Source organism: Bradyrhizobium sp. B025 (assembly GCF_042257955.1).
Classification (GTDB): domain Bacteria; phylum Pseudomonadota; class Alphaproteobacteria; order Rhizobiales; family Xanthobacteraceae; genus Bradyrhizobium; species Bradyrhizobium diazoefficiens.
The window spans coordinates 5,382,960-5,606,306 of the sequence record NZ_CP170150.1; the positions used below are offsets into that span (position 1 = coordinate 5,382,960).

Consider the following 223,347-nt stretch of genomic DNA (forward strand, 5'->3'; position numbering starts at 1 on the left):
CGCGGCCTGATCCCTGCGCAGCCGCGGAGGCCCATTGGAAGGCTGCGGATGGCATCGGTACGCTGGGTGCCTACGAAGACCATCTCGCCCGATTCCCGAATTGCATCTTCGCAACCCTCGCCAAGGCGCGAATTGAAGGCCTGAAACAGAAGACGGCGCTTGCGCCGGCGGCCGGCAACGCCCGAACCGGCGGCAGCAAGGACTTCGACGGCAACTGGGACGTGACGTTGAACTGCCAGGCGACCGGCAAGGCGCAGGGCTTCACCAGGCCCCTGTCCGCCACCGTTGCGAACGGCGTGTTCCACGCCGAGGCGCAGAGCCTGAACGGCGTCAACCGGCTGGAGATCGATGGCCAGATCCCGCCGGACGGCAAGACGACCTTGAGCGCGCGCGGCACGACAGGGGCAAGCACTTACACCCTCAATAACCTGCCGCCCGGCTCGCCCTACGCCTTTACGGTCGATGCGCAGTTCGAACGCACCCGCGGCAGCGGCAAGCGCAACGAGGCGCGTGCCTGCAACCTGGTTTTCGTCAAACGCTGATCGTGCGATATCGCGCAGTGCAGGCGAAGGCGATCGGCCTCGATCCCGCAGCGGACTGACACCTCACGACAGGAAGAAGATCATGACGTCGCATGACAGGGCGAAGGTTTTGGCAGGAAAGACTGCGCTGGTGACCGGCGCGGGGCGCGGGCTCGGTCGCGCCTTTGCGGAGAAGCTTGCCGCGCTCGGCGCCGACGTCGCCATCCACGGCATGCGCGAGAACGGGCCGGCGGAATATGGCGAGGGTACCACCCTCACCGCGGTCGCCGCGGAGATCGGCCGGCAATTCGGTGTCCGCACCCAGCGCGTGCTCGGCGATCTCACCAAGGGTGAGGACATCGCGCGTGTGATAGCCGAGACAGAAGACACGCTCAGACCGATCGACATTCTGGTGCACAACGCCGGCGGCGACATCGCAGCCGCCGGCGGCAAGCCGGATCCGAACGACGCGGTGAATATCAAGGAGGCCGATGTGCGCGCGGTGCTGGAGCGCAATCTGCTCTCGACCATCCTGACCGGCCAGGCGGTCGCGCGCGGCATGATGGAGCGGCGCCGCGGCCGCATCGTCACGCTTGGCTCGGTCGCCGCCTTCAAGGGGCGCACCAACGGTGCGATCTATGCGGTGTCGAAGGCCGGCGTGACCCACTACACGCGATGCCTGGCCGACCAGCTCCGCCCCTACGACATCGCCGTCAACTGCATCGCACCGGGCGATACCCGCACCGGCCGCTTCCTCGGCACGCGCGCGGTGGACCCTGACCGGATGGTCGAGACCGGCACGCTCGACCGCATCGCGACCGTCGACGAGGTCGCGCGCGTCGTCGAATTCTTCGCCGGTCCCATGGGCGCGTTCGTCTCCGGCCAGGTCCTCAGGATCGACGGCGGCGGACAGTGCTGGCCGGGCTGAAGCGCGTCCACAACGCAGGACAAAGAAAAGGGCCGCTGCAAGCGGCCCTTTTCTCATCGGGAATGAACCGGGATCAATCGACCCGCGCCAGCACCGCGAGCTTGCGGATGCCCTTGTTGCGGTAGGCGTCGAGGAACGCGTAGTAGTCCTTGAACGACACGCAGCCGTTGGAGTCGCCGTTCGGCCCGAGCATGAAGGTGTGCGCGAGCAGGCCGTCGCGTCCGTAGATCGCGCTCTCGCCGCCGATCGGGGTCAGGCGCAGCGCCGGCACGCCGTGGAACAGCGCCTCGCGCGGCTTCAGCGTGTAGATGTGCGGCGGGGTCACGCCGCGCATGCGGACGCGCGAGGAACGGGGATCATCGAGATTGGAGCCGAGGCCGGAATGCGCCTCGAGCTTGGTGCCGTCGGGCAGATAAACCGTCTTGGCGGTGATGTCGTAGACCGCGGTGTCGCGCTCATAGGGCGCCGAACCGCCGAGCATGGGGTTCTGCTCCCTCGGCGCGATGGACGCGGTCACGCTGGCATCGGCCGAGGCATAGGCGAGCAGTCCGCCGGAGGACTCGCGCTTGCCCCAGAGCTTCTCGACCATCGACTGGCGCGGCCCGGTGATCGACATCACCGCGGCCTTGGCGCGGTCGGCGAAGGATTTTGGCTTCGCCTCTGGCGCCGGCACGATCTCGGCCGGATCGGCCGAAGCCAGTTGCATCTGAGCATCCGGAGCGCGCTTGGCCTTCGCGGCATCGGCGATCTTTTCAGTGACCTTGGCCGGCGCGGACGGCTTCAGCGCTTCGGCGACCTTCGCGATCACGCCCGGCTTCGCGGTGTCGGCGACCTTCGTCGTGGGAGCCTGAGCTACGGCACTCGCCGCATTGGATTCCACTCCTTGCGTCGCGGCCGCGGCAAAGCGCTCGTTGAACATCTCGCGCGAGATCGGCGCGGCGACCTGCAAGCGGTCGGGCAGGAGCGCAAAAGCTTCCTTGATGGCATCGCCCGCCTCGCGCAGCGCGACCTTGGGCGCGCGCTTGATCACGGGCTCGTCGTAACCGTTACTGCCGACGGTCGGATAGACGCTGGCGGCGAAGATGTTGCTGTAGACGGTCCAGCCGGCGCCAAGCACGACGCAGCCGATCAAAGCGGCGCCAAGCACGTTTTTGGTGGTCATTTTCCGGGAAGGCTTCCGATGTGGATTCTTGCCAGGATTTTTGGACTTCCGTGCCGCGTTACTCTGCGCAGCGATACTCGTACTCATTCGCCTTGCGTCCAGGACGGTGTCACTCAGTCCCCCTTCGAAGTGCCGCTGCTGGTCAGGTTCCGGGAACAGCATCTCGCAGAGGGTCGGAGCGTCATTAAGGCGACTTTTAGTTAAATGCGGATTAAGTTCGGGCAGATATGGGGCAACTCGTCAATGCCGTCCCATTTCGAGAAAAAAGCCCGCAGAACTACGGACTTAGACGCTTCTGTTAACTATAATTCTCGGCTGGATCGGTGCGGTCAGCGGACGTCTTTGACGGCCTCTCTAGGCGCATCCAACCAAGTCATTTTCGTGGTCTTCAATGCGGCCTGACCATAGCGGTGAAGCGTTGCGCGAGGCTGGTCGCGCTGGCCATCCCTCCGTCTTTCGGCGCACCGATGTCAGCGGAATGGCGACAACGCACACACACATCACACATCGCACTGAGCGCTCACGCAGCACGGCGCCGTGACCGAAAGTTGATCGCGCCGGTCTGGAAAAGGCCGCAGCGACGAAATAGGTGCCAGACCCGGCACTTTTCAGCAGCCTCTGCGCGTGATACGGTACCGTATCAACATCGCCTTGAACTGTGCCACGCACGCAAACGGAGGCTGGCATGAGAGGGATCGCACGTGCCGGGTTTTTCGCCCTGGCGTGGTCGTCGTTGTTGACGGGATACGTGGCCGCGCAGCCCGCCAATGCGGGCTGCACGCCGTCGCCATCCGCCGCCGGCACGCAAACCTGGCGCTGCAACAACGGCATCACCATCGTTGCGGAAAACGGCGCCAGATTTGAACTTAAGGACGCCAACCGCGACGGACATATAGACTCCGTGGAGTTGAGCAGCAAAGCGCTGCTGGTCGAGGTTCCCAAAAAGCCCGGCGGCAATCCCTTCAAGGTGCTGACACCGCAGGCGATCGCCGCGGTGCGGGGCACCAAATGGGCCGTGGACGTCGCCGATGCAAAAACCTCGGTCTTCGTCGCCGACGGCCGTGTCGGCGTCAGCCGCAGGAGCCGCGGACGCGGCGTCGTTCTGAGCCCTGGCGAAGGCGTCGATGTCGAGGCAACCGGTCCATTGACCGTCAAGACATGGGGCCAGCCGCGCGTCGACGCGCTGATGGCAAGACTGGGTCGATAAGGCCCGGACGACAAAGCGAAGAAGATTGCAGTACGTAATGACTAGACGCGTTCAGATCCTGGTGGCACTCGTCCTCACCGCGCTGTGGGGTGCAGGCATCTATGCCGCTCACGCCAACGGCCATCTGCGCTTTCTCGACCACCTCGAAGCGACACTGACCGACCTGCGGACGCAAATCCGCGGCGTGCAGGCTCCGCCCGATCTCGTCACCATCGTCGCGATCGACGACACCGTCGTCAAACGCGGCGGCAGCTATCCCCTGCCGCGCGCCGATCTCGCCCGGATCGTCGACACCATCGTGCAGTTCAAGCCGAAGGTCGTCGCGATCGACCTCCTGCTGGTCGACCGCAGCGCCGCGATCGGCGATGCCACGCTGGCCAACACGCTCGCCACCGGTCCGATGGTCCTCGCCGCCGCGGCGATCTTCCCGTCCGCCAGCGAGACCGTGGAGTCCAGCAGCCGGGGCCCCCTCGCCGTCCTGCCGCAAGCCGAGCGCTTCCTGCTGCCCTTGCCCGCATTTGCCGACCACGCCGAGGTTGGCGTCGTCAACGTCGCGACGGGACAGTCCGGCTCGCCGCTCTCGATACCGATGCTGTTCCGGACGCACGACAAGGTCGAGCTGTCGTTCCCCTTGCGGGTCGCGACCCGCGCGCTCGACAAGCCGCTGACGATCGCGCCGGATCATCTCATGCTCGGCGATCGCGCGGTGCCGACCGACACCGACTTCGCGCTGCCGATCACCTATTACGGCCCGCGCCGCACCATCCGCACCGTCAGCGCGCAGAGCATCTTCGACGGCACGCTCAGTCGCGCCGCCATCGAGAACCGCATCGTCGTGATCGGCGCCTCGGTCGCCGGCGGCGGTGATTTCTATCCGACGCCGTTCGATTCCCTCATGCCCGGCGTCGAGGTGATCTCGACCGCAATCACCCATCTCATCGCCGGCGACGGCATCGTGCGCGACCGCAAGGTGCATATCGCCGACGCGCTTGCCGCCATCCTGCTGCCGGTGCTGCTGGTGGGCTTGCTCGCCTGGCGGCGCAGCGCGCTCGGCATCATGGCGGCGGCGGCGGTGATGATCGCCTGGGCCGGGCTCAATCTGTTCGCGTTCACGCACGGGGTCTGGCTGAACGCCGCGACCACGCTTGCGGCCGCGGTTCCGCCCGTTGCGATCTTTGCCGGCGTGCAGCTATGGGCGGGAGGCCGCCGCACGCAGTATTTCGCCGCCAAGAGCAGGTCGCTTGCGCTCTTCCAGGCACCCGCCGTGCAGGAGTGGCTGGCGCGCGATCCGAACTTCCTGTCGAAGCCTGTCCGGCAGGACGCCGCCGTGGTCTTCATCGATCTCTCCGGCTTTACGGCGCTGAGCGAACGGACCGATCCGGACGCGCTCAGGGATCTCCTGAAGGCGTTTCACGCGTTGATCGACAAGGCGGCCGTCGATTGCGGCGGCATGGTCACCGGCTTTCTCGGCGACGGCGCCATGCTCCTGTTCGGACTGCCGCACGCCATGCCGGATGACGCGGCGCGTGCGCTGAAGTGTTCGATCGACCTGCATCGCGGCGTCGAACGCTGGATCGCCTCGCTGCCCCCTGCGATCGGGGGCCAGCTCGGTTTCAAGATCGGCGCGCATTTCGGCCCGATCGTCGCCTCCCGTCTCGGCGAAAGCCACCAGCACATCACGGCGACCGGCGACACCGTCAACGTCGCAAGCCGGCTGATGGAGGTCGCCGCCCAGAACGATGCGCGGCTCGCGCTGACCGACACGCTGCTGGATGCCGCCGACTTTCACGGCACTCCCAACGGCGTCCTGACAGGCCCCCTGCTCACGCAGGTCCGCGGCCGCTCCGGCGTCGTGACCGTCTGGTTCTGGCGCGACCGGCACAGGCCCAGCCAGGCCACCGCCAAGGCCGAGATGATCGACTGAATAGCCACCGCTACCCGCCCAACACTCCGCCGGGACGACGGTGATTACCGCGCTTCCGGTGGCGGCGAGCGGTCCAGCACGTCGCCCTTGGCGCCTTCGAGCAGATCGATGCCGTAGGTCTCGATCACGAGCGGCCCGCGCTTGCGCTGCAATTGCGCAACCTGCGTCACCTGCGCAAAGAGATCGTTGACGGCGGGATGGCCGCCCTCACGCAGCTCATCGACATAGAGCAGCTTGCCGGCAAGCTGCTTTGGATCGGGCTCGGGCATGTTGACCCAGCGGATGCGCTGGTTCTGCTGCACCACGCAAGTGCCGCGCGGCAGATAGAACGCGAGCCAGCCGGTGGTGCCGTAGTCCGGCGCGAGCACGCATGTCGCACCGGTGCGGGCGCGCACGGCTTCGATCTCCGCGGCGAGCTGGCGCCAGCCGACGCCGACGCTGCGCACGGTCGCGTCACGGCGATAGCCGGACAAGATGCCCGTGTTGGCTTGCACGATCAGGGCCGCAAACATCACGATGCCGGCGGGGGCAGCCCAGCGCAGGCAAAAATCGACCAGGCGCCGCGCACGCGGCTTCCACTGCACGAGGTTGGCGGCGGCCGCAGCCGCAATCACGAAGGGCGGGTAGACCGGCGCGAACCAGTTGGCCTCGACACGCGCATGCAGCGAATGCCAGACGAAATAGGCGACAATGGTCCAGAACATCGTCTCGATCAGCACCCGCGAGGCCAGCGCGCCGGCGCGGCGCCAGGTCAGCGCGTGCAGCCCCATGGCACCGAGAATGAAGACCAGCGGGGTCGCGAACGCGATCTGGGTCGGGATCAGCTCGGCGATGAAGACGGGGCGGAAATCCTCGATCCTGGCGCGCCCGAGCTGCTTTGCGAACGAGACCCATTGATGATCCGCGTTCCAGAGGATCACCGGCGAGAACAGCGCAAGGGCAACGAGGCCGCCGAGATAGGGCCAGGGCGAGAGGAACCAGCGCCTGAGCTTCGGCACGGCCGCGAGCCAGATCAGGATCGCCGGCCCGAAGAACATCGCGGTGTATTTCGACAGCAGCGCCGCACCGACGGCGGCACCGACCGCGAGCCACCAGACGCCGCGGCCGGTCTCCAGCACCTTGGCGAGGAAGAACAGCACGAAGCTGGAGGCGACCAGCAGCGGCGCATCGGGCGTGACGATCAGCGTGCCGACCGCGGCCAGCAGCGTCGCGTTGAGCAGGATGGCACTGGTGGCCGCGACGCGGGCGCCCCCGAACAGGATCGCGGCCGAGCGATAGATCGCATAGCTCATCGGCAGCGCGAGCAGGATCGAGACGAGGCGGACGCCGAGCTCGGTGTCGCCGGCGATCATGGTGCCGGCGCGGATGACATAGGCGACCATCGGCGGGTGGTCGTAATAGCCTCCGGCGAGGTTCTTCGACCACATCCAGTAGTAGGCTTCGTCGAAGGTGATCGGCGTGAAGGCGGCCGCGACGAGCCGCAGGGCCACCAGCGCGAGAATCACCAGCGCCGTGTTGCGGACAATCCGCGCGTCAGCCCCGCCCATACCGGTTTCCTTGGCGCGCTATTTCTTGCGCCAGACGAACAGTCCGGACATCGCGTAGTTCCACACCACGCCCATCAGCGCGCCGGCCAGGCCGGCCAGCCACCAGATCGGCTCCTGGTCGTAGACCGAGAAGGCGACGCCGACATTGGCGAGCAGGCCGACGCTGCACACGATGTAGAAGGCGATCAGGCCGCGCAGCAGCGCAAAGCCCTTCAGCCGCTGATCGCGATAGGTGAGGAAGTTGTTGAGGACGAAGTTGCTGGTCATGGCGACGACGGCGCCTGCCGCCTGCGCTTCCGCGAACGGCGCCTTGAACACGTGAAGCCCGATGAACAGCGTGGCCAGGTGCACCACGAGACCGATGCCGCCGACCATCGCGAACAGGATGAAGCGCAGCGAGAGGATGTCGTTGCTCAGCTTGGCCAGCACGAGGCCCAGGAAGTCGAGCGCGACCATGGAATCCAGCTTGCTCTCACCGTGCTGGCGGGCGCCGAAGGTGTAGGGAATCTCGACGGCCCGCAAGCTGCCATGCGCGGTCGCGACCAGGTCGAGCAGGATCTTGAAGCCATGCACCGAAAGTTTCGGCGCCAATTCCTCGAAACGATCGCGGCGGACCATGAAGAAGCCGCTCATGGGATCGGCGATCTCGACCCGCAGCATCTTCCTGGCGACCTCGGTCGCCAGCGCACTGGCGCCGGCGCGCTGCTTGTTGAAGCCTTCGCTCTTGTAGCCCTCGATGTAGCGGCTGCCGACCACCAGATCGGCCTCGTCGCTGGCGAGCAGCAGCAGCATCTTCGGCAGCTGCGTCTCGTCGTGCTGAAGGTCGGCGTCGATCACGGCGACAAAGGGTGCGCTGGAGGCCAGGATGCCTTCGATGCAGGCGCCGGACAGGCCGCGGCGGCCGATGCGGCGGACACAGCGCACGCGGCTGTCGCGCTGGGCCAGCGCGCGCACGACGTCCCAGGTGCCGTCGGGTGAATTGTCGTCGACGAACACGACCTCCCAGGCGACGCTGGCGAGCGTCGCCTCCAGGCGCCGGTAGAGCACCGTGACGTTGTCGCGCTCGTTGAAGGTCGGGACGATGACCGACAGTTCCGGCCCCTCTTGAGCCTGGGGCGGATTGTCGGGGCCCGGTCTGATCGCTTCATTCATGACGGCAGCGTATATCCGCCGCGTCCTGCGCTGCCAAGCCGGGGTTTCCAAGAGGAAGGGCCCAAATGGGCCCTAAAATGCCAACGACCCCGGAACGGCGGGCGCGCGTACATCCGGCGCAGCCTTAGCTATTCCAAGGTCGTTCCAGCAACGGAGATCGTGACTCAACGTTGCCGTTAGTAGCTAGATGGGGACGGCAAAGCCGCTTTTCAAGGGGCAAAAGCACCCTTTTCAGGCCGACGACTAGTTCGGGACTTCCTTGATCACCGGGCCGCGCGGCGCGGGGGCTGCCGGCGCCATGGCCGCCGGGGCCGGATCGACCTTTGCCGGCTTGGGCGGCTTGCCGTACTGGCCGATCGGCCCGAGGACGACGGCGACCGCGAGCACGACCGCCGCGACGATCGCGCCCAAAATGCCACCCACCGACTCAGACGACATGGAAGCCCATCCCTGTTCCAGATGCGATCATTGATACCACGGATGAACGCGGAGCCGGAAGGGCCACGGGACCGCGACCGCTGTCGACCTATTTCTGCGGCGGCCTATGCTTGATGAAAGCCGTCACGATGTCCTTCTGCGCCGACTCCACCGCCCTGTTCGCGGTCGCGAGATGGGCGCCGGAATCGATGTTCGGATATTGCGTGGTGAGATAGTCGAGCAATGCCACCCGGTAATATTGCCGCTCCGACGGACAGGCGCCCGCAACCGAGCGGCCAAAATCCTGTTCCGACAGGCCCTGATTGCTGTCGCGCGAATATTCCCGCGCCAGGCAATGCCAGTAATCGTCGCGGCCCTGCATGGCGAGCTTCTGCGCGCCCTTGGCGTCGTCGTCATCCGCCATGGCAGAATATGTGATGGCAGCAGATGTCATCATCATGAGCGCCGCCCCCAGCATCAGCATCCGCATCTTGTTCTCCTTCTGCGCAGATGATCTTGTCGGAAGCTTAGACGGGCCGCGGCAACTGGCCAATCACAACTCGTTTGACTAGGATGCCGGCCTCCCCTTCACGTCGATGCGAGATCCTTCCGTGGCCAAAACAAAAACCGTGTCCAAAAAATCCGGCAATATCTTCATTGGCGTCGGCGGCTGGACATTCGAGCCCTGGCGCGGCGTGTTCTATCCGGAGAAGCTGACGCAGGCGAAGGAGCTGACCTACGCGGCCTCGAAGCTGAGCTCGATCGAGATCAACGGCACCTATTACGGCTCGCAGAAGCCGGAGAGCTTTCGCAAATGGGCGAGCGAGGTGCCTGAAGGTTTCGTGTTCTCGGTGAAGGGGCCGCGCTTCGCCACCAATCGCCGCGTGCTGGCCGAAGCCGGCGATTCCATCAAGCGCTTCTATGATTCCGGCGTGCTGGAACTCGGCGACCATCTCGGGCCGGTGCTGTGGCAGTTCGCGCCGACCAAGAAGTTCGACGGCGCCGATTTCGGCAAGTTCCTGGAGCTGCTGCCGCGCAAGCTCGACGGGCGCGCGCTGCGCCACGTGGTCGAGGTCCGCCACGACAGTTTCTGCACGCCCGACTTCGTCGCGCTGATCCGCGAATTCGAGACGCCGGTGGTGTTCGCCGAGCACGGCAAATATCCCGCCATCGCCGACGTTGCCGGCGATTTCGTCTACGCGCGGCTGCAGAAGGGCAATGACGAGATCAAGACCTGCTATCCGCCGAAGCAGCTCGATGCCTGGGCCCAGCGCTTCAAGGACTGGGCCGAAGGAAGCGAACCGGACGATCTGCCGAAGGTCGACAAGGCAAAGCCGAAGAAGGAGCCGCGCGACGTGTTTGCCTATGTCATCCACGAGGGCAAGGTGCGCGCACCGCACGGCGCCATGGAACTGATCGCGCGGGTGAGTTGAGGATTGTTCATGGCAAAGGCGAAGAAGCTCTTCACCATCGGCTATGAGCAGACGCCGCCCAAGGCCGTGCTCGACGAGCTGGAGCACGCCGGCGTCAAGCTCGTGGTCGACGTGCGCGCGGTGACGTCGTCGCGCCGGCCGGGTTTTTCCAAGAAGCAGTTGTCCGCCGGGCTCGACGAGCGCGGCATCGCCTATGTCCATCTCGCCGCGCTCGGCACGCCCAAGGAGGGACGCCTTGCCGCGCGCAGCGGGCAATACGACGTGCTGGAGAAGATCTATTCAAGGCACCTGAAGACGCCGCAGGCGAAGGAAGAGATGGACGAGCTCTCGGCCCTGGTGAAGAAGGCCGGCCCGGTCTGCCTGCTCTGCTACGAGCGCGACCACACCCACTGCCACCGCCAGATGATCGCGGAGATCATCGAGGAGCGCGACGGGGTGACGGTGAAGAATTTGGCGGGGCGGCAGGTCTAGCTGCGCTGTCATTCCGGGGCGCGACAAAGTCGCGAGCCCGGAATCCATCGGGCCGCAGAGCTAGTGGAGGAATGGATTCCGGGTTCGCGCTGCGCGCGCCCCGGAATGACGGGTTGATGGACCTACCCCTCCCCCACCAGCCTAAACGTCCCCTCCATCATCTGCACGCAGCTGCCGCCGACATGGGCGGAGACGATCTTGCCATCCTGCTTGCGCACGCGCGTCAGGAGCAGGCTCGGACGGCCCATGTCGAAACCCTGGCCGATGGTGAGCTTCAACTCGCCATCGCGCGCGGGATCGAGATCGGCGAACAGCGCGGCGGCGGCGACCGTGGCGCTGCCGGTGGCGGGGTCCTCGATCAGGCCGCTGGCGCCGGGGAAGAACATCCGCGCCTGCCGCTCGCATGGCGCCTCCGCCGCCGGCACGTCGCGCGTGTAGAAATAGACCGAGAAGGCGCCATCGCGCGGCAACATCCGGCTGAACGCCACAGCATCAGGCTTGGCCCGCCGCACGGCCTCACGCGACCCCACTTCCGCCACCACGAAGGGCGTTCCAACGCCGACGACCTGCGGGGCATGGCGATCGATCTTGATATCCTCCGCGGTCAGGGAGATGCAGGCCGCGACCTCTTCGGCGGAACATGTCGCGAGGCGGGCCAGCGGCTGCGGCGCGGTCAGCTCGGTGCTGACCACCCTTCCCTGCTCCCGTACGATCTCGACCGGCACGAGCCCCGCCTTCTCCTCGAACAGCAGGCGCGGCTTGGGCTCCCTTGCGATCGTCGCCAGCACGAAGGCGGTGCCGACATTGGGGTGACCGGCAAAGGGCAGCTCCCGCACCGGCGTGAAGATGCGCACCTCCGCATCGTTCGCCTTGTCGCGCGGCGGCAGCACGAAGGTCGTCTCGGAATAGTTGAACTCGGTCGCGATCGCCTGCATCTGCGTCGTCGACAAGCCGCCGGCATCGAGCACCACGGCGAGCTGGTTGCCGCCGAAGGCGCGGTCGGTGAACACGTCGACGGTGATGTAGCGGCGCTGCATCTTTGCTTTCCTCATGCAAATCGCAGCCGCGGGTCGGCTGCATCGTGCAGCAGTCTACAAGCCGGCGATATCGTCCGTCATGCCCCAAAATTCGGAGCAATCGGAGCAATCGCGACCGGACGTGTCAGAAGCGGAAGAGCTGATACGGCGATGCCAGCACTTGCGCACGCTCGCTCTGATCAGTGATCAGCGTGTCGAGAAACTGCCGGTTCTTTTCGTAAGCCTGCGACGCCTCGAACTGCGTGTGCGGCCAGTCGCTGCCCCACAACAGGCGATCGAGGCCGTAAGCTTTGCGCAGCAGCGGATAGGCTTGCTTCGCAAAGCTCTCGCCGGCCGCGCCATTGCGATACGGCGCCGAGATCTTGACCCAGACGTTTCGCGTTGCGCCGAGCTTCAGCACGGACTGGAAGCCGGGATCGTCGACACCGAGCTTTGGATCGGGCAGCGCGTAGTGATCGAGCACGACTGCAACGCCGAGATCCAGAAGCTGCGGCGCAAGCGCGGCGAGATCGGCCGCGTTGCGCTGGATTTCGACCTGCCAGCCCATCACTTTCACGCTCGCGAGCAACGTCTTCCATTCGCCGGCAGCGAGATCGGGCAAGGGCTGGCCGACGAGATTGAGGCGAATGCCGACGATTCCGGCGCGATCGAGCATGCGCAGCTCGTCCGCGCTAACAGCGGGATCGACGACGGCGATGCCGCGCAGGCGGCCGCCCGCCTCTTTCAGGCATGCAACCAGATAGGAATTGTCGGTGCCGAGAAAGCTTGGCTGCACCAGCACGCCATTGGACATGCCGTTGCGGTCGAGCTGCTCCAGATAGAGCGACAGCGGCGCGTCGTAGTCCGGCGCGTAGCGGCGGCTAGGTGCGAGCTTGAGGCCGCGGTGAAAGACATGGGCGTGGGTATCGATCGTCGGCAAGGCCGCCTCACTGCTGGCTGTGGTCGCGGCCAGCGTCACGAGCGATGCGAGGCCCGCGCCAAACTGGCGGCGCGTCAGGCCGCGCTGGGACAATGTCATGGTGGCTCCTCCCCATCCCGCGTCAGGCACGCGTCGCGGCGGTCTGTTCAAAGACCTTGCCGCGGGTTTCGGGCAGCAGCAGCACCGCGATCAGCACCAGCGAATAGGCGAAGGCCGCATCGATGCCGATCGCAGGTCCAAGCCCGATATGATCGCTGAGGAAGCCGACCAGGAACGGGAACGCGGCGGAGACGATCCGGCCGAAATTGTAGCAGAAGCCGACGCCGGTACCGCGCACGCCGGCCGGATAGAGCTCGCTGAACAGCGCCGCCATGCTGGCGGGGATGCCGGCGGAGAAGAAGCCGAGCGGGAAGCCGAGCACCAGCATCTGCCCATCGGTCAGCGGCGCGAAGATGTAGATCAGCACGGTGATGATGCAGGCGCTGGCGAAGAAGGCGACGTTGACCCGGCGACCGATGCGGTCGCTGATGATGCCGCTCGCCACGCAGCCGCAGAAGAAGGCGACGATGATGACGGCGAGATAGCCGCTGGAGCCCAGCACCGACAGATGCCGCACCTCGCGCAGGTAAGTCGGCAGGAAGGTGGTGAGCGCCGCGTAGCCGCCATGGGCGCCGATGCCGAACAGGCCGCCGATCAGCGTCGCGCGCAACACGTCGCGATGGAAGATGCCCGAGAGCGTCGCGAAGAACGGCGTCTTTTCGCTGGCGATGGCGCGCGGCGGCTCCTTCAATCCGCGGCGGATGAAGATGATGAGGAGCGCGGGCAACAGCCCGAGCGCGAACAGCAGCCGCCAGGCGATGTCTGCGGGCGCATAGGTGAAGACCAGCGCCGACAGCAGCACGGCTGCGCCCCAGCCCACGGCCCAGGCGCTCTGCACCGAGCCGAGCGCCTTGCCGCGATGCTCGGGGCGGATGATCTCGGCCATCAGGACCGCGCCGCAGGCCCATTCGGCGCCGAAGCCGAGGCCCTGGACCGCTTTCAGGATCAGGAGCTGGGTGTAGGTCATCGCGAATGCGCAGGCGAAGGTCGCGAGTGCGAAGGTCGCAACCGTGATCTGAAGCGCCTTGACGCGGCCGAAGCGGTCGCCGAGCGCACCGCCGAGCCAGCCGCCGAACGCGCCGAAGAACAGCGTGACCGAGCCGAGCAGGCCGGCATCGGCCTTGCTGATGCCGAACGCCGCGATCAGCGCGGGGATGGCAAGGCCGAACATCTGGACGTCGAGCGCATCCAGCGCCCAGCCGCCAAAGCTTGCCCAGAACGTGCGCCGCTCCAGCGGCGAGCTTTCGCTGTACCAGTTCGACATTTTTCCTACCCCTGTACTCGTTTATTGCTTGGTGTCGTTGAAGAGCCGCTTCACCTGATCTCGGCGTGGTAGCGGAAGCGGTTGGCCGGCCCGCGCGAACGGCGCCATTCGATCGGCCGCCGTTCGAGGTCGAGCGCGAGGCGCTCGATGACAATCAGAGGCGCATGCGCCTCGAGCCGCAGCAGGCGTGCCTGCATCTCGTTGGCGGTCTCGACCGTCAGGATTTCCTCGGCGGAAACCACGACCTCGCCGCAGCGCTCCTCGTAGAGCGGATACAGGAGGTCGCCGAACTCGGCGGTGTCGATGTCGAGGATCGGCGCAAACCGCGATTGCTGCAGCCAGATCTCTTCGGCGAGCAGCGGGACGTCGTCGATCAGGCGCAGGCGCGACAGGCTGATCACGGGCTCGCCGACCGGGATGCGGAGTGCGGATGCGACCGCCGATGTCGCCGGCACGCTCTTGCGCCTGATGATGCGGCTCTTCGGCACGCGCCGCTCGCCGCTCTCCGACTGGAAGCGAAAGAAGCGGAACAGCGAGGAGTTGAAGCGCGCGCGGCGCACGAAGGTGCCGCGGCCCTGCTGGCGCTCCAGCACGGCATCCGCGACGAGCTGGTCGATCGCCTTGCGCACGGTGCCGATGGCAACGCCGTAATGCGCAGCCAACTCGGCTTCCGACGGGATCGGCTCGCCCGGCCGCCATTCATTGCGGTTGATCCGCGCGGCGAGGTCGTCGCGCAGGCGCTGGTAGCGTGGCAGGCGGTCGTCGAGCGGCGCTGAATTCATATAGTCATATAGATGACTAGATGATGAAGGAGTCAAGCACTACGAAAATACCGCCGACGGGAGGGCCGCCATGGATGACGCGAAGCCGGGCTGGCGGACTTCACCAGCCCGGGTTCGTCTGTCGTGATCGTCAGTTCATCGTCGTCGTATTGGGCAGGCAAGGCGGTTGCTTGTAGGGCGCAGAGGCATAGGCGCCCACCGCCGGAGCCCTGACGCAGTCCGTCGTCACGTGGGTTGCGGCGCGCCGAGAAGCGGCGTCGCGGGCGGCAGCGGCCTGGGTTTGGTAGACGGCGGCGGCGATCAGGACGGCCGCAACAACGGACAATCTGGTCATTGGTTTTCTCCGCATGACAAACGGAAACCGATGTTTCGGCTTCCAGAGTGCAGGAACGGAGAACGCGGCGCGATATTTCATCACGCGCCTTCAACGAAACGCGAGCGGTCTACCCGAGCTGAAACACCGCCACCTTCTGCTCGTAGCCGCGCACCTCGACTTCGCCGAGCGCGACAGCATCCTCGCCGTCATCGCCGAGCGCCTCGCGCACGGACGCCGAGATCAGCAGCTGCGAGCCGAACTCCTTGTTCAGCGCCTCCAGCCGCGAGGCAAAGTTCACGGTGTCGCCGATCACCGTGTACTCCTTGCGCCGGGGCGAACCGATATTGCCGGCGACGACCTCGCCGAAATGGATGCCGATGCCGATCCGCAGCGGCCAGCTCGTCTCCGCATTGATGCGGTCCATCGCGGCCAGCATCTCGCGGCCCGCGGCGACCGCGCGGTGCGCGGCGTCGGAGGCCTCCAGCGGCGCGCCGAACAGCGCGAGGAAGCCGTCGCCGAGAAACTTGTTCACGATGCCGCCCTGGCGGTCGAGGATGTCGACCAGCACCGCGAAGGCGCCATCGAGCCGGTCGACCACCTCCTGCGGGGTGCGCGACTGCGCCCCGGCGGTGAAGCCGCGGAAATCGACGAACATCACCGCGACGCGGCGGAGGTCGCCGGCCGCGCTCGTCCCCTCCGCCATCAGCCGCTCCACCACCTGCGGCGAGACGTGCTGGCCGAACAGATTGGTGACCCGGTCGCGCGCGGTGGCAGCCGCAATGCTCGCGGCGAATTGCCGCCGCAGCTGCGCACCGACGGAGCCGGCGAGCACGCCGCAGACAAGAATGACCGTGCTGCGCACGGCGTGGAAGTAGATCAGGGGTTCACCGGCCTCGCTCGCCGAGTTGTAATATAGCGCGACGGCCAGGAGTTCGGCTGCGGCCACAAATCCCGTGAAGGTTGACAGCCAGAAGTCGAGCCGCAGCGTCGAAAGAATGATGAAGATGAAATAGACCAGCGGCAGCACGAAACCGAGCGCCTGGCTCGCACCCATGCTGCGGATCTGCAGGATCAGGATGATCGTCGGCAGCGACGTTTCGATAAAGGCGCCGACGTAGCGCCTGATCACCGGCAGGTCGCGATCGAGCTTGAGGTTTCGCCTGATCTGGCTGTGGATCCAGACTTCGAAGAGGATGAAACCTCCCAAGAGAATATATTCGCGGACGAGGCCCTCCGTCCCGCGCCAGACCCGGTTCACCAGAGCGGGGTCGATCAGGAAGGTTGAGGTGAGGAACAAGATCATGACGCAGCCGGTGATGATCAGTGTCCGCACCCGCAACAGCTCGGTGCGCAGCACTTCCCGCGTCAGCTCGCGCTCGAAGTCCTCCGACAAGGCGGCGTGTTGCCGCGCTTTCCTGCTCGCAAACTTGACCATTCCATCCCCCAGTCATTCCGGGGCACGCGCAGCGTGAACCCGGAATCTCGAGATTCCGGGTTCGCACTTCGTAGGCCCCGGAATGACTCTCAAGGACTAGTTTGCCTCAATCTAGCGTACGGCGGAAGCGCGTCACGGCGATGGTCATGGCGATCAGCATCAGGGCCGCCAGCGCCAGCGCGTCGAACCGCAGATTCTGCATGCTCGCCCCCTTCAGCATAATGGCGCGGACGATGCGCAAATAATGGGTCAGCGGCAAGGCCTCGCCGACATATTGCGCCCAGGCCGGCATGCCGGCGAACGGGAACATGAAGCCGGACAGCAGAATGCTCGGCAGGAAGAACATCATCGACATCTGCATGGCCTGGAGCTGGTTCTGCACGACGGTCGAGATCGTGTAGCCGATCGACAGGTTGGTGGTGATGAACAGCGTCGAGAGCAGCGCGAGCAGGAACAGATTGCCAAGCACGGGCACGCCGAACAGGCCGACGCCGATGCTGATGATCAGGAAGGCCTGGACGAAGCCGACCAGTACGTAAGGGATGATCTTGCCGAACATCACCTCGACCGGCTTGATCGGCATCGACAGCAGACTCTCCATGGTGCCGCGCTCGACCTCGCGCGTGACCGAGAGCGCGGTGAAGATCAGCATGGTCATGGTGAGGATGGTGCCGACGAGACCCGGCACGATGTTGAGGCTCGACGCTGCGGCCGGATTGTAGCGCGCATGCGCCCGGATCTCGAACGGCATCTCCGGGGGATTGCCGATATAGAGATCGTGCTTGAGCGCGGTCTGCACGACCATGCCGAGCGAGCCGATCGCCGAGCTCGCCGCGACCGGATCGGTGGCGTCGGCCGCGACCAGCAGCGCCGGCTTGTCGCCGCGCCGCACCGCCCGTTCGAATCCGCGCGGGATCTCGACGCCGAACAGGACCTTGCCGGATTTCAGCAGATTGTCGAAATCGTCGACGTCGTGCACCTCGTAGATGAAACGGAAATAGGCGGTGTTCTCCAGCGCCTTCAGGATCGAGCGGGTGAGATCGGAGTCCTCCTGGAGCAGCACGGCGCTCGGCAGATGGTGCGGCGTGGTGTTGATGGCATAGCCGAACAGCATGAGCTGCATCACCGGCAGCATCACGATCATCGCGAACGAGACGCGATCGCGCCTCAGCTGGATGAACTCCTTGATCAGCATCGCATAGGAGCGTCGCAGGAAGCCGAAGCGCTCGCGGATTTCGCGTGCGGGAGCCGGATGATCGACGGTGCTCATTGGAAATTGTCCTTGGAGCGGCTCATCAGTTCGATGAACACGTCTTCGAGCGAAGGATGCGAGCTCTGCCAGTGCAGGCCGCTCTTCTCGCGCCACGGCGCGATGCTGGCTTCGAGCGCGGCGACGTCGCGCCCCGAGACGTGCAACGAGGTGCCGAACGGTGCCACCATGTCGATTCCGGGCTTGCCGGTGAGCTCGGCGGTGAGCCCGTTCAAATCCTCACCCGTCACGGTGTAGGTCGTCAGCGCGGATTTCGCGATCACCTCCTCCACCGTGCCGTGCGCGAGCAGATGGCCGTAGGCGATATAGGCGATCTCGTGGCAGCGCTCGGCTTCGTCCATGTAGTGGGTGGACACCAGCACGGTGAGACCGTCGGCGGCGAGCGCGTGGATCTCGTTCCAGAAATCGCGCCGCGCCTTGGGGTCGACGCCGGCGGTCGGCTCGTCCAGCAGCAGCAATTGCGGATTGGGCAGCGTGCAGGCACCTAACGCCAGCCGCTGCTTCCAGCCGCCGGAGAGCTCGCCGGCGAGCTGCTCCTCGCGCCCCGAAAGCCCGATCCGCTTGATCATGTCGCGCGCCGCGTCGCGTGGATCGGCAAGGCCATAGAGCCGTGCCACGAATTCGAGGTTCTCGCGCACCGAGAGGTCCTGGTACAGGCTGAAGCGCTGGGTCATGTAGCCGACCTGGCGCTTGATCTTTTCGGCATCGCGCCGGATGTCGTAGCCGAGGCACGTCCCCTCGCCGCTGTCGGGCGTGAGCAGGCCGCAGAGGATGCGGATGGTGGTGGTCTTGCCCGAGCCGTTGGGACCGAGGAAGCCGTAGATCGAGCCGCGCTTCACCTGCATCGACAGATCGTGCACGACCTCGCGGCCGCCGAACGACTTCGTCAGGCCCTTGACGTCGATTGCGATCTCGTTGCCGCCGTTCATCGCTTGTCCGCCACCGGGGTTTTTGGATTGAGATAGACGTCGATCGGCTGCCCGACGCGCAAGGCATCGGGGCGCGAGGGCCGCGCCTGGATCAGGTAGACGAGCTTGTTGCGCTCATCGAGGCTGTAGATCACCGGCGGGGTGTATTCGGCCGAGGTCGCGATGAAATAGATCTTTGCGGTCAGGTCGGCCGCGCAATTGTCGCAGCCGATCCGCACCGTGTCGCCGATCGCAAGCTTGGGCAGCTCGGTCTCCGGCACGAAGAAGCGCAGCTTCATGTTGCCGGGCGGCATGATCGAGAGCACCGGCCGCTGCGCCGCCACCATCTCGCCCTCGCGGAAATAGATCTGCTGGATGGTGCCGGCGACCGGCGCAAAGCCCCTGCGCCGCGCCATCCGCGTCTCCGACGTCGCCACCCGCGCTTCCGCCACGCGGAGGGCGGAGACGGCGGAATCGAGATTGGCCTGCGTGCCCGAACCGGTCTTGTTCAGCGAGGCCGCACGGTCATAGGTCTGCTGCGCGTTGGCCAGCGTCGCCTTGTTCTGGTTGAGATCGGCAAGCTGGAGATCGTCGTCGACGGAATAGAGGGCGTCGCCGACCTTGACCTCGTCACCCTCGCGGATGTTCAGCTTCGTCACGCGGCCGGCTTCGTCCGGGCTGACGAAGATCATGTCGGCCTCGACCCAGCCCTGGAAGCCGGGATCGCGCTTCTCCTTGCAAGCCGCCAGCGCGGTTGCGAGCAGGACGGCCAATGCAAATCTGAAAATTGCTTGCAGCGACCAAAGCTGTCGATCCCTCACCCTGAGGAGCTGCGAAGCAGCGTCTCGAAGGGCGAAGGGCCACAGCCGGGCCTGCATCCTTCGAGACGCGCGTTCCGCGCTCCTCAGGATGAGGTGAGAGATGGTTTGCGACGACCTCATGTCGTCCTCCGTTCGCCAAAAATCAAATCGAGATGGACGCGCAGCATGTCCCGCGCATCGAGCGGCGCGTGGCGCTCAAACAGGCTTTGCCAGATCACCGCGATCATCGCAGGCGCGATCAGGATCTGCGGATAGCGCGCAAGGTCCTTCTCGCGGATCTCGCCGCGGGCGATGCCGAGCTCGATCAGCGCGCGCATGGCGGCAACCCCGCGCGAGACCACCTCGCGGTAGTAGAAGTCGGCGACGGAGGGAAAGCGCGGCCCCTCCGCCACGATCAGGCGCACGAGATCACCGCGCTTGGTGCCGATCACCTCCTTGAGGAAGTTGCCGGCGAAGGCTTCGATGAGGTCGCGCACCGAGCCCACCGGCGGCGGCAACGTCGTCAGCCGCGCCACCACAGGCACGATCACGACGCGCACCAGCTCCTCGAACATCGATTCCTTGTCCTTGAAGTGCAGGTAGATCGTGCCCTTGGCGACGCCGGCACGTCTGGCGATGTCGTCGAGCCGCGTCGCGGCAAAGCCGCGCGCAATGAACTCCTCCATCGCCGCCTCCACGATCGCCGCACGCCGCTCCGCCGCGCGGGTGGCACGGTTCGAGGCGGGCGCGGCTTCGAGCATTTGGCTCCCAGCCTGGGCTGCAGATGCCGCGGCGGCTTTGGTGGGCTTCTTCGTCATAGTCAATTTATGACTGACTAGTCAGTCATAGTCAATTATTGACGCCAGCCAGAGTGACCGAATTAAATTAGCATTGACTAATGAATTAGCCCTCACTAATTTATTGCCATGATCGAAGCCGCCCCAAACCCCGTCACCACCGTGATGCGCGCCCTCGCCGATCCGACCCGCCGCGCCGTGTTCGAACGCGTCTTCGAGAGCAAGGAGATCAGCGTCGCCGAGCTGACGCGCGGCAGTGGCGTGACGCAAGGCGCGATCTCGCAACACCTGAAGTCGCTGAAGCAGGCCGGCCTCGTTGCCGAGCGCGCGGAGGGCCGCAACGTCTACTACCGCGCCGCGCCGCAAGGACTCGAGCCGCTGGTGACCTGGATGGATCATTACGGCGTCTTCTGGCGCGAGCGCTTCCAGAATCTGCGTGACCTCTTGAAGGAGATCGATCCGTGAGTGCTGCCGAGTTGAAAGCCGAGACCAAAGACATCGTCATCGACGAGGTGTTCCCTCACGTGCCGGAGACGATCTGGAAGGCGTTGACCAGCGCCCAGCTGATCGCGCGCTGGCTGATGCCGCCGACCGGTTTTGAAGCCGTCGAAGGCAAGGCCTTCACGTTCCAGACCACTCCGGGCGGCAACTGGGACGGCGTCATCCATTGCCGGGTTCTGGAGGTCGTGCCGAACCGGCGCCTCGTCTACGCCTGGAAGGGCGGCGATGAGCGCAACACCGGCTACGGCGCGCCGCTCGACACTGTCGTGACGTGGTCCCTCACCCCGGTCGAAGCCGGCACGCGGATCCGCCTGGTTCATGCCGGCTTCGTCCTGCCCATAAACGAGTCGGCCTACACGGTGATGAGTGGCGGCTGGAAGAAGGTCGTCCGCCAGCTTGACGAGATCAGTGGCGAGTAAGGAGTTATCGCGATGGACAAGCCCTATACAGGCGGCTGCGCCTGCGGCGCGATCTGCTATTCGATTGTCGGTGAGCCCATATTCAGCAATCATTGTCAGTGCCGGGACTGCCAGCGGGAAAGCGGCAGCGGCCACGGCTCCTACGCGACCTTCGCGCGCGCCGGCGTCACCGTAACCGGCGAGGCGAAGCACTGGGACATGGTCGGCGACAGCGGCAACGTGAAGACGCGCGGCTTCTGCGCCCGGTGCGGCTTGCCGGTTTACCTGACCTTTGCGGCAATGCCCGACATCTTCACCATCCGCGCCGCAAGCCTCGACGAGCCCGCCCGCTACAAGCCGCAGGTGGTGACTTACGCCGCGCGCGGCCATCAATGGGACCGTCTCGATCCGGACCTGCCGAAATTCGAAGGCATGCCGCCGGGGTAGGCAGCGAGAGAGCGACGTCCCTTTGATACGAAAAGCATCGCCGCAAACTCGGTGCACCTCTCCCGCTTGCGGGAGAGGGAGCGCACCTCCTTCGCGGCAACGGCTCGTTTCACAACGCACTAGCCAAAATCCAGCACCATGCGGCCTTCGATCTTGCCGGCCTTCATCCGGTCGAAGACGTCGTTGATCTCAGCGAGCGGCACCTTTGTCACCTCGGCCTTGACCTTGCCGTCGGCGGCGAATGCGATGGCTTCGTCGAGATCGCGGCGGGTGCCGACGATGGAGCCGCGCACGGTGATGCGTTTGAGCACGACGTCGAAGATCGGCGTCGGGAATTCGCCCGGCGGCAGGCCGACGAGGCTGACGGTGCCCTTCCGGCGCACCATCTTCAGCGCCTGGGCGAACGCGGCGGTCGAGACCGCCGTCACCAGCACGCCGTGCGCCCCTCCCCCGGTTACCGCCAACACCTTGTCCACGGCATCGGCTGCGAGCGCGTTGACGGCGAGGTCGGCGCCGGTCTCGCGCGCGAGCTCGAGCTTGTCGTCGGCGATATCGACGGCCGCGACCTTGAGGCCCATCGCCTTGGCATATTGGATCGCGACATGGCCGAGCCCGCCGACGCCCGAGATCACGACCCACTCGCCGGGCTTTGCCTCCGTCTCCTTCAAGCCCTTGTAGGTGGTGACGCCCGCGCACAGGATCGGCGCGATGCCCGCAAAATCGATCGTCGCCGGCAGTTTGGCGGCGAAGGCAGCCGAGGCGATGACATATTCGGCAAAGCCCCCGTTCACGCTGTAGCCGGTGTTGTGCTGGTGCTCGCACAGCGTCTCCCAGCCGGTCTCGCAATATTCACAGGACATGCAGGCATCGTGCAGCCAGGCGACGCCGACGGCATCGCCCACCTTCAGATTTTTCACGCCGGATCCGAGCGCGGCGACGATGCCGGCAACCTCATGGCCCGGGATGAAAGGCGGAACCGGCTTCACCGGCCAGTCGCCGGAGGCTGCGTGCAAATCGGTATGGCAGACGCCGCACGCCTTGACCTTGACCAGAACCTCGCCGGGTCCGGGCTGCGGCACCGGCACGTCCTCGATCACGAGCGGCTTGCCGAATTGTCTGACGATTGCGGCTTTCATGGTCGGCATCTGTCTGCTCCGTTTGAATGACGGAGGCAAACTAGCGGCACCGGGCGGCGCCCCCTTGATTGGAGTCAAACCGCACAAAGTTTACGCAAGGCTCGCGCGATCGTGACATCACGATGACGACGCGGCGCAACGTGCGGATCGCGTCAGCTATGGAACTTCAGCCCGTCGACGATCTTGTCGATCACCTTGCGCTCGGCGCGCATTGCGATCCCGACGAGATTGAGGTCCGCGCGTGCCACCGCCTTTACCGCTTCGCGATTGGCGGCATCATGCGTGGTCTTGAACATGTCCTCGGTGTAGACCGCCGGCACCACGTTGCGGGTGAGCGCACGGTCGAGCGCGCGCGACAGTGCCGGACCCTCGGCGCCGTAGATCAGGATCGGCTGGCCGATCAGCGCGTGATATGTCGTGCCCGAGGCGTCCTCATAGGGTTCACCGATGCATTCCGGAAAGGCGGCGGCGATGCCGCTGGTGAGGAAAGCCGCGACGTTGAGCTTCTGCCAGGCATGGAGATCGCTGCGGATCACCACGGCGATCTTGGTATCGAACTGCATACATGTCTCCACAAATCGTCATTCCGGAATGCGCCGTCAGGCGCAGACCCGGAATCTGGAGATTATCGCACGAGATTCCGGGTTCGTCGCTGCGCGACGCCCCGGAATGACGGAGGAGAATTCAACCCTTCGCGTCGCAGGCCCAGGCGCGGATCACGCATTCCTTGCCGCCGTATTTGTAGCATTCGCGCGTGGCGGCGTTGAGCGAGGCGGAGATCTTCGGCTTGACGGCATAGCCATAGGCACCGCAAGGATTGGACAGATCGACGGACATCGCCGCGCAGGCGCGCTTCATCGTCACCGTCGTGCAGTCGCCCTTGCACTGCTTCTGCGCCGCGGCGCGGGCCTCGTGCTCGGCGCCGTAATCGAAAGCCTGGCCATAGGCACCGCACTTGCCGACCGCAAACGCGCCGGCGGCGCGTGCATCCGTGATGTGGCGAGCGCCCGCGACACAAACAGACAACGCAAAGAAAAACATCGCGCAACGGCGCGCGACGACATTCGAAGCCATGGAAAAAACCCCTCCCCCCAAGGCAGGTGGAGTGAACTCTAAGCGCGGGACCGTTTCCAGATGGTGAACGAGTGGTTGAAAACCCTGACGGACGCACGAGCGATCTCATACATCTTTTAGTTGTATTTGTGAAGCGCATCATTTAAAGTAGTTGACTCTCCAAGCAGAGAGCCGGAGGAAACAACCATGCGTCACTTCAACGGAATGCTCTTGGCGATGATTGCGTCGGCGTCCCTGATCGGACCCCTGCCCGCATATGCGCAGTCGGTGAACTGGACCTGGACCAACCAGTATGGCTCGACCCTGGCCATCACCAGCTTCAACTCGAACACGGGTGCTATCGCGGGGACCTATACCAACAACGCTGCAAACAGTTGTGACGAGGGCAAGCCGCAAGGTGTGACGGGTTGGCTGGCCTACGGCAACACGGGCACTGCGATCAGTTTCTCGGTGAACTTCCTCGGCTGCGGATCGACCACCGTCTGGACGGGGCAATTGAACAATGCGACGGGATTCCAGGGATTGTGGTATCTGTCCCTCGCCGAAGCCGTGGCGTGGAACGGCATCAGCGCGGGCGCCGACACGTTCACGTTCAGCAGCGGCGACAACGCCCTCCTGACCAAGAGCGGCGTCGATCTGAAGGCCGGCAGCGAGAAGCTGTCGAACACCAAGAAGTAGGCGAGCGAAGCGAATCCGCTTCGTAGCGTGGGTTAGCGCAGCGTAACCCACCACGCTTCAACGAATGCGGGACCAAGTTGGTGGGGTACGCCCAGCGGACTGCGCTTGCGCGCAGCCGCAAGGCTAACCCACCCTACACACTATCCCCGTCTTGCCGCTTCCAGCGCCTGGGGCGTGTCGATGTCGAGGAACGCGCCCTCGCCGTCGACGGGCACTTCCGCAACCGCCTCGGTGTGCTTGGCGATCAGGTGGCGCGCGCCGACGTCGCCATCGAGCGTCATCAGCTCCCGGAAGAAGCGGCGCGACCACAGCACGGGGTTGCCGCGGCGGCCCTCGCTGACGGGCACGACGATGAGATTGCCGCGGTCCGGTGCGAAGCTGTCGATGAGACGGTCGATCAGGCCGGCATCGATCAGCGGCATGTCGCCGAGGCAAACCACGGCGCCGTCGCAAGCTTCGGGCACGGCCGCGATGCCGGCCTTGACCGAGCTCGCGATGCCGCCGGCGAAATCCGGATTGCGGACGAATTTCACCTTCAAGCCTTGCAGCGCCTGCTCGACCAGTTCGGTCTGATGGCCGGTGACGACGATCACCTCGGATGCCTTGGAGGCCAGCGCCTGCTCGGTCGCGATCCGCACCAGCTTCTTGCCGTCGAGCTCGGCGAGCAGCTTGTTCGGCCCACCCATGCGGGTCGAGCGCCCAGCCGCGAGCACGATGGCGGCGACCTGGCTGTTGCCCTCGATCTCGGGCCTCGCGCGCGGCTGCGGACGCGTGACGATCTCCATCAGGAGCCCGCCGACGCCCATGCCCATCAGCTCGGCGCGGGTCACCTTGATGCCGGCGAGCAGACGCATCAGCACCCAGTCAAACCCGTTCTCGACCGGCGAGCGCGCGCAGCCCGGCGCGCCCAGCACCGGCACGCCGTCGGCGCGGGCGATCAGTAGCAGATTGCCGGGATCGACCGGCATGCCGAAATGCTCGATCTCGCCGCCGATCCCGGTGACGGCCGCCGGGATCACGTCGCGGCGATCCGCGATCGCGGACGCCCCGAACACGATGACGAGCTCCGCGCCGAGCGCGAGCAATTCCTTGATCGCGGCCGACAGCGCGTGCTCGTCGTGCTGGACCCGTCGCTCCGCGATGATGCCGGCGCCGGCCGGCGCCAGCCGCTCGGCGGTGACGCGCAGCGTCTTGTCGATCACCTTGGAGGACAGGCCCGGCAGCAGCGTCGAGACCACGCCGACGCGCTTGATCACGTAGGGCGCGATCTTCAGGACGTCCCGGCCGGCCGCCTTCACCGCGGCGTCGCGCAAAGCGCCCTCGACGCCGAACGGGATGATCTTGACGGTGCCGACCATCTCCCCCTCGACCACCGGCTTGTAGGCGGTGAGCGTCGCAAAGGTGATGGCCTCGTCGATATTGTTGATGCGATCGACCGCGGCGCGGTCGATCACCAGCACGCCCGGGCATGCCGCGAACAGATTGGCGCGGCCGGTGAAGGCGCGCTCGACATGGATGCCCTCGCCGCCGACCGCGAGCGCGATGCTGGCGGCGGCGATATCCTCGGAGACGTCGCCCTCCTCCATCCGCACCACGACGACGTCCTTGATGCCGGCGCGCTCCAGCGCCTCGACCTCGGCGGGCCCGATCGTCGTGCCCTTCTTCAGCACCAGCGGTCCCTGGCGCAGGGTGTGGACGGTCACCCCGCCGATCGCATCCTTGGGGCTCGCCGGGCCGAATTTCATGCCGCTTCTTCTTTTTCTTTGGGTGGCAGCCGAAGCACCGCCGTGATCTCGGCCATGATCGACACCGCGATCTCCGACGGCGAGACGGCGCCGATCGCAAGGCCAATGGGCGCGTGGATGCGCGCGATGTCGCTGTCCTTGGCGCCCTGCGCCCGCAGCCGGTCGCCGCGCTTGGCATGGGTCTTCCGCGAGCCCAGCGCGCCGATATAGAAGCAGCCGCGCTCGAAGGCGTGCAGCAGCGCAGGATCGTCGATCTTGGGATCGTGCGTCACCGCGACGAAAGCCGTGTAGGCATCGACGTTGAGCGGCGGCAGCGCGGTGTCGGGCCATTCGGCCACCAGCGGAATGTCGGGGAAGCGCTCTGCGCTTGCAAAGGCCGTGCGCGGATCGACGACCGTGACGTCGTAACCGAGCGAGCGCGCCAGCGGCGCCAGCGCCTGACTGATATGGACCGCGCCGACGATGACGAGCTTTGCGGTCGGCGCGTAGACGTTGAGGAACAGCTTCTTGCCGCCGACCTCGACATTGGCGCTCTTGCCCATGCGAAGCTGTTTTTCGAGCTCGACGCGCAGCGGGTCTTTCGCAAAATCCTGCGCCTTGACCAGGCGCTGCTCGCCGCTCTCGGTGTCCGTCACCAGGATCGCCGGGCGGCGCGCGGCGCGCTCGGCATTGAGTTCGTGCAAAATCGCGAGCTTCACGGCTAGCCGACCTTCTCGACGAAGACACGGATGGTGCCGCCGCAGGACAGCCCGACATTCCAGGCGGTCTCGTCGGCGACGCCGAACTCCAGCATCTTGGGCTTGCCGCTCTCGATCACGTCCATGGCCTCGGTGACCACGGCGCCCTCGACGCAGCCGCCGGAGACCGAGCCTAAGAACGTGCCCTCGTCGTTGATGACGAGGCTCGAGCCCGCCGGGCGCGGCGCCGAGCCCCAGGTCTCGACGACTGTGGCGAGCGCGACGCCACGGCCGGCCTTCTGCCAGTCCTCCGCCGCCTTCAGAATGTCCTCGTCGCGATCGAGCATGGGGTAACCTCTCAAGCTGCGGAGCGGATCAGGCTGCGGTGATGCGGCGGCAGCGGCCGGGAGAGCGTCGTGATCAGCTCCTGGATCGAACTCAAATTATGTACCGGGCGGAATTCGTCAACGTGCGGAAGCATCATTTTGATGCCCTGCGCCTTGGCCTCGAAGCCGCCGAAGCGCAGCAGCGGGTTGAGCCAGATCAGCCGCCGGCAGGAGCGGTGCAGTCGGTCCATCTCGAAGGCGAGCCTGGAATCGGCCTCCCGCTCCAGCCCGTCGGAGATCAGGAGCACGATGGCGCCCTGGCTCAGGACCCGGCGCGCCCACAATTTGTTGAAGTTGTGCAGCGAGGCCGAGATCCGCGTGCCGCCGGCCCAATCCTCGACCGAGGCCGAGCAGCTCGCCAGCGCCTCGTCGGGATCGCGCTGGCGCAGCGCGCGGGTGACGTTGGTGAGGCGGGTGCCGAACAGGAACACCGAGACGCGCTTGCGCGCATCGCCGATGGCATGGAGGAAATGCAGGAACAGGCGGGTGTACTCGTTCATCGAACCCGAGATGTCGAGCAGCGCCACGATCGGCGCCGGTTTCTCGATCCGCCCCAGGCGATGAATGTCGATGATGTCGCCGCCGGTGCGCAATGACGCACGCAGCGTGCGGCGCAGATCGAGGCGCAGGCCACGGGAATCGGGCCGGTGCCGGCGCGTCAGGAGCTCGGCCTGCGGCAGCCGCATCCGCTCGACGGCGCGCAGGGCCTCGCTGATCTCCGCCGCGCTCATCTGGGCGAAATCCTTCTTCTGAAGGATTTCCTTGTCGGAGACCGACAGGCGCAGATCCTGCTCCTGGTGCTGCGGCGTCTCCGTCATGCGCGGCTGCGACATCGCTTCCTGCACGCGGCGCGCACCGGCCTGCGGCTTCTTCTTGGCCTGCTCCGGCAGCGGCACCGAATCCAGCATGTGCTTCCACTCCTCCGAGGCGCGGAAGAACAGGTTGAAGGCCTGCTTGAAGATCAGCGCATGCTCGTGGCGCTTGACGAAGATCGCCTCCAGCGTGGCAAAGACATCGGCGCGGTTGCCGATGTCGATCACCTGGAGCGCGCTCATGGCATCGATCACTGCGCCCGGCCCGACCGGCATGCCCGCAGAGCGCAACGCGCGGGCGAAGCCGACGATGTTGTCGGCGAACTGCTCGGTCTGCTCGGGCGCCAGGTGGTTGATGGCCATGGGTCGTATCCATCCCCTCGTCATTCCGGGGCGCGCCTCTTTGGCGCGAGCCCGGAATCCATTCATCCACGAACTCTGCGGCCCGATGGATTCCGGGTTCGCGCTACGCGCGCCCCGGAATGACGGGCGCAATTTGACGCGAGATCAATCCTCGCTCGTCGCTTCCTTCAGCACCTTCTGCAGGGTGTCGCCCTGCATGCGGGTGATGTCGTCCTGGTACTTGAGCAGCGCGCCCAGCGTGTCGCCGACCACCTGCGGGGTCAGCGAGCGGGCGTCGAGCTCGGACAGCGCGGTGGCCCAGTCGATGGTCTCGGCGACGCCCGGCGACTTGTAGAAGTCCTGGTTGCGCAGCGCCTGGACAAAGCGCACCACCTGCTGCGACAGCTTTGTGGAGATGCCGGGCACGCGCGTCTTGACGATCGCGAGCTCGCGCTCGGCGGCGGGATAGTCCACCCAGTGATAGAGGCAGCGCCGCTTCAGCGCGTCGTGGATCTCGCGGGTGCGGTTGGAGGTGATGATGACGATCGGCGGATACGGCGCCTTCACGGTGCCGAATTCGGGAATGGTCACCTGGAAGTCACTGAGGATTTCCAGGAGATAGGCTTCGAACGCCTCGTCGGCGCGGTCGAGCTCGTCGATCAGGAGCACCGGCGGACCCGCGACGTCAGGCTCCAGCGCCTGGAGCAGCGGCCGCTTGATCATGTAGCGGTCGGCGAAGATGTCGCTCGACAGTTGATCGCGATCGGTGTCGCCGGCGGCTTCCGCCATCCGGATCGCGATCATCTGCGCGGCGCTATTCCACTCGTACACGGCCGAGGAGACGTCGAGGCCTTCGTAGCACTGCAGGCGGATCAGCTTCCGCCCCAGCGCCGCCGACAGCACTTTTGCGATCTCGGTCTTGCCGACGCCGGCCTCGCCTTCGAGAAACAGCGGCCGGCCCATGCGCAGCGACAGATACGTCACCGTCGCCAGCGACCGCTCGGCGAGATAGCCGCGCGACGTCAGGAGTTCGAGCATCGCATCAACCGATGCCGGCAGGGCGGCTGAAGTCATGAAAGGCCAGTCTTGGTTACGCCCTCACCGGGGCAAGTCGTTGGGCCAGTTGGTGAGGCCCATCATTCCTTGGCATTGGCGGCGTCGACGGCCCGCCGCGTCAGCACCCCGATGAGGTGCGCGCGGTATTCGGCACTGCCGTGGATGTCGCTGTTGAGACCCTCGGCCGGCACCTCGATGCCATCAAGGGCTTTCGCCGAGAAGCGCTTCTTCAGGGCTTCCTCAAACGCGGTGACGCGGAACACGCCTTCGGAGCCGGCGCCGGTGACGGCAACGCGCACGTCCGACGGACGCCGCGCCACGAACACGCCGACCAGCGCGTAGCGCGAGGCCTGGTTGCGGAATTTGATGTAGGCGGCCTTCTTCGGCAGCGGGAACATCACCTTGGTGATGATCTCGTCGGCCTCGAGGGCCGTCGTGAACAGGCCCTGGAAATACTCCTCGGCCTTGAGGCGGCGCTTGTTGGTGACGATGGTCGCCCCGAGCGCAAGCACCGCGGCCGGATAGTCCGCGGTCGGATCGTTGTTGGCGAGCGAGCCGCCGATCGTGCCCTTGTGGCGCACGGCGGGATCGCCGATTCCGCCGGCAAGGCTCGCGAGCGCCGGGATCGCTTCGCCGACGACGGCGGAGGTCGCGACCTCGGCGTGCTTGGCGGTGGCGCCGATCACCAGCGAGCGGCCCTTCATCTCGATCGCGTTGAGCCCCTCGATGTGGGAGAGGTCGACCAGATGCGGAGGGCTCGCGAGGCGCTGCTTCATGACCGGAATCAGCGTGTGACCGCCGGCGATCACCTTGGCGTCTTCGTTCTTCACCAGGAGGTTGGCGGCCTGCCGAACGGTCCCGGGGCGATGATATTTGAATTCGTACATCTGAATGTCCTGATCGCGGGATGCGCGCGTGTCGATTTAGGCGAGGTCGGATTTCGCCATCGCCTTGGCGCCGGCGGAGATCGAGGCGACGATGTTCTGGTAGCCGGTGCAGCGGCAGAGATTGCCTTCCAGCTCCTCGCGGATGGTGTGGTCGTCGACCTCGTGCCCCTTGCGATGGACGATGTCGATCGCGGTCATGATCATGCCGGGCGTGCAGAAGCCGCACTGCAGGCCATGGTGCTCGCGGAAGGCTTCCTGCATCGGATGCAGCGGCGCGCCGTCGGCAGCCAGCCCCTCGATCGTCTTGACCTCGTGGCCGTCAGCCATCACGGCAAGCGTGGTGCAGGACTTCACGGCCTTGCCGTCGAGATGCACGACGCAGGCGCCGCACTGCGAGGTGTCGCAGCCGACATGGGTGCCGGTCAGCCGCAGATTCTCGCGCAGGAACTGCACCAGAAGCGTGCGGGGATCGACGTTGGCCGTCACAGGATTGCCGTTCACGATGAGGGAGATTTTCGCCATAAGCACTCTCTATCAGCGCCCCGACGGGTCCCGTCGAAGCGGTTCTTATAATTATTCCAACCCATCATATGGGCCATTATGCCCCGGGGCAACATCACCCCGGACGCAAGGCGCCATGCCGAAAGGCGATAGCCTTCAGCCCTGTACCGCCTTGGCGAAGTTCGCGAAAAACTCGTCGGCCAGCTTCTTGGCGGCGCCGTTGACGAGGCGTTGTCCGAGCTGCGCCAACTTGCCGCCGATCTGCGCCTCGACGTCGTAGGAGAGCAGCGTGCCGCCGTCCTTCTCCGCCAGCTTGACCACGGCGCCGCCCTTGGCAAAGCCCGCCACCCCGCCCTCGCCTTCGCCGGAGATCTTGTAGCCGTTCGGCGGATCGAGATCGGAGAGCGTCACCTTGCCCTTGAAGCGCGCCGACACCGGGCCGACCTTCATTTTCGCTGTGGCGCGAAAGCCGCCGTCGTCGGTCTTCTCCAGCTCCTCGCAGCCGGGGATGCAGGCCTTCAGCACCTCGGGATCGTTGAGCTTGGCCCACACAGCCTCGCGCGGCGCCGCAAGCTGGACTTCGCCGTTCATCGTCATGGCCATGGGGTGCCTCCCGGGATCGTGCAATTATAATGCTGTTCAAGTAACGCACGTAGGCCGCAAAGGAAAGGGCGGCCTCCGGCCACGTGCAATGCATATTCGCAACTGCAAAAAATCTTGCGCGGTCGGTTTTGGATTGGCACAGGCGGGCCATGATGGTTAGGTCCCGCGCAACATGAGCACAGCCCTCTCCCCCCTGCTTGCGCCGATGCTGTCGAGCGCCGCCATGCGCGCCGTCTGCGACGACCGGTCAACGCTCCAGAACATGCTCGATTTTGAGGCAGCCTTGGCGCGCGCCGAAGCCGCCACCGGCGTGATTCCCGCGGCCGCCGTGGGCCCGATCGAAGCCGCCTGCAAGGCGGATGCCTTTGACATCGCCGCGCTGGCCGAGGCCGCGACACGGTCCGGCAATCTCGCGATTCCCCTGGTCAAGGCGCTGACCGCCAACGTCGCGAAGGCCGATGCGGAGGCCGCACGCTACGTGCATTGGGGCGCGACCAGCCAGGACGTCATCGACACCGCGACCATGCTCACGCTGCGCGCCGCCATCGACGCGCTGGATGCCGACCTCAGCCGCGCCATCAAGGGTTTTGCCGCACTGGCGCGCAATCATCGCAACACCGCAATGGTGGCGCGGACCTGGCTCCAGCACGCGCTGCCGATGCCGTTCGGGCTCAAGGCCGCCGAATATGCCGCAAGTCTTGCCCGCGCCCGCTGCCGCCTCAGGCGGCTCTCCCGCGACGGCCTCGCGCTGCAATTCGGCGGCGCGGCCGGCACGCTCGCGGCCCTCGGCGACAAGGGGCTCGTCGTCGCGGAGCGACTGGCGCAAGAGCTCAACCTGCCGCTGCCGGAAGCACCCTGGCACACCCATCGCGACCGCATCGCGGAAGCCGCATCGGCCCTTGCGATTCTCGCCGGAAGCTGCGGCAAGATCGCGCGCGACGTCTCGCTGATGATGCAGACCGATGTCGCCGAGGCGTTCGAGCCGGCCGGCGAAGGCCGCGGCGGCTCCTCGACCATGCCGCACAAGCGCAACCCTGTCGCAGCCGCAAGCGCGCTGGGATGTGCCACCATGGCCCCGCAGCTCGCCGCGACGATTTTTGCCGCGCAGGTACAGGACCACGAGCGCAGCGCCGGCCCCTGGCATGCGGAATGGCCGACGCTGCCTCAACTGATGCTGGTCACTTCGGGCGCGCTCGCCGCCATCGTCGACATCGCCGAGGGCCTGGACGTCGATGCCGCGCGCATGCGCAGCAATCTCGATGCGACGCACGGGCTGATCATGGCCGAGGCGGTCACCTTTGCGCTGGCCGAGAGGATCGGCAAGAGCGATGCGCATCATCTCATCGAGGCCGCGAGCAAGCGCGCGGTCGCCGAGAAGAAGCATCTGCGCGAGGTTCTCGCGGCCGATTCGCAGGTCACAGCGCATCTTTCGCCGGAAAAAATTGCGGCATTGTTCGAGCCGATGGCCTATCAAGGGGCTTCCCAAGCCATGATCGACCGGCTGCTCGACAGCCTCGAGCGAGATTGATTGTTTGAGCATGATCCCTTCGGAAAACCGCTCCACACTTTTCCGGATCATGCTCCAGAACGGAGACGCCGCATGCCCATGATCGATGCCGACGGTTGCCTGATCAACGTCTCCGTCGAAGGCCGCGACGGCGGGCCGACCTTGATGCTGTCCAATTCGCTCGGCTGCACGCTTCAGATGTGGGAGCCGCAGATGAAGGCGCTGACGCAGGTGTTCCGCGTCATCCGCTATGACCGCCGCGGTCACGGCAAGTCGAACGTTCCCCCCGGCCCTTACACGATGGAGCGCTTCGGCCGCGACGTGCTGGCGATCCTCGACGATCTCAACATCGAGAAGGTGCATTGGTGCGGCCTGTCGATGGGCGGCATGGTGGGACAATGGCTGGGCGCGAATGCGCCGGAGCGCTTCGGCAAGCTCATCCTCGCCAACACCTCCTGCTACTATGCCGAGCCGACCAAATGGCTGGAACGCATCGATGCCGTGAAGAAGGGCGGCATCGCGGCGGTGGCCGATGCCGTGATCGCGGGCTGGCTCACCCAGGATTTCCGCGAGCGCGAGCCTGACATCACCGCCCGGATGAAAGCGATGCTGCTCGCCTCACCCGTGGAGGGCTATCTCGCCTGCTGCGAGGCGCTGTCGACGCTCGACCAGCGCGAGCTGCTGCCAAAGATCAAGAGCCCGACGCTGGTGATCGCCGGCCGCCACGACATGGCGACGCCGATCTCGGCGGGTGAACTGATCCGCTCGAAAATTCCCGGCGCCAACATGACCATCATCGACGCCGCCCATATTTCCAATGTCGAACAGCCGCACGCGTTCACCGATGCGGTGGTGGGGTTCCTGACGCAACGCTGATTGCGCCTGTCGTCATTCCGGAGCGATGCAAAGCATCGCCCCCGGAATCTCGATCGGCATTCACAACCTCGAGATTCCGGGTTCGCCTCTTCGAGGCGCCCCGGGATGACTGGTCCGGAGAAACACCATGGACGACCAGAAGCGCCGCGATGCCGGCATGAACGTGCGCCGCAAGGTGCTGGGCAATGCCTGGGTCGACAAATCAGTCGCCAATCGCAATGCCTTCAACACCGATTTCCAGGATCTGATCACGCGCTACGCCTGGGGCGAGATCTGGACGCGGCCGCATTTCGACGAGCGCACACGGCGGGTGCTGGTCATCGGCACCATGGTCGCGCTCGGACAATGGGACGAATTCCGCCTGCATGTGCGCGCGGCGCTCGCCGAGGGCGGCTTCACGCCCGACGACATCAAGGAAATCCTGCTCCAGCAGGCGATCTATTGCGGCGTGCCGGCGGCGAACCACGCCGTCAAGGAGGCCTCAGCGATTGTGCAGGAGCTCGGCCTGCTCAAGACCTAGCGGCGCGGCGGCCTCGGCGCTCTTGGGTGCCGCCACAGGGCGCTCGATCACCATCACGATCGCAGCCCCCAGCAGCAGCAAGAGCTCGGTCGCGTGCAGCCGGAGCGCGTCCATCTCGCCGACCTTCGAGGCCATGACCATGCTCGCAAACGAGATCACGCTGCCGATCGCCAGCGCAATGCCGAGCGCCTCGTCACTACCGCCATTCCTGCGGACGCGGGGAATGCACAGCAGCGCGAGGTAGATCGCGAAGAACGCCACCACGGTCAGCCGTCCCAGCGCCAGCAGCCAGGCCGCGCGTACCGTGTCCATCCCCGCCATCTGGAGATGGTCGCTGAGGAACAGCGCGACAGCAACGCTCGGCCGCTCGTAGAGGCCGTGCACCGGCGCCACCATGATGTTGAAGGCGACGAGCGTCCAGGCGGGGATGAAATAGGCCGCCAGCAGCGCGCCGTTGACCGAGTCGATCCGCCAATTCCTGAACATGCCGCTTCCCGCTTCGCCTGCCACGCGCCTTCAATGGGAAGGCTTTGCCGGGAGCTAACTCGCATCAGTCCGTGGCGGCAATTTAAACCCTTTGTTTACCTTAACAGGGCACCCGCACACGTCGTCATTCCGGGATGGTGCGTCAGCACCAGACCCGGAATCTCGAGATTCCGGGCTCGGCTCTTCGAGCCGCCCCGGAATGACGCCAAGCAACGAAAAAAGGCCCCACCTTGCAGCGGGGCCCTTCTTCACTCCTGCTCACTCACTGGGCTCCCAAACTAGTTGTCCTGACCGCGCTGGCCACCATGCTGCTGGCCGGGCTTGTCACCCTGGCGCATCGGATCCTGCTGCTGCTGTCCGGGTTTCTGCCCACCGCCCTGCTGCTGCCCTGGCTGCTGACCTGGGCGCTGCTGGCCGGGGTTCTGAGTCTGCTGACCCGGATTCTGGTTCTGCTGCTTCGTCATCGGGGGGAACTCCCTTGTTGGACGTCAGAGGGAAGCTAACAACCGCCCTCGGATTTGGTTGCCACGCGGAACCCGGTTCCTCGCAGCTGCGGAACCGGGAGACGACATCCGGAACCAAATGAGTTCTGTACAAGCCGTTATGCCTAGGCCTGCCCAGTTGCGGCCGCCAGTTCCCTCCTGTTACAAAACGAGAAGAATGCTCAAGGGCTGCCGGGGCCCAAGAACTCTCTCGAAGAGCTCCCTTTGAGCCCGCGTCAAGTTTGGGTAACGGCAGCCTATGGATTATTTCGCCCAGCAGCTCATCAACGGCCTCGTGCTCGGCTCCATCTACGGCCTGATTGCGATCGGCTACACGATGGTCTACGGCATCGTCGGCATGATCAACTTCGCCCATGGCGACGTCTTCATGATCGGCGGCTTCATCGCCCTGATCACCTTCCTGATCCTGATCTCGCTCGGCGTGACCGCGATCCCGGTGATCCTGCTCGTCGTGCTGCTGGTCGCGATGGCGATCACGGCGCTCTATGGCTGGACCATCGAGCGCATCGCCTACCGGCCGCTGCGGCATTCCTTCCGTCTCGCCCCGATGCTGTCGGCGATCGGCATGTCGTTCGTGCTGACCAACTATTCGCAGGTGGCGCAAGGCGCCCGCGTCAAGCCGATCCCGCCCTTCATCACCGGCGGCTACACGCTGCATGAGAGCGCGGACGGCTTCGTCATCCAGCTCTCCAACATCCAGATCATGGTGGTCATCACAACCATCGTGCTGCTGGCGATCTTCACCTGGCTGGTGTCGCACACGCGGCTCGGGCGCGATATGCGCGCCTGCGAGCAGGACCAGACCATGGCGGCCCTGCTGGGCGTCGACGTCGACCGCACCATCTCCATGACCTTCGTGATCGGCGCCGCGCTCGCCGCGGTCGCGGGTTTCATGTACCTGCTCTATTACGGCCTGGTCGATTTCTTCATGGGCTTCGTCGCCGGCATCAAGGCCTTCACGGCAGCCGTGCTCGGCGGAATCGGCTCGCTGCCGGGCGCCATGCTCGGCGGCCTTGCGATCGGCCTGATCGAGACGTTCTGGTCGGCCTATTTCTCGGTCGAATACAAGGACGTCGCGGCATTCTCGATCCTGATCGTCGTGCTGATCTTCATGCCGACCGGCCTGCTCGGCCGTCCCGAAGTCGAAAAAGTCTGACGGACCGCCGCGTGACAGCCATTCCGCACGAGACCAAGCACGCAAGCCGCACCGCCGGCATCACCTATATCCTGAAGAAATCCCTGCTCAGTGCACTGGTCGCGCTGGTGCTGTTCTCACTGATGGTCGGCGTCCGGACCGAGGCCGGTTCCGACGGCCAGCTCACTTATTGGACGCGCTTCGGCGAGGTCGCAGCGCTTGTCGCCGCCGTGTTCGGCGGCTCGATCGTGATCGAGCTGCTCCGGCAATGGCTCGGCCCGACCGGCGCCGAGAAGCTGGTGCCGCCCGCAGTGCATCGCGGGATGTCGTTCGTCGGCCGCTACCTCGCGCCCGCGCTTTTGATCTTCACGCTGCTGGTGCCCGTCATCTTCTATAACCAGCGCTACATCCTCGACCTCGCGATCCTCGTGCTCACCTATGTCATGCTGGGCTGGGGATTGAACGTCGTGGTCGGCCTCGCCGGCCTGCTCGATCTCGGCTACGTCGCCTTCTATGCGGTCGGCGCCTATTCCTACGGCCTGCTCGCCACCAATTTCGGCTGGTCGTTCTGGATCTGCCTGCCGCTCGCCGGCATCCTCGCCGCGTTCTGGGGCGTGCTGCTCGGCTTTCCCGTGCTGCGGCTGCGCGGCGACTATCTCGCCATCGTGACGCTGGCCTTCGGCGAGATCATCCGCCTCGTCATCATCAACTGGCAGAGCCTGACCGGAGGCCCCAACGGCGTCTCCGGCATTCCCCGCCCCACCTTCTTCGGCATCCCGCTCGACAACAGCGACGACGGGCTCGCCGCCAAGCTCGGCATCGAGTACTCAGCGACCCACCGCATCGTCTTCCTATTCTATTTGATCCTGGCGCTCGCGCTGCTCACCAACTGGGTGACGATCCGTCTGCGCCGCCTGCCGATCGGCCGCGCCTGGGAGGCCTTGCGCGAGGACGAGGTCGCCTGCCGCGCGCTCGGCATCAACACCACGACCACCAAGCTTACCGCGTTCGCGACCGGCGCGATGTTCGGCGGCTTTGCCGGTGCGTTCTTCGCCACCCGCCAGGGCTTCATCAGCCCGGAATCCTTCACCTTCCAGGAATCGGCATTGGTGCTGGCCATCGTCGTGCTTGGCGGCATGGGCTCGCAACTCGGCGTGGCGCTCGCCGCGCTGGCCATGATCGGGGGCTTCGAGCTGTTCCGCAGCCTCGAGACCTACCGCATGCTGGTGTTCGGCATGGCCATGGTGCTGATCATGATCTGGCGGCCGCGCGGCCTGGTCGGCCATCGCGCGCCGACCGTGTATCTGACCAAGGCGCAGGCGATCTCCTCCGACCTCGTCAAGGAAGGGCACGGATGAGCGGCGACAAGATTCTCAACGTCGACCGGCTGACCATGCGCTTCGGCGGCATCGTTGCCGTGCAGGACCTGTCGCTCTCGGCCGAGCGCAAGAAGATCACCGCGCTGATCGGGCCGAACGGCGCCGGCAAGACCACGGTCTTCAACTGCATCACCGGCTTCTACAAGCCGAGCGGCGGCACCATTCGCCTCACCCATGACGATGGCCGGACGATCGCCCTGGAGCGGCTGAACGATTTCCGCATCGCCAAGCTGGCCAAGGTGGCGCGCACCTTCCAGAACATCCGCCTGTTTCCCGGCATGACCGCGCTGGAAAACCTGATGGTGGCGCAGCACAACGCCTTGATGCGGGCCTCCGGCCTCACCTTTCTCGGCCTGATCGGTGCGCCCGGCTATCGCGATGCCGAGAAGCGCGCGATCGATCTGGCCACCGACTGGCTCAGGCGGGTCAACCTGCTCGACCGCGCCGACGATGCCGCCGGCAATTTCGCCTATGGCGACCAGCGCCGGCTCGAGATCGCGCGCGCGATGTGCACCGAGCCCGCGCTTCTGTGCCTGGACGAGCCCGCCGCCGGCCTCAACGCGCGCGAGAGCGCCGCCTTGAGCGAGCTCCTGCTCTCGATCCGCAACGAGCTCGGCACCTCGATCCTGCTGATCGAGCACGACATGTCGGTGGTGATGGAAATCTCCGACCATATCGTGGTGATGGACCACGGCGTGAAGATCGCCGAAGGTTCGCCGCGCGCGGTCCGCGACGACCCCAAGGTGATCGCCGCCTATCTCGGCGCCGACGAGGAAGAAGCCGTGGCCGTGATGGAGAGCGGGTCGTGACTTCACCCACTCCCCTGCTCGCGATCCGCAGCCTTCGCGCCGCCTACGGCAAGATCGAGGCGCTGAAGGGCGTCGACGTCGAGATCAATGCCGGCGAGATCGTGGCGCTGATCGGCGCCAACGGCGCCGGCAAGTCGACGCTGATGATGACCATCTTCGGCAAGCCGCGGGCCCGTGCCGGCCAGATCCTGTACGAAGGCCGCGACATCACCGACGTGCCCACCCACGAGATCGCGCATTTGCGCATCGCGCAATCGCCGGAGGGACGGCGCATCTTCCCGCGCATGAGCGTGGCGGAAAACCTCCAGATGGGTGCCGATGCCACCGGATGCACCGATTCCGAGCGCGACGCGACGCTGGAACGCGTCTTCAATCTGTTTCCACGGCTGAAGGAACGCTACGCCCAGCGCGGCGGAACCCTGTCCGGCGGCGAGCAGCAGATGCTGGCGATCGGCCGCGCCTTGATGAGTCGTCCCCGCCTGCTCCTGCTCGACGAGCCCTCGCTCGGGCTCGCGCCGCTGATCGCGCGCCAGATTTTCGATGCGATCCGCACCCTGAACCGGCAGGACGGCCTGACCGTCCTGATCGTCGAGCAGAACGCCAACCATGCGCTCAAGCTCGCCCATCGCGGCTATGTCATGGTCAATGGCCTGATCACGCTGGCCGGGACCGGCGCCGAGTTGTTGCAGCGCCCCGAGATTCGCGCCGCCTATCTGGAGGGCGGCCGGCACGGCTGAGGCGGGCCATGTGCGGCCGAATGTGGCGAGATATCTCCGCCAATGCCCGTATTTTGCCGGTGACTTCTCCTCAAATTCATTCAAGAATGGCGCCGGTTTGGACCGGGCATGCCCGGCAACTTCCACAGGCGACCACCCGCGAGGTATCTCATGAAATCACTGAAGCTCATCGGTCTGGCATTCGGCGCGTCGATCGCGCTGTCGAGCGCGGCATTCGCGCAGGATGTCACCATCGCAGTCGCAGGCCCGATGACAGGCACAGAGTCCGCCTTCGGCCGCCAGATGAAGAACGGCGCCGAGATGGCCGTGGCTGATATCAACACCGCCGGCGGCATCAACGGCAAGAAGCTCTCGCTCAACGTCGAGGACGATGCCTGCGATCCCAAGCAGGCGCGCTCGATTGCGGAAAAGATCGCCGGCGCCAAGATCCCCTTCGTCGCCGGACACTACTGCTCGTCGTCGTCGATCCCGGCCTCGGAGGCCTATGCAGACGGCAACGTCCTCCAGATCACCCCAGCCTCGACCAACCCGCTCTTCACCGAGCGCAAGCTGTGGAACGTGGCGCGCGTCTGCGGCCGCGACGATCAGCAGGGCCTGATCGCGGCGCAGTACATCGCCAAGAACTACAAGGGCAAGAACATTGCGATCCTCAACGACAAGACCACCTACGGCAAGGGTCTTGCGGACGAGACCAAGAAGGCGCTCAACAAGGCCGGCATCACCGAGAAGATGTACGAGTCCTACAACAAGGGCGACAAGGACTTCAACGCGATCGTCTCGCGCCTGAAGCGCGACAACATCGATCTCGTCTATGTCGGCGGCTACCATCAGGAGAGCGGCCTGATCCTGCGCCAGATGCGCGACCAGGGTCTCAAGACAGTGCTGATGGCCGGCGACGCGCTCGCCGACAAGGAGTACGCCTCCATCACCGGCCCGGCCGGCGAAGGCACGCTGTTCACCTTCGGCCCCGATCCGCGCAACAAGCCGACCGCCAAGAAGATCGTCGATGCCTTCAAGGCCAAGAACATCGACCCCGAAGGCTACACGCTCTACACCTATGCGGCGATGCAGGTCTGGTCGCAGGCGGCCAAGAAGGCCGGCACCACCGACGCCAAGAAGGTGATGGAGGCGATGAAGGCCGGCAAGTGGGACACCGTGATCGGCCCGATCGAGTATGACGCCAAGGGCGACATCAAGCAGATCGACTACGTCGTCTACAAATGGGATGCCAAGGGCGGCTACGCCGAGATCAAAGGCAACGGCACCTAACGCGCTTGCCGGGCCCCAAGGCCGTTATCCAAGCATCATCACGCCCCGGCTTGCCCGGGGCGTTCTTCTTGGGCAAGCGTCCTGGACAAGGGTCAGACAGCTGCGGGCAGTTCGCCGCCCGCCGCGGCCTGGGCCTTCCGCAGCGCTTGCAGGAGATCGTTCGGCCGAAACGGCTTTTGCAGGCAGACCACGTTGGCAAGGTGAGGCGATTGTTCCATGAAATCCAGCGCCGTCATCCCGGACACCGCAATGATGGGGAGGCCCGGCGCACGCTCCCGCAGGCTCGCGATGACGTCGACGCCGCTGGTGTCGCCAAGGAAGATATCGACGATCGCCGCGTCAAACGGGCTTTCCGCGAAGGCTTTCAGCCCGGCCGCACCGCTTTCGGCCTCCGCGACCTCGAAGCGATGGACCCGAAGCACGATCGCGACCATCGCACGGACGTCCTTCTGGTCGTCGATGATGAGAACACGGGGCATAGGGAAGAACTCCCGGATATCGATCAAAATCGATGATTCAAACCTGGAACCCACTCCGGCGGGATGGCATTATGGCACCGTCCAGTAAAGCGCATCTTACCCGACCCCTATTCCGTGGTCCCACCAGAATTAAGTAATCTGTAACCTTCGGTTGAGTCGCGGTCGCAACAGTTCAAGATGTGCACCCGTAACCCGCTACCATAGCGCCGGCCTGCGGGGATCCGAATGACGTCGATGAAAATGGCGAAGACCGGTCTGCGAGAGGTGGACGTGCCCGCGACGATCGACCGAAGCACATTCCTTTCGACCCTGCCGGCCACCTCGACCGACCGCACCGCCGCATTGGCGATCGTCGGCATATCAGCAATCCTGTTCGCATTGGCCGTCCCTTTCGCGGGTACCCCGCTCCTGCCCGTCCCGGCCTTTATCGCGAGCTATCAATCGGCCCTCGCCGTAAGCGACATCGTCACCGCGGTGCTGCTGCTGTCGCAGTTTTCGGTCTTGCGGACCCGCGCGCTGCTGTGGCTCGCGAGCGGCTATCTGTTCACCGCCGCCGCGGCGCTGGTTCATGCCCTCACCTTCCCCGGACTGTTCACCCCGACCGGACTTTTCGGCGCGGGCGGGCAAACCACGGTCTGGCTCTACATGATCTGGCACGGCGGCTTCCCGGTGTTCGTGCTGGGCTATGCCTGGCTGAAGGAGGCCGACGGCGGCGCCAGGATCCGCGGCACGACAATCAGGGCGATCTGCGCCATCGTGTTCGGCGTCGCCGCCGCCATGGCCGTCTTCGCCTGGATCGTCACCGCCTGGCACGATCTGCTCCCGGTCCTGCTGCGCGACGGCCACTACATGCCGGCCATGATCGGCGTCGTATCCTTCGTATGGTCGCTCAGCTTTGCCGCCCTCGTCTCGCTCTGGTTCCGCAGGCCGCATTCGGTGATCGACGTCTGGCTCATGGTCGTGATGTGCGCCTGGCTGTTCGATATCGCACTCTCGGCGATCGTGAACGTCGCGCGCTTCGATCTCGGCTTCTACGTCGGCCGCCTCTACGGCCTCTGCGCGGCGACCTTCGTGCTCGCGGTGCTCCTGGTCGAGAATGTCCGCCTCCAGGCGCAGACCGCGAGCATGGTCGGCGCGCTGAAGCGCCGATCGGACGCCGAGCGCGACTATCACGCCGAGCGCGAGCGGCTGTTCACCGCCGTCGTCGAATCCTCCAACGACGCCATCATCACCAAGTCGCTCGACGGCACCATTACGACCTGGAACAGCGCGGCCGAGCGCGTCTTCGGCTACTCCGCCGATGAGGCGGTCGGCCGTTCCATCGACATCATCATGCCGGACGATCAGCGTGACGATGTGGCCGAGAATCTGGCCCGCACCCGCAACGGCGAGGTCATCGACCAGCAGGAGACCGTACGGCTGCACAAGAGCGGTCAACCCATCGACGTGGTGCTGAGCCAGGTCCCACTGCGATCGACCGAGGGCAAGATCATCGGCGCGTCCAAGGTGGCCCGCGACGTCACCGAGCGGAAGCGAGCGGAGATGGCGCTCAATCGGGAGATCGAGGAGCGCCAGCGCATTTTCGAGACATCGCAGGACCTGATCCTGGTCACCGATGGTTTCGGCAACTTCATCCAGGTCAGCCCCAGTGTGAAGGACATCCTCGGCTTCAGCCCGGACGACATGGTCGGGCACAGTGCGATCGAGTTCATCCACCCTGATGACCTCGAGAAGACGCGCAGCGAGATGCGCGCGGCCCGGCGCGGCGCGGTCAAGCGCAGCTTCGAGGCGCGCTACTATCACTACGATGGTCACGAGGTCACGCTGAACTGGATGGGCACCTGGTCCGAGCCGGTGCGGCGCCATTTCTTCATCGGCCGCGACCTCACCGAGAAGCAGGCCGCCGAAGCCCAGCTCCGGCAGGTCCAGAAGATGGATTCGATCGGCCAGTTGACCGGCGGCGTCGCCCACGACTTCAACAACGTGCTGACCGTCATCACCGGCACGATCGGCATTCTGGCGGATGCGGTCGCCGACCGGCCCGAGCTCGCCGCCATCACCAAGCTGATCGACGACGCCGCCGAGCGCGGCGCGCAGCTGACCAAGCACCTGCTCGCCTTCGCCCGCAAGCAGCCGCTCCAGCCGCGCGAGATCGACGTCAATGCGCTGACGCTCGAGGCCGCCAAGCTGCTGCATCCGACGCTGGGCGAGCAGATCACCATCATGCCCCAGCTCACTGAGGATGCCTGGCCGACACTGGTGGACCCAGGCCAGCTCTCCACCGCGATCCTCAACCTCGCGCTGAACGCGCGCGATGCCATGCCCGACGGCGGCACCCTGGTGCTCGAGACCCGCAACGTCTTCCTCGACGACGGTTATGCCAGCATGAATCCCGACATCGTTGCCGGCAATTACGTGATGATCGCGGTCAGCGACACCGGCACTGGAATTCCGGCCGATCTGATCGAGCGGGTGTTCGATCCGTTTTTCACGACCAAGGAGGTCGGCAAGGGCACCGGCCTCGGGCTCAGCATGGTGTTCGGCTTCGTCAAGCAGTCCGGCGGCCACATCAAGATCTACAGCGAGGAAGGCCACGGCACGAGCGTGAAGATCTACCTGCCGCGCTCCACCGGCGTGCAGGAGACCGAGTTCGAGGCGCTTCAGAACGCGCCCGTCGCCGGCGGCAGCGAGAAGATCCTGATCGTCGAGGACGACGCCCTGGTACGGCAATATGTCGTGACCCAGATCAAGAGCCTCGGCTACGCCGCGCTCGAAGCCGCCAACGCGGCCGACGCCCTCACCATCATCGACGCCGACAAGGACATCGACCTGCTCTTCACCGACGTCATCATGCCGGGCGCCATGAACGGCCGCCAGCTCGCCGATGAAGCGGCCCGCCGCCGCCCCGACCTGAAGACGCTGTTCACCTCGGGCTACACCGAGAACGCCATCGTCCATCACGGCCGGCTCGACTCCGGCGTGCTGCTGCTGGCCAAGCCCTACCGCAAGTCCGAGCTGGCCAAGATGCTCAGAACGGCGCTCGCCAGTTGAGCCTGCGGCATCTCTGCGCTATCGCAGAAGCGAACTCCTCATCAGCGCGCGAGGCCACCTTGAAAAATCTGCTGACCGACATCGCCGGCGTCCGCGTCGGCCATGCCGAGGATGCCAAAGTCGCCTCCGGCACGACCGCGATCATTTTCGATTCCCCCGCGGTCGCGGCGATCGACGTCCGCGGTGGCGGCCCCGGCACGCGCGAGGACGCACTGCTCGATCTCGCCAATACCGTCGAACGCGTCGACGCGATCGCGCTGTCGGGCGGCTCCGCCTTCGGCCTCGATACCGGCGGCGGCGTGCAGGCCTGGCTCGCCGAGCAGGGCCGCGGCCACCGGGTTCGCGAAGCGCTGATCCCGATCGTGCCGGGCGCGATCCTGTTCGATCTCCTCAACGGCGGCGACAAGGCATGGGGACGCTTCTCGCCCTATCGCGACCTCGGCTACGCCGCGGCAGCAGCCGCCGGCACGGACTTTGCAATCGGCAGCGTCGGCGCGGGCTTAGGTGCCACCACCGCGACGTTCAAGGGCGGGCTCGGCTCAGCCTCGGCGGTGACGCCTGATGGCGTCAAGGTCGCGGCGATCGTCGCCGTCAATGCAGTGGGCAGCGTCACCGTCGGCAACGGGCCGTGGTTCTGGGCGGCGCCGTTCGAGGTGGACGGCGAATACGGCGGACGCGGCCTGCCCGACAAGTTCACCGACGACATGCTGCGCATGCGCATCAAGGGCGGTCCCGCCGCGAGCGCGCGCGAAAATACCACGATCGGGGCCGTCGTCACCGACGCGGTGCTGACCAAGCCCCAGGCCAAGCGGCTGGCGATGATCGCCCACACCGGCTTCGCCCGCGCCATCTATCCGGTGCATGCACCGACCGACGGCGACGTGCTGTACGCGGCTGCGACCTGCGAGAAGCCGATCGAGCCGCTGGTCGGCCTCACCGAGCTCGGCACCGTCGCCGCCAACGTGGTCGCGCGCGCAATCGCACGCGGCGTGTATTGCGCAACCGCGCTGCCGTTCGGCAGCGCGCAGCCGGCATGGCGGGACCGGTTTGGTGGGTAGTTGAACGCCCGTCACATCAGGTGTCATCGCCCGGCGAAGACCGGGCGATCCAGTATTCCAGAGACGGTTGTGATTGAACCGGAAGGCCGCGGCGTACTGGATGCCCCGCTTTCGCGGGGCATGACAGCGTAATTTGGCGAGAGAGCGCTCTTAGCTCACACGCTCATCGACATCGACGAGCCGGCGGTCGCTGAAGCGCCTAGCCCCTGCCCGCCTTGCCGCTGCATCAACTGCGCGAACAGATCGTAAGCCGAATTAGGGGAGCTGGAGGCGCCCGGGACCGTCGTCGACATCTTGAAGCCGTCGGCATAGGTGACGGTGGTGGTGGTCGAGCCGTCGGCGGCGGTCGTCGTGGTCGAGGTCGATCCGCCGCTTGGCTTCGAGGAGGAATCCGATCCCTCGCCGGAGCCGCTGGCACCGTGGGCATGGCCGCGATGGCCGCTCTTCAGCGCCTTCGACATCTCGTCGAGGTTGACGCTGCCGTCGGAATTCGAATCCAGCTTCGAGAACACGTCATCGGCCTTTGCCAGATTGGTGCCACCGGCTCCCAGCGCGTTCTCGAATTCGGACTTGGTAATCTTGCCGTCGCCGTCCGCATCGATCTGCGAGAACAGGTCCTTCAGCGCAGCGTCCCGGCGGGTCGAGGACGATGAGTTCGACGAGGTCGAGGTCGTCGCGCTGCTGGTGCCGTCCGACGACTGGCTTTGCGCGGCGATCAGCGCGCTCATCGTCTCCGGCGCGATCGGCGCACAATTGCCGGAGTTGACCGACGAGGTCGCGCCGCTGCTCGTGCTGTTGCTGCCGCTGTCGATCGCGAACGGATTGGTCGGCGCGCTTTGCGATGATCCCGTCTTCTGCGTCGAGGACGACGATTTCGAGTTCGTCAGCGACTGGATCGCGTCGAGCGCCGTCGAGACGGCGCCAAGGGCAAACAACATTGCACAACTCCAACCGATGCGGCATGCCGCGGTCAATGTTCCGGGGAGGAAGTCAGCAAGCGCCGTGCCAGCGCGAAAAGCTCAATGAATTCCGCTTCCAGCGCACCTGGCGCGGCCCGGCGATATCGGCAATTCGTGCCGCAGACGGCAGAAATTTCCGCCCACAGGCAGCGCGCCTGTCCTGCATTGCCCGCCACGAAGGCCCATGTTAGGCGAGGCCCATTCCTCTTTCGGCCGCCACCGGAAACAGCGCCATGACCCAAGCCTTCACCCCCCGCCCCCTGGCAATCGCCCCCTCGATCCTGGCCTCGGATTTCTCCAGGCTCGGCGAAGAGGTGCGCGCGGTGGACGCCGCCGGTGCCGACTGGATCCATCTCGACGTGATGGACGGGCACTTCGTCCCGAACATTTCCTATGGCCCCGACGTCATCAAGGCGATGCGCCCGCATACCAAGAAGGTCTTCGACGCGCACCTGATGATCTCGCCCTGCGATCCCTATCTCGAGGCCTTCGCCAAAGCCGGCTGCGACCACATCACGGTCCATGCGGAAGCAGGTCCCCATCTGCACCGCTCGCTCCAGGCGATCCGCGCGCTCGGCAAGAAGGCGGGCGTCTCGCTCAATCCGGGCACGCCCATCGGCGTACTCGAATACGTCATCGACCTGGTCGATCTCGTGCTGGTGATGTCGGTCAATCCCGGCTTCGGCGGCCAGGCCTTCATTCCCTCCGCGATCGGCAAGATCCGCGACATCCGCGCGATGACGGCGGGCCGTCCGATCGACATCGAGGTCGACGGCGGGGTCGGTCCCGACGTCGCGGGCGCGCTCGCCGCGGCCGGCGCCAACGCCTTCGTCGCCGGCACCTCCGTGTTCAGGGGCGGCACGCAGGACGCCTACAGGACCAATATTGCCGCGATCCGCAATGCCGCCGCAGGCGCCCGCGGCGAAGCCATCTGAGCCGCATCGGACTCTGCACGAGCGGCGAAAACCTGCGGCTCTTACGGGTGCCGCAGCGCGCGATGCCTAAAATTGCAACTGCGACCCGTACTCATCCGGGCTTCACTGATTCGCGCAAATCACCGCTACTGGCTCCTGCCTGCTTTTGACGGGAGCACATCATGACGACGACCCTGGTTTGGACTGGCGTGGCGTTGTGGCTTGGTTTCAGTGCATTTGTGGTGTTTGGCCCAACGGTCGGACCGGAGAAGGTTGCGGCACGTTCCGCTCGCGTCCATCGCCTTCATCGCCGGGGCTGACGTCCATGCAGATCGCGGTCGTAAAATGTCAGCCGAAGCGCAGGTGCCGGATTCCGCGTCGCCCGCATCCGAGCCTCGATTATTTCTTCGGCCGCCTCGAGCGCGCCGACGGCGCCATGGATGACGATGCCGAGCTCGACAATTCGGAGCTCGACCATTCGTTGCCCTCGCAGCGCCGACACTGAGAACCTCCTTTCCGGATCAAATCCATGAAACCGCATTGCCCGAACTGCCTGAAGGAAATGACCAAGGCATCCGCGTCGCGTAACCTGTTCAATTGCGAGCCCTGCCGCGAGATCATCCAGTATTTCGGCGGCAGCGCGGATCACGGCGAGCCCGGTCCGCAATTCTCCTGGCCCATCCGCCGCAGGCGCACCGGCCATACCGCCCACGCGGCCTGATCTCTTCTCGGCGACGCCGGGCGCGCCTATCCCGCCGCCTCGCCGGCATCGGCCTCATCACCCGCCATTCGCGGCGGCCGCACCACGGTGACGGTGCAGGCCGCTTCCGCGGCCACCTTGGCCGAGACGCTGCCGAGCAGCGTGCGCCTGAATGAGCCCTGCCGCGCCCCGATGATGACGTGGTCGACGTGGTTGACCTCGGCGAATTCCAGGATCGCAGCGGCCGGATCGACCGCCTCCAGCACATGAGCCGACAGCCGGCTCTCGTCCAGCTTCAGCGGCGTGGCCCAATGCCGGAGCGCCACCAGCCGGTCGATATGCTTGTTGGAGCCCTGCTCGTCCAGCGTCCGGTCGATCGCGATGCGGTTGAGCTTCAGGACGTTGAGGCAGGCAAGCCGCGCCGAGGGCAGCGTGGCGAGAATGCGCTCGGTGGTGACGCGCAGCGCCTCGTTCAGCTCGGGCGCGCCTTCCGCCGTGTCGAGCGCGACCGCGAGGATCGGGCTCGATGCGATCTGGGCTGCGACATCCGATTTCGCGCGCGGCTGCATGACGCCCTGGTTGAAGCGGCGCCGCCAGGCGACGCCGAGGGGGTCGCGCTTCATCCGTTCCGAGCGTGTCGTGAGCCTGACCTGGTCCGGATGGGTCAGATCGAAGGCGAGCTGGGACGCCGTCGGATAGCGCCGCACCGGCTCGATCTCGAGACACCGCAACACCACCTCCTGGAGCCAGGGCGGATAGTCGGCGCGCAGTGCGCGCGGCGGATGCGGATCGCGCCACAGCCGGCGCCGCATCGCGCGCAGCGTCTCGCCCTCGCCGAACGGCCGCTCGCCGGTCGTGAAGAAATAGAGCAGCACGCCGAGCGAGAACAGGTCGCTGCGCGGATCGTCGCGCACGCCCAGGAGCCGCTCCGGCGCCATGTAGGGCGCGGTGCCGTAAGGCAGGCGGAACTCCTCCTGCAGGAGATCGGGCAGATGGTTGTGGTGCGACAGGCCGTAGTCGATCAGCACCGCCTCGCCGGACCCGCGGAACATGATGCTGCTCGGCTTGATGTCGTGATGGATCACGTTCTGCCGGTGCAGATCGGCGAGTGCGGTCGCGATCTTCGCAACCAGCAGCCGCGCCTCCTCGTATGGCAGCGGCAGGTCGGCCAGCCGCTTGTAGAGCGTGGTCCCGGGGATGCGCTCGATCACGACATAGGCCTGGTGCGCGAAATCGCCGGTGCCGAAACACGAGGGCACGTGCGGGCCCGCGAGCCGCGGCAGGATCATCATCTCCATCTCGAAGGAGACGATCGCGGCGGGGTCCTCGCCCTCCGACACCCGCGGAATTTTCATCAGCAGCGGGACGTCGATGCCGGGATGGGTGACCGTCCACAGCGTCGCCATGCCGCCGGCATGGACGCATTCGCCGATGGTGTAGCCGTCGATCTCCGCGCCTGATTTGACCAGGGGTTTCGGCATCGGCCTCTAGCGTCCCTGCGACAGCCGGTCGGCGAGCCAGGGCGGCAGGCCGTTCTCGCGGATCTTGTTCGCCGCGCTCGCGATGTCATAGGGCACGCGGCAATAGGTGATCTGGCACGAGACCGTGTCGAACAGCGCGAAGGATGCGGACGGATCGCTGTCGCGGGGCTGGCCGACCGAGCCGAGCACGGCGAGCCATTGCCGTCCACGCAGAAGCTGCACCGGGACGTCGGTCTTCGGCACAAAGCTCGTCATCTTCGCCGTCACCGACATCGAATAGAGCGCCGGACGGTGAATGTGACCACAGAACGTGACATGGGCGGGCGTCGCGATCAGGCTCTTGGCGGCATCCGCCGTCGAGCGGACGTAGTGCCAGCGCTGGGGACTGGAGGCTTCCGAATGCACGAACAGCCGGTCGCTGTCCGCCACCAGCATCGGCAATTCGGCCAGGAACCGGCGCTGCGCGGCATCAAGCCGGCCGCGGGTCCATTCGATCGCGATCTGCGCCTCGGCATTCATGGTCTCGGCCGAGGAATTGACCGCCTGGTCGTGATTGCCGCGCACGGCCACGGCGCCCCCGGCGACGAGCTCCATCGCGGTATCCACGACCCATTCCGGATCGGCGCCATAGCCGACGAAGTCGCCGAGCAGGATGAACCGCTCTGCGCCCTTCGCACGGGCAACCTTCAGGCAAGCCTCGAACGCCTGCCGGTTGCCGTGGATATCCGAAAAGACAGCGAGAAGCACGCACCCTCCACCCTCAGGTTCTTATCGAAAGCCGATAAGGCCAAATTGAGGGACGTCAAGAAGATGCGCCAGCGCGGGGCCGTTTTCCAGCGTGCCCCCGCCGCGATGGTCAGGGGTCTATTGCTCGTCCTTCGGCGGCATCCGGGGCGGCGGCAGCGGGGTGAATACCGCGCCCTGCGCACCGGCCGGCGGGGCGTTGAACTCGCCGGTCGAGGAATCGCCCCCGCTGGTCTCGAGGATGGTCTTGGGCGTCACATACTCCCGGACCATGTCGATCAGGCTGCCCTCGCCACCGCCGAAATCCGCGGCGCGGCCGCCCTGCGGATGCCCGGCCGCGATCTCGTTCTGCGCCGCGTGGGTCTTGTTGGCCAGCCGGTCGTCATAGGGCACGCGGAAGGCCCGGGGGATGCCGCTCGGACGATTGTCCTCGTCGAGCTGCTCGACCCAGAGATAGATCGAGCCTGGATCGCCCTCCAGCGAATGCGGCTCGACGATGCGGGCCTGTAGTAGCTTGAAGGCAGCAGGCAGCCGGTCGGCGCTGGCCCAGCCGAGCAGCCCGCGCATTTCGGTGAAGCTGACGACGTAGAAAGCGCTGGTCACGACCACCGCGACCGCCTTCAGCGCCCAGTGCAGCCGCGCATAGACCAGCACGACCAGCAGCAGCGCGCCGATGACGGCATAGGCGACCGACAGCGTGAGGATGACCGTCTGCAGGTTACTCACGGCGTATCCTCACACCGGTCTTCGCATCGACGTCGGCGCCGTTGCGCCAGCTGCTGCGGAACGTCTCCAGCAGCGATTTCGGCCGCTGGTCCACATTGACGACCTTGCCTTCCGCATCGAGCCGGAACCGCACCGCGGTCTTCTCGTCGCCGGTGTGGTCGAGCGTGAACTTGTTGTCGAAGATGACCTGCGCGGTCGGATTGAGCTTCTGCACCTTCACATTGGCCGTCACAGGCTCGCCGGTCGTGGCCACGAAGTGGGAGACGTTGACGGTGTATTCGCCGGCAACGATGCCGCGCACGGTGACGATCTCCTCGCGGATGGGCGAAGCGATCTTCTTGCCGTTGACGATGATGAAATCGTTGGCCCCGCCGCGATCGTCGCGGTCGAGCGTGAGGAAGCCGGCCTCGCGATGGCGATACCAGGCGATGTTGCCGGCCGGATCCTGCACGAACAGGTCGAGATCGTCAGGGTGATTGTCCGGCCAGTCCAGCGTGATCATGAACTCGGCCTTGGAGTCGATCTTGCCGTCCTTCGCATCCGGCGAGACCGCAAGCAGCGCCAGGAAGAACAGGAACGCGATCACCTGGAGCGCCTTGAACAGCATCACGCCCAGGGGATCGAACGGCTCCTCGCGCGGATAGAGACCGAAATCATCCATCATGACGGGATTCCGGCGCCCTTGCGTTCCAGCACCGGCGTCACGTACGTCTCGGTCAGCACCACCGCATCCGAGAACACCCGCTGGGTCGCGGCGTCCAGCATGTAGTACTGGATGCGGACCAGGATCGAGCCGACGAGGCCCGCCAGCGTCGTGTACATCGCAACCGCCATGCCGTCGCTCATCAGCCCCATCGAGGACCGCATCGCGACCTTGTCGGCGGCATCCAGCCCGGCGATCGGCGCCAGCATGATGATGAAGCCGATGATGGTACCGAGCAGGCCGAGCTTCATCAGCGTGTCCGAGACGAAGGCGCCGAAGCCGTTGGAGCCGCGCAGGCGGTCGGCCAGCGTCCGCAGCAGCAGCGTCTGGTCAACCGGCCGGTAATCCTGCGCGGCGGCCTTGGTGACCAGGCTGTCGATATGATCGCGCACCAGTCCGCGCGGCAGAGCCGTCGCGCTCGCATCGAGCAGCTTGCTGCCGCCGGGCGCCGCGAGCGCCGCCCTGCAGCGCCGCGCCGCCGCCCCCTCCCGCGCGATCGCCCGCGTGCGCAGGAAGCAATGGCCGCAGGTGAGGACATAGAGCAGCGCGATCACGCTGGAAATGTAGGTCCGGTCCGAGGTCAGCATCAGGTGGATCAGGCCGAAGCGCCACAACAGCACGACGGCGAAGATCGACAGCCCGGTGAAGATCATCCAGAACAGGAGCGCGCTGCGCTCGGATGGGTCGGCAGCAGACCCTGCGATCGGTCCAATCGTCATCGAACTCATGCTGCACCGCTCCCGGCTTGCAGGGACTGTCCTGCAACGATTCCACCCCGATTAGATCAAAGCCGCCACGCCCGGTCCAAAGACCCATGCCCAATCCGGCTTGGGAAATTTGCCCGAGCTACAATCCGGCCCAAACCCTGCGATTGGCAAGGCGCGGCGGCGTTGTTAGGCTGACCTTACCAAACTTTGGGGTGATCGCATGCGCCTCGTGCTTCAGCTTGTCGCCCGTCTGCTTCTCATTGTGGCGCTCTGCCTGGGCGCGGCGACCGTATGGGCCACGTTCGAGGCCTATCGCAGCGTCGACCGGGCGACTGCGGCCTCGGCGCAGCGGGTCGCGCAGGCACTTCAGGCGCTGTACTGGCACGAGCTGTTGCTGCGCAGCAGCAGGGCGCGCGAACATCTGCTGCCGGTTCCGGAGTGGCGCACGCTGGACACGATGAAACTGATCTCGCCCGGAGTCTGCGTCGAGTTCCAGCCCGCCGTCGCATTCGAAAAGCCGCTGTGCGGCCAGAGCGAGGGGCTAGGCAAGACGCCGCCGCGCTGGTTCGCATCGATCGTGCCGACCTTCCTCGGCAGCCACGCCGAGGTGGTGCGGCCGGTCAGTCCGCGCGCCGCGGCCGCCGGCACGGTGGTTGCGACGCCCGATGCCGCGGCCGCGATCTCGCTCGCCTGGGAGTACATCCTCAACGTCATCGACGTTGCGCTGCTGATGGCGACGGCGATTGCGCTGCTGGCGTCGCTTGCGATCGCGCATACGCTGGTGCCGGCACGCGCGATCGTCACCGCGCTCCAGCGCATGGCGCGCGGCCATTATCGCACCAAACTGCCGCGCTTCCGCTCCATGGAGCTTGCAATGATCGGGGGCGCCGTCGGCGAGCTCGGCACCCGGCTGGAAGAAGCCACCGAACAGCGCGCGGCGCTGACGCGGCGGCTGATCGAGATCCGCGACGACGAACGCCGCGCCCTCGCCCGCGAGCTGCACGACGAATTCGGGCAAAACCTCGCGGCCATCCTCGCTTTCGCCGACACCATCGAGACGGCGAGCGCGAAGCAGAACAGGGAAGACGGCATCGCGCAGGACGCAAGGATGATCTCGCAGGCGACCCATCATCTGATGGCCTCACTGCGCGATGCGCTGAAGCGGCTGCGCAATCCCCTGCCCGAGGAGCTCGGGCTGGAGGCGAGCCTCGTCAATCTCGTCGACAGCTGGCGCTCGCAGAGCGCGGCGCGGCCGACCATCCAGCTCGATCTGAGGGGAGATCTTACCGACATCAGCGGCCCGGCCGCCACCACCGCCTATCGCGTCGCCCAGGAATGCCTGACCAATGCGCTGCGCCACGGCGCGGCACGCGAGATCTCGTTGCGCGTCGAGCGGCGCGCCGGCGAGGACGACGCGCTGCTGATCCGGGTCGAGGACGACGGCGGCGGCGATGCGGAACGCGTGGCGCGGTCGGCGGGCTTCGGCCTCACCGGCATCCGCGAGCGCGTCGCAGCCGCCGGCGGGTCGCTGTCGATCCTGCCGGCCAGAGGCGGCCTCAGCGTCGCCGCCACCATCCCGCTCGCCGCGTGAGGCCGAGATGAGCGAGGTTGCGGCAACAGGCATCTCCGTGCTGCTGGTCGACGACCATCCCATCGTCCGGCAGGGCTACCGGCGGGTGCTGGAAAGCCAGGGTGACCTCCATGTCGTGGCGGAAGCCGACAACGCCGCGGATGCCTACGGCGCCTTCAAGGCGCACGATCCTGATGTCGTCGTGCTCGATATCTCGATGCCCGGCGCCAGCGGGCTGGAGGCGATCCGCAACATCCGCGCCCGCAGCCCGCGGGCGCGGATCCTCGTCTTCACCATGCACAACGAGGCCGTGCTGGTGAAGGCCGCCTTCAGCGCCGGCGCCTCCGGCTTCGTCACCAAGAGCAGCGAGCCGTCCGCGGTCGTGAATGCAATCCGCAGCGTCGCCCGCGGCGAGCGCGCCATGAGCGACGACATCGCGCATATCCTGGCCGACGACAGCCTGTCGCCGACCGGCTCAGTGCTGGATCAACTGGGCGAACGCGAGATCGAGATCCTGCGCCAGTTCGCCGGCGGCGCCACCACCGAGCAGATCGCGACGCATCTCAATCTCAGCGTCAAGACGGTGCAGAATTATCACTATCTGATCAAGACCAAGACCGGCGCGCGCACGGACGCGCAGCTCGTGCGGCTGGCGGCGAGTTGCGGGCTGACGAAGATCTAGCAGCGGGGCTGCCGGATTCCTCAAGCGACGTGTTGTTCTTGAATCTGCTGAGCGGGATGGAACGGAGGCCATCCAGCTCCGGTTAGTAGTAGTGGAGGAATCGCCATGAGTAAGGCTCATCACAAGGCAATCGACCATCCCCCGATCATCACCGTAGGCGAGCTTATCGACGAACTCTGCCGCTTGCCCGATACGGCCGTCGTCCACTTCCACTGCCCCATGCTCGAACAGGAACTGACATTCTACCGGCTTCGAAAGCGGTCAAAGGATGTCGTCGAAATCGCGGTCAATGCATATCCGGAGAGCCCGCCGGTCGTTCCAGCAGCCAACGGCGCGCTTCACCCGCGCAGGCACGCAACTGCCTCGCCCTCCGTTCGCGAGGGCGCGCTTCTTCACAAGGCAAGAGGGTGAGTTAGGCGTCGCGGTCTATGCCGCCTTCAACCCGCGCAGCAGCAGCGCGAGCGTTGCATCGACGCGCGCGGGCAGATCGGCGTCCTTCCACTCGTCGGCATGGGCCGGATGGTGGAAGCGGACGGTGGCATCGAAGATCGCGCGCGCGGTGGCCTTGACGTCGTCCACAGCGAATACGCCCTGCTTCACGCCGTCGGTCAGGATCGCCGCGATCTGGTCGATCATGGTGTCCTTGTGACATTTGACGGCTGCGCAGGCCTCGCGCGCCAGCGTGAGATAGGTCTCGAACATCTCGGGATCGTCGAGCACACGCGAACGCTTGGCGGCGAACAGCGTGCGCAGCCAGCGGTCGAGCCGCACCGGCGCGGGCCCTTCCTCCCTGGCGATCTGGAGCAACGGCGCGTCGATACGGTCAAGCCAGCGTTTGGCAACGGCCTCGCGTAGCGAGGCCTTGCTCGGAAAATGGCGATAGACGCTGCCGTGGCTCACATCGAGCGCACGGGCAACGTCGACCACGGTGGCCTTGGCAAGCCCGTAGCGCCTGAGCACGTCCTCGGTGACTTCGAGGATCCGCTCCGGCGTCAAGACAACGGCTTCATTCATGCCAGCACCATGTTCCCGCTCGGGGTTCATTTATCCGGCGATGGCGCTGCTTCCGAAGCGCCCTTGCCGGTCGTTCGGAATGCTCTCGCCTCAATGAGGCAGTTTTGCAGCCTGCGCCGCGATCTGGCGCGCCACCAGTAAATTGAGCCAATGCCCAATCGTCCCGGTCAAATTGATGATTTCGGTCGTCATTGTCGTAAGTCTCCATTCGTCCACGGTCCCCTCTCTTCAATTTCGTCCCTCGATCCGTATTTGTTTCGGACCTCGGGGCCTCCGGGGGTAGCCGCGGGACGCCCAATCGGAGCGTCCTGGAACGGATATACACGTCTCGCTGACAGATTTCAATATCTGTCAGTCAATGATCCGTGATTGACAGTTACTTTTTTTGCCCCCCGCCCGGCGGGCGGGTCCGGTGGTCATCCCCCGTTACCTTGCCTCCGCCGTTTGTTTCGCCCTCCCCGCTCTGTTAAATCACGGCGTAAAAAACATTTTGGCCGGTGCCGCCCCTCAGGGCCGCCCGCCCACCTTTGCTGGAGCCGTCAGATGATCCCCCGCTATACCCGTCCGGAAATGGCCTCGATCTGGGAGCCGCAGACCCGGTTCAAGATCTGGTTCGAGATCGAGGCGCATGCGGCGGACGCCCTGGCCGAGCTCGGCACCATCCCCAAGGAGGCCGCCAGGACGGTCTGGGCGAAGGCCAAGAACGCCACCTTCGACGTCGCCCGCATCGACGAGATCGAGCGCGAGACCAAGCACGACGTCATCGCCTTCCTCACCCACCTCGCCGAGATCGTCGGCCCCGAGGCGCGCTTCGTGCACCAGGGCATGACCTCTTCCGACGTGCTCGACACCTGCCTCAACGTCCAGCTCACCCGCGCCGCCGACCTGCTGCTCGCCGATCTCGACAAGGTGCTGGCGGCGCTGAAGAAGCGCGCCTTCGAGCACAAGACGACGCCGACCATCGGCCGCAGCCACGGCATCCATGCCGAGCCCGTGACCTTCGGCCTCAAGCTCGCCTATGCCTACGCCGAATTCTCGCGCGCCAAGGAACGCCTGATCGCGGCGCGGAAGGAGGTCGCGACCTGCGCTATCTCCGGTGCCGTCGGCACCTTCGCGCAGATCGATCCGCGGGTCGAAGAGCACGTTGCAAAAGCCATGGGTCTCGTGCCCGAGCCGATCTCGACCCAGGTGATCCCGCGCGACCGCCACGCGATGTATTTCTCGACCCTTGGCGTGATCGCCTCCTCGGTCGAGCGCATCGCGGTCGAGATCCGCCACATGCAGCGCACCGAGGTGCTGGAGGCCGAAGAGTTCTTCTCCGAGGGACAGAAGGGCTCTTCCGCCATGCCGCACAAGCGCAACCCGGTGCTGTCCGAAAACCTCACCGGCCTCTCCCGCATGGTGCGCGCCTATGTGACGCCGGCCTTGGAAAACGTCGTGCTCTGGCACGAGCGCGACATCTCACACTCCTCCGCCGAGCGCATGATGGGTCCGGACGCGACCGTGACGCTCGACTTCGCGCTGGTGCGCCTTGCCGGCCTGATCGACAAGCTGCTGGTCTATCCCGCCAACATGCAGAAGAATCTCGACCGCCTCGGCGGCCTCGTGCATTCGCAGCGCGTGCTCCTGGCGCTGACGCAGAAGGGCGCGAGCCGCGAGGACGCCTACAAGCTGGTGCAGCGCAACGCCATGCCGGTCTGGCGCGGCGAAGGCGACTTCCTCCAGCTCCTGAAGCAGGACGCCGAGGTGAAGAAATATCTCACCGACGCCGAGATCGAGGAACAGTTCGACCTCGGCTATCACCTCAAGCACGTCGACACGATCTTCAAGCGCGTGTTCGGCGAGAGCTGATTATTCTCGTCATTCCGGGGCACGCGAAGCGTGAACCCGGAATCTCGCGCGACGACATCCAGATTCCGGGTTCGATGCGACGCATCGCCCCGGGATGACGAGAGAACCCAAAAGAAACGGATCCCCCTCATGCCCATCGTCAACCGCATCGCCGCCCTCTCCGACGAAATGGCCGCCTGGCGCCATGACTTCCACGAGAACCCGGAGCTGCTCTACGAGGTCCACCGTACAGCCGGCATCGTCGCCGATCGCTTGCGCGAGTTCGGCTGCGACGAGGTGGTGACGGGCATCGGCCGCACCGGCGTCGTCGGCGTGATCCGCGGCCGCAAATCGGCCTCCGGCAAGACCATCGGCCTGCGCGCCGACATGGACGCGCTGCCGATCACGGAAACCTCGGGCGTGCCATATGCCTCCAAGGTCCCCGGCAAGATGCACGCCTGCGGCCATGACGGTCACACCGCGATGCTGCTGGGCGCCGCAAAATATCTCGCCGAGACCCGCAATTTCGACGGCACCGCGATCGTGATCTTCCAGCCCGCCGAGGAAGGCGGCGGCGGCGGCAAGGCCATGGTCGAGGACGGCCTGATGACGCGCTGGAACATCCAGGAGGTCTACGGCATGCACAACATGCCGGGCCTGCCCGAAGGCCATTTCGCCACCACGCCCGGCGCGATGCTCGCCTCCTCCGACAACATCCAGATCACGGTCCATGGCAAGGGCGGTCACGCCGGCGCGGGTCCGCACAAATCGGTCGACAGCGTGCTGATCGGCTCGCAGATCGTCAATGCGCTGCAATCGATCGTCGCGCGCAACATCGATCCGCTCAAATCCGCCGTCATCTCGATCACGCAATTCCACTCTGGCACCGCCTTCAACATCATCCCGGAGGTCGCCGAGCTCGGCGGCACCGTGCGCACGCTCGATCCCGAGGTGCGCGATCTGGTCGAACGCCGCATCGGCGAGGTCGCAGAGAGCGTCGCGCGCGCCTATGGCGGCTCGGCGGAGACGAAATACACACGGATGTACCCGGTGACGATGAACCATGCGCGCGAGGCCGGGATTGCCGCCGACGTCGCCCGCGACATCGTCGGCGCCGAGCGCGTCAACGACAAGTTCATCCCGATGATGGGCGCCGAAGACTTCTCCTTCATGCTGGAGGCGCGTCCCGGCGCCATGGTGCTGGTCGGCATGGGCGACGGCAACGAATGCCACCACCCGTCCTATGTCTTCAACGACAACATCCTCGGCCACGGCGCCTCGTTCTGGGTGCGCTTGATCGAGACGAGGATGCCGGCGGGTTAAGGCCGGCTTCGCAGCAGGCAACATTCGCGCAAAGGACCGGGCTGCGCGGAGCCCGTCATCGGGCCGCGGAGCGTTGCTCCGTTGGCTCATCCGCCTCCAGCGGGCGAGATGCGCTCTCGTCTGACGCGAGAGGCAGGGTGAACTGAAAGAAGGCGCCCCGCGGCTCGTTTGCGCCAGCCCACATCCGCCCGCCATGCGCCTCGATGATCGAGCGGCAGATGGCGAGACCCATCCCCATGCCCGTGGGCTTGGTGGTGTAGAACGCTTCGAACAGGCGGTCCACGTTCTTCGGATCCAGCCCCGGACCGGAATCCCGCAAGGTGACGTGGACGCCGTCCGATGCATCCCGACCGGTGCTGATCACCAACTCGCGTCCCCCCTCGCCGACCGCGGCCATCGCCTCGATCGCGTTGACGATCAGGTTGAGCACCACCTGCTGAAGTTGAACCCGATCGGCCTGTATCGGCGGCAAGCCCTCGGCAAATTGCGTTCGCACCGACACGCCGTTCTTGAACGCTTCGCTGCGTGTCAGCGCGATCACCTCAAGCACCGCCTGGTTGATCTCCAGATTCTCCTTTTGCGGGGGCGCGTTCCTGATCAGCGCCCGGATCCGGCCGATGATATCGCCGGCTCGCATGCCGTCCTTTGTGATCCAGTCGAGCGTCTGTCGAACCCGCTCCAGATTTGGCGGTTGAGCCTCCAACCAATTCGACCCGGCCTCGGCGTTCGCCACGATCGCGGCGATCGGCTGGTTGACTTCGTGGGCGATCGAAGCGGTTAGTTGCCCCATCGTGGTGACGCGATTGGCGTGCGCGAGCTCCATCAGCGCTTCACGGTAGCGCCGCTCGTGTTCGCGGCCTTCGGCTTCCGCGCGCTTGAGCGGCGTCAGATCGAGGACAAAGCCGACGCCATTCTCCGTACCTGCTCCGAACATGGTCCCGCCGATCAGCACCGGCACACGGCTTCCGTCCTTCCGCACATACTCCTTCTCGAATGGCTGGGCCGTCCCGACCCGCTTCAGTTCCGCCACGGTTTGCACGTCGCGGGCGCGCCATTCCGGCGGCGTGAGGTCGGTCCGATGCAAGCGCCCTGCGTTGAGATCTTCCCGGTCGTATCCCACGATGCGCAGGAATGCATCGTTGGCCTCGAGAATGCGCCCCTCGACTTCCCAGATGATGATGCCGATGATGTTGGCATCGAACAGGCGTCTGATCTTGATATCCCGTGCTGCAAGATCACTCTGGAGCTGGATGTTCTCCTCGGTCGCCTCTCTCCGCCGTTTCGCTTCGAGCCGCGCGAGCGCCAGCGCCGCTGCGGCCAGCGCGACGACGAGGACAACGGCGCCGGCGATCAGCCAGGTCCAGCGTTGCTCGAATGCTTCGGCGCGCGCCTCCCGGCCGGCGAGCCGAAAGCGCTCGTGATCCACCATCTGGTCGATTTGCGAGCGGATTTCGTCCATGCTGCGGATCATTGCCAGCGCGGCGAGCCCGGAGGTGCCGGCCGTCTTCAGCAGCTCGTCGATCTCGCGCAGCGTGGCTGTAACGGTCAGCGCCAGATGCCCGGCCCGAAGGCCCTGCAACGGATCGTCCGCGACCAACATCTGCAGCGCCTGAGCCTCCCGCCGCACGCTTTCGTCGGAGACGCCGTAGGCCTTGAGATAGGCGGGGTCGAGGGTCATGAGATACCCGCGCCTTTCAGTCTCCAGTTCCGCGACGATCGCCCGCAGTCGATCGAGCGTTTCGAGGACCTGGCGGCTATGTTCGATGAAGTGATGAGCTGCTTGCCGCTCCTGCCAATATTGCAGGCCGAGGAAGCTGGTCGCGGCAAACAGGGTCACAAGCACTGCGACCGCAAGGATCAGCGGACGAGCAAACCATCGCAGAGGCAGGGCCCGAACAGGAACGGACATTGGCCGTGGGTCTTCGATGCTCGTGTGACCGCGCGTGTTCTGGTGCCGACGCCAGAGCATGATAGGACAATAGCACGGATAGGGAGGTCGGGAACCCGACATTCATCGGGTACGCCAGGCGTGAAGGCCGTGATGTCGCAGGGCTGCGGCCCCGTGCGTGTGCTATGGATGAATGCCCTTGGTCGATTCAAGGAGCATCATCATGGCACAGGGTGAAAACTCACTGAGCCATCCGGCGAGCCGGCGCAGTTTCATCAAGGGACTGGGGGCGGCTGGCGCGAGCCTGACCGCGCTGCCGCGCTGGAGCTTTGCCGAGGATACCGCTGCGGCTTACGCCAACGCCGCGATCGACTGGAAGCAATTTGCGGGACAGACGATCGCGCTTTCGGGCGCGATCCATCCGTGGTCGAATGCGATCACGCCGCTGTTGCCGGAGTTCACCATACTCACCGGCATCAACGTCACCATCGATTTCCAGCTGGAAACCAGCTACCTCGGCGCGCTTCCGATCAGGCTCGCTCGCGGCAGTAGCACGCCCGACGTCTTCATGTTCACGACCTATGGCCAGGGCATCTCGAACGGATGGGTGGAGCCACTGAACGGCTATTATTCCCAGAGGTCGCTGACCGACCCCGCCTGGTATGACGAGAGCGACCTGCTCAAGACGGCCCGAGCCTTCCCGCTGTGGTCGGACGGCGAACGGTACGCCGTCCCGATTACCTCGGAGGCAATGACCCTGTTCATCAACAGCGATGCGCTGGCGGCCAAGGACCTGCCGGTTCCCCAGACTTTTGAGGAGCTGCTCGTCACCGCCAAGGCGGTCAAGACCAACGGGATGTCGGGGATCGCGATGCGCGCCCAGGCCAGCGGCAATTCCTCTCCGCCAGCCATGGGCTTCCTGTTCTCCTACGGCGGGGCCATGGTCGAGCACAACAGGGTCGCTTTCGCGAGCCCGGAGGGGATCGCGGCCGTCGAGATGTACGGACAGCTGCTCGGTCAGGCCGGGCCCGCCGGCGTCGGCAGCTACGAATGGTACCACGTGCTGGACGACTTCCTGCAGGGGCGGACGGCCATGGCGATCGACAGCAGCAACTTCGCGACCGACATCTCCAATCCCGCGAAAAGCCGCGTCGCCAACCAGGCCGGGTTTGCAACCTTTCCGCATCTCGCCGGTCGCGGACCCGTCCCCTTCATGTCGCATTGGCAGGCGTGCATCAATTCCAGATCTCGAAACAAGCGGGCGGCTTTCCTGTTCCTGCTCTGGGCGACGAGCAAGGCGACCTCGCTGCGGACCGCCGCAGCGGGGCTGGCGACGACACGCGTGTCGGCCTGGTCGAGCGAGGGCTTCAAGAAGGCGTTCGGCCCGCAGGCCGCCGAGGCGGCGCTGACAAACTTGCAGAATGCCGACGTCGACCGCGCCAAGGCAGTTCTTTTCCATCCGCAATCGAGACTGATCCTGGACGCCTTCATGATCGGCGTGAATGAAGTGGTCAACGGCGCGAAATCGGCGAAGGATGCGATGACGGGCGCTGCCGAAAGGGCCAACGCGGCGATCCGCGGGTAGCCACCTCATCCCTGATATTGCAGCACGTGCATGCCGGCGTTCCAGTCGGAGACGAACATCAGCCCGTCGGGCCGGACATAGGCGTCGCAGGTCTTGGCTGCGAGCCCGATGTTCGGGCGCGGGTCGACGAGCTTCTTCGGCGTCGGCGGCACCCAGTACGCGACCTCCTTCGGTGCGAAGGCGTCCTTGACGTCGAACACCCTGACGCCGGCATTGTTGTAGGTCGCGAAAATCGTCTCCTCGCTCTGGAACGAGCCCGGACGGTTCTCGTGCAGATTATGCGGGCCGAAGGTGCCGTTCGTGCAGAAATCACGGTCGCGCGGGGTCGGCAGGGTTGCGATCGGCACCGGATTCTCCGGCGCGCGCACGTCGAGAACGAATGTGTGGAACAGGCCCTTGGCGCATTTCTCCGCATTGGCTTCGTCTGCGACGATCGCGAGCTGTCTCTTGGGCAGCGGCAGCGGCGTATGCGTGCCGCCGGCGAAGGGAGGCGACCAGTTGATGTGGGACAACAGCTTTGGATTTGCGGGATCGCTGATGTCGTGGATGGTGAAGCCGCCATCGCGCCAGGCGGCATAGCCGCGATCACCCGCCGTGATCATGTGATGCAGCGCGAAGCGCTTGCCCTTGGGCGTCGCCGGCTCGCCGGCCGCGCGGTTCATGCCCGGCAGCCACCATTTCGCGACGATCTCCGGTTTCGTGATGGTCTTGAGATCGACCACGCACAGGATGTGGTCGGTGAACCCGTCGAAATGCGCCGACACATAGGCATAGCGGCCACCCGGCCACCACAGCCGGTTGATGCCGAAGCCGGGCATTTCGAGGAACGCGATCTCGCGCATCTCGTTCGGCTTCGAGATGTCGTGGATCGAGAGGCCGCAGCGGAATTTCTTGGCCTTGGTGATGCTGTCGACCAGCGTGTTCTCGAAATAGCCGCGCATGTTGTCGTAGGACTGCATCGCGACGATGTTGGCGCCGTTCGCAACCAGCAGCAGGTCCTCTGCCGCCTGCAAATGGTGGGTGCGGGTGTATTGCCCCGCGGTGAAGAAACTGACCGGCTTCAGCGCGCGCGGATCCGTCGCATCCAGGATCGTCACGCCGTCGCTGAACATATGCCCGACATAGACGTGTTGCCGGTTGAACATCACCTGCACGCTGTCAGGCCGGCCGCCGATGTCGCTGTAGGAGATGTGCTGGATGCCCTTGCCGATACCTTCGAGCGGAATCTCCGCCTCTGACGCCGATGCGGACCTCGACCACCCGGACAGCGCGGCGGATCCGAACACGCCCGACAATTGCTGAAGGTGACGGCGGCGAGAGAACTGGCGCATCGATTTCCCCCCAGTTTTTTGGGGGATGATGCGCGCTTGCGGCGAGGCATGCAAGCCTCGCGGTCCGCCCTCACCTCAATCGCGAACTTCTCTGGTCCGGCCAGCCATCACTGAGCTCGCATCAGCGGTGCCGGCGCGCTCTTATAGGCGGAATTGCCGATGACGAGCGCAACGCGCTTCTCGGCCTGCGCGGGCGCGCAGGCGAAGAAAGCTGCAAACATCAATGCACAAACAGATCGAATGATATTCACGCAATCACCCGCGGACCGTGATGCGCGGAATAGAACCAGTCAGACGCACAGAACGAAAAAAGTGTCGTTAGCCTACCCTCCTGCTACCGTTCAATGGCACACCTCCACTTGTGACATGCCGGCGCTACCCGGCCTTGGATCTCGCTCAATGCGACACCCCTTGGAAACCGGCCTGCATCCAGTAGAAGTGCAGATCATCTGTCCCGAGGCTTGCGACTTTGGGGTAGCAGATTCCGCTTCCTTCCGGCCTTGGTCGCGCTTCCTCGAATCCTCGCGCGTCGCGACCGGCTTCTTCTCCGGGATCTTCTCGCACTCGTTGTCGTCACCGACGCGATAGCCGGCGCGGCAGGTGATCTTCACGCATTGATCGCCGTCGGCCTTGAAGCCGAAATTGCACACCAGCGGACAAACTCGTCCCGGCTTCGCCTTGAGCGCATCGAGTGCGTCGACGCTCGCAAGTTTCGCGTCGAACTGGGTGCCGGCGTATTTGTTGAACAGTGCCAGCGAGCGCTGCGATGCCGCGCTCCAGTCGCCCTCCGCGGCGCCGGACAGGCAGCCGACGCGGCGCAATTCGCTTTGCACCGACTTCGTCAGATCGGCCGCCGACAATGTCGATGTCGGCGCGGGCGAAAGCGTCGCAAGTTTTTGCTCGGCCTCGGGCATCTGCCGATCGGCCGCCGGCCTTGCGGCCTGCTCCGCCTTCTCGGCGGCCTGCTTCGCGGCGAGCTCGGCCTTGACCTTCTCCGCGGCCTGCTTCTCGGCCAGCGCTTTCGCGGCCGCCGCCTCGGCCACCTTGCGCTCGCGTTCGGCCGCTTCAGCCCTCGCCTGCTCGATCTCCTTTTTCTTTTCCGCCGCGATCCGCGCCTCTTCGGCGGCCTTGGCCGCCGCGGCCGCCTTCTCCTGCTCGGCCTTCTGGGCGCGCTCGGCAATCAGCCGCGCCTTTTCCTGCTCGGCCGTTCTGGCCTTTTGTTCAGCTGCCGCGCGCGTCTCTTCGGCGCCGATCTTGTTCAGCTGGCCCTTGGCCAGATTCGCGTAGAAGCCCTCCGGATATTGCGCCAGGAATGCTTCCCAGCCATCCCGCGTGCCGAGCTGAAGCGCGAGTTCATAGTCGCGCCTGAGCTCAGACTGCGGATTTGCCTGCGGACCGGTTGCGGCCGGCTTGGCAGGAACCAGCGGCACGTCATCGCCGCCCAGCGAGCCATACACGAAGGGTTCCTGCTTGTTCGCGGTGCTCCTCAGCACATCATCGCGCACGAAGCCGAACGCCTTGCGCAGGTCCAGGCCGGGCTTTGGAAGGTGGTCTGCAAGCGCCGTGGCGAACGGGCTGTTTCTGGAATCTCCGTCGGACGCCGTCGATCCGGCCTTGGCCGCGAAGGCGATCATGGTGTTGGGGCTGGTCGGCTCGACCTTGGCGAGCCCGCGGCCAATCGCCCGAGAGGCGACCGTCCGCTTCATCGTCTTGGCGAAGGGGTTGTCGCGACACGCATCGAGGATGACGAGCCGAAGCTGTTTGGCAGGCTCGATGCTCACCAGCACGCGATCGATCGGCAAAGCCTCGTCGTAGACGTCGGCGTCGGTCTCAAGAGCGGCATCGGTCGGGATCAGGTAGTTGGTGCCGTCGAGCTCGATGCCGTGGCCGGCGTAATAGATCACCGCCATATCGGCGTCGCGGACCCTTCCGGCAAACTCACGGAGCGCCCGCCGCATCTCGGAGGCGTTCAGGTCTGTTTTGACGTCGACCGCATCGAAGCCGGCCTTCTTGAACATGTCGCCGATCAGGGCAGCATCGTTCACCGGATTGGTGAGCCGCAGCGTGTTCTTGTACGCGGAATTGCCTATCACGAGCGCGACGCGTTTCTCGGCCAGCGCCGGGCTGCAGCAGAAAGCAAAATAAGCAAGAACTCCGAGCACGAGGGAGCAGGCCCGAAGAGTATGCTTCATCATCAGTTGCATATTTCGGCGGGTATCTTGATCGTAGGAGTGGCTGGATGATTGGTCGTTCCGAGCCGGCATCCCTTCGCAATCGGCCTGCATCCGGCGTTATTGCAGATCATCTGTCCTGAAGCCTGCGGCGCCGACGGGGCGGCCTCCGTTTGCTTTCGATCCGCGTCCCGCCTCCTCGAATCGTCCCGCGTCGCGACCGGCTTCTTCTCCGGGATCTTCTCGCATTCGTTGTCGTCACCGACGCGATAGCCGGCGCGGCAGGTGATCTTCACGCATTGATCGCCGTCGGCCTTGAAGCCGAAATTGCACACCAGCGGACAAACTCGTCCCGGCTTCGCCTTGAGCGCATCGAGTGCGTCGACGCTGACGAGCTTCACGTCGAACTGGGTACCGGCATATTTGTTGAACAGCGTCAGCGAGCGCTGCGAGGTGGCGCTCCAGTCGCCATCGGCAGCGGCGGACAGGCAACCGACGCGGCGCAACTCGCTTTGCACGGATTTTGCCAGATCGGCCGCCGACAATGTGGATGCTGGCGCGGGCGAAAGGGCGGCAACTTTTTGCTCCGCCTCTGGTATCTGACGATCAGCCGTCGGCTTAGCGGGCTGCTCCGCCTTCTCGGCGGCCTGTTTGGCGGCGAGCTCGGCCTTCGCCTTCTCCGCGGCCTGCTTCTCGGCCAGTGCTTTCGCGGCTGCTGCCTCGGCGACCTTGCGCTGCTGCTCGGCGGCCTCGGCCCGCGCCTGCTCGATCTGCTTCTGCTTCTCTGCGGCAACCCGCGCCTCTTCGGCGGCCCTGGCCGCCGCGACCGCCTTCTCCTGCTCGGCCTTCTGGGCGCGCTCGGCAATGAGCCTTGTCTTCTCCTGCTCCGCCGCCTTGGCCTTTTGCTCGGCCGCCGCGCGCGTCTCTTCGGCGGCGATCTTGTTCAACTGGCCCTTGGCAAGGTTGGAATAGAATCCGTCGGGATATTGCGCCAGAAACGCTTCCCAGCCATCACGCGTGGCGAGCTGGAGCGCGAGCTCGTAGTCCCTGCGCACGGCATCCTGCGGATTGGCCTGTGGACCGGTCGCAATCGGGCGCGTCGGGACCAGCGGCACGTCGTCGCCGCCGAGCGAGCCGTAGACATAAGGCTCCTGCTTGTAGCTGGTAGCCTTGAGCACGTCATCGCGCACGAAGCCGAAGGCCTTGCGCAGATCAAGGCCCGGCTTCGGCAGGTGCTCGACCAACGCGGTGGCGAACGGGCTGTTTCGGGAGTCGCCGTCGGACGCGGTCGAGCCGGCCTTGGCCGCGAAGGCAATCATGGTGTTGGGACTGGTCGGCTCGACCTTGGCCAGGCCGCGTCCGATCGCGCGCGAGGCCAGCGTGCGCTTCATGGTCTTTGAGAAGGGGTTGTCGCGGCAGGCGTCGAGGATGATGAGACGGAGCTGCTTGGCCGGCTCGACCGCGAACAGCGCACGCTCGACCGGGATAGTCTCGTCGAGAACGTCGCCGTCGGTCTCCAGTGTCGCATCCGTCGGAATGAGATAGTTGTTGCCGTCGAGCTCGATGCCGTGGCCGGCATAGTAGATCACCGCCATGTCCGCGTCGCGCGCCCTGCCGGCGAACTCTCGCAGCATGCGCCGCATCTCGCTGGCGCTGAGATCAAGCCTGACGTCCACGGAATCGAAGCCGGCTTTCTTGAACATGCCGCCAACCAAGGTGGCATCGTTCACGGGATTGCCGAGCTTCGGCGCGCTCTTGTAGGCGGAATTACCAATGATGAGCGCGACCCGCCGGTCGGCATGCGCCGGTCCGCAGGCTAGGCCCATCGCAAATATCAACAAAGCAAATAGCCGAAGCGGAATCACTTTGCGTCCCCCCGGATGCAATTCCATGAGACTATTCGGAGTATGGCCGAATGCCAATTCTTCCATATGTGACATTAGTCACACAGGGGCTCGAACGACCATCATGATCGAGCGGGGGAGCGTCGCCCTTCCGGCGCGGTCAGACCGACGCCGGGCTGCGTTTGGGCCTGCTACACCTGCACCACCTCGTGCCGCATCACGAACGGCGCGAGCAGGGTGTGCACCTCGCCCGCGACCGCCTCGCGCTGGTCGGCCGGCAGGCCCGCCAGCGTCACGGTGGCGATCGAGCCGTGGCTGCCATGAGCGCCGACCCTGACCTTGCAGTCGATGCCGCGCTCGGCGAGCGGCGCCAGCACCTTCGTGAACACGCGCTCGGCCGCGTCCCAGCGCAGCTGCGGCTTGAACACCTTGCCGACCCCCGTGACCGGCATCGGATCGATCGGGATGACCTGCACCGGCACGGCGGCGCGCTCCGGCGTGCGCTCGCGCACCCACGCCTCAAGCTCGCCCGGCTCGACCTTGGCACCCGGTTTCAACTGCACGTAACCGACCGGCAGTTCGCCGGCATAGGCGTCGGGCTGGCCGACCACCGCGGCGAAGCCAACGGCGGGATGGCGGAACATGATCTCCTCGATCGGCGCCGGATCGATGTTGTGGCCGCCGCGGATGACGAGATCCTTGGCGCGACCGGTGATCCAGAGATAGCCGTCGGCGTCCAGCCGGCCGAGATCGCCGGAATTGACCCAGACCTCGTCGACGAAGGCGCCCTTGTTGTGCTCGTCGTTGAGATAGCCGCCGAAAACGCCGGGCCCCGCCATGATCACGACACCGATCTCGTCCGGCGCGCAGTCGCGGATCAGGCGGCCGTCGGCATCGAGCTGCACGATGCGCACGCGCGCATAAGGCATGGGCAGGCCGACCGAACCGAGCCGGATCGGCCGTGACGGATAAGCGAGCGTGTGCACGCTCGAGGTCTCGGTCATGCCGTAGACTTCGACCACCGGCAGCTTCAGTTTGTCCTGGATCGCCGAGCCGACGGCGACGGGGATCGCCGAGCCGCCGCCGGCAGCATATTTCAGGCTGGAGATGTCGGCATTGCCCGGCGGCACCGCCAGCGTTGCGGCGAGCACCGTCGGCACGCTCGACAGCGCCTCGGGCTTGAAGCGCTCGACGAGCCCCCAGATGTTCTTCACCGCATTCGGATTGCGCCAGCCGCTCGGCGACAGCACGACCAGCGAGCCGCCGCTCGACAGCGTCAGCAGCACCTGCGTCAGCGATCCGCCGACGTGAAACAGCGGCATGCCGAACAACAGGTTGGCACCGGGCCTCGACTTCAGCAGCAGGTTGAGCGCCCAGGCCTGGTAGACCTGGTTGGCATGGGTGTGCCGCACCAGCTTCGGCGTACCGGTGGTGCCGCCGGTATGGAAATAAGCGGCGATATCGCTGCCGAGAATCTTGCGTCCGCTGATCAGCCGGTCGGACGGCTGCTGCGCGATCAAATCGTTGAAAGCAAACACGCCGTTCGCCGGGTCGCCGCCACCGAACACCTGCACGATCGCCTTGAGATGCTTGAGCTGCGGGCGGATCTGCTCGACCTTCTGCCAGATGTCGGTGCCGGGCATCGGCCCGAGCGCCACCAGGATCTTCGTGTTCGCGGCCTCCAGGATTTCCGCGATCTGGTGCGACTCGAGCAGCGGATTGACGGGGTTGGCGATGCCGGCGGCTTCCGCGCCGAACAGCGTCACGAAGGCGTCGGGCACCAGCGGCAGCATGAAGCTGATGACGTCGCCCTTCTCCGCGCCGAGCGCGTGAAACATGTTGGCGGCCTGCGTGACGCGCGCCACGAAGTCGCGGTACGTGACCACAACCGGCGTATCGGCCGGATCGGCGTTTTGCAGGAACTGGATCGCTGCGCCGTCCGGGTTGCGCGCAGCACCTAGCTTGATCGCGTCATAGGTGCTCTCGGCCGCGACGCGATCCGCGTAGGGGACCTGCTCGAAGGCCCGGACCTCTTCGTCAGTCGCCAGGTCCGGATAGTCGTTGCCAATCAGCCGATCGAGCGCGTGGATGCCCGCCATGGAATTCCGTCCTCCCTCAGGTGCATTTCCCCGCCTCCTGTCTTTTGACATTTTGGTCGGCGAGGCCTCGACCGATGGCCGGTCGAGCGCCAACACAATGAGGGATGATTTGCCGTTCGTCCATTGCCTAACGGCTGCAGCGACAGGGCTCATCCGGACGGAATTTGAACCTCCGCGCCCGATCCGGGGACCAAGAACATGCACAGGATTCGCCTGCCAGCGTCCTGCCGCAAGACTTGAGGTCATCATGACTATGCCCCTGCGGGATCGCATCGGACGGCTTACTATTGCGCTCGCCATCGCAGCGGCGATCGCGCTGCCCCGCGCGGGGCTCGCCGAGGACAGCCAGCTCGACAAGATGCGCGCCAAGATCACGGCCTTCATCGCGGACAAGATGGAGAAGCTGGGCGGCTCGCGCATCATCTACAAGGTGGACACCGACGGCTTGCGCGAGAGCGTCGTCACGGATTTGCGCGACGACGTCTACAAGACATTGCGCGAGGGCAAGATCGCCTTTTCCGGTCTTGCGATCCGCGACGGCGGCGTCGAATTGAAGATCGTGGACGCCAAGGGCCGCGAAGAGCTGAAGCGCAAGCTCGCCTCAGCCGCGGAGGGATTGCCATCGCATGCGCTCGCCATGACCGACGGCGGCGGCGGACTGGTCCGGCTCGCGCCCACCGATGCAGCATCCGCCGCGCGGCTGCGCGATCTCGTCGAAGACGCCATCGCCATGATCGAGCAGCGCCTCAAGGATGCCGGCATCAGGCTCGCCAGCGTCCAGTCTGACGGCACGGACCGCATCCGCATCTTCCTGCCCGGCATGATGGAGCCCGAACAGGTGACCAGGATCTTCGCCACCAAGGTCAAGGTCAGCCTCCGCCTGGTCGACCTCTCGATGCCGGCGGAGCAGGCCCAATCCGGTGCGCCGCCCGCGGGCACAGAAGTCCTGCTCGGTTTCAAGGACAAGCAGCCCTATCTGGTTGCCAAGGAGAGCGCGCTCGACGGCGACGACATCAGCTATGCCGGTCCCGGCTTTGCGAGCGGCACGAAGGACCCGATCGCCTCGTTCCGCTTCAACGGCCGCGGCACGCGGCGCTTCGCCCACATCACCGCAGAGAACGTCGGAAGACCCTTCGCTATCGTGCTCGACGACAGGGTGATCTCCGCTCCCGTGATCCGCGAGCCCATCACCGGCGGCTCGGGCCAGATCTCCGGCAATTTCACCCTGGAGGAAGCGAGCAGCGTCGCCATGATGCTGCGCGCCGGCTCGCTGCCGGGGCACCTCGGCCTGGTCGAGCAGCAGGTGATCCAGCCCGCCAGCAAGCCGTAAGGCGAAGATCGCCTCACGCCCCCTCGTCGGGGGCCTCAGGTCGGTCAACGGCGCCGAAGTCCGCGCCCCGGGGCCGAATCACAGGTCGCCACGGCGATACGCGCAACCAACGGGCAATTGCCGAAACGCACGATCAGGCTAAAATTTGCCTCTTGCGGCATGACGGCCGAAGGCTCCATTCAAGCGGTCGTCATTCGATTTCGGCTATACGAATACCGACCAGGACTGAAGGCCTTACGCGGGGTTAGTACCATGCCGTCCGGCAGCGCAGACATTTCGTCGATCCTCGACCGCATTCTCGATGCGGCGACGGACAACCTCAGGATCGCGAAGATCCTGGTCCAGATGGGCCTCGATCCCAACAACGTCACCTACGACGCGATCTTCAATCGGATGCTGGAGATCTTTGTCCAAAACATCACCCTGGCCAATCTGTTCGCCGCGGTCGGCGCCGGCTTCTTCGTCGCCACCCTCCTGATGCGGACCATGGTGCCCCTGCGCGTCGCCAACATGGTCGGCTGTGCATTCTTCGCCGTGTTCGGCGCGCTCTCCGCCAACGTCTCGACCTTCCTGCTCTATCTGCTGCTGCTTCCGATCAACGCTCTTCGCCTGCGGCAGATGCTCAAGCTGGTCAAGAAGGCGCGACATGCTGCCGAAGGCGACATGTCGATCGAGTGGCTCAAGCCGTTCATGACCGAGCGCAAATATCGCCGCGGCGACACGCTGTTCAAACTGGGCGATCCGGCCAAGGAGATGCTCCTTACGGTCACCGGAAAATTCCTGGTCAAGGAGATCAATGTCGAGATCGGGCCCGGAGCTCTCATGGGAGAGCTCGGCTTCCTGACACCGGACAACCGGCGCACCGGAACGATCGAATGCGTCGAAGACGGCCAGGTGCTGACGATCACCTATGACCGCCTGCTCGAGATCTATTTTCAGGACCCGCAGTTCGGCTATTACTTCCTGGTGCTGACCAGCCAGCGCCTGCTGCAAAACATCGATCGCTTGCAGAAGCAGCTCGCCACGGAACGGGCGGCGACGACGAACAGGATCGCGTGACCGCCGCTCAGCTCAGCAGCAGCGCCATGCCGGGATCGCCCTTCTCCATCGCGCGCCGGTAGGCCGGCCGCGCACCGATGCGGCCGAGATATTTCACCACGTTCGGACAACGCTGGAGATCATAGGGCTGGAAGTAGCGCATCGTGGTCAGCGAAAAGCCCATCATGATGTCGGCGGTGGTGAAGGTGTTGCCGGCGAGATATTCGGCGTCACGAACCCGCGCGTCGACCAGATCGAAGGCGCGGTCGACGCGCCCTCTGGTCGCGACCAGCATCGGATTGTCCTCGGCGGGCCTGAGCCGGTTCAGGATCATCAAGCGGCCCATGCCGGCTTGCAGCGTGCCGTTGGCGAAGTGAAACCAGTACAAAAACTGCGCGAAATCAGGGTCGTCCGGGCGGAGCACGAGGCGCCCATTGCCGTATCTGGCCATGATGTAATCGACGATCGCGCCGGATTCGGCGAGCACGAGATCGCCGTCGGTGATGACGGGCGCCGCTCCGATCGGGTGCAGCGCCTTGTAGTCGGGAGGCGCCAGCATGGTGACGGAATCGCGAGCGTAGCGCTTGAGCTCATAGGGGATTTCGAGCTCCTCGCACAGCCAGACGATGCGCTCGGACTGCGACTTGCCGAGATGATGGACGGTGAGCATGGCGCCTCCTGCGGCCGTGGGATGGATCGTGATGCCGCATCATAGCATCGCCGTCACCCTTCGAGGCTCCGCTTGCGATGCGTGCGCATCGCAAGCCTCGCGCCTCCAGCGACAACCGCTTCGCGGTTGCGCGGGGATGACGGGATTGAGAGCAACGCGTTTGGGAAAGCCCTACCCCGCCTCGTCCGCCACCATCCGCGTCACGACACGGTCGCGGCGGATGAAGTGGTGCCAGAGAGCGGCGACGACGTGAACCGCGATCAGGGCGAGCAGCACATAGGCAAAGAGGATGTGGCGGTCCTCATAGGCGTTCGCCGCCGCACGGTCGGGAGAAGTGAATTGCGGCACGTGAAACAGGCCGAAGAAGTCCGAATAATCGGGCGCGTGCGCGCCGGAATGCGCCCAGCCGAGCACGATGACCGCGATCACGGCGAGATACAGCGCGCCATGGCTGATGCGGGCGGCCAGCCTCTGCCAGGGCTGGCTGTCGGCCGGCAACGCCGGCGTCGGGTTGACGACGCGCCAGACCAGGCGCAGCACCGTGAGCAGCAGGATCACATAGCCGATATCGGCATGGATCGAGCGGTAGAAGAAACGGTCGGGCCGCGCCGGGATGTGGTTCATCCACCAGCCGAAGCCGATCATACCGATGATCGTCAGCGCCAAAATCCAGTGCAGCCAGCGGGAAACGCTGCCCCAGCCGTTACTGGTGTTTCTGATCATGTCGGCTCCCCGGAATTCTGCGGATATGTCCCCGTCCGCAGTGCAACACCCGTGCTGATAGCGGGAACATGCGGCAATCGCGAAATTGAATCGTTCAAAATTGGCCCCAGGTGCCACCGCCGCAAAACCGCCCCAAAAACCGAATGGTAACCAAGACGCTTTAAGGTAACGACGTGACCAATTCCCCGACGATCCTGGTGTTCGATTCCGGCCTTGGCGGGCTCACGGTGCTCCGTGAGGTCGTGGCCACGCGCCCGGACGCGCATTACGTCTACGTCGCCGACGACGCCTTCTTCCCCTACGGCCACCACAGCGAGGACGAGATCATCGCCCGCGTCGTGCCGCTGATGGGGGAGCTGATCGGCACCCATGATCCGGACCTCGTCGTCATCGCCTGCAACACGGCGTCCACCCTGGTCCTATCGCACCTGCGCGCCGCTTATTCCCTGCCCTTCGTCGGCACGGTGCCGGCGATCAAGCCGGCCTGTGCGCAGTCGAAGAGCCGGCGCGTCTCGGTGCTCGGCACCAAGGGCACGGTGAAGCGCGAATACACCAAGGCGCTGATCCGCGACTTCGCGCAGGGATGCGAGGTGACGCTGGTCGGCTCGCCCGAGCTCGCCTCGCTCGCCGAACGCGCGCTCGGCGGCCATCCGATCAGCGACGACGACATCCTTGCCGAGCTCACCCCCTGCTTCGTCGGCGATGCCGCCGACGCAGGCGCGCGTACCGACACGGTGGTGCTGGCCTGCACGCATTATCCGCTCCTGCTCGACCGGCTGACCAGGCTCGCGCCCTGGCCGGTGGACTGGATCGACCCGGCACCCGCCATCGCCCGCCGCGTATCGGATCTGCTCGGCCCGGCTATCGGCGGCATCATGCAGTCCGGCGCCGAAATGATCTTCACCTCGAACCGTGTGCATGACCTTTCGGCCACGCTGACGCCGTTCTTCGGCGGCCGCGCGCTGGCCTGACTTTCCGCGCCAACGACGCGCTGCTAGGCTTCGCCGTCGTCATCTCCGCGCAGGTTTTCTCATGTCGGTCCAGACCACGCCGCTCAACCGTCTCCGCCAATTGTGGCGCGAGGGCCGCCCCGCCTTCGGCGCTATCGCGACCATCCCGAGCGTGCAGACCGTGCAGATCATGGCGCGCTCGCTCGACTGGATCATCGTCGATCTCGAGCACGGGCCGATCGGCCTCACCGAAGCGCATGCGATGATCGCCGCCACGACCGGCACGCCGTGCACGCCGCTGGTGCGGATCGCGGCGAACGAACCGTGGCTTGCGAAAGCGCCGATGGACATCGGCGCCTTCGGCATCAATTTTCCGATGATCACGAACCGCAGCGAGGCGGAGAAAGCGGTGCGCAGCGTGCGCTATCCGCCGCGCGGCGATCGTCTCTGGGGTCCCTTCCACGCGCCATTCCGCTGGGGCCAGTCGATGCCGGACTACATGGCCGGCGCCGACGACGAGATGATCTGCATGATCACCATCGAGCATGTCGACGCCGTCGACCGCATCGACGAGATCATGGCCACCCCCGGCATCGACGTCGCGGTGATCGGCCCCGGCGACCTCGCCACCTCCATCAACAAGCGCGGCCAGATGGACGATCCGGAGCTCTTGGAGCTGGTCGCGCGCGCCGAGGCCGGCATCCTCAGAAGCGGCGTGCCGATCGGCGGCGTCGCCCGCACCGCCGACCAGGCCAACGCCCTGGTCGACCGTGGCTACCGCGCCATCGCGCTCGGCTTCGACTGGTCGCTGTTCCAGCGCGGCATCATGGCGGCGTTCGAGGGCATCAGGCGCTGAACAGGCCGATTGCCACCTTGCCGGGAACTGCCGCGCTGCTAGGGTCGGCCCTTCCAGGGAGGAAATAATGCTCAAAAAGACTTTGCTCGCTCTGTCCTTCGCAGGCCTTGCCTTTGCGGCCTTCGCCCAGCAGCCCGCCATCAAGCGCACCCCACTCCAGAAGACCGATTTCCCGGACGGCTACACGACCCTGACCGCCATCGCCGAAGTGCCGCCCGGCGGCGCCGCTGGCCGTCACACCCATCCCGGGATCGAGACCGGCTATGTGCTGGAAGGCGAGGCCGATCTCCTCGTCGAAGGCCAGCCTGACAAGCACCTGAAGGCCGGCGATTCCTATCTGATCCCGGCCGGCGTCGTCCACGACGCCAAGACCCACGGCGATAAATCATTGAAAATCATTGGTATTTACGTCTACGACAAGACCAAGCCGCTGGCGACGCCAGCCCCCTGATGCGGCGAACCGACCGACCCCAAGCGGGTTGGTTCGTGCTAGAGCACGCGGCGAGCGGGGGCGACCCGCTCGCTGCACATATTTTAGTCCGCAGGAACCGAAAGACCCATGCGCGGGACGCCCAAGACCATTTCGCTGCCGCGCCGCCTGATCTGCGACCTGATGCGCGCGTCGATGGACGTGCCCTTCGTCTCGCTGTCCCGTTCGCTCAATATCCGCCCCCTGCTGGAGGCGCGCTCGGGCGCGATGGCGCCCGCCGGCTGGGCGGCGATGTTCGTCAAGGCCTTCGCCCTGGTCGCCAGGGACGAGCCGATTCTGCGCACGGTCTACGCCAAATGGCCCTGGCCGATGCTCTACGAGCTGCCGAAGAGCGTCGCGCTGGTCGCCGTCGCGCGGGTCGAGGACGGCGAGGAATGCGTGCTGCCGCAGCGAATCGCAGCCCCGGAGGCTCTTTCCCTGGCCGCGGTCGATGCCGAGATCCGGCGCGGCAAGACGGCGCCGATCAACGACGTTCCCATGTTCCGCAAGATCATGCGGGCGACCCGCCTGCCGCTGCCGCTGCGGCGGCTGTCCTGGGCCATCGGGCTCAATTTCGGCCGGCAGCGGGGCAACTGGTTCGGCAGCTTCGCGGTGAGCTCGGTGGCCGCCTATGGCGGCGGCGAGCTGCATCCCGTCACGCCCGGCCCCTTCATCGTCAGCTATGGGGTGGTCGCGCCCGACCAGACCATCCATGTCGTGATCCGCTGGGACCACCGGGTCACCGACGCCGCCCCCATCGCCCGGGTCCTGACCCGGCTGGAACAGGTCCTGAACACTGAAATCGCTGCCGAATTGCGGGCGGCCGGCCCGAAGCCGATCCGGGTGGTCGGGACGTGACCGCGCAGCGGTCATCCCGGGGCGGTGCGATAGCACCGAGCCCGGGATCTTGAGATTCCGGTTCGCTCTTTGAGCGCCCCGGAATGACGGCTAAAGAATTGACAGCGAACCCCAAACTCCCCTAAAAGCCGCCTGCTCGCGGGCCGATTTCGGCCCGCGAAGCGTTTCGCGACCCGTGGTCCTCTCCCTTAAGCTTTGGGGATCGGACCTGTCGGTGCCGGGCTTTGGCCTGTCACACAGGAGGGCGCGTTTCCTCAAACCATGCAACCGAAGAGGACGCGATGACTAAGCGCAGTGAGGCGAAGTACAAGATCGATCGCCGTATGGGCCAGAACATCTGGGGCCGCCCGAAGAGCCCCGTGAACCGCCGCGAGTACGGCCCCGGCCAGCACGGCCAGCGCCGCAAGGGCAAGCTCTCCGACTTCGGCGTGCAGCTGCGCGCCAAGCAGAAGCTGAAGGGCTATTACGCCAACATTTCCGAGCGCCAGTTCCACGGCATCTATGTCGAGGCGAGCCGCCTCAAGGGTGACACCGGCGAGAACCTGATCGGCCTCCTGGAGCGTCGTCTCGACGCGGTCGTGTACCGCGCCAAGTTCGTCTCGACGATCTTCGCCGCGCGCCAGTTCATCAACCACGGCCACATCAAGGTGAACGGCCGCAAGGTCAACATCTCGAGCTACCAGCTCAAGGTCGGCGACGTGGTCGAGGTCAAGGAAGCCTCCAAGCAGCTCGCCCACGTGCTCGAAGCCAGCCAGCTCCCCGAGCGCGACACCCCCGACTATCTCGACGTCGACCACGGCAAGATGACCGCGAAGTACATTCGCATCCCCGGCCTCTCCGACGTGCCGTTCCCGGTGCAGATGGAGCCGCATCTGGTCGTCGAATTCTATTCGCGCTGATAACTCGGCACACCAACGTTCAAAGGCCCCGGTTTTCCGGGGCCTTTTTGTTTGGTAGCATGCCATCGATGTCTCGGATGGCCGGCCAGTTCGCCAACACTCTGCCTTCGGCAATGCTGACTGAAGCGGCGATTCGAGCGTGGGCGGCCCTCTCCCGCGACCAGCAGGTCTGCCGATATCGGGGGCTGTTCGCTCATCCCGATTGCAATATGTTCACAGCGGACACGCCAGACGACATCCTTCTTGCCGCGCGACACCGCGTCGCTCAACGTTCCCGTGGCTGAGAAACGATGCACGCAGTACGTCGCAATTGTTCGACTAGATGAAATGACGAGACCAGCCATGCTCTACACCCCGCCCCCGATCGATCCCAAGGCGCCGCCGGTGCGCATCAATCTGCTGTCGGACACCCAGACCAAGCCGACGGCTGCGATGCGCGAGGCGATGGCGCGCGCCGAGGTCGGCGACGAGCAGGTCGGCGACGATCCGACCGTGAACGCGCTGTGCGAGCGCGTTGCGGATCTGCTCGGCAAGGAGGCCGCCGTGTACATGCCCTCGGGCACGATGTGCAACGTCACCGCGACGCTGGTGCATTGCCGGCCCGGCGACGAGATTCTCGCGCACGAGACCGCGCACATCATCGCCCGTGAGGGCGGCGCGCATGCCGCGATCGGCGGCTTCCAGGTTACGCAGCTCAAGGGCGCCGACGGCCAGTTCACGCCGGAGACGTTCCGGAAAGCTCTGCACCCGCGCACGCGCTACCAGCCGCCGCAGACCGTCGTCAGCGTCGAGCAGACCGCCAATATTGGCGGCGGCACGATCTGGAAGAAGGCCGCACTCGACGAGATCGTCGAGATCGCCAGGCAGCACGGCCTCGTCACCCACATGGACGGCGCGCGGCTGCTCAACGCCACGGTGGCGAGCGGCATTTCTCCGCGCGACATGACCGCTGGCTGGGATTCGGCCTGGATCGACTTCTCCAAGGGCCTGGGCGCGCCGATCGGCGGCGTGCTCGCCGGCTCGCGCGCCTTCATCGACGCGGTCTGGCAGTGGAAGCAGCGCCTCGGCGGCTCGATGCGGCAGGCCGGAATCTGCGCCGCCGCCTGCATCTACGCCCTCGACCACCACGTCGATCGCCTTGCCGACGATCATGCCAATGCGCGCGCACTCGCCCGCGGACTGTCGCAGATCGCAGGCATCGAGGTGCAGGAGCCCGAGACCAACCTCGTGTTCTTCAAGCCCGATGGCGCCGGCGTCCCCGGCGACAAGATGGTCGCCGCACTGCGCCAGCGCGGCGTGACGCTCGCGATGATGGACGGCCGCATCCGCGCCTGCACGCATCTCGACGTCAATGTGAGCCAGATCGAGGAAACGATCGGATACGTGCGCGAGATCGTGCGCGGGGCGTAAGTCCCGTAGCCCGCGATCAGCGCCCCATCGCCTGATAGATCAGCGTCTTCAGCGCCAGCTGGATCCGGCCGCGCTGCGACGGGGTCTGCACCATGAATATCCCGAACAGATCGTCTTCGGGATCGATGAAGAAGAAGGTGCCGCCGACGCCGTCCCAGCGATATTCGCCGAGTGGCCATGACGTACCCGCCGGCACGGACGTGCGCACCGCAAAGCCGAGGCCGTAGCCGGAGGACGCGCCCGGATAATAGTTCTGGTCGCGCGCGATTCTGGTCTCCGGTCCGATATGGTCCGACGCCATCAGCGCAATGGTCTCGGGCTTGAGATAGCGCCGGCCGTCATAGGTGCCGCCGTTCAGCAGCATCTGCGCGAAACGGGCGTAGTCGCCGACGGTGCCAACCATCCCGCCACCGCCCGACTCCCAGGTCGCCGGCCGCCTGATATCGCGGACCTGCGTCGTCGGATTGATGTTGCGATCCTCCGGCATCGGCTCGGCAATGCGGGGAAACTTGGCGGGATCGGCGACGAAGAATGCCGTCTCGGTCATGCCGAGCGGACCCAGCAGCCGCTCCCTCTCGAACTGGAGCAGCGTCTTTCCCGAGATCACCTCGACGACGCGTCCGAGCACGTCGGTGGAAAAGCCGTAATCCCACACCGTGCCCGGCTGCTCGACCAGCGGCAGCGTGGCGATCTTCGCGGCGAAGTCGGCATTGCTGAGATTGCGGTTGAAGAGCTTCGCCTCGGCATAGAGCTCGCGCACCGCGCCGCCGCCGTAATAGCCATAAGGCAGTCCGGAGGTGTGACGCATCAGATTCTTGATCGTCACCGGACGATCGAGCGGCTCCAGCGCCAGCCCGACCTTGCCGTCCTCGGCTTTCTTTTCGACGCCGACCTTCATGCCGGCAAAGGCCGGAATGTATTTTGAAACGGGATCGTCGAGCGCGAGCTTACCCTCCTCGACCAGCATCATCGCCATCACGGAGGTGATCGGCTTCGACATCGAATAGAGGCGGAAGATCGTGTCCGCGCTCATCGAGATCTCGGTCGCGACGTCGCGGACGCCAAAATTCTCGTAATAGACCGGCTTGCCATGCTGCTGGAGCAGCAGGATCGCGCCGGGTATCTTGCCGGTCGCGACCTCGTTGCGGATGTAGTCGGAGACTTTTGCCAAGCCTTCAGGCGAGAGGCTGTGCGCGGGGCGCCCCTCGTAACCTGCTCTCGCGCCGACCACACCGACCAGAACGACGAGCGCCGCGATCAGCGCGCGGCGCCCGTTCATGTCACTTCTCCATGGCTTCATAAACCAACTGCTTCAGTGTCCGCTGCACGCGCTGGCGCTCGGTCGGGGTCTGCTCCAGCAGCACGAAGAACATGTCCTGCTTGGGGTCGACCACGAAATAGCAGCCCGAGGCGCCGTCCCACTTCAATTCCCCGAGATCGCCGGGCGGCGGCGGCTTGGCATTGCCGGGGTCGGTGCGGACCGCAAGGCCGAGGCCGAAGCCAAAACCGTCGCCGGGGAAGTAGAAATAGTCGCGGTCCACGCCGGAGCCCGGGCCGACCTGATCGGTCACCATCAGCTTGAACGTCTCGGGCTTGAGAATGGTCTTGCCGTCGAGGCTGCCGCCATTGAGCAGCATCTGCGCAAAGCGCTCGTAATCGGCCATGGTCGTCACCATGCCGCCGCTGGCGAACTGGATCTTCTTGACCACCGTCGGATCGTTGATGCGGCCGACCCGGAAATCGGCATCGTTCGGCACCGGCTGCGCCAGAAGCTTCTGCTTCTCGGGGGCCGTGACGAAGAAGCCGGTATCGACCATGCCGAGCGGATCGAGCAGTTTCTCCCGCATGATGTCTGTCAGCGGTTTGCCCGCCGCGATCTCCATCACCCGCCCCAGGATGTCGGTGGAATGGCCATATTGCCACAGCGCGCCCGGCTGGTTGTGCAGCGGCAGTTTCGCGATGCGCTCGGCGAACTCGGCGAGGTCGAAATCGCCGGCATAGATGTTGGCGTCGCGATAGGCCTTGCGGACCAGGCTGTCGCCATAGAAGCCATAGGTGATGCCGGAGGTATGGCGCATCAAATCGAGCACCGTGATCGGCCGCGTGAGCGGCACCAGTTCGAGCGACTTGGTGCCGTCGTCGGCCTTCTTCTCGACGCCGACCTTCACATTGGCGAAGGACGGGATGTATTTCGAGACAGGATCGTCGAGCTTGATCTTGCCGTCCTCGATCAGTCGCACCGCGACGACGGACGTGATCGCCTTGCTCATCGAGAACAGGCGGAAAATCGTCTTGTCGGTGATCGGCGCCTTGCTGACCACGTCCTGCACGCCGAAGGCTTCGTGATAGACCGGCTTGCCGTGCTGCTGGATCAGCACGGTTGCGCCGGCGATCTTGCCGGTCGCGACCTCGTTCTTGAAGAACTCGCTGACCTTGGCGAGCTTATCCTGATTGAAATGCGCGCCGGCCGGAATCTCGTAGGTGCCCTCTGCCCGTGCGAACGACATCGCGCCAAGCGACATCAGCGCGCCGCAGGCGAGCGCACGCAGTCCAGACTGTGAAATCATATCCCCTCCCCGGAACATGGCTGGACGGAGTGTACTGACCGCGTCATCAGGCACAAGGGCTGCTGTGTCGTGCTAGCGCCTCGGCATGGAGCCTGGCGCTCGGTTCGGCGAAGCAGCAGAACACCACGCGCGCAACGGATGGCGCGGCAGGGAGCGCTTCGATCGTCGTGCGCACGGCGATCTCCGCCGCCCGGTCGGCGGGAAAGCGGAAAATGCCGGTCGAAATCGCGGGAAATGCCACCGAGGTCAGCTTGTTCTTCCCGCACAGCTCCATCGAACGGCGATAGCAGGAGGCGAGCAGACCGTCTTCGTCCAGCGTGCCGCCATTCCAGACCGGACCAACGGTGTGGATCACGTGCGCGGCCTTGAGCCGATAGCCCATGGTGATCTTGGCGTTGCCCGTTTTGCAGCCGTGGAGCATCCGGCATTCGGCGACCAGATCGGGCCCGGCGGCCCGATGGATCGCCCCATCGACGCCGCCCCCGCCAAGGAGCGACGTGTTGGCGGCGTTGACGATGGCGTCAACGCTCAGTGTGGTGATGTCAGCGACAATGACCTCGAACTCCGCGCCACCAATCCGGCGCGTCAGCTGGGTCACGTATTAGGCCGCAACCGCGACGCCCTTCTCGGAAAGGAGCTGCTGCAATTCGCCGGCCTGGAACATCTCGCGGACAATGTCGCAGCCGCCGACGAATTCGCCCTTCACATAGAGCTGTGGAATGGTCGGCCAGTTCGAGAAGGTCTTGATGCCGTTGCGCAGTTCTGCGGATTCGAGGACGTTGAGGCCCTTATAGCCAACGCCGAGGTGGTCGAGGATCTGCACGACCTGGCCGGAGAAACCGCACTGCGGAAATTGCGGCGTGCCCTTCATGAACAGAACCACGTCGTTCGACTTCACTTCGTTGGCGATGAATTCCTCGATGCTCATATCCATGTCCTTCTGGGGCGGAGCCCTCAACAACCACTCCGGGCCGGCTCAGCCGATTTAACCCGATACCTTCCTATATATGTAGCCCAAACCGTTGTGCATCCAAAGTAAAATGGGGGGAAAAGGCCCTGGGCGAGCGGCCTGGGCAGCCCCGAAGCCATTGCATGATGACACGAATATCATCACCGGGGAGGACTTTCATACCGTAACGGAGCCCCTATCTAGGACGAACCTTGGTTTTGGAACCGGGCAACGCCAACAACGTTCTCTTGTCCTGTCTGGAGAAAAACGTGACGAAACAAGCTTCCGCTACGGCCCCCGCACCGCTTTCGTCACCGTCCTCCGCCCCAGGCAAGCTCGCCCAGCGGCTTCAGGACGCCTTTCTCGCCGTCCGCAACGAGACCGAGCGCCGGGCCGCGCCGCTGTCGCCCGAGGACCAGCAGATCCAGTCCATGCCGGATGCGAGCCCCGCGAAATGGCACCGGGCCCACACCACCTGGTTCTGGGAGCAGTTTTTGCTCGGCGAGCATCGCCCGGGCTATCAGCCCTTCCACCCGGATTTCGCCTTCCTGTTCAATTCCTATTACGTCAGCGCCGGCCCCCGTCATGCCCGGAATCACCGCGGAGACATCACCCGGCCCGGTGCCAGCGAGGTCGGCGCCTATCGCAGATACGTTGATGCGGCGGTCGTCAAATTCTTCCGCGAGGCCGGTGAGGACAAGCTCCGTGCCATCGCGCCACTGGTCGAGGTCGGGCTCAATCACGAGCAGCAGCATCAGGAATTGATGTTCACCGACATCCTGCACGCCTTTGCGCAGAATCCGGTCTATCCGGCCTACGATCCGGACTGGCGCTTTCCATCCGCGACGCGCACCGGCGATGACTGGTTGATCCTCAACGAAGGCATCCACACCGTCGGCCATGTCGACGACAGTTTTCATTTCGACAATGAGAAGCCGGCGCATCGCGCCCTCGTCGGCCCGGTCAAGATCGCACGCAATCTCGTCACCAATGGCGAATGGCTCGCCTTCATGCGCGACGGTGGCTACGCGAACGCAACGCTGTGGCTGATGGACGGCTTCGCTGTGGTCAGCAAGGAAGACTGGCAGGCGCCGGGCCATTGGCGCGAGGTCGATGGCGCCTGGCAGGTGATGACGCTCGCCGGCCTCAAGCCGGTCGATCCCGACGCGCCGGTCTGCCACGTCAGCTATTACGAGGCCGATGCGTTCGCGCGCTGGGCCGGAAAACATCTGCCGACCGAGATGGAGTGGGAGGTCGCTGCGCGCGCCGGCCAACTCAACGATGCCTTCGGGATCGTCTGGCAGTGGACACGGTCGTCCTACTCGCCCTACCCCGGCTACCGCGCCATCGAAGGCGCGCTCGGCGAATACAACGGCAAGTTCATGGTCAACCAGCTGGTGCTGCGCGGCTCCTCGCTTGCAACCCCGGAGGGGCATAGCCGTATTACTTATCGCAACTTCTTCTATCCGCACCACCGCTGGCAATTCACGGGACTGCGGCTCGCCGATTACAACTAGTTCTCATCCGACGATCAATGCGCGCCGGACAGCGCGTTCAGGAGAGTATCATGAATGTGCACGCCAGCGCTTTGGCCGAAGCCCATCTTCCCGACGAGCAGACCACCGCTTTCGCCCGCGAGGCCATCGAGGACCTCTCGCAGCAGCCGAAAAAGCTGTCGCCGAAATACTTCTACGACGCGACCGGCTCGGAGCTGTTCGAGGCGATCACGCGTCTGCCGGAATATTATCCGACGCGCACCGAGCTTGCGATCCTGAAGGAGCGCGGCAGCGAGATCGCGAAGATCATTCCGGAGCATGCGGCGCTGGTCGAGTTCGGCGCCGGCGCGACCACGAAGGTCCGCCTGCTGCTGAACCACTGCCAATTCGCCGCCTATGTCCCCGTCGATATCTCCGGCGACTTCTTGAACGCGCAGGCGAACGGCCTGAAGCGGGACTTCCCCTCGCTCGGCATCTATCCGGTGGCGGCCGACTTCACCACGCCGTTCGAGCTGCCAAAGGCGGTCGCATCGATGCCCAAGGTCGGCTTCTTCCCCGGTTCGACCATCGGCAATTTCGAGCCGCATGAGGCGCAGGCTTTTCTGAAGAGCGCGCGCCAGATCCTGGGCAAGGGCGCGCAGATGATCATCGGCGCCGACCTCGAGAAGGACGAGCGCGTGCTCCACGACGCCTACAACGATGCGGCCGGCGTCACCGCGCGCTTCAACCTCAATGTGCTGGTGCGGATCAACCGCGAGCTCGGCGGCAATTTCGACCTCTCCGCCTTCACCCATCGCGCCATCTACAATCGCGAGCGGCACCGCATCGAGATGCACCTGATCAGCAAGAAGACCCAGACCGTGCGCCTGCTCGGCACCAGCTTCTCGTTCCGCCCCGGTGAGAGCATCCACACCGAAAACAGCTACAAATACAGCCTCGAGCGCTTCGCCGCGCTGGCCCACGGCGCCGGCTGGCGGGTGCGCGAGAGCTGGACGGATGCGGCGAAGATGTTCTCGGTGCATGCGCTGCAGGTTGCGGATTAAACGCTCTCACCGCTTCCCCCGGACAGCCAGCCTGAGGGCCTATTCAATATAAGCGGTTTCCCTGCGGCGCATCCTTCGAGACGCCCGCCTTCGGGCGGGCTCCTCAGGATGAGGACGGAGTGCGCGGCAGCAGTTTCGAGGAGCACCGAGGCGATTAGCCTCATCCTGAGGAGATCGCGGAGCGGTCGTCTCGAAGGACGAGGCGCGCGCTCGGACCGCTCCACGAGGCCACGTACGACGCCCTCCGGCCTGCCGTGCTTCAGTGCTCCTCGGCCTCTTCGGGCTTCGATCCTAGCGACACCGATTCCCACACCGCGACCACAATCATGATCACCGTGGTCGCGACCGACAGCCATAGCGGCGAGAGCTCCGCCGCGAACCACCACAGCGCCGCGAGCAGGATGATGCCGATGCCGTGCGAGAGCTGGAGGAAGCCGCGGATCGCGTGCTTGAACAGGATGGTGCCGACCAGGAACACCAGCGGGCCGCCGATCGTGCTCACGATGGTGCGGACGTCGGAATGGCCGGTCGGATGCTTCAGCACCAGTTCGTCCGACACCGCGGTCAGGATGATGCCGGCGACGATCGGCATGTGCAGATAGGTGTAGGCGAGCCGCGCCAGCCGGCCGGATTCTGCGGATTTCGAGATGCGCTCGGAGCCGGCCTCGGCGCCCTTGTGGAAATAGATCCACCACATCGCGATGGCGCCGGTGAGCGCCGAGACGAAGGCCAGGATGTTGTCCGCGGTCCACTCCAACTCGGCAAAGGTCGCGCCGTTGACGACGACGGCCTCGCCGAGCGCGATGATGATGAAGCCGGCGCAGCGCTCGGCCATGTGGCCGCCCTCGACGGCCCAGGCTTCGACCGAGGAGAATCCCAGCTTCGGCACCCAGAAGCGCACGGCGGGCGAGACGTATTCGATCGCCAGGGCCACGATCCAGAACCATAGCCTCTCCTCCCCGTGCGCGAGGCCGCCGAGAATCCAGAAGATCGCGGAGCCGGAGAGCCAGACCAGGATGCGGATCGCGTTGTGCCGCACTTCCGTGCGGTGGCGCGGGGTTGCGAACAGCCAGAACGCGGTACGTCCGACCTGCATGGTTGCGTAGGCGATCGCGAACCAGAGACCGCGGCCATCGAAGGCGGTCGGGATCGTCGTCGACAGCACGAGGCCGCCCAGCATCATCAGGAAGATCAGGATTCGGACCGGCGTCAGATCGGGATTGAGCCAGTTGGTGACCCAGGCGGTGTAGACCCACACCCACCACACCGCCAGGAACAGCAGCGTGACCTCGACCGCGCCGAGCGGCGTGAAATGGTGCAGCAGCGTGTGCGACACCTGCGTGACGGCAAAGACGAAGACGAGATCGAAGAACAGCTCGGCATTGGTGACGCGGCTGGGCTGGTTCGGCAGGATGACGCGAAACATCGCGCCGCGCGGATTGTCCGCAGCCATCATCGGTCCCCGCTGCGATCAGGTCAGGTGCCGGGTACCCCGGTTTGCAGCGCCAGCGCATGCAGCACGCCGCCCATCTGGCCGCGCAGGGACTGATAGACGATCTGGTGCTGCTGGACGCGGGACTTGCCGCGGAAGGATTCCGAGATCACGGTCGCGGCATAGTGGTCGCCATCGCCGGCGAGGTCACGGATCGTCACCTCGGCATCGGGGATCGCTGCCTTGATCATCGCCTCGATATCGTGGGCGTCCATGGGCATTCGGGTCTTGCTCCTTATCTCGGCTGAGATCAGCCTCGTCGTCGAATCGCTGCCGGGGTCCCCGGACCGGCAGGGCCAAACTTAGCGTGAACGGCCTTCTACGTCACGCACTCAGGCACTATATCCCTGATCCCATCAGGATAAAGGCACGACAAAGTGCCGCGCGCGGCAGATTGATCGAAAAGGCGTGAAATCATGAAGCTTCCAGGGCCCGACCACCCCATCACCATCACCCCAAACCCGAAGCGCGTCCGCGTCACGGCGGGCGACATCGTGATCGCCGAGACCAGCAAGGCGCTGACGCTGAAGGAGGCCAAATATCCGGCGGTGCAATATGTACCGCGACAGGATGCCAACATGACGCTGCTGGAGCGCACCGACCGTGTCACCCATTGCCCCTACAAGGGCGACGCGAGCTATTACAGCATCAAGGCCGACGGCAAGACGCTCGACAACGCGATCTGGACCTATGAAACGCCCTTCCCCGCGATGACGGAGATTTCCGGCCACCTCGCCTTCTATCCGGACAAGGTGAAGATCGAGGAAGTGGGGTAGTCTGGAGGCGGCGTCATTCCGGGGCGCGTCGCAGACGCGAACCCGGAATCTCGAGATTCCGGGTTCGGTCCTGCGGACCGCCCCGGAATGACATATCTAGCTACGCCCTGAAGATCGTGAGCCCCAATATCAGCAGCACCAGGAAGATCACGACGAAGACGTAGAACAGGAAGCGGGCGATGTCGGCGGAGGCGGCCGAGATGCCGGTGAAGCCGAGCACGCCAGCCACGATCGAGACCAAGAGAAAGATCAGCGCCCATTTCAGGATCGTCATCGCCAACTCCGACTTGGGCGCCGCACCGCGGCCCTCCAATGCGCGGATGCTAACTTCGCTGCACGGAACTGGTTCCTAACGGCACAGCAGGGTCAAGGCGCAGCACAGACTGCCCTTGCTGAATCGGGTTCCCGGCGGCACAGTCTGGCCGGGACAGGAGCAAGACCGGGGCGGCCATGATGACGATGTCACATTCAGCGACGATCGGTGCAGAGGCTCACGCCGCGCCGAAGAGCAAGACGCGCAATGTGTCGCTCGATCGCGCCCGCACCTTCCTGACACTGGTGGTGCTGCTGCATCACGCGGTGATCCCCTATACTTATTTCGGTCATACCGATCCGAAGTACTTCTTCGGCTTCGACATGATCGTGCTCGCCACCGACAGTTTCTTCATGGCGATGTTCTTCTTCCTGTCGGGACTGTTCGCCTGGTCTGGTATCGCCCGGAAGGGAGCGCGGAGCTATTTGGCAGATCGCCTGCTTCGGCTGGGCTTACCCTTCGCGATCTGCGCCCTTACGGTCATTCCGCTCGCCTATTACGCGATCTCCCTGCGGCACCATCCCGAGATCGGCTTTTCGGAGTTCTGGTGGAATATGGTCACGAAGGGCCCGTGGCCGAGCGGGCCGATCTGGTTCCTTTGGGTCTTGTTCGCCTTCGACCTGGTTGCCTGCCTGTTGCACCGGCTGTCGCCCAATCTGCTCGATCCGATCAATCGCCTCTCGCTATATGGTCGCCGTCGGCCCGCCGTGTTCTTCGCGGTTATGCTTGCCGTCACCGCGGCGTTCTACATTCCCGGGCGGGTTCACTTCGGAGCAGGCAGTTGGTTCGAGTTCGGGCCGTTCTCGGTCCAGCACGGGCGCGTGATGCTCTACGCGACCTATTTCTTTTTCGGTGCCGGCATCGGCGTTGCGCAAATGGATCGCGGGCTGCTCGCGGCAGACGGCCGGATGGCGAGGGTCAGCTGGGACTGGATGGTACTGGCGATCGTTCCCTATTGCCTCTTGTGGGTGCTGATCTTCATCAAGCGCGAAATCCTGGGCAACCCGTCGCCGTTGCCGGACTGGTATGAAGCGCTCTATGCCATCTGCTTCACTGTCTTCAGCGTCGCCATCATGTTTCTGATCCTGGCCTTTTTCCAGAGGTTCAAGCAATCAGGCTCAGCCAAGCTGCTCGATCCAATGCAGAGCGACGCGTACGGCATGTTCCTGGTGCACTATCCGATCGCACTGTGGCTGCAATACTGGCTGTTCGACTACGACCTGCCGGCGATCGTCAAGGCCACGCTCGGGTTTGTACTGACAGTCGCGGCGAGCTGGGCGCTGACGCGAGCGTTGCGGCAGATCCCGGGCGCGACGAAGGTGCTTTGAGGAAACGGCACCGGCCTCCTATCGTCATTCCGAGCGCAGCGAAGCAATCCATCTCACCGCAGGCAGCAGTGTGGATTGCTTCGTCGCCTCGCTCCTCGCAAGGACGGGGAGATGGCGTCGCTAGGCCGCCTTCCCGCCCATATACTCCGGCAGCCAGCGCTCGAACGAGGTGCGCAGCGTATCGATCGTTACCGGCGCTTCGCCGGCGATCGCGATCGCATCGCCCCCGGTGGTGCCGATCCGCACGCAGGGCACCTCGCAGCCGCGCATCTTGGCGAGCACGCGGCCGGCCTCCGTTTCCGGCACGGTGACGAGATAGCGCGCCTGGTCCTCGCCGAACCAATAGGCCTGCGAGACAAGCGAAGTCGGCGCCGCCAGCAGCTTTGCGCCGATGCCGCTCGCCATCGCCATCTCGGCGAGCGCGATCAGGAGGCCGCCGTCCGAGAGGTCGTGCACGGCGGTCGCGGTGCCCGCATGGATCATGCCGCGCACGCAGTCGCCGTTGCGCTTCTCGGCAGCGAGGTCGACCGGCGGCGGCGCGCCCTCCTCGCGACCGCAGATGTCGCGCAGGTACACCGACTGGCCGAGCCAGCCATGGGTCTCGCCGATCAAGAGGATCGCCTCGCCCTCGGCCTTGAAGGCGAGCGAAGCGGACTTGGTGAAATCGTCGAGCAGACCGACGCCGCCGATCGAGGGCGTCGGCAGGATCGCGCGGCCGTTGGTCTCGTTGTAGAGCGAGACGTTGCCGGAGACGACCGGGAAGTCCAGCGTGCGGCAGGCTTCCGAGATGCCCTTCAGGCAGCCGACGAACTGGCCCATGATCTCGGGCCGTTCAGGATTGCCGAAATTGAGATTGTCGGTGATCGCGAGCGGCTTGCCGCCGACCGCGGTGATGTTGCGCCAGGCCTCCGCCACCGCCTGCTTGCCGCCCTCGAACGGATCGGCCTCGCAATAGCGCGGCGTGACGTCGACGGTCAGCGCCAGGCCCTTCGGGCCGTCCTGCACGCGCACCACGGCGGCATCGCCGCCGGGGCGCTGCATGGTGTTGCCGAGGATGACGTGGTCGTACTGCTCCCAGACCCAGCGCTTAGAGCACATGTCGGGCGTGCCGATCAGCTTCTCCAGCGCGCTACCTACGCCCATCGGTGCCGTCACCTCGCGCGCGTGCACGACCGGCAGCGCGGCGGAGGGGACATGCGGCCGGTCATAGAGCGGCGCCTCGTCGCCGAGCTCCTTGATCGGCAGGTCGGCCATGACGTCGCCGCCATGCTTGACCACGAAACGCTTGCTCGGCGTGGTGTAGCCGACCACGGCGAAGTCGAGGCCCCATTTCTTGAAGATGGCCTCGGCTTCCTTCTCCTTCTCGGGCTTGAGCACCATGAGCATGCGCTCCTGGCTCTCCGAGAGCATCATCTCGTAGGCGCTCATGCCGGTCTCGCGGGTCGGCACCGCGTCGAGATCGAGATCGACGCCGAGGTCGCCCTTGGCGCCCATCTCGACAGCCGAACAGGTCAGGCCCGCCGCGCCCATGTCCTGGATCGCGATGACGCAGCCCTTCTCCATGATCTCGAGGCACGCCTCGAGCAAAAGCTTCTCGGCGAAGGGATCGCCGACCTGCACGGTGGGGCGCTTCTCCTCGGACTTGTCGTCAAACTCGGCCGAGGCCATCGAGGCGCCGTGGATGCCGTCGCGGCCGGTCTTGGAGCCCAGATAGACGATCGGCATGTTCACGCCGGAGGCGGCCGCATAGAAGATCTTGTCGGCATCGGCGAGGCCCACGGCCATCGCGTTGACGAGGATGTTGCCGTCATAACGGGTGTGGAAACGGACCTGGCCGCCGACCGTCGGCACGCCGAAGGAATTGCCGTAGCCGCCGACGCCGGCGACGACGCCGGAGACGAGGTGCCGGGTCTTGGCATGCTCGGGCGCGCCGAAGCTCAGCGCATTGAGGCAGGCGATCGGCCGTGCGCCCATCGTGAAGACGTCGCGCAAAATGCCGCCGACGCCGGTGGTTGCGCCCTGGTAGGGCTCGATGTAGCTCGGGTGGTTGTGGCTCTCCATCTTGAAGACCACGGCCTGGCCGTCGCCGATGTCGATCACGCCGGCATTCTCGCCGGGGCCCTGGATCACCCAGGGCGCCTTGGTCGGCAGGCCGCGGAGATGGATGCGCGAGGATTTGTACGAGCAGTGCTCGTTCCACATCGCCGAGAAGATGCCGAGCTCGGTGAAGGTCGGCTCCCGCCCGATCAGCTTCAGGATGCGCTCGTACTCGTCGGGCTTGAGCCCGTGGGCGGCAACCAGTTCGGGGGTGATCTTGGGTTCGTTCTTCATGGATTCGGGGCTTTCGACGGCGTTTTGCCGTTCTTAGGAAGATCGGGGCCTCGCGAAAAGCCCTTTATGGCGCATTTTCCCACTGTCCCACGTTTTGCGGCCGAGGGGTGCGGGAACGGGAATTGCACGGCGCGGACGGATCGGATTTAAGGGCTGAAGACCCGCAATTGAAGGCCCATTTCCTTGCACGAATTGACCAAAACGGCTGCTCCGCCCCGCCCCGAGCTGCATGTCGCGACCGAGGGTGAGTTCAAGGGCTGGCAGACCTGGATCAGGGACAGCTTTGAGAACCATATCGGCCCCTTCTGGCACCGCCTGGAGGCGGACGGCAGCGTCCGCTGCGCCTTCCGGGTCGAAAAGAAGCACCTGAACGGCTCCGGCAACGTCCATGGCGGCTGCTTCATGGCCTTCGCCGACTACTGCCTGTTCGCGATCGGCCGGAATGCGCTGAACGGCCGCGGCGTGACGGTCAATTTCGCCTGTGAGTTCCTGGATGCCGGGCATGAGGGCGAGCTGATCGAGTGCACCGGCGAGGTCAGCCGCGCGGGTGGTTCGCTGATCTTCCTGCGCGGTCAGATGGCCTCCGGCGAGCGCCTTCTGTTCACCTTTTCCGGGACGATCAAGCGGGCCAAGCGGAAGTCGCTCCCTCAGCCAAACGCATAGCTCGACGCCTTCCCTTTTGGCGCCCCCTCGCCCAGACTTGCGAGAAGCGCGGTCGCGCCGGGGAGCAAGAACAAGGTGCCGCAGAGCACATCGGGGGCGGGTCGCACGACGGCGTCCGCATCAACGCCGCTGTCGTCCATGGCCGCCACCGGCGCGCGCAGCTGGCGCGACTATGCGCTGCTGTTCGCGCTCGCCTGCTGCTGGAGCTCCACCTATCCGCTGGCCAAGCTCGCGCTGGACACCATTCCGCCCGTCACCTTCATCTCGGCGCGTTCGCTGATCGCGGCCGCCTTCCTGTTCGCGATCCTGTGGATACGCGGCGTCAGGATCCCGACCGATGCGAAAGCCTGGAAGCTGTTCGCGACCCAGCAGTTGATCAACTCGACCTTCCCGTTCCTGGTCATCACCTGGTCGCAGCAATATGTGCCGGCGTCCAACACGGTGGTGCTGGCCTCGACCACGCCGATCTTCGCCTTCCTGATCACCTCGCTGATCACGCGGCACGAGCCGGCCACGCTGTTGAAGCTCGCGGGCGCGATCCTCGGCCTCGCCGGCACCGTCGCCATCGTCGGCCTCGATGCGCTCGGCGGCTTCGGCCGCGAGATCGTCGCGGAGATCGCGATCCTGCTCGCCACCATCTCCTTTGCCTGCGCGACGATCTTCGGCCTCCGGCTATCCGACTACGACCCGATGGTGGTGGCGGCCGGCTCGCTGCTGTTCGGCGGCCTCATCCTGCTCCCGCCCTCGCTGATCATCGACCAGCCCTGGACGCTGCACCCGACGTTTCAGGCGATCGTCGCCACCATCGTCATGGGCATCGTCTCCAGCGCGTTGGGGTTGATGCTGTTCTACGTCTGCCTCGGCCGGCTCGGCACGCTTACCACGAACGCGCAAGGCTATTTGCGCATCCCGATCGGCGTCGGCCTTTCCGTGCTGCTGCTCGGCGAAAGCGTGCCCTCGAACCTGGCGCTGGGCTTGCTGCTGGTCATGGCCGGCGTCGCGGCGATGACGGTGCCGGCCGAGCGGCTGAAGCTGCGCTAGCGCGAGGCGCTATTGCTTGGCGTCGTCCGCCAGCATCTTCCGGTATTTCTCGACGTCGCGCGTCACCAGTTGCTGAAGCAGCTCCGGCGTATGCTCGTTGTCGTCGGGCGCGACGGTCGACAGGTCGGCAAAGCGCTTCTTCACCGCATCGGTCTCGACCGCGGTGCGCGCCGCCGCATTCAGCCTGGCGATGACGGCCGGCGGCGTGCCCTTGGGCGCGAACAGGCCGTTCCAGCCCTGCGCCTCGAACTCCGGCAGCCCGGCTTCAGACGACGTCGGCAGGTCCGGCAACGTCGCGAGCCGTACGGTCGAGCCGACCACGAGTCCCCTCACCAGCTTCTCGTTGATCGACTGCGAGACCGAGGCCGCCGCGTCGCAGACGCCGTCGATCTGGCTGCCGATCGCATCGGTCAGCGCAGGGGCTGCGCCGCGATAGCCGACCAGCGTCGCGTCGATCCCGGCGGCGGTGACGAAGCTCTTGCAGATCAAATAGTTCGAGGAGCCGACGCCGGCATGGCCGAGATTGATCTTGGCCGGATTGGCCCTGGCGTAGGCGATGAACTCCTTGAGGTCCTTCGCCGGAAAATCCTTGCGCACGGCGATGATGCCGAACGTCTTCGCCACCATCGCGATCGGCACGAAGGAGTCCGGCGTAAACGGCAGCTTCGGATAGATCGTGTAGGTTGCGGCATTGGTGCCGGCATTGCCGATCGCAATCGTGTAGCCGTCGGGCTCGGCGCGTGAGGCGCGCGCCAGCGCGGTCGAACCGCCGGCACCCGCAACGTTCTCGATCACGATGGTCTGGCCGAGCGCGACGCTCATTTGCTCGGCGACGGTGCGCGCGATCACGTCCGAGGTGCCGCCGGCCGCGAACGGCACGATCATGGTGATCGGACGCTTGGGGAAATCCTGGGCGAACGCGGCCGTAGCGAACGCAGCGACGGCGGCAGCGACCGACAGCCGCTTCAACACGGGTGAAATCACGCGGCCTTTTCCAGATGCTGGGCGAGACCGGCGAACAGGCCGCGGCCGTCAGTGCAGCCCATGATGTCTTCGACGTGGTTTTCCGGATGCGGCATCATGCCGAGCACATTGCCCTTGTCGTTGACGATGCCGGCGATCGAATGCGCCGCGCCGTTGATGTTGGCGGCCTCGTCGACCACGCCCTCGGCCGAGCAGTAGCGATAGAGCACCCGCCCCTCGCCTTCGATGCGCTTGATGGTCTCTTCGTCCGCCTCGTAATTGCCCTCGCCATGGGCGACGGGCACGCGGATCACCTGGCCGGCATTGTAGCCACGGGTGAACGGCGTGTCGGAACGCTCGACGCGCAGATGCACGTCGCGGCAGATGAATTTCAGCCGCGCATTGCGCATCAGCACGCCCGGCAAGAGGCCGGATTCGCAGAGGATCTGAAAGCCGTTGCAGACGCCGAGCACGAGGCCGCCCTTCGCCGCATAATCGCGCACCGCGTCCATCACCGGCGCACGCGCGGCGATTGCGCCACAGCGCAGGTAATCGCCATAGGAGAACCCACCCGGCACGACCACGAGATCGGTGCCCGCAGGCAGCGACGTCTCGGCGTGCCAGACCATCGCGGGCTCGCTGCCCGAGATCAGCCTCAGCGCGCGCGCCATGTCACGCTCGCGGTTGATTCCGGGAAAGACGAGGATGGCGGCTTTCATGGCAGGGGTTCCGACGGTGACGGGAATCGGGCTGGCCGAAGGGCCAATTCGTGCAGAGACATAGCCATTTGACGGGGATTTTACCAGTGCTAGCCTCGCCGGACGGCCTTGTACACAGGCCATAGCCACGGCGCTTTTGCCTGACGATTTTGCCCGGGATTGCAGCCATGAACGTCCCGTCGCTGCCTGCATCCTCCTCCCAGCCGGTGTCCACTGAGGGCGTCGTCGCCGCGGGTGCCTATGTCGACGGCCGGCGCGTCGCCAACATCGCCATCAGCGAGGCCTCGAGCTGGCGGGCCAAGCCCGGCCACGTGGTCTGGATCGGGCTGCACGAGCCGGACACGGCCCTGCTCGGCGCCGTGCAGAAGCAGTTCGACCTGCACGATCTCGCGATCGAGGACGCCGCCCACGCCCACCAGCGGCCCAAGATCGAGCAATACGGCGAGGCCCTGTTCATCGTGGCGCGGACGGCGCAGCTGATCGAGGGCCGGATCGCCTTCGGCGAGACGCACATTTTCGTCGGCGAAGGCTATCTGGTCTCGGTGCGCCATGGCGCCTCGACCTCCTACACGCCGGTACGCGAGCGCTGCGAAAGCTGCCCGCGGGCGCTCGCGCGCGGCGAGGACTACATCCTCTACGCCATCCTCGATTTCATCGTCGACAACTACTCGCCGGTGCTCGAGAGCATCCACGACGAGGTCGAGGGCATCGAGGACGACGTGCTCTCCAAGCCGATCAGCAAGGCGCAGATCGAGCGGCTCTACATGCTGCGCCGCGACCTGCTGCGGCTCAGGAATGCGATCGGCCCGCTGGTGGAGGTCTGCCGCCGTCTGGAGCATGACGAGCTGGCGATGGTGCGCGCGACAATGCAACCGCTGTTCCGCGACGTCACCGACCACGTCAGGAACATCCAGGAGCGCATCGATTCCATGCGCGAGGTGCTGGCCTTCGCCTTCGAAGCGAGCCTGCTGGTGGGCCAGGCGCAGGAGACGGCGGTCTCCAAGAAGCTCGCCTCGTGGCTCGCGATCCTGGCCGTCCCGACCGCAGTCGCCGGCATCTACGGGATGAACTTCAAGTACATCCCGGAGCTACAGCTGGAATACGGCTACTTCATCGTGTTGGGATTGATGGCGCTCGCCTGCCTCGGATTGTACTGGCGCTTCCGCCGCGTCGGGTGGCTGTGAGCGCGAACGTACACGACCAATGTAGCTCCTCATCCTGAGGAGCGCGCCCTCTGCGCGCGTCTCGAAGGATGAAGGCCAAGGTGCGAGAGCCGGGCCTGCATGGTTTGAGACGGCGCTTTTCGCGCCTCCTCACCATGAGGGGCGACAAGGCAGGGCTAAACGATCTCGACCCGGTAATTCTCGATCACGGTGTTCGCCAGCAGCTTGTCGGCGGCCTCCTTCAGCGCCGCCTCTGCCTTGGCCTTGTCGGCGCCGGCGAGCTCGATGTCGAACACCTTGCCCTGGCGGACGCTGGCGACGCCGTCGACGCCGAGCGACTTCAGCGCGCCTTCGATGGCCTTGCCTTGCGGATCGAGGATGCCCGTTTTCAAGGTAACGGTGACACGTGCCTTCACGTCGAAAACCCCTTTAGCTCTTCACCAGCACCGGGCCGGAGCCCGCCGGACGCTCGTTCTCCATGAGGATGCCGAGGCGCTTTGCAACTTCGGTATAGGCCTCCAGCAGCCCGCCGAGATCCCGGCGGAAACGATCCTTGTCGAGCTTCTCGTTCGACTTGATGTCCCACAGGCGGCAGGAATCCGGCGAGATCTCGTCGGCGACGATGATCCGCATCATCTCGTTCTCGAACAGCCGCCCGCACTCCATCTTGAAGTCGACCAAGCGGATGCCGATGCCGAGGAAGAGGCCGGTGAGGAAGTCGTTGACGCGGATGGCGAGCGCCATGATGTCGTCGATCTCCTGGGGCGTCGCCCAGCCGAAGGCGGTGATGTGCTCTTCCGACACCATGGGGTCGTTGAGCTGGTCGTTCTTGTAGTAGAATTCGATGATCGAACGGGGCAGCTGCGTGCCCTCCTCGATGCCGAGGCGCTGCGACAGCGAGCCGGCGGCAACGTTCCGCACCACCACTTCCAGCGGCACGATCTCGACCTCGCGAATCAACTGCTCGCGCATGTTGAGGCGGCGGATGAAGTGGGTCGGCACCCCGATGTCGTTGAGGTGCTGAAACAGGTACTCCGAGATCCGGTTGTTGAGGACACCCTTGCCCTCGATCACCTGATGCTTTTTCGCATTGAACGCGGTGGCGTCATCCTTGAAGTGCTGGATCAGGGTACCGGGCTCCGGGCCTTCGTAAAGAACCTTTGCCTTGCCTTCATAAATGCGACGCCGACGGCTCATTGGGATGTACCGTGTTTTGTTGAAATCCATGAATTTGGTGTGCTCCGGTTGACTAGGATTACGACCCACAGCGGAGCTGCCGTGAACGGCCGGGAACCCGTAGAAACAGAACGGGAACCAAGCCTTTAGGCAACCTATCCGATTGGCTGTCCGAGCACAATCGATCCGGCCGTCCGGCACCAACTTATACCGTTTTGCCTGCGGCTTAACGGCTCGTTGTTTTGCCGATTCGTGCTCCTTATCTAGGCATGCGCCGGGGCTGTCGCAACGAGGGCCGCCGGGTCCAGTCAGCAGGGAATTGGAAAAGGCATGAGCGAGATCAACAAGCGCGAGGAAGGCTTTGAGAAGAAGTTCGCCCTCGACGAGGAGCAGAAGTTCAAGGCGGAGGCCCGCCGCAACCGGCTGCTCGGGCTATGGGCCGCGGAAAAGCTCGGAATCACCGGCGAGGCCGCCACGGCCTACGCCAAGGAGGTGGTCGCGGCCGATTTCGAGGAGGCCGGCGACGCCGACGTCCTGCGCAAGCTCATGGCCGATTTCGCCACCAAGAGCGTCGTCGTCACCGAGCAGGCGATTCGCGCCAAGATGAGCGAGTTGCTCGCTGTGGCCGCGGCCGAGGTGAAAGCGGGGAAGTAGCGCCGCGCGCGTCCCACACTGGCAGTCATTCCGGGGCGGTCCGTGAGGACCGAACCCGGAATCTCGAGATTCCGGGTCCGATGCTTCGCATCGTCCCGGCATGACGGAGCGGGAGGTCACCCCTCCTTGAAGCCATACTCCGGCACGTTGCCGCTGGCGCCGTAATATTTGTACGGCAGGAACTTGCCGCTCATGGTGATCTTGACGCGGTCGCCCTTGGGGTTGGCGACGCGCTCGATCCCCATGTCGAAGTCGATCGCCGACATGATGCCGTCGCCGAATTCCTCCTCGATCAGCGCCTTCCAGGCCGGGCCGTTCACCATCACCATCTCGTAGAAGCGGTAGATCAAGGGATCGGTCGGCGGCATCGGCGTGCCAGTGCCGCGCATCGGCACCTCGTTGAGCATCGCGGTCTCGGCCTTCGACAGGCCGAACAGCTCGCCGGCGTTGGCGGCCTGGGGTTTCGTCAGTTTCATCTGGCCGAGGATCGCGCCGACGATCAGCACCTCCGCATAGCCGCCGATCTGCTCGCAAATGTATTTCCAGCTCCAGCCCTTCTCGCGCTTGATGTCGAGCAGCTTCTCGGTGAGGTCTTCGCGTTTCATGTCAGGATCTCCTTTTTAGGCAGTGAGTCCGGGACTGGTCCCGGGTGTCCAAGTCTGTCGTTGCTCTTCGCCGCCAGTTGCGACCGTCAGTCCGGGCTTGCCGATATGCACCACGGGCACGTTGCGCGGATCGTGATCGGGCTTCTCGGCCGCGAATGTCTTGCTGCGCGTCACCAGGAAATCGATGATGTGGTTGCGCAGCGCATAGTACAGAGGATGGCGATGCAGATCGGTGCGGCCGCGATCCTTCGGCAGCGGATTTTCAACGACCTCGGCCAGCACCGCGCCGGGCCCGTTGGTCATCAGGAAGATCTTGTCGGCGAGATAGATCGCCTCGTCCACGTCGTGGGTGATCATGAACGCGGTCTGCCCGGTCTCCAGACAGATGCGCCGCACCTCGTCCTGAAGCGTGCCGCGCGTCAGCGCGTCCAGCGCCGAGAACGGCTCGTCCATCAGCATCATTTTCGGCGTGATCGAGAGCGCACGGGCAATACCGACGCGCTGCTTCATGCCGCCGGAGAGTTCCGAGGGACGCTTGTGCTCCGAGCCCGTCAGGCCCACGAGATCGATGAAGGTTTGCGCATGCGCCTTGACCTTCGCCCGATCCCAGCTCCGCCATTTCGAGCTCACGGCATAGGCGACGTTGCCGAGCACGGTGCGCCAGGGCAGCAGCGCGTGGCTCTGGAAGATCACAGCGCGGTCGAGGCTGGTGCCCGAGATCGCCTGCCCGTCCACGATAACCGCACCCTCGCTCGGCGCATCGAGGCCGGCGAGAATGTTGAGCACGGTGGTCTTGCCGCAGCCGGAATGGCCGATCACGCAGCAGAACTCGCCGCGCGGCATCGACAGCCAGAGATTCTCGAACACGGTGGTCGCGGCACCGCCCGCACCCGGATAGCGTTTTGCGATGCCTTCGATGGAGATGAATTTGTCGGTCATCGGCCCCTACTCCGGAAACGTGACCATGCGCGTGAAGCGCGCGAGGATCTGGTCGAGCAGCATGCCGACGATCCCGATCAAGAGGATCGCTATGATGACGTTGGTGATCGAGAGGTTGTTCCACTCGTTCCAGACGAAGTAGCCGATGCCGGTGCCGCCGACGAGCATTTCGGCCGCGACGATCACGAGCCAGGCGATGCCGATGGAGATGCGCATGCCGGTCAGGATCGTCGGCGCCGCTGCGGGGAGGATCACCGTGAAGGCGCGCCTGATGGTGCCGACCTCGAGCGTGCGCGCGACGTTGATCCATTCCTTGCGCACGCTGGCAACGCCAAACACGGTATTGAGCAGCATCGGCCAGATCGAGCAGATGAAGATCACGAAGATTGCCGAAATCGACGAATCCTTGATGGTGTAGAGCGCGAGCGGCATCCAGGCGAGCGGCGAGATCGGCTTCAAGACCTGGATGAAAGGATCGAGCGCCTTGCTCAGCAGCGGCGACATGCCGATCAAAAAGCCGAGTGGAATGGCGACGAGCACGGCGAGCAGATAACCGGTGCCGACCCGCGCGATCGAATAGGCAAGCTGGATGCCGAGCCCCTTGTCGTTGGGCCCGTTGTCGTAGAACGGCCGCTTCAGGTGCTCCCACAGCTTGGCGCCGACATCGAGCGGCCCGGGCATGGCGGATTTGCCCTGCGTCGCAGTCAGGCCCATCAGCTTGGCATATTCCGGACTCATCGTCGCGACCGGCGCGGTCGAGCGCGTGGCGAGATGCCAGATGCCGAGGAACGCGGCCAGCAGCACGATCGAGACGAGGCCGGCGCGGAGGCGGAGGTTGGTGCTCATCTCCCTCTCCCCGCTTGCGGGGAGAGGGTTGGGGTGAGGGGGGCCCTCCGCAAGGGAGGTGAGAGTTGGACTCGCGGAGAGTCTCCCTCACCCGATCGCTTCGCGATCGACCTCTCCCCGCAAGCGGGGAGAGGTGAAGAGAGCGCACGGCCCATCACGACGCCTTCCTGATCTTGAAGCTCGCGAGGTAATCCTCGGGCTTTGCCGGATCGAAAGTCTTGCCCATCACCGCGAACGACTTGTAGGCGGTTGCCGGCGGCGACAGGCCCATCTCGGTCATCAGCTTCTTGGTATCCGTCGCCAGATACACCTGCTCGGCCACCGCCTTGTAGTCGACGTCGCCCTTGATCTGGCCCCAGCGCTTCATCTGCGTCAGCATCCACACCGCAAACGACTGCCAGGGGAATGGATCGAAATCGACGCGCTTGGCGTCGGTCTTCACGCCGCCGAGGCCGTCGGCATAGGTGCCGGTCAGGACCTGCTCCAGCACCGTGACCGGCGCGTTGATGTAGTTGGCGGGCGCGATGGCCTCCGCGATCTGCTTGCGGTTCTCCGCCTTCGACGCGTAGGCGGTGGCATCGACGATGGCGCGCGTCAGCGCGGCAAAGCTGTTCGGCGCCGTCGTGATGAATTCGCGGCTGGCGGCAAAGCTGCAGCAGGGATGGCCGTCCCAGATCTCCTTCGAGAGCAGGTGCATGAAGCCGACGCCGTCATAGATCGCGCGCTGGCAAATGTTGTCGGGCGCGAGGAAGCCGTCGATGTTGTCGGCGCGGAGGTTCGCGACCATCTCCGGCGGCGGCACCGAGCGCAGCTGCACGTCGGTATCGGGGTCGAGTCCGTGCTCGGCGAGATAGTAGCGCAGCAGATAATTGTGCATGGAGTAATCGAAGGGGATCGCGAACTTGAGGCCCTTCCAGTCCTTCGGATCGCGCTTGTCCTTGTGCTTGGTCGCCAGCACGATGCCCTGCCCGTTGATGTTCTCGATCGCGGGGACAGCAAATGGAATCGCATTGGCGCCAAGCCCCAGCGAGATCGCGATCGGCATCGGCGCCAGCATGTGCGCGGCGTCGTATTCCTTGTTGATGGTCTTGTCGCGGATCACGGCCCAGCCGGCGGTCTTGACCACTTCGACGTTGAGGCCGTGCTTGGCATAGAAGCCCATCGGCGCCGCCATGATGATCGGCGTGGCGCAGGTGATCGGAATGAAGCCGACCTTGAGGTCCTTCTTCTCCGGCGTGCCGGCCTGCGCGAAGACCTCGGTCGCGGTCTGAAGCGGGAAGAACTGCGACAGCGCCGCCAGTGCCGTGGACGCACCGACCGATTTCAGGAAGGCGCGCCGCGCCACATCCTGCGGAAACATCGCGCGCATCACGGCGGAGGCGACGACGCCCTCGTAGCGCTTCTCCTCGCTCTCGATCTGCGCGCAGCGCAACGCCGTGGCCTGCTCGTGCTCCGCCGCGGATTGATGCTGGCCACAGGCACAGCCGGCTCGAAGGTTGCGATCGGGATCAAACGGATTGTCGAACGTGGACATCGGACCTCCTGCGCGTCATTGCAGGAGCAATTACGCAAGGAGCATGCCACCACCTTTCGGCCGTCCAGTGCCTTGATGACGCAGCACTTTTGGTCACGCTTTGCTGCTACGAGAATTCGTGATACACGATAATTCGTAGTTCAATTACGAGATTTCGTGATGGCAACGACGCCAATGCTCGTTTCCGATGATACCGCCGAGGCGATCGATCCGCGCGTCGCCGCGTTCGAGTCCTCGGTCGAGGCCACGCTGCTGGTCGACCCCTATGCCGACCAGATCATCGATGCCAATCCGGCCGCCTGCGCCCTGCTCGGCTACGACCGCGCGCTGCTGCGGCAGACCAGGGCGAGCACCCTGCACGCCGGCGAGCTTCCGGCCCTGACCGTGTTCACCCAGGCCGTGCTGCACAAGGGCGCCTATTGGACCACGGTGCTCACCCCCCGCCATGCCACCGGGCAAAATCTCCGGCTGGAATATGCCGGCTGCGTGCTGCCCCATGACGGCCGCACGCTGGTGCAGCTCACACTGACCGATCTCGACGCGCGCCGGCGCCGCAATGTCGATGCCGCCGCCGAAGACCACATGCGCAGCGGCATCTCGACCTGGCAGCGGGTCGAGCGGGTGTTCCAGGACATCGAGCGCGAGAACCAGCTGATCCTGCGCGCCGCCGGCGAAGGCATCTATGGCGTGAACGCGGAAGGCAAGACCACCTTCGTCAATCCCGCGGCCGAACGCATGCTGGGCTGGACCGCCGAGGAGCTGGTCGGCAAGGAGATCCACCCCATCGTGCACCACACCCATCACGATGGCCGGCACTATCACAACCATGACTGTCCGATCTACGCGGCGTTCCGCGACGGCGCCGTGCATCAGGTTGACGGCGAGGTGTTTTGGCGCAAGGACGGCTCGCCGGCCTGGGTCGAATACACCTCCACCCCGATCCGCGACCGCGGCGTCGTGGTCGGCGCCGTCGTGGTGTTTCGCGACGTCAGCCAGCGCCGCGAGGCCGACGAGAAGCTGCACGCAGCCCTCACCGAGGTCGACCGCCTGCGTGAGCGGCTCGAGCTCGAGAACGCCTATCTCCAGGAAGAAATCCGCATCGAGACCAACCCGCGCGGCATCATCGGCCAGAGCGAGGCGATCCAGAAGACGCTGCGGCAGGTCAAGCTGGTGGCGCCGACCACCGCGGCGGTGATGATCACCGGCGAGTCCGGCACCGGCAAGGAGCTGATCGCCCGCGCCATCCACGAGGATTCCACCCGCAGCGACCGGCCGCTGATCCGCGTCAACTGCGCCGCGATCCCGCGCGAATTGTTCGAGAGCGAGTTCTTCGGCCATGTCCGCGGCGCCTTCACCGGCGCGACGCGCGACCGCATCGGCCGGTTCGAGCTCGCCGACGGCGGCACGCTGTTCCTCGACGAGGTCGGCGAGATCCCGCTCGAATTGCAGGGCAAGCTGCTGCGCGTGTTGCAGGAAGGCAATTTCGAGCGCGTCGGCCAGGAGCGCACCCGCGCGGTCGACGTCCGCGTCATCGCCGCGACCAACCGCGACCTCAAGCAGGAGGTCCAGCGCGGACGTTTTCGCGAGGACCTCTATTTCCGCCTCAACGTGTTTCCGATCGAGACGGTGCCCTTGCGCGAGCGGCGCGAGGACATTCCCCTGCTCGCCCAGCATTTTCTGACGCGCGAGGGCAAGGCGCTGAAATCGAATTTGCGCCTGTCGGAAGGCGATGCGCGGCGGCTCACGCGCTACGACTGGCCCGGCAATGTCCGCGAATTGCAGAACGTGATCGAGCGCGCCGCGATCCTGTCGCAGAACGGCCGCCTGCGCATCGACCTGCCTGATACCTCCGGCACGCCAGCTCCGGCCGGCACCGCGCGCCAGAAGGCCGATGCGCGTCCGGCGGTGATGACGTCAGCGGAGATGCGCGACCACGAGCGCGCCAATATTCTCGCCGCGCTCGAGGCCTGCGCGGGAAAGGTGTTCGGCCCCGGCGGCGCGGCGGAAATGCTGGATATCAAGCCGACCACGCTGGCCTCGCGGATCAAGGCGCTCGGGATCGCGCCCCGTCCGCGGGCCTTCGGTTAGCGACGCTCACGCCGCCTTGGTCGTCACCTCGGATGCGATCGGCAGCCCCTGCTCGATCGGCAGCGAGGGATCGCGCGACCATTCGTTCCAGGAGCCGAAATACATCCGCACGTCCTTCACGCCGGCGTTCTTCAGCGCCAGAAACGTGTTCGAGGCCCGCGCCCCCTTGAAGCAGTAGAGATAGACCGGCGTCGTCTGCGAGATGCCGACGGTGGCGCATTCGGCCAGGATCTCGTCCTTGGACTTGAAGCGCGGGCCTTCGGCGGTCGGCTTCATCATGCGGTACCATTCCAGCCACACCGCGCCGGGGATGCGGCCCTTGCGCGGGCAGAAATCCTTTCCATAAGGAGACGAGCTGTCGCCGATCCACTCGTCGACATCGCGCACGTCGAGGATGGCGATGCCGGGCTTGCCGACGGCGCCAAGCATCGTCTTCGCATCGATCAGGATCTCGCCCGCCTCAGGCACGATCGCGAACGACGCCTTCGCCGGCGTCGGCACGTCCTTCGTCACCGGGAAGCCCGCGGCCGACCACGCATCGAAGCCGCCATGCAGCACCTTCACCTTGGGATAGCCGAGCATGGTGAGCAGGTAATAGCCGCGGCAGGACTGGCCGAAGCCCGAGTTCATCGACTGCTCGTAGATCACGGCCGTCTCCTTGCCGGAGAGACCGGCGCCGCCGAACGCATCGGCGAATTTCGTCTTCAGTTCAGTCATGCCCTCAGGCGTCGAGGTCGCGAGGAACGTGAAGATCTCGTGCACGTTCACGGCATTGGGCAGATGGCCGGCGGCGTAGGCATCGGGATTGCGGGTGTCGATGACGACACACGGCTCTAGCTTCAAGAGATCGGCGAGTTCGACGGCAGTGATCAGAACGTCAGTCATGGCAGCCTCTCCGTTGAGGTTGGGGGTCTTCGGGTGGACTCGCAAAGATCAGGAATCGGCGAGCATCTTGCGCAACTGCTTGGTGGCAGGTGTGACGATCGCGACGAAATAGGCCTCGCGCAGGCGTCGCTGCGCGCGGTGGCTTTTGAGATAGCCGCGCGCGCCACAATGCAGCATCGCCGCATGCGCCGCGGCGACGCTGGCCTCGCCGGCACGCAGGCGCAGCGCAATCACCTTGCGCCAATAGGTCTCCTCCGCGTTGTAGGGATCGCGCGCCAGCGCCATGGTCTCCGCCTCGAGCTCGGCGGCGAGGTCACCGAAATGCACCGGCTGCTGCGGCAAATAGCGGTTGATGTGCCCGAGGGGACCGCCGACCTCGTCCATGATGTTGATGCAGTCGCGGATGAGGCCGAGCGCCATGCCGGCCTGGAGCAGGATGAAGCCGGCGCGGATCTTCTTGACGAAGGGACCTGCGGGATCGGCGAGGATCAGCTCATCCGGCACGAAGACGTCGCGGAACTGCACGCCATAGGTGCCGGTGCCGTCCATGGCGAGGAACGGCTTGCATGGCGTGAGTGTGATGGCGGGATCGGAGCAGTCGGCCAGAAACATCACAGTCCCGGGCTCGCCACTTGCGATGCCCTGATCGTCCTCGCACTGGAAGATGGTGCCGAAATAATGATCGGGGCCGAGATTGGAGACCCAGGGCAGCGCGCCGCGGACGATGTAGCCGCCCTCGACCTTCCGCCCTTTCAGCTTGAGCTTCTCGATGCCGAAGAAGCTCTTCATCGGATTGGAGAGCCCGGTGCCGCCGAGCACCCGGCCGGTCGAGAAGGCATCGCCGAAGCGCCTCGCGAGCTTCATATTGGTGGAGTTGGCGGCGTACCAGACCAGCGTGTTCTGGCACCAGGCCATGAACGCCGTCGCGCCGCAGACCTCGCCGATCGCTGCCATCGCCTGGATGGCGCAGCGCAAATCCGCGGGACCTTCGTGCGGCATGTGACTGCCCCACGCGCCGACGGCGCCGAATTCGCGCAGCACCTCGGCCGGATAGACCGAGCCGTCGTCGATACCGGCGGCGAGCGGCGCGAGCTGCTCGCGCGCGATCCGCGCCACCTCGCCTGCAATGGACGGTGCGGGCTGATCCAAAACGTCGACCCGCGATAAAGCCAGTGAACCCATGATCGCCTCCCGCACCTTGTCCTGTTGCCGTCAGCCTAGATGCCGACCTCGAGATTGACCGGACGGGTGAAGGTGTTGGCGACCGGCGACCATTTCTTCACATGGGCGACCAGCGCGTTGATCTCGTCCTGCGAGATGCCCTCGCACTCCATGTCGACCTTGACGCGCACGTCGGTGAAGCCAACGGGCTTGTCGGAGACATCGCCGGTGCCCCACACGGCCGTGATGTTGAGGTCGCCCTCGAGCTCGAGCTCGAGCTTGTTGACGATCCAGCCGCGATGCACGGCGTTGGCGTGCAGGCCGACCGCAAGGCAGGAGCCGAGCGCGGCGAGCGAGGCTTCCGACGGATTGGGCGCGGTATCGTCACCCAGAAGGCCCGGCGGCTCGTCGACGATGTAGGGCTGCAGATTGCGGATGTAGTTGGCGTGGCGGAATTTTCCTTCCGCGACCGTCTTGCATTTCAAGGTCTTGACGACCTTCGGATTGGCCTTGCCGCTCGCGATCAGTTGCTCGAGGCCATTCTTGTCGATGGGCGCGAGGCAACCCGTCAGCACGGTCTTTTGAACGACGGCAGTCATCAGTTTTCTCCCTGGCAGCCGAGGAAATCGGCAGGATACCGAACGGTCTGTTTCCTTGCATGGAGCGTGCCAGAGGCGGCCAAAAACAAAAGGCGAAGCATTGGAGCCGCTTAGCCGGCGCTGCCTGCGGATTGATCAGCCGCCCCATGCTCAAAGGCGATGCAGATGGGTTGCGCTTTGCGAATCTTTTCAGCGCGGAACAGATGCGGCTTGCTGATGCGGCGTCGCTGCGGGTAAGTTTGGACTCATGGCAAAGACGTCATCGAAGAAGAACTCGCCCCACGCCGGTGCCGGCGAAGACGAATCCGCGCGCGGGCGCCTCTTGAGCGCCGCGACGCATCTGTTCTGCAAGAACGGCATCAACGCCACCGGCATCGACGCGATCATCGAGGAAGCCGGCACGGCCAAGACCACGCTCTATAAATTGTTCGGCTCCAAGACCAACCTCGTCAACGCGGTGCTGGAGAGCGAAGGCAAGCAGTGGCGCGAATGGTTCATCGGCGCCATGGAGCAAGGCGGCGGCGACGCGCAGGCAAAACTCACGCGCATCTTCCCGGCGCTGAAGAGCTGGTTCGCCGAGGAGCGCTTCTACGGCTGCCCGTTCATCAACGCCGTCGGCGAGCACGACAAGGACGCAAAACAATTCCGCAACATCGCGCTGAAGCACAAGAAGATCGTGCTCGGCCACATCGAGAAGCTCGCCGGCGAGCTCGGTTCGAGCGAGCCCGCAGTGCTCGCGCACCAGCTCGGCCTCATCATCGACGGCGCGATCGTCGCGGCGATGATCTCGCGCGACCCGGGCGTGGCGGATACGGCCGCGCTCACGGCCGGCCCCCTGCTCGGCCAGTCCAGAACGAAGAAGAAGCGCGCCGCGGATCAGTTAGAGGCGGTGTAAGCCTCGCCATGATCCCGTAGGGTGCGCAAAAGGCGCAAAGCGCTGCGCCCACCAGATCTTCTCGACCTTGTTGATCGAGATGGTGGGCACGCTTCGCTTTGCCCACCCTACAATGTCCGTTTCATAAATCCCCCGATCGCCGCCAGCACCGGCTGCTGATCGCCGGCAAAGAACCAGTGATCGTTGCCGTCGAGCTCGACGAACTCCGCGCCGCTGATCCGGCTCGCGATGTCGCGGCCGGCCGCGATCCGCACCGCCCGGTCGCCCCGCCGGTGCAACACGAGCGTCGGCACGGCGATCTGCGCCAGGAGATGCCGCACGTCGGCGTCGCGAAACGCCTCCAGCACCGCGGAGATGCCGCCGGGACTGGAGGCCGCGCGCAGCAGCCCCGCCCACCAGGCGCGCGCCTGGGCATCACGAGCCAGGCTCGGCGCAAAAGTTTCGATCCCGACCGGACCGCCCCATTGCGCGACGAGCTGCTGGCGCCAGGCGTCATACTGGCTGGCGCGCAGCGCATGCGGATAGTCCTGCGACCAGCAGCCCTTGGCCAGGGCGCCGAACAGGATGAGCCCGGCCACGAGGCGCGGCTCATCGACCGCAAATTTGATGCAGGCCGGCCCGCACTCGGATGCGCCGAACAGCACGACGCGGCGCGCATTCGCCGCGCGCAGGACAGTGCCGATATCCTCCGCGGTGACGTCGATGCCAGGGGCCGATCCGACCCGGTCGGACAGCCCGATGCCGCGACGATCGAACACGATCAGCCGCCCGAGCTTCATCAACGACGCCAGAAACGTCCGGCTCGCGGGATGCTCCCAGGCGCGCTCCACATGCGACACGAAGCCGGGCATGACCAGGATATCGAGCGGGCCGCTGCCATAGGTCTGATACGCCAGATGCACGCCGGCGCCCTTCACATAGCGTGTCGTCGGAACGGCAAGCGCTGCCGCCGCGGGACTCATCAGCGCCTCGGTCTCGGCTTCCGGCGCAACCCCGAGCTCGCCGCGCAGCCGCTGCGTCAGTGCCGCGTGGTGCCGCTCGGCCGCGCTTCGGTCGCCGGCCAGCAGCAAGCTGCGGATCAGATGGCGGCCATAGACTTCGCTGAGCGGATCGAGCTCGACCAGGCGTCCCGCGTGCACTGTGGCGGCAAAATGCTCGCCCGCGGCGTTCTTGTCCTGCACCAGCCGCTCCAGCGCGTTCATGAGCCGCCCCCGCAGCGCCTCCCGGCGGAAGAACGCCCAATCGTCGAATTCGGGACAGTCGTCCAGCGCGAAGCCGGCGAGGAAGTCACTCCGGTAGATCCGGCAGGCCTGCTCAAAGTCGCCGCGGTCGCAGGCGCTCTCGAACAGATGCGTATCGACTTTCAGCGCGATCGCGGGTGACCATCGCACGCTGGCGCGATCAGTCTCGAAAACCGGCTGGCCGAGCGTCTGCTCGATGCGGTGAAGCAGCCGCCGCAATCGCGCACGTCCGGTCTCGCCGGGGCTCTCGGGCCACAGCAGCGTGGCCACGACGTCCCGCGCCACAGCACCCTTGGCCTCCGCGACATAGACCAGCAGCGCAAGACCCTTGCGTAAGGCCAGCTTGATCAGGCGGTCGTCGGCATGGACCTCGGGGAAGCCAAATGTTCCCAGCGAGAAGGCCGTCATGGAAATCCTCCCTCCCCGGCCGGGGGACGCTCAGGGGACGGTCCAGCGATAACAGTCGGGTCAGATCGAGCCCGCTCGCCAGTGAGCGATTGAGGCTCCTGCATGCGGCACTGCCGCCGTCCGCACAATAGGAAAAAACATGTTCGCGCGCCTCGCAATCCTGCTCTACGCCATCGTGAGCTATGCCGTATTCACGGTCTCATTTCTCTACGCCCTCGGTTTCGTCGGCAATTATGTCGTGCCGAAGTCGATCGACGTCGGCAGCCCCACGAACTTGGGCGAGGCCATCCTCGTCAACCTGCTGCTGATGAGCCTGTTTGCCATCCAGCACAGCGTCATGGCGCGCCCGGCCTTCAAACGATGGTGGGCCAAATTCCTTCCCCTGGCCTGCCAGCGCAGCACCTACGTACTGCTCTCCAGCCTGATCCTCCTGCTGCTGTTCTGGCAGTGGCGTCCGATCCCGACGCCGGTCTGGCAAACGAGCGGAATAGCGGCCTGGTTGCTGATCGGCGTGCATTGGCTCGGCTGGCTGATCGCGTTTGCCTCGACCCACATGATCGACCATTTCGATCTGTTCGGTCTGCGTCAGGCTTTCGTCGCCTTCCGCGGGACCGAGATATCAGGTCAATCCTTCAGGACGCCGCTGCTCTACAAGATCGTGCGGCATCCGCTCATGCTCGGCTTCCTGCTCGCGTTCTGGGCGACGCCCGCGATGACCGCCGGCCACTTGCTGTTCGCGCTCGCGAACACGGCCTACATCCTGGTCGCGTTGCAGTTCGAGGAGCGGGATCTGATCGCCGAGTTCGGCGCGACCTACCAGGACTATCGCCGCCGCGTTCCCATGCTGGTGCCGCGCCTTTTCGCCCGCCGCCGGACGGACGATCGGAAATCGCCTCGTCCCGTTGGAGCACCCCGATGAAAGCGGTTCTGTGCAGCTCGTTCACCGGCCCTGCGGACTTGCGCCTCAGCAAGATCGACGAGCCGAGGCCTGCCGGCGACGAGATTCTCATCGACGTCCACGCGGCGTCCGTGAGCTTCATGGACCAGTTAATGGTCTCGGGCCTTTACCAGATGCGGCCGCCGACCCCCTTCGTGCCCGGCACGGAAGCATCCGGCATCGTCGTCGCGGTCGGCGACAAGGTCACGGCATTCGCCCCGGGCGATCGGGTGGCGTGCAGCAGCTGGACCGGCGGCTACGCCGAACGGATGACCGCGAAGGAATCGAAGAGCGTGCGTCTGCCCGACGGCGTCGCGTTCGAAGCGGCAGCGACGGTGCTTCACAATTACGGCACGGCCTATTATGCGCTGGTCGAGCGCGCACGGGCGCAAGCCGGCGAAACCGTGTTCATCACCGGCGCTGCCGGCGGCGTTGGACTAGCCGCCGTGGACCTCGGCCGCCATTTCGGCCTGCGCGTCGTCGCCGGTGTCGGCTCCGATGACAAGGCCGCCCTGGTGCGCGGTTACGGCGCCAGCGAAATCGTCAACTACCGCAGCGAGGACCTGCGCGACCGGATCAAGTCGATCACATCGGGACAAGGCATCGACGTCGGCTTCGACAATGTCGGCGGCGCGGTCTTCGAGCAGATGGCGCGGCTGATGAAATGGGGCGGACGGCTGCTGCCGATCGGCTTCGCCAGCGGCGAGATTCCACAGGTCCCGATGAACCTGCCGCTCCTGAAAAACTATTCCATCATCGGCGTCTTCGTCGGCGCCTGGGCGGAGAGGTTTTCCGCGGAGGCCGCGCGCATGAACGTCACTCTGATGCAATTGTTGGCCGACGGACGAATCCGCCCGCATATCGACCGTGTCCTCCCTTTGGAGGAGGCCGGGGACGCCATGCGCGCCGTGGCCAATCGCACGGTTCAGGGACGAATTGTCCTCAAGATCAGGTAGAGTGTGCCGACGAGGAAGAGAGAACAAGACTGATGACCTGGATCATCATTGACAAGCGCTATTGCGGTCCTCCGAACTCCGGCAACGGCGGCTATGTCTGCGGCCGGCTGGCACGGCACATTCCCGGGGCTGCGGAGGTGACGCTGCGCGCACCGCCGCCGCTGGACCGGCCGCTCGATGCGGTCGCGACCGACGACGGCACATGGGAGCTCCGCGATGGCGCCAAGCTCGTCGCGACCGGGCGGCCGACAAATGTCGAACTGGCGCGGCTGGAGAAAGCCAGCTTCGAGGAGGCCCGCGCCGCCGAGCTGCGGACGCCGGTCAAGCCGCACGAGCACCCGTTGCCGACCTGCTTCGTGTGCGGACCCGCCAGGGCGAAGGGCGACGGCCTTCGCATTTTCGCCGGACCGCTCGGGCGTGATGTGCGGAATGCCGTTCTCGCGGCGAGCTGGATACCGGATCCGAATCTGGCCGCCGAGGACGGCCTTGTCGCGAGCGAATTTCTCTGGTCGGCGCTCGATTGTCCCACCGGCTATGCCTGCAACTACAATCAGGAGAGCGACAGCTTCGACCAGGCGCCGCTCCTGCTGGGACGGATGTCGGCGCGGATCGAGGCCCGGCCGCCCCCCGGCGACCGCTGCGTCATCACGGCCTGGCCGACCGGCCGCGACGGCCGCAAGCGCACGGCCGAGGCCGCAGTGCATGATGAAAACGGGAGGTTGCTGGCCGTGGCGCGGGCAACATGGATTGCGGTGGAGCGCGAGGTGCAGCTGGGGTGCGGGTGATGCTCGGCGGGCGACGGGAGAAGCCCCCGCCCCATACCTTTTCAAGAGCAAAAGCGCCGCGGCGATGAGCTGACTTCGGCCAACCAAACGCGATGCGACCAAGCCACGCCGAACGGCCCGTGGCGGTCCGAGGCTGTTCACACCTCAATCGGGCATTTTTAACTACCGCAACCTGTGTTACTCTGCCGGCCGTCCGGGCTTCGGACGGCGGCTTCCGCCGCGCGGTGCGATTGCTTCGAAAATCACTTTGGTGCGCTCGCGGCTGCAGTTTCGAAATGCGCCGCCTGCAAAAATATAGTGCTTATGCGATAGGAGTGCCTGATGCGTCTTGCCCCAGCCTCTCTGCTCTTTTCGACCAGCCTGTTTGGATTTTTCCTACTGTGCGACAGTTCGGCGCCGGCGAACCCAACCTACGTCTGTCCCATGGCATCCGCCGCGCTTGAAGATGACACGCTGTACGCATTCGACGGTCGAACGATGACCCCGGTCATTTCCGCGAATGAGTTCGAGGCCCCCCAGCGAAAGTGGACAACTCTCTATTTCGTCGTCAAGACGGCCGGCGATGACCGGGCCGGTGCGATCGTGATAAAGACGGCGAGGCTTGGACCGCAACTGACCTCCGACCGGCCGGACTATGGCCGCGTCTTGTTGCGACGATCCGGCGTCGGCTCGAATTGTGGAAGCCAGCGTTCATATTTGAACAGCGTTTCAACGCTCGCATACGAGGCCTATCACGACCTGGGTTACGATCGCGGCGAGATCCTGGAGCGCCCGGACGGGAGCGACACTGGCCTCACTACCTTGCAACACTTCCATACTGGCTACGACGCAACGGACTATGCTTCTCGTGACCAGAAATGCAGGCGAACGGATGACAAAAAGCGTTACGATGGAAGCTACGAAGCGCGAAGTAACCGCTCACAATTTTCGTTTGTGACAGATATCGTCGACCACGGCATCAGCGGCGCGGCTTCGCAAGCGGCCTCGGGGGGCTTTCGGTGGGTCGCGTCCCTGATTGTTCCTCCAGCTTCTGCCAACAGAGAAAATTTGCGGGAGCGTCGGGTTGAGATCAAGCCCTATCAGACAGTTGCCGGCATCGCTTGCGTACCCTTCCGGATCAGCCCACGAGGCACCGCGCAGGTGATCCGAGTTAACGATCTCGATCGCAGGAAACAGGTTGGGTTCGACTTCGGCAGAGTGAAGGAAATCCGGCTAGGTCCGACAACCGGAGGGGAGCCTTAGAAGCGCCGGCAGCGCGACTCATCGACCAGTGGGCGCGCTCGGAGCCGGAGCAGCAAAAGGCGGGGCCCCCGTCAACCGCCGAACGAAGTCGTCTGCTGTGGCAGCGGCATCCAACCCAAATGCATTTGCCATCATTTCGACGCTGGACCAGCCCAGGTCTCGATATGCCTCGAACTGGGCCGAGTCGAAAAACTGATCGACAGTGGATTGATTCGGGAAATCAGGATATTTGGCCTTGTACCCTTTGGTGGAAAAGCTGAGCTGCTTGATCATTCCCGATTTCAGATAAACGAATGTTCCGGTCTTCGCTTGGTCCGCAATCCCGGCACGGTGCTCGGCAGGATAATCGATCGAGGCCACGAAGTAGGATTTCTTCGCGAACTTCGCGCCGGCCGGATAGCCCATGTCCCCTGCGGGCGCGATGGTATCTGCCTCTGCCTCGATCTTGATGATGACACCAAAATCTTCGCGCACTCGCTGACATACCGAGGCGAGGGCCGACATTGCCGTTGACGGGTCCTCCTCCGAGTCGAGCACGATCACCACATCGCAGCGCCTCCGGATGAGCTCGTAGGCTCCCAGATTGTCGAAGTGCCCTCCGTCGCTCAGCTCGAGAAAATCGCTGTCGCGCTGATAGCCGGACCGAAACACCCCGTACTTGAGGCCCGGCGAGAAATAGTTCGGCGTTCCCCGAGATGCGCCGGGAGCGCCAATCCAAAGGCCGAGGCGGAGATTGAAGAGCATCATGACGGTCGAGATCAACCGATCACGCGTGATGCCGGTCCCGATAAAACCGGCATTCGCGTTGGCAGCGGCGCCCGAGGCTGCCATGGCAGAGGCGAGCGTCATTGGACCATGTCGCTTGCCGTGGTCCGATGTCGAAAGCCATCCCGTTGTAAAACTCCCGACATAACACGGGCTCAACAGAAAACTGGCTCCGCCGCGAAGCGCAACCGTCTGATCGAGGTCGTTGATCAGAATGACGTTGGTGTTGATCAGTGGATAAGGAAGCGGACTGGTCTGTTTGGGTGGCCATATCGCCGCCAATGGCAACCGGTCCGCATCGCTATAATTTGGCGCATCCGCCGCCTTTTGCTCAATCGTCGGCATGAAGGCTTCCATCAGGCGATCGCGATAGAAGCGATGCAGACCGAGGTAGTTGACGTTGCTCCACCATCCAAAGGCAACTGAAAACACCAGGAGCGCAGCGAAAAACTCGCGGCAATATTGTGCCTGGTCTGCGGTGAGATGTTGCGGCTGGATTAGAAATCTCGCTCCAGCATAGGCGATCACGAGTATGAGATAGAGAAAGGCACCGGCCGCCAAAGTGGCCGCGACGCGGGTGGCAAGAGAGGGCGCGAGCCGCTGCGCCTGCACGAAGTGACCATAAAGACCGGAAAGAAATCCGCTGGCGACGGTGAAGATTCCGATCAGCGCCTTTCCCCCGGTTGGATAGCTCTTGGTGGAATCCGCGATTGCCTCGAACACAAAGGGAAGAGATCCGAACGTGAGGCACGCGATCAGGGTGGGAAACCACACCGTCGCGGCCAGCTCGTATTTGCGCCGCACCGCATAGTTGACGCCGAACTCCAGTATCCCTGAAAGCTGCAGAATGCCGACAATAATCGCGCACGCGCCGAACAGACCGAATCCGGCGGTCGCAATCAACAACGCCGAAGTGACGGGATCGACAGTAGCCAGATCGAAACGTGCTCCGAAGTGACCGAACGTGAAGTAGGAGACCAGCAGCCCGGCGATGCCGACGGCGGCACAACGCCCGGCCCGGGCGATGCGGTCACCGCGGTTTTCCGTGGTCTCGGGAGGAATGAGGATCGAGATGATCGCAAGGAATATCGTCCCGATCAGCGCAATCGCCAGAAGCAACACAATGGCGAAAATGAAGACACCGGAAAACGCCGAAACGCAGATGCCGATCCATGGCAACGACAGGGTCATGGCTTCCAGTTTTGGGACGGTTAGCTCTCCCATGGTCCCGTACGATTCGTAGAAGGCGTGAAAGCCGGTGGCCACGAATACGACCAGCATGAACGCGATCGCCAGTGGCAGCCAGAAGAAAACGCTGATCAGAAACGTGCGAAGCAGAACCGCGATTCCCGACCAGATCGAGATGCCGCCGCCTGGCGCGAGAAAGCTGGCGTGCCAGCGCAAATATTTCAGGCTCTCATTTTCACTTGCAAGAGATTGCGTTTGCTCGCTGCCATAGGGAAAGTTTGCGCCCGCGTCGGTGTTGGGATCGTCATGCCATTTCCACTGCACCGCCGATGCGGCATATCCGCCGCCGGACACGCTCGATATGTAGTCGAAATGCTTGAGCAAGCCGCTGTTGGCAAATCTTTGCAATGCACCGAGACAGAACGTCGCCGAGCGAATGCCTCCCCCTGACAGCGCGAGCCCAATCCAGGGGCCGGTTACAGCTCTCTTCCGGCCCACGGCCACAGCAGCGCGTTCATCCTGCAAAACGGCGGCTTCGTGCTGCCGCGCGATCGCTGTGGCCCCCGCCTGCGTCAAGCTCCTTTTTCGAAAAAGCACAGGCGCCCCCACAACCAGCGAATGAGGTGAACAAGCCCGACAATCTTAGCCGCTTGTCCGTGGACGGAAAGGCAAAAGCTGGATTTCGGAACAGTTCAGCCCGCTGAGGCATGGGCCGTGGTGGATAAGTCTTGGGTACTTCAGGTCTTGGACATCATGGACTGGAGAACCGTAAGGCCACTCTCCAGATCCCGCTCCACATCCGCCGCCCGGATCTCCAGCACGCGATAGTCGCGCGCCTCGAGCCACGTCCGCCGGCCCGCGCGGTCCGCCGCGATGGTCTCGCCCTCGCCCGGGTTCACCAACTCGATCGCGATCCGGTGCGGGAACGAGACGAAGTCCGGGATGTGGCGGCCGACCGGGGTCTGGCGCTTGAACTGGCCTGCGAAGCGGCGGTCGCGGGTCAGGGCCTGCCAGAGCAGCCGCTCGGCATCGGTCGGGTTGCGGCGGAGCAGGCGGGCGAGCCCGCGCACGGTCGATCCGCTGTCGGGGACACCGCCGCCCTGGCCGTGCTCGGCCAAGAGCGCGCGCAGGCGGGTTGCCTGCTCGCCGTCGAGCACGCCGCCCTTGGCCGGGCCCTTGCGCCCCTCCGCGATCGCCATGACGACGCCATGGAGGGTGTGCATGTCCTGCTTGGTCGGCTCCATCCGGCTGAAGATGTTGCGCAGGTTGACCAGCATGGTGTCGCGCTTCTCGGCCGGCCGCAGGAACTCGACCTTGTCGAGCTCGCGCACGAGATTGTCGAAGAAGGCCTGCATCTGGTGCTGTGAGGCGCGCTCGGAGCGCTCCGGCATGGCGTGTGGCAACTCGCCGGATGTCGCCAGCTTGAACCATTCATAGCCGATCAGCAGCACGGCCTGGGCGAGGTTGAGCGAGGCAAAGCCCGGATTGACCGGGAAGGTGATGATGCGGTTGGCGAGGCCGACCTCCTCGTTGGTCAGCCCCCAGCGCTCGCGGCCGAACAGGATACCGGCCTTGCCCCCGGTCGCGACGTGCCCGGAGATCTCGGCCGCTGCGGCTTCCGGACCCACCACCGGCTTGGCCTGGTCATGGGGGCGCGCGGTGGTGGCGAACAGCAGGTCGAGATCGGCGACGGCCTCACCGACCGTGTCGAACAATTCGACCTTTTCCAGAATATAGTCGGCGCCGGCGGCGGCGCGCTGGGCGGCGATGTTGGGCCAGCCGTCGCGGGGGTTGACGATGCGCAAGCGGCTCAGGGCGAAGTTGCCCATGGCGCGCGCGGCCATGCCGATGTTTTCGCCAAGCTGCGGCTCGACCAGGATCACGATCGGACCGTCGAGGGAAAGACCCGCCTTGCTCTTGTCAGTCCCCGACATCTCGTTTCGCTTTCACTCTTCGTCTCAAGGCCTTGGCAAGGCGCTCTCAGGAATTGATTCAAGGCCCGCCGCCAGCCGGCGCGCCCTGCCGCCTGTCGTTTGCCTGTCCTGACGAAATTCTCAAGGGAAATAACGACTTGGATTCGACTTTTGAATCTCTTCTGAAGCCTCAGGCCGGCCCCCGCCGGCGGGCCGCTCCCCGCCCCCCGTCTGGGGAAGCTGGATGAGCTAAAAGTGCATAATCCCTTGGCTTTCGCCCGCCGCGCGGCGGTGCTAAGAGGCGGCGGATATTCCCGTGGCGCGCCAATAGCGCCGTTCCCAAGAGGCTTCCCCGATCATGGCAAAAATCAAGGTATCCAATCCCGTCGTCGAACTCGATGGCGACGAGATGACCCGGATCATCTGGCAGTACATCAAGGACAAGCTGATCACCCCGTTCCTGGATGTCGAGCTGATGTATTTCGACCTGGGGATGGAATACCGCGACCACACCAACGATCAGGTGACCATCGACGCCGCCGAGGCCATCAAGAAGGTCGGCGTCGGCGTCAAGTGCGCCACCATCACCCCTGACGAGGCCCGGGTGAAGGAGTTCAACCTCAAGCAGATGTGGAAGTCGCCGAACGGCACCATCCGCAACATCCTCGGCGGCGTGATCTTCCGCGAGCCGATCATCTGCAAGAACGTGCCGCGCCTGGTTCCCGGCTGGACCAAGCCGATCATCATCGGCCGCCACGCCTATGGCGACCAGTACCGCGCCACCGATTTCAAGTTCCCGGGCAAGGGCACCCTGTCGATGAAGTTCGTCGGCGAGGACGGCACCGTGATCGAGAAGGAAGTGTTCAAGGCCCCCGGCGCCGGCGTCGCCATGGAGATGTACAATCTCGACGACTCCATCATCGACTTCGCCCGCGCCTCGCTGAACTACGGCCTGCTGCGCAACTACCCGGTCTATCTGTCGACCAAGAACACCATCCTCAAGGTCTATGACGGTCGCTTCAAGGACATCTTCCAGGACATCTACGACCGCGAGTTCAAGAAGGACTTCGAGGCCAAGGGCCTGACCTACGAGCACCGCCTGATCGACGACATGGTGGCCTCGGCCCTGAAATGGTCCGGCGGCTATGTCTGGGCCTGCAAGAACTACGACGGCGACGTGCAGTCCGATACGGTTGCGCAGGGCTACGGCTCGCTCGGCCTGATGACCTCGGTGCTGCTCACCCCCGACGGCAAGACCGTGGAAGCGGAAGCCGCCCACGGCACGGTGACCCGCCACTACCGCGAGCACCAGAAGGGCAAGGAGACCTCGACCAACTCGATCGCGTCGATCTTCGCCTGGACCCGTGGCCTCGCCCACCGCGCCAAGCTCGACAACAACGCCGAGCTCGCCAAGTTCGCGAACACCCTCGAGAAGGTCTGCGTCGACACCGTCGAGGCCGGCTACATGACCAAGGACCTCGCGCTGCTGGTCGGTGCCGACCAGCGCTGGCTCTCGACCACCGGCTTCCTCGACAAAGTCGCGGAGAACCTCACCAAGGCGATGGCGGCGTAAGCCGACCGCAATTTCGCCCGACTGGGCCGGACATCATCACGGGCCGCGCCTTTGAGCGCGGCCCGTTTGTTTTTTGAAACCCTTTGCGGAGACCGCCATGTTCAGCAAGCTTGCCGCCCCCACCCTGATGCTCGCGGCCCTGATCGGACCGGCCGGGGCTGCGGAGACGCTTCCCGAGGCCATCGCCGCGCCGGGCGAGACCGTCGTGCTCAGCGTCCACGCCGAGGGTGCGCAGGTCTACGAGTGCAAGGCGGGCGCCGACGGCAAGCTCGCCTGGGCCTTCCGCGAGCCGATCGCGACGCTTCTCTCCGAGGGCAAGACGATCGGCCATCACTATGCCGGTCCGAGCTGGGAGCTTGCCGACAGCAGCGCCGTGGTCGGCAAGGCCATCGGCAACGCGCCGGGCGCCACGGGCGCCGACATCCCCTGGCTGAAGCTGGAGGTCGCCTCCCGCCGCGGCAGCGGCGTCCTGACGCCGGTCACCACCGTCCAGCGCATCAACACCCATGGCGGCAAGCTCGAGGGGTCTTGCGACAAGGCCGGCGAGTTCAAAAGCGCGCCGTACTCGGCGGACTATGTTTTCCTGAAGAAGGGCTGACCGCTCAGCGGTCGGTGCCCTCGCGCTCGGCCTGGGCCAGTTCCGCCGCAGCGAGATCGCCGGTCTCTTCCAGCCGCGCCTTCGCGGTCTTGTGGACGTGGGCCGCGAGCGTCGGCATGCGCTCGATCAGGGCGTGGAAATCCTGGGCGTCGAGCACCAGCAGGCGCGTCTTGCGCGTCGCCGTCACCGTGCCGCTGCGCTTGGTCTTGTGCAGCAGTGCGATCTCGCCGAAGAAGGTGCCGTCGGTGAGCCGCACATTCTGGGTCGGCAGCGCGATCTCGACCTCGCCGGCGGTGATGAAATACATCGACGTAGCGGCATCGCCCCGCCGCACCAGGATCTCGCCCTGCTCGATGGTGCGCGCCCGCAAGAGCCGCATGATGTCGGCGATCTCCGAGGCCGACAAATGCGAGAACAGCGGCACCCGCGCCAGCATGCCCCAGGTGACGACGAAGTCGCGCCGCTTCACCTCTTCCGCGAAGGCCGTCGAGATGATCGCGACCGGCAGCGCGATCATGGCAAAGCCTGAGATGATCGCGAACACCGAGACGAACTTGCCGAGCGCCGTCACCGGCACGACGTCGCCATAGCCGACGGTGCCGAGCGTCACGATCGCCCACCACATCGCCTGCGGGATGGTGCCGAGCTTGTCCGGCTGCACGTCGCGCTCGATGGCGTAGAGCAGCGAGGCGAAGGTCAGGACCACGCCGATCAGGATGACGATGCAGCCGATCAGCGCGCGCCGCTCGGCGTGCACGGCGGCGAGCAGCGAGCGCATTGCCGGCGAATAGCGGATCAGCTTGAAGAACGGCAGCACGCCGAGCGCCGCCAGCGTCGCATGCCGGCCCGTGGCGAGCACGATTGCCGCGGGCAGGAACGCCATGAGGTCGATGATGCCGAGCGCGGAGAAGGCATAGGAGAGCCGGTCGGACAGCGCGGACGCCTTGCGCTGGGTGTGTCCGGCGACCGTCCACAGCCGCGCGGCATATTCCAGCGCGAACACGATCACGGCGAAGACCTTAATCGCCGAGAACAGCGTGCCGAACTGCGCGTCCAGATCCGGCACCGAGGCGAGGACCATCGCGACCACGTCGAGCACGATGACGCCGATGATCAGCTGGATGAAGCGCGACCCGACCGAATAGGCCAGCGGATCGTGCTCCAGCAGTTCGTAGAGGCGATCCCTCAAATTGGGGTCGCGAAGCCCACGTCCTCGCGGAACGAGGCCCACGGCCTCACGCGCCCGCCATGGCTTTTTCGATCGCCGCAAGCGCCTCGGGCGCCTTGGCACCGTCGGGGCCACCGGCCTGCGCCATGTCGGGGCGGCCGCCGCCGCCCTTGCCGCCGAGCGCTTCGGAGGCGACACGCACGAGGTTCACGGCGTTGAAGCGCGCGGTGAGATCGGCGGTGACGCCCACCACGATGCCGGCCTTGCCGTCCCCGGTGACGCCGACGATGGCGACCACGCCGGAGCCGATCTGCTTCTTGCCGTCGTCGGCGAGGCTCTTGAGATCCTTCATCTCGATGCCCTCGACCGCACGCGCCATCAGCTTGACGTCGCCGACCGCGCGCACGCCGGAGGCTGCGCCATTGCTGGCGGCAGCACCGCCGCCCATCGCGAGCTTCTTGCGGGCGTCGGAGAGTTCGCGCTCGAGCTTCTTGCGCTCCTCCATCAGGGCTGTGATGCGCGCCGGCACGTCGTCGATCGAGGTGCGCAGCTCGTTGGCCGCGGTCTTCGCCAGCGCCATGGTGTCGTTGGCGTGCTTGCGCGCGTAGTTGCCGGTCAGCGCCTCGATGCGGCGCACGCCCGAGGCGACCGCGCTCTCGCCGGTCAGCGTGATCAGGCCGATGTCGCCGGTGCGCCGCACATGGGTGCCGCCGCAGAGCTCGACCGACCAGCCGAGCGCGTTGGCGCCGCGCTCGCGCGCGGTCCTGCCCATCGAGACGACGCGGACCTCGTCGCCGTATTTCTCGCCGAACAGCGCGCGCGCCCCGGCCTCACGCGCTTCATCGACGCCCATGACGCGGGTCGTGACCTCGTCGTTCTCCAGCACCACGTCGTTGGCGATGTCCTCGACGCGGGCAAGCTCCTCCGCCGTGATCGGCTTGGGATGCACGAAGTCGAAGCGCAGCCGGTCGGGCGCGACCATCGAACCGCGCTGGGCGATGTGGTCGCCGAGCACCTGGCGCAGCGCCTCGTGGATGAGATGCGTCGCCGAGTGATGGGCGCGGATCGAGGAGCGGCGCGAATGATCGACCTCGAGCTGGAGCGCGGTGCCGAGCTTCAGCTCGCCGCTCTCGACCGTGCCGACGTGGACGAAGAGATCGCCGAGCTTCTTCTGCGTGTCGGTGACGCGGAACTTGACGCCGCCTTCGCCTAGCAGCACGCCGGTGTCGCCGACCTGGCCGCCGGACTCCGCGTAGAACGGTGTCTGGTTCAGCACCAGTGCGCCGGTCTCGCCGGCCTTGAGGCTGGCGGCTTCCTGGCCGTCCTTCACCAGCGCGGAGACCACGCCTTCGGCGCTCTCGGTCTCGTAGCCGAGGAATTCGGTGGCGCCGAGCTTCTCGCGCAGCGGGAACCAGATCGCTTCGGAAGCCGCCTCGCCCGAGCCCTTCCAGGACTCGCGCGCCTTGGCTTTCTGGCGCTCCATCGCATCGGTGAAGGCGGACTGGTCCACGCCGATGCCGCGCGACTTCAGCGCGTCCTGCGTCAGGTCGAGCGGGAAGCCGTAGGTGTCGTAGAGCGTGAAGGCGACGTCGCCGTCGAACATGTCGCCCTTCTTCAACGAAGCGCTCTTCTCGTCGAGGATGGCGAGGCCGCGCGTCAGCGTCTTGCGGAAACGGGTCTCTTCCAGCCGCAGCGTTTCCTCGATCAGCTTCTCCGCGCGCATCAGCTCGGGATAGGCCTGGCCCATCTCGCGGACCAGCGCCCAGACCAGCCGATGCATCAGCGGCTCTTTCGCACCCAGCAGCTGCGCATGGCGCATCGCGCGGCGCATGATCCGGCGCAGCACGTAGCCGCGGCCTTCATTGGAGGGCAGCACGCCGTCGGAGACGAGGAAGGCCGAGGAGCGTAAGTGGTCGGCGATGACGCGGAACGAGGCCACGGTCTGCTCGTTCGGCCCGCTGCCGAGCGCGGAGGCCGTCGCGTCGATCAAGTGACGGAACAGGTCGGTCTCGAACACGCTGTCGACGCCCTGCATGATGCAGGCCATGCGCTCGAGGCCCATGCCGGTGTCGATCGAGGGACGCGGCAGATCCACGCGCTCCTCCTTCGTCACCTGCTCGTACTGCATGAACACGAGATTCCAGAATTCGAGGAAGCGGTCGCCGTCCTCTTCCGGCGAGCCCGGAGGTCCGCCCCAGATGTGCTCGCCGCGATCGATGAAGATCTCCGAGCACGGGCCGCACGGCCCGGTGTCGCCCATCGCCCAGAAATTGTCCGAGGTCGGGATGCGGATGATGCGGTCGTCGGAGAAGCCCGCGATCTTCTTCCACAGCCCATGCGCCTCGTCGTCGGTGTGGTAGACGGTGACGAGCAGCTTGTCCTTGTTGAGCCCAAAGTCCTTCGTGATCAGCTTCCAGGCGAGCTCGATCGCGCGCTCCTTGAAATAGTCGCCGAACGAGAAGTTGCCGAGCATCTCGAAGAAGGTGAGATGGCGCGCGGTGTAGCCGACATTGTCGAGGTCGTTGTGCTTGCCGCCGGCGCGCACGCATTTCTGCGAGGTGGTGGCGCGCTGATAGGGCCGCTTCTCGACGCCGGTGAAGACGTTCTTGAACTGCACCATGCCGGCATTGGTGAACATCAACGTCGGGTCGTTGCGCGGCACCAATGGCGAGGACGGCACGATCTCGTGGCCGTTCTCGGCAAAGAAGTTCAGAAAGGTCGACCTGATCTCGTTGACGCCGCTCATGTTCATCCAATCGGGTGTGTTCGGACCCGCGACCGCCGTCCAAACCGGAAATTAAGGCTGATATCTGCGGGCCAAAGCGCTTTTAGACAAGGCCAGCTTCGCTGTCCAGAAACTGTGCAGAGAGATCAGAGGGTTGCCGCAGGCGCTCAATCCCGTTGAAAGACGCCAGGTGCGCGTTGACAGGCTTGGCTGGCCTGTGGTCTGTACCCATCTGTATCGTACGGCCACGTCGGGAGAGACCGGCTTTAGGCAGCCGGCGCCGAAGGAGCAACCGCCCCGGAAACTCTCAGGCAAAAGGACCGCGTGGCTTTGACAGCATCTGGAAAGAGGCGCCGACGAGCTTGAGGCTCGGACAGCGTCCGCCGACGGGATAATACTCTCAGGCACAGCGACAGATGGGGCTTCGACTGGTTGGCTCGGGGAATCGTCCCCGGGGAACCGCCGAGGGCCCCTGTGATGCTAGCTCACGACCAAGACTCCCTGAAACGTACGCCCCTCTACGACCTTCATGTGTCCCTCGGGGGCAAGATGGTGCCGTTCGCGGGCTATGACATGCCCGTGCAGTACCCCGCTGGCGTGCTGAAGGAACACCTCCATACCCGCAGCCAGGCCGGCCTGTTCGACGTCTCCCACATGGGCCAGATCGCGCTGCGGCCGAAATCCGGCAGGGTCGAGGACGCCGCCCGCGCGCTGGAACGGCTGGTGCCGCAGGATATCGTCGCCATTGCGCCGGGGCGGCAGCGCTACGCCCAGTTCACCAATGCCGATGGCGGCATTCTCGACGACCTGATGGTCGCCAATTTCGGCGACCACCTGTTCCTGGTCGTCAACGCCGCCTGCAAGGCAGAGGACGAGGCGCATCTGCGCGCGCATCTCTCGGACGACTGCGTCATCGATTCGCTGGCCGACCGCGCGCTGATCGCGCTGCAGGGTCCGAAGGCGGAAGCGGTGCTGGCGAAATTCTGTGCAGAGGCGCCGTCCATGAAGTTCATGGACGCCGGTCCGCATGAGGTCGCCGGCATCAAGTGCTTCGTCTCGCGCTCCGGCTACACCGGCGAGGACGGGTTCGAGATTTCGGTTCCCGCTGCGGACGCCGAGCGTCTGGCCAAAACGCTGCTGGAGAACCCCGACGTGATGCCGATCGGGCTCGGCGCCCGCGACAGCCTGCGGCTGGAAGGCGGGCTCTGCCTCTACGGCCACGACATCGACACCGCCACCACGCCGGTCGAGGCCGCGCTGGAATGGTCGGTGCAGAAGAGCCGCCGCAGCGGCGGCGCGCGCGCGGGTGGTTTCCCCGGCGCCGAGAAGATTCTCGCTCATTTCGACCAGGGTGCGGCCCGCCGCCGCGTCGGCCTGCGCGCGCAAGGCCGCGCGCCGGTGCGCGAGGGCGCGCTGCTGTTTGCTGATAGCGCATCCGCCGAGCCGATCGGACAAGTCACATCGGGCGGCTTCGGCCCGAGCCTGAACGCGCCGGTCGCGATGGGTTACGTGCCCACCGCATCGAGCGCGCTCGGCACGAGCCTGTTCGCCGAGGTGCGCGGCCAGCGGCTGCCGCTCACGGTCGCCGCCATGCCCTTCGTGAAAAACACCTACAAACGCTGAGGACTTCAGAAATGACCACGACGCTGTACACCTCCGACCATGAATGGCTCGCCATCGAGGGCGATGTCGCCACCGTCGGGATCACCGACTACGCGCAGTCGCAGCTCGGCGACGTCGTGTTCATCGAGCTGCCCAAGCTCGGCCGCGCGCTGAAGAAGGCGGAAGCCGCCGCCGTGGTGGAGTCCGTGAAGGCCGCCTCCGACGTCTACGCGCCTGTGACGGGCGAGGTGCTCGAGACCAACGATGCGCTCGCCGCCGAGCCGGCGCTGGTGAACTCGGATGCACAAGGCAAGGCCTGGTTCTTCAAGATCAAGATTGCCGACAAGAGCGAACTCGGCGGCCTCATGGATGAAGCCGCCTACAAGGCCCACACGGCGTGAGATGAAGCGAACTCTGACCTCACATTCGGTGTCATCACCCGCGAAGGCGGGTGATCCAGTACGCCGCGGCCCATCGGCTCAATCACGAACGCCTGCGTTTACTGGATCGTCCGCCTTCGCGGACGATGACAGCGACAGATGACCTAAAGCGAGGACCCATGATGACCGCGCACCGCAAATCCAACGGCGACACCACCAATTTCGCTCGCCGCCACATCGGCCCGTCGGCGCGCGACGTCGCCGCGATGCTGGAGACCGTCGGCGCCAAAAGCGTCGACGCGCTGATGGCGGAGACGCTGCCGGCCTCGATCCGGCAGGCCGCCCCGCTCGATCTCGGCAAGCCGCTGAGCGAGACCGAGGCGATCGCGCATATGGGCGAGCTCGCTGCCCAAAACCAGGTCTTCACCTCGCTGATCGGCCAAGGCTATTCCGGCACGATCCTGCCCGCGGTGATCCAGCGCAACATCCTGGAGAATCCGGCCTGGTACACGGCCTACACCCCCTACCAGCCCGAGATCAGCCAGGGCCGGCTGGAGGCGCTGTTCAACTTCCAGACCATGATCTGCGACCTCACCGGGCTCGACGTCGCCAACGCCTCGCTGCTCGACGAGGCCACCGCGGCCGCCGAGGCGATGGCGCTGGCGGAGCGGCACTCGCGGGTCGAAGCAAAGGCCTTCTTCGTCGACAAGGACGTGCATCCGCAGACGCTGGCGGTGATGCGCACCCGCGCCGAGCCACTGGGTTGGAATTTGATCGTCGGCGATCCCCTCACCGATCTCGACAAGGCCGACGTGCTCGGCGCGCTGCTGCAATATCCGGGCTCATCGGGCGCGTTGCGCGACCTCAGGCCCGCGATCGCGGCGTTGAAGGCCAAGGGCGCACTTGCGATCGTTGCCGCCGACCTGCTGGCCCTGACACTGCTCGCCTCGCCCGGCGAGCTCGGCGCCGACATCGCCATCGGTTCGGCGCAGCGCTTCGGCGTGCCGATGGGCTATGGCGGACCGCACGCGGCCTACATGGCGGTGCGCGATGCGCTGAAGCGCTCGCTGCCCGGCCGCATCGTCGGCCTCTCCGTGGATTCGCGCGGGATGCCGGCCTACCGCCTCGCGCTGCAGACCCGCGAGCAGCACATCCGCCGCGAGAAGGCGACCTCCAACATCTGCACCGCGCAGGTGCTGCTCGCCGTGATCGCCGCGATGTATGCGGTCTATCACGGCCCCGAGGGGCTTTCGCAGATCGCACGCCAGGTGCATCGCCGCGCCGCCGTGCTCGCCGCGGGCCTGCGCAAGCTCGGCTTTGCGCCGCAGTCTGACAGCTTCTTCGACACGGTCAGCGTCGATGCCGGTGCTGGGCGCGCCGGGATCGTCGCGCGCGCCGCTGGCGAGAAGATCAATCTCGGCGTCGGTGACGCTGCCCTGCGCATCGCGCTCGACGAGACCACGACGCCTGCGACGGTCGAAGCGGTCTGGCGCGCTTTCGGCGGCCAGCTTTCCTATGCCGAGTTGGATGCGACCACGCGCGAGGCGCTGCCGGAGGCGCTGAAGCGCACGACCGCGTTCCTCACCCACCCGGTGTTCCACGCGCATCGCTCGGAGACCGAGATGCTGCGCTACATGCGCAAGCTCTCGGACCGCGACCTCGCGCTCGACCGCGCCATGATCCCGCTCGGCTCCTGCACGATGAAGCTGAACGCGACCACCGAGATGATGCCGCTGACCTGGCCGGAATTCGGCAGCCTGCACCCGTTCGCCCCGCGCGAGCAGGCCAAGGGCTATCACGCGCTGTTCGCGCGGCTGGAGAAGTGGCTGTGCGACATCACCGGCTATGACGCGATCTCGCTGCAGCCGAATTCCGGCGCGCAAGGCGAATATGCCGGGCTGCTCGCGATCCGCGGCTATCATGCTGCGCGCGGCGAGGCGCATCGCAAGATCTGCCTGATCCCCTCCTCCGCCCACGGCACCAACCCGGCCTCGGCCGCGATGGTCGGCATGGACGTGGTGGTGGTTGCCTGCGAGAAGAACGGCGACGTCGACGTCAACGATCTCCGCGCCAAGGCCGACAAGCACGCGAATGACCTCGCCGCGGTCATGATCACCTATCCCTCGACCCACGGCGTGTTCGAGGAGCATATCCGCGAGATCTGCGACATCGTCCACGGCCATGGCGGCCAGGTCTATCTGGACGGCGCCAACCTCAACGCGCAGGTCGGCCTGTCCCGGCCCGGCGATTACGGCGCCGACGTCAGCCACCTCAATCTGCACAAGACCTTCTGCATCCCGCATGGCGGCGGCGGCCCGGGCATGGGCCCGATCGGCGTGAAGGCGCATCTCGCGCCGTTCCTGCCGGGCCATCCGGCGACGCGAGGCGACGCACCGGTCGGGCCGGTCTCGGCCGCGCCGTTCGGCTCGGCCTCGATCCTGACCATCTCCTACATCTACATCCTGATGATGGGCGGCGAAGGCCTGAAGCGCGCCACCGAGATCGCGATCCTCAACGCCAACTACATCGCCGCACGGCTCGATGCGCATTTCCCGGTGCTCTACAAGAACGCGAAGGGCCGCGTCGCGCATGAGTGCATCGTCGATCCGCGTGCGCTGAAGACGACCAGCGGCGTCACCGTGGACGACATCGCCAAACGGCTGATCGATTACGGCTTCCACGCGCCGACCATGAGCTTCCCGGTGCCGGGCACGCTGATGATCGAGCCGACCGAATCGGAATCGAAGGCGGAGCTGGACCGCTTCTGCGACGCCATGATCGCGATCCGGAAGGAGATCGCCGAGGTCGAGGCCGGCCGCTTCAAGATCGAGGCCTCGCCCTTGCGCCACGCCCCGCACACCGTGCACGACATCGCCGACGATGCGTGGGCCCGCGCCTATAGCCGTGCCGAGGGCTGCTTCCCCGACGGCGTCTCGCGCACCGACAAATACTGGAGCCCGGTCGGACGCGTCGACAACGTCTATGGCGACCGCAATTTGGTGTGCTCGTGCCCACCGGTGAGCGACTACGCGGAAGCGGCGGAGTAAGACGCGACGGAAGTTTCGTAGGGTGGGCAAAGCAGAGCGTGCCCACCACATTTGTGCACATTGAGATATGGTGGGCACGGCTCTCGCGCGCCTTTGCCCACCTTACGGCTCTGCCCTCCACCCATCCTACAACCTAGCTTAAGGCGCCACCAGCGAACGACTTTGCCCGTCCCAGCGCCAGAGCCGTTCGTTGGTCAGAAGCGTGCCGCCCCACCAGCGCCGGATCGGATTGTGGCTGCGGAAATCTTCCCGGCCTGCAAGCACCGCCTTGCCGAACTCCGTCAGCAGCGGCCGGCTCCGCCGATAGGCGGCGTTGCGACCTCGCGCATCGTGCGGGGCGAGGGTTGCGAGTTTCGAATCGAGACCCGCGACCGCCGGCATCGGACCGGACGCGAGCCCTTCGAGCAAAGGGCCGAGCTCCCACTGGTCGAACACGCGCGTTTCGAGCAGCCCGCCCGGCTGAAACAGCTCCTTGGTACGGTTGTGTCCCCTCGCAATCAATTCGAGAAGCCGCGCTTCCGTCGCACCCAGTCCGGTGATTGGTGACGGCAGTTCTGCCAGCAATTCTTCCATCGCCGGCTTCAGGAAGGGTAGCCTGGGGAAATCCCTGCCGAGCAATCCGGAACAGAACTCCGGCGTTGGCGCCCGGTAGGCCTCCCAAGCCATGCGGGCGACCTCGAAGTCGCGCTCCGTCACATCGAGCGCCCGCACGGTACGCTCGCGAAGCCCCGCGACGTCTGCTCCGAGCAAATCGAAATCGACCAGTCGCAATTTCAGGCGCTCGGCCATGTAGGGTTCGGCGCGGAGATAATCGAGGATCCAGACCAACTGCAATTGATTGTTCGGGCTGGGATCAAACCACAGCTCGATGAGCTCGACGCCATAGGTCTCGCAGAACCAAACCAGCGGGAGCTCCTTGTGCGCGAGACCAGTGTCGGGAGACCGGGCAACAAGATCGGACCAACGCACCTCCGGATCGCCTCTGAAAGAGCCTCCCGTGAGATAGGCCTGGAGGTGATGCGACGTCGGCAGCGGCCCCGACACGAACCGAAAGATGAGCGGAACAACCATGTCGGCGCGGTCCGCGTAGGTGAGACCGACGCCGGACGAACTGGTCAGGATCATACGCTTCATCGTCTATGCGCCCGCCCCCACGCAAAACGAAACGGGCCCCGAAGACGTCGGCAACTCAACGTCCTCAGTGCCCGCTCCTCGCGAAAAACTCTCCGCGTTAAGACTTACTCGTCCGCCGGCTCCTCGCCGTCGGCGTCGCGCTCAGGGGTGCCGGCCAGAATCTGCTCGGCGATCAGGCCGGAGTTCTGGCGGATCGCGGTCTCGATCTTGGCGGTGATGTCGGGGTTGGCCTTCAGGAACGCTTTCGAGTTCTCGCGGCCCTGGCCGAGGCGCTGGCTGTCATAGGAGAACCAGGCGCCGGACTTTTCGACGATGCCGGCCTTGACGCCGAGATCGAGGATCTCGCCCATCTTGGAAACGCCCTCGCCGTACATGATGTCGAACTCGACCTGCTTGAAGGGCGGCGCCAGCTTGTTCTTCACCACCTTGACGCGCGTGGTGTTGCCGACCACTTCGTCGCGCTCCTTGATCGCGCCGATGCGGCGGATGTCGAGGCGGACGGAGGCGTAGAACTTCAGCGCGTTGCCGCCGGTGGTGGTCTCCGGTGAGCCATACATCACACCGATCTTCATGCGGATCTGGTTGATGAAGATCACCATGGTGTGGGACTTGTTGATGGACGCCGTCAGCTTGCGCAGCGCCTGGCTCATCAACCGCGCTTGAAGTCCCGGCAGCGCATCGCCCATCTCGCCCTCGAGCTCGGCCTTCGGCACCAGCGCCGCGACCGAATCGACCACCAGAACGTCCACCGCACCCGAGCGCACCAGCGTGTCGCAGATTTCCAGCGCCTGCTCGCCGGTGTCCGGCTGCGAAATCAGCAGCTCGTCGATGTTGACGCCCAGCTTGCGCGCATAGACCGGGTCGAGCGCGTGCTCGGCGTCGATGAAGGCACAGATGCCGCCCTTCTTCTGCGCTTCCGCCACCGTGTGCAGCGCCAGCGTGGTCTTGCCCGAGGATTCCGGCCCGTAGATTTCCACGACGCGCCCCTTCGGCAGGCCGCCGATGCCGAGCGCAATGTCGAGCCCGAGGGAACCGGAGGACACCGCCTCGACATCCATCGACCGATCGTTCTTGCCGAGCTTCATCACCGAGCCCTTGCCGAACTGGCGCTCGATCTGGGAGAGCGCGGCGGCCAGAGCTTTACTCTTGTCCATGGAAGATCCTTCGACGATACGCAGGGCAGTTGCGGACATTGGGTCGTGCTCCTTATGGCGAGGATTCGCTAGGGGGACAAACGATTGGCGAGGCGGGCCGGCGATAAAAGCAATGTACCCTATTTGTTCCTGGTTCGCAATATGTTCTTTTGCGGACTTCGGTACTGTCCGTATTTAACCCCCAGTGTCCTAAGCTGAATTCGGAAATGTCCTAATTTGTTCTTGATCGGACACAACCTGTTCATGCGCGTTTAGGATTAACTCGTTATGGGTGTAGCGTATAAGGGCCGGGGCGTTCCGCCAGAAGAACACCCTGGCCACCAGAAGAACACCCTGAAACGTTCACTTTGGAACAGAAGGCAGGCTGACTGCATATTAAGCTCGCAAGAACTCAAACCCTGCGGTTAGGACCCGTAAAGACCAAGACGAGGTTGTGTCATGAGGCAGCGCCGTCGTTTCACGCAAACCGTCCCTCTTGAGGAGCGACTTTCCGAAGAAGCGAAACGTCTCCGCGAACGGGCCAAAGCCCTCCCCCATGGTCCTCAACGAGAGGACCTCCTGCGCAAAGCCCGCCAAGCCGAGATCGGCTCGCACATGAGCGAGTGGCTCACATCGCCGGGGCTTCAACCGCCAAAGCCAGCGTAGGCGCAAAGCACGCCTCAGGTATCGAGTTGCCCGGCATAGATCCGGATTCGTCCCGGCGTGGTCATTCGCAGCCTGCCCTGAAGAAAGACCATGTAGCCTAGCGCGATCAATCGGGCGCGATGTTTGGCAGGGATCGCAGGCGCAGCGCTATTTGCAGCCGCATGACCGACCGCGAGCAAAGAGGCGAACTCTTCATGGGTGAGCTTTTTCGCTTTTGCGGTCATGACCTCAGCATGAACCGCTTCGGCGATCCTGCATGTTCGGTTTTGCTCAGATCCCTGGAAATAAATAAATAAAGGCCGCCTCAGTTGGCGGCCAATAGCCCTGTTTGTCGGCGGCTCCTTCGCTGATCCCCAGTGTCCCAGGCTGAATGACGTTGGGGTCCTTCTGGAGTTCGATCGGCATTAAACCGAATTGGGTCCTGATTCCCCCTCCGCGGGTGTCCTGCTCCGGCACAATGAACCTTGGCATGGCGTGTGCAGACGAAGGATTACCGGGGTTTTGCATCATCCCCCCTGGGGCTGGAAAGCCGCCGCCCGCGCCATATTTGAGCGGGCGGCGTTTTTATTTGCGGACAGCAAAAGGCCCCAACTCAAGGGGAACGGGGAGCTGGGGCCAAGGTACTGGGCCAGCCAAGGCTACCGCCGGCCCAGGCGCATCAACATGCACCAGGGCGCCATCCCCGGGCGATGGGGCAATCGGCTTAGTCAGGATTTGCAAGCGAGTGCCCAACATGCAGCGGCCCCGCCTCGCTGGATGCGCGGTGGGGCCGCCTGCTCTCCGGACTGGGGCTGGATCCGTCCGGTGGGCCAATTCAGCCTATGCCCGTTAGCGGGAAGTCGTGACTGCTCAAAAGGGGCATCCCTCGGGTGTCCCAATTCGGTATTGCGGGTGTCCCAATTGGACAGCACCCGGATTTTGGTGCTGGCAGGAGCGGCAAGGAACCGTCCAAGCCTCTCGCCTCGAATTAAGGCCGTGGCAGTGGCCGGTCTCAGCGGCCGGTTTGAAGATCGCGGAGGCTGATTTGCTTTCGTTGACTTTTCCCGAGGTGGTCAAGATTGACCATGTGTCCGGCAGCGGACATGTCAGACTGTGCCGTCACCGCGCGCCCCCTGGCTTTGATCGGTGATGAGAACGCCACCAGCGCTCCCGCCTCCTCCTGAAAGGAGCAGCGCCATGCAGCGACGCCATATCAAGCACACCACGTCCCTTGAAGAGCGCCTTGCCGAACAAGCGCAACGACTCCATGCGGAAGCCAGATCGCTTCCACCAGGCATCGAGCGTGAGCGTACAATCCGCAAAGCCCGGCAAGCCGAGATCGGCGCTCACATCAGCGAGTGGCTGAGATCGCCCGGACTGCAGCCGCCGGATTGAAGGCTGCAACCAACTGGCAGCCAACTCATTGTCCCCCATCACCGGCCGGGGCTCTGCCGTAGGCGCCGGTGACTGAGAGAGATGCGCGCTCCCGCCTGCATTCTGGAGAGCGCCTGCGATGGCCATCTATTACTTCGACCTGCGCGACGGGGACGAGATTGTTCCCGACGAAGAAGGACTCGAATTGCGAGACCTGCTCGCGGTGCAGGAAGAAGCCGCCCGCGCGCTCGCCGGCCTCTCGTGGGACTCCGTGCAAAACTTCAAAGGCGCGCAAAGTCACAGGATGTCGATTGAAGTCAGGGACACACATGGCCCTGTGATGCAGGTCAGATTCGTCTTCGATATCACCAGGCGGCAGTGAGACCGCTTCGGTTGGAGGCCTCTCGGTGAGGCTCTCAGAACTTGCGCGTCAACGCCTCTGATTCCGATCTCGCAGCAACCTCCTTCGACTGAAGCTGACATGCATCAAAGACGCATGAGCAGGGCGCCGTCATGCTTCCGCAATCTTGCGGCATCGAACCTTTTCGCGGTCTGCGGCTTCTCTGGATTGGACCGCAACAGTGGGGATCTCGGTCATGACGGAAAACACGCACCAGGATGCAACCAGGCGCAATCGCCTGCTGGAGGCGGCGCATGAGGAGATGTTTAAGTTCGAGCGGAAGGAAAACGAGTTCCGCAAGAAGGACCGCCAGGAGCGTGCCGCCGAACTCCATTTGCCCCTGGACGTGATCAAGGTTCATTAGCGACCGGCTGCGGAGCCGACCAGGCGCGCCGGCGAAGTGACAGGCAACGCCCGCCTCCCCCCGCCGGGCACGCGTCACGGAAAGCGGCGGCCAGCAGCGGCCGCCTGTTCGTGACATGGGCCCGGCATCACGCGTCGGCGATGCCCGCCTCAGGGACGATCGCATGCTACAGGTACCTAAATACTACCGCCAAATCATTGATCGAACAGCGAAATCCCCAGCCCAGCTACTGTGCATGGGGTTGTTTTCCAATTTCTTGAAAGACAGTGCCAGCCGCCGGCGCATGCCGGCCTGGCCCCGCTGCCATCTCCCCACCCGCGCATGCCGGCCGGACCTACATCAGCGCCAGCAGCCCGATGCCGATCACCAGCACGACGAAGCCAATCGCCGTCGCGGCGGCGAACGACCGCTCTACGTTATCCATGATGCCACCCCGTTGCCGGCGTGCCACGTTTCCCCCATGGCAGCACCGGACCTTGCGGAATCTCGCTTGCGGCTGTGGCTCGAGTGTTGCGATCGGGTGACCAAATTGGGACCGGTGCGGGGCCAGTCTGCGGCTCTCTCCCGCGCGGGCCTCGATGCCGCCGTCAGGCACCCGTAAGCCTGATCGCCTAATGTCGTCCCGCCCGGTGGACCAACACCGGGCCTCCATACCCAACCGACGACCCCGCTCACCCCCGAGCGGGGTTTTCTGTTTGCGGGCATGGGTGGGCGCCGGCCAGGATTCGATTCGCGGACTTGTCAGGCTGTCGTAAGCTCAGCCCGCTAGGGTCGTCCGGCTTATGGTGTTGCAGCCCAGCACCTCAGCCTCCAATAACCTCTGACCCGCCTGGCTCTCCCCGGGCGGGTTTTTTTCATGCCGGCCGGTTCACGAGCCCCTCTCCTCCCGCGTCAGCCGCAGCGAGAAGGCGCGGATCGCGGGCGCCGCCAGCAGCACCACGGGCAGCATCGCGGCCCATGCGATCAGCCATGACACCATCCAGTGCCGGGCGAACAGCATCGCGCCGTCAGCGGGCAGGCTGGCGATCCCCGCCGCGATCAGCGAGGTCAGTCCGGACTGGAGGACACCGAAGACGAAATGACTGTAGCGGCGAGGAATGCCGAGCATGACGCGCCCATGTTGCTTGCCGTCACGAGGCCAAGCAAGGCACATGCCGGGGCCAGCATCGCGGCGGGCCTGGACTCTTCCCGTTCGATCAGGATCGTCAGTCAGTGCCGCGCGTTGGACAGCGGCGCGCCCCGCATCGGCTCGGTGCGATCGGAGCAGCACGACAATCCTTCGAAGCGCCAGAAGGTGACGAGGCTGGCCTCGCCGCACTCTTCGCAGACGAGCGTCTCGTCACCGAGCATGAAGCGGCCGCGCCTGAATATCGGGGACGACGCCGGATGCCGGCAATGCGGACAGACCAGCGAGAACTTCCGTACACCCCAACGTAACGCAAGACGTCTCAGCCAGTTCACGCGGTCCTCTTCGCTGACGGCGTGCTCGTGCCGTGCTTCGATGTCAGCACAGCGTGGATGCCCGGCACGCAAAAGTGGAAATGCTTCAAGCGCACATGCTCGCTTCGAATAGCCGCGCCCGCACAGTTGCGGTTCCTCACATCTGCGATGGAGCGCAGGATGTCTCGCCACTCCCGCGTTCAACCTGGCATGTCGCCTGCGGCCATCGACGCGAAGATTCCCGGCGCTGAGTCCTGGAGCAACCGATCGTTAACCGATGGCCATCGAATGGCCCCGTGGTTCTCCGACCATGAACAGAGTTCCTGAGCCGCGCACAGCTGAATCAGCGCAGCGGGCGATGGACTTGCACCGCTTGGCGGGCTGGCATCTTTCGGAATGCGATTTCGTTTGCTTCGGAGCGCGCGCGCTTTCGAATTTCCGTGAACTGTCCAAGGCTTAACAGCTGATTTTGCTTGTCCCGGGAATATAATCACGCTCATCATGTTAGAGTGATCGAAGGTGAATCGTGGGGAGGTAACCATGAATCACAGGGGCATCGAGTTCACCGTCGCCAAGACGGCCATTCCTGGAATCTGGCAATGGCAGTTCCGAATCGGCGAGCAGGTCAAGACCGGTAAGACCGAGACCAAGATCGATCAGCTGGCGATCCGGCGGGTGCAGCTGCGGATCGATCGGGAACTGAAGGCCATCGGGCGCAAGACGGCCTGAACAACACGGCCTGAGCCGGACGCACCAGATCGGCGGCGCCCCGGCGCATCCCGTAGCCGCCCGGAATTGATCTGCCTGTGGTTTGGGATTGCAGTGCGCGCCACGGCCTTGGGGGCGGGGCCGTCACGCGATCGGGCCAGCCATGCCGCTCTATTTCTTTCGAATCCGAAACGGCCGCTATTCCGGCTGTGCGGACCAGGCGTCGGAATTTGCCGATCGCGATTTGGCCTGGAAGGAGATGACCAGCGCCTGCGCCGACATGGCCGCTGGCATCGCCCGCAAGCTCCAGGAAAACTCCGAATGGCACATGGAGCTCCTGGACGAGGCCAAGGAGCCGGTGTTCCGCATCCGCATCGTCGCCGAGACGCTCGACTAGACGCGGACCTCAATCTGCGCTGGGCAGCCGCCGCATGGTGAATTCGATGTCGCCGCCGGGCAGCTCGCGCCAGGTCTCGACCGCGCTCATATAGCCGGCCTTGGGGTAGCGGGCGAAGAAAGCCTGCGCCCTCGCCCGCGCCGCCGCGCGCGGCAGCGTGAAAGTCTCGCGCAGATAGCCGTCGCCGGTGCGCTCGCCCGGCTTGCCGCCGATTCTGCGCCGGCGCGCCATCCGCTCGGCGAGATCTCGCGGACGATCGGCCATGACCTGTCCTCCTCTACGCAACACCTAATGTAGGGAGCGGGCCGGACGATGAGGAGTCTCGACCGAAAGGCGCATGCCGCCTCCGGCCGCCAGCTTCAGTTGGCGGCCGTGCCGGTCTTGGTCTTCTTCGGCGCGCCGGTGGTTGCGGCGGACGCCTTCGGCGCAGCCTGCTTCGGCGGATCGGAGCGCATGCCGCCCCAGGGGTCGTTGGACGCCTTGGCGTCCGGAATCTTCTTCAGCGTTTCCTTGTAGGCCTTGTCACGCTCGGCTTCCGCGGCCTTCTCCTCCGGGGTCTTGCCCGGGCCCTCCTGCAGCAAATTGAGATTGGGCATTTGCGCGTAGGCCGGTCCCGCCAGCACGGCCAGCAGCACCGCCGCCATACGGAAAAGCTTCATCTTTGACTCCTTAGACCATTCATGGAGGCGCGGATCGCCCGTGCCTTGTCATCCCAGTGCAGCCGCTGAGGGGCCGCAGGAACCGCTACGATCGGCACGACTTCGGCGCGTGCAGCCAGTCGTCCCAGATCGGGCCGCACCTGGTGCACCCGTTCAGCGCCAGACCAAGCGCAATCAGACAAAAGACGAGGACATACCGACGCAACATAACCCACCCTTACCCAACCAAGGCATCATATCGGGCGAAGTCGGGCATTTTCAAGCCGACCGGACCGGCATCAGACCGGGTGACTTTGCCGCGCCGATCCGCGCAGAATGGCCGAAACATCCGGCAACAATGGAGGACACGACAGCAATGCCATCGCAGCCAGAAGCCGAGTTCGGCATCACCGAGGCCAGACGCATCCTCGGCGAGGTCTTTGCACCCTGGGTCCAGGATCTCAACCTCTCGGTCGAGCGTATCGAGCACGCGCAGCCCGCGGATGTGACGGACTGGCAGCCGGGCGCGCTGCTCCGGATGGCGTTTTCGGAGCGGCTGTGCCGGAACGGCGGCGTGGTCTGTGGCCAGGCGCTGATGGCCCTCGCCGACACCGCGATGGTGATCGCAATCCTCGCCGCCAATCGCGGCTACCGTCCGATGACGACGGTCGACCAGACCACGCATTTCATGCGCGCCGCCACCTCGTCGGACGTGCTCGCAGACGCCCGCGTGGTGCGGCTCGGGCGCACCATGAGCTTTGGCCGCGTCACGCTGCTCTCGGCCGCCGACAACAAGCCGGTGGCGATGGTGTCGAGCGCGTTCGCGATGTTGCCGGGATGAGCCCCACGAAAAATGAAGAGAGCCGCGTGAACGCAAGGCGCATCGCGGCTCTCCATCACGTTCGCATCGAAGCGAGAGGCCGAAGCGCGATTGCGTCCGCACTTCAGTCCGCTTCAAGAGTTACTTGCCGAGGATCTCGTCGGCCGCGGTGACGACGCTGACGGTCGGATTCTTTCCGCAATAGGCACCGAACTTCTTGGCGTTCTCGATGAACACCTCGGTGTCGATGATCGCGTTGTCCTCGTCGCCCTTGTACCAGCCGTCCATCCAGGTCAGCACGACCGCGATGTTGTCTTCGCCGCTCTCGAGGAACTGCTTGCAGGTCATGGTCGAGAGGTCCCACTTGACGGCGTGGGCGGGCATCGACGACAGCGAGAGCGCTGCGGCGAACAGGATCGAAAGCATGGTCTTCATCGGAATCTCCATCGGCGCGTAAGGCCACAAAGGAAAGGCTTGTGAGGAAAGTCGGCGGGACGTGACTGACCGCTTCAACGTCGTAAACGAAGTCTGAAGCGCTGTGCAAATAGCGCCAGTATTGAGTTTAGTTCAACGTAATTTCTATGCACTACTTCACAATCATCATTGTGGATTAACGCAGATGACCGAGAAACGTGCAGCCCAACGTTACCGTGTTTTCAAGGGTGGAACGATCACCTTTGAAAACAACGGCATCGCGTGCACCGTGCGAAACATGTCCGCGGGCGGCGTGGCGATCGACCTCGAGACCCCCGTCACATTGCCGCAATCGTTCACACTCTCGATCGCGCGCGACAATTTCGTGCGGACTTGCCGCCCCGTATGGCGCAGCGACAGGCGCGTCGGTCTCGCTTTCGTGCAATAGCGCGCACGATGTGAACGACTGTTCGTATCGCATCCACAATGCGGTTATGAGTGCCTGCTACGATGGCAGCGGCGCAAGGCGCAGGCCCGCCATCGCGCGTGCGATCGCCGACGATGCCGCGAACTCTTGCACTGGGATGTTCGAGATCATCGGTGACGCCGAGCGCCGGAGGATCCTGCCGGCCGTCAGATCGACTGCGACCATCTCGCTCTCGACCGGCCAGATCGGCCCGCAGGTGTCGCGGTCGAGCACGACGACAAGACCCTGCCTGGTCGGCCGGATCACGGCGTCGCGCCGACTGTCGCCAGTATCGAGGCGTGCCCGCTATCGTTCGGGCGCTTGTCGCCCCATCGCCACCCCGACGCTTCTCACGCGTTGCCCGGCCGCGACGACGACAAGAACAGCGCGATGCGAGCGGTCAAACGGCACAGGCGTGTCGCCAGTGCCCATCGCGCTCATTTGGGCTTCTTGGCAGGTTCAGGCGGACGGGCTCCGCTCCACGGATCGTACTTCTCCTTGGGCTCCGGAATGCGCTCAAGCGCGGCCTTGTAGGCCTTCTCGTCGACCTTGGGCTTGTTGTCCGTCTTCTGGGCGCCTTCGTTCGGCTGGCGTCTGCCGCCACCCATCTGCGCCTGCGCCGAGGCAACCGTCAGCGCCAGCACCGCCGCCGCTATGACCAAAATCCTCATTGGTGCAATCCCCCTCGTCTGGGATACAAACTAGCCCGCAATCCCGTAATAGCAAATGCCGGGGGTTCCAGGCCTTCAGCAAATCTTGATCGGCCGAGATTTTGCCAGATCGCATTCGTGCCTATCTGTTGGCCCGCAGGGGGACCTTCACGGATGTTGCGGATCATTGCTCATGCGGCGCTGCTGGCCGGCGCGCTCGCGCTCGGTGCCTGCGGCTTTGCCGACAGCCGCGCGCCGGTGCCCGAGTTCATGCGCATGAAGGAAACCGAGCAGCCACCGCCCGAGCCGCCCCCCGACGTCAAGCGCGTGGTGCGCGAGCAGATCGATGTCGTCTTCGTCAACACGTCCTATCCGCGCGAAGTGCACGTCGCCCCGCCGCATCGTGAGGTGCGAGGACCCGGCTGGACGGCCTGCGTCCGCGCGCAGCTCACCTCCGCAACGGGCTCCGCGCTCGGTGCCCAGACCTACATCGTGACCATCAGCGGCGGAAAGGTCGTCGATCGCCGGCGCGCGGAAGCCGACGACATCTGCGGGACCGAGACCTACGAGCCGATCTAGGAACAAGCGGCGCCGTCAGCTCTGTGTAAGGTGGAATATCCTGAGGGCATCCCAGACCAGATCGGCGTTTCCGCTCGCTCAAGCTGCATCATGAAGAGCAATCGCGATACCGGCAGTTGAGGGTGAATGTCATTTGGACGTGCGCCGTTAAGGCAGGCTTGGACGATCATGGCGGCCGTCGGCATCCAGTAGCGCTTCAGCCTCCCCCAGAAAGGAAATCGGCAAACGGCTCCAAGCAATCATGATGATTCGCCGGATTGATGGGTTTCGCCCCCGGGAACATTGCCGACGTGCCAAATCCAGTTCCGGGAAAATCCTGCATTTGGGCCGGAACGATCGCCGCCTCCCATTCTTGTTACCGCAGTGGGCAGTTTCGGAGGAGGATATGATGCGGACATTTTCGATTGCACTGCTGGCGGGCGTCGCGGCCCTCGCTGCGGCGAGCGGCGCGAAGGCTGCCGACATCTACACGACCAGCGAATACGCCAACCCCGATCTCATCCAGGAAGTCCGGCTCGTCTGCGATGACGCCGGCAATTGCTATCGTACCCGCGGCGGGGCGCGCGTGATCGTGCGCGACTCCTACAACACCATGCCGCGCGAGCGCTATTATGAGCGCCGCACCTATCGCGACTGGGACGACGGCCCGCGAGGCGGCGTCGGCATTCGCGCGCCCGGTGTCAGCGTCGGCGTCGGTGTCGGCGGCGACCGCTGGTAATCATTAGAACCAAGACGGATGGGACCGGACGAGGCAACTCGCCCGGTCCCACCACATATGATTGCATCCGGTCACAGGCGTCAGGCGGCAACCGATTGCTGCTGAAATTGCTCGTAGGCTGCGATCGCATCGGCGGCGTACATCAGCGACGGCCCGCCGCCCATATAGACCGCCATGCCGAGCGTCTCCTCGATCTCCTCGCGCGTTGCACCGAGCTTGACGAGGGCCTCGGTGTGAAAGCCGATGCAGCCGTCGCAATGCGCGGCGACGCCGAGCGCCAGCGCCATCAGCTCCTTGGTCTTCTTGTCCAGCGCGCCGTCACGCGTCGCGGCCTGGGCCAGCGCGGCAAATCCCTTCATGGTGTCGGGAATGTCACTCCGCAGCTTGCGCAGATTGGCGGAGATATTCCGGGTGATATCAACGTAGTTCTTGTCCATCAAATCCTCGCTAGCTGGATTTAGTCGTCGTGGAAGCCGCCTCGCGCGGCGTGCGCAGGGCGACGTAGATCGCAGGGATGACGAGCACGGTGAGCAGCGTCGAGGACGCGAGCCCGAAGAGAAGCGAGATCGCCAATCCCTGGAAGATCGGATCGAGCAGGATGGTCGCGGCGCCGATCATGGCAGCAAGTGCGGTCAGCAAGATCGGCTTGAAACGAACGGCGCCGGCTTCAAGCACGACCTCACGAAGCGACTTGCCTTCCCCGCCACTGTGCCGGATGAAATCGACAAGCAGAATCGAGTTGCGCACGATGATGCCGGCAAGCGCGATGAAGCCGATCATCGAGGTGGCCGTGAACGGCGCGCCCAGCAGCCAATGTCCCACCAGGATGCCGATCAGCGTCAGCGGGATCGGCGTCAGGATCACGAGCGGCAGGCGGAAGCTCTTGAACTGAGCGACGACCAGCACGTAAATGCCGAGAATGGCTGCACCGAAGGCGGCACCCATATCGCGGAACGTCACCCATGTGATCTCCCATTCGCCGTCCCACAGCAAAGTGGGACGGGATTCATCGGTCGGCTGACCGTGCAGGCTGATCGCAGGCTTCGGCAGATTGCCCCAATCATGCGCATCCACGCGATCCGCAACCGCCAGCATGCCGTAGAGTGGCGCTTCAAAACGCCCGGCAAGCTCAGCCATCACCATGTCGGCGAAGCGCCCGTCGCGGCGGAAGATCGTCGGCGAGCCCTCCTCCATGGTCGCCTTCACGACCTGGCCAAGCTCGACGACCGTCTTGCTGCCGGGCAGCGTGTTGGCGGGCACCGGTGTCGAGGCCAGTGCCTCGTCCCAGACCAGGTGGCGCTTGCCGAGATGCACCGCGATCTCGATCGGGTTGCGATCCTCGCCACGATGCGAGTAGCCGATCGAGATGCCGCCGAACAATGCCTGGATCGTGTCATAGACATCGCGCTGCTCGACGCCGAAAAACTCGAGCCGGTCCTGGTCGATCGACAGCCGCAGCCGCGGCCGCTTCTCGCCGATGGAATCGTCCACATCGACGATGAAGGGGACCTCGGCAAAGACCTTCTTCAGTTCGGCCGTCACAGCGCGGCGCGTCGCGGCGTCGGGACCGTAGATTTCGGCCAACAGCGTCGCCAGCACCGGCGGCCCGGGCGGCACTTCGACCACCTTGATGCTGGTGCCCTTCGGGATGTCAAGCGCCCTCAGCCTTTGCCGCAGCTCCAGAGCGATATCATGGCTTGCCCGATTGCGCTCGCCGCGGGCAGCCAGGTTAACCTGCAGCTCGCCCATCTCTGGCTTTTCGCGCAGATAATAGTGCCGCACCAGGCCGTTGAAATTGAACGGCGCCGGCGTGCCGGCATAGGATTGTAGCGAGGTTGCCTCCGGCAATTGCCGCGCGATCTCCGCCGCGCCGAACAGCGTGCGCTCGGTCGCCTCCAGGCTCGCCCCTTCCGGAAGGTCGACCACAACGGCGATTTCCGACTTGTTGTCGAACGGCAGCAGCTTCACCGTGACCGACTTGGTCGCGAACAGCATCATTGACAGCAGAGTCGCGATGCCGACGCCGAGCAGGAAGATCCAGGCGGCGCGCTTACTCCGAACGATGGGAGTGGCAAAGCGCCGATAGAGCCGCCCCAGCCGCCCTTCCTGGTGGCCGGCCTCGATCCCTGCAGCCTCAGTTCTCGGCGCCAGCTTGAGCATGAGCCAGGGTGCTACGACCATCGCTACAAAGAAGGAGAACAGCATCGCCGCCGAGGCATTCGCCGGGATCGGCGCCATGTAAGGGCCCATCAATCCAGAGACGAACAGCATCGGCAACAGCGCAGCGACCACCGTGAGCGTGGCAACGATAGTCGGGTTGCCGACCTCCGCCACCGCCTCGATCGTCGCCTGCAATCTCGGCCGGCCGTCGCGCATGCCCCAATGCCTCGCGATATTCTCAACCACGACGATGGCGTCATCGACCAGGATGCCGATCGAGAAGATCAGCGCGAACAGACTGACCCGGTTGATGGTGTAACCCATCAGGTTGGCCGCGAACATCGTGAGCAGGATGGTCGTCGGAATGACGACGAAGGTCACAACCGCCTCGCGCCATCCGATCGCGATCGCAATCAGCACCACGATCGAGACCGTGGCGAGCCCAAGGTGGAATAGGAGTTCGTTGGCCTTCTCGTTGGCAGTCTCGCCATAGTCGCGCGTCACCGTTACCTGAACGTCGTCGGGAATGAGGCGCCCCTTCAATCCCTCAAGGCGCCGGCCGATGTCGGCCGAGACCACGACTGCATTGGCGCCGGCGCGCTTGGCGAGCGCCAGGCTGACCGCGGGTACACGCGTCCACTGCCCCTTCTCGTCGCGCGCGTCGTTCCAGACCCGATGCTCGGCCGTATTTGGTCCGATGATGACGGAAGCGACGTCCTTGACATAGACCGGCCGACCGTCGCGGGTCGAGATCAAGAGCAATCCAATGTCGGGAATGCCCGCGAGCGTCTGGCCGGCCGCGACATTGCGCACGACGCCGGCATCGCGGACCTGGCCAGCCAGGAACGAGCGATTGGCGTCCTTCACCTTGGCCACGAGCTGCTGCAGGGTGACGCCGAACAGCGACAATTTTTCCGGATCTGGCTCGACCCTGATCTGCTGCGCCGCGCCGCCAGAGATGTAGGTCAGTCCGATGCTGTCGATCTTTATGAGCTCCGAGCGCAGCTTGTCGGCGAGCTCGAACAGGTCCTTGTCCGTCCAGCGCCCGGCCGCCTCTGGCTTCGGCGCCAGTGTCAATACAGTCACCGCGACATCATTGATGCCACGACCGACGATCAGCGGTTCGGGGATGCCGACTGGGATGCGATCGATATTGGCGCGGATCTTCTCATGGACGCGGAGGATCGCATCCTCCGACTTCGTTCCGACCAGGAACCGCGCGGTGACCATCACGCGGTCGTCCTCGGTCTGGCTGTAGACATGCTCGACGCCGTCGATGCCCTTGACGATCGCTTCCAGCGGCTTCGTGACGAGTTCAACTGCGTCGGGACCGCGCAAGCCATCGGCATTGACGCGGATATCGACCATTGGCACGCTGATCTGCGGCTCTTCCTCACGCGGGATCACCACGACGGCGATGAGGCCGACCACGAGCGCCGCGAGCAGGAACAACGGTGTCAACGGCGAGGCGATCGTCGCCTTGGTAAGCCGGCCCGAGAGTCCGAGATTCACGGCCGCACCAATTGGTCGCCGGCACGGATGCCGGACAGGATCTCAAGCCCATCGGGAAGCGCGGGCGTCGGCAGCTCGCGACCGCGCTGCACCGGCACGTCGACAACCCCGCCCGCCTTCTGAAGCCGCACGTAGTCGATCCCGAACCGGGTCGTCACGTAGCCTGCCGGAATGACGAATGCCTGCCGCAGGCCGCCGGAGATCCACACCCGCAGCCGATCCCCGACGAAGTATTCGCCGAGACCCTGGACGCTGGCGTCTGCAATGACACGACCTTCCTCGATCTGCGGATAGACGAGATCGATGACGCCCCATTTGGACGCATCCTCACCAAGCTCGGCGCCGTCGACCCGAATCCTGTCGCCGGCCTTGAGCAGACGCGCGTGCCGCTCCGGCACCCGCAGCCGCAACTTGAAGTGCTGCTGCGCGACGGTGACGATCGCGTCGCCGGACATCACCACAGAGCCGACAGTCACGAGCTTTCTCAACACCCGGCCACCGGAAGGCGCCAGCACCTGACCCTCGCTGAGCTGCTGCGCGATCACGGCGCGCTCGGCGGTCTTCGCGCGCAGCCCGTTCTCGGCGACGTTCAGCGCGGTCCTCGCCTCGTCAAGCTTGACGCGCGGGAGGGTGCCGCGTTCGACAAGGCCTTCGATCCGCGAGAAATCGATCTGCGCCTGATTGGCTTGAGCCTGGAGCGCCTCGATCTGCGCATCGAGGGCCTTCATCTGAAGGGCCAGCTTCTCGTCACCAATGATCGCGATCGCCTGGCCGGCAGTAACAGGATCCCCTTCCCTGACATTGAGCTGGACCACAATTCCGCCGATACGTCCGCGCGCGGGCACCACGCTGACACTCTCCACCGTTGCAAACACGGCCTTTTCGTCTGCGACGGGGTGCTGTGTCACGGTGAACGCTTCCGCAGCGGCGAGACCGGTCTGCAGGGCGGTGGCCGCAAGAACCGCCAACAATCCTAGGAGTCGCATGGGGCGTGTCCGGGCGATCATGGAACCATTACACCGCGGCGCGGTGTCCTTGTGTGTGATTTCGTTCAGCTTTATCGGGGTCGCGCGTTGATCTTGCTCAACGCGCCGCAACTTGAGCGCTCGTAGATTTCACTTCGACCTTGCGGACTTGGGTGCACAAAACACCTGATAGAGCGTCTTCAGGATCTCGCGGGCCGGCTCGCTCGCGATCGAATAGAAAATCGTCTGCGCGTCGCGACGTGATGACACAAGGCCATCCTTGCGGAGGAGCGCAAGATGCTGAGAGACCGTGGAGTCTCGCAGGTTCAGGAACTCGGCGAGTTCGCCGACCGAGCGCTCACCCTCGATGAGCTGGCAGATGATGAGAAGCCGGTGGCGGTTGGAAAGCGCCTTCAACAGGTCGCTCGCCTGGTCGGCCGCCCGCTCCATGGTTTCGCTATCTATTTTCATACTTGCGTATATACGAATTTATGAATATCTTGTCAAGCATCGCGGCAGAACAGCCAGACCCAACTGGCGGAGCCGCTTATCCAGCGGAGGTAACCCATGGCGGAAGTTGTCGTAATTGGAGCCGGTCTTAGCGGGACGCTGATGGCCTATGAATTGCTGCCCCAGCTCGGAAAGGACGATCGTCTGAGCGTGATCTCGCAGGGCGCTATCTATCATTTCGTCCCATCGAACCCCTGGGTCGCGGTCGGCTGGCGAAAGCGCGATGAGATCGAGATCGATCTCGTTGACATCATGAAGCGCAAGGGCGTGCGGCTACTGACGCAGGGCGCCAAGCGCCTGCACCCGACCGAGAACCGCGTCGAACTCAGCGATGGCACGTCGATCAACTACGACTATCTGGTCGTCGCGACGGGGCCCGAGCTTGCCTTCGACGAGATTCCCGGCCTGGGCCCGCAAGGCCACACGCAATCAATCTGCCACGTCGATCACGCCTCGCACGCCAAGGACGCATTCGAAAAGCTCGCAGCCCGTCCCGGCCCGGTCGTGATCGGCGCGGTCCAAGGGGCCTCCTGCTTCGGCCCGGCGTACGAATTCCTGTTCATCCTGGAAACCGAGTTGCGCCGGCGCAAGCTACGCGATCAAGTCCCCATGACGTTCGTCACCTCGGAGCCCTATGTCGGCCACCTCGGCCTGGACGGCGTCGGCGACACCAAGGGCCTTCTCGAAGGCGAGATGCGCGAGAAGCACGTCAAGTGGATTACCAACGCACGCGTCAAGGGCGTCGAGGCGGGCAAGATGGTCGTCGAAGAGCTCGGCGAGGGCGGCGCGGTGCACAAGACACACGAGCTGCCCTTTGCATATTCCATGATGCTGCCCGCGTTCCGCGGCGTCGAGGCGGTTCGCGGCATCGACAAGCTGACCAACCCGCGCGGCTTCGTAATAGTCGACAAGCACCAGCGCAACCCCGCCTTCCCAAATGTCTTTGCCGTCGGCGTCTGCGTGGCAATCGCGCCGGTCGGTGCAACGCCGGTGTCGGTAGGCGTGCCGAAAACCGGCTTCATGATCGAATCCATGGTGACCGCGACCGCGCTGAATATCGGCGCCCTGCTCCGGGGCAAGGAGCCGAGCGCCCAGCCGACCTGGAATGCGATCTGCCTTGCCGATTTCGGCGATTCCGGCGTCGCCTTCCTGGCGCAACCGCAGATTCCGCCGCGTAATGTCAACTGGTCGTCCAAGGGCGAGTGGGTGCACTACGCCAAGGTCGCCTTCGAGAAGTATTTCCTCCGCAAGATGCGACGCGGCGAGAGCGAACCGTTCTATGAACGCTTCCTGCTCGACAAGCTGAACATCGCCAAGATCAAGGAGGTCCGGACGGGCACATGAGCGAGACACGCCAGATCGTCTGTGGGCATTGCGGGCGGACCAACCGCCTGCCAGCCGAGCGTACGCCGGAAGGCGCGCGCTGCGGCGCCTGCCACCAGCCGATGTTTACCGGCCATCCCATCGAGGTGGACGAGGAAGCCTTTGGACGTCATGTCGTCAACAGCGACATTCCCGTTCTGGTCGACGTCTGGGCGCCCTGGTGCGGGCCATGCCGCGCCATGGCGCCGATGTTCGAACGCGCCGCGCAGCAACTGGAGCCGCAGATCCGGCTGTTGAAGCTCAATTCGGACAACGCTCCTGCGTTGTCGTCGCGCCTCAACATCACCGGCATCCCGACCTTGCTGCTGATGCGCGCCGGCCGCGAGATCGCCCGCCACGCCGGCGCGATGGATGCACGCAGCATTGTGGCTTGGACCCAAGCCAGCCTGACCCGTTCGTAACGCCAACATAGTCAAAGAGGAGCATGCCATGAATGTCGACAAAGCCGTTCTCGCCTTCGCAGGTTTCGTCGTCCTGCTTGGACTCGCACTGGGCACCTACGTGAATGCGTACTGGTATCTGCTGACGGCGTTCGCCGGGCTGAACATGCTGCAGGCCTCGTTCACGGGCTTCTGCCCCGCTGCGATCGTGTTCAAGAAGCTCGGCCTGAGCAGCGGCTGCGCGTTCTCCTGAGCGCGACGCGGCGAAGACAGCCCAATTCCACGGAGACAGTCCATGACCTATCACTTCTCGAAAACGGTCGACCTGCCGTTCGACGCAGCGGTTGCGGCCACGACCGCAGCGCTGAAGCACCATGGCTTCGGCGTGCTCACCCAGATCGACGTGAAGGATACCCTGAACAAGAAACTCGGGGCCGAGTTTCGACCCTACCTCATCCTCGGAGCATGCAATCCCAAGCTCGCCTATGAGGCGCTGACCCTCGAGGACAAGATCGGTACGATGCTTCCCTGCAACGTCGTAGTTCAGCAGCGGGAGGGCGGCAAGGTCGAGATTTCGGCAGTGGATCCCGTCGCCTCGATGGCGGCCATCGAGAATCCGAAGCTCGGCGCCGTCGCCGGACAGGTCCGCGAGTTGCTGAAGCAAGTCGTCGCCGAGATTGCGTGAGACCATTCGCAGATTGCAGAGGCCGACCATGAGCGACGACACCTTCATCGAGGGACCTCTCTACGAGAAGCGGAAGAAGGTCTATCCGCAATCCGTCCAGGGCCCTTTCCGCCGCATCAAATGGGCGATCCTCTGCGTCACGCTCGGGACCTACTATCTCCTGCCCTTCGTGCGCTGGAATCGCGGACCCGGCCTGCCGGACCAGGCGGTGCTGATCGATCTTCCGCATCGGCGCTTCTACTTCTTCTTCATCGAGCTGTGGCCGCAGGAGGTCTACTATTTCACCGGGCTCTTGATCATCGCGGCGATGACGCTGTTTCTGATGAACGCGGTCGCCGGCCGGCTGTGGTGCGGCTACATGTGCCCGCAGACGGTGTGGACCGACCTGTTCTACGCGGTCGAGCGCTGGGTCGAGGGCGACCGGCGTGAGCGCATGCAGGGCGACAAGCGCTACTGGACGTTCGATCACATCCGGAAGGTCGTGCTGAAGCACTTTCTCTGGATCATGATCGCCTGGTGGACCGGCGGCGCCTGGGTGCTGTATTTTTCCGACGCGCCGACGCTGGTGAAGGAGCTCGCCACCTTCCAGGCCCCGTTCATCGCCTATCTCTGGATCGGCATCCTCACCGCCACGACCTATGTCTTTGCCGGTCACGCCCGCGAGCAGATGTGCATCTACATGTGTCCGTGGCCGCGCATCCAGGCGGCGCTGACCGACGAATGGGCGCTCAACGTCACCTATCGCCGCGACCGCGGCGAGCCGCGCATGTCGGTGAAGAAGGCGGACACGGCCCGCGCGCATGGCGATCGCGCCGGCGACTGCGTCGATTGCCATCAGTGCATAAATGTCTGCCCGACCGGCGTCGACATCCGCAACGGAATCCAGCTCGGCTGCATCCAGTGCGGCCTGTGCATCGACGCCTGCGACAACGTGATGCGCGAGATCGGCCGGCCCGCCGGCCTGATCGGCTACGATACCGACATCAACATGCAGCGCCGGCGCGAGGGCAAGCCGCCGCTCTACCGCATCATCCGTCCGCGCACGCTGACCTATGCCGCGGCCATCGCCATCGTCGGCGGCATCATGCTCTATGCCCTCGCGACGCGTACGACGATGGACGTCAACGTGCTGCATGAGCGCAATCCCCTCTTCGTCCAGCTCTCGGATGGCGGGGTGCGCAACGACTACACCGTCCGTATCCTCAACAAGGGCGCGCAGCGATCGTTTGCGCTCGAGGTCTCCGGCCTGCCCGGCGCCACCGTTCGCGTCGCCGGCATCGAAGCCGGCTCCGACGGCAAGCCCGTCATCGAGGTCGGGCAGGATCAGACCCGCGAGGTCAGGCTGTCGGTGCAGGTCGGCCCCGGCGACCTGCCGAAGACCTCCCGCGACGTCGGCATCGCCATCACCGACACCGCCGGTGGCGGACGCGCAAGCGCCCGCGATCATTTCGTGCCGGGCGAGCAGTAGCTCCCACATGCCATGGCGCATCCGGCGGCTGCCGCCGGATGCTGAACGAGACGTTAACACTACCGCTCGAATTGAAGCGGTATCCCAACGGGATTTTCCAATCTTTGCGCTAAGGATGACCGCGTAACCCGGGCTCAGCCCGCGTGAACGGGGACGACGGGACGTGGTCGACATCGCGCACCAGGCAGCGATCAATCCGGCATCGGCAAAGCATGCCGCGACGACGCGCGCGCTCGTCCCGCTTGATGCAATTGAAGCCGGCCAATGGCGCGCGCTCGCGCAGCGGGCGGTCGAGCCGAACGGATATTACCTGCCCGCCTGGGAGCTCGCCGTCAGCGCGACCGCGCGCGGCCGCACGGGGGCCTCGGCACTGCCCGCATTGGACGGATATTCGACGCGACTGATCGGGCTGATGCCGGTGATCTCGCTGTGGCGGGCATGGAAGATTCCCCTGCCCGCGTTGGTGAGCGCGCATCCCTATGGCACGCTGTGCAGCCCGCTGATCGACCGCGACGCTCCGATCGAGGCGGCGACGCGTCTGCTGCAGCAGGCGCGAGAGACCGGCGCGCATGCGCTCGTGCTGAACGACGTCGCGCTCGACGGCGCGGCCATGGCGTCGCTCAAACAGGCTCTCAATCGCGACGGCCTGAAGCCGCGTGTTCTCAGCTCCTACATCCGCGCCAGCCTCGATGCGACGCAGGACGGCGAGACGCTGCTGCGCGAGGCGCTCGGCGCCAGGAAGCTCAAGGAGCTGCGTCGCCAGCGCCATCGTCTCGAAGAGCACGGCCCCGTCGTGTTCGAGGTCGCGCGCCGGCCTGACGAGATCGGGCCCGCACTCGAAGCATTCTTGCAGCTCGAAGCCAGCGGCTGGAAGGGCAAGCGCGGCACCGCGCTGATCCAGCATGCGGGCGATGCGACCTTCATCCGCCGCGCGGTGCCGGCGCTGGCAGAGACTGCGCAGTGCGAGATCGTCAGCTTGCGCGCCGGCACGATTCCGGTCGCCGCCGGCATCGTGCTGCGCCATCAGGACCGCGCCTTCTTCTTCAAGCTCGGCATCGACGAACGCTTTGCAAGATATTCGCCGGGCGTGCAGCTCACGCTCGACCTCACCCGTCGCCTCTGCGCCGACCCCGCCATCGCCAGCGCGGATTCCACCGCGAGCGCCGACCACCCCATGATCAACCCGATCTGGCGCGGGCGCTTTGCGATCGGTGACGTGCTGATTCCGCTGCGGCGGAACGATCCGGTCGTGCCGCTCGTTCACGCAGCACTGGTCGGCCTCAACGCCGCGCACGAGGCCACGCGACGCGTGGTCCGCCGCCTCCGCAAATAAGCGAAACCTACTCCGCCGCCTGCGCGTTGATCTCCGCCGAGACCTGGCGGATGGCGCGGGCGAGCAGGTTCGGGTCCTGCGCGCCGGAGACGGCGTATTTCTGCGCGAAGACATAGGTCGGCACGCCGGAGATGCCCTTCTCGGAGGCTTCCTGCGCGTCGGCCGAGACGCGCGCGACGTCCTCGTCGGTGGCAAGGCGCTTGCGCACGTCGTCGGCATCGAGGCCGACATCGGCGGCCGCCTGCACCAGCACGTTGACGTCGGTGAGGTCGCCGCCATCGCGGAAGTAGAGCTCCATCAGGCGTTGCTTCATCTCGGGCGCCTTGCCGATCGCTTCCGCCCAGAGGATCAGGCGGTGACAGTCGGTCGTGTTGGGCTGACGTGCGACCAGCTCCGGCTTGTAGACGAGGCCCTCTTCGCTCGCGGCCGCGACGACGCGCCCCGCAATGCCCTTATAGGCGTCGACCGAGCCGAACTTCTGGGTGAGATAGTCCTCGCGGCTGATGCCCTCGCGCGGCACCCACGGATTGAGGAAAAAGGGGCGGAAATTCAGCTTGACCGGAACGTCGGGCACGAGCGCCAGCGCGCTTTCGATGCGATGCTTGCCGATATAGCACCACGGGCACACCACGTCGGAGACGACGTCGATCTGGAGCGGTTTCAGCGTGCTCATGTCAGGCGCCTCCTTCGGGCACTTTAAGGGTTCGCCCAAAGATAGGCCGAACCCGGCCCGAGGCAAGAGCGCTATGTCATAGCTGCTGCCATCTGCTTCAGCCGCTCCGCGGTACGCTCGTCGGCCGGAAAGAACGTCTCCAGCGCAAGCTCCGACAGGGTGATGTCCACGGGCGTGCCGAACACCATGGTGGTGGAGAAGAAACTTAGTATCTCCCCCTCGTGGCGCAGCTTGAAGGGGATGGCGACATTGTCGCTCGACAGCGGCGCCGATCGTGCCGGGATCGGGTAGCTCTTCAGGTCGTTGTAGAGCTTGATTAGCTCCGGATCGGCCGTTGCCTCGCATTGCCGGTGCAGCCGCTCCAGCAGATGCCCGCACCACTCCGCGAGATTGACCGTGCGCGGCGCCAGCGCCTCGGGATGAAACGCGAGCCGCAGCACGTTGAACGGCTGGCCGAGCAGCCGCTGCGGAATGCCGTCGAGCAGCGGCGCCACCATGCGGTTTGCGGAGACCAGGTTCCAGTGCCGGTCCACCGCGAGCGCCGGATTGGGCTCGTGTGCCTTGAGGACGAGGTCGATCGCCTGGCGGGCTGATTTCAAGGCGGGATCCTCCAGCGGGCGCTGCGGAAACGCCGGCGCAAAGCCGGCGGCGACCAGCAGCACGTTGCGTTCGCGCAAGGGCACGTCGAGACGTTCAGCGAGCCTCAGCACCATGTCGCGCGAGGGCGCGGCGCGGCCGGTCTCGACGAAGCTCAGATGCCGTGCGGAAATCTCCGCCTCGCCCGCCAGATCGAGCTGACTCATCCGGCGGCGCTGACGCCATTCGCGCAAATGGTCACCGATATGGATCGGCTGGCTGCGTTCGGCGTGCGCCGTGGATGCATGTGCGTTCATGGTCGAAAACCTAGCACGCGGATTTCAGCCCTTCCATTACCCGCGAGGTAATCGAATTGGCGCTTGAGTTCCTGAAATCGCTGGATTGCCGACGCGCGTCGATGTCCGCGCAATGGTCATGCAAGACCATTGCCGGGCATTTCCTGGGCCGTCTTCCGGCGCGCCCACAGTGGCCTCGGACGCGCAGCCTGCACCGTCCAAGCGCCACCGGCCGATAAGTCCCGCGACAGATGCAGAATGACTACTGCGACCGATCCGACGTCCACCCCTTGTACTCGGCGACATTGTCCCGGGTCACAAGTTTCGACGGCAGGAGTTCGACGGTCGATGCCGGCTTCTGGCCATTGAGAATACCGACACCGACCTGCACGGCGCGCCGCGCCATGAAGAACGGATCCTGTGACGCGGAAGCCTGGATCTGCAGCGATGCGGGATCCTTCAGCGCGGCCTCGATGTCGGGCGCGCCGTCCACCGCGGTGATGACGATGCCGGTGCGGTTTTGCTGGCGCGCTGCGAGGTCGGTGCCGATCGCCTGCGGATCGTTGATGGCGAAGATGGCATCGATCTTGGGGAAGCGGGTCAGGTAACCCTGCGCAACGGTGAGGCCGCCCTCGCGCGAGCCCTTGCCGTCCTGATCGTTGGACAACACCTTGATGCCGGGATTCTTCGAGAAGACGTTCTTGCAGCCGACAACGCGGTCGATCACGGCGGAAACCTGCGGCCCGTTCTCGATGATGACGTCGCCCTTGCCTCCCAGCTTGTCGACGATGTACTGGCAGGAAATCTCGCCGGCCTGGACGTTGTTCGTGGTCACGGTGGCATCGGCGCCTTCGGCCGCGGTGTCGACCGCGACGACGACGATACCCGCCGCCTGTGCCTTCTTGATTGCCGGTCCGATCGCCTTGGGGTCGCCGGGGTTCAACAGGATCAGGTCGACGCCGGCGGCGATGAAATTGTCGATCTGGGTGACCTGCTTGCCGAGGTCGTATTCGAAGCCGACCGTGGTGACCTTCACATTGGGATTGGCCTTCTTGGCCTCGAACTCGGCGCCCTTCGACAGCGCGACGAAGAACGGGTTGCCCAGCGAGCCGAGCGAAACGCCGATCGACTTGAGCTCCTTGGCGAAGGACGGCGCGGTGCTTAGGGCAAGCACCGTCGCGGCGCCGGCAAGCGTGATCGTCTTCAACATTGGCTTCCTCCCTGGTCTGTCTTCATCTCCGGCACGGCTGACCAGTTGCCGTACCGGAATCTCACATCGAACCACCCGCGCTCAGCTGCGCGCCGCACCTTTCAGGTTCTGGCCGAGCCTTGCAACCGGTAGCGGTCCAGCGCCACGGCGCCGATGATCACCAGGCCCTTGATCACATATTGCCAGATGTCCGAGACGCCGGTGAGGATCAGGCCGTTCGACAGGACCGCGATGATCAGCGCGCCGACCAGCGTGCCCCAGATCGAGCCGATACCGCCGACGAAAGAGGTGCCGCCGAGGATCACGGCGGTGATGGCGTCGAGTTCATAGGACTGGCCGAGTTGAAGGCCGTTGGCCGCATAGAGCCGCGCCGCCTGCATGGCGCCGCCAAGTCCGGCCAGCAGCCCCGATGCGCCGTAGACGAAGATCAGCACGGCCCAGACCTTGATGCCGGCAAGCCGCGCCGCGCTCTCGTTGCCGCCCACCGCGTAGATGTGCACGCCGAGCACGGTCCGGCGCAGCACCAGCCACGAGACGAGGATGACGAGCAAAGCGATCACCGAGAGCCACGAGATCGAAGCAACGCCCGGAACGAGCGTCAGCGAGCCGTTGCCGATGAAGGCGTAGGGAATGGAAGGATTGAACACCGTGGTGTCGGCGCCGAGCAGCCGCGCCAGACCGCGCACGGCGGTGAGCGAGCCCAGCGTCACGATGAACGGCGGCAGGCGCAACAGCGCGATCAGCGCGCCATTGACGACACCGAAGCCGAGGCCGGTGAGAACGGCGGCCGGCAGCCACAGCGCCCCGAGCTCCGGCAGTTTCGAGATCGTCAGGCCGGCCATCGCGGACGCCGCCAGGATCGAGCCGACCGAGAGATCGATGCCGCCGGTCAGGATGACGAAGGTCATGCCCGCGGCAAGCACGGTGTTGACGGCGGCCTGCTGCAAGACGATGCCGAGATTCTGTCCGGTGAAGAAACGGCCATCCGACAGGTAGTGAAAGCCGGCGCATAGCAGCAGCAGCACCGGCAGCATGCCGGCCGCGCGGATCAGAAGCCTGATGCGCTGACGCCTGGTCTCCTGGGCGGCGGCCAGGCCGTTTGCCGTGGCGGCCTTCGCCTGCGTCGATCCGTTATCAGGCATCGAGATGCTCCATCCCCGTAGCAAGTGCCATGATATCCTCCTGATTGAGCGGCGCCGTCTCGGTTCGGCTGACCTCGCCTGCGATGTGTCCCGACCGCATCACGATGACGCGATCGCAGATGCCGATGATCTCCGGCAGGTCGGACGAGATGACGAGGATCGCTGTGCCGGCCTTGGCGAGATTGTCGATGATCGAATAGATCTCCGACTTCGCGCCGACATCGACGCCGCGCGTCGGCTCGTCGAGGATCAGGATCTTTGGCGCGATGGCGAGAAGCCGCGACAAGAGCACCTTCTGCTGGTTGCCGCCGGACAGGCCCCCGGCCGGCACGCCGACATTGGCCGCGCGGATGCTAAGCCCCGCGAAGGCCCTGTCGGCGCGCTCGCGCGCCTTGTCACCATCCAGGAACCAGCCAAGCTTCGCATCGCGCCCGAGCACCGCGAGATTGATGTTGTCCAGGCATGACATGTCGAGAAACAGGCCGAGCGCCTTCCTGTCCTCCGTCAGATAGGCGATGCCGGCCTCGAGCGCCTCGCCGGGCGTGCGGATGTCGATCGGGCGGCCTTCGAGTTCGAGACGGCCCGACGTTTTTGCCGCCGCGCCGATGATGAGATGCGCAAGCTCCGTGCGTCCGGCACCGATCAGGCCGGCAAGCCCCACTACCTCGCCGGCATGCACGGTGAGCGAGCAGCCCTTGACGCGCCGGCCGTCAGACATGTCGATCGCACTGAGCACAGGGTGTCCCCGCCCCGCCTCCGGGTCATGGTCCTTCTTGTAGAAAGAGGAGACGTCGCGCCCCACCATCAGCCGCACGATGGTATCGGCCCGGATTTCCGGCTTGTCGAGCGAGCCCACGAGACGGCCATCGCGCAAGACGGTGACGCGGTCGCCGAGCGCGTAGACCTCGTCCATGCGATGCGAGATGTAGATGATGGCGAGCCCCTCGGCGCGGAGCTGACGGATCAGCGCGAACAGCCGTTCGCTCTCGCCGGCCGACAGCGCAGTGGTCGGCTCGTCCATGATCAGGATTTTCGACCTCGCGTGCAGCGCACGCGCGATCTCGACGAGCTGGCGCTGGCCCATCGACAGATGCGCCACCAATGTCGATGGCTGGAAGTCCGCGCCCAGCCGTTCCAGGATGGGGCCGACGCCCTGGCGCATGGCGCCGCGCGCCAGCAAGCCCGAGCGCGAGATCTCGCGGCCGAGATAAATATTCTCCGCGACACTGAGATTGGGAGCCAAAGACAGCTCCTGATAGATGATGGAGATGCCCGCGGCGCGGCCGCCGAGCGGGCCTTCGATCCGCACCGGCCTGCCTTCGATGCGGATCTCTCCGCCCGGATCGGGCCGGTAGGCGCCGGACAATATCTTCATCAGAGTCGATTTGCCGGCGCCATTCTCGCCCATCAGGGCATGGATTTCGCCGGGATAGACGGTGAGATCGACGGCACGCAGCGCCTTGATGCCGAAGAAGCTTTTCGAGACCCCGCGCATCTCGAGGATCGGATCGTTCATCGTGCCTCCCGACGCACAATGCGTTTCCCACCCGCGTCTCGTTTTCTCAGCGCGGTTCGCGCATTAAACAAAACGCCGCGGCACAGGGCAATACCGAACCGACGGGAAAGCGAAATCGAAACGGCGCTAGCGGCGTGGCCGATACAGTTCGCGCCAGGCGGGAAGCCGATCGGCATAGGCATCGACGAGCACGCGATCAGGCTCGAACGTCTCGATGCGTCGCGGCGGCGTACAGACGGCGTCGATTGCCTCACCCGTGACAGCAAGACGCCCTAATCTTGCCGCACCGAACGCCGCTCCGGTTTCACCTTCGGCAAAGCGATGGATCGGAACATTCAGAACGCTTGCCAGCACCGACAGCCAGAACCGGGACCGTGAACCGCCTCCGATGGCATCGGCTTCCGCGACCGTAATGCCGGCATCCGCGAGCACGTCCCGGCAATCTGCCAGCGCGAAGGCAACGCCCTCGAGCACGGCCTGCACGATCGCCTCGCGATCGGTGCCGTGGCTCAAGCCATCGAGCATGCCGCGCACGACGGGGTCGTCGTGCGGTGTCCGCTCGCCCGCCAGATAAGGCAGGAAGCTCACCGGAGACGGCACCTGCGGGCGGGACCCAAGCGGTGCCAGCAATTCCGCCTCGGCAATGCCGAACAAGCGCGAGATCCAGGCAAGACAGGAGGCCGCCGAGAGAATCGCGCCGGCCTGAATCCACATTCCTGGGATGGCGTGGCAGAACGTGTGCACCCCGCGATCCGGGTTGGCGGCGATCCTGCTCGTCGGCACCAGCAAGGCGCCCGAGGTTCCCAGCGAGATGAACGCGGTTCCCGCCCTGATCGCGCCAATGCCGACGGCACCCGCCGGATTGTCACCGGCACCGCCCGCGAAGCTCGGCCGTCTGACCATGCCCCAGCGTTGCGCGAGCTCGCTGCGCAATGTTGCCGCGGGCGCGCAGCCCTCGACCAGTCGCGGCATGTGATCGCGCGACAGGCCGGTCGCGGCCAGTGCTGCATCCGACCAGTCCCTCCGCGCGGCGTCGAGCCACAGCGAGCCCGATGCGTCCGAGACATCCTCGACGGCTTCGCCCGTCAGGACCAGGCGCAAATAAGCCTTCGGAAGCAGGACGCGTTTCGTCGCGGCAAAAACCTCGGGCTCGTGCGTCGCAATCCAGAGCAGCTTTGGCGCGGTGAATCCGGGCATCGCCTTGTTGCCCGTCGTCGCGCGCAAGGCGGGCCAGCGTTGCTCCAGGATGCGGCACTCGGCGACGGACCGCCCGTCGTTCCAGAGGATGCAAGGCCGCAGCGGTCTTGCGCTCGCGTCGAGCAGCGTGGCGCCATGCATCTGGCCCGACAGTCCGATGCCTTCGACCACGGCCAACGCGCCGGCATGCGTCGCCTTCAAGGCATCCAGCGTGGCGAAGGTCGCCTCGACCCACTGCGCGGGATCCTGCTCGGAGTAGCCGGGCCGCGGCGAAGCGGTCGCGAGCGGCCGGCTTTCGCTGGCAATCACGCGCTGCGCGGAGTCGACGAGAACGGTCTTGACCGCCGAGGTGCCGAGATCGATGCCGAGATACATGGATGCGAACAATTGCCGACGCCGGATGGACGACGGCGGTCGGATGGCCCAATCAATCCAAGAAGCCTGATCGCGTCAAGGCAGGCTCTGCCATTCGTCGATCTCCAGGCCGAAAGAGCCGCAGAGCCGCCCCGCTTACCTGCGAGGTAATCGAATTCGGCGTCGCTGCGGCGCATCTTCCCTAGCACAGGAGATGATCATGATCGCGCTGCTGCTCTACCGGACCGTTGCAGACCACCTTGTTCCCTGGGCCATGGCGCTCGCCACCCGCATGCTGGCGCGCAGCCTCAACATGCCCGAGCCGCTGGTGCATTCGACCGGCGACTATGTGGTCGCACAGGTGCTCGCCTTCGAGCACGCGTCGGCAGGAGCCTCTGCCCGTTCCGCATCGCCCGCCTGCTCAGCGCCTGGTGGCGCGGACTGCGCTGAATTCCACCCCAAGATTCCACCCCCAAGCCCAACCCAAGCAAGGAGACCTACGATGATTGACGCATCCACCTTCCTGCGTCGCGCCCTGCTCGCCGACGCGATCTTCAGCGGCGCGGCCGCCCTCGGCTTCACTTTCGGCGCAGGCGCCTTCGCAACGTTGTTCAACCTGCCCGAAGCGCTGCTGCGCGAGACCGGCCTGTTCCTGATCGCCTACACCGCGCTGGTCGGCTGGTTTGCCGCGCGCGCCGCGGTGCCGAAGCCGCTCGTCCTGCTCGTTGTGGTCGGCAACGCGGCCTGGACGGTCGGCAGCATCGCGCTGCTGCTCTCGGGCGCGGTCTCGCCGAACATCGCGGGCGAGCTCATGGTCGTGGCCCAGGCGATCGCCACCGGCGTCTTCGCCGAGCTGCAATATGTGGGATTGCGGAAGAGCGGGCGCGTCGTGGCGGCGTGAGGCCGCATCCGCTGCTGTCGTCGCCCGGTTTAGCCGGGCGACCCAGTATTCCAGAGACGCCTGAGGGATACGGAGAAGCCGCGGCGTACTGGATGCCCCGCTTTCGCGGGGCATGACACCGCGATGAACGGCTACGCCCGCGCGCTGCCGTTGGCCTTGCCGACGGCGTGGCCGTTGAGCTTCTTCTTTTTGACGGCCTTGGCGCCTGCCTTCTTGGCCTTGGCTTCCGTGCGCGCCTTCACCTTGGCGCGTTCGGCCCGCTCCTCGGCGCGCAGCTTCTTGCGCTTGGTCTCGCAGGAGGCGCATTTGCAGCCGATCGGCTTCAGATAGGCTTTGAAGTAGTCGGTGCCGTAATCGTAGTTGATCTCGTCGCCCGGCTCGATGTTCTTGATGGCACGGATGAAGACCTTGCGCTCGCGCGGGCGAACGTCGGACTCGGCGTTGGGCCGGCAGGAATGGTTGATGTAGCGGGCGAGGTTCTTGCGCACCGAGCCGTCGATGGTCCAGCGGCCGTTGAGCTCGAACAGATATTTGTTCTCGATCTCGTCGTGCGCAGGAATCCGCGAGTCCAGGATCGGTCCGAAATAACGGATGATCCGGGTCCCCTTCTTGATCGGTTTGGTGGCGAAGAGGCCGAGCCCGGTCTTGGAGCGGCCGACGCGATAAGGTTTGTTCGACGAAATGGCTGGCATGATCTGGAGAACGAGGACGCGAACAAGGCCGGACGGGCCCAAGCGAAGCCGCTCTTCTAGAACGATTCCGCGCCGCTGTCAGGTCTCAGGTAGGCCTGTTTGAACCTTGCCCACAATCAAGACGTCTGATGGTACGGAGTTCCCGATGCATCAAAGCCTCATGATGACCCGCATCACCACAACGTGCCTGGCCGTGTTGCTGATGTGCACCGTCCTTGGTGGCGCAAACGCCCAATCCGTGGGCAGCACGTACACTTCGACGGCGCCCAAGGACTGCCGCCAGCTCGGAAAGCCCAGCGAGCTCGACGGCAGCACGACGCGTATGTGTCCCGGCAAAGATGGCCTGATGGTGCTGATCGCCGAGGACGATCTTCGCGAGATCGTCTCGGTCGGGCGCAATCGCAAGGAAGCGGCCGAGGAGCCGGCGGCCAAGACCTGGTTCGCCCCGTTCAATTCATCCGAGACCACCGTCGAGTGGCACGCCGCCGGCCAAAAGCCGTTTGCGATCATCCAGCGCTGGCACATCGCCGACGGCAGCGATCCCGACAAGCAGGGACGGCCAAACACCAAGGCCATGCTGGTCGTGACACGGCTGCCGCCGGGCCCGGTCTGCCATGTCGCCTATGTCGATGCAATCGCCAACCCGAACGCCAATGAGCTCGCGCGCAAGGCCGCGGACGATTTCGCCCGCGGCTTCACCTGCGGCAAGGACGAGGTGAAGGTCATCGGCACGCGCGGCCGCGCCGTCGAGTTCGCGACGATGCGGTAGGGGCTGCGCCCGATCGAAGGCGCTATGTCGGCAACTTCGCTGTAATCGGCGCCGTCAGCATCACCTCAAGCAGCCGTTCGGCCGTCGTCCCCTCGGGCAGCCGCTCCAAAATATCCTTGAGCCGTCCGTCGAGCAGCAGGGTGGTGAAGCCGTGCACCATCGACCAGGCGCGCGCGATCGCGGCGCCCTGGTCGAGCGTCAGCGCGTCGCCGCTGATCTGCTCCTGCCGCATCGCGCCGATGGCGTTGGCAAGTCCGGCGAAGGAGGCTTCGGCAGCCTCGTGCAGCGAGGGCCTGGAATAGTCGAGCCGCTCGGTGCGGAACATGATGCCGTACATGCCGGGATGGGCCTGCGCATAGGCGACATAGGCTTTCGGCCGCGCCAGCGCGCGCGCGAGCGGCGTGGTCGCGGTGTCGCAGGCTGACGCCATCGCCGCGTTGAACTGGCGGAAGCCGACGGCCGCGAGCTCGCTGAGAAGGCCGGTGAGATCGCCGAAATGATGGGTCGGCGCAGCATGCGATACACCCGCCTCGCGCGCCACCGCGCGCAACGTCAGGCCCGCAAGCCCGTCGCGCTCCAGCACCCGTTCGGCGGCCTGGAGCAGCGCCTCGCGCAGCGCGCCGTGATGATACGGCGCCTCCGTCTTCGCACTGGCCGGTCGGCGTGCGGGACGTCCGCTCGTTGCCGACGATGTCTTACTCGGGGCGCGCGCGATGCGCGCCGCTTCGGTCCTGGTTTCGCTCTTCGGATCGCTTTTGCCCATGAGCCAACCTATATGACGCAATATTGACAGTGTAAAGATTTCGCTTGACCGGCGCGGCGATCGGCCCTATCTGATCTTTACGATGTAAAGATAAGAGGGATACGCCGTGCAGCACGACGCCATCGCCGAGCGCCGCAACAATATCGCGCCGATTCCATTCGAGGCCGACGCGCCCTTCCTCAAGATCATCGGCGAATTGCCGCGCGAGCTGAACGGCACGCTCTATCGCAACGGCCCCAATCCGCAGTTCGATGCGTCCGGCGCGCACTGGTTCGTCGGCGACGGCATGCTGCACGCCTTCCACCTCGAGAATGGCCGCGCCAGCTACCGCAACCGCTGGGTCCGCACGCCGAAATGGCTCGCCGAGCACGACGCCGGCCGCGCTTTGTTCGGCGGCTTCGGCCGCAAGCTGCCGGATGCCCCGGCTGATCTCACCGACGGCGGCGTCGCCAACACCAACATCATCTTCCATGCCGGCAAGCTGCTGGCGCTGGAAGAAGCGCATCTGCCGACCGAGATCGAGCCGGGCACGCTGGCCACGCGCGGCTATCACAATTATCAGGGCCGCATCGCCGGCAGTTTTACGGCGCATCCGAAGATCGATCCGGTCACCGGCGAGATGCTGTTCTTCGGCTACAACGCCGCGGGACCGCTGACGCCTGCCCTCTCCTTCGGATCGATCGATGCGTGCGGCAAGGCGACGCGCTTCGAGCGGTTCGAGGCGCCCTATGCCAGCATGGTGCACGACTTCATCGTCACCGCGAACCATGTGCTGTTTCCGATCCTTCCCATCGCCGGCAGCATGGAGCGCGCGATGAGCGGACGGCCGCCCTATGCCTGGGAGCCGGACAAGGGCGCCTATGTCGGCGTGATGAAGCGCAACGGCACGGCCAAGGACATCGTCTGGTTCCGCGGTGAAGCCTGCTACGTCTTCCACATCATGAATGCCTGGGAGGAAGGCAACCGCATCGTCGCCGACGTCATGCAGTTCGAGGAAGCGCCGCTGTTTCCGCATCCCGACGGCCGGCCGACCGATCCGGAGAAATCGCGCGCCCGCCATTGCCGCTGGACCTTCGATCTCTCGGGGAATACCGATCGCTTCCAGCAGACGTATCTGGACGACCTCACCGGCGAATTCCCGCGCATCGACGATCGCCGCGCCGGGCTGAAGAGCCGTCACGGCTGGTACGCCTGCCCCAATCCGAAACTGCCGATGTTCGGCGCGCTGTCCGGCATCGTCCATGTCGACGGCAACGGCAAACGGCTCGGCCATTATCTGCTGCCGGCCGGCGACACCATCTCCGAGCCGGTCTTCGTCGAGCGATCGAGCGATGCAGCCGAAGGCGACGGCTGGCTGCTCGCCGTGGTGTGGCGCGCGCGGGAGAACCGCAGCGACCTCGCCGTGTTCAATGCCACCGACATCGAGGCCGGCCCCGCCGCATTGGTGCAGCTCGGCCACCGCGTGCCCGACGGCTTTCACGGCAATTGGGTGGGAGCGGCATAGCCGTCATTCCGGGGTGCGACGAAGTCGCGAACCCGGAATCCATTTCACCGCGTGCTCTGCGGCTCGACGGATCCTCAAACACGCGATTGCGCATCGTAGCTCGACGCTTCGCGTGCCCCGGAATGACGGAAAGAGGAGTTTCCCATGCACATGCCCTCGATCACCGCCGACTGTCTCGCCGTCCTCGCCCTGGCCTGCGCCGCGCTCGCACTCTGGATGACCTCGCTGTGGCGGGGAAGCCATGGCACCTTCAACGGCGGCATCTTGCTCTCCGCCGGCTTCATGACCGGCTGCGCGCTGCCGCTCCTGCCCTGGGCGGAATTGGCCGCGGAGGCATCGGACCAAGTCGTTGCAGGCCTTCATCTTTTGGAGGTCGCCTACGTGATTTTGACACTGTAAAGATATTGCTTGACCCACGCGCGCCCCTGAAGTAGGAATCTTTCCATTGTAAAGATCGGCTCGACCGAGGCGGCCCATGACGATTTTCCTGATCCTCGCGCCCTACGGCGCCTACACCTTCCTGATGCTGGTGACGTCGGCCACGGTCAGCGTGTTCGCGGCGTCCGCGATCTGCCTCGCCACCGTCGCCATCGATGTGGCGCAGGGCCGATCGCCGAAGATCCTGGCTGTGGGCTCGGCGATCGTGTTCGCTGCCATCGGCCTCTACCTCGCGCTGCTCGACCCCGCGCTCGGCCCGCTCGGCATCAAGCTGTCGGTCGATGTCGGCATCTTCGTCATCTCGCTCGGCTCGATGCTGGTTCGCCGTCCCTTCACCCTGCAATATGCGATTGAATCGGTCCCGGCCGAGACCGCGGCGATGCCCGGCTTTCTCTATGCCAATTACGTCATCACCGGCGCTTGGACCGCGGCGGCGCTGCTGATGGCGGCCGCCAATCTCGTGCTGCTCTACGTCCCCGGCCTGCCGCTCTGGTCGAGCCTTGCGGTCGCCTTCGCCGCCCGCAACAGCGCGATCTACTTCACAAAATGGTATCCCGAGTATCGCCAGATCAAGTACGGTACGCCGGCCGCCGCGCTGCCCAACGCCCGCTGAACAGGATCGACGATGAAGGACGTATTCGCCCGCCTCGCCTCCGACTTCCTCTCCGCCATCGTCTTCCTTGTCGTCTACCTCATCACCGACAACGTCGTCCTGGCAACGTCGGTGGCGATTGCCGGTGCGATCGCGCAGGTGATCTACGCCCGCGTCAAGGGGCAGCAGCTCAACTACATGACCTATGCAAGCCTCGCGCTCGTCGTCGTGCTGGGCACGGTCACGCTACTGACCAATGATCCCCGCTTCATGCTGGCAAAGCCCTCGATCGCGCATTTCGCGATCGGCGCCATCATGCTCAAGCGCGGCTGGATGCTGCGCTACATGCCGCCGATCGTCGCTGAGACCGTTCCGGAATATGTCACCGCTGCGGGCTATGCCTGGGCGGCGCTGATGTTCGTGATCGGCGCCGGCATGATCGCGGTCGCCGCTACGGGCGATCTGAAGCTGTGGGCGTTCTACATCACGGTGGTCGCGGGCGGCGCCAAGATCCTCGCCTTTGCCGTGCAGTATGTCGTGCTCCGGCTCATCGTCACCAGCCGCCGGCGCGCCGCGGCCCGCGCCTAAATGCCTCCAATGCAGCGTTAGGCAGGCGCGCCGAGTTGGGTTATAGGCTCGCTCAGGACTGGCCGCGGATCGTCGCGGCCCGCCGGGATTTGTTCGGGAGACGGGAATGGCCGTAGACGGCAGCTGGAATCTGACCATGACGACGCCGATGGGCGAGCGCAACTCGACGCTCAGCCTGAAGGCCGCGGGCGGCACGCTCACGGGCGCGCAGATTGCGGAAGGTAACTCCGCCGAGATCTTCGACGGCACCGTCTCTGGCGACAACGTCTCCTGGAAAGTCTCGATCGACAAACCGATGCCGCTCACGCTCGAATTCAACGGCACCGTCTCCGGCGACAGCATCAGCGGCGAGATGGGCATCGGCCCGATGGGCAGCTTCCCGTTCACGGGCGCGCGGGCGTAAGGCCACGCAGCCATGCGCGTGCTCCGTTTCATCGCGGCGGCGATGCTGTGCGTCGTCACACAAGCAGCGCGCGCGGATGACACCGAACCGGCGTGGCGCGCAAGCGCGCTCGCCATGGTGCCGACGGGCTTTGTGGCCGGCACCGCCTATCGCACCGATGGCTCGACCGGTTACCTCGCCGTTTATCCGGCGACATCGAACGATCCGAAGACGCCCGCAAGCGTGTTCGCCGCACGCCAGGCGCTCGTGGTCACACTGACGCCGGATGCGACGCGCGCCGTCTCAGCCGAACTGAAGCCGCGCACCGGGCCGGACCCGGACAACGACGACACCGATTTCGCAAAACTGCACGCCGATCTCGCCGCCAAGCGTTCGTCGCTGCTCGACGGCACCGAGCCCTGCGATCTCGGCGCCTGGTCGATCGACAAGGACCCTGATGGCCTCAACGTGCGCGCCGAGCCGTCAGTGAAGGCGCGTGTGCTCGGCACGCTGCCGCCACCCTATCGGCTAAGACTGGGCGGCGCCGAGAACACGCCCGACGGCGGCTGGCTGACCGAATTCCGCATCATCGGATTCAAGGACGGCTGGTTTCTGATCGAAGGCGCCAAGCCGCCGGGCAAGGACTACGAGGACGACAAGAGATATCCGCGCAGCGCGCCAAAGCCCTATGCCGGGCGCGGCTGGGTAGCCTCCAACAAGGTCGGCGCCGCCTACGCCAACGGCGCCACACGCATGGGCGGCCTGTTTCAGGCCCCCTTCGTCGACGCCAAATGGATGCCCGCCCAGCGCGAGCTCGGCGGCGCGATCGATACCGACGGCGGCCCCAAGCGCCTGCTCGCTTGCAGCGGTCTCTGGGGCCTCGTCGAGAGCCACGACGGCGTCCGCGGCTGGTGGCGCGCGCTGTGCTCCAACCAGGTCACGAATTGCAGTTGAACTCTTCCCCCTCGCTCCGCTTGCGGGGCCGCGACGAGCTTCGCTCGCGCTGAGAGGGTTGGAGTGAGGGGGAGTCTCCGCGAGGACGGTGACAGTTGGACTCGTGGAGAGTCCCCCTCACCCGGACTTTGCGCGACGCGCAAAGTCCGACCTCTCCCCGCAAGCGGGGAGAGGTGAAGAGCTAGCCCAGATTCAACTCCTTGAAGAAGTCGTTCCCCTTGTCATCGATGATGATGAACGCCGGGAAATCCACGACTTCGATGCGCCAGATCGCTTCCATGCCGAGCTCGGGATATTCGAGCACCTCGACCTTCTTGATGCAGTGCTCGGCGAGGTTCGCCGCGGCGCCGCCGATCGAGCCGAGATAGAAGCCGCCATACTTCTTGCAGGCCTCGCGCACGGCCGGCGCGCGGTTGCCCTTGGCCACCATCACCATGGAGCCGCCCGCGGCCTGGAACTGGTCGACGAAGGAATCCATCCGGCCCGCGGTGGTCGGACCGAACGCACCGGAGGCGTAGCCCTCCGGCGTCTTGGCGGGGCCGGCGTAGTAGACCGGATGGTTCTTGAAATAGTCCGGCAGCGGCTCGCCCTTCTCCAGCCGCTCGCGCAGCTTGGCATGGGCCGAGTCGCGCGCCACGATCATGGTGCCGGTCATCGAGACCCGCGTCTTGATCGGGTACTTCGAGAACGTCGCCAGGATGTCCTTCATCGGCTGGTTGAGGTCGATCTTGACGACCTCGCCGCCGAGCGACTGCTCGACCTGCGGCAGGTATTGCGCCGGGTTGTGCTCGAGCTCCTCGAGATAGACGCCGTCCCTGGTGATCTTGCCGAGCACCTGGCGATCGGCCGAGCAGGACACGCCAAGCCCGATCGGGAGCGAGGCGCCATGGCGCGGCATGCGGATCACGCGCACGTCGTGGCAGAAATATTTGCCGCCGAACTGCGCGCCGACGCCGAGCGACTGCGTCATCTTGTGGATTTCCTTCTCCATCTCGACGTCGCGGAAGGCGTTGCCGTCGGGCGAGCCGTGGGTCGGCAGCGCGTCGAGATAGCGGGCGGAAGCGAGCTTCACCGTCTTCATGCAGAGCTCGGCCGAAGTGCCGCCGATCACGATGGCGAGGTGATAGGGCGGGCACGCCGCGGTGCCGAGCGTGAGGATCTTTTCCTTCAGGAACGCGAGCAGGCGGTCCTTGGTCAGGACGGAAGGCGTCGCCTGGAACAGGAAGCTCTTGTTGGCGGAGCCGCCGCCCTTCGCCATGAACATGAACTTGTAGGCGTCGTCGCCCTCGGCGTAGATCTCGCACTGCGCCGGCATGTTGTTGGCGGTGTTCTTCTCCTCGTACATCGAGAGCGGCGCGACCTGCGAGTAGCGCAGATTGCGGCGCAGGTACGCATCGCGCGCGCCTTCCGACAGCGCCGCCTCGTCGTCACCGTCGGTGATGACGTTGCAGCCCTTCTTGCCCATGATGATCGCGGTGCCGGTGTCCTGGCACATCGGCAGCACGCCGCCGGCCGCGATGTTGGCGTTCTTCAAGAAGTCGAGCGCGACGAACTTGTCGTTCGGGCTCGCCTCGCCGTCCTCCAGGATCGCGCGGAGCTGCTTCAAATGGCCGGGGCGCAGGTAATGGTTGATGTCGCCGAAAGCCGCCTCCGACAGCGCCCGCAGCGCCTCGCGCGACACCACCAGCATGTCCTTGCCCAGGACCTTCTCGACCCGGACGCCCTCGGACGAAATCTTCTTGTAGGGCGTCTCGTCCTTGCCCAGCGGGAACAGCGGGGTGTGCTTGTAGGGCGGAACGGGCTTTGCGGGGTCGGGGAAGGCGGTGGGAGCGTTCATGGAGCGAATCTCGGGGTTTTGGAGCCCTCGCGCGGGCCCCTGGCATAGAAGCGTTCTAAGCTTTTTTGCCGTAAAGGGAAGGCGTTCCGGCGCGATCGGGGCATCCCGATTCGACGTCATGACGGTCCTTTTTCGGTCACCGTCGGCCGGACGCAGGTGGCGATGATCGTGCCCGGCAGGCCTTGCGTCCACCCCTTGCGCTCGGCGCGCGACGAAGGTTGAATGCGCGCCCAAAGGGGCTTTTTATCATGATTTTCAAACTGAACGTCCGCGGCGCGATCCTGGTCGCCGCCGCCATCACCGGCCTTGTGACCCTCGCCTCGCCTGCCCGCGCGGACCAGTGCGATGACATCGCAAAGCAGCTTGCGAGCGGCATCGACAGGCTGAAGGTCAACTTCAAGGCCGCCAACATCATCTACCTCACCCACCCGGCGGCGAAGGAGCTCTCGCTCGGCTGCCGCGCGCAGGGGCAAAACTATTCCAACGAGCTCTATGCCAAGGGCGACCGCAAGCCGACGCCGCAGTTCTATGACCTCGTCGCGTCCGCGGCCGCGATCATCTTCACGGTGCCGAAGGACGACACCGCGAAAGGCGCGACGCGCTGCCTGAAGCGCATGGGCCTGCTCCGCGGCGACAAGGTGTCGATGCGCTTCAAGCGCCTCAACATGGATTGCTCGCGCACCAAGACGGAAGCCTCGATCGCGATCACGCGTCCGAAGGACGAGTAGGCCGGCGCGTCTGCCGCAGGCCTCGCGCTTTCCGCAGGCGCGACTCGCGTGTGTCGTAACGTCGCCCGCTGCATACTCCGTCATTGCGAGTCCCTCCGCGGAGACAGACTGGATTGCTTCGCTGCGCTCGCAATGACGGATGAGAGAGTTGGCGCCCGTTGAAATTGCACAATGACAGGCGCGAGGACGCCTCCCACCGCACCAGATCCCTCGCATTTTAACGATTGGCTTGAGGGAAATTTCGCTCCTCGCAGGACAGACTCAATTGTTTCCATGTGTGAGGATTTGTGGATGAGCGTTTCTACCGTTGCGCCGCCGCCGATCGCGATCGTGGTCCCGAGCTACGACACGACCAAGCAGCAGGACGATCAGGCCAAGACCAAGGACACCGACCCGACCTACAAGCCGCAGCCGCCCGTGCCGCTGCCGCCGGGTCAGGGCACGCGGATCGATCAGCTCGCCTGATCCGGCCTGCCGAAGTTGAAGCGCCCGATCCGGTCGATCGGGCTTTTCGCGTGTCCGGCCGCATCTTTGCCGGATAGCCGGGTCAATATGGCGCGGGATTGCCCCGGGACCTGCGCATGATCGCACGGCTCTTGTTGCAGAACACGGTCTTCGTCGTCGCGACGGGCGCGCTGCTGTTCGCGTCCGCCGGCACGCTGCAGTGGCCCGGCGCCTGGGTGATGCTGATCGCCTCCGCGCTACTCGGCCCGCTCTGCGGCTGGTGGCTCTACCGGCTTGATCCGGCGCTGCTCGCCGAGCGTCTCCGTCCGGTCATCCAGAAAGACCAGCCGCCCGCCGACAAGGCGTTCATCGCCGTGTTCGTGCTCGCGATACTGGCCTGGCTGGTCGCGATGGGCCTCGACCGGCGCCAGCTTGCCTCCGGCATGCCGCTCGCTTTGCAGGTCCTCGGCCTCGTGCTGTTCCTCGCCTCGACGCTGTTCACGATGTGGGTGTTCCGCGAAAACTCGTTCGCCGCGCCGGTGGTGAAGCTGCAAGCCGAACGCGCGCAGCACGTGATCTCGACGGGGCCCTACGCGCATGTGCGCCATCCCATGTACAGCGGCATGATCCTGTTCTTCGCCGGCGTCCCGCTGCTGCTGGGCTCGTGGTGGGGTCTTGCGATGGAGCCGCTCTTCCTCGCGCTGCTAGCAGTCCGAATCCGCATCGAGGAGCGCACGCTGCGCGAGGGCCTGCCGGGCTATGCCGACTATGCGATGCGGGTGCGCTACCGTCTGCTACCCGGCGTGTGGTGAGCGCGCATCTCTGTCCCGTGCAACTCCAGGGAAAAGCGCCTGCCCTCCTCCGATCGACTGACGTCGCCGCAACCGAAGCCCGCTAGAGGGAGCCCGCACCCACGTGAACGGGAGACGCGACGATGTTCTGCAAGCCCCCCTGCCCTGACGAGCATGACCTCGCTCCCGCCCCTGATGATTCAAACGATCGATCTGGTCCGGAGCGTTCACAGACGCTCGGGAGCCACGACGCGTTCGGGCGATTGATCGCGCCCGAAACGGCCGGTCCGGAACGGGGGCTGCCGCCAGCCTCCCTCCGGACCGGCTAACTATCGAGCTCCTTGTAGCGCCGGAAGATGCCCTGCTCGTTGAAGGCAATGCGACGCTCGCTCGCAAGGTAGGCCTTGATGTTCGGTCGCGCGGCGACGCGGTCGTGCAGGCCGACGAGGCCCGGTATGTCTGCCTCGAACGCCTTCATGCGCCTGGGGAAGGCATAGCGCAGCCCGGCGACGATCTGGAACAGCGAGAGGTCGACATAGGTCAGCCGGCGGCCGGTGACGTAAGTGCCGCCATTGCCGGCGAGCAGCTGTTCGAAATAGCCGAGATATTTCGGCACGCGCTCGCTCCAGAACTCGGCCGTGCGCTTCTTCGCCGCAGGCCGCGCATCCTCGTAATAGAGCGAGGGCCCAAGTGGATGATGGGTGTCGTGAACCTCCAGCACGAGATCGGCGATGGTGAGCTGGAGCTGGTGCACCCAGAGTTTGCCTGCATCCGTCTGCGGCGCAAGGGCGTGGCGGGCGCCGAGATAGAGCAGGATGTTGGCGGTCTGGCCGATGACGAGCTTGCCGGCCTTGAGGAATGGCGGCGCGAAGGGCGGCGTGCCCTCATGCGCGTCCATCATCTTCATCATCGCAGCTGTTCCGCGCGGGCCGCGCGCAACGTCGACGTAGGCCGCACCCGCCTCCTCCAGCGCCAGCCGCACATATTCGCCGCGGCCCTGAATCTCGGGCCAGTAGTAAAGCTCGTACTTCATGGAAACAGTCCGTGATTGCGTTGCGGCAAGTGTAGCACGCAACCACGAACTCGATGACGGTGGACGGTGTTCCGCGCCTCAATTCGCCGCGAAGCAATACAGCAGCCCGTCGCCACCCGTGCTCTTCAAATCGGCCTGCGAGCAGCCGCCATCGGGACCGCGCGAGGGGTGCGAGCTGTTCCACGATTTCGACGGCTCGTCGTCACGCAGGCCCCGCCGGTCGGCATGGCCGACCACCGCAGTACCTTGCGTGCTGGACGACCAGTTCTTGCAGGTCTTGTCGTCGCCGGCGGCAAATGCGGTGCCGTCGGGTTGCGTCCCCGTGAGAATGTCGTGGCGGTTCGGCGTATCGCCGACTCCGTTGGAGACCTCACCCTTCTCGCTGAGCGCCGTCTGCTTGGTCAGGTTGTTGGCGGGGCCATGAAGCTCGGCAACATCCTTGGCGATGACCGCGCCCTTCGCATTCTGCCACGGCCCCTTGCCGATGCGGTCGCGCGCGTTGACGGCCGGCTTGCCGTCGGCGGCCTGGGTCGAGAGATAGGCGCGCCAGGTTTTGGCGCCGGCGCCGACGGCCTGAGCGAGCTTCTGGCAGTGCGCATCGGCCCCTTCCAGGCCGCCGAGATCGGCACCCTTGCCCGGCCCGCTCGAGGTCACGAAGAAGGTCATATCGGCTGACTGCGCCAGCACCGATGGACTTGCGAAGACCGCGAGCGCAGCGCCTGCTGGTACGATGACTCTGGCAATAAAGTTCATCCTATCCTCCCGTTTGGTCCTGCGATTGCTCTTGGCTGGCCCGTCTTTGACCCTCTGACACGAACCCGTCACGACGGACATTATTCCGGCCGCCCACCGCGCGTCACCTCGAGCGGAGGCGCGGGACCGGCCGCCCCCGAAGGCCGTGTCGATTAATTGCTTCCCGCGACCGTAGCGCCGGGTGAGCATGCCCAGCACGGGCCGATCCTCAAGCGATCGCCCAGGGGAGGACGCGGGAGTCCGTTGCGGGGCCGTTCAGGGCGGCATCCGCGAGCACATCGGGGCTGCCGCCGGGCGCGGCGCGAGGGGAGATCGTCATGCACTGGAACACCGTCCGCCCAATCGCGGCAATTGCCGGCTATGCCGCGCTTTGCTGCCTTGCCATCGGTCCGGGCTGCGCCTCGGCCGCGGAATTGCTCAAAGCCCGGCTCGCGCAAAACCTCGGACCGATCTCCGGCCTTGCAATCGTCGCCAAATCGAAGGGGATTTTCGAAAAGAACGGACTGGACATCACGGTCTCGAACTTCACGTCCGGCAAGCAGTGCCTGGACACCGTGATCGGGGGCGGCGCCGACATCGCGACGACGGCGGAGGCGCCGGTCACCGCTTCGGCGATGGCAAACCAGCCCATCGCCTTCATCGCCGGCATGGAATATTCCGACCTCAAGACGGTCGTTGCGGCCAAGGCCGGCGTCAAGACCAAGGCAGAGCTTCGCGGCAAGCGAATCGGATTCACGGCCGGCACCGGCAGCGAGGTCTACACGGCGACGTTGCTGAAGTCGGCGGGATTGACTGCCAAGGATGTCACCCTCGTCAACCTGCGGCCGCAGGAAATGCTGCCGGCACTTGCAGCCGGAAGCATCGACGCGATCGACACTTGGGAACCCCACATCGCCAACGCGAAGAAGGCCCTGGGCGAAGCCGTCGCTGAGCTCGATACAACGGGCACCTACTCCGAGACGTTCAACATCGTCGTCATGAAAACCTATCTGGATGCCAACCCTGCGGTGGTCGAGAAGTTCATCGCCGCACTGATCGATGCCGAGGTCTGGGTGAAGGCACATCAGGACGAAGCGATCACGGTGGTGGCGGACGCGGTCGGCATGAAGCGTGACGACCTCGCTCCCATCTGGGCCGACTATGTCTACCGGGTGCGTCTCGACGATCGGCTGATCGAGATCCTCAAGACTCACTCCGCATGGCGCCTCGAGAGCGGCAACCATCCTCCGGGAGCGGCGATGCCCGACTTCAGCAAGGTCGTCGTCGCCGAGCCACTGAAGAAGGTCGACCCCGCACGCGTCACCCTCTCGTGGAAATAGACACCCGCACAGCCATGCAGGACGGCACTTCAGCACGACAGGAAATTGCTCTCCGCACCGACGGTCACGGTCGGCGGCCGAATTCAGCCCGTCTTCGCCGTCTCAACATTCTGGTCGGGGCGCTTTCGCTTCCCTTGTTCGTCGGTCTCTGGGAACTGGTCTCCCGTTCCGGGGCCGTCAACATGGTGCTGTTTCCGCCGCCGACGGTGGTTGCTGCGGCGGTCCTCGAGTGGATACGAAGCGGACAGTTCCTTGGCGATCTGCTGGCCAGCCTCTTTCGCGTCACCACGGGGTTCATCGTGGGCGGCGCGCTCGGCATCCTGCTCGGCATCCTCACCGGCCAATTCCCTGTCATCTCGAGCTTGCTCTCCCCGCTATTCCATATCCTGCGGCCAATTCCGCCGATTGCCTTCGTGCCGATCGTCATCCTCTGGTTCGGCCTGTCGGAAGCGGGAAAACTGTTCCTCGTCGTATGGGGCGTGTTCTTCACGGTTTGGCTTTCGACCCACATCGGCGTGCAAAAGGTCGACCGCGGCCTCATTCGGGCGGCGTTGATGCTCGGCACGCCACGGCGGCAGATGCTTCAGGAGATCGTCCTGCTGGGCGCGCTTCCCTACATCGTGGTCGGATTGCGCACCGCCGTCAGCATCTCCTTCTACACGCTTGTCGCGGCCGAACTTGCCGGCGCTTTCGCCGGCATTGTCTACAGGATCGAGATTGCGCAGCAGAATTTGCAAACGGGCCAGGTCATGGGCGGGCTCGCAGCGCTCGGGTTGATTTCGTTCATTGCCGACCGTCTGTTTTCGGCGCTTGCAGAACGTATCGTCTGGTGGCGCTGATGTCGGGACCTCGATCGATCATAAAACTGGCTCTGGCAAGTTCGCCGGCCTCCGTCGAATCGGCGCGGAAACAACCGGCCATTCAAGTCTCAAGCCTGAGCATCGTATTTGACACCAATCGCGGGCAGACCATCGCGGTGGATCGCGTTTCCTTTGACGTGGCGCCTGGCGAGTTCGTTTGCATCGTCGGGCCCTCCGGCTGCGGCAAGTCGACGGTGCTCAATACGATCGCCGGACTGGAAGTGCCGTTTGAAGGCGACATCCTGGTCGAGGGCTCGCGTGTCTACAGCCCGCGCCCCGATGTCGGCATGGTGTTCCAGCAGCCGCATCTTTTCCCCTGGAAGTCTGTCCGCAAGAACATCGCCCACGGCCCCAGGATGCTTGGGAAGTCCACGACGGAAGCGAACGCCATCGCCGACGATCTGATCGCGATGATCGGTCTCAAGCGTTTCGCCGACGCCTATCCGAACACGCTGTCCGGCGGCATGCAACAGCGCGTGGCGATCGCGCGAGCGTTGGCCAATCAGCCCCGCCTGTTGCTGATGGACGAGCCCTTCGGAGCCCTCGACGCCCAGACCCGGGCGGTGATGCAAGACAATCTGCTGGAGCTGCGCGACCGGATCAAGGCGACGATCGTGTTCGTCACCCATGACATCGATGAAGCCATCGTGCTGGCCGACCGCGTTCTCATCATGAGCGCGGGACCCGGCCGCATCCTGCGCGAAGTCGCGGTCAAGCTGCCGCGCCCGCGGTCGAGTGCCGTCATGGTCGAGCCAACCTATCTTTCCCTCAAGAAGGATTGTCTCGACGTCATCCGCGCAGAAGGGCTGCGGGCGTTCAATCAGTCGGACGCGAGCTGATCGCCCAGAACTCGGAAATCGAGCAGCAGCCGGCAGCGCGCTGGCATGGTTCTTGAATAATCGATGCCGGGTCTCACAGTGGAGCCGGCGATGCACAGGGCGAATAGCGCGATAGCGGCAGGCGTGATGCTGGCCGAGTCGGACAATCTCGTCAGGCCGCTGCCCGGCTTGCTGGACGGTCTCAGCCGGGCCGATTGCAATCGGCTGCGTGCGATCGGACGCGAGAAGGCCCTGGAAGCCGGCCAACTCGTTTGGTCTCAGGGCGACACACAGGCCGGGATCTACCTGATCAGCGAGGGACGCATCCGCAGCTACTATGCGGCGCCGTCGGGGCGCGAGGTCACGCTCGCCTACTGGTTTCCCGGCAACTTCGTCGGCGGCCCCGATATATTCGGAACGGGCCCGCACATGTGGACATCGGTTGCGGCCGAACGCAGCCGGTTGACGTTCATGCCCGGACCGGCGCTGCGGCGGCTTGCGCTCGAATCGCCGACGATCGCCGTCGCCTTGCTGGATGCCCTGGCATTCAAGGCGCGATGCTATTCGGCGATGGCCCAGATGCTCGGGACGCGCTCGGTGACCGAGCGGCTGCACAGCCTGTTGATCTTCCTGTCGCACGTCTACGGCGTGAAGCGCGGCGGCGAGATCGTCGTCGGGATGCCGTTTACCCACGGCGATCTCGCCAATCTCATCGGCTCCACCCGCCAATGGGTAACAGTACAACTCGCGCGGCTCCAGGAGGAAGGCGTGATCAGGTACGACAGATCCGTGATTTCGATCCTGGATCTTTCGACGCTCGGGCAAGGGATGGAATAATATCCGCCCTTCAGCCGCCAGACTTCAATTCGAAAGCCGCTCGGCCTGCACTGGCCTCGAACCGCCGCGCCAGTCCGATCAGCGCGCGATCATGCCAGGCCGGCGCCAGCAGGGTCACGCCCATGGGCATGCCGTTCGGCAATGTCGCGTTCGGAACCGCCACGCCGCAGAGATCGAGCAGATTGGCGAAGTACGAGTAGTAGCCGAGGCGATTGTTGAGCGTGATCGGATCGCGATCCATCTCCTCCAGCGTGAACGGCCGCGGTGCGGTCGGGACCACCAGCGCATCGATACCCGCAAAGATCGCCTCGGCGTCGCGGCGAAGTCGGTGCAACCGGTGAATGGCACCAAACGTGTCGATCGCTGAATAGCCGGCGGCTGAGCCCAGCACGGTCCTCGTGATGTCAAGCAGGAAGCCGGAATCGATGTCCATCAGCGAAGCGATGGCCGAGTGCCGCTCCGCGACCCAGGGCCCGCTGAACATCAACTCCCCGGCCTGGCGGAACGGGGCGAAGTCCACCTCGATCGCCGTTCCTCCGATCTGCGTGAAACGCTCGCAGGCGCGCTCATAGAGCTCGCCGCATTCCGGCATGCCGAAGCATTCGAGATCGGCGGACGCGATGCGGCCGAACCGGAACGATGGCACCGTCCCTGTGGCGAAAGAAAAGGCCCTGGGCACGCGGCTGTAGGGATCTTCGAAATCGAACCCCTCGATAATTTCGATGATCGCCTCGCCGTCGCTGACGGTATTGCAGAACACCGAGACGCAATCGATCGTCGGGCAATTCGGCACCAGCCCGCGTGATGACACCAGCCCAACGGTCGGCTTGATTCCGACGATGTTGTTGAAGCCGGCAGGTATGCGGCCGGATCCGCCGGTATCGGTGCCGAGCGCGAACGCGACGTGCCCGGCCGCCACGGCGACCGCGGACCCGGAACTGGAGCCGCCCGAAACATAGCGCGCGTCGGCAACCGACGCGCAGGGGCCATAGGGCGAACGCGCGCCGGACAGGCCTGTGGCGAACTGGTCGAGATTGGTCTTTCCGAGACAAATTGCGCCGGCCGCGGTGAGGCGTTCGACGCTGTGCGCGGAATGCCAGGGCGTGTAGCTGAACGCCGGGCATGCGGCGGTGGTCGGCATTCCCTCGACGTCGATATTGTCCTTCACACCGAAGGGAATGCCGAGCAGCGGAAGATTTTCGCCCGTCCGCGCGCGCGCCACCAGCTTGCGGCATTCTTCCAGCGCCTCCTCCCGCGGGCGGAGATAGATCCAGCAATTGCGCTCGCGCTCGGCCTCGATCCGGTCGTACGCCGTTTCGATCGCCTCCAGCGCCGATGACGAATTCCTGGCGATGGTTTCGTGATTTGTCCTGGAGCGCGCGACAGACTGACTCACCGAATATCTCCTTCGCTGACCGGCAGGCGCGAAATTGCGGGAGCAGCGCGCGGGCAACAAGCAATTAAGTGCTTCGCCCAAATGGTCGGCCGGATCGGGGATAAATGCGGCTCAAAGAAAAAGGCGCCGTGCCGAAGCACGACGCCCTGATTGTTCAATTCGCTCGCGATCAGTTGGTCTGCTGGATCGCCGACAATTCCCAGGTGCCGCCCGGGCGTCGGGCGAAGGTCCAGACTTCGGTGACCTCACCCGGCTGCTCGCTGCCGGCAACCACAGCGCCCGTGTTGCGGTCAAGCGTCTTGTCGGTGAGCGCGAAGCGCAGCGCCACCGTGGCGTAGTCGGTCTCGCCCTCGCGCCAGGCTTCCGCGAGGTCGCCCTGCAACAGCTTCACGTTCGTGACCTTGTTGACGACGTTGCGCGCGCGGTTCTGGCCGAGGTCCTGCTCGAAATAGGAGACCATTTCCGGCGTCGCGAGCGTGTGCAGCTTGGCCACGTCCTCGTTCGACCATGCGGTCTGGACATCGCCGAGCAGGCGCTCGAACGCCTCATAGTCGACCGGCTTGATCTCGAGCGGCGCGTTGTTGGCGCCGAAACCGAAGCCGCCGAGACCGCCACCGAGGCCGCTGCGATAGCTCGTCTGCGGTCCCGGACCGCTACCTGCATCAGCGTTGGCATAGGCCGCCTGCGGCGTGTGGCGGCGCTGCCACCACGACATCGCCAGCCGCACCACGAACACCACGAGCACGATCTGGATGATCAGGCCCAGGATCGACGACAGGCCGCCGAGGCCGCCGAACAGGCCGCCGCCGAACAGCATGCCCAGGAGGCCTGCACCGAGGAAGCCGGCCGCAAGGCCGCCCAGGAAACCGCCGCCGCGGCCGAACAGGCCGCCGCGCGCGGGCGCGGTCGCGGCCGAATTCATGCCTGCGCCCGGCTGGGTGTAGGTGCGGTTGAACTGCGAGGTCGAGCCCGGCGCGGTCGTGGTTGACGGCGGCGCCGAATAGGTCCGCGAGCCGCGCGAACCCGACGACATGCCGCCACCGACGCGCGCGTCGGCGGACGAGATCGCCAGCGCTGTCGGCAGCGCAAGCGCCAGCACGACGGCGATCGTCTTGAAGAGACTGCGGGAGCGTTGCGAGAAATTCATGTTCGTTTCCCAAATCCCCGGCATGGGGACGTGCCCCTAAGATGGTCAGCCGGAGCGAAAAGTGAAGCCGGTTTCGGAACTTGTAGCTGCGGCCCTCAGTCGCGGGGATGTGGCAAAAGCCCATATTTGGCGGGGGTTTGGCCGGGCCGCGCGCGAAGGGCCATGGTCGCCCGTTACCGGCGGCCTTTAGGGCTAAAATTCCGCTTTTTCCTCGTCATTGAGCCCTTGGGACAAGGCAATCCAGTCTGGTTCCGCGGAGACAGTCTGGATTGCTTCGCCACGTTCGCAATGACGGTGTTGGGACAATTGCGCGCGGTCTCCTCGATGTCGTCCTGGCGAACGCCAGGACCCATTACCCCAAGAGGCGGTTTGGCGAAGACTGGTCGTTCGGGATTGGCAGCGCGCGCAATCGATGGATCACGCGGTATAAGCCCTGGCGTTCGCCAGGACGACGGCAGAGATTGCCGCGCGGTGTGTGCATCCCACGCGCAGCGCTCACCCCTGCTTCGTCATCGTCTCCTTCACCGCCGCCACGAGCTGGCTGAGCGTGAATGGCTTTGGCAGGAAGTCGAACTGCTGGCCCTCGGGCAAGCTCTTCTCGAACGCGTCCTCGGCGTAGCCGGAGACGAAGATGAACTTGATATCAGGGTTCTTCTCGCGCATCGCCTTCAGCAGCGTCGGGCCGTCCATCTCCGGCATCACCACGTCGGAGACGACGAGATCGATCGCACCGCTCTGCTCCTCCAGCATCTCCATGGCCTCGACGCCGTTCTCGGCCTCGACCACGGTGTAGCCGCGCGAGCGCAGGCCGCGTGCGTTGAGGGCGCGCAGGCCTTCTTCATCCTCGACGAGAAGGATCGTGCCTTGTCCGGTCAGATCGGTGCGCGGCTTTGCTTCGGCCGTGGCGGGCACGGCTTCCTTCGCGGCGCCATTGGCCGTGCTGACCACTGCCGCGGGCTGCTCGACCTGCACCTCCGGCTCGGCATGGTGGCGCGGCAGGAAGATGTGGAACGAGGTACCCTGCCCCGGCTCGGAGTCGACATAGATGAAGCCGCCGGTCTGCTTGACGATGCCGTAGACGGTGGAGAGGCCGAGGCCGGTGCCCTTGCCGACTTCCTTGGTCGAGAAGAACGGCTCGAAGATCTTGTCGCGGATGTCGGCGGGGATGCCGGTGCCCGTGTCGGCGACCTCGATCCGCACATAGTCCGCCGCCGGCATGCCCTTGTAGGCGAGCTTGCCCGCATCCTCGGTGGCGACGTTGGCGGTGCGGATGATCAGCTTGCCGCCGTCGGGCATGGCGTCGCGGGCGTTCACCGCGAGATTGACGATCACCTGCTCGAACTGGGAGACGTCGACCTTCACCGGCCAGAGGTCGCGGCCGTGGATCAGATCGAGCTTGACCTTCTCGCCGATCAGCCGGCGCAGCAGCATGGTGAGGTCGGAAAGCGCATCGCCGAGATCCAGCACCTGCGGGCGCAGCGTCTGCCGCCGCGAGAACGCGAGCAACTGCCGCACCAGCGTCGCGGCGCGCGTCGCGTTCTGCTTGATCTGCATGATGTCCTGGAACGACGGATCGGTCGGCTTGTGCGCGTTCAGCAGGAAGTCGTTCGCCATCATAATGGCGGACAGCACGTTGTTGAAGTCGTGGGCGATGCCGCCGGCGAGCTGGCCGACCGTCTCCATCTTCTGCGACTGGTTGATCTGGTTCTCCAGCGCGCGCCGCTCGGTGGTCTCGAGCATGTGCACGATGGCGGCTTCAGCGTCGTTCTCGGCAGCGTCGACCGGCGTGACGAAGAACTGGCCCCAGCGCTCCTTGGTTCCTTCCAGCGCCACCTCGACCGGCGCGATGTCGGCCTTGCCTTCCGCGGCCTGGTTGATGGCCGTGATCACAAGGTGGCGGTCACGTGAATTGATGGCGCGGAAGATCGACTTGCTGGCGCTGTCGAGGCCGAGTCCCTGCGCGAGCTTGGCGTAGCGCGCGTTCGCGCGCACGACGTTGCCGCCGCGGTCGACGGTGGCGATCGCCATCGGCGTGTGGTCGAAGAAGCGCATGAAACGCACTTCGGCGGCGCGGTCCGGATCGCTGCGCTCGTCGCGGGCGCGGCTGATCACGAGCGTGCGCGACGGCCCCGGCGCGCCGTCGGCGCCGAAGGCGAGCTTGTGATAGAGCCGCACCGGCATGGTCTTGCCGGTGCGCATGCGCAGGTCGATGTCGAAGACCTCGGTCTTCACCTCGCCCGGCACGGCCACGATGGAGCTGAGCAGCGAAGCGCCGTCGCCGGAGACGATGTCGGCGAGCTTCAGCCCGCCCGAGCCGATCTCGGCGAGGTCGTAATCGAGCCAGTTCGCCAGCGTCGCGTTGACGTAAGCGAGCTCGCCGGCCGGATTGACCGAGAAGAAGCCGCAAGGCGCGTGATCGAGATATTCGATCGCATGCTGGAGCTCCTGGAACACGTCCTCCTGGCGCTCGCGGTCGCGGGTGATGTCGGCGATCGACCACACCGCGTATTTCGCCTCGCGCTTTCCGGTGCCGAGCGGGCGCACCCGCATGCGCAGCCAGCGGCCCTGGCTGCCGTCATGGCCGGAGATGCGCACCTCTTCCTGCTGCCGCTTGCCCTCTCGGGCGGCCTTCAGCAGACGGAACACGGCTTCGGAGACGTCGGGATTGCCGATGAAGACGCGCTCGACGGGGCGCACGTCCTGCGGGCCCGTGGCGCCGGTCAGGGTCAGATAGGCCGCGTTGGAATAGACCACATGGCCGCGCGGATCGGTCACGGCCAGCCCGTCGAAGCCATGATCGGCGATACGACCCACGACTGGATCGTCGAGACTGCGGTCGGCGAAGCGGATGATGCCGGCAGCGAAGGCGAACAGGTTGAACAGGCCGACCATCGCCAGCACGGCGAGGATACCGAGGATATAGGGCTGCGCCTGCGCGCGGCCGAGCGTCATCAGCCCGACGGCGACCGCGACCAGGCCGGCGGCCACCAGCAGCACCAGCGCAATGCTGCCCGAGCGCGGCGAAGGCTCGTGCGCCGCAACGGGCTCGCGTGTGAGGTCGTGGTCGGTCTCAGCAGTCATCTCGAGCTGGCGCAGCCTGTCGGCAGAGAATCAACGCGCTGCGGCGCGCGTGGGGTCCTCCCTGCCTGAATCGGACCCGCAGGCGCAAGGGCAGCAAGGGCGAAAGGTACGCTGATTCCCAGATTACGGCCATTTCCGGTACTTTTCGGGTATTTTATCCCCGCCCGGCGCCGAATCCGCGCTTCAGCCGCATGACGTAGCCGATGACCTCGGCGACCGCATGGTAGTGCTCGGTCGGGATTTCCTGGTCGATCTCGACGGTGGCGTAGAGCGCACGGGCCAGCGGCACGTTCTCGACGATGGGGATGTCGTGCTCGCGCGCGATCTCCCTGATCTTGAAGGCGAGATTGTCGACGCCCTTGGCGACGCAGATCGGTGCCTGCATGCCGCGCTCGTAGGACAGCGCCACCGAATAGTGGGTCGGGTTGGTGATGATCACGGAGGCCTTGGGAACCGCCGCCATCATGCGCTTCTTGGCGCGCTGCTGCCGCAGCTGCCTGATCTTGCCCTTGATGTGCGGGTCGCCTTCGGACTGCTTGAACTCTTCCTTGATCTCCTGGAGCGACATCTTCTGCCGCTGGAACCAGCTTCGGTACTGGAAGAAGTAGTCGCCTATGGCGATGATCGCGAGCGCCGCGACCACCGCGCCGAGCAGGTGAATGGTCAAGCTGGTGGTGGCGCCGAGCATGGCGGCCGGATCGAGCCTGACCATCGCCTCCATGCGATGCCGCTCCGGCCACAGGATCGTGCCCATGACCACGCCGAGCACGATCAGCTTGCCGAGGCCTTTCAGGAAGTTCGCGGCCGCCTGCTTGCCGAAGATGCGCTTGAAACCGGCCGCGGGCGAGAGCTTGCTGAATTTGGGCTTGAGGGATTCGGCCGACCAGACCAGGCGGTGCTGGAGCATGTTGCCGGCGACGGCCGCCAGCACCAGCATCAGCAGGGGCACGCCGATCGCCGCAAGCACCGCGAATTCGATCTGCTGCAGCAGCGCAAGCAGGGCCCGGCCGTCGGTCTTGATCATCCAGGAATTGGCGAGCAGGTTGCGCATCGGCGTCACCAGCCCGCTGCCCACCGAGCCCGAGAAGGTCGAGACCACGAGCGTGCCGCCAGCGATCATGAACCAGGTGTTGATCTCCTGGCTCTTGGCGACGTCGCCGCGTTCGAGCGCCTCGTCGAGGCGTTTTTGCGTCGGGTCTTCTGTTTGGCTCTCTGGATCGTTGTCTTCCGCCATCGATCACCTACTTGAGCGGCATCATCTGGTGCATGACACCGATGAAATAGTCCAGAAAGGTGCCCATCATCGCGGTGAGCACCACGGCCAGCACCAGGAAGCCGGCGAAGATCGACAGCGGCACGCCGACGAAATAGACCTGCATCTGCGGCATCAGCCGCGCCAGCACCCCGAGCCCAATGTTGAAGACGAGGCCGAACACCAGGAACGGTCCGGAGAGCTGCAGGCCGAGGCGGAACGCGGCGGCGAAGGCGCGCGTTGCAAGCGAGGCGACATCGCCGCTGGACACGGTCTCGCCCGGCGAGAAGATCGCATAGCTGTCGTTCAGCGCCGCGATCACCAGGTGATGGCTGTCGGTGGCGAACAGCAGCGTCACCCCGAGCATGGTCAGGAAGTTGCCGACCAGCACGCCCTGCTGTCCCTGCGTCGGATCGACCGAGGTGACGAAGCCGAGCCCCATCTGCTGCGCGATCACGGAACCCGCAACCTGGAGCGCCGACAGCGTCACGCGCGCGGTTGCCCCCAGCACGATGCCGATCGCGATCTCATGCAACATCAGCACCAGAAGCGGCGCCAGCGAGCCCATGTCGACGTGATAGGCGCTGCGATGCAGCGGCAGGATGATCAGCGTGAGCAGGAGCGCGATCGACAGCTTCACCCGCGTCGGGATGTTGGTCTCGCCCAGGCCCGGCAACAGCATCACCATCGCGCCGACCCGGGCGAAGACGAGCATGAAGGCCGCCGCAAGCGCCGGCAGCAGCGAGACGTCGATGCGCATAATCTACGCATCTTGCCTCAGCCGCCGATGATTCGCGACGATATCCGCAGCATGTGGGCGTGGAGCGAGTCGGCCATGAACGGCAGCGCCAACAGCATTGTGGCGAAGATGGCCAGAATCTTCGGCACGTAGATCAGCGTCTGCTCCTGGATCTGCGTCAGCGCCTGGAACAGCGACACGATCACGCCGACCACAAGGCCGACCACCATCAGGGGCGACGACACGATCACGATCGTCCAGATCGCATCGCGCGCGACGTCGAGGGTCTCGGGTCCGGTCATTTTCGATTTCTCACTTTGAATTGTTTGTCGTCATTCCGGGGCTCGCGAAGCGAGAACCCGGAATCTCGGGATTCCGGGTTCGGTGCTTCGCACCGCCCCGGAATGACGTGCCTAAAAATCAGATCGGCATCTTCATGATGTCTTCATACGCCGAGATCACGCGGTCGCGGACCGAGACCAGCGTGGAGACGGCAACGTCGGTGTCAGCGACCGCCGTCACCACGTCCATCACGTTGGCCTTGCCGGCGGCCATCGCCACGGTCTGCGCGTCGGATTTGCGCCCGGACTCCATGACGCTGCCGACGGCGTCCTTCAGGAGCGAGGCGAAGGACTGCCCGCTTGCTTCGCTGCCCTTGCCGGCGCCGCTGTTCTCCAGCACGCGGGCAAGGTTGGCATAGGCGTTGGCGGCGATTGTCGGTGATGCCATGGCTCAAATGTCCTGTTCAGCTCTTGAGGATGTCGAGCGTGCGCTGGATCATCCGGCGCGTCGCACTGATGATGTTGAGATTGGCCTCGTAGGACCGCTGCGCGTCGCGCATGTCGGTCATCTCGACCACCGAGTTCACGTTGGGATATTTGACGTTGCCGGTCGCATCGGCGGCCGGATTGTTCGGTTCGTATTTGGTGCGGAAGTTCGACTGGTCCGGCTTGATCCTGCCGAGGGTGACGACCTGCGCGTCGAGCGTGCGGTCGAGCGCGGAGGAGAAGGTCGGCACCTTGCGCCGGTAGGGATCGCCGCCTGCGGTCTGCGACGTCGAATCCGCGTTCGCGATGTTCTCTGAGATCACCCGCATGCGCCCGGCCTGCGCGCGCAGGCCGGAGGTCGCGATCGCCATCGAGCGGGCAAAGTCGCTGCTGTCATTGGCCATGATGCGCCTCCTCTAGCTCTTCTGTTCCGGGATCATGCTCTAGCCCTTGCCGATCGCGGTCTTGAGCAGACGCAGGCTTTTCGAATAGAGCGAGGTCGCCGCCGCGTAGTCCATCTGGTTGCTGGCGGCCTTCATCATCTCCTCTTCGAGATTGACGGCGTTGCCCGCAGGGCGGGTCTCGAAGCCGGCATTCCTGTTCTGGTCGAAACCCGAGGCCGCGCCCGATGGCGTCATGTGAGACGCGCTGGTGACGGTCATTGCCAGCGGGCCCATCGACCCCGTGACCGCGCCAGCCCTGTCGAGCTTCGGCTCGACCAGGTCGCGCGGCCGGAATTTGGGCGTGTCGGAATTGGAGACGTTCTCGGACAGGACGCGCTGGCGTTCCTGATGCCACTGCATCTTGGTGCGAAGCGCCGACAGCACCGGGAGGTCGTTGATGGACATCGTCGCGGCTCCTTCCGCCTCTTCCGGACCCAGGGTCCGAAGCTAGGCAGAATTTGCCGCCTGTATGGTTAACAGGTGGTTAAGGATGTCACAGATGCATGTCCCGGGCCGGGACACGGATTCGTTCCCCCGTGATTCTACGCCTCCAAAAGTGGCATTAACCCAACCGCTTGGCGGCGCATGCACAGGCCAAGAAGTCGTTTTGGATCGGGCGATTCATAGGTTATTAAGAGTTGGGGACGGCAAAACTTGCCGTGGGACGTTAAGAGATCGCAGTTTGGGGCATCGTAGGCCGGTGGTTGGCGCGTCTGACCATTGGCACGAGAAGAGCGCCATTTCTCGGGGACAAGTATGCAAGGCAGCCCTATCACCTTCATCGTCGCGTTCATCGTCGTTCTGGCGTTGATCGGCGTCGCTGCATGGCTGGTTCGCCGATTCGCCAGCAGCCGGCTCGGCGCCAACACCCAGCGCGGCCGGATGCCCCGGCTCGCCGTGATCGATGCTGCCGCCGTCGACGGCCGGCGCCGCCTGGTGCTGGTCCGGCGCGACAATGTCGAACACCTCCTGATGATCGGTGGCCCGACCGACATCGTCGTCGAGCCCAACATCGTGCGCGCCGCGCCCGGCCGCGACCAGCTTCCGCAGCGTCCCAACGCCGCCGAACCGCCGCGCCTTGCCCCGATGCCCGATGCCGGCAGCTGGGCCGACGAAGTGCCGCGGCCCGAGATGCTCGATCATCCCGAGCCGCAAATGCCCGAGCCGCCGCCGCGGCCCGCGCGCCCGTCCTTCGCCGACGAAGTCCGCCGGCCCGCGCCCGCACTGGCCGAACGCCGTAGCGAGCCGCCGCTGGCCGGCTTTCCGCCCGAACCGATCGCGCCGCGTCCCGAGCGCGAGCCGCGGCCTGAGCCGCTGCCGCTACCACCGCGCGTTGCCCGCAGCGAGCCGCCGCTGATGCCGCGTCCGCCGCGCCAAAGCGAGCCGGCGAAGGTGCCGCCCGTGCGCGCCGAGCGCGCGGTTGCGCCGCCGCCTCCGCCCGTGCCGCAGGCTCCGCCCGTTCCGCCGCCGCCCCCCGCGCCTGCTGCGCCCTCGAGCGCCGAACAGAATCTGGCCGAAATGGCGCAGCGGTTAGAGGCTGCGCTGCGCCGCCCGGCCGGCGAGACGGTCGCGCCCCCGGTTGCGCCGGAGCCGCCGGCCGCTCCCCCGCGCGCAGCACGCAGCGAGCCGCCGGCACCCCCGGCCCCGCCGCCGAAGCCTGCCCCGGAAAAGACCAGCTTTGAGAATCTCGAAGACGAGATGGCCTCCCTGCTCGGCCGTCCGAAGCCGTCTTCGTGAGGCTGCCGGCCCTCCCGCGTAGAGTTCTTTTTCTTTCTGTCCTGATCGGCGCGGCTTCGCTCGCAAGCCTGGCGCATGCGCAGGACATCAGCATCAATCTCGGCGGCCAGGGCGGCGGCGTCACCGAGCGCGCGATTCAGCTCATCGCGCTGCTCACGGTGCTGTCGATCGCGCCGTCGATCCTGATCATGATGACGTCGTTCACGCGCATCGTGGTCGTGCTGTCGCTCCTGCGCACCGCGATGGGCACGGCGACCGCGCCGCCGAACTCGGTGATCATCGCGCTCGCGATGTTCCTCACCTTCTTCGTGATGGGGCCGGTCCTGCAAAAATCCTACGACGAAGGCATCCGTCCGCTCGTCGCCAACCAGATCGGCGTCGAGGATGCGCTCCAGCGCGCCTCGGTCCCGTTGCGCGGCTTCATGCAGAAGAACGTGCGCGAGAAGGATCTCAAGCTGTTCCTCGACCTCTCCGGCGAGCCGCCGCCGGCCACCCCCGACGAGCTCGCGCTCCGCATCCTCATCCCCGCCTTCATGATCTCCGAGCTGAAGCGCGCCTTCGAGATCGGCTTCCTGCTGTTCCTGCCCTTCCTGATCATCGACCTCGTCGTCGCCTCCGTGCTGATGTCGATGGGCATGATGATGCTGCCGCCGGCAACGATATCGCTGCCGTTCAAGCTGATCTTCTTCGTTCTGGTCGACGGCTGGTCGCTGGTGGCTGGGAGCTTGGTGCAGAGCTACGGGGGATGAGGCAAAAGCCACCCTCAGGCGACGAAGCCGGACCTGTCTCGCGTCGCGAGATTGCTACCGCGTCATCTTGATCTGCCGCAGGGCGGGGATCTTCGGCAGCGAGCCGGTGTGGTCGGTCTCTTCCTTGGCCTGCGGCCCGGCTGGCGCGCGGGCGGTGGCGTCGGGGAAGCGCTGCTTCATCTCGCGCAGGAAGCCGTCGAGCGTGTCGACGCTCGCAGCCAGCTTGGCGATCTCGGCGAATTCGGCGCTGGAGGCCGCGGCCGGCTTGCTGGCGATGTCGAAGGCGAGACGGTCGGCGCTCTCGCTCATCAGCGGCGCGTATTTCTCGCGAAAGCGCGACAGGCCGATCGAATCGTCGGCGAGCGCGTAGCCGACGGCGGCGCGGATGATGTCGCTCTTCTCCACCGCATTGAGCGGCTTGAAGTCGCGGAAGCGCTCGCCGTAATAGAGCTCGATCTGCTCGGCGGACTCGCGCCAGCGCCGCGCCGCCCAGAAGATGTCGGAGCGCAGGCGGAGCACCTCGCGTCCGGAGACGTTGGAGACGATGTCGAGCGCGAGATCGTGCCGGCCGACGTCGCTCTGCGCCCGCGCCTCCAGCAGCAGACGCTGCTGCCTGAGCTCGCCGGAGAGATCGCTGATGCGGCTCGCGCGCAGCGCCGAGATCGCCATGTCCGGCCTGCGGTTGGCGAGATAGATCATGGAAAGACGCGCGGCGACCTGGGCGCGCGCGGCGCCTTCGAGGCGGTGGTCGACCTGGTATTGCAAGAGCTCGGCGGCCTGATCGAGCAGATCGATCGAGGCGAGACGGTCGGCGAGACGGCGGATCAGCTCGTCGCCGCGGCGGCCGATCGGCGTCAGCTCGCGGAACTCGTAGAACATCCCGAGCGCCTCGACCGGCGGCAGCTCGTCACCCTTGGGCCCCAGGAAGATCTGCGTGAACAGGTCGGAGGCGAGATCCTGCGCCTGGCGCGAGGCTTCCGCGTTCGGCTGGAGCTTCGTCGCGGTGCGCGCCGCCGTGAGCGCGTCCCGGTAGCGCCCGTTCTCGGCATACATCTGCGACAGCATCTGGAGCGTCTTGACCTCGATCGCGTCGCCGCGCCAGGTCATCGACAGCGTCTCGAGCTCGCGCAGCGCGTCTTCCTTGCTGATCTCGTCGCGCTTCTGCCGCAACGCGACCTCGAGCTGCTTGGCCTCGGCCGCAGCCGGCCGGTCGCTCGAGGCGACCGCGAACTTGTAGTCGTCGAGCGCATCCTTGTCGTGGCCGAGCGCCTCGGCAAGCCTGCCGCGCAAAACGGCGAAGCCGGGCGCAGCCTCGGGCGATACGCCGACGATCTCGAGCTCGCTGCGCCGCTTGGAGGCGCCGGCATAGTCCTTCACCTCGAGCGAGGCGCGCATCGCGTCCATCGTCACGATGCGCTGGATGTCGAGCGGCAGCGAGGCGATCGCGAATTCGACGTTCTTGAACTTCTCGCGCGCGTCCGCCCATTTGCCCTGACGCGCATGGGCGAGCGCCTTCCAGAGCTGGGAGTCGTGGCTGTTGCCGATCACGGGATTGGCGAGGTCCTTCAGGCCCTGCGCCGGCCGGCCGATCAGGATGCTCGCGATCGCGTGCATGATCAGCGCGCCGCTCTCCTCCTTGTTGAGCGGATCGCTCAGCATCAATTCGGTCACGGCCTTGGCCTCGTGATACATCGCGCGTGACATGTAGAACTGCGCGAGGTCGAGCCGCGGCAGCGAGCGCAGCGCAGGCTCGACGGCCGAGATCGCCATGATCAGATCGCTCTGGCGCGTTATGAAGTTTTCCGACTGCCCCTTGCGCCAGGCTTCGGGGCTGAAGATCGGGCGCACCGCGGTCGGGGCGCGCTCGGCGGAGATGTCGACCGGCGACAACGTCAGTCCGCCCTTCTTGCCGAGAATGACCTTGTCGGATCCGACCTCGACGCCGACCTCGTCGGAGTTCGGCCGGATCGCGATGCCATGGGCGGATTCCAGCATCGAGAGATCGACGAGGTCCTGACGCTTGATGAAGCCGCGCACCGGCCGCTGCGCGGTGACGACATAGAGCATGTCGCCGGCGTCGGGATCGGTGAGCTTGTGCAGCAGGCCCGGATTGGCGAAGGGAATCGCGATGTTGGCGAGCGCGGGATCGGTGATGTTGCGCGACATCATCAGCGGCAGCGGCGTCGCCTGGATCTTGTCGGCGAGCGTCAGCAGCCAGTTGGTCTCCTTGCCGACCTCCTCGCTCGTCAGCGAGTAGACCAGCGGCCGGGTGAGACGGATGCGTACCGCCTGCCCCTTGTCGAGGGGGATGCGGCCGACCTCGCCGATCATCGCCCCGCCCTTGGTCCGGATCGCCTCGACGTCGATCGGCTTCGGCGTGTCGAACACCAGCCAGACGGTATCGCCGCGGCGGAACGCCGCCGCAGGCGTTGTGACCTGAAGCGGGAACGTCACGCGCAAGCCGTCGCTGTCGCGGCGCGCATCGACGCTTGGTGCGGCCGGCTGCGGCGCGGCCGGCGCCTCGGCGGGCGCAGCTTTGGCTGCTTCCTTGACCGGCTCCTTCGCCGCTTCCTTCACGACCTCCTTGGGCGCCTCGACCATTGCCGGCTTGGCAGCCGCGGCCGGAGCTTCGGCAACAGGCGGGGTCGGCTTCGCGGCTTCCTTCGTCGCTTCCTTCGCCGCTTCCTTGGGCGCTTCCGCAGCGTGCGCAGCTTCGGCCGCGGGAGCCGCCGCCGGTTTCGGCGCTTCGGCGGCGGGCATCGCGGCAGGCGCTTCCGGCTTCACGTCGGGCTTGATATCGATCTTGGCTTCGCGCGCGATCGTCTCGGAGGTCGGCGGTGCGATCTCGCGATGGGCGTCCTTCTTCTCGGCCGCCGGCTTTTCCGCGGCCGGTGCCGGTCCATGGCCTTGGCTGGCAGGCTTGGCCTGCGCAATCGCGGCCTCCGGCGTCGCAGCCGTCTTGCCCTTGTCCGGCTGGAAGGAGACGTCAACGACGTAGTTCTTCTCGTCGCGGAAGGAGTGCACGTCGGAATCGCCGATCAGCGCGATCTCGACATTGGTCTGGTCGATGTCGGCCTTCTGCTTGATCGAGGCAACGTTCGGCGGCGCGGCGACCACCGCGTCGGCGAGGTCGAAACTGAGGTTGGCGTTGAAGGCGAGCGTGAGCTTCTGCTCGTTGAGCACGGAAGACACGCCGACGCCGTCGGGCATCTCGAACACGAAGCGTACGAAGGTCGGCTGCACCGAAGCGCGCACACGGATCTGCGGACGCTTCCTGGTCTCGGCTGCGGCGCGCTGCGCACGCAGCGCCCGTTCGGCGACGCGCGCACGCTCGGCGAGTTCCTTGACCACGTCCATGGGCAGGCTCGGCGGCGGCCCCTTCCAGCCCTCGGGCAAGAGGTCGATGAAGGTGCGCTCGCCGGCATTCATGGTGTTGACGGTGACGCGCCGCGCCAGCGAGAGGCGGATGGCGCCGCCGTCGGGATCGCGGCGGGCGGAGTTGACGTAGTCGGGCGCCCCCTCCGGAACCCGGTCGACGGGCACGTCGACCGGCCGGTCGAAACGGATGATGAGAATGGAGCCGGCCGTCGTGACCTCGGAGGGAACATCCTCGCCGAGCCTGATCACGAGACGCGCGAAGCCGCCGGCGGCCGAAAAACTGGCCTCGCCCCGGATCGAGTCCGCCCGCGCCGGGCTTGCGGCGATCAGGAGGATGGTTGCCAGCGCAGGTGCGTTGCGGACATGACGCGACAGCCCCCACGCCAGGGCGCGGGCTCGCGACACAAATCCAGCGGCAGCCTTCTGCGCCATTGGCGGCATTTCTTCCGGTTCGACGACCCATACCGGCACATGGCGCCGGCCCATGGCGTCGAATGTAGGTTTTGCCAATTAAGGACTTGTTAATGCTGTAATGGCGACTTGATCCGGCTCAGCGCGTCGCGACACCTCGCGTGTGGGCTTAGGCGTTCGCGCTCCAAATCTGGAGAGCAAGTGGTTAAGGAGACGTTAACACCACGTCGTCACCGGCGCCGGGCGGGACCGGCGCGGCCCGGGCCGCAGCCTGCCGTCTCGACAAAATCCTCCACGATGATCGACGAGCCAGATCCAGTCGTGAACTCAGTCGCGACCGACGCCATAATGCGCGAACTCGTCGCCGATGTTGCCCTGAATCGTCTTTGCAGCCGAAATGTCGGAATCTCCGCCAATCGCGTCGCCCCGCTTCAGCTTGGCAAGCCCGCGGCCAAAAAGCGCGCTCGCCAATTCCGGGGCGGCTCGCAAGGCAGAATTGTAGTCGGCGATCGCCGCACCGAACTCACCCATCTTCAGGTGAATCAGCCCGCGCGAGTCGTACACGGCAGCACTGGTCGATCCGGATTGAAGCGCTCTGTCGCAGTCCTCCAGCGCGGCCTGCCAGGCACCAAGCACCGCCCGCGTCCAACATCGTCCGCTCCGTGCGGCCTGCGAATCGGGCTGGAGACGAATGGCCTCGTCGTAGTCATGCGCCGCGCGCTGGTGGTCATTCTTCTTCAGATAGGCTCCGGCGCGGTTGACGAAGGCAGCGCCATAGTCGGGATCGAGCTTGATCGCATCATCAAAGGCTTCGATCGCGAGCTCATATTCGCCTTTCCTCAAGTAAGCCACACCGCGGTTGTTGAAGGCCTTTGCGTATGTCGGCTTGAGCGCGATCGACTGATCGAAATCGCGGATGGCTTTGTCGTAGTCGCCCTTTGCGGTGTAGGCATTGCCGCGATTGTTATAGGCGATAGCCAGAGCTGTCGTCGTACCCTGACGCGCCTCTATGAAAGCCGTGCAGGCATCGATCCGGACATCGAGCGGGGTGGCACCCACCCCGTTGCACGGTTCAATATGACTGAGATAGTTGGTCTTCACCTTGGAATTCTGGGCCGCGACTGGCAAGCCAATCAACAGCAGGACGCCAAGCGCCACTCCGCTTTTTGCGACGGACGATCTTGGTTCCATATCAGGCCCCGTCCCCTGAGATCTGGCGATTGCGCGGAGGCTAGAACCAGCGTTAGCACCCGCGGCAGATGTTCAGATTGAGCTTGTGCTCGGCCCTTTGCTCGGGTCGCGGCGACCCCGTGCCGCCGGACTTCTTCAGATATTTGTTCTTGCCCTCTTCGATAAGAGTGGAAAACTTGGTGGTTCCGTCATCTGAGATTTCGACATGAGGTGTCGTGCCTCGAACGCCCATCGTGGCGACCGGCGTCTCGATCCTCATGTCGCCGGTCTTCGCAACCTGGCCGGCAACAAAGACGAACGTCCCCTTGGTCAGGTTGAAGCTCGTCGAATTGGACTTTCCAGCCGGCTCGTAGACATATTCGTCCAACTTCATACGGGCGTTGCTCGACAAGTTGAACGAAGTTCCGTCCACGAAGTTGATGCCGACCCGACTGTCGGCATCGGTTCGAACCACATCGCCCAAATAGACCGGATCGCCAATCTTGGTCTGGATGGATTCGCCCGGGACTTTTGCCTGGACAATGACAGCTCCCACATGCTCGATGATGACCGAGCCCTCGGCTGCCACAACTTTTCCGATTGGCTTTGACGACGAATCCAGGACGGCCCGCCGCGGAGAATCGCTCTGCGCCTGGACTGGGCGGGGTGACGAGGCGGCCAGCGCAAGGACGATACCTGTCACGAGAACAGTCGCTGCGTGCGTGCGCATGGCTCACCCTTTTTCTTTAGAGTTGTTTTGAGCATCCGAACGGCTCCGACGGTGTCGGCACCATCGGGCATCATGGCAGACCAGCGGCAACAAACCACGACAGGTAAACTGGTTATTCCGGATTAATCCGAACGGCTGATCGCCGTGCCCGAAAGAGCCACTATCCGTGCCGGGCAATTTCAACGAGCTTTTCCCCCGTGCCGTCAGGCGAAGCGACAGCAATTCTGCCGTGACTGGCCTGGGCGGAATTCTCGGAAACAACGACCTTCAGCGGGCCTGGCCAAGGTTGCCGGCGCAAAATTGCTCCCGATCGCGTGACGCGGCAAGCCAGCAAAGCTACGGCGATGTCTGAGGTCGACGCTGGGCAATCGAGGTCGAACAATGTCCGTCACGCCCGCTGGAAGGCCCGGGGACGAGCGCGAAGCCGCTGCGATCAGGCGTCACCGAGTGAACGCGGCCAAGAGCGGCCCTCTTGATGGACCCGTTGCGCAGATTCGCGAGCGGGCCTCTGCCGGCGGCTTCGGGATGCTGTCGCTCACGGCAATGCTCTTCTCGATGATCAAACAGGTCAAGGCCGCAGACCCGAACGTAACGTTCCTGGATGACGACGCCATCACTTACAAGGACCTTGCGCACGGTGCATACGAGCTTGTGACCAAGGAGCCGATCCCGCGGCACATCATCGTCGAGGATCCCGGCGAAACGATCGTCGTCAAAAAGGTCGGCTCCTCGGTCAGCGTGAACCAGGTCACGAACACGGCTGCTCGCATGGAGGAGTTGCGGGCGGCACAGCAGGACGCGCTTGCCAATCTGGAAGGGCGAGACCCCCACGGGTCGGGCACACCTCCTTTCGTCAAATCCCAGCCGCTACAGCCGATCAATTTCATTCCGCCCGAGGCTCCCGCGGCGCAAGATTTGCTGGCGCCTGTCTCACCGTTTTTCCTCCCTCCGCCTCTGATCATACATCCGCCGCCGACGCTGAACACCGGAGCCGGCCCGGCCGAACTCGATACCGTGGTGTTTGACACATTCACGGCGACGAGCGGGACGTTCACCGCAAGCAGCAGCAACAGTGATGCCACACTGACCTTCGGTATCAGCGGCGGCACCAACGGCAACACGGTGTTGGGCGGGGTGACGTATGATGTATCGCAAACCGGCCCCTATGGCACCCTTTACCTCAACAGCGGGAGCGGCGCCTACACCTTCGTCCCAAACAGTGATGCGATCAATGCGCTGAAGGCGCCAACGACCACAAGCTTCATTATCACGGTGGCGGATGGCTCGCTCTTGGTCAGTCAGCCCTTCCCGATCACCCTCAACGGCGTCGAAGATGCGGCCATCATTTCCGGTACGACGACCGGCTCAGCGATCGCGGCCGGTGGCGTGGTCAATGCCTCGCCCGGCACGCTGATCGCGACCGGAGCGCTCACTGATACCGATCCCGACGACCCGCCCAATACCTTTACGGCGATCGGCTCGCCGGCCGCGAGCAAGTACGGCACCTTCACGATGACAACGGCCGGCGTGTGGACCTATACGCTCGACAAGGCCAACAGTCAGGTGCAAGCGCTCCATGTAGGCGACAGTCTGACCGACAGCTTCACGGTGACCAGCATCGACGGCACCGCGCAGGTGGTCACGATCACCATCCACGGCCCGTTGGTTGAGGTGAGCGGAACGACCCCGTCGCTGACGCTCAGCGAGACGCATCTGACGGCAACCTCCCTGGACGACAACATCGCTGGCTCGGCGCCAGACACGACGCTGACGACGACGTCAGGCGACTTCTCGACGGCGTTCACCTCGGTTCAGGGGGCGGACGGTGCGACGATCAGCTACGCGCTGTCGATCACCGGTGGCAACGGCACGGCATCGGGCCTGATCGACTCGCACACCGGCCAGGCCGACGTGCTGATCCTGAACGGCAACACCATCGAAGGCCATGTTGGCACTACCGGCGGGACGCTGGCATTCACCATCACGCTTGATCCGGCGACAGGAATCGTGACCTTCACCGAGTACCGTGCAGTGACGGAGCCTTCCGGCACCAACCCGGACGGCGGGGAAGGCGTCTCGCTGACCGAAGGGACTGTGACCCTGTCGGCGACGATCACCGAAAAGGACGGCAACTTCCAGACCGCGAGCCATGATCTCGGCAGCCGGCTGACCATCACCGACGACGGCCCGACGATTGCGGCGACGGGGACGGCTCCGTCGTTGACGCTGAGCGAGACGCATCTGACAGCTACGGCGCTGGACGACAACATCGCCGGCGCGACGCCGGACGCGACGCTGACGACGACGTCAGGCAACTTCTCGACAGCGTTCACGTCGATCCAGGGGGCTGACGGTGCGACGATCGGCTATGCGCTGTCTGTCACCGGCGGCAACGGCATGGCGTCGGGTCTGCTCGACTCGCACACTGGCCAGGCCGATGTGCTGGTGCAAAAAGGCAATACCATTGAAGGCCATGTTGGCACCGTCGGCGGCACGCTGGCGTTCACCATCACGCTCGATCCGGCGACAGGAATCGTGACCTTCACCGAGTACCGTGCGGTGACGCAGCCTTTCGGTACCAACCCCGACGCCGGGGAAGGCGTCTCGCTGACCGCCGGGATTGTGAACCTGACGGCGACAATCACTGACAAGGACGGTGACTTCCAGACGGCGAGCCTTGATCTCGGCAGCCGGCTGACCATCACCGACGACGGCCCGACGATCGGAGGTTTTGGCATCGCAACCATCGTCGCCAAGGACGATCAAGTTGCGAACGGCACCTACAACGTGAGCTTCGGTGCGGATGGCGAGGGCGCGATGCGCGTGGCCGTCCACAATGGCACTGTTAATGGGTACGATCTGGCGACAACGGATCTGGGCGGCGGCATCACGTCGGTACACGTGACCGGGAATGGTGATGACTACACCTTCTATTATACGACCAAGGCGGTGAGCGGCGGCGTGGAGCTGGATGCGTTCTTCACCGATACAAGCGGGACGCTGAGCGATCCATACTTTAGGCTGCTGATCAATCCAGACGGAACCTACACGTTTGACATCGAGACCGTCGGCTTCTTGCAGCAGACGACGGTGACCGGCTCCGATTTCGGAGCATCCGGCAGTGGCCAGCCGTCACTCACCGCTCCGGACGGTCTGCTCGTCATCACCGGCGATTTCAATGGTGCCCCTGCTGACGTCAAAGCGTCGAGCAACGGCATCGCGGTCGGCGACACCGGACTGCAAATGGATCAACACGAAACCTTGAATCTGGCCTTCACGCCGGTGCAAACGGACGTCAGTTTCGCGCTGACGCAGTGGCAAGGAAACGGAGCTGCGGACGTCGTCTTCAAGGTCTTTGATGGCACCAACGACATCCACGACTTCAGCATAAACATTCCAAAGCCATCGGGTGACGCCCACGTCGTGGTGAAAGAGACTTCGAATCTCGCGCTTGTAAACACTTACTCGTTTGATGGCGCAACTTCGACCTATACGCTCTACGTTGGATCGGAATTCAACCGAATAGAGGTGTCGTACGATCACGCGGTAGCCGGCAACGCTACGTTTACCGTCAACAACATCACATACAGCGAGGGATCCAGGATCCCCAGCACCGATCTGCTGTTTGACGTGACGGCCGTCGACCGTGACGGCGATGCGTCAACGACCGGCCTGCAAGTAGACCTTCTGGGCAGCACTAACGTTGCGAGTGGTGTCACCTTGAGCGATCCCCCACAGCCGGTGACGACTGCCGTCAACGGCACCAACGATGGGGCCACTCTCTCCGGGACCGCGACCGGCTCCATGATCGAGGCTGCGGGCGGCGCGCCTGGCACGCCGACCGCTTCCGGTGCGCTCACCAACACCGACGTCAATCTGCCCAACACTTTCACAGCGGTGCGCTCGCCAACGGCGAGCGACGGCGGCTACGGTATGTTCACGATGACCGCGGCGGGCCTGTGGACCTACACGCTGGACAACAACAATAGTGTGGTGCAGGCGCTCGATGTTGGCGACACGCCGACCGACACGTTCACCGTGACCAGCATCGACGGGACGACGCAGGTCGTGACCATCGCCGCCCATGGCGCCGGCGACGCCCCCAACGGTTTCGATAACCTGGCCGCTGGACCGGCCGTGACGAGCGATCCTCCCTTCGCCCCTGTGACTCACGGAAGTGAAACCATCGCGGCCGGTGGCGATGTGGGCCAGATCATCTCCACGGGCGCCGGCAAAGATACCGTCAACGGCAGTGGCCAGGCTGACATTCTTCATGGCGGCTCCGGCAACGACACGATCAAAGGCAATGACGGCGATGACACGACGCACGGTGGCGCGGGAATCGATGCGGTCAACGGCAACAAGGGCAATGAAACGATCATCGGCGGATTTGGCGCCGACCAATTGACCGGCGGCACCGGGAACGACCGTTTCGTCCATTTGTCCGCGGCGGATTCCAAGGCCGGCCAGTTCGGCACCATCACCGATCTCAACCCGGGATCCGACAAGATCGACTTGACGGCTCTCGGCGGGCTTGGCTTCGTTCTCCTGGCCTTGAGCTCGGCAAGCACGTCCGTGCCGGCGCACACGATCGCCTGGCTCTACGACAGCGCGGCCAATGAAACGATCGTGTATGTCAATCCGAGCGACCAGACCCTGCACATTGGCGATTCCGGCCTGATCGAAATCCATCTGCAGGGCATTGCGACCATCGACGCGTCGGATTTCACCCTGACGCCGGCGGCGGCAGCCGTGCTGGCGGCCGGCAGCGACCCGCTCGATCTCAGCGCAACGACACAAAGCGACGCCACCGCCGTGACGACGACCAGTTCGTCCGAGACCACACTCAGCGACGGCACGCTCCTCGCTGACTGGAACGCGACGGACAGATCAACCGACCAGGCCCACAGCGTTTTTGCCAGTTCGGACCAGTTTGCATGGACCGAACATCCCAGCTTCGCCAACTCAGACGGGGTGCAGCCGCACGCTGCAGAGATTACCAGCAGTGACGCGGTAACGCCCGCACCGAGCGGGCTGTCCACGATCTTGCACGACGAGGCCGCACCGACGGCGACCAGCTTTGTCTTCGATCAGCTAACGCTGCCCGACAGCACCGATACGACGATCGGAAACAATGACTCGATCGCCGGAAGTGCCCCCATGCCTGAGATTGCTTTCGCGGCGCTCCAAGATGCGGCCGAACAGCTCGCCCGGCACGGGCGTACGCTGGAGAAGGGCAACGAGGACCACGGTGCATCGGCTCCAGACAGCGCCCACAATGCTGCTCATGCCCACGGCGGCGCCAGTCATTCCCTTCCAAGCGAGGCAGCCGGACAGCACGATGCGCCGAAGCACGGCCCGGTGGATGTCGATCCGCCCTCTGCCGGTCATGCAGCGCACGGCTCTGCGCCTGCCGGTTCGCACCAGGTCGGCGACTCCTTTGACTTCAAGGATGGCGCTTCGCATGGCCAGGGTCCGGAGCACGGCGTCCAATTGGATGATCCCTCAGACCCGTCCGGTCATCACGAGCACGCCGGGAAAGCCCACGAATCCGAGGCGGCGTCAATGCACGAACTGTCCCCGTCGCATATTGATCCGGCTCACGGGGCAGGCACAACTGGCGCTCACGTGCTGCACGATCTGATCGTGTGACGCACACAAGGCGACCGTCTCTTCAGTGTTGCGGTCCCGCGCAATCCGGCGCGGAGGAGTTCTCTCGCTCGAGACCAGCGTCATCTTCAGCGTCGCCATCTTCCCCCTGCGGCGGCCATGCATGCTGATGGTCTAGCGCGGATGTCCAGGCGAACGTCATCGCCGCGATGAGCAGCCGATTGACGGCTTCGATTGCGCGTTCTGCTACGGACGAGTAGTTCATAGCTTCCTCCCGCGCTGCGGATTGCGAATGGCGGGAGCCTAGGACGAACTCTGCGGCGCCACTGTACTCCACTTCACATTTGTACGCGTCAACTCATCGCAGCCTCAGAAGATGCCTCTTGCTTCGGCTGCATCCGCAACGCGAGTCGACGTGCCTCGTGCGGCAAGGACGTCAAACTCGCGGCGATCACCCCACTCCCCGGCGCGTTTGATCTGCGTGCTCGGTTGCCGAACAGGCGCGCACAACCTCAGGGGTGTTGCGGTCCATCAACGACTCTGAATCAGATGTGATCATTGCGATGCGAATTCGATTGGTCAACTTTTTGGGGGAGCAATCAATGAGCGAAGAAGCCAACTGCATTGTATGTAGCCAGGCAAGAGAGGTCGTAGCCGTCTTTCCAATCGCGCGGGGTTATGCACTGAAGGTATACGAGTGCTCCTGCTGCCACAGCACCCTTCATCTCGTGACTCGAATGACGAAGGCTGCGCTGATCAAGCAGCACTGCGAGACCCTCCTTCCCGTCGAGAAACCGCTGAGCTTGGCAGGTCGCAGGGTTCAGCAGCGGTTCGCGAGCTAGACACGCAAGGCGTCTAGCCGCGTGCAGGCCGAACGACCGCGCGATTGCGCGCAGGTTGCCGTAACGCGCCGCGGCTCTCGAGCCCTCAATTCGGCTTTTGCGTCGGCTTGCCGTCGATCTTGGGCAGGTCGCCGGCCGAGGCGGATTGATCGCCGCCGCCATTAGCCCGGCGGGCCATTTCGACGGTCAGCCGCTCGGCGGCCTCCGGTGACATCAGCCCCAGGATGTCCGACATCTTTCGCGGCGCGATGGCCGAGGCGATCTCGATCAGCACGCCCATCTCGAGGCGGTCGAACACCCGCGCGGCGTCCTTCGGCTTCATGCCCTCATACATGGTGACGAGGCCCTTCATGCGCTGGGCTTCGGCGGCCTTCTGCTCGGCCTGGGTCGCGGAGATGCGGGATTCCACCGCCTTCATCTCCTCGACCTTGTTCTCGATGCGCTTCTCGGCCGATTTCAGCAGGCTCTCGCGGATGTCGATCTCGCGCTGGCGGGCCTCGATCTCCTGGCGGCGCGACTGCAACCGCTCCAGGATCGCGCGCTCCGAGGCCGAGACCTGCGGCTGGGCTTCCTCCACCTTGACCACGGTGCCTTCGGCCTTGGTCTCGGGCGCGGCCGGCTTCGGCGCCTCCTTCGGCGCGCCATGGGTCGAGCCGGTGATGTCGGGGTCCTCCCGTCCCGTCGGAAAGTTCAGATTCTCCTGCGCCCAGGACTTCTTGGCCTGGTTTGGCTGGTAGTCGAAGACATAGCCGCCATTGATCACGAGGCCCGCGACCTTGAGCGTGGCGAGACCTGCGACGGCAACCAGGACGACCGGAATGACGCGGATGTTACGAAAGGACTTCATACCCCTGACTTCATGCGGCAAGGCCGTTGGATCGTCGGCGCTCGGAGAAGGCTTCGGCCGCAGCCGCCACCGCCTTCGCCGACGAGGGCTTGGCCACCGGCACGGCAACCGGCTCCGGACTGGTCACGGGGCGCGCGGCGATCGCGATCTTGGACAGGCGCCGCACCACGTTGTCGGCTTCGCCCAGCTGCTTGTAGAGCTGGTCCGACATCTGGGTCGCCGCCGCGAGCTGGCTGCCGAGGTTCTCGTTGACGTCGCGCACGGCGAGCTTCAGCCCGCCGATCGCGCGCTCGGCGATCTCGGTCGCGGTGATCAGCTCGGCGATGACCGCCTTCAGCGAATGCTCGTCCGCCTTCAGCCGCGTCAGCCGCTTGTTCAGCAGGATGCAGTAGCCGATCGTGAGCATCAGCAAGATAGCCACCAGCGTCTCGATCGCCATTCCAAGGGAGTGGTTCATGGGGCCTCCATCATCTTGTTCTGCTCGTCCACCTTCTCGAACATCGCAAGTGTCGTACTTGGCTTGCGCAGGGGTTTCGTCACCCTGATCGCGACGCGGTCGCCGACCCGGCCCATGCGTCCTTCGGTGATTGTGACGTCGCCGCAGCGCACGGTGACATTGGCATCCGCGCGCATGTCCAGCGGCAGCGTGTCGCCGACCTTCAGCCGCATCAGCTGCTTGAGCGGGATGTCGGCCTCGTAGAGCACTGCATCGACGGAGATCTCGGCCTGGCCGATCTCGGTGGCGAAATGGCCTTCCCAGACCGGGTCGCGGCCGAACTTTTCGCCCATGAACATCTGGAGCAGGACGCCCCGGATCGGTTCGATGGTCGCGTAAGGCAGCAAGAGCTCGATATTGCCGCCGCGGTCTTCCATGTCGATGCGCAGGCGCACCAGGATCGCGGCGTTGGCGGGACGGCTGATCGCGGCGAAGCGCGGGTTGGTCTCGAGCCGGTCGATCGTGAAGGTCACCGGCGACAGCGGCCGGAACGCCTGCTCGGCGTCGGCCAGCACCACCTCGACCAGCCGCTTGACCAGCTCGGTCTCGATCGTGGTGTAGGGCCGGCCCTCGATGCGGAGCTGGCTGGTGCCGCGGCGGCCGCCGAGCAGCACGTCGATCATCGAGTAGATCAGGTTGGAATCGACCGTCGCCATGCCGAAATTGTCCCACTCCTCGGCCTTGAACACCGAGAGCACGGCCGGCAGCGGGATCGAGTTCATGTAGTCGCCGAAGCGCACCGAGGTGATGCGGTCGAGCGAGACTTCGACGTTGTCGGAGGTGAAATTGCGCAAAGACGTCGTCAACAGCCGCACCAGGCGGTCGAAGACGATTTCGAGCATCGGCAGACGCTCGTAGGAGACCATCGCCGAATCGATGATCGCGCGAATGCCGGAATGGTCGTCGAGCGTGACGTCGCCGACGGTGAAGCCGAGGAGGTTGTCGATCTCCTCCTGCGACAGCACCCGCTCGCCGGAGTTCTTGCCGGAGCCGAGGTCGCGGCTGCCGTCCTCGACCATGGCCGCCCATTGCAGGGCCATGGTCTCGGAGAGTTCGTTTTCGGCAGCGGCCTTCGCGGCCTCCGCGGGATCCTCGGAATCGAGCGAAGCCTCCCATTGGGCGGCAATCGCATCCTGGTCCATCTGCTCGTTGCCGGCCATGACGCTAGCCCATTACCTTCCCTGAGCCGTCACTGGATCACGACTTCCTTGAACAGCACCGCGCTGACCTGGACCGGTGCGACCGCCGCGTTGACACGCTTGGTCAGCTCTTCCTTGAGGCGGAAGATGCCGGCGGAGCCGTTGAGGTCGGAGGAGCGCAGCTCGCGCACATAGGTCTGGAAGATGTCGGTGACGCGCGGCATCGCCGGCTTGATCGCCTCGATCTGCTTTTCTTCCTTCAGCTCCAGCACGATCTTCAGCTTCAGATATTGCACGCGCTCGCCCGGAGCGCCGGCGAGGTTGACCATCATGTCGGGCACCTCGACGAAGGCCGGCGGCTTCGGCGGAGGCGCCGCCTCGGCATGGTGCTCGTCGTCGCCGTGGCGGAAGAAGAAGAACCAGGTCGCCGCGCCGCCGCCGAGGACGGCGAGCAGACCGACGGCCATGATGATGAGCTTGAGCTTGTTCTTCGGGGGAGCGGCTTCAGCGCCCTCAGTGGCTGCGCCGCCTTCCGCTTCATTCTCTGCCATGGTCGCCCGGCTCGCTCATCTCTTATAGGAATCGAAAGAGCGAAGCCCCCTGGCAGACAATGACGCGATACAAATGCCCCAGCGCAATGCGCTCCTCTTGCACGCAAACGCTACGGTAATAATGGTTAACGGAACCTTTCGATTGGGCCGCCACTAGGAAAAATCTGCCGGGCAAACATGGCTAACAGAACCTTTCTGCCGCCCTCCCGCACCCTCGAAAAATCAGCAAGACATTGATATTCAACAATTTTCTACGTTGGCACGGCTTTCGCTGAGAAAGGACCGAGACCCGGGGGTTTGGGAGAACCTGACGGTCTCGTTCACGGGGTCCGCCAAGGCGCTTGGGAGAGCGAGGAGGCAGATCTCACTCAGGGGAGATCTTCCGATGCAGAACGCGCTTCTGATCGGCTTGTCACGGCAGATGACGTTGGAACGGCAGATGGATGTCATCGCCAACAACGTCGCCAATGCCAACACCAACGGCTTCAAGGCCGACCATTCGCTGTTCGAGGAGTTTCTCAACTCGAACGCGCGTGAGGACAATTTCGTCGGTTCCGACCGCCGGGTCTCCTATGTGCAGGACCGCGGCACCTTCCGCGACGTCGGCCAGGGGCCGATGGAGGCGACCAACAACCCGCTCGACATGGCGATCAACGGCAACGCCTTTTTCGCCGTGCAGGCCAATGGCGCCGAGCGTTACACCCGCGACGGCAAGTTCACGCTCAGCAGCACCGGCCAGCTCGTCACCTCCGACGGCAACCTCGTGCTCGGCACCGCCGGCCCGATCACCTTCCAGCCGACCGACCACGACATCAATATCGCCCCCGACGGCACCGTCACGGTGCTCGAGGGCACGGCCAAGACCGACTCGATCCGCGGCAAGATCCGCATGGTGACCTTCGACGATCCGGCCAAGCTCACCAAGCTCGGCGCCAACCTCTACAGCGCCGGCTCGGCCAACCAGCAGGTCGACACCAAGTCCACCGTGCAACAGGGCTACATCGAGAAGTCGAACGTCAACTCGGTCGGCGAGATGAGCCGCATGGTCGAAGTCATGCGCAGCTACACCGCCATCGCCAATCTGCTCCAGCAGCAGAGCGACCTCCACAAATCGGCGATCGAGAAGCTCGCCGACGTTCCGGCCTGATTAGGAGATCACTGACATGCAAGCGCTCCACACCGCTGCGACCGGAATGGCGGCCCAGGAACTCAACGTCCAGGTCATCTCCAACAACATCGCGAACCTGCGCACCACCGGCTTCAAGAAGCAGACCGCGGCGTTCCAGGACCTGATCTACGAGCACGTCCGCCGCGTCGGCGCGCAGGCCTCGGACCAGGGCACCATCGTGCCTGTCGGCGTCGACATCGGCGGCGGCGTCAAGACCGTCGGCACGCCGCGCAGCATGACGCAGGGCACGCTGTCGCAGACCGGCAACGACCTCGACCTCGCGATCTCGGGCGAAGGCTTCTTCAAGATCCTGATGCCGGACGGCACCTTCCAGTACACCCGCGACGGCACCTTCCAGATGGACAACCAGGGCCGCGTCGTCACCGCGCAGGGCAACCCGGTGCAACCGACCATCACCATCCCGAACAACGCCTCCGGCCTCACCGTCAACGAGCAGGGCCAGGTCTCGGTGACGCTGCCGGGTTCCTCGACGTCGGCCGTTCAGGGCCAGCTCGGCCTGACCCGCTTCATCAACAAGGCGGGCCTCCAGCCCGTCGGCAACAATCAGTTCACCGAGACGCCCTCTTCCGGCCCGCCGCAGGACGGCACCGCGAACACCGAAGGCTACGGCAAGATCACGCAGGGCAGCCTGGAGCAGGCCAATGTCGACGTCGTCTCGGAGATGAGCGACCTGATCGCCGCGCAGCGCGCCTACGAGATGAACGCCAAGGTCATCAGCGCCGCCGACCAGATGATGCAATCGACCACGGCGCTGTTCCGCTGAGGCAATGACGATGATCCGCACCACCCTCGCCACGATCTCCGCTCTCCTGCTGCTGGCGCTGCCGGCGCAGGCCGCCGACGACGTCATCGCGGCGCCGACGCTGCGCGCGAGCGTCACCGTGACCTCCGACGTGGTGCGGGTCGGCGATCTCATCGACAATGCCGGCTCGGCCGCGCTGATCCCGGTCTACCGCTCGCCCGATCTCGGCACCACCGGCGCGCTGCCGGTCGCGCATGTGCTGTCGGTGTTGCGCGCAAAGCAGGTGATCGGCGTGATGACCGGCGACATCAGGGAAGTCCAGGTCACCCGCCTCGCCCGCACCCTCGCCAACAAGGACCTCGAAAACGCGGTGGCTTCCGCGCTCGAGCGCCGCTTCGGCCTTGGCGATGCCGCCAACATCACCGTCACCTTCGACCGCGGCGTCGCCGACATGCGGCTGGACGCCTCCAACACCGGCGCGCTCCAGCCGGTCGCGACGCGTTACGACGCCCGCGGCGGCCGTTTCGACATCGCCTTCGAGATCAACAACGACAACAATCCGGCGCCGACCAAGCTGCGCTTCACCGGCACCGCGATCGAGACCGTGGAAGTGGCCGTGCTGACGCGCGACATCGACCGCGCCGACCTCCTGAAATCCTCCGACGTCACGCTGGAGCGCCGGCCCAAGGCCGAGGTCACCGGCGAGGCCGCCTCGCGCGACCGCACCATCGGCATGCAGCTGCGCCGGCCGATGCGGGCGGGCACGCCGATCCGCGTCGCGGACATCGTCAAGCCCGACTTCGTGCAGCGCGACCAGAACGTCACCATCATCTACCAGGTGCCCGGGCTCTACCTCACCACGCGCGGCAAGGCGATCGAGAGCGGCGCCGAGGGTGACACCGTCAGCGTGCTCAACCTGCAATCCAAGCGTACGCTAACCGGCGTCGTCACCGGCCGCGGCCAGATCACGGTCCAGGGCGCGAGCCAGTCGCCGCCGATGGCGCCTGCAGTCGAGCAGACCTCCTCGCTCAAGCGTGACGAAACGCCTGCCCCTGCGGCTGCGGCCGCAGCGCTCGCCCAAAGCCTGATCCAGGCGCCCACGTCTCCGGCCCAGATCGCACAAGCCCAGATCCCGCAAGCCCGCGTCTCGCAAGCTCCAGCCAAGTCAGAGTAAGTCATGTCCCCGTTCAGTTCGGCTTTCCGTCCTCGTCGCATCGCGATCTCTGCCCTGCTGCTGGCCATTGGCGCGCTGGCAAGCGGCTGCTCCTCGATCGACCGCCTGTCGCAGATCGGCGAGCAACCGAAACTGTCCGCGATCGACAATCCGACGGCGCAGCCCGGCTACAAGCCGGTGCAGATGCCGATGCCGAAGCCGGAAGTCGCCTCCTACAATCCGAACTCGCTGTGGCGCAGCGGCAGCCGCGCCTTCTTCAAGGACCAGCGCGCCCACCAGATCGGCGACCTGCTCACCGTGACCGTGAACATCACCGACAAGGCCAACATCGCCAACGAAACCCAGCGCAGCCGCACCGCCAAGGAAGATTCGGGAATTACCGACTTTATCGGCAGCCAGACGGTCACGCAGCCGCTCAAGGTCCTGCCCGGCCGCCTTCTCACCACCGACTCGACATCCTCCGCCGACGGCAAGGGTTCGGTCAATCGCCAGGAAGCGTTGCAGACCAACGTCGCCGCGGTGGTCACGCAGGTGCTGCCGAACGGCAACCTCGTGGTCGAAGGCAAGCAGGAGATCCGGGTCAACTACGAGATCCGCGAGCTCGTGGTCGCCGGCATCGTCCGCCCCGAAGACATCCAGAGCGACAACACCATCGACTCCAGCAAGATCGCGCAGGCCCGCATCGCCTATGGCGGCCGCGGCCAGATCATGGACGTGCAGCAGCCGCGCTACGGCCAGCAGGTCATGGACGTGCTGCTGCCCTTCTAAGCCTCTTTAAGAGCTCCCACATCGTGTTCGCGAACCTAGGCGCGAACGACGATGTACTACGCGGCCTCCGGTAGCTCCCCTGCCGGAGGCCGCATGTATTTTGGCGTGGTGCGCCACACTCAACCAGGCCGGTCGTGCGATTATAGCGGCGCAGTTGCCTCAAATTCCGTCATTGCGAGCGTAGCGAAGCAATCCAGAAATGCGCCCGCGGAAGGATTCTGGATTGCTTCGTCGCAAGAGCTCCTCGCAATGACGGAGAAGCGCGGTTGCGCCCCTCACTTGAACTCCGCCTCCACCACGCCCAGCCCGTCCAGCTCCATCCGCACCTTGTCGCCGGCCTTCAGCCACAGCGTCTTCACCAGGCTGCCGGTGAGCACGAGCTGCCCCGCGTGAAGACCCTTGCCCTCGGCGGCGAGATGGTTGGCGAGCCAGGCGAGCGCGTTGTGGGGGTGGCCGAGCACGTCGGCGCCGGTGCCGTTGCCGACCTCCTCGCCGTTGACGATGGCGCGGCCTTTGACCGCCTTCAGGTCCGGCACCGACGAGCGCGGAACCGACGGCCCCAGCACGCAGCCGGCGGCGAAGAAATCGTCGGCGATCAGCGTCGGCGCGCCCATCGTCTCCCACTTCACATAGCGGTCGTCGACGATCTCGATCGCGGGATGATAGGCATCGACGGCCTCGCCGACCCATTCGGCCGTGAACGGCGCCTCGCCGGCGGCAAGGTCACGCTGCAGCCGCACCGCGATCTCGCATTCGACGCCGACCCGGACATATTTGGAAGCCGCGAGCTTCACCCCGCTATCGTGCACGCCCTTCTGGAACACGCCGCCGGCGCAGGGATGCGGGATGCCGATATAGTCCTGCATCACCTGGCTGGTGCAGCCGATCTTGTAGCCGACGAGCGGCCCGGCATGCGGCAGCAGGAGATCGTGCAGCGCACGCTGGACCTGGTAGCCCTCGGCCTCGTCGGCTGGCGGAAACTCGAGCGCCGCAAGCGGCGCATGGTTGCGGCGCGCCAGCGCGATCGCCTTTGCGGCTTCGAGAATGTTGTCCATCGGCGCCGCCTCCCACGCTACGCATTCGAGGGCGGCACTTCAGCATCCCCGCTGCGGCCTGACAAGCGCGGCCCAAAGAACGGTCCTAAGGTCGGCCAAACAGCGGCTTCACGCCCTGACCAGGCCAAGCCGGATCAGGCTCTCGGCCGTCGCGAGGATCGCCTCATCGTTGGAGCGCGGCTGCCAGCCGAGCAGCGACCGAGCCTTGGCGCTGGTGGAATGCCGCACCCTTCCGAGCATCGGCACGACCGCACGCAGCAGCGGAATCCGGTTGGCGGCCAGGCGCACCAGCCAGTCCGGCGCCTGGAGCCGTGGAACCCGGCGTGCCCTCGGTCCGAGTTCCCGCCGCAGCACCCTGGCGATATCAAGGATCGACATCGCCTCGCCGGAGACCGCGATGAAGCGCTCGCCTTTCGCCTCAGGCGCGATCATCGCCCGCAGATGAAGGTCGGCCACATCGCGCACGTCGACCACGCCGAAATAGACCCGCGGCACCGCCGGCATGGCACCGTCGAGCAGCGATTTGACGATCTCGATCGAGCCGGAGAAATCCGGCCCCAGCACGGGACCGAAAATGCCGGCGGGGTTCACGACCGAGAGCTCGAGCCCGCCGCCTTCGCGCGCCACGAAATCCCAGGCCGCCCGCTCGGCCAGCGTCTTGGATTTGATGTAAGCCTGCACGTCGGCACCTCCGAGATTGGTCCAGTCGGTCTCGTCGAACGGTTTTTCCCGCGGCTTGTGGCCATACCCGATCGCACCCAGCGACGAGGTGATCACCACGCGCCTGACGCCGGCCTCGCGCGCGGCCCGCAGCACCCGCAGCGTGCCGTCGCGCGCCGGGATGATCATCTCGTCCTCATCCTTGGGAACACTGGTCGAGAGCGGCGAGGCAACATGGAGAACGTAGTCGCAGCCCGCGACGGCCTCACGCCACCCCTCGTCCCGGACGAGGTCGGCGGTGAAGAAGGACAGGCTCTCGGGCGATGCCGCCCCGCCCTCGCGCAGCATGGCCAGCACGTCGGCCTGCCGCTCCGGCCGGCGCACCGTTGTCCGCACCGTGTGGCCGGCGGCCAGAAGTTGCAGGACGACGTGGATGCCGACGAAACCCGACCCGCCCGTGACCAGAACAATGCTCATTGCCAAATTCCCCTCGTTGCACGGGCCGGCGAATTGGTTCCATCAAGGCCCTGCTCAAGGCGGCATCTGGTCACTAAGTGCTTGCGAACAAGTAGAATGGATTTCGAGACCGGTATGGAAAACCTGACCAGTGCCTGCGACGGCGACTGCGATTGCAGCCCCGACCCTGCCCTGCTCGCCGACTTCAAGCGGGCCATCCACGCGATCGGCGGCAAGTGGAAGCTGGAGATCCTGTTCGCGCTGATGAACGGCGCGGTCCGTTTCGGCGCATTACGGCGATCGATCGGCGGCATCACCCAGCACATGCTGACCACGCAGCTGCGCGAGCTCGAGCAGGACGGACTGGTGTCGCGAACCGTCTTCGCGGAGAAGCCCTTGAGGGTCGAGTACGAGCTGACGGATGCGGCCTACGGCCTGTTGCCGGCGTTTAAGGAAATATTGAGCTGGTCCAGGCTTTATGGGGCCGCGCGCCTCGTGGCGTCGCACCAGGCCTGATTGCAGCGATGCTTGATGCAGCTGGATTGGTGTCTCAGCGTTCGAGTCGATCCCGTTGATGCGACTCGCAAAATCTCCCGCACCTGAAGTGAACGCTGTTTCTCATCCGAACTCACGTGAGCTCGGAGGATGTGACTCTAGCTCATTGATCGCGATTCATTTTTCGCGATTGCGGTCGCGCGTTGAAGCGCGACGGCAAGCGACGGGCAATATCCTGACCGCGGCGCGAAATGGCGCCTTGCGTCCAAAAACAAAGAGCCGCATCGCTGCGGCTCTGACTCTATTCGTCGCGATAGACCTTCTCGCGTTTCTCGTGGCGCTCCTGCGCTTCCACCGAGAGTGTTGCGATGGGCCGGGCCTCGAGCCGTTTCAACGAGATCGGCTCGCCGGTGTCCTCGCAATAACCGTAGGTGTTGTCCTCGATACGCTGAAGCGCGGCGTCGATCTTGGCGATCAACTTGCGCTGGCGGTCGCGGGCGCGGAGTTCGATGGCGCGGTCGGTTTCGGACGATGCCCGATCGGCGAGATCGGGGTGGTTCACGTTCTCCTCCTGCAGGGCTTGCAGGGTGAGCTTGGACTCTTTGAGGATCTCATCCTTCCAGGCAAGGAGCTTCAACCGGAAGTACTCCTTCTGCCGGTCGTTCATGAAAGGCTCTTTTTCGGTCGGTCGGTAGTTTTTCAACTTTTCCAAGGGCGGCCTATCTGTCTAAGCAACGACTCGCAAACGGAACGGGGTCCGTTGAGCGGGGCGTTATATAGCGGCCTCCTGTGACAGACAATATTTCCCTGATCGCCCAGCCGGCGCCCCCAAGCCCTTGCACAGGAAGGTTTATCCGCAAGGGCCCGGGAGCGGCCGAAGACCTAGTATCCGACCGTGAAACGCTGCCTCAAATGGGCCGGTCGCTCGACCTCGTCGGCAAGCGCAATGGCGTAGTCGGCGAAGCTGATCCAGCTCTTGCCGTTCGCATCTGCGAGAAGCTGATCGGTCCCGAGCCGGAACTTGGCCGTGCGCTCGCCCTCGACGAACAGCGCCGATGGCGAGATGAAGGTCCAGTTCAGTTCCTTTTCCCGCCGCAGCAGGTCGAGAAAGGCGGAGCCAGCCTCCGCCTCGGCCCTGTATTGGGCCGGAAAACCGGGAGTTGTGACCAGCTTCACGCCTGGTGCAACCTCCAGGCTGCCAGCCCCGCCAACGACGAGGTAGCGGCCGACCTTGGAGTCCTTGGCTGCCCCGATCAGCTTGAGCGCGTCGCTGGCCAGGAAGTGCACGGAACTCACGGCGACGTCGTGCCCGGCCCACAGCCTGGCGAGACCCGCCTGGTCGAGCACATCTCCCTTGGTGGATGTGACGTTCGGCAGGGCCGCGATCTTCTCGGGGTTCCGGGCGATGGCCGTGACGCTATGGCCGCGGCGGGACAGTTCCTTGGTGATCTCCGACCCGGCCCGGCCCGAGGCGCCGGCGACTGCGATTTTCATGGAAGGCTCCTTTGCTTCTGTGGTAACTAGCAGCGACTAGATATCTCAAAGAAAGCTGGTGTTAAGAGAGCACTTTGTGCTCACCTGATTACGCAGGAGTAACCGGCAAGCGAGCCGGCAAGCGACTTCAATGGATCGAGGACCCGAAGATGAAGCCCGACGTCTATGCAGCGAACTGCCCCACGCGCCAGATTCTCGATCGCGTCGGCGACAAATGGGCGGTGCTGATCCTCCTGCTGCTGCGCGAGGAGCCGATGCGCTTCAATCAGTTGCGTCGCACGATTGAAGGCATTTCGCAGAAGATGCTGAGCCAGGTTCTCAAATCGCTCGAACGCGACGGCCTGATCAAGCGCCGCGCCATCGCGACCGTACCGGTGACGGTGGAATATTCGATCACGCAGCTCGGGCTGACACTCGCCGCGGCCGTCGATCCGTTGCGCGATTGGGCCGAGCAGAATCTGAAGGACGTGCTCGCCGCCCAGCGCCGCTACGACGCGCAGAAGGAGGAGGAGGCGGCGTAAGCCCTTTCTCAAACGTACGCGGCGCGCTCACACGAAATTTCGCTGTCATGCCCCGGCTTGACCGGGGCATCCAGTACGCCGCGGCGTCTCGATTCAAAACTACTGTCTCTGGAATACTGGGTCGCCCGGTCAAGCCGGGCGACGACAGCCTGCCCGACTACGCCTGTCCCGCCTTCGCCAGCTCGACCTCGACGCGCAGCTCGATCTCGGACAGCACGGAATCGAGACCGGGATCGCCCGAGGACGATTTCAGGTTCGCCGCAGCGTCGCGCAGCCGCATCACGGTGGACGCGTCGAGATTGCCGGACAAGAGGCCCATCTTGAGATCGTCGAGCACGTCGAGCGCGGTCTTGCCGCGCGCGACCGAGCGCTTGCGGCGCTCGACCGGATCCTCCTCGATGCCTTGCAACGCGAGCAGGGCATCGATGTTGGCCGCTGCTTTCGGCGCCGCAGCCGCTCGCGTCTCCTGCGCCGACGAGGTGTCGGGCAAGACGAAGGTGCCGGAGCCCGTCCGCCTGGCCTGGCTGGCCGGCGTTCCAAGCGTGGTGCCGTTCGGTCCGTAGATGCGCATCGCAGCAATCCGGGTGATCGATGCCTCACCTTCGCTGTTTTATGGTTAACGGCGCGTAAACAGCCCGGCAAAATCTGCCGACGGGCGGCAGTTTCGCTCCTCAGGGACAACGCCCGCTGACACCGGTCGAAACAGATTTATTCAACCTATTCAACGACCTACCCCCACTGCCCCGCGTTGGCACAGCACTCGCAAGGAAAGCGTCGGACCAGCTCGTCATGGGAGTGTCGAGGATGGTCCGAGATTTGAGGAGCCTCGGGGAGCAGAGGATGCCAGGCGTTCGTTGGGTGAGGATTGTTGGGGTGGCCTGCGCCGCGCTGTCAGCGCTGGCGCTGTCGGTCACGTCCGCAAGCGCGACCTCGCGCATCAAGGACCTCGCCAATATCGAGGGCGTGCGGCAGAACCAGCTGATCGGCTACGGCCTCGTCGTAGGCCTCAACGGCACCGGCGACACGCTCAACAACATCCCCTTCACCAAGCAGTCGCTGCAAGCGATGCTCGAGCGCATGGGCGTCAACATCCGCGGCGCCACCATCCGCACCGGCAACGTCGCCGCCGTGATGGTGACAGGCAATCTGCCGGCCTTCGCCACCCAAGGCACGCGCATGGACGTCACCGTTTCCGCGCTCGGCGATGCCAAGAACCTCCAGGGCGGCACCCTGCTCGTCACGCCCCTCCTCGGCGCCGACGGCAACGTCTATGCGGTCGCGCAGGGTTCGCTCGCGATCTCCGGCTTCCAGGCCGAGGGCGAAGCGGCGAAGATCGTGCGCGGCGTTCCGACCGTGGGGCGCATCGCCAACGGCGCCATCATCGAGCGCGAGATCGAGTTCGCGCTCAACCGGCTGCCGAACGTGCGCCTGGCGCTCCGCAATGCCGACTTCACCACCGCAAAGCGCATCGCGGCGGCTGTCAACGACTATCTCGGCGTCAAGACCGCCGAGCCGATCGATCCATCGACGGTGCAGCTTTCGATTCCGCCGGAGTTCAAGGGCAACGTCGTCGCCTTCCTCACCGAGATCGAGCAGCTCCAGGTCGACCCCGATCTCGCCGCCAAGATCGTCATCGACGAGCGCAGCGGCATCATCGTGATGGGCCGCGACGTTCGCGTCGCCACCGTCGCGGTGGCACAAGGCAACCTCACCGTCACGATCTCCGAAAGCCCGCAGGTGAGCCAGCCCAATCCGCTGTCCCGAGGGCGGACCGTGGTCGCGCCGCGCAGCAGCGTCAGCGTCACCGAGGACGGCAGGAAGTTGGCACTCGTCAAGGATGGCGTCTCGCTCCAGCAGCTCGTCGACGGCCTCAACGGCCTCGGCATCGGCCCCCGCGACATGATCAGCATCCTCCAGGCGATCAAGGCCGCCGGCGCGATCGAAGCCGATATCGAGGTGATGTGATGCAGACGAGCATGATCAACACCCCGCGCGCCGCCGCCTCCTCGGCCTTCTCGGTGGAAAGCCGCAACGGCCGGCCCGACTTCGAGCTCGCCGCCGCGCTGCAAAAGGTCTCGCCGCAGCAGCAGGCCAAGGCGCAGAAGACCGCCACTGATTTCGAGGCGATGTTCCTCAACAGCATGTTCTCGCAGATGACCTCGGGCCTGAAGGGCGAAGGCCCGTTCGGCGACACAACGGGCACCGGCGTATGGCGCTCGATGCTGACCGAGCAGTATTCCAAGAACTTCGCCAAGGCCGGCGGCGTCGGCGTCGCCACCGAGGTCTACCGCACTCTCATCATGCAGCAGGCGAAAACCGTCCGCACGGCATAAGGTCAAACGAGATGAACCAGTTCACCGCCTCACGTCAGCCGATGCAAGCGCAGCGCCCGAACACCGCGCCCGGCAACGCCCAGGCGCGCAAGCTCGCCGAAGACCTGATGGATGCGATGAGCGCCCTGCTCGGACTGATCGAGCGTGAGACCGAACTCGTTCGCGCCGGCAACGTCCGCGAAGCGATGATGCTCGAGAGCAGAAAACAGGAGCTGTCGCGAAACTATGTCGGCGCCGTCAGCCAGTTGAAGGCCAACCAGGCCCAGCTCGCGAAATCGGCGCCCGAGCTGCTTTCGACGCTGCATCGGCATCACGATGCGTTCCGCGCGATGCTCCAGGTCAATCTCACCGTGCTCGCGACCGCGCACGCGGTCTCCGAGAGCGTCGTGCGCGGCGTCAATGCCGAGATCCAGAAGCGCAACGTGCCGAACACCTATACGGCCGCGGGACGCCGCGCCACTCCGGGCCCGCGCCACATCACCCCGCTCACCGTCAGCCGCTCGCTCTGAACGCGCAGAAAACAAGCGACAATTTTACGAAAAACCGCGCGGCGATATCGTCGCGCGGTTAGTCACGTTTCCTTACCGGGTCTTCAATCCTGGTGTTCCATGGTTGCGCATTGAGAGGGGTTGGGATTTGACTCGGACGAGGCAACCAGGAGGCTGCCATGAGTACAGATTTCAGCATCAGGCCGGTGGGGATACCGGCCCCCGCGCAGATCATAACGACGTCGAATGCGGCGGCGAACGAGGCCGTGCAAACCGATTTGCCGGTGAGCCAGACGGTCGCCGCGAGCGATACGAGCGCGCCCGTGCGCAATGATTTGCCGAACAGCGAGAACATCTCGCGGCAGGTGGTGTTCGACCAGGCCGCCGCATCCTTCGTCTTCCAGGTCGTCAACGACAGGACCGACGCCGTGGTCAATCAGTTCCCCGACGAAGCGATGCTGCGCCGGCGAGCTTATTTCCATGCAGAGGATCTGAAGTCCAAACCCTCGCGTCCGCTCAATACGGATGTCAGCGCCTGACGCTCAGGTATCGAGCGTGGCAACCGCGGTCTCGAGATAAGTCGAGTCCGTCGCAGGATCAGTGACGACGTTCTTGATCTGGGCCTTGCGCGCGTCAGTCAGCGTGAACTTGCTATTCCCGAAACGGAACGAGCCGTCTGGAAAGAACGTTCGGCTTATACGCGGTCGACAAAATGCTCATGATGTCGGCCACGACGGGCCTCCATCACGGCCGTCCGGACAGACCGGCAGCGATATTGCGATTGATCTCGATCAGCGGGCGGAAGTGATCGAACTGCGGGCTCATCTGCAGCGCCGCGGTCTGGCTCAGCACGAACACGCTGATGTTGGCGATCTTCTGGCGAACGTCAATCGGCTGCGGATTGTTGTCGCGCATCGCCTCGCTCAGGAAGATCGTCCAGAGCTTGCGGTTGAACATCAGCGCCTGCATGGTCTGCTCGCTGAGCGGATCAGCGTTGTTCACCGCATCCTGGAGCTTGTTGGCGGCCTTGAGCAGGGTCTGCGCCTCGATGTCGCGAGGAGACGCGGTGGTCGTTGCAACACGCGCGTAAGCCGAGGCAGCGGAATTCGACATCAATCACACCCTGGAGGTTACCTAGCCCGTTGAACGCGCTTAAGGATTTCTTTCCCAACCCTAGGCAGCACCGCTTAAGATTTGCTTACGTGTGCGCTTGGAAGCACTCCGGATAATTACGGGTCGCGGAGTTTCTTCGTCAGCGCAAAGCTAGATGCACGCACACACGCTGTAAACTTGCTTCGCGTGATGGGCATCAATCTCAGCTAATCCTGCCTTAGCGATCTCCGTAAAAAGAACGGCGGAGCGTTAGCCCCGCCGCGATATCTCGAGTAGCGGTCTTGCGCTGCGAAATTAGCGGAGCAGCTGCAGCACGCTCTGCTGCGACTGGTTGGCGAGCGACAGCGCGGAGACCGCGATCGACTGGCGGGTCGACAGCGCCTGGCTGTTGGCCGCTTCCTCATTGGTGTCGGCGAGCGTCAGGTTCGATGAGCCGGTCTGCAGCACGTTGATCAGGTTCTTGGAGAAGTCCTGACGCACCTGCACGATCGAGAGGTTCGAACCGAGCGCCGAACCTTCCGAGCGCAGCGTGCTCGAGGCCGCGTTCAGGCTGGTCAGCACCTTGTTGGTGGCGCCGTTATCGATGAAGTCGACGCCGTTGACGAGGTTGCTGAGGCCAAGACCTGCCGCGTTGAACACCACGCCGTTGATGCCGAGCGTGGAGCTGCCGGTTTCGTTGAAGACGAGCTTCAGCGTGTCGCCGTTGAGCAGGTTGACGCCGTTGAACGAGGAGTCCTGCGACGTCGTGTCGATCTGCGCCAGAATGTTGTTGAACTGGTTGACCAGGTTCGAGCGCGCCGTCTGCGCGACGGGATCCTGGACCGGCGGCTGCGCGGTGGTGAAGGCCAGAATGCCGGTGATCGTGCCGCCGACCGTGCCGCCCGCAGTTGTCGAACCGAGCGTCGAGGAGGCATATTCATTGACGGTGGTCACCGTCAGCAAGCCATTGGCGTCGATCGTCGCCGTCAAATGGTTCGCCTGAAGCTGCGCGTTGAGCTGGTCGAGCGTCTTGACGGTGCCGTTGGTGCCGTCGCCGAAGGTGACGTTCACCGGCGTGCCGCCGTTGAAGGAGGTAAAGGTCAGGGTCTTGCCGCTGACACCGCCAACACCGGAGGTGCGCGCCGCGGTGAAGGCGGTCGCCGTTCCCGTGTTGCCGCTGAGGCCGAACGCGTGGAGCGCGTTGCCGGTGCCGGTGATCGACAAGTCGGCGTTGATGCCGGTGGAGAGCGCAAGTTGGCCGCTGCTGTTGACGGACGACGGGATCTGGCCCGCAGTGGTCGTCAGCGACGCCGCGCCGTTGAAGATGCTGGCGGTCTTGACGCCGGTGGCAAGGTCGATCGAGTTGAGCAGGTCGGTGAGCGTCGCGCTCTGGATATAGACGGTCGAGTTGCCGTTGCCGTCCGTGACGATGTTGCCGTTGACGCCACCCGAGGTCACGCTGGCCGCCGACTGTGGCGTCTGGGCGTTCTTGAAGGTGATGGTGTGACCATCGATGTTCAGCGTCGAGCCGTCCTGGACCAGGGTGCCGAGCGAGCCCGCGGTCGTCGACCGGTTCGCGGTCACGTTCGCATTGCCTGCGCCGGTCGCCGTGGTCAGACCGAGCTTATTGAGGAAATCAGCCTTGCCGGTCACGCTCAGATCGGCGCCGGTCGAGCTCTTCAGCGTGACCTGGCCGCCGCCCGAGATGGACGATGCCACCTGAAGCGTACCGATGGGACCGGTCGAACCGCTGACAGCGATGGCCGCCGCGCCTGCGCTGATCGTTGCGGTCTTGACGCCGCTGGCGAGGTCAATCGCGCTGAGGACGTCGTTGACGGTCGCCCTGGGCGCAACCGCGGTTCCCTCATAGACGATCGAGTTGCCATTGCCGTCGGTGGCGATGTGTCCACTGGCGTCGAGACCCCAGCCGGTCGGCTGCGTCGTCGGCGGGATACCGGTGCGGAAGGTGATGGTCTTGCCGTTCACCGTGATGGTGTCGCCGTCCGCGGGGGGCGCGCCGAAGGTGGTGGATGCCGTGGTGCCGAGCAGCGTGGCGGTACCTGACAGTACGGTGGTGCCGTCGGCGGCGGTCGCGGCAAAACCGACCGCCGAGCCCGCGTTCGAACCCAGTGAGGCGCCGAGCGCGGCAGTCCCCGTCACCGGGGTCACGCCACCGGCTGCACCGGTATAGAGCACGTTGCTGTTGGCGGTTGCGCTCGCGTAGGAGGTCGTTCCGCGCAGATCGGCGGGTGTCGCACCGGGAATCGTGGTGGAGACGTTCGACTTGGTGGAGTAACCGACCGTGGTCTGCAGCGCCTGGTTGGCGATCGATTTCGCGCTGTCGATCAACTTTTGCAGCGAGGTGATGCCGGTGTTGGCGGCCTGGAGCACCTGCACACCGTTGTTGATGCCGTCGAGCAGGTTGCTGATGTCGCTCGCCCGGTTGTCCAACCCCTGCGCGGTGAAGAAGTTGGTGGGATTGTCGAGCGCCGTGTTGACCTTCTTGCCGGTTGACAGCCGCTCCTGCGTCGTGGCCAGCAAGTCGGCCGTCGACTGCAGCGACAACAGGTTCTGGCGAACTGACGCCGAGAGAACGATGTTGGACATTGGCGAGTCTTCCTCTTGAACCGGATACGAATCGGCCGCGCGGTCTCGAAAGCGGGCTTTGGTCCAGTTTTAGGAGGTGTCCTTTAAAGTATGGTTAACGCCGGTTTAAGCGATAGGGTTAATGGCGAATGAACGCCCCTGCCCGCCTCCGGACGCAAAAAAGCGGCGGGGCCAAGTGTCCCGCCGCCAGATTTTACTCAGTTATTTCAAATACTTGTTAGCGGAGCAGCTGGAGCACGCTCTGCTGCGACTGGTTGGCGAGCGACAGCGCGGAGACCGCGATCGACTGGCGGGTCGAGAGCGCCTGGCTGTTGGCCGCCTCGACGTTGGTGTCTGCCAGCGTCAGGTTGGACGAGCCGGTCTGCAGCACGTTGATCAGGTTCTTGTTGAAGTCCTGACGGATCTGCACCACCGAGAGGTTCGAGCCGAGGCTGGACGCCTCCGAGCGCAGCGTGCTCGACGCGGCGTTCAAATTGGTCAGCACCTTGTTGGCTGCGGCGTTGTCGATGAAGTCGACGCCGACGGTCAGCGCGGCGAGGCCCAGACCCTTGGAGTTGTAGGTCACGCCGGTGATGTTCAGGCTCGACTTGCCGGTCTCGTCGAACACCAGCTTGAGCTGATCGCCATTGAGCAGGTTGACACCGTTGAACGAGGAGTCCTGCGAGGTCGTGTCGATCTGGTTCAGGATGTTGTTGTACTGAGACACCAGGTTGGCACGGGCCGTCTGCGCAACGCCATCCTGGACGGGGTTGGAAGCCGTCGAGAACGTCAGTGCCGACGTCAGCGTGCCGCCGATCGCTCCGCCGGCGGTCGTCGAGCCGAGCGTCGAGGATGCGTAGTCGTTGGAGGCCGTGATGGTCAGCAGGCCGTTGGCGTCGATCGTCGCTGCCAGGTTATTGGCCTGAAGCTTGGTGTTGAGCTGATCGAGCGTCTTGACCGTACCGTTGGTGCCGTCGCCGAAGGTGACGTTGACCGCCGTGCCGCCGTTGAAGGAGGTGAAGGTCAAGGTCTTGCCGGCGATGCCGCCGATCCCGGAGGTGCGCGCCGCCGAGAACGCGGTCGCAGTCCCGGTGTTGCCGGCGAGGCCGAGCACGTTCAGCGCATTGCCGGTGCCGGTGATCGACAGGTCGGCATTGATGCCGGTCGAGAGCTTGAGCTGACCAGACGTATTGATCGTCGATGCAGCCTGCCCGACCGCGGTCGCGAGCGTGCCGCCACCGCTGCCGTTCAGCGAGAAGGTCTGCACGCCGGTGGCAAAGTCGATCGCTTTCAGCACGTCGGCAATGGTTCCGGTCTGCAGATAGACCGTCGAGTTGCCGTTGCCGTCGGTCAGGACATTGCCGCTGACACCGAAGCCGCTCGGAACTGCGGGGGCGTTGCTCGAGCCAGGGACCGGCGCGTTCTTGAAGGTGATGACGTGGCCATCGACATTCAGCGACGAGCCATCTTGCAGCAGCGAGCCGAGTGAGGAGGCACTGGTCGTGCGGGTCGCAGTCACGGTGGCATTGCCACCACCCGTCGCCCCCGTCAGACCGAGCTCAAACAGGAAGTCGGCTTTGCCCGTCACGGACAGATCGGCACCGACCGAGCTCTTGAGCGTCACGACGCCCGCAGCGGCAGTCGACGGCGATGCGCCGGAGGCGGCACCGATGGTCGCAGCACCGGCGGAGATCGTCGCGGTCTTGACACCGCTGGCGAGGTCGACCGCGGCCAGAATGTCGCCCACGGTCGCCAGCGTCGAAGTCGTGGCGGTGTCACCGAGATAGATCGTGGTGTTGCCGCTGCCGTCGGTGACGAGATGACCGCTGACGCCCGAACCGGTCGGAACGGCGCTTGAAGCCGGCGCAGTGCCGGTGCGGAAGGTGATGGTCTTGCCGTTCACCGTCAACGTGTCGCCGTCGCTGGGAGCGGTGGTCAGCTTGCCGCTGGCGGTGGTGCCGAGCAGCGTGGTGGCCGACGAGATGCCGGTCGTACCGTCAGCCGCAAGACCCCCGGTGCCCGCGAACGAGCCCTGGCTCGCACCGAGAGTGGCGGACGAACCTGCCGCGGTGGTGCCGCCGGCCGTGCCGTTGTACAGCACGTTACTGCTCGCCGTCGCGCTGGCGAAGCTCGTCGTGCCGCGCAAATCGGCCGCCGTCGCACCCGCGATCGTGGTGGAGACGTTGGACTTGGTGGAGTAGCCGACGGTGGTCTGCAGCGCCTGATTGGCGATCGACTTCGCGGAGTCGATCAGCTTCTGCAGCGAGGTCAGGCCGGTGTTGGCCGCCTGCAGCACCTGCACGCCGTTGGCAATGCCATCAAGCAGGTTGTTGATGTCGCTGGCGCGGTTGTCGAGCGACTGCGCGGTGAAGAAGTTGGTGGGATTGTCCAGGGCCGAGTTGACGCTCTTGCCGGTCGACAGACGGTTCTGTGTGGTGGCGAGAAGATCAGCGGTGGACTGGAGAGACAGGAGGTTCTGACGAACCGACGCAGAGAGAACAATACCGGACATGACTCTTACCCTTCTGGCTTACGCGTCTTCGTTCGATCGCTTCTGGATCGAGTGACGGGGCCAGCGTGCCGTGACATGGCTAACAAAGGGTGAAACGAACATCGCCTGCATAAGCGCCGGTTCACCATAGGAGGGTGGGAAGCTCAGAGTGAGATGGCAATCAGCCTGAAATCATTGGCAATTTTTTGCGCTTACGTTCCATTAACCATAACCGCTGGTTACTTTTCGGAGTGTCGCCTGCCCTCTCAAAATCTCGAGCGATAAAAGAAAAACGGCGGGGCCGAAGCCCCGCCGCCGGATCTTGCCTGCGATGTCTGCCGCTTGTTAGCGGAGCAACTGCAGCACGCTCTGCTGCGACTGGTTGGCCAGCGACAGCGCGGAGACTGCGATCGACTGGCGGGTCGACAGCGCCTGGCTGTTGGCGGCCTCGACGTTGGTGTCGGCCAGGGTCAGGTTGGACGAGCCGGTCTGCAGCACGTTGATCAGGTTCTTGTTGAAGTCCTGACGAACCTGCACGATCGTCAGGTTCGAACCCAGAGCCGAAGCTTCCGAGCGCAGCGTGCTCGACGCCGAGTTCAGGTTGGTCAGCACCTTGTTGGTGGCAGCGTTGTCGATGAAGTCGACACCGCTGGTCAGCGCAGCAAGGCCGAGACCCTTGGAGTTGTAGGTCACGCCCGTGATGCTCAGGCTGGACTTTGCAGTCTCGTCGAACACCAGCTTGAGCTGATCGCCGTTCAAGAGGTTGACACCGTTGAACGAGGAGTCCTGCGCAGTCGAGTCGATCTGGTTCAGGATGTTGTTGTACTGGTTGACCAGGTTGGCACGAGAGGTCTGCGCAACCGTGTCCTGGACGGGGGTGGAAGCCGTCGAGAAGGTCAGCGCCGTCGTCAGCGTACCGCCGATCGCACCACCCGCGGCGCTCGAACCGATGGTCGAGGACGCGTAGTCGTTGGTGGTGGAAACCGTCAGCAGGCCGTTGGCGTCGATCGTCGCCGTCAGGTTGTTGGCCTGAAGCTTCGAGTTGAGCTGATCGAGCGTCTTAACCGTGCCGTTGGTGCCGTCGCCGAAGGTGACATTGACCGCCGTGCCGCCGTTGAAGGAGGAGAAGGTCAAGGTCTTGCCGGTGAGACCGCCGACACCCGAGGTGCGTGCCGCCGAGAATGCGGAGGCCGTGCCGGTGTTGCCGGCAAGTCCAAGCACGTTCAGCGCATTGCCGGTGCCGGTGATCGACAGGTCGGCGTTGACGCCGGTGGACAGCTTGAGCTGGCCGGAGGCGTTGATCGACGAGGCGATCTGACCGGTTGCGGGGCTCAGCGTCGCCGTACCGTTGGCCGCGATCGAGGAGGTCTGCACGCCGGTGGCAAGGTCGATTGCGTTCAGCACGTCGGCAACCGTGCCGGACTGCAGATAGACCGTCGAGTTGCCGGCGCCATCGGTCAGGACGTTGCCGCTGACACCGAAGCCGCTCGGGATCGCCGGAGCGTTGCTCGATCCCGGAACCGGGGCGTTCTTGAAGGTGATGACGTGGCCATCGACATTCAGCGAGGAGCCGTCCGAGATCAGCGTGCTCAGGGAGCCCGAACTGGTCGTGCGGGTCGCAGTCACCGTGACATTTCCGCCTCCCGTCGCACCCGTCAGACCGAGCTCCTTCAGGAAGTCAGCCTTGCCCGTCAGGGACAGATCGGCACCAGCCGAGCTCTTGAGCGTCACAACGCCCGCGGCGGCAGTCGACGGCGATGCGCCGGAGGCGGCACCGATGGTCGCAGCACCGGCGGAGATCGTCGCGGTCTTGACACCGCTGGCGAGGTCGATCGCGGCCAGAATGTCGCCCACGGTCGCCAGCGTCGAAGTCGTGGCGGTGTCACCGAGATAGATCGTGGTGTTGCCGCCGCCGTCGGTGACGAGATGACCGCTGACACCAGAACCGCTCGGAACGGCGCTCGAAGCCGGCGCAGTGCCGGAACGGAAGGTGATGGTCTTGCCGTTCACCGTCAGCGTGTCGCCATCGGTCGGAGCGGTGGTCAGCTTGCCGCTGGCGGTGGTGCCGAGCAGCGTGGTGGCCGACGAGATGCCGGTCGTACCGTCAGCCGCAAGACCCCCGGTGCCCGCGAACGAGCCCTGGCTCGCACCGAGCGTGGCGGACGAACCTGCCGCGGTGGTGCCGCCGGCCGTGCCGTTGTACAGCACATTGCCGAGCGCCGTCGCACTGGCAAAGGACGTCGTGCCGCGCAAATCGGCCGCCGTCGCACCCGAGATGGTGGTGGAGACGTTGGACTTCGTGGAATAGCCGACGGTGGTCTGCAGCGCCTGGTTGGCGATCGACTTCGCGGAATCGATCAGCTTCTGCAGCGAGGTGATGCCGGTGTTGGCGGCCTGCAGCACCTGCACGCCGTTGGCAATGCCGTCGAGCAGATTGTTGATGTCGCTGGCGCGGTTGTCGAGCGACTGTGCCGTGAAGAAGTTGGTGGGATTGTCCAGGGCCGAGTTGACGCTCTTGCCGGTCGACAGGCGGCTCTGCGTGGTGGCGAGAAGATCAGCGGTGGACTGGAGGGAGAGCAGGTTCTGACGAACCGAGGAAGAGAGAACGATACCGGACATTGAGTGTTACCCTTCTGGTACGCAACGCAACAAAACTTCGATTAGGATTAATCGATGCTCGGGACGGTGAACGCGGAGGGCTAACAAAGCATGAAGCGTGTCGCGGCAGTCCTTGTCGGGATTCACCATATGGGCGATCGACGCAGCATCTGGCTTCGCCGTATCGTCATGATCGGATGATGCTTTTTGATACACCGATGAAGCGTTTGCCACTTGTCAACCATAACTCAGAGTGAGCAATTCGCTGTACCGGAATGCATCGCTTTCATCAGCCGAGCGGCAGTCTGATGCCGGCACAAAAGAAAGCGGCGGGGCCGAAGCCCCGCCGCCATATTGGTTTTGCGATGTCTGCCGCTTGTTAGCGGAGCAGCTGCAGCACGCTCTGCTGCGACTGGTTGGCCAGCGACAGCGCGGAGACCGCGATCGACTGGCGGGTCGACAGCGCCTGGCTGTTGGCCGCTTCGGTATTGGTGTCGGCCAGCGTCAGGTTGGACGAGCCGGTCTGCAGCACGTTGATCAGGCTCTTGTTGAAGTCCTGACGCACCTGCACCACGGACAGGTTCGAACCGAGCGCCGAAGCTTCCGAGCGCAGCGTGCTCGACGCGGCGTTCAGGTTGGTCAGCACCTTGTTGGTGGCAGCGTTGTCGATGAAGTCGACACCGCTGGTCAGCGCAGCAAGGCCGAGACCCTTGGAGTTGTAGGTCACGCCCGTGATGCTGAGGTTCGACTTGCCGGTCTCGTCGAACACCAGCTTGAGCTGATCGCCGTTCAAGAGGTTGACGCCGTTGAACGAGGAGTCCTGCGAGGTCGTGTCGATCTGGTTCAGGATGTTGTTGTACTGGTTGACGAGGTTGGCACGAGAGGTCTGCGCAACCGTGTCCTGGACGGGGGTGGAAGCCGTCGAGAAGGTCAGCGCCGTCGTCAGCGTACCGCCGATCGCACCACCCGCGGCGCTCGAACCGATGGTCGAGGACGCGTAGTCGTTGGTGGTGGAAACCGTCAGCAGGCCGTTGGCGTCGATCGTCGCCGTCAGGTTGTTGGCCTGAAGCGCGGAGTTGAGCTGATCGAGCGTCTTGACCGTGCCGTTGGTGCCGTCGCCGAAGGTGACGTTGACCGCCGTGCCGCCGTTGAAGGAGGAGAAGGTCAGGGTCTTGCCGCTGATGCCGCCGATGCCGGAGGTGCGAGCCGCGGTGAAGGCGGTTGCCGTGCCGGTGTTGCCGGCAAGTCCAAGCACGTTCAGCGCATTGCCGGTGCCGGTGATCGACAGGTCGGCGTTGACGCCGGTGGACAGCTTGAGCTGGCCGGAGGCGTTGATCGACGAGGCGATCTGACCGGTTGCGGGGCTCAGCGTCGCCGTGCCGTTGGCCGCGATCGAGGAGGTCTGCACGCCGGTGGCAAGGTCGATTGCGTTCAGCACGTCGGCAACCGTGCCGGACTGCAGATAGACCGTCGAGTTGCCGTTGCCGTCGGTCAGGACATTGCCACTGACACCGAAGCCGCTCGGGATCGCCGGAGCGTTGCTCGATCCCGGAACCGGGGCGTTCTTGAAGGTGATGACGTGGCCATCGACATTCAGCGAGGAGCCGTCCGAGATCAGCGTGCTCAGGGAGCCCGAACTGGTCGTGCGGGTCGCAGTCACCGTGACATTTCCGCCGCCCGTCGCACCCGTCAGACCGAGCTCCTTCAGGAAGTCAGCCTTGCCCGTCAGGGACAGATCGGCACCAGCCGAGCTCTTGAGCGTCACAACGCCCGCGGCGGCAGTCGACGGCGATGCGCCGGAGGCGGCACCGATGGTCGCAGCACCGGCGGAGATCGTCGCGGTCTTGACACCGCTGGCGAGGTCGATCGCGGCCAGAATGTCGCCCACGGTCGCCAGCGTCGAAGTCGTGGCGGTGTCACCGAGATAGATCGTGGTGTTGCCGCCGCCGTCGGTGACGAGATGACCGCTGACACCAGAACCGCTCGGAACGGCGCTCGAAGCCGGCGCAGTGCCGGAACGGAAGGTGATGGTCTTGCCGTTCACCGTCAGCGTGTCGCCATCGGTCGGAGCGGTGGTCAGCTTGCCGCTGGCGGTGGTGCCGAGCAGCGTGGTGGCCGACGAGATGCCGGTCGTACCGTCAGCCGCAAGACCCCCGGTGCCCGCGAACGAGCCCTGGCTTGCGCCGAGCGTGGCGGACGAACCTGCCGCGGTGGTGCCGCCGGCCGTGCCGTTGTACAGCACATTGCCGAGCGCCGTCGCGCTGGCAAAGGACGTCGTGCCGCGCAAATCGGCCGCGGTCGCACCGGAGATCGTGGCGGAGACGTTCGACTTGGTGGAGTAACCGACGGTCGTCTGCAGCGCCTGGTTGGCGATCGACTTGGCGCTGTCGATCAGCTTCTGCAGCGAGGTGATGCCGGTGTTGGCAGCCTGCAGCACCTGCACGCCGTTGGCGATGCCATCGAGCAGGTTGTTGATGTCGCTGGCGCGGTTGTCGAGCGACTGTGCCGTGAAGAAGTTGGTGGGATTGTCCAGGGCCGAGTTGACGCTCTTGCCGGTCGACAGACGGTTCTGCGTGGTGGCGAGGAGGTCGGCGGTGGACTGGAGGGAGAGGAGGTTCTGACGAACCGACGCGGAGAGGACGATGCCTGACATGACTCTGTTACCCTTCTGGTAAACGACGCTACTGTTACGCGTCTGCTTGGATCGAGATTGACCCAGCGACCGGCGGACCCTGGCGTCGAGACCTCTAACGAAACATGAAATGAAACCCGTGCTTTTGCCGAACGCCGCGTGATTCGGCCGGGGGA

218 protein-coding genes, 1 pseudogene and 1 riboswitch (1 of these 220 cut by a window edge) are annotated in these 223,347 nt (G+C 65.0%); of the genes and pseudogenes, 100 read left to right on the forward strand and 119 right to left on the reverse strand.

The genetic code is table 11. From position 1 onward, the window contains the following. Both ACE10W_RS25215 and ACE10W_RS25220 read left to right on the forward strand, forming a co-directional pair. Positions 1-542, forward strand: partial view of a caspase family protein gene (locus ACE10W_RS25215; protein ID WP_028175441.1) — the 3' end only. 808 nt of this gene lie to the left of the window's left edge; the window shows 542 of its 1,350 coding nt (coding positions 809-1,350); its start codon lies off the left edge, out of view; its stop codon occupies positions 540-542. An 82-nt stretch (positions 543-624) separates the two neighbouring features. Further along, positions 625-1,449, forward strand: a complete 825-nt coding sequence (locus ACE10W_RS25220; RefSeq protein WP_375762033.1) for an SDR family NAD(P)-dependent oxidoreductase — start codon at positions 625-627, stop codon at positions 1,447-1,449. Positions 1,450-1,522: 73 nt separating this feature from the next. Here the strand turns inward: ACE10W_RS25220 and ACE10W_RS25225 are convergent, their stop codons facing one another. Then, on the reverse strand, positions 1,523-2,611 hold the full coding sequence (locus ACE10W_RS25225) for a tlde1 domain-containing protein (protein ID WP_375762034.1): 1,089 nt from the start codon (positions 2,609-2,611) through the stop codon (positions 1,523-1,525). Between the two features lie 685 nt (positions 2,612-3,296). Here ACE10W_RS25225 and ACE10W_RS25230 point away from each other — a divergent pair. Further along, positions 3,297-3,818, forward strand: coding sequence for a FecR domain-containing protein (locus ACE10W_RS25230; RefSeq protein ID WP_375762035.1), 522 nt, complete (start codon positions 3,297-3,299; stop codon positions 3,816-3,818). A 37-nt stretch (positions 3,819-3,855) separates the two neighbouring features. Further along, on the forward strand, positions 3,856-5,742 hold the full coding sequence (locus ACE10W_RS25235) for a CHASE2 domain-containing protein (RefSeq protein WP_375762036.1): 1,887 nt from the start codon (positions 3,856-3,858) through the stop codon (positions 5,740-5,742). 44 nt (positions 5,743-5,786) lie between these two features. On the opposite strand, the gene ACE10W_RS25240 is transcribed toward ACE10W_RS25235, so the two are convergent. From ACE10W_RS25240 to ACE10W_RS25255, 4 genes are all read right to left on the reverse strand, one after another. Then, positions 5,787-7,289, reverse strand: a complete 1,503-nt coding sequence (locus ACE10W_RS25240; RefSeq protein ID WP_375762037.1) for a glycosyltransferase family 39 protein — start codon at positions 7,287-7,289, stop codon at positions 5,787-5,789. Between the two features lie 18 nt (positions 7,290-7,307). Continuing rightward, a complete protein-coding gene (locus ACE10W_RS25245) occupies positions 7,308-8,441 on the reverse strand; it encodes a glycosyltransferase family 2 protein (RefSeq protein ID WP_028175447.1) in 1,134 nt (377 codons plus the stop codon). A 243-nt stretch (positions 8,442-8,684) separates the two neighbouring features. Then, entirely contained in the window at positions 8,685-8,879 is a 195-nt protein-coding gene (locus ACE10W_RS25250; RefSeq protein WP_038967587.1) for a hypothetical protein, read from the reverse strand. 88 nt (positions 8,880-8,967) lie between these two features. After that, positions 8,968-9,348, reverse strand: coding sequence for a hypothetical protein (locus ACE10W_RS25255; RefSeq protein WP_011088386.1), 381 nt, complete (start codon positions 9,346-9,348; stop codon positions 8,968-8,970). A 106-nt stretch (positions 9,349-9,454) separates the two neighbouring features. Here ACE10W_RS25255 and ACE10W_RS25260 point away from each other — a divergent pair, with 106 nt between their 5' ends. Together ACE10W_RS25260 and ACE10W_RS25265 are read left to right on the forward strand one after the other, a co-directional pair. Beyond that, positions 9,455-10,291, forward strand: coding sequence for a DUF72 domain-containing protein (locus ACE10W_RS25260; RefSeq protein ID WP_375762038.1), 837 nt, complete (start codon positions 9,455-9,457; stop codon positions 10,289-10,291). A 9-nt stretch (positions 10,292-10,300) separates the two neighbouring features. Then, positions 10,301-10,762 (forward strand): DUF488 family protein, encoded by a 462-nt coding sequence (locus tag ACE10W_RS25265; RefSeq protein WP_375762039.1) that lies wholly within the window; start codon positions 10,301-10,303, stop codon positions 10,760-10,762. Between the two features lie 122 nt (positions 10,763-10,884). On the opposite strand, the gene ACE10W_RS25270 is transcribed toward ACE10W_RS25265, so the two are convergent. The 10 genes from ACE10W_RS25270 to ACE10W_RS25315 all read right to left on the reverse strand — a co-directional run bounded on the left by ACE10W_RS25270 (position 10,885) and on the right by ACE10W_RS25315 (position 20,410). Next, positions 10,885-11,799 (reverse strand): PhzF family phenazine biosynthesis protein, encoded by a 915-nt coding sequence (locus ACE10W_RS25270; RefSeq protein ID WP_375762040.1) that lies wholly within the window; start codon positions 11,797-11,799, stop codon positions 10,885-10,887. A 124-nt stretch (positions 11,800-11,923) separates the two neighbouring features. Next, positions 11,924-12,817, reverse strand: a complete 894-nt coding sequence (locus ACE10W_RS25275; RefSeq protein ID WP_271555114.1) for an amidohydrolase — start codon at positions 12,815-12,817, stop codon at positions 11,924-11,926. 22 nt (positions 12,818-12,839) lie between these two features. After that, a complete protein-coding gene (locus ACE10W_RS25280) occupies positions 12,840-14,081 on the reverse strand; it encodes an MFS transporter (protein WP_375762041.1) in 1,242 nt (413 codons plus the stop codon). Between the two features lie 50 nt (positions 14,082-14,131). Further along, positions 14,132-14,863 carry a GntR family transcriptional regulator gene (locus ACE10W_RS25285; RefSeq protein WP_011088392.1) on the reverse strand — a complete coding sequence of 244 codons (732 nt, stop codon included), beginning with the start codon at positions 14,861-14,863 and terminating at the stop codon, positions 14,132-14,134. 130 nt (positions 14,864-14,993) lie between these two features. Continuing rightward, the gene (locus ACE10W_RS25290; RefSeq protein WP_231166533.1) at positions 14,994-15,278 is read right to left on the reverse strand and encodes a hypothetical protein; all 285 of its coding nucleotides are present in this window, start codon (positions 15,276-15,278) and stop codon (positions 14,994-14,996) included. 28 nt (positions 15,279-15,306) lie between these two features. Then, positions 15,307-16,614 carry an adenylate/guanylate cyclase domain-containing protein gene (locus ACE10W_RS25295; RefSeq protein ID WP_011088393.1) on the reverse strand — a complete coding sequence of 436 codons (1,308 nt, stop codon included), beginning with the start codon at positions 16,612-16,614 and terminating at the stop codon, positions 15,307-15,309. Positions 16,615-16,720: 106 nt separating this feature from the next. Then, complete coding sequence (locus tag ACE10W_RS25300; RefSeq protein ID WP_028173420.1) at positions 16,721-17,884, reverse strand: ABC transporter permease; 1,164 nt, start codon at positions 17,882-17,884, stop codon at positions 16,721-16,723. Further along, positions 17,881-18,813, reverse strand: coding sequence for an ABC transporter ATP-binding protein (locus ACE10W_RS25305; protein ID WP_304565571.1), 933 nt, complete (start codon positions 18,811-18,813; stop codon positions 17,881-17,883). The genes ACE10W_RS25300 and ACE10W_RS25305 overlap by 4 nt, the downstream gene beginning before the upstream one ends. Then, positions 18,810-19,733: an HlyD family secretion protein gene (locus tag ACE10W_RS25310; RefSeq protein WP_246740583.1), complete on the reverse strand. Its 924-nt coding sequence runs from the start codon at positions 19,731-19,733 to the stop codon at positions 18,810-18,812. Before ACE10W_RS25310 ends, ACE10W_RS25305 begins: the two co-directional genes overlap by 4 nt. Then, a complete protein-coding gene (locus ACE10W_RS25315; protein ID WP_370204508.1) occupies positions 19,730-20,410 on the reverse strand; it encodes a TetR/AcrR family transcriptional regulator in 681 nt (226 codons plus the stop codon). Before ACE10W_RS25315 ends, ACE10W_RS25310 begins: the two co-directional genes overlap by 4 nt. Positions 20,411-20,518: 108 nt before the next feature. On the opposite strand from ACE10W_RS25315, the gene ACE10W_RS25320 reads away from it, so the two are divergent. Genes ACE10W_RS25320 through ACE10W_RS25330 form a run of 3 tightly spaced genes read left to right on the forward strand, consistent with a single transcriptional unit; the run spans position 20,519 to position 21,735 of the window. Continuing rightward, a complete protein-coding gene (locus tag ACE10W_RS25320) occupies positions 20,519-20,854 on the forward strand; it encodes a helix-turn-helix transcriptional regulator (RefSeq protein ID WP_011088398.1) in 336 nt (111 codons plus the stop codon). Next, positions 20,851-21,309 (forward strand): SRPBCC domain-containing protein, encoded by a 459-nt coding sequence (locus ACE10W_RS25325; protein ID WP_060908108.1) that lies wholly within the window; start codon positions 20,851-20,853, stop codon positions 21,307-21,309. Before ACE10W_RS25320 ends, ACE10W_RS25325 begins: the two co-directional genes overlap by 4 nt. Positions 21,310-21,321: 12 nt before the next feature. Next, on the forward strand, positions 21,322-21,735 hold the full coding sequence (locus tag ACE10W_RS25330) for a GFA family protein (RefSeq protein ID WP_375762042.1): 414 nt from the start codon (positions 21,322-21,324) through the stop codon (positions 21,733-21,735). A 119-nt stretch (positions 21,736-21,854) separates the two neighbouring features. On the opposite strand, the gene adhP is transcribed toward ACE10W_RS25330, so the two are convergent. The 3 genes from adhP to ACE10W_RS25345 form a co-directional block, all read right to left on the reverse strand. Next, the gene (gene adhP, locus ACE10W_RS25335; protein ID WP_011088401.1) at positions 21,855-22,880 is read right to left on the reverse strand and encodes an alcohol dehydrogenase AdhP; all 1,026 of its coding nucleotides are present in this window, start codon (positions 22,878-22,880) and stop codon (positions 21,855-21,857) included. Positions 22,881-23,023: 143 nt separating this feature from the next. After that, positions 23,024-23,434, reverse strand: coding sequence for a DUF2000 family protein (locus tag ACE10W_RS25340; protein WP_375762043.1), 411 nt, complete (start codon positions 23,432-23,434; stop codon positions 23,024-23,026). Between the two features lie 121 nt (positions 23,435-23,555). Beyond that, positions 23,556-23,945 (reverse strand): DUF4189 domain-containing protein, encoded by a 390-nt coding sequence (locus ACE10W_RS25345; RefSeq protein ID WP_011088403.1) that lies wholly within the window; start codon positions 23,943-23,945, stop codon positions 23,556-23,558. A 186-nt stretch (positions 23,946-24,131) separates the two neighbouring features. Between ACE10W_RS25345 and ACE10W_RS25350 the strand changes: the two genes are divergently transcribed. After that, entirely contained in the window at positions 24,132-24,623 is a 492-nt protein-coding gene (locus ACE10W_RS25350) for an avidin/streptavidin family protein (RefSeq protein WP_375762044.1), read from the forward strand. 140 nt (positions 24,624-24,763) lie between these two features. On the opposite strand, the gene ACE10W_RS25355 is transcribed toward ACE10W_RS25350, so the two are convergent. From ACE10W_RS25355 to ACE10W_RS25390, 8 genes are all read right to left on the reverse strand, one after another. Beyond that, entirely contained in the window at positions 24,764-26,368 is a 1,605-nt protein-coding gene (locus ACE10W_RS25355; RefSeq protein WP_060908112.1) for an NTP transferase domain-containing protein, read from the reverse strand. After that, complete coding sequence (locus tag ACE10W_RS25360) at positions 26,365-27,066, reverse strand: XdhC family protein (protein WP_028173410.1); 702 nt, start codon at positions 27,064-27,066, stop codon at positions 26,365-26,367. The genes ACE10W_RS25355 and ACE10W_RS25360 overlap by 4 nt, the downstream gene beginning before the upstream one ends. Positions 27,067-27,068: 2 nt before the next feature. Next, entirely contained in the window at positions 27,069-27,392 is a 324-nt protein-coding gene (locus ACE10W_RS25365; RefSeq protein ID WP_008564652.1) for an XdhC family protein, read from the reverse strand. 11 nt (positions 27,393-27,403) lie between these two features. Next, complete coding sequence (locus ACE10W_RS25370) at positions 27,404-28,606, reverse strand: VWA domain-containing protein (RefSeq protein WP_162603621.1); 1,203 nt, start codon at positions 28,604-28,606, stop codon at positions 27,404-27,406. Positions 28,607-28,750: 144 nt separating this feature from the next. After that, positions 28,751-29,659 (reverse strand): MoxR family ATPase, encoded by a 909-nt coding sequence (locus ACE10W_RS25375; RefSeq protein WP_011088409.1) that lies wholly within the window; start codon positions 29,657-29,659, stop codon positions 28,751-28,753. A 62-nt stretch (positions 29,660-29,721) separates the two neighbouring features. Beyond that, complete coding sequence (locus ACE10W_RS25380; RefSeq protein ID WP_028173408.1) at positions 29,722-30,528, reverse strand: xanthine dehydrogenase family protein subunit M; 807 nt, start codon at positions 30,526-30,528, stop codon at positions 29,722-29,724. 36 nt (positions 30,529-30,564) lie between these two features. Next, positions 30,565-31,050 (reverse strand): (2Fe-2S)-binding protein, encoded by a 486-nt coding sequence (locus ACE10W_RS25385; protein ID WP_027560187.1) that lies wholly within the window; start codon positions 31,048-31,050, stop codon positions 30,565-30,567. A 135-nt stretch (positions 31,051-31,185) separates the two neighbouring features. Further along, entirely contained in the window at positions 31,186-31,632 is a 447-nt protein-coding gene (locus ACE10W_RS25390) for a carbon monoxide dehydrogenase subunit G (protein WP_375762045.1), read from the reverse strand. A 172-nt stretch (positions 31,633-31,804) separates the two neighbouring features. Between ACE10W_RS25390 and ACE10W_RS25395 the strand changes: the two genes are divergently transcribed. The 3 genes from ACE10W_RS25395 (at position 31,805) to ACE10W_RS25405 (ending at position 34,535) form a co-directional block, all read left to right on the forward strand. Continuing rightward, positions 31,805-33,160 (forward strand): 3-carboxy-cis,cis-muconate cycloisomerase, encoded by a 1,356-nt coding sequence (locus ACE10W_RS25395; protein ID WP_110116509.1) that lies wholly within the window; start codon positions 31,805-31,807, stop codon positions 33,158-33,160. A gap of 72 nt (positions 33,161-33,232) precedes the next feature. Next, complete coding sequence (gene pcaD / locus ACE10W_RS25400; RefSeq protein WP_028173405.1) at positions 33,233-34,015, forward strand: 3-oxoadipate enol-lactonase; 783 nt, start codon at positions 33,233-33,235, stop codon at positions 34,013-34,015. Positions 34,016-34,142: 127 nt separating this feature from the next. After that, the gene (locus ACE10W_RS25405) at positions 34,143-34,535 is read left to right on the forward strand and encodes a carboxymuconolactone decarboxylase family protein (RefSeq protein ID WP_011088415.1); all 393 of its coding nucleotides are present in this window, start codon (positions 34,143-34,145) and stop codon (positions 34,533-34,535) included. Here ACE10W_RS25405 and ACE10W_RS25410 read toward each other — a convergent pair. After that, positions 34,497-35,021: a hypothetical protein gene (locus tag ACE10W_RS25410; protein ID WP_038967596.1), complete on the reverse strand. Its 525-nt coding sequence runs from the start codon at positions 35,019-35,021 to the stop codon at positions 34,497-34,499. The two genes, ACE10W_RS25405 and ACE10W_RS25410, sit on opposite strands and share 39 nt — an antisense overlap. Positions 35,022-35,299: 278 nt before the next feature. Continuing rightward, a complete protein-coding gene (locus ACE10W_RS25415) occupies positions 35,300-35,485 on the reverse strand; it encodes a hypothetical protein (RefSeq protein ID WP_028173403.1) in 186 nt (61 codons plus the stop codon). 277 nt (positions 35,486-35,762) lie between these two features. Between ACE10W_RS25415 and ACE10W_RS25420 the strand changes: the two genes are divergently transcribed. The 5 genes from ACE10W_RS25420 (at position 35,763) to ACE10W_RS25440 (ending at position 40,853) form a co-directional block, all read left to right on the forward strand. Next, positions 35,763-36,680, forward strand: coding sequence for a branched-chain amino acid ABC transporter permease (locus ACE10W_RS25420; RefSeq protein WP_060908119.1), 918 nt, complete (start codon positions 35,763-35,765; stop codon positions 36,678-36,680). Positions 36,681-36,739: 59 nt separating this feature from the next. Next, positions 36,740-38,017: a high-affinity branched-chain amino acid ABC transporter permease LivM gene (gene livM / locus ACE10W_RS25425; protein WP_370141135.1), complete on the forward strand. Its 1,278-nt coding sequence runs from the start codon at positions 36,740-36,742 to the stop codon at positions 38,015-38,017. Continuing rightward, the gene (locus tag ACE10W_RS25430; protein WP_011088419.1) at positions 38,014-38,847 is read left to right on the forward strand and encodes an ABC transporter ATP-binding protein; all 834 of its coding nucleotides are present in this window, start codon (positions 38,014-38,016) and stop codon (positions 38,845-38,847) included. Before livM ends, ACE10W_RS25430 begins: the two co-directional genes overlap by 4 nt. Continuing rightward, on the forward strand, positions 38,844-39,584 hold the full coding sequence (locus tag ACE10W_RS25435) for an ABC transporter ATP-binding protein (RefSeq protein ID WP_011088420.1): 741 nt from the start codon (positions 38,844-38,846) through the stop codon (positions 39,582-39,584). Before ACE10W_RS25430 ends, ACE10W_RS25435 begins: the two co-directional genes overlap by 4 nt. Positions 39,585-39,734: 150 nt before the next feature. After that, positions 39,735-40,853 carry a branched-chain amino acid ABC transporter substrate-binding protein gene (locus ACE10W_RS25440; RefSeq protein ID WP_060908122.1) on the forward strand — a complete coding sequence of 373 codons (1,119 nt, stop codon included), beginning with the start codon at positions 39,735-39,737 and terminating at the stop codon, positions 40,851-40,853. A 92-nt stretch (positions 40,854-40,945) separates the two neighbouring features. Here ACE10W_RS25440 and ACE10W_RS25445 read toward each other — a convergent pair whose 3' ends face one another. Beyond that, positions 40,946-41,332: a response regulator gene (locus ACE10W_RS25445; RefSeq protein ID WP_038967598.1), complete on the reverse strand. Its 387-nt coding sequence runs from the start codon at positions 41,330-41,332 to the stop codon at positions 40,946-40,948. 225 nt (positions 41,333-41,557) lie between these two features. On the opposite strand from ACE10W_RS25445, the gene ACE10W_RS25450 reads away from it, so the two are divergent. Further along, the gene (locus tag ACE10W_RS25450) at positions 41,558-44,383 is read left to right on the forward strand and encodes a PAS domain S-box protein (RefSeq protein WP_375762046.1); all 2,826 of its coding nucleotides are present in this window, start codon (positions 41,558-41,560) and stop codon (positions 44,381-44,383) included. Positions 44,384-44,442: 59 nt separating this feature from the next. Next, positions 44,443-45,441, forward strand: coding sequence for a P1 family peptidase (locus ACE10W_RS25455; protein WP_304565588.1), 999 nt, complete (start codon positions 44,443-44,445; stop codon positions 45,439-45,441). Between the two features lie 155 nt (positions 45,442-45,596). Here ACE10W_RS25455 and ACE10W_RS25460 read toward each other — a convergent pair whose 3' ends face one another. Beyond that, positions 45,597-46,379, reverse strand: coding sequence for an EF-hand domain-containing protein (locus tag ACE10W_RS25460; RefSeq protein WP_375762047.1), 783 nt, complete (start codon positions 46,377-46,379; stop codon positions 45,597-45,599). Between the two features lie 254 nt (positions 46,380-46,633). On the opposite strand from ACE10W_RS25460, the gene rpe reads away from it, so the two are divergent. The 3 genes from rpe (at position 46,634) to ACE10W_RS25475 (ending at position 48,035) form a co-directional block, all read left to right on the forward strand. Next, complete coding sequence (gene rpe / locus ACE10W_RS25465) at positions 46,634-47,335, forward strand: ribulose-phosphate 3-epimerase (RefSeq protein WP_011088426.1); 702 nt, start codon at positions 46,634-46,636, stop codon at positions 47,333-47,335. Between the two features lie 304 nt (positions 47,336-47,639). After that, positions 47,640-47,819, forward strand: coding sequence for a hypothetical protein (locus ACE10W_RS25470; RefSeq protein WP_028173399.1), 180 nt, complete (start codon positions 47,640-47,642; stop codon positions 47,817-47,819). Between the two features lie 24 nt (positions 47,820-47,843). Beyond that, positions 47,844-48,035 (forward strand): hypothetical protein, encoded by a 192-nt coding sequence (locus ACE10W_RS25475; RefSeq protein WP_028173398.1) that lies wholly within the window; start codon positions 47,844-47,846, stop codon positions 48,033-48,035. Positions 48,036-48,061: 26 nt separating this feature from the next. Here ACE10W_RS25475 and ACE10W_RS25480 read toward each other — a convergent pair whose 3' ends face one another. The 5 genes from ACE10W_RS25480 to ACE10W_RS25500 all read right to left on the reverse strand — a co-directional run bounded on the left by ACE10W_RS25480 (position 48,062) and on the right by ACE10W_RS25500 (position 52,396). Continuing rightward, on the reverse strand, positions 48,062-49,495 hold the full coding sequence (locus ACE10W_RS25480; RefSeq protein ID WP_375762048.1) for a serine/threonine protein kinase: 1,434 nt from the start codon (positions 49,493-49,495) through the stop codon (positions 48,062-48,064). A 6-nt stretch (positions 49,496-49,501) separates the two neighbouring features. Beyond that, on the reverse strand, positions 49,502-50,242 hold the full coding sequence (locus tag ACE10W_RS25485) for a metallophosphoesterase family protein (RefSeq protein WP_375762049.1): 741 nt from the start codon (positions 50,240-50,242) through the stop codon (positions 49,502-49,504). Positions 50,243-50,359: 117 nt separating this feature from the next. Continuing rightward, the gene (locus tag ACE10W_RS25490; protein ID WP_028173396.1) at positions 50,360-50,965 is read right to left on the reverse strand and encodes a hypothetical protein; all 606 of its coding nucleotides are present in this window, start codon (positions 50,963-50,965) and stop codon (positions 50,360-50,362) included. Further along, positions 50,958-51,629: a hypothetical protein gene (locus ACE10W_RS25495; protein ID WP_011088431.1), complete on the reverse strand. Its 672-nt coding sequence runs from the start codon at positions 51,627-51,629 to the stop codon at positions 50,958-50,960. The genes ACE10W_RS25490 and ACE10W_RS25495 overlap by 8 nt, the downstream gene beginning before the upstream one ends. After that, positions 51,626-52,396, reverse strand: coding sequence for a MotA/TolQ/ExbB proton channel family protein (locus ACE10W_RS25500; RefSeq protein WP_011088432.1), 771 nt, complete (start codon positions 52,394-52,396; stop codon positions 51,626-51,628). The genes ACE10W_RS25495 and ACE10W_RS25500 overlap by 4 nt, the downstream gene beginning before the upstream one ends. Before the next feature lie 199 nt (positions 52,397-52,595). Between ACE10W_RS25500 and ACE10W_RS25505 the strand changes: the two genes are divergently transcribed. The 3 genes from ACE10W_RS25505 (at position 52,596) to ACE10W_RS25515 (ending at position 55,038) form a co-directional block, all read left to right on the forward strand. Beyond that, a complete protein-coding gene (locus ACE10W_RS25505) occupies positions 52,596-53,966 on the forward strand; it encodes a histidine kinase (protein ID WP_375762050.1) in 1,371 nt (456 codons plus the stop codon). Positions 53,967-53,973: 7 nt separating this feature from the next. Further along, positions 53,974-54,627: a response regulator transcription factor gene (locus ACE10W_RS25510; protein ID WP_011088434.1), complete on the forward strand. Its 654-nt coding sequence runs from the start codon at positions 53,974-53,976 to the stop codon at positions 54,625-54,627. Between the two features lie 105 nt (positions 54,628-54,732). Continuing rightward, the gene (locus tag ACE10W_RS25515; RefSeq protein WP_038967604.1) at positions 54,733-55,038 is read left to right on the forward strand and encodes a hypothetical protein; all 306 of its coding nucleotides are present in this window, start codon (positions 54,733-54,735) and stop codon (positions 55,036-55,038) included. Positions 55,039-55,053: 15 nt separating this feature from the next. On the opposite strand, the gene ACE10W_RS25520 is transcribed toward ACE10W_RS25515, so the two are convergent. Continuing rightward, positions 55,054-55,641, reverse strand: a complete 588-nt coding sequence (locus ACE10W_RS25520) for a TetR family transcriptional regulator (RefSeq protein WP_028173393.1) — start codon at positions 55,639-55,641, stop codon at positions 55,054-55,056. A gap of 543 nt (positions 55,642-56,184) precedes the next feature. Between ACE10W_RS25520 and purB the strand changes: the two genes are divergently transcribed. Further along, positions 56,185-57,492, forward strand: a complete 1,308-nt coding sequence (purB, locus tag ACE10W_RS25525) for an adenylosuccinate lyase (protein WP_375762051.1) — start codon at positions 56,185-56,187, stop codon at positions 57,490-57,492. A 129-nt stretch (positions 57,493-57,621) separates the two neighbouring features. Continuing rightward, positions 57,622-58,794, forward strand: a complete 1,173-nt coding sequence (locus tag ACE10W_RS25530) for a M20 aminoacylase family protein (protein WP_011088437.1) — start codon at positions 57,622-57,624, stop codon at positions 58,792-58,794. A gap of 55 nt (positions 58,795-58,849) precedes the next feature. Here the strand turns inward: ACE10W_RS25530 and ACE10W_RS25535 are convergent, their stop codons facing one another. Then, entirely contained in the window at positions 58,850-60,703 is a 1,854-nt protein-coding gene (locus tag ACE10W_RS25535) for an ATP-binding protein (protein ID WP_369525301.1), read from the reverse strand. A gap of 202 nt (positions 60,704-60,905) precedes the next feature. Between ACE10W_RS25535 and ACE10W_RS25540 the strand changes: the two genes are divergently transcribed. After that, positions 60,906-62,267 (forward strand): ABC transporter substrate-binding protein, encoded by a 1,362-nt coding sequence (locus ACE10W_RS25540; protein WP_370204521.1) that lies wholly within the window; start codon positions 60,906-60,908, stop codon positions 62,265-62,267. A gap of 5 nt (positions 62,268-62,272) precedes the next feature. Here ACE10W_RS25540 and ACE10W_RS25545 read toward each other — a convergent pair whose 3' ends face one another. The 4 genes from ACE10W_RS25545 to ACE10W_RS25560 form a co-directional block, all read right to left on the reverse strand. Continuing rightward, the gene (locus tag ACE10W_RS25545) at positions 62,273-63,598 is read right to left on the reverse strand and encodes an LVIVD repeat-containing protein (RefSeq protein ID WP_370204523.1); all 1,326 of its coding nucleotides are present in this window, start codon (positions 63,596-63,598) and stop codon (positions 62,273-62,275) included. A 341-nt stretch (positions 63,599-63,939) separates the two neighbouring features. Further along, a complete protein-coding gene (locus tag ACE10W_RS25550; protein ID WP_370204525.1) occupies positions 63,940-65,793 on the reverse strand; it encodes a caspase domain-containing protein in 1,854 nt (617 codons plus the stop codon). Beyond that, entirely contained in the window at positions 65,793-67,595 is a 1,803-nt protein-coding gene (locus ACE10W_RS25555; protein WP_161534376.1) for a caspase family protein, read from the reverse strand. Before ACE10W_RS25555 ends, ACE10W_RS25550 begins: the two co-directional genes overlap by 1 nt. 209 nt (positions 67,596-67,804) lie before the next feature. Further along, positions 67,805-69,712 carry an acyl-CoA synthetase gene (locus ACE10W_RS25560; protein ID WP_271612075.1) on the reverse strand — a complete coding sequence of 636 codons (1,908 nt, stop codon included), beginning with the start codon at positions 69,710-69,712 and terminating at the stop codon, positions 67,805-67,807. Between the two features lie 247 nt (positions 69,713-69,959). On the opposite strand from ACE10W_RS25560, the gene ACE10W_RS25565 reads away from it, so the two are divergent. Both ACE10W_RS25565 and ACE10W_RS25570 read left to right on the forward strand, forming a co-directional pair. Next, complete coding sequence (locus tag ACE10W_RS25565) at positions 69,960-71,042, forward strand: preprotein translocase subunit SecD (protein ID WP_375762052.1); 1,083 nt, start codon at positions 69,960-69,962, stop codon at positions 71,040-71,042. A 252-nt stretch (positions 71,043-71,294) separates the two neighbouring features. Continuing rightward, positions 71,295-72,101, forward strand: coding sequence for a Crp/Fnr family transcriptional regulator (locus ACE10W_RS25570; RefSeq protein ID WP_028173384.1), 807 nt, complete (start codon positions 71,295-71,297; stop codon positions 72,099-72,101). 7 nt (positions 72,102-72,108) lie between these two features. Here the strand turns inward: ACE10W_RS25570 and ACE10W_RS25575 are convergent, their stop codons facing one another. Both ACE10W_RS25575 and ACE10W_RS25580 read right to left on the reverse strand, forming a co-directional pair. Beyond that, on the reverse strand, positions 72,109-72,750 hold the full coding sequence (locus tag ACE10W_RS25575) for a glutathione S-transferase family protein (RefSeq protein WP_110116521.1): 642 nt from the start codon (positions 72,748-72,750) through the stop codon (positions 72,109-72,111). 171 nt (positions 72,751-72,921) lie between these two features. Then, positions 72,922-73,473: a cytochrome b gene (locus ACE10W_RS25580; protein WP_011088447.1), complete on the reverse strand. Its 552-nt coding sequence runs from the start codon at positions 73,471-73,473 to the stop codon at positions 72,922-72,924. Positions 73,474-73,646: 173 nt separating this feature from the next. On the opposite strand from ACE10W_RS25580, the gene murI reads away from it, so the two are divergent. From murI to ACE10W_RS25610, 6 genes are all read left to right on the forward strand, one after another. Beyond that, complete coding sequence (gene murI, locus ACE10W_RS25585; protein ID WP_028173382.1) at positions 73,647-74,444, forward strand: glutamate racemase; 798 nt, start codon at positions 73,647-73,649, stop codon at positions 74,442-74,444. A gap of 61 nt (positions 74,445-74,505) precedes the next feature. Further along, the gene (locus tag ACE10W_RS25590) at positions 74,506-75,279 is read left to right on the forward strand and encodes an HpcH/HpaI aldolase/citrate lyase family protein (protein ID WP_161534371.1); all 774 of its coding nucleotides are present in this window, start codon (positions 74,506-74,508) and stop codon (positions 75,277-75,279) included. A 67-nt stretch (positions 75,280-75,346) separates the two neighbouring features. Continuing rightward, a complete protein-coding gene (locus ACE10W_RS25595) occupies positions 75,347-75,730 on the forward strand; it encodes a cupin domain-containing protein (protein ID WP_011088450.1) in 384 nt (127 codons plus the stop codon). A 108-nt stretch (positions 75,731-75,838) separates the two neighbouring features. Further along, a complete protein-coding gene (locus tag ACE10W_RS25600) occupies positions 75,839-76,606 on the forward strand; it encodes an acyltransferase (protein ID WP_370204529.1) in 768 nt (255 codons plus the stop codon). A 281-nt stretch (positions 76,607-76,887) separates the two neighbouring features. Further along, positions 76,888-77,505, forward strand: a complete 618-nt coding sequence (rpsD, locus tag ACE10W_RS25605) for a 30S ribosomal protein S4 (protein WP_011088452.1) — start codon at positions 76,888-76,890, stop codon at positions 77,503-77,505. A gap of 342 nt (positions 77,506-77,847) precedes the next feature. Beyond that, positions 77,848-78,915 carry a low specificity L-threonine aldolase gene (locus ACE10W_RS25610; protein ID WP_370204530.1) on the forward strand — a complete coding sequence of 356 codons (1,068 nt, stop codon included), beginning with the start codon at positions 77,848-77,850 and terminating at the stop codon, positions 78,913-78,915. A 16-nt stretch (positions 78,916-78,931) separates the two neighbouring features. Here ACE10W_RS25610 and ACE10W_RS25615 read toward each other — a convergent pair whose 3' ends face one another. From ACE10W_RS25615 to grxD, 4 genes are read right to left on the reverse strand one after another with little or no spacing between them, the layout of a single operon-like run. Continuing rightward, complete coding sequence (locus ACE10W_RS25615) at positions 78,932-80,194, reverse strand: serine hydrolase domain-containing protein (protein ID WP_375762053.1); 1,263 nt, start codon at positions 80,192-80,194, stop codon at positions 78,932-78,934. A 1-nt stretch (position 80,195) separates the two neighbouring features. Continuing rightward, the gene (locus ACE10W_RS25620) at positions 80,196-81,482 is read right to left on the reverse strand and encodes a serine hydrolase (RefSeq protein WP_304547592.1); all 1,287 of its coding nucleotides are present in this window, start codon (positions 81,480-81,482) and stop codon (positions 80,196-80,198) included. A 46-nt stretch (positions 81,483-81,528) separates the two neighbouring features. Beyond that, on the reverse strand, positions 81,529-82,080 hold the full coding sequence (locus ACE10W_RS25625; RefSeq protein ID WP_375762054.1) for an O-acetyl-ADP-ribose deacetylase: 552 nt from the start codon (positions 82,078-82,080) through the stop codon (positions 81,529-81,531). 3 nt (positions 82,081-82,083) lie between these two features. After that, positions 82,084-82,410: a Grx4 family monothiol glutaredoxin gene (grxD, locus tag ACE10W_RS25630; RefSeq protein ID WP_027548651.1), complete on the reverse strand. Its 327-nt coding sequence runs from the start codon at positions 82,408-82,410 to the stop codon at positions 82,084-82,086. Positions 82,411-82,649: 239 nt separating this feature from the next. On the opposite strand from grxD, the gene egtB reads away from it, so the two are divergent. Next, positions 82,650-83,948: an ergothioneine biosynthesis protein EgtB gene (gene egtB / locus ACE10W_RS25635; protein ID WP_161537036.1), complete on the forward strand. Its 1,299-nt coding sequence runs from the start codon at positions 82,650-82,652 to the stop codon at positions 83,946-83,948. Positions 83,949-83,998: 50 nt separating this feature from the next. Further along, on the forward strand, positions 83,999-84,970 hold the full coding sequence (gene egtD, locus ACE10W_RS25640) for an L-histidine N(alpha)-methyltransferase (protein ID WP_304547597.1): 972 nt from the start codon (positions 83,999-84,001) through the stop codon (positions 84,968-84,970). A gap of 259 nt (positions 84,971-85,229) precedes the next feature. Here the strand turns inward: egtD and ACE10W_RS25645 are convergent, their stop codons facing one another. Both ACE10W_RS25645 and ACE10W_RS25650 read right to left on the reverse strand, forming a co-directional pair. Further along, entirely contained in the window at positions 85,230-86,423 is a 1,194-nt protein-coding gene (locus ACE10W_RS25645; protein ID WP_161534365.1) for a low temperature requirement protein A, read from the reverse strand. A gap of 23 nt (positions 86,424-86,446) precedes the next feature. Further along, positions 86,447-86,683 (reverse strand): BolA family protein, encoded by a 237-nt coding sequence (locus tag ACE10W_RS25650; RefSeq protein WP_011088461.1) that lies wholly within the window; start codon positions 86,681-86,683, stop codon positions 86,447-86,449. A 195-nt stretch (positions 86,684-86,878) separates the two neighbouring features. Between ACE10W_RS25650 and ACE10W_RS25655 the strand changes: the two genes are divergently transcribed. After that, positions 86,879-87,238 carry a DUF427 domain-containing protein gene (locus ACE10W_RS25655; RefSeq protein WP_028173372.1) on the forward strand — a complete coding sequence of 120 codons (360 nt, stop codon included), beginning with the start codon at positions 86,879-86,881 and terminating at the stop codon, positions 87,236-87,238. 100 nt (positions 87,239-87,338) lie between these two features. On the opposite strand, the gene ACE10W_RS25660 is transcribed toward ACE10W_RS25655, so the two are convergent. Continuing rightward, a complete protein-coding gene (locus tag ACE10W_RS25660) occupies positions 87,339-87,512 on the reverse strand; it encodes a DUF1328 domain-containing protein (protein WP_007612121.1) in 174 nt (57 codons plus the stop codon). A 176-nt stretch (positions 87,513-87,688) separates the two neighbouring features. Here ACE10W_RS25660 and ACE10W_RS25665 point away from each other — a divergent pair, with 176 nt between their 5' ends. Then, positions 87,689-88,879, forward strand: coding sequence for an acyltransferase (locus tag ACE10W_RS25665; protein WP_060908144.1), 1,191 nt, complete (start codon positions 87,689-87,691; stop codon positions 88,877-88,879). A 120-nt stretch (positions 88,880-88,999) separates the two neighbouring features. On the opposite strand, the gene purL is transcribed toward ACE10W_RS25665, so the two are convergent. Next, the gene (purL, locus tag ACE10W_RS25670) at positions 89,000-91,210 is read right to left on the reverse strand and encodes a phosphoribosylformylglycinamidine synthase subunit PurL (RefSeq protein ID WP_304547614.1); all 2,211 of its coding nucleotides are present in this window, start codon (positions 91,208-91,210) and stop codon (positions 89,000-89,002) included. Between the two features lie 183 nt (positions 91,211-91,393). Between purL and ACE10W_RS25675 the strand changes: the two genes are divergently transcribed. Next, complete coding sequence (locus ACE10W_RS25675; protein ID WP_038967200.1) at positions 91,394-91,873, forward strand: PaaI family thioesterase; 480 nt, start codon at positions 91,394-91,396, stop codon at positions 91,871-91,873. Positions 91,874-91,948: 75 nt separating this feature from the next. Beyond that, positions 91,949-92,914, forward strand: a complete 966-nt coding sequence (locus ACE10W_RS25680; RefSeq protein WP_375762055.1) for a DMT family transporter — start codon at positions 91,949-91,951, stop codon at positions 92,912-92,914. A 9-nt stretch (positions 92,915-92,923) separates the two neighbouring features. Here the strand turns inward: ACE10W_RS25680 and ACE10W_RS25685 are convergent, their stop codons facing one another. Continuing rightward, a complete protein-coding gene (locus ACE10W_RS25685; RefSeq protein ID WP_028173367.1) occupies positions 92,924-93,898 on the reverse strand; it encodes a tripartite tricarboxylate transporter substrate binding protein BugD in 975 nt (324 codons plus the stop codon). Continuing rightward, the gene (purQ, locus tag ACE10W_RS25690; protein WP_028173366.1) at positions 93,895-94,596 is read right to left on the reverse strand and encodes a phosphoribosylformylglycinamidine synthase subunit PurQ; all 702 of its coding nucleotides are present in this window, start codon (positions 94,594-94,596) and stop codon (positions 93,895-93,897) included. Before purQ ends, ACE10W_RS25685 begins: the two co-directional genes overlap by 4 nt. 167 nt (positions 94,597-94,763) lie before the next feature. Here purQ and ACE10W_RS25695 point away from each other — a divergent pair, with 167 nt between their 5' ends. After that, on the forward strand, positions 94,764-95,780 hold the full coding sequence (locus ACE10W_RS25695; protein WP_028173365.1) for a magnesium and cobalt transport protein CorA: 1,017 nt from the start codon (positions 94,764-94,766) through the stop codon (positions 95,778-95,780). 155 nt (positions 95,781-95,935) lie between these two features. Here the strand turns inward: ACE10W_RS25695 and purS are convergent, their stop codons facing one another. Further along, positions 95,936-96,175, reverse strand: coding sequence for a phosphoribosylformylglycinamidine synthase subunit PurS (gene purS, locus ACE10W_RS25700; RefSeq protein WP_014494125.1), 240 nt, complete (start codon positions 96,173-96,175; stop codon positions 95,936-95,938). A gap of 13 nt (positions 96,176-96,188) precedes the next feature. Beyond that, the gene (purC, locus tag ACE10W_RS25705; RefSeq protein WP_008974302.1) at positions 96,189-96,956 is read right to left on the reverse strand and encodes a phosphoribosylaminoimidazolesuccinocarboxamide synthase; all 768 of its coding nucleotides are present in this window, start codon (positions 96,954-96,956) and stop codon (positions 96,189-96,191) included. A 309-nt stretch (positions 96,957-97,265) separates the two neighbouring features. Here purC and ACE10W_RS25710 point away from each other — a divergent pair, with 309 nt between their 5' ends. Beyond that, positions 97,266-97,589 carry a DUF1476 domain-containing protein gene (locus tag ACE10W_RS25710; RefSeq protein WP_011088474.1) on the forward strand — a complete coding sequence of 108 codons (324 nt, stop codon included), beginning with the start codon at positions 97,266-97,268 and terminating at the stop codon, positions 97,587-97,589. 116 nt (positions 97,590-97,705) lie between these two features. Here the strand turns inward: ACE10W_RS25710 and cynS are convergent, their stop codons facing one another. From cynS to ACE10W_RS25730, 4 genes are all read right to left on the reverse strand, one after another. Continuing rightward, positions 97,706-98,194, reverse strand: a complete 489-nt coding sequence (gene cynS, locus ACE10W_RS25715; protein WP_011088475.1) for a cyanase — start codon at positions 98,192-98,194, stop codon at positions 97,706-97,708. Between the two features lie 15 nt (positions 98,195-98,209). After that, on the reverse strand, positions 98,210-99,133 hold the full coding sequence (locus tag ACE10W_RS25720) for an ABC transporter ATP-binding protein (RefSeq protein ID WP_028173364.1): 924 nt from the start codon (positions 99,131-99,133) through the stop codon (positions 98,210-98,212). A gap of 6 nt (positions 99,134-99,139) precedes the next feature. Further along, complete coding sequence (gene ntrB, locus ACE10W_RS25725; protein WP_028173363.1) at positions 99,140-99,979, reverse strand: nitrate ABC transporter permease; 840 nt, start codon at positions 99,977-99,979, stop codon at positions 99,140-99,142. A gap of 154 nt (positions 99,980-100,133) precedes the next feature. Continuing rightward, the gene (locus ACE10W_RS25730; protein WP_053815137.1) at positions 100,134-101,513 is read right to left on the reverse strand and encodes a CmpA/NrtA family ABC transporter substrate-binding protein; all 1,380 of its coding nucleotides are present in this window, start codon (positions 101,511-101,513) and stop codon (positions 100,134-100,136) included. A gap of 159 nt (positions 101,514-101,672) precedes the next feature. On the opposite strand from ACE10W_RS25730, the gene ACE10W_RS25735 reads away from it, so the two are divergent. Continuing rightward, entirely contained in the window at positions 101,673-103,601 is a 1,929-nt protein-coding gene (locus tag ACE10W_RS25735) for a sigma 54-interacting transcriptional regulator (RefSeq protein ID WP_304547634.1), read from the forward strand. Positions 103,602-103,607: 6 nt separating this feature from the next. Here ACE10W_RS25735 and ACE10W_RS25740 read toward each other — a convergent pair whose 3' ends face one another. The 3 genes from ACE10W_RS25740 to ACE10W_RS25750 are packed head-to-tail and all read right to left on the reverse strand — an operon-like array spanning position 103,608 to position 106,246. Continuing rightward, positions 103,608-104,486: a sulfurtransferase gene (locus ACE10W_RS25740; RefSeq protein ID WP_028173360.1), complete on the reverse strand. Its 879-nt coding sequence runs from the start codon at positions 104,484-104,486 to the stop codon at positions 103,608-103,610. A 48-nt stretch (positions 104,487-104,534) separates the two neighbouring features. Beyond that, the gene (locus ACE10W_RS25745; RefSeq protein ID WP_028173359.1) at positions 104,535-105,668 is read right to left on the reverse strand and encodes an acyl-CoA dehydrogenase family protein; all 1,134 of its coding nucleotides are present in this window, start codon (positions 105,666-105,668) and stop codon (positions 104,535-104,537) included. A 35-nt stretch (positions 105,669-105,703) separates the two neighbouring features. Next, positions 105,704-106,246: an OsmC family protein gene (locus ACE10W_RS25750; protein WP_011088482.1), complete on the reverse strand. Its 543-nt coding sequence runs from the start codon at positions 106,244-106,246 to the stop codon at positions 105,704-105,706. A 247-nt stretch (positions 106,247-106,493) separates the two neighbouring features. Here ACE10W_RS25750 and ACE10W_RS25755 point away from each other — a divergent pair, with 247 nt between their 5' ends. Continuing rightward, positions 106,494-107,141 carry a TetR/AcrR family transcriptional regulator gene (locus tag ACE10W_RS25755; RefSeq protein ID WP_028173358.1) on the forward strand — a complete coding sequence of 216 codons (648 nt, stop codon included), beginning with the start codon at positions 106,494-106,496 and terminating at the stop codon, positions 107,139-107,141. A gap of 107 nt (positions 107,142-107,248) precedes the next feature. Here the strand turns inward: ACE10W_RS25755 and ACE10W_RS25760 are convergent, their stop codons facing one another. Beyond that, positions 107,249-108,790 (reverse strand): alpha/beta fold hydrolase, encoded by a 1,542-nt coding sequence (locus ACE10W_RS25760; RefSeq protein ID WP_028173357.1) that lies wholly within the window; start codon positions 108,788-108,790, stop codon positions 107,249-107,251. A gap of 139 nt (positions 108,791-108,929) precedes the next feature. On the opposite strand from ACE10W_RS25760, the gene mddA reads away from it, so the two are divergent. The 4 genes from mddA to ACE10W_RS25780 all read left to right on the forward strand — a co-directional run bounded on the left by mddA (position 108,930) and on the right by ACE10W_RS25780 (position 112,710). Next, on the forward strand, positions 108,930-109,709 hold the full coding sequence (mddA, locus tag ACE10W_RS25765; protein WP_110116541.1) for a methanethiol S-methyltransferase: 780 nt from the start codon (positions 108,930-108,932) through the stop codon (positions 109,707-109,709). Then, positions 109,706-110,683: an NADPH:quinone oxidoreductase family protein gene (locus tag ACE10W_RS25770; protein WP_028173355.1), complete on the forward strand. Its 978-nt coding sequence runs from the start codon at positions 109,706-109,708 to the stop codon at positions 110,681-110,683. Before mddA ends, ACE10W_RS25770 begins: the two co-directional genes overlap by 4 nt. Before the next feature lie 32 nt (positions 110,684-110,715). Then, on the forward strand, positions 110,716-111,468 hold the full coding sequence (locus ACE10W_RS25775; protein WP_028173354.1) for a PaaI family thioesterase: 753 nt from the start codon (positions 110,716-110,718) through the stop codon (positions 111,466-111,468). Positions 111,469-111,789: 321 nt separating this feature from the next. Further along, entirely contained in the window at positions 111,790-112,710 is a 921-nt protein-coding gene (locus tag ACE10W_RS25780) for a hypothetical protein (RefSeq protein WP_028173353.1), read from the forward strand. An 18-nt stretch (positions 112,711-112,728) separates the two neighbouring features. Here the strand turns inward: ACE10W_RS25780 and ACE10W_RS25785 are convergent, their stop codons facing one another. Next, positions 112,729-115,239, reverse strand: a complete 2,511-nt coding sequence (locus ACE10W_RS25785) for a patatin-like phospholipase family protein (protein WP_304547638.1) — start codon at positions 115,237-115,239, stop codon at positions 112,729-112,731. A 161-nt stretch (positions 115,240-115,400) separates the two neighbouring features. After that, positions 115,401-116,597: a TrmJ/YjtD family RNA methyltransferase gene (locus ACE10W_RS25790; RefSeq protein WP_060908162.1), complete on the reverse strand. Its 1,197-nt coding sequence runs from the start codon at positions 116,595-116,597 to the stop codon at positions 115,401-115,403. Positions 116,598-116,934: 337 nt separating this feature from the next. Here ACE10W_RS25790 and ACE10W_RS25795 point away from each other — a divergent pair, with 337 nt between their 5' ends. Both ACE10W_RS25795 and ACE10W_RS25800 read left to right on the forward strand, forming a co-directional pair. After that, on the forward strand, positions 116,935-118,149 hold the full coding sequence (locus tag ACE10W_RS25795) for an NADP-dependent isocitrate dehydrogenase (protein ID WP_028173350.1): 1,215 nt from the start codon (positions 116,935-116,937) through the stop codon (positions 118,147-118,149). Positions 118,150-118,246: 97 nt separating this feature from the next. Further along, positions 118,247-118,747, forward strand: a complete 501-nt coding sequence (locus tag ACE10W_RS25800; protein ID WP_028173349.1) for a DUF3455 domain-containing protein — start codon at positions 118,247-118,249, stop codon at positions 118,745-118,747. Positions 118,748-118,751: 4 nt separating this feature from the next. Here ACE10W_RS25800 and ACE10W_RS25805 read toward each other — a convergent pair whose 3' ends face one another. Beyond that, on the reverse strand, positions 118,752-119,978 hold the full coding sequence (locus ACE10W_RS25805) for a cyclic nucleotide-gated ion channel (protein ID WP_028173348.1): 1,227 nt from the start codon (positions 119,976-119,978) through the stop codon (positions 118,752-118,754). Between the two features lie 4 nt (positions 119,979-119,982). Continuing rightward, complete coding sequence (gene alaS, locus ACE10W_RS25810) at positions 119,983-122,661, reverse strand: alanine--tRNA ligase (protein ID WP_304547639.1); 2,679 nt, start codon at positions 122,659-122,661, stop codon at positions 119,983-119,985. A 220-nt stretch (positions 122,662-122,881) separates the two neighbouring features. Next, positions 122,882-122,972, forward strand: a riboswitch (glycine riboswitch). A 145-nt stretch (positions 122,973-123,117) separates the two neighbouring features. On the opposite strand from alaS, the gene gcvT reads away from it, so the two are divergent. The 3 genes from gcvT (at position 123,118) to gcvP (ending at position 127,669) form a co-directional block, all read left to right on the forward strand. Beyond that, entirely contained in the window at positions 123,118-124,263 is a 1,146-nt protein-coding gene (gcvT, locus tag ACE10W_RS25815) for a glycine cleavage system aminomethyltransferase GcvT (protein ID WP_171463783.1), read from the forward strand. A gap of 11 nt (positions 124,264-124,274) precedes the next feature. Next, positions 124,275-124,643, forward strand: a complete 369-nt coding sequence (gene gcvH, locus ACE10W_RS25820) for a glycine cleavage system protein GcvH (protein ID WP_011088496.1) — start codon at positions 124,275-124,277, stop codon at positions 124,641-124,643. A 161-nt stretch (positions 124,644-124,804) separates the two neighbouring features. Beyond that, complete coding sequence (gene gcvP, locus ACE10W_RS25825) at positions 124,805-127,669, forward strand: aminomethyl-transferring glycine dehydrogenase (RefSeq protein ID WP_161537034.1); 2,865 nt, start codon at positions 124,805-124,807, stop codon at positions 127,667-127,669. A 138-nt stretch (positions 127,670-127,807) separates the two neighbouring features. Here gcvP and ACE10W_RS25830 read toward each other — a convergent pair whose 3' ends face one another. The 3 genes from ACE10W_RS25830 to ACE10W_RS25840 form a co-directional block, all read right to left on the reverse strand. Next, positions 127,808-128,803 (reverse strand): hypothetical protein, encoded by a 996-nt coding sequence (locus ACE10W_RS25830; RefSeq protein WP_375762056.1) that lies wholly within the window; start codon positions 128,801-128,803, stop codon positions 127,808-127,810. 104 nt (positions 128,804-128,907) lie between these two features. Further along, positions 128,908-129,996 carry a recombinase RecA gene (gene recA / locus ACE10W_RS25835; RefSeq protein WP_011088499.1) on the reverse strand — a complete coding sequence of 363 codons (1,089 nt, stop codon included), beginning with the start codon at positions 129,994-129,996 and terminating at the stop codon, positions 128,908-128,910. Positions 129,997-130,616: 620 nt separating this feature from the next. After that, complete coding sequence (locus ACE10W_RS25840) at positions 130,617-130,826, reverse strand: hypothetical protein (RefSeq protein WP_011088501.1); 210 nt, start codon at positions 130,824-130,826, stop codon at positions 130,617-130,619. Between the two features lie 952 nt (positions 130,827-131,778). Here ACE10W_RS25840 and ACE10W_RS25845 point away from each other — a divergent pair. The 3 genes from ACE10W_RS25845 (at position 131,779) to ACE10W_RS25855 (ending at position 132,719) form a co-directional block, all read left to right on the forward strand. Further along, positions 131,779-131,976 (forward strand): hypothetical protein, encoded by a 198-nt coding sequence (locus ACE10W_RS25845; RefSeq protein WP_304547643.1) that lies wholly within the window; start codon positions 131,779-131,781, stop codon positions 131,974-131,976. 118 nt (positions 131,977-132,094) lie between these two features. After that, positions 132,095-132,337: a DUF6894 family protein gene (locus ACE10W_RS25850; protein WP_304547644.1), complete on the forward strand. Its 243-nt coding sequence runs from the start codon at positions 132,095-132,097 to the stop codon at positions 132,335-132,337. Between the two features lie 214 nt (positions 132,338-132,551). Further along, a complete protein-coding gene (locus tag ACE10W_RS25855) occupies positions 132,552-132,719 on the forward strand; it encodes a hypothetical protein (protein ID WP_304547646.1) in 168 nt (55 codons plus the stop codon). Between the two features lie 868 nt (positions 132,720-133,587). On the opposite strand, the gene ACE10W_RS25860 is transcribed toward ACE10W_RS25855, so the two are convergent. Both ACE10W_RS25860 and ACE10W_RS25865 read right to left on the reverse strand, forming a co-directional pair. Beyond that, complete coding sequence (locus ACE10W_RS25860; RefSeq protein WP_028173338.1) at positions 133,588-133,827, reverse strand: DUF2798 domain-containing protein; 240 nt, start codon at positions 133,825-133,827, stop codon at positions 133,588-133,590. A 101-nt stretch (positions 133,828-133,928) separates the two neighbouring features. Then, complete coding sequence (locus ACE10W_RS25865) at positions 133,929-134,180, reverse strand: hypothetical protein (RefSeq protein ID WP_249162900.1); 252 nt, start codon at positions 134,178-134,180, stop codon at positions 133,929-133,931. Between the two features lie 519 nt (positions 134,181-134,699). Between ACE10W_RS25865 and ACE10W_RS25870 the strand changes: the two genes are divergently transcribed. Next, positions 134,700-134,888 (forward strand): hypothetical protein, encoded by a 189-nt coding sequence (locus ACE10W_RS25870; protein WP_060908170.1) that lies wholly within the window; start codon positions 134,700-134,702, stop codon positions 134,886-134,888. A gap of 142 nt (positions 134,889-135,030) precedes the next feature. Continuing rightward, the gene (locus tag ACE10W_RS25875; RefSeq protein WP_011088507.1) at positions 135,031-135,264 is read left to right on the forward strand and encodes a DUF6894 family protein; all 234 of its coding nucleotides are present in this window, start codon (positions 135,031-135,033) and stop codon (positions 135,262-135,264) included. 9 nt (positions 135,265-135,273) lie between these two features. Here the strand turns inward: ACE10W_RS25875 and ACE10W_RS25880 are convergent, their stop codons facing one another. Together ACE10W_RS25880 and ACE10W_RS25885 are read right to left on the reverse strand one after the other, a co-directional pair. Further along, entirely contained in the window at positions 135,274-135,528 is a 255-nt protein-coding gene (locus tag ACE10W_RS25880) for a hypothetical protein (protein WP_038967182.1), read from the reverse strand. A gap of 95 nt (positions 135,529-135,623) precedes the next feature. Next, entirely contained in the window at positions 135,624-135,923 is a 300-nt protein-coding gene (locus tag ACE10W_RS25885) for a hypothetical protein (RefSeq protein ID WP_028173335.1), read from the reverse strand. A 355-nt stretch (positions 135,924-136,278) separates the two neighbouring features. Between ACE10W_RS25885 and ACE10W_RS25890 the strand changes: the two genes are divergently transcribed. Next, the gene (locus ACE10W_RS25890) at positions 136,279-136,743 is read left to right on the forward strand and encodes a PaaI family thioesterase (protein ID WP_028173334.1); all 465 of its coding nucleotides are present in this window, start codon (positions 136,279-136,281) and stop codon (positions 136,741-136,743) included. A 120-nt stretch (positions 136,744-136,863) separates the two neighbouring features. Here ACE10W_RS25890 and ACE10W_RS25895 read toward each other — a convergent pair whose 3' ends face one another. Then, the gene (locus tag ACE10W_RS25895; RefSeq protein WP_028173333.1) at positions 136,864-137,157 is read right to left on the reverse strand and encodes an HdeA family protein; all 294 of its coding nucleotides are present in this window, start codon (positions 137,155-137,157) and stop codon (positions 136,864-136,866) included. 184 nt (positions 137,158-137,341) lie between these two features. Between ACE10W_RS25895 and ACE10W_RS25900 the strand changes: the two genes are divergently transcribed. Then, positions 137,342-137,584, forward strand: coding sequence for a PilZ domain-containing protein (locus tag ACE10W_RS25900; protein ID WP_027548601.1), 243 nt, complete (start codon positions 137,342-137,344; stop codon positions 137,582-137,584). Positions 137,585-137,641: 57 nt separating this feature from the next. On the opposite strand, the gene ACE10W_RS25905 is transcribed toward ACE10W_RS25900, so the two are convergent. Both ACE10W_RS25905 and ACE10W_RS25910 read right to left on the reverse strand, forming a co-directional pair. After that, the gene (locus tag ACE10W_RS25905) at positions 137,642-137,869 is read right to left on the reverse strand and encodes a hypothetical protein (RefSeq protein WP_028173332.1); all 228 of its coding nucleotides are present in this window, start codon (positions 137,867-137,869) and stop codon (positions 137,642-137,644) included. Between the two features lie 170 nt (positions 137,870-138,039). Then, a complete protein-coding gene (locus tag ACE10W_RS25910; RefSeq protein WP_028173331.1) occupies positions 138,040-138,273 on the reverse strand; it encodes a hypothetical protein in 234 nt (77 codons plus the stop codon). A 153-nt stretch (positions 138,274-138,426) separates the two neighbouring features. Between ACE10W_RS25910 and ACE10W_RS25915 the strand changes: the two genes are divergently transcribed. Together ACE10W_RS25915 and ACE10W_RS25920 are read left to right on the forward strand one after the other, a co-directional pair. Next, positions 138,427-138,831 (forward strand): hypothetical protein, encoded by a 405-nt coding sequence (locus tag ACE10W_RS25915; RefSeq protein WP_038967179.1) that lies wholly within the window; start codon positions 138,427-138,429, stop codon positions 138,829-138,831. A 385-nt stretch (positions 138,832-139,216) separates the two neighbouring features. After that, entirely contained in the window at positions 139,217-139,549 is a 333-nt protein-coding gene (locus ACE10W_RS25920) for a hypothetical protein (RefSeq protein ID WP_038967178.1), read from the forward strand. Between the two features lie 80 nt (positions 139,550-139,629). On the opposite strand, the gene ACE10W_RS25925 is transcribed toward ACE10W_RS25920, so the two are convergent. From ACE10W_RS25925 to ACE10W_RS25940, 4 genes are all read right to left on the reverse strand, one after another. Continuing rightward, positions 139,630-139,986, reverse strand: a complete 357-nt coding sequence (locus ACE10W_RS25925) for a carboxymuconolactone decarboxylase family protein (protein ID WP_011088514.1) — start codon at positions 139,984-139,986, stop codon at positions 139,630-139,632. A gap of 10 nt (positions 139,987-139,996) precedes the next feature. Beyond that, positions 139,997-143,221, reverse strand: a complete 3,225-nt coding sequence (locus ACE10W_RS25930; RefSeq protein ID WP_304547650.1) for an efflux RND transporter permease subunit — start codon at positions 143,219-143,221, stop codon at positions 139,997-139,999. Beyond that, positions 143,218-144,207: an efflux RND transporter periplasmic adaptor subunit gene (locus ACE10W_RS25935; protein ID WP_038967177.1), complete on the reverse strand. Its 990-nt coding sequence runs from the start codon at positions 144,205-144,207 to the stop codon at positions 143,218-143,220. Before ACE10W_RS25935 ends, ACE10W_RS25930 begins: the two co-directional genes overlap by 4 nt. 129 nt (positions 144,208-144,336) lie before the next feature. Beyond that, the gene (locus ACE10W_RS25940) at positions 144,337-144,636 is read right to left on the reverse strand and encodes a helix-turn-helix transcriptional regulator (RefSeq protein ID WP_236842090.1); all 300 of its coding nucleotides are present in this window, start codon (positions 144,634-144,636) and stop codon (positions 144,337-144,339) included. Positions 144,637-144,753: 117 nt separating this feature from the next. Here ACE10W_RS25940 and ACE10W_RS25945 point away from each other — a divergent pair, with 117 nt between their 5' ends. From ACE10W_RS25945 to ACE10W_RS25970, 6 genes are all read left to right on the forward strand, one after another. Further along, positions 144,754-146,040, forward strand: coding sequence for an NAD(P)/FAD-dependent oxidoreductase (locus ACE10W_RS25945; protein ID WP_011088518.1), 1,287 nt, complete (start codon positions 144,754-144,756; stop codon positions 146,038-146,040). Then, positions 146,037-146,480: a thioredoxin TrxC gene (gene trxC, locus ACE10W_RS25950; RefSeq protein ID WP_304547651.1), complete on the forward strand. Its 444-nt coding sequence runs from the start codon at positions 146,037-146,039 to the stop codon at positions 146,478-146,480. The genes ACE10W_RS25945 and trxC overlap by 4 nt, the downstream gene beginning before the upstream one ends. Positions 146,481-146,508: 28 nt before the next feature. Further along, the gene (locus tag ACE10W_RS25955; RefSeq protein WP_011088520.1) at positions 146,509-146,712 is read left to right on the forward strand and encodes a DUF2892 domain-containing protein; all 204 of its coding nucleotides are present in this window, start codon (positions 146,509-146,511) and stop codon (positions 146,710-146,712) included. Between the two features lie 42 nt (positions 146,713-146,754). Further along, a complete protein-coding gene (locus ACE10W_RS25960; protein WP_011088521.1) occupies positions 146,755-147,144 on the forward strand; it encodes a DUF302 domain-containing protein in 390 nt (129 codons plus the stop codon). Positions 147,145-147,172: 28 nt separating this feature from the next. Continuing rightward, complete coding sequence (ccoG, locus tag ACE10W_RS25965; protein WP_304547654.1) at positions 147,173-148,612, forward strand: cytochrome c oxidase accessory protein CcoG; 1,440 nt, start codon at positions 147,173-147,175, stop codon at positions 148,610-148,612. Positions 148,613-148,775: 163 nt separating this feature from the next. Beyond that, entirely contained in the window at positions 148,776-149,945 is a 1,170-nt protein-coding gene (locus ACE10W_RS25970) for a GNAT family N-acetyltransferase (protein WP_304547656.1), read from the forward strand. 7 nt (positions 149,946-149,952) lie between these two features. Here ACE10W_RS25970 and ACE10W_RS25975 read toward each other — a convergent pair whose 3' ends face one another. From ACE10W_RS25975 to xylB, 6 genes are all read right to left on the reverse strand, one after another. After that, the gene (locus ACE10W_RS25975) at positions 149,953-150,618 is read right to left on the reverse strand and encodes a DsbA family oxidoreductase (protein WP_011088524.1); all 666 of its coding nucleotides are present in this window, start codon (positions 150,616-150,618) and stop codon (positions 149,953-149,955) included. A 71-nt stretch (positions 150,619-150,689) separates the two neighbouring features. Continuing rightward, positions 150,690-151,511, reverse strand: a complete 822-nt coding sequence (locus ACE10W_RS25980; RefSeq protein ID WP_011088525.1) for a helix-turn-helix domain-containing protein — start codon at positions 151,509-151,511, stop codon at positions 150,690-150,692. A gap of 241 nt (positions 151,512-151,752) precedes the next feature. Continuing rightward, positions 151,753-152,700: an ABC transporter substrate-binding protein gene (locus ACE10W_RS25985; RefSeq protein WP_028173320.1), complete on the reverse strand. Its 948-nt coding sequence runs from the start codon at positions 152,698-152,700 to the stop codon at positions 151,753-151,755. A gap of 101 nt (positions 152,701-152,801) precedes the next feature. Further along, a complete protein-coding gene (locus tag ACE10W_RS25990) occupies positions 152,802-153,842 on the reverse strand; it encodes a ribose ABC transporter permease (RefSeq protein WP_375762057.1) in 1,041 nt (346 codons plus the stop codon). Further along, positions 153,835-155,358, reverse strand: coding sequence for a sugar ABC transporter ATP-binding protein (locus ACE10W_RS25995; RefSeq protein ID WP_028173319.1), 1,524 nt, complete (start codon positions 155,356-155,358; stop codon positions 153,835-153,837). Before ACE10W_RS25995 ends, ACE10W_RS25990 begins: the two co-directional genes overlap by 8 nt. Before the next feature lie 126 nt (positions 155,359-155,484). Beyond that, positions 155,485-156,930 (reverse strand): xylulokinase, encoded by a 1,446-nt coding sequence (xylB, locus tag ACE10W_RS26000; RefSeq protein WP_011088529.1) that lies wholly within the window; start codon positions 156,928-156,930, stop codon positions 155,485-155,487. A 199-nt stretch (positions 156,931-157,129) separates the two neighbouring features. On the opposite strand from xylB, the pseudogene ACE10W_RS26005 reads away from it, so the two are divergent. Both ACE10W_RS26005 and ACE10W_RS26010 read left to right on the forward strand, forming a co-directional pair. Beyond that, positions 157,130-157,359: pseudogene (locus ACE10W_RS26005) on the forward strand (hypothetical protein). Positions 157,360-157,411: 52 nt separating this feature from the next. Next, entirely contained in the window at positions 157,412-157,810 is a 399-nt protein-coding gene (locus tag ACE10W_RS26010; protein ID WP_011088530.1) for a hypothetical protein, read from the forward strand. Positions 157,811-157,941: 131 nt separating this feature from the next. On the opposite strand, the gene ACE10W_RS26015 is transcribed toward ACE10W_RS26010, so the two are convergent. Continuing rightward, entirely contained in the window at positions 157,942-158,502 is a 561-nt protein-coding gene (locus ACE10W_RS26015; RefSeq protein WP_011088531.1) for an SET domain-containing protein, read from the reverse strand. A gap of 163 nt (positions 158,503-158,665) precedes the next feature. Between ACE10W_RS26015 and ACE10W_RS26020 the strand changes: the two genes are divergently transcribed. Continuing rightward, positions 158,666-159,271 carry a hypothetical protein gene (locus ACE10W_RS26020; RefSeq protein WP_370205779.1) on the forward strand — a complete coding sequence of 202 codons (606 nt, stop codon included), beginning with the start codon at positions 158,666-158,668 and terminating at the stop codon, positions 159,269-159,271. A 22-nt stretch (positions 159,272-159,293) separates the two neighbouring features. Here the strand turns inward: ACE10W_RS26020 and ACE10W_RS26025 are convergent, their stop codons facing one another. Continuing rightward, complete coding sequence (locus ACE10W_RS26025) at positions 159,294-160,034, reverse strand: TetR/AcrR family transcriptional regulator (RefSeq protein ID WP_011088533.1); 741 nt, start codon at positions 160,032-160,034, stop codon at positions 159,294-159,296. A 106-nt stretch (positions 160,035-160,140) separates the two neighbouring features. Here ACE10W_RS26025 and ACE10W_RS26030 point away from each other — a divergent pair, with 106 nt between their 5' ends. The 6 genes from ACE10W_RS26030 to ACE10W_RS26055 all read left to right on the forward strand — a co-directional run bounded on the left by ACE10W_RS26030 (position 160,141) and on the right by ACE10W_RS26055 (position 164,492). After that, positions 160,141-161,538, forward strand: a complete 1,398-nt coding sequence (locus ACE10W_RS26030) for a carotenoid oxygenase family protein (RefSeq protein WP_304547658.1) — start codon at positions 160,141-160,143, stop codon at positions 161,536-161,538. A 144-nt stretch (positions 161,539-161,682) separates the two neighbouring features. Beyond that, complete coding sequence (locus tag ACE10W_RS26035) at positions 161,683-161,937, forward strand: hypothetical protein (protein ID WP_304547659.1); 255 nt, start codon at positions 161,683-161,685, stop codon at positions 161,935-161,937. A gap of 76 nt (positions 161,938-162,013) precedes the next feature. Next, on the forward strand, positions 162,014-162,589 hold the full coding sequence (locus ACE10W_RS26040) for a hypothetical protein (RefSeq protein WP_304547660.1): 576 nt from the start codon (positions 162,014-162,016) through the stop codon (positions 162,587-162,589). Between the two features lie 12 nt (positions 162,590-162,601). Continuing rightward, positions 162,602-163,156 (forward strand): inner membrane-spanning protein YciB, encoded by a 555-nt coding sequence (locus ACE10W_RS26045; RefSeq protein WP_011088537.1) that lies wholly within the window; start codon positions 162,602-162,604, stop codon positions 163,154-163,156. 106 nt (positions 163,157-163,262) lie between these two features. Further along, positions 163,263-163,559 carry a hypothetical protein gene (locus ACE10W_RS26050; protein WP_304547661.1) on the forward strand — a complete coding sequence of 99 codons (297 nt, stop codon included), beginning with the start codon at positions 163,263-163,265 and terminating at the stop codon, positions 163,557-163,559. Between the two features lie 12 nt (positions 163,560-163,571). After that, positions 163,572-164,492: an SH3 domain-containing protein gene (locus ACE10W_RS26055; RefSeq protein WP_304547662.1), complete on the forward strand. Its 921-nt coding sequence runs from the start codon at positions 163,572-163,574 to the stop codon at positions 164,490-164,492. Between the two features lie 181 nt (positions 164,493-164,673). Here ACE10W_RS26055 and ACE10W_RS26060 read toward each other — a convergent pair whose 3' ends face one another. Then, positions 164,674-166,329, reverse strand: a complete 1,656-nt coding sequence (locus tag ACE10W_RS26060; RefSeq protein WP_304547663.1) for a fumarate hydratase — start codon at positions 166,327-166,329, stop codon at positions 164,674-164,676. 248 nt (positions 166,330-166,577) lie between these two features. On the opposite strand from ACE10W_RS26060, the gene ACE10W_RS26065 reads away from it, so the two are divergent. From ACE10W_RS26065 to ACE10W_RS26075, 3 genes are all read left to right on the forward strand, one after another. Further along, positions 166,578-167,057 carry a hypothetical protein gene (locus tag ACE10W_RS26065; RefSeq protein WP_011088541.1) on the forward strand — a complete coding sequence of 160 codons (480 nt, stop codon included), beginning with the start codon at positions 166,578-166,580 and terminating at the stop codon, positions 167,055-167,057. A 291-nt stretch (positions 167,058-167,348) separates the two neighbouring features. Continuing rightward, positions 167,349-167,522: a hypothetical protein gene (locus ACE10W_RS26070; RefSeq protein WP_165448166.1), complete on the forward strand. Its 174-nt coding sequence runs from the start codon at positions 167,349-167,351 to the stop codon at positions 167,520-167,522. 116 nt (positions 167,523-167,638) lie between these two features. After that, positions 167,639-168,313 (forward strand): isoprenylcysteine carboxylmethyltransferase family protein, encoded by a 675-nt coding sequence (locus tag ACE10W_RS26075; protein WP_011088543.1) that lies wholly within the window; start codon positions 167,639-167,641, stop codon positions 168,311-168,313. 304 nt (positions 168,314-168,617) lie between these two features. Here the strand turns inward: ACE10W_RS26075 and ACE10W_RS26080 are convergent, their stop codons facing one another. After that, on the reverse strand, positions 168,618-169,325 hold the full coding sequence (locus ACE10W_RS26080; protein ID WP_028173307.1) for a glutathione S-transferase: 708 nt from the start codon (positions 169,323-169,325) through the stop codon (positions 168,618-168,620). A gap of 78 nt (positions 169,326-169,403) precedes the next feature. Continuing rightward, the gene (locus ACE10W_RS26085) at positions 169,404-170,078 is read right to left on the reverse strand and encodes a hypothetical protein (RefSeq protein WP_028173306.1); all 675 of its coding nucleotides are present in this window, start codon (positions 170,076-170,078) and stop codon (positions 169,404-169,406) included. A 317-nt stretch (positions 170,079-170,395) separates the two neighbouring features. On the opposite strand from ACE10W_RS26085, the gene ACE10W_RS26090 reads away from it, so the two are divergent. The 4 genes from ACE10W_RS26090 (at position 170,396) to ACE10W_RS26105 (ending at position 173,912) form a co-directional block, all read left to right on the forward strand. Beyond that, complete coding sequence (locus tag ACE10W_RS26090; RefSeq protein WP_304547666.1) at positions 170,396-171,397, forward strand: NrtA/SsuA/CpmA family ABC transporter substrate-binding protein; 1,002 nt, start codon at positions 170,396-170,398, stop codon at positions 171,395-171,397. A gap of 134 nt (positions 171,398-171,531) precedes the next feature. After that, a complete protein-coding gene (locus ACE10W_RS26095; protein WP_304547668.1) occupies positions 171,532-172,236 on the forward strand; it encodes an ABC transporter permease in 705 nt (234 codons plus the stop codon). 20 nt (positions 172,237-172,256) lie between these two features. Beyond that, a complete protein-coding gene (locus tag ACE10W_RS26100; RefSeq protein ID WP_375762776.1) occupies positions 172,257-173,096 on the forward strand; it encodes an ABC transporter ATP-binding protein in 840 nt (279 codons plus the stop codon). A gap of 90 nt (positions 173,097-173,186) precedes the next feature. Next, positions 173,187-173,912, forward strand: a complete 726-nt coding sequence (locus ACE10W_RS26105) for a Crp/Fnr family transcriptional regulator (protein WP_028173302.1) — start codon at positions 173,187-173,189, stop codon at positions 173,910-173,912. A gap of 10 nt (positions 173,913-173,922) precedes the next feature. Here ACE10W_RS26105 and atzF read toward each other — a convergent pair whose 3' ends face one another. The 9 genes from atzF to flgB form a co-directional block, all read right to left on the reverse strand. Then, on the reverse strand, positions 173,923-175,308 hold the full coding sequence (atzF, locus tag ACE10W_RS26110; RefSeq protein ID WP_304547670.1) for an allophanate hydrolase: 1,386 nt from the start codon (positions 175,306-175,308) through the stop codon (positions 173,923-173,925). A gap of 169 nt (positions 175,309-175,477) precedes the next feature. Beyond that, a complete protein-coding gene (locus tag ACE10W_RS26115; RefSeq protein ID WP_011088551.1) occupies positions 175,478-176,479 on the reverse strand; it encodes a Tim44 domain-containing protein in 1,002 nt (333 codons plus the stop codon). A gap of 471 nt (positions 176,480-176,950) precedes the next feature. Then, positions 176,951-179,536 carry a cell cycle histidine kinase CckA gene (gene cckA, locus ACE10W_RS26120; RefSeq protein WP_028173300.1) on the reverse strand — a complete coding sequence of 862 codons (2,586 nt, stop codon included), beginning with the start codon at positions 179,534-179,536 and terminating at the stop codon, positions 176,951-176,953. A gap of 154 nt (positions 179,537-179,690) precedes the next feature. Beyond that, positions 179,691-180,770 (reverse strand): flagellar biosynthesis protein FlhB, encoded by a 1,080-nt coding sequence (gene flhB / locus ACE10W_RS26125; protein WP_028173299.1) that lies wholly within the window; start codon positions 180,768-180,770, stop codon positions 179,691-179,693. A 7-nt stretch (positions 180,771-180,777) separates the two neighbouring features. Further along, positions 180,778-181,548 carry a flagellar biosynthetic protein FliR gene (fliR, locus tag ACE10W_RS26130; RefSeq protein WP_011088554.1) on the reverse strand — a complete coding sequence of 257 codons (771 nt, stop codon included), beginning with the start codon at positions 181,546-181,548 and terminating at the stop codon, positions 180,778-180,780. A gap of 17 nt (positions 181,549-181,565) precedes the next feature. Beyond that, positions 181,566-181,829 (reverse strand): flagellar biosynthesis protein FliQ, encoded by a 264-nt coding sequence (gene fliQ / locus ACE10W_RS26135; protein ID WP_011088555.1) that lies wholly within the window; start codon positions 181,827-181,829, stop codon positions 181,566-181,568. Positions 181,830-181,947: 118 nt separating this feature from the next. Next, on the reverse strand, positions 181,948-182,256 hold the full coding sequence (fliE, locus tag ACE10W_RS26140) for a flagellar hook-basal body complex protein FliE (protein WP_011088556.1): 309 nt from the start codon (positions 182,254-182,256) through the stop codon (positions 181,948-181,950). Between the two features lie 16 nt (positions 182,257-182,272). Beyond that, positions 182,273-182,698 (reverse strand): flagellar basal body rod protein FlgC, encoded by a 426-nt coding sequence (flgC, locus tag ACE10W_RS26145; protein WP_007602149.1) that lies wholly within the window; start codon positions 182,696-182,698, stop codon positions 182,273-182,275. A 39-nt stretch (positions 182,699-182,737) separates the two neighbouring features. Next, positions 182,738-183,142, reverse strand: a complete 405-nt coding sequence (gene flgB / locus ACE10W_RS26150) for a flagellar basal body rod protein FlgB (protein WP_011088557.1) — start codon at positions 183,140-183,142, stop codon at positions 182,738-182,740. Between the two features lie 351 nt (positions 183,143-183,493). Here flgB and ACE10W_RS26155 point away from each other — a divergent pair, with 351 nt between their 5' ends. Together ACE10W_RS26155 and fliP are read left to right on the forward strand one after the other, a co-directional pair. Further along, positions 183,494-184,474, forward strand: coding sequence for a flagellar biosynthetic protein FliO (locus ACE10W_RS26155; protein ID WP_011088558.1), 981 nt, complete (start codon positions 183,494-183,496; stop codon positions 184,472-184,474). Further along, on the forward strand, positions 184,471-185,223 hold the full coding sequence (fliP, locus tag ACE10W_RS26160) for a flagellar type III secretion system pore protein FliP (protein ID WP_028173298.1): 753 nt from the start codon (positions 184,471-184,473) through the stop codon (positions 185,221-185,223). The genes ACE10W_RS26155 and fliP overlap by 4 nt, the downstream gene beginning before the upstream one ends. A gap of 54 nt (positions 185,224-185,277) precedes the next feature. On the opposite strand, the gene ACE10W_RS26165 is transcribed toward fliP, so the two are convergent. From ACE10W_RS26165 to ACE10W_RS26175, 3 genes are all read right to left on the reverse strand, one after another. Continuing rightward, entirely contained in the window at positions 185,278-189,033 is a 3,756-nt protein-coding gene (locus ACE10W_RS26165; protein ID WP_370205781.1) for a tetratricopeptide repeat protein, read from the reverse strand. A 306-nt stretch (positions 189,034-189,339) separates the two neighbouring features. Continuing rightward, positions 189,340-190,170, reverse strand: a complete 831-nt coding sequence (locus ACE10W_RS26170) for a tetratricopeptide repeat protein (RefSeq protein WP_304547681.1) — start codon at positions 190,168-190,170, stop codon at positions 189,340-189,342. Between the two features lie 85 nt (positions 190,171-190,255). Beyond that, positions 190,256-190,912 (reverse strand): FecR family protein, encoded by a 657-nt coding sequence (locus tag ACE10W_RS26175; protein WP_304547683.1) that lies wholly within the window; start codon positions 190,910-190,912, stop codon positions 190,256-190,258. 447 nt (positions 190,913-191,359) lie between these two features. On the opposite strand from ACE10W_RS26175, the gene ACE10W_RS26180 reads away from it, so the two are divergent. Then, positions 191,360-196,564: a DUF5801 repeats-in-toxin domain-containing protein gene (locus tag ACE10W_RS26180; RefSeq protein ID WP_304547685.1), complete on the forward strand. Its 5,205-nt coding sequence runs from the start codon at positions 191,360-191,362 to the stop codon at positions 196,562-196,564. Positions 196,565-196,586: 22 nt separating this feature from the next. On the opposite strand, the gene ACE10W_RS26185 is transcribed toward ACE10W_RS26180, so the two are convergent. The 5 genes from ACE10W_RS26185 to fliL all read right to left on the reverse strand — a co-directional run bounded on the left by ACE10W_RS26185 (position 196,587) and on the right by fliL (position 200,397). Further along, positions 196,587-196,787 (reverse strand): hypothetical protein, encoded by a 201-nt coding sequence (locus tag ACE10W_RS26185; protein ID WP_039185590.1) that lies wholly within the window; start codon positions 196,785-196,787, stop codon positions 196,587-196,589. 662 nt (positions 196,788-197,449) lie between these two features. Continuing rightward, positions 197,450-198,211, reverse strand: coding sequence for a MotE family protein (locus tag ACE10W_RS26190; RefSeq protein WP_011088566.1), 762 nt, complete (start codon positions 198,209-198,211; stop codon positions 197,450-197,452). 10 nt (positions 198,212-198,221) lie between these two features. Then, positions 198,222-198,668 carry a DUF6468 domain-containing protein gene (locus ACE10W_RS26195; RefSeq protein ID WP_060908203.1) on the reverse strand — a complete coding sequence of 149 codons (447 nt, stop codon included), beginning with the start codon at positions 198,666-198,668 and terminating at the stop codon, positions 198,222-198,224. Next, a complete protein-coding gene (fliM, locus tag ACE10W_RS26200) occupies positions 198,665-199,867 on the reverse strand; it encodes a flagellar motor switch protein FliM (RefSeq protein ID WP_011088568.1) in 1,203 nt (400 codons plus the stop codon). Before fliM ends, ACE10W_RS26195 begins: the two co-directional genes overlap by 4 nt. Before the next feature lie 29 nt (positions 199,868-199,896). Then, positions 199,897-200,397, reverse strand: a complete 501-nt coding sequence (gene fliL, locus ACE10W_RS26205; RefSeq protein WP_011088569.1) for a flagellar basal body-associated protein FliL — start codon at positions 200,395-200,397, stop codon at positions 199,897-199,899. A 385-nt stretch (positions 200,398-200,782) separates the two neighbouring features. Here fliL and flgF point away from each other — a divergent pair, with 385 nt between their 5' ends. The 4 genes from flgF to flgH are packed head-to-tail and all read left to right on the forward strand — an operon-like array spanning position 200,783 to position 204,270. Beyond that, complete coding sequence (flgF, locus tag ACE10W_RS26210) at positions 200,783-201,544, forward strand: flagellar basal-body rod protein FlgF (protein WP_011088570.1); 762 nt, start codon at positions 200,783-200,785, stop codon at positions 201,542-201,544. 16 nt (positions 201,545-201,560) lie between these two features. Continuing rightward, complete coding sequence (gene flgG / locus ACE10W_RS26215; RefSeq protein WP_011088571.1) at positions 201,561-202,349, forward strand: flagellar basal-body rod protein FlgG; 789 nt, start codon at positions 201,561-201,563, stop codon at positions 202,347-202,349. Between the two features lie 10 nt (positions 202,350-202,359). Continuing rightward, on the forward strand, positions 202,360-203,502 hold the full coding sequence (gene flgA / locus ACE10W_RS26220; protein WP_028173290.1) for a flagellar basal body P-ring formation chaperone FlgA: 1,143 nt from the start codon (positions 202,360-202,362) through the stop codon (positions 203,500-203,502). 3 nt (positions 203,503-203,505) lie between these two features. Further along, positions 203,506-204,270: a flagellar basal body L-ring protein FlgH gene (gene flgH / locus ACE10W_RS26225; RefSeq protein WP_011088573.1), complete on the forward strand. Its 765-nt coding sequence runs from the start codon at positions 203,506-203,508 to the stop codon at positions 204,268-204,270. Positions 204,271-204,545: 275 nt separating this feature from the next. Here the strand turns inward: flgH and ACE10W_RS26230 are convergent, their stop codons facing one another. Beyond that, positions 204,546-205,325 (reverse strand): 2-keto-4-pentenoate hydratase, encoded by a 780-nt coding sequence (locus ACE10W_RS26230; RefSeq protein WP_161534330.1) that lies wholly within the window; start codon positions 205,323-205,325, stop codon positions 204,546-204,548. Positions 205,326-205,433: 108 nt separating this feature from the next. Next, positions 205,434-206,462 carry an SDR family oxidoreductase gene (locus ACE10W_RS26235; protein WP_370204534.1) on the reverse strand — a complete coding sequence of 343 codons (1,029 nt, stop codon included), beginning with the start codon at positions 206,460-206,462 and terminating at the stop codon, positions 205,434-205,436. A gap of 96 nt (positions 206,463-206,558) precedes the next feature. Here ACE10W_RS26235 and ACE10W_RS26240 point away from each other — a divergent pair, with 96 nt between their 5' ends. Continuing rightward, positions 206,559-206,957, forward strand: coding sequence for a helix-turn-helix domain-containing protein (locus ACE10W_RS26240; RefSeq protein WP_304547691.1), 399 nt, complete (start codon positions 206,559-206,561; stop codon positions 206,955-206,957). A 280-nt stretch (positions 206,958-207,237) separates the two neighbouring features. On the opposite strand, the gene dksA is transcribed toward ACE10W_RS26240, so the two are convergent. Continuing rightward, entirely contained in the window at positions 207,238-207,603 is a 366-nt protein-coding gene (gene dksA, locus ACE10W_RS26245; RefSeq protein WP_008554760.1) for an RNA polymerase-binding protein DksA, read from the reverse strand. Positions 207,604-207,818: 215 nt separating this feature from the next. After that, positions 207,819-208,430 carry an NAD(P)-dependent oxidoreductase gene (locus tag ACE10W_RS26250; RefSeq protein WP_375762058.1) on the reverse strand — a complete coding sequence of 204 codons (612 nt, stop codon included), beginning with the start codon at positions 208,428-208,430 and terminating at the stop codon, positions 207,819-207,821. A gap of 149 nt (positions 208,431-208,579) precedes the next feature. On the opposite strand from ACE10W_RS26250, the gene ACE10W_RS26255 reads away from it, so the two are divergent. After that, positions 208,580-208,951 carry a helix-turn-helix domain-containing protein gene (locus tag ACE10W_RS26255; RefSeq protein ID WP_028173285.1) on the forward strand — a complete coding sequence of 124 codons (372 nt, stop codon included), beginning with the start codon at positions 208,580-208,582 and terminating at the stop codon, positions 208,949-208,951. 157 nt (positions 208,952-209,108) lie between these two features. On the opposite strand, the gene ACE10W_RS26260 is transcribed toward ACE10W_RS26255, so the two are convergent. Beyond that, positions 209,109-209,522 carry a flagellar assembly protein FliX gene (locus ACE10W_RS26260; protein ID WP_092191940.1) on the reverse strand — a complete coding sequence of 138 codons (414 nt, stop codon included), beginning with the start codon at positions 209,520-209,522 and terminating at the stop codon, positions 209,109-209,111. A gap of 269 nt (positions 209,523-209,791) precedes the next feature. Here ACE10W_RS26260 and ACE10W_RS26265 point away from each other — a divergent pair, with 269 nt between their 5' ends. From ACE10W_RS26265 to ACE10W_RS26280, 4 genes are all read left to right on the forward strand, one after another. Beyond that, complete coding sequence (locus ACE10W_RS26265; protein ID WP_028173283.1) at positions 209,792-210,916, forward strand: flagellar basal body P-ring protein FlgI; 1,125 nt, start codon at positions 209,792-209,794, stop codon at positions 210,914-210,916. Then, on the forward strand, positions 210,916-211,284 hold the full coding sequence (gene flgJ, locus ACE10W_RS26270; RefSeq protein WP_038967161.1) for a flagellar assembly peptidoglycan hydrolase FlgJ: 369 nt from the start codon (positions 210,916-210,918) through the stop codon (positions 211,282-211,284). The genes ACE10W_RS26265 and flgJ overlap by 1 nt, the downstream gene beginning before the upstream one ends. 11 nt (positions 211,285-211,295) lie before the next feature. Next, on the forward strand, positions 211,296-211,793 hold the full coding sequence (locus tag ACE10W_RS26275; protein WP_011088582.1) for a hypothetical protein: 498 nt from the start codon (positions 211,296-211,298) through the stop codon (positions 211,791-211,793). A 158-nt stretch (positions 211,794-211,951) separates the two neighbouring features. Continuing rightward, a complete protein-coding gene (locus ACE10W_RS26280; RefSeq protein ID WP_011088583.1) occupies positions 211,952-212,311 on the forward strand; it encodes a hypothetical protein in 360 nt (119 codons plus the stop codon). A 205-nt stretch (positions 212,312-212,516) separates the two neighbouring features. Here ACE10W_RS26280 and flaF read toward each other — a convergent pair whose 3' ends face one another. The 5 genes from flaF to ACE10W_RS26305 all read right to left on the reverse strand — a co-directional run bounded on the left by flaF (position 212,517) and on the right by ACE10W_RS26305 (position 223,192). After that, positions 212,517-212,885, reverse strand: coding sequence for a flagellar biosynthesis regulator FlaF (gene flaF, locus ACE10W_RS26285; protein WP_008554779.1), 369 nt, complete (start codon positions 212,883-212,885; stop codon positions 212,517-212,519). Positions 212,886-213,179: 294 nt separating this feature from the next. Continuing rightward, positions 213,180-215,471: a DUF1522 domain-containing protein gene (locus ACE10W_RS26290; RefSeq protein ID WP_011088584.1), complete on the reverse strand. Its 2,292-nt coding sequence runs from the start codon at positions 215,469-215,471 to the stop codon at positions 213,180-213,182. A 217-nt stretch (positions 215,472-215,688) separates the two neighbouring features. Continuing rightward, positions 215,689-217,962 (reverse strand): DUF1522 domain-containing protein, encoded by a 2,274-nt coding sequence (locus tag ACE10W_RS26295; protein WP_110116628.1) that lies wholly within the window; start codon positions 217,960-217,962, stop codon positions 215,689-215,691. Positions 217,963-218,286: 324 nt separating this feature from the next. Then, complete coding sequence (locus ACE10W_RS26300) at positions 218,287-220,560, reverse strand: DUF1522 domain-containing protein (RefSeq protein WP_039185603.1); 2,274 nt, start codon at positions 220,558-220,560, stop codon at positions 218,287-218,289. Positions 220,561-220,918: 358 nt separating this feature from the next. Further along, the gene (locus ACE10W_RS26305; RefSeq protein ID WP_110116629.1) at positions 220,919-223,192 is read right to left on the reverse strand and encodes a DUF1522 domain-containing protein; all 2,274 of its coding nucleotides are present in this window, start codon (positions 223,190-223,192) and stop codon (positions 220,919-220,921) included. Positions 223,193-223,347: the final 155 nt, after the last annotated feature.

Excerpts from the sequence above, each read along its gene's own strand:
- ACE10W_RS25220 (WP_375762033.1), top strand. The coding sequence starts at position 625 with ATGACGTCGCATGACAGGGCGAAGGTTTTGGCAGGAAAGACTGCGCTG.
- ACE10W_RS25225 (WP_375762034.1), bottom strand. The coding sequence starts at position 2,611 with ATGACCACCAAAAACGTGCTTGGCGCCGCTTTGATCGGCTGCGTCGTG.
- ACE10W_RS25230 (WP_375762035.1), top strand. The coding sequence starts at position 3,297 with ATGAGAGGGATCGCACGTGCCGGGTTTTTCGCCCTGGCGTGGTCGTCG.
- ACE10W_RS25235 (WP_375762036.1), top strand. The coding sequence starts at position 3,856 with ATGACTAGACGCGTTCAGATCCTGGTGGCACTCGTCCTCACCGCGCTG.
- ACE10W_RS25240 (WP_375762037.1), bottom strand. The coding sequence starts at position 7,289 with ATGGGCGGGGCTGACGCGCGGATTGTCCGCAACACGGCGCTGGTGATT.
- ACE10W_RS25245 (WP_028175447.1), bottom strand. The coding sequence starts at position 8,441 with ATGAATGAAGCGATCAGACCGGGCCCCGACAATCCGCCCCAGGCTCAA.
- ACE10W_RS25250 (WP_038967587.1), bottom strand. The coding sequence starts at position 8,879 with ATGTCGTCTGAGTCGGTGGGTGGCATTTTGGGCGCGATCGTCGCGGCG.
- ACE10W_RS25255 (WP_011088386.1), bottom strand. The coding sequence starts at position 9,348 with ATGCGGATGCTGATGCTGGGGGCGGCGCTCATGATGATGACATCTGCT.
- ACE10W_RS25260 (WP_375762038.1), top strand. The coding sequence starts at position 9,455 with ATGCGAGATCCTTCCGTGGCCAAAACAAAAACCGTGTCCAAAAAATCC.
- ACE10W_RS25265 (WP_375762039.1), top strand. The coding sequence starts at position 10,301 with ATGGCAAAGGCGAAGAAGCTCTTCACCATCGGCTATGAGCAGACGCCG.
- ACE10W_RS25270 (WP_375762040.1), bottom strand. The coding sequence starts at position 11,799 with ATGCAGCGCCGCTACATCACCGTCGACGTGTTCACCGACCGCGCCTTC.
- ACE10W_RS25275 (WP_271555114.1), bottom strand. The coding sequence starts at position 12,817 with ATGACATTGTCCCAGCGCGGCCTGACGCGCCGCCAGTTTGGCGCGGGC.
- ACE10W_RS25280 (WP_375762041.1), bottom strand. The coding sequence starts at position 14,081 with ATGTCGAACTGGTACAGCGAAAGCTCGCCGCTGGAGCGGCGCACGTTC.
- ACE10W_RS25285 (WP_011088392.1), bottom strand. The coding sequence starts at position 14,863 with ATGAATTCAGCGCCGCTCGACGACCGCCTGCCACGCTACCAGCGCCTG.
- ACE10W_RS25290 (WP_231166533.1), bottom strand. The coding sequence starts at position 15,278 with ATGAAATATCGCGCCGCGTTCTCCGTTCCTGCACTCTGGAAGCCGAAA.
- ACE10W_RS25295 (WP_011088393.1), bottom strand. The coding sequence starts at position 16,614 with ATGGTCAAGTTTGCGAGCAGGAAAGCGCGGCAACACGCCGCCTTGTCG.
- ACE10W_RS25300 (WP_028173420.1), bottom strand. The coding sequence starts at position 17,884 with ATGAGCACCGTCGATCATCCGGCTCCCGCACGCGAAATCCGCGAGCGC.
- ACE10W_RS25305 (WP_304565571.1), bottom strand. The coding sequence starts at position 18,813 with ATGAACGGCGGCAACGAGATCGCAATCGACGTCAAGGGCCTGACGAAG.
- ACE10W_RS25310 (WP_246740583.1), bottom strand. The coding sequence starts at position 19,733 with ATGAGGTCGTCGCAAACCATCTCTCACCTCATCCTGAGGAGCGCGGAA.
- ACE10W_RS25315 (WP_370204508.1), bottom strand. The coding sequence starts at position 20,410 with ATGACGAAGAAGCCCACCAAAGCCGCCGCGGCATCTGCAGCCCAGGCT.
- ACE10W_RS25320 (WP_011088398.1), top strand. The coding sequence starts at position 20,519 with ATGATCGAAGCCGCCCCAAACCCCGTCACCACCGTGATGCGCGCCCTC.
- ACE10W_RS25330 (WP_375762042.1), top strand. The coding sequence starts at position 21,322 with ATGGACAAGCCCTATACAGGCGGCTGCGCCTGCGGCGCGATCTGCTAT.
- adhP (WP_011088401.1), bottom strand. The coding sequence starts at position 22,880 with ATGCCGACCATGAAAGCCGCAATCGTCAGACAATTCGGCAAGCCGCTC.
- ACE10W_RS25340 (WP_375762043.1), bottom strand. The coding sequence starts at position 23,434 with ATGCAGTTCGATACCAAGATCGCCGTGGTGATCCGCAGCGATCTCCAT.
- ACE10W_RS25345 (WP_011088403.1), bottom strand. The coding sequence starts at position 23,945 with ATGGCTTCGAATGTCGTCGCGCGCCGTTGCGCGATGTTTTTCTTTGCG.
- ACE10W_RS25350 (WP_375762044.1), top strand. The coding sequence starts at position 24,132 with ATGCGTCACTTCAACGGAATGCTCTTGGCGATGATTGCGTCGGCGTCC.
- ACE10W_RS25355 (WP_060908112.1), bottom strand. The coding sequence starts at position 26,368 with ATGAAATTCGGCCCGGCGAGCCCCAAGGATGCGATCGGCGGGGTGACC.
- ACE10W_RS25365 (WP_008564652.1), bottom strand. The coding sequence starts at position 27,392 with ATGCTCGATCGCGACGAGGACATTCTGAAGGCGGCGGAGGACTGGCAG.
- ACE10W_RS25370 (WP_162603621.1), bottom strand. The coding sequence starts at position 28,606 with ATGGCCATCAACCACCTGGCGCCCGAGCAGACCGAGCAGTTCGCCGAC.
- ACE10W_RS25375 (WP_011088409.1), bottom strand. The coding sequence starts at position 29,659 with ATGACTTCAGCCGCCCTGCCGGCATCGGTTGATGCGATGCTCGAACTC.
- ACE10W_RS25380 (WP_028173408.1), bottom strand. The coding sequence starts at position 30,528 with ATGTACGAATTCAAATATCATCGCCCCGGGACCGTTCGGCAGGCCGCC.
- ACE10W_RS25385 (WP_027560187.1), bottom strand. The coding sequence starts at position 31,050 with ATGGCGAAAATCTCCCTCATCGTGAACGGCAATCCTGTGACGGCCAAC.
- ACE10W_RS25390 (WP_375762045.1), bottom strand. The coding sequence starts at position 31,632 with ATGGCCATGACGATGAACGGCGAAGTCCAGCTTGCGGCGCCGCGCGAG.
- ACE10W_RS25395 (WP_110116509.1), top strand. The coding sequence starts at position 31,805 with ATGAGCACAGCCCTCTCCCCCCTGCTTGCGCCGATGCTGTCGAGCGCC.
- pcaD (WP_028173405.1), top strand. The coding sequence starts at position 33,233 with ATGCCCATGATCGATGCCGACGGTTGCCTGATCAACGTCTCCGTCGAA.
- ACE10W_RS25405 (WP_011088415.1), top strand. The coding sequence starts at position 34,143 with ATGGACGACCAGAAGCGCCGCGATGCCGGCATGAACGTGCGCCGCAAG.
- ACE10W_RS25410 (WP_038967596.1), bottom strand. The coding sequence starts at position 35,021 with ATGTTCAGGAATTGGCGGATCGACTCGGTCAACGGCGCGCTGCTGGCG.
- ACE10W_RS25415 (WP_028173403.1), bottom strand. The coding sequence starts at position 35,485 with ATGACGAAGCAGCAGAACCAGAATCCGGGTCAGCAGACTCAGAACCCC.
- ACE10W_RS25420 (WP_060908119.1), top strand. The coding sequence starts at position 35,763 with ATGGATTATTTCGCCCAGCAGCTCATCAACGGCCTCGTGCTCGGCTCC.
- ACE10W_RS25430 (WP_011088419.1), top strand. The coding sequence starts at position 38,014 with ATGAGCGGCGACAAGATTCTCAACGTCGACCGGCTGACCATGCGCTTC.
- ACE10W_RS25440 (WP_060908122.1), top strand. The coding sequence starts at position 39,735 with ATGAAATCACTGAAGCTCATCGGTCTGGCATTCGGCGCGTCGATCGCG.
- ACE10W_RS25445 (WP_038967598.1), bottom strand. The coding sequence starts at position 41,332 with ATGCCCCGTGTTCTCATCATCGACGACCAGAAGGACGTCCGTGCGATG.
- ACE10W_RS25450 (WP_375762046.1), top strand. The coding sequence starts at position 41,558 with ATGACGTCGATGAAAATGGCGAAGACCGGTCTGCGAGAGGTGGACGTG.
- ACE10W_RS25460 (WP_375762047.1), bottom strand. The coding sequence starts at position 46,379 with ATGTTGTTTGCCCTTGGCGCCGTCTCGACGGCGCTCGACGCGATCCAG.
- rpe (WP_011088426.1), top strand. The coding sequence starts at position 46,634 with ATGACCCAAGCCTTCACCCCCCGCCCCCTGGCAATCGCCCCCTCGATC.
- ACE10W_RS25470 (WP_028173399.1), top strand. The coding sequence starts at position 47,640 with ATGCAGATCGCGGTCGTAAAATGTCAGCCGAAGCGCAGGTGCCGGATT.
- ACE10W_RS25475 (WP_028173398.1), top strand. The coding sequence starts at position 47,844 with ATGAAACCGCATTGCCCGAACTGCCTGAAGGAAATGACCAAGGCATCC.
- ACE10W_RS25480 (WP_375762048.1), bottom strand. The coding sequence starts at position 49,495 with ATGCCGAAACCCCTGGTCAAATCAGGCGCGGAGATCGACGGCTACACC.
- ACE10W_RS25495 (WP_011088431.1), bottom strand. The coding sequence starts at position 51,629 with ATGATGGATGATTTCGGTCTCTATCCGCGCGAGGAGCCGTTCGATCCC.
- ACE10W_RS25500 (WP_011088432.1), bottom strand. The coding sequence starts at position 52,396 with ATGAGTTCGATGACGATTGGACCGATCGCAGGGTCTGCTGCCGACCCA.
- ACE10W_RS25505 (WP_375762050.1), top strand. The coding sequence starts at position 52,596 with ATGCGCCTCGTGCTTCAGCTTGTCGCCCGTCTGCTTCTCATTGTGGCG.
- ACE10W_RS25510 (WP_011088434.1), top strand. The coding sequence starts at position 53,974 with ATGAGCGAGGTTGCGGCAACAGGCATCTCCGTGCTGCTGGTCGACGAC.
- ACE10W_RS25515 (WP_038967604.1), top strand. The coding sequence starts at position 54,733 with ATGAGTAAGGCTCATCACAAGGCAATCGACCATCCCCCGATCATCACC.
- ACE10W_RS25520 (WP_028173393.1), bottom strand. The coding sequence starts at position 55,641 with ATGAATGAAGCCGTTGTCTTGACGCCGGAGCGGATCCTCGAAGTCACC.
- purB (WP_375762051.1), top strand. The coding sequence starts at position 56,185 with ATGATCCCCCGCTATACCCGTCCGGAAATGGCCTCGATCTGGGAGCCG.
- ACE10W_RS25530 (WP_011088437.1), top strand. The coding sequence starts at position 57,622 with ATGCCCATCGTCAACCGCATCGCCGCCCTCTCCGACGAAATGGCCGCC.
- ACE10W_RS25535 (WP_369525301.1), bottom strand. The coding sequence starts at position 60,703 with ATGTCCGTTCCTGTTCGGGCCCTGCCTCTGCGATGGTTTGCTCGTCCG.
- ACE10W_RS25540 (WP_370204521.1), top strand. The coding sequence starts at position 60,906 with ATGGCACAGGGTGAAAACTCACTGAGCCATCCGGCGAGCCGGCGCAGT.
- ACE10W_RS25545 (WP_370204523.1), bottom strand. The coding sequence starts at position 63,598 with ATGCGCCAGTTCTCTCGCCGCCGTCACCTTCAGCAATTGTCGGGCGTG.
- ACE10W_RS25550 (WP_370204525.1), bottom strand. The coding sequence starts at position 65,793 with ATGATGAAGCATACTCTTCGGGCCTGCTCCCTCGTGCTCGGAGTTCTT.
- ACE10W_RS25555 (WP_161534376.1), bottom strand. The coding sequence starts at position 67,595 with ATGGGCCTAGCCTGCGGACCGGCGCATGCCGACCGGCGGGTCGCGCTC.
- ACE10W_RS25560 (WP_271612075.1), bottom strand. The coding sequence starts at position 69,712 with ATGGCGGGCATCCACGCGCTCGATCGGCTGATTGGCAACGACTATCCG.
- ACE10W_RS25565 (WP_375762052.1), top strand. The coding sequence starts at position 69,960 with ATGACTATGCCCCTGCGGGATCGCATCGGACGGCTTACTATTGCGCTC.
- ACE10W_RS25570 (WP_028173384.1), top strand. The coding sequence starts at position 71,295 with ATGCCGTCCGGCAGCGCAGACATTTCGTCGATCCTCGACCGCATTCTC.
- ACE10W_RS25575 (WP_110116521.1), bottom strand. The coding sequence starts at position 72,750 with ATGCTCACCGTCCATCATCTCGGCAAGTCGCAGTCCGAGCGCATCGTC.
- ACE10W_RS25580 (WP_011088447.1), bottom strand. The coding sequence starts at position 73,473 with ATGATCAGAAACACCAGTAACGGCTGGGGCAGCGTTTCCCGCTGGCTG.
- ACE10W_RS25590 (WP_161534371.1), top strand. The coding sequence starts at position 74,506 with ATGTCGGTCCAGACCACGCCGCTCAACCGTCTCCGCCAATTGTGGCGC.
- ACE10W_RS25595 (WP_011088450.1), top strand. The coding sequence starts at position 75,347 with ATGCTCAAAAAGACTTTGCTCGCTCTGTCCTTCGCAGGCCTTGCCTTT.
- ACE10W_RS25600 (WP_370204529.1), top strand. The coding sequence starts at position 75,839 with ATGCGCGGGACGCCCAAGACCATTTCGCTGCCGCGCCGCCTGATCTGC.
- rpsD (WP_011088452.1), top strand. The coding sequence starts at position 76,888 with ATGACTAAGCGCAGTGAGGCGAAGTACAAGATCGATCGCCGTATGGGC.
- ACE10W_RS25610 (WP_370204530.1), top strand. The coding sequence starts at position 77,848 with ATGCTCTACACCCCGCCCCCGATCGATCCCAAGGCGCCGCCGGTGCGC.
- ACE10W_RS25615 (WP_375762053.1), bottom strand. The coding sequence starts at position 80,194 with ATGAACGGGCGCCGCGCGCTGATCGCGGCGCTCGTCGTTCTGGTCGGT.
- ACE10W_RS25620 (WP_304547592.1), bottom strand. The coding sequence starts at position 81,482 with ATGATTTCACAGTCTGGACTGCGTGCGCTCGCCTGCGGCGCGCTGATG.
- grxD (WP_027548651.1), bottom strand. The coding sequence starts at position 82,410 with ATGAGCATCGAGGAATTCATCGCCAACGAAGTGAAGTCGAACGACGTG.
- egtD (WP_304547597.1), top strand. The coding sequence starts at position 83,999 with ATGAATGTGCACGCCAGCGCTTTGGCCGAAGCCCATCTTCCCGACGAG.
- ACE10W_RS25645 (WP_161534365.1), bottom strand. The coding sequence starts at position 86,423 with ATGGCTGCGGACAATCCGCGCGGCGCGATGTTTCGCGTCATCCTGCCG.
- ACE10W_RS25650 (WP_011088461.1), bottom strand. The coding sequence starts at position 86,683 with ATGCCCATGGACGCCCACGATATCGAGGCGATGATCAAGGCAGCGATC.
- ACE10W_RS25655 (WP_028173372.1), top strand. The coding sequence starts at position 86,879 with ATGAAGCTTCCAGGGCCCGACCACCCCATCACCATCACCCCAAACCCG.
- ACE10W_RS25660 (WP_007612121.1), bottom strand. The coding sequence starts at position 87,512 with ATGACGATCCTGAAATGGGCGCTGATCTTTCTCTTGGTCTCGATCGTG.
- ACE10W_RS25665 (WP_060908144.1), top strand. The coding sequence starts at position 87,689 with ATGATGACGATGTCACATTCAGCGACGATCGGTGCAGAGGCTCACGCC.
- purL (WP_304547614.1), bottom strand. The coding sequence starts at position 91,210 with ATGAAGAACGAACCCAAGATCACCCCCGAACTGGTTGCCGCCCACGGG.
- purQ (WP_028173366.1), bottom strand. The coding sequence starts at position 94,596 with ATGAAAGCCGCCATCCTCGTCTTTCCCGGAATCAACCGCGAGCGTGAC.
- ACE10W_RS25695 (WP_028173365.1), top strand. The coding sequence starts at position 94,764 with ATGAACGTCCCGTCGCTGCCTGCATCCTCCTCCCAGCCGGTGTCCACT.
- purC (WP_008974302.1), bottom strand. The coding sequence starts at position 96,956 with ATGAGCCGTCGGCGTCGCATTTATGAAGGCAAGGCAAAGGTTCTTTAC.
- ACE10W_RS25710 (WP_011088474.1), top strand. The coding sequence starts at position 97,266 with ATGAGCGAGATCAACAAGCGCGAGGAAGGCTTTGAGAAGAAGTTCGCC.
- cynS (WP_011088475.1), bottom strand. The coding sequence starts at position 98,194 with ATGAAACGCGAAGACCTCACCGAGAAGCTGCTCGACATCAAGCGCGAG.
- ACE10W_RS25720 (WP_028173364.1), bottom strand. The coding sequence starts at position 99,133 with ATGACCGACAAATTCATCTCCATCGAAGGCATCGCAAAACGCTATCCG.
- ntrB (WP_028173363.1), bottom strand. The coding sequence starts at position 99,979 with ATGAGCACCAACCTCCGCCTCCGCGCCGGCCTCGTCTCGATCGTGCTG.
- ACE10W_RS25730 (WP_053815137.1), bottom strand. The coding sequence starts at position 101,513 with ATGTCCACGTTCGACAATCCGTTTGATCCCGATCGCAACCTTCGAGCC.
- ACE10W_RS25735 (WP_304547634.1), top strand. The coding sequence starts at position 101,673 with ATGGCAACGACGCCAATGCTCGTTTCCGATGATACCGCCGAGGCGATC.
- ACE10W_RS25740 (WP_028173360.1), bottom strand. The coding sequence starts at position 104,486 with ATGACTGACGTTCTGATCACTGCCGTCGAACTCGCCGATCTCTTGAAG.
- ACE10W_RS25745 (WP_028173359.1), bottom strand. The coding sequence starts at position 105,668 with ATGGGTTCACTGGCTTTATCGCGGGTCGACGTTTTGGATCAGCCCGCA.
- ACE10W_RS25750 (WP_011088482.1), bottom strand. The coding sequence starts at position 106,246 with ATGACTGCCGTCGTTCAAAAGACCGTGCTGACGGGTTGCCTCGCGCCC.
- ACE10W_RS25755 (WP_028173358.1), top strand. The coding sequence starts at position 106,494 with ATGGCAAAGACGTCATCGAAGAAGAACTCGCCCCACGCCGGTGCCGGC.
- ACE10W_RS25760 (WP_028173357.1), bottom strand. The coding sequence starts at position 108,790 with ATGACGGCCTTCTCGCTGGGAACATTTGGCTTCCCCGAGGTCCATGCC.
- mddA (WP_110116541.1), top strand. The coding sequence starts at position 108,930 with ATGTTCGCGCGCCTCGCAATCCTGCTCTACGCCATCGTGAGCTATGCC.
- ACE10W_RS25770 (WP_028173355.1), top strand. The coding sequence starts at position 109,706 with ATGAAAGCGGTTCTGTGCAGCTCGTTCACCGGCCCTGCGGACTTGCGC.
- ACE10W_RS25775 (WP_028173354.1), top strand. The coding sequence starts at position 110,716 with ATGACCTGGATCATCATTGACAAGCGCTATTGCGGTCCTCCGAACTCC.
- ACE10W_RS25780 (WP_028173353.1), top strand. The coding sequence starts at position 111,790 with ATGCGTCTTGCCCCAGCCTCTCTGCTCTTTTCGACCAGCCTGTTTGGA.
- ACE10W_RS25790 (WP_060908162.1), bottom strand. The coding sequence starts at position 116,597 with ATGTCGGGGACTGACAAGAGCAAGGCGGGTCTTTCCCTCGACGGTCCG.
- ACE10W_RS25795 (WP_028173350.1), top strand. The coding sequence starts at position 116,935 with ATGGCAAAAATCAAGGTATCCAATCCCGTCGTCGAACTCGATGGCGAC.
- ACE10W_RS25800 (WP_028173349.1), top strand. The coding sequence starts at position 118,247 with ATGTTCAGCAAGCTTGCCGCCCCCACCCTGATGCTCGCGGCCCTGATC.
- alaS (WP_304547639.1), bottom strand. The coding sequence starts at position 122,661 with ATGAGCGGCGTCAACGAGATCAGGTCGACCTTTCTGAACTTCTTTGCC.
- gcvT (WP_171463783.1), top strand. The coding sequence starts at position 123,118 with ATGCTAGCTCACGACCAAGACTCCCTGAAACGTACGCCCCTCTACGAC.
- gcvH (WP_011088496.1), top strand. The coding sequence starts at position 124,275 with ATGACCACGACGCTGTACACCTCCGACCATGAATGGCTCGCCATCGAG.
- gcvP (WP_161537034.1), top strand. The coding sequence starts at position 124,805 with ATGACCGCGCACCGCAAATCCAACGGCGACACCACCAATTTCGCTCGC.
- ACE10W_RS25830 (WP_375762056.1), bottom strand. The coding sequence starts at position 128,803 with ATGAAGCGTATGATCCTGACCAGTTCGTCCGGCGTCGGTCTCACCTAC.
- recA (WP_011088499.1), bottom strand. The coding sequence starts at position 129,996 with ATGTCCGCAACTGCCCTGCGTATCGTCGAAGGATCTTCCATGGACAAG.
- ACE10W_RS25840 (WP_011088501.1), bottom strand. The coding sequence starts at position 130,826 with ATGACCGCAAAAGCGAAAAAGCTCACCCATGAAGAGTTCGCCTCTTTG.
- ACE10W_RS25845 (WP_304547643.1), top strand. The coding sequence starts at position 131,779 with ATGCAGCGACGCCATATCAAGCACACCACGTCCCTTGAAGAGCGCCTT.
- ACE10W_RS25850 (WP_304547644.1), top strand. The coding sequence starts at position 132,095 with ATGGCCATCTATTACTTCGACCTGCGCGACGGGGACGAGATTGTTCCC.
- ACE10W_RS25855 (WP_304547646.1), top strand. The coding sequence starts at position 132,552 with ATGACGGAAAACACGCACCAGGATGCAACCAGGCGCAATCGCCTGCTG.
- ACE10W_RS25860 (WP_028173338.1), bottom strand. The coding sequence starts at position 133,827 with ATGCTCGGCATTCCTCGCCGCTACAGTCATTTCGTCTTCGGTGTCCTC.
- ACE10W_RS25870 (WP_060908170.1), top strand. The coding sequence starts at position 134,700 with ATGAATCACAGGGGCATCGAGTTCACCGTCGCCAAGACGGCCATTCCT.
- ACE10W_RS25875 (WP_011088507.1), top strand. The coding sequence starts at position 135,031 with ATGCCGCTCTATTTCTTTCGAATCCGAAACGGCCGCTATTCCGGCTGT.
- ACE10W_RS25880 (WP_038967182.1), bottom strand. The coding sequence starts at position 135,528 with ATGGCCGATCGTCCGCGAGATCTCGCCGAGCGGATGGCGCGCCGGCGC.
- ACE10W_RS25885 (WP_028173335.1), bottom strand. The coding sequence starts at position 135,923 with ATGAAGCTTTTCCGTATGGCGGCGGTGCTGCTGGCCGTGCTGGCGGGA.
- ACE10W_RS25890 (WP_028173334.1), top strand. The coding sequence starts at position 136,279 with ATGCCATCGCAGCCAGAAGCCGAGTTCGGCATCACCGAGGCCAGACGC.
- ACE10W_RS25895 (WP_028173333.1), bottom strand. The coding sequence starts at position 137,157 with ATGAAGACCATGCTTTCGATCCTGTTCGCCGCAGCGCTCTCGCTGTCG.
- ACE10W_RS25900 (WP_027548601.1), top strand. The coding sequence starts at position 137,342 with ATGACCGAGAAACGTGCAGCCCAACGTTACCGTGTTTTCAAGGGTGGA.
- ACE10W_RS25910 (WP_028173331.1), bottom strand. The coding sequence starts at position 138,273 with ATGAGGATTTTGGTCATAGCGGCGGCGGTGCTGGCGCTGACGGTTGCC.
- ACE10W_RS25915 (WP_038967179.1), top strand. The coding sequence starts at position 138,427 with ATGTTGCGGATCATTGCTCATGCGGCGCTGCTGGCCGGCGCGCTCGCG.
- ACE10W_RS25920 (WP_038967178.1), top strand. The coding sequence starts at position 139,217 with ATGATGCGGACATTTTCGATTGCACTGCTGGCGGGCGTCGCGGCCCTC.
- ACE10W_RS25925 (WP_011088514.1), bottom strand. The coding sequence starts at position 139,986 with ATGGACAAGAACTACGTTGATATCACCCGGAATATCTCCGCCAATCTG.
- ACE10W_RS25935 (WP_038967177.1), bottom strand. The coding sequence starts at position 144,207 with ATGCGACTCCTAGGATTGTTGGCGGTTCTTGCGGCCACCGCCCTGCAG.
- ACE10W_RS25940 (WP_236842090.1), bottom strand. The coding sequence starts at position 144,636 with ATGGAGCGGGCGGCCGACCAGGCGAGCGACCTGTTGAAGGCGCTTTCC.
- ACE10W_RS25945 (WP_011088518.1), top strand. The coding sequence starts at position 144,754 with ATGGCGGAAGTTGTCGTAATTGGAGCCGGTCTTAGCGGGACGCTGATG.
- trxC (WP_304547651.1), top strand. The coding sequence starts at position 146,037 with ATGAGCGAGACACGCCAGATCGTCTGTGGGCATTGCGGGCGGACCAAC.
- ACE10W_RS25955 (WP_011088520.1), top strand. The coding sequence starts at position 146,509 with ATGAATGTCGACAAAGCCGTTCTCGCCTTCGCAGGTTTCGTCGTCCTG.
- ACE10W_RS25960 (WP_011088521.1), top strand. The coding sequence starts at position 146,755 with ATGACCTATCACTTCTCGAAAACGGTCGACCTGCCGTTCGACGCAGCG.
- ccoG (WP_304547654.1), top strand. The coding sequence starts at position 147,173 with ATGAGCGACGACACCTTCATCGAGGGACCTCTCTACGAGAAGCGGAAG.
- ACE10W_RS25975 (WP_011088524.1), bottom strand. The coding sequence starts at position 150,618 with ATGAGCACGCTGAAACCGCTCCAGATCGACGTCGTCTCCGACGTGGTG.
- ACE10W_RS25980 (WP_011088525.1), bottom strand. The coding sequence starts at position 151,511 with ATGAACGCACATGCATCCACGGCGCACGCCGAACGCAGCCAGCCGATC.
- ACE10W_RS25985 (WP_028173320.1), bottom strand. The coding sequence starts at position 152,700 with ATGTTGAAGACGATCACGCTTGCCGGCGCCGCGACGGTGCTTGCCCTA.
- ACE10W_RS25990 (WP_375762057.1), bottom strand. The coding sequence starts at position 153,842 with ATGCCTGATAACGGATCGACGCAGGCGAAGGCCGCCACGGCAAACGGC.
- ACE10W_RS25995 (WP_028173319.1), bottom strand. The coding sequence starts at position 155,358 with ATGAACGATCCGATCCTCGAGATGCGCGGGGTCTCGAAAAGCTTCTTC.
- xylB (WP_011088529.1), bottom strand. The coding sequence starts at position 156,930 with ATGTATCTCGGCATCGATCTCGGCACCTCGGCGGTCAAGACCGTTCTC.
- ACE10W_RS26010 (WP_011088530.1), top strand. The coding sequence starts at position 157,412 with ATGATTGACGCATCCACCTTCCTGCGTCGCGCCCTGCTCGCCGACGCG.
- ACE10W_RS26015 (WP_011088531.1), bottom strand. The coding sequence starts at position 158,502 with ATGCCAGCCATTTCGTCGAACAAACCTTATCGCGTCGGCCGCTCCAAG.
- ACE10W_RS26020 (WP_370205779.1), top strand. The coding sequence starts at position 158,666 with ATGACCCGCATCACCACAACGTGCCTGGCCGTGTTGCTGATGTGCACC.
- ACE10W_RS26025 (WP_011088533.1), bottom strand. The coding sequence starts at position 160,034 with ATGGGCAAAAGCGATCCGAAGAGCGAAACCAGGACCGAAGCGGCGCGC.
- ACE10W_RS26035 (WP_304547659.1), top strand. The coding sequence starts at position 161,683 with ATGCACATGCCCTCGATCACCGCCGACTGTCTCGCCGTCCTCGCCCTG.
- ACE10W_RS26040 (WP_304547660.1), top strand. The coding sequence starts at position 162,014 with ATGACGATTTTCCTGATCCTCGCGCCCTACGGCGCCTACACCTTCCTG.
- ACE10W_RS26045 (WP_011088537.1), top strand. The coding sequence starts at position 162,602 with ATGAAGGACGTATTCGCCCGCCTCGCCTCCGACTTCCTCTCCGCCATC.
- ACE10W_RS26050 (WP_304547661.1), top strand. The coding sequence starts at position 163,263 with ATGGCCGTAGACGGCAGCTGGAATCTGACCATGACGACGCCGATGGGC.
- ACE10W_RS26055 (WP_304547662.1), top strand. The coding sequence starts at position 163,572 with ATGCGCGTGCTCCGTTTCATCGCGGCGGCGATGCTGTGCGTCGTCACA.
- ACE10W_RS26060 (WP_304547663.1), bottom strand. The coding sequence starts at position 166,329 with ATGAACGCTCCCACCGCCTTCCCCGACCCCGCAAAGCCCGTTCCGCCC.
- ACE10W_RS26065 (WP_011088541.1), top strand. The coding sequence starts at position 166,578 with ATGATTTTCAAACTGAACGTCCGCGGCGCGATCCTGGTCGCCGCCGCC.
- ACE10W_RS26070 (WP_165448166.1), top strand. The coding sequence starts at position 167,349 with ATGAGCGTTTCTACCGTTGCGCCGCCGCCGATCGCGATCGTGGTCCCG.
- ACE10W_RS26075 (WP_011088543.1), top strand. The coding sequence starts at position 167,639 with ATGATCGCACGGCTCTTGTTGCAGAACACGGTCTTCGTCGTCGCGACG.
- ACE10W_RS26080 (WP_028173307.1), bottom strand. The coding sequence starts at position 169,325 with ATGAAGTACGAGCTTTACTACTGGCCCGAGATTCAGGGCCGCGGCGAA.
- ACE10W_RS26085 (WP_028173306.1), bottom strand. The coding sequence starts at position 170,078 with ATGAACTTTATTGCCAGAGTCATCGTACCAGCAGGCGCTGCGCTCGCG.
- ACE10W_RS26090 (WP_304547666.1), top strand. The coding sequence starts at position 170,396 with ATGCACTGGAACACCGTCCGCCCAATCGCGGCAATTGCCGGCTATGCC.
- ACE10W_RS26105 (WP_028173302.1), top strand. The coding sequence starts at position 173,187 with ATGCACAGGGCGAATAGCGCGATAGCGGCAGGCGTGATGCTGGCCGAG.
- ACE10W_RS26115 (WP_011088551.1), bottom strand. The coding sequence starts at position 176,479 with ATGCCGGGGATTTGGGAAACGAACATGAATTTCTCGCAACGCTCCCGC.
- cckA (WP_028173300.1), bottom strand. The coding sequence starts at position 179,536 with ATGACTGCTGAGACCGACCACGACCTCACACGCGAGCCCGTTGCGGCG.
- flhB (WP_028173299.1), bottom strand. The coding sequence starts at position 180,770 with ATGGCGGAAGACAACGATCCAGAGAGCCAAACAGAAGACCCGACGCAA.
- fliR (WP_011088554.1), bottom strand. The coding sequence starts at position 181,548 with ATGCGCATCGACGTCTCGCTGCTGCCGGCGCTTGCGGCGGCCTTCATG.
- fliQ (WP_011088555.1), bottom strand. The coding sequence starts at position 181,829 with ATGACCGGACCCGAGACCCTCGACGTCGCGCGCGATGCGATCTGGACG.
- fliE (WP_011088556.1), bottom strand. The coding sequence starts at position 182,256 with ATGGCATCACCGACAATCGCCGCCAACGCCTATGCCAACCTTGCCCGC.
- flgC (WP_007602149.1), bottom strand. The coding sequence starts at position 182,698 with ATGGCCAATGACAGCAGCGACTTTGCCCGCTCGATGGCGATCGCGACC.
- flgB (WP_011088557.1), bottom strand. The coding sequence starts at position 183,142 with ATGTCCATCAACGACCTCCCGGTGCTGTCGGCGCTTCGCACCAAGATG.
- ACE10W_RS26155 (WP_011088558.1), top strand. The coding sequence starts at position 183,494 with ATGCAAGGCAGCCCTATCACCTTCATCGTCGCGTTCATCGTCGTTCTG.
- ACE10W_RS26165 (WP_370205781.1), bottom strand. The coding sequence starts at position 189,033 with ATGGCGCAGAAGGCTGCCGCTGGATTTGTGTCGCGAGCCCGCGCCCTG.
- ACE10W_RS26175 (WP_304547683.1), bottom strand. The coding sequence starts at position 190,912 with ATGCGCACGCACGCAGCGACTGTTCTCGTGACAGGTATCGTCCTTGCG.
- ACE10W_RS26185 (WP_039185590.1), bottom strand. The coding sequence starts at position 196,787 with ATGAACTACTCGTCCGTAGCAGAACGCGCAATCGAAGCCGTCAATCGG.
- ACE10W_RS26190 (WP_011088566.1), bottom strand. The coding sequence starts at position 198,211 with ATGAAGTCCTTTCGTAACATCCGCGTCATTCCGGTCGTCCTGGTTGCC.
- ACE10W_RS26195 (WP_060908203.1), bottom strand. The coding sequence starts at position 198,668 with ATGAACCACTCCCTTGGAATGGCGATCGAGACGCTGGTGGCTATCTTG.
- fliM (WP_011088568.1), bottom strand. The coding sequence starts at position 199,867 with ATGGCCGGCAACGAGCAGATGGACCAGGATGCGATTGCCGCCCAATGG.
- fliL (WP_011088569.1), bottom strand. The coding sequence starts at position 200,397 with ATGGCAGAGAATGAAGCGGAAGGCGGCGCAGCCACTGAGGGCGCTGAA.
- flgF (WP_011088570.1), top strand. The coding sequence starts at position 200,783 with ATGCAGAACGCGCTTCTGATCGGCTTGTCACGGCAGATGACGTTGGAA.
- flgG (WP_011088571.1), top strand. The coding sequence starts at position 201,561 with ATGCAAGCGCTCCACACCGCTGCGACCGGAATGGCGGCCCAGGAACTC.
- flgA (WP_028173290.1), top strand. The coding sequence starts at position 202,360 with ATGATCCGCACCACCCTCGCCACGATCTCCGCTCTCCTGCTGCTGGCG.
- flgH (WP_011088573.1), top strand. The coding sequence starts at position 203,506 with ATGTCCCCGTTCAGTTCGGCTTTCCGTCCTCGTCGCATCGCGATCTCT.
- ACE10W_RS26230 (WP_161534330.1), bottom strand. The coding sequence starts at position 205,325 with ATGGACAACATTCTCGAAGCCGCAAAGGCGATCGCGCTGGCGCGCCGC.
- ACE10W_RS26235 (WP_370204534.1), bottom strand. The coding sequence starts at position 206,462 with ATGAGCATTGTTCTGGTCACGGGCGGGTCGGGTTTCGTCGGCATCCAC.
- ACE10W_RS26240 (WP_304547691.1), top strand. The coding sequence starts at position 206,559 with ATGGATTTCGAGACCGGTATGGAAAACCTGACCAGTGCCTGCGACGGC.
- dksA (WP_008554760.1), bottom strand. The coding sequence starts at position 207,603 with ATGAACGACCGGCAGAAGGAGTACTTCCGGTTGAAGCTCCTTGCCTGG.
- ACE10W_RS26250 (WP_375762058.1), bottom strand. The coding sequence starts at position 208,430 with ATGAAAATCGCAGTCGCCGGCGCCTCGGGCCGGGCCGGGTCGGAGATC.
- ACE10W_RS26255 (WP_028173285.1), top strand. The coding sequence starts at position 208,580 with ATGAAGCCCGACGTCTATGCAGCGAACTGCCCCACGCGCCAGATTCTC.
- ACE10W_RS26260 (WP_092191940.1), bottom strand. The coding sequence starts at position 209,522 with ATGCGCATCTACGGACCGAACGGCACCACGCTTGGAACGCCGGCCAGC.
- ACE10W_RS26265 (WP_028173283.1), top strand. The coding sequence starts at position 209,792 with ATGCCAGGCGTTCGTTGGGTGAGGATTGTTGGGGTGGCCTGCGCCGCG.
- flgJ (WP_038967161.1), top strand. The coding sequence starts at position 210,916 with ATGCAGACGAGCATGATCAACACCCCGCGCGCCGCCGCCTCCTCGGCC.
- ACE10W_RS26275 (WP_011088582.1), top strand. The coding sequence starts at position 211,296 with ATGAACCAGTTCACCGCCTCACGTCAGCCGATGCAAGCGCAGCGCCCG.
- ACE10W_RS26280 (WP_011088583.1), top strand. The coding sequence starts at position 211,952 with ATGAGTACAGATTTCAGCATCAGGCCGGTGGGGATACCGGCCCCCGCG.
- flaF (WP_008554779.1), bottom strand. The coding sequence starts at position 212,885 with ATGTCGAATTCCGCTGCCTCGGCTTACGCGCGTGTTGCAACGACCACC.
- ACE10W_RS26290 (WP_011088584.1), bottom strand. The coding sequence starts at position 215,471 with ATGTCCAACATCGTTCTCTCGGCGTCAGTTCGCCAGAACCTGTTGTCG.
- ACE10W_RS26295 (WP_110116628.1), bottom strand. The coding sequence starts at position 217,962 with ATGTCCGGTATTGTTCTCTCTGCGTCGGTTCGTCAGAACCTCCTGTCT.
- ACE10W_RS26300 (WP_039185603.1), bottom strand. The coding sequence starts at position 220,560 with ATGTCCGGTATCGTTCTCTCTTCCTCGGTTCGTCAGAACCTGCTCTCC.
- ACE10W_RS26305 (WP_110116629.1), bottom strand. The coding sequence starts at position 223,192 with ATGTCAGGCATCGTCCTCTCCGCGTCGGTTCGTCAGAACCTCCTCTCC.